The 227,114-nt window shown below is 54.9% G+C and carries 228 protein-coding genes, 2 tRNA genes, 1 other RNA gene, 1 pseudogene and 1 other annotated feature (2 of these 233 only partly in view); of the genes and pseudogenes, 118 read left to right on the forward strand and 114 right to left on the reverse strand.

The window, feature by feature from the left end; all coding sequences use genetic code 11:
• From L383_RS19440 to L383_RS19430, 3 genes are all read right to left on the reverse strand, one after another.
• Positions 1-1,142, reverse strand: the 5' portion of a protein-coding gene (locus tag L383_RS19440) for a fimbria/pilus outer membrane usher protein (RefSeq protein ID WP_023332701.1). It extends 1,402 nt beyond the left edge of the window; 1,142 of the gene's 2,544 nt are visible here — the first part of the coding sequence; it begins with the start codon at positions 1,140-1,142; the stop codon falls past the left edge of the window.
• Positions 1,143-1,180: 38 nt separating this feature from the next.
• Positions 1,181-1,852, reverse strand: coding sequence for a fimbrial biogenesis chaperone (locus tag L383_RS19435; protein ID WP_023332702.1), 672 nt, complete (start codon positions 1,850-1,852; stop codon positions 1,181-1,183).
• Between the two features lie 78 nt (positions 1,853-1,930).
• Positions 1,931-2,470: a fimbrial protein gene (locus L383_RS19430; protein ID WP_014883385.1), complete on the reverse strand. Its 540-nt coding sequence runs from the start codon at positions 2,468-2,470 to the stop codon at positions 1,931-1,933.
• Positions 2,471-2,862: 392 nt separating this feature from the next.
• Here L383_RS19430 and pabC point away from each other — a divergent pair, with 392 nt between their 5' ends.
• The 6 genes from pabC (at position 2,863) to ptsG (ending at position 8,864) form a co-directional block, all read left to right on the forward strand.
• Positions 2,863-3,672: an aminodeoxychorismate lyase gene (pabC, locus tag L383_RS19425; RefSeq protein ID WP_023332703.1), complete on the forward strand. Its 810-nt coding sequence runs from the start codon at positions 2,863-2,865 to the stop codon at positions 3,670-3,672.
• 1 nt (position 3,673) lies between these two features.
• A complete protein-coding gene (yceG, locus tag L383_RS19420) occupies positions 3,674-4,696 on the forward strand; it encodes a cell division protein YceG (protein WP_023332704.1) in 1,023 nt (340 codons plus the stop codon).
• Positions 4,686-5,327 carry a dTMP kinase gene (gene tmk, locus L383_RS19415; RefSeq protein ID WP_014883388.1) on the forward strand — a complete coding sequence of 214 codons (642 nt, stop codon included), beginning with the start codon at positions 4,686-4,688 and terminating at the stop codon, positions 5,325-5,327. Before yceG ends, tmk begins: the two co-directional genes overlap by 11 nt.
• Positions 5,324-6,328 (forward strand): DNA polymerase III subunit delta', encoded by a 1,005-nt coding sequence (gene holB, locus L383_RS19410; protein WP_014883389.1) that lies wholly within the window; start codon positions 5,324-5,326, stop codon positions 6,326-6,328. The genes tmk and holB overlap by 4 nt, the downstream gene beginning before the upstream one ends.
• A 10-nt stretch (positions 6,329-6,338) precedes the next feature.
• Complete coding sequence (locus L383_RS19405) at positions 6,339-7,133, forward strand: metal-dependent hydrolase (protein WP_023332705.1); 795 nt, start codon at positions 6,339-6,341, stop codon at positions 7,131-7,133.
• Positions 7,134-7,430: 297 nt separating this feature from the next.
• On the forward strand, positions 7,431-8,864 hold the full coding sequence (gene ptsG / locus L383_RS19400; RefSeq protein ID WP_014883391.1) for a PTS glucose transporter subunit IIBC: 1,434 nt from the start codon (positions 7,431-7,433) through the stop codon (positions 8,862-8,864).
• Positions 8,865-8,962: 98 nt separating this feature from the next.
• On the opposite strand, the gene fhuE is transcribed toward ptsG, so the two are convergent.
• Entirely contained in the window at positions 8,963-11,152 is a 2,190-nt protein-coding gene (gene fhuE / locus L383_RS19395; RefSeq protein ID WP_023332706.1) for a ferric-rhodotorulic acid/ferric-coprogen receptor FhuE, read from the reverse strand.
• A gap of 350 nt (positions 11,153-11,502) precedes the next feature.
• Between fhuE and hinT the strand changes: the two genes are divergently transcribed.
• The 8 genes from hinT (at position 11,503) to L383_RS19355 (ending at position 17,590) form a co-directional block, all read left to right on the forward strand.
• Complete coding sequence (hinT, locus tag L383_RS19390) at positions 11,503-11,862, forward strand: purine nucleoside phosphoramidase (protein WP_008500786.1); 360 nt, start codon at positions 11,503-11,505, stop codon at positions 11,860-11,862.
• Between the two features lies 1 nt (position 11,863).
• Entirely contained in the window at positions 11,864-12,238 is a 375-nt protein-coding gene (locus L383_RS19385; RefSeq protein ID WP_023332707.1) for a YcfL family putative periplasmic lipoprotein, read from the forward strand.
• A 10-nt stretch (positions 12,239-12,248) separates the two neighbouring features.
• A complete protein-coding gene (lpoB, locus tag L383_RS19380) occupies positions 12,249-12,896 on the forward strand; it encodes a penicillin-binding protein activator LpoB (RefSeq protein WP_014883395.1) in 648 nt (215 codons plus the stop codon).
• The gene (gene thiK / locus L383_RS19375) at positions 12,877-13,701 is read left to right on the forward strand and encodes a thiamine kinase (protein WP_023332708.1); all 825 of its coding nucleotides are present in this window, start codon (positions 12,877-12,879) and stop codon (positions 13,699-13,701) included. Before lpoB ends, thiK begins: the two co-directional genes overlap by 20 nt.
• Before the next feature lie 11 nt (positions 13,702-13,712).
• Entirely contained in the window at positions 13,713-14,738 is a 1,026-nt protein-coding gene (gene nagZ, locus L383_RS19370) for a beta-N-acetylhexosaminidase (protein ID WP_032629195.1), read from the forward strand.
• Positions 14,739-14,772: 34 nt separating this feature from the next.
• On the forward strand, positions 14,773-15,315 hold the full coding sequence (ycfP, locus tag L383_RS19365; protein WP_014883398.1) for an alpha/beta hydrolase YcfP: 543 nt from the start codon (positions 14,773-14,775) through the stop codon (positions 15,313-15,315).
• A 237-nt stretch (positions 15,316-15,552) separates the two neighbouring features.
• The gene (locus L383_RS19360) at positions 15,553-16,857 is read left to right on the forward strand and encodes an NAD(P)/FAD-dependent oxidoreductase (protein WP_023332710.1); all 1,305 of its coding nucleotides are present in this window, start codon (positions 15,553-15,555) and stop codon (positions 16,855-16,857) included.
• A gap of 193 nt (positions 16,858-17,050) precedes the next feature.
• On the forward strand, positions 17,051-17,590 hold the full coding sequence (locus L383_RS19355) for a glycine zipper 2TM domain-containing protein (RefSeq protein WP_008500779.1): 540 nt from the start codon (positions 17,051-17,053) through the stop codon (positions 17,588-17,590).
• 59 nt (positions 17,591-17,649) lie between these two features.
• On the opposite strand, the gene comR is transcribed toward L383_RS19355, so the two are convergent.
• Positions 17,650-18,285: a TetR family copper-responsive transcriptional repressor ComR gene (gene comR / locus L383_RS19350; RefSeq protein ID WP_014883400.1), complete on the reverse strand. Its 636-nt coding sequence runs from the start codon at positions 18,283-18,285 to the stop codon at positions 17,650-17,652.
• A gap of 244 nt (positions 18,286-18,529) precedes the next feature.
• Here comR and bhsA point away from each other — a divergent pair, with 244 nt between their 5' ends.
• A complete protein-coding gene (bhsA, locus tag L383_RS19345; protein WP_023332711.1) occupies positions 18,530-18,787 on the forward strand; it encodes a multiple stress resistance protein BhsA in 258 nt (85 codons plus the stop codon).
• Between the two features lie 73 nt (positions 18,788-18,860).
• Here bhsA and L383_RS19340 read toward each other — a convergent pair whose 3' ends face one another.
• The 3 genes from L383_RS19340 to L383_RS19330 form a co-directional block, all read right to left on the reverse strand.
• Complete coding sequence (locus tag L383_RS19340) at positions 18,861-19,826, reverse strand: L,D-transpeptidase LdtC (protein WP_023332712.1); 966 nt, start codon at positions 19,824-19,826, stop codon at positions 18,861-18,863.
• Positions 19,827-19,974: 148 nt separating this feature from the next.
• Positions 19,975-23,421 (reverse strand): transcription-repair coupling factor, encoded by a 3,447-nt coding sequence (gene mfd / locus L383_RS19335; RefSeq protein WP_023332713.1) that lies wholly within the window; start codon positions 23,419-23,421, stop codon positions 19,975-19,977.
• Between the two features lie 149 nt (positions 23,422-23,570).
• Entirely contained in the window at positions 23,571-24,644 is a 1,074-nt protein-coding gene (locus tag L383_RS19330) for an acyltransferase family protein (protein WP_023332714.1), read from the reverse strand.
• 258 nt (positions 24,645-24,902) lie between these two features.
• Here L383_RS19330 and lolC point away from each other — a divergent pair, with 258 nt between their 5' ends.
• From lolC to cobB, 5 genes are read left to right on the forward strand one after another with little or no spacing between them, the layout of a single operon-like run.
• Positions 24,903-26,102: a lipoprotein-releasing ABC transporter permease subunit LolC gene (gene lolC / locus L383_RS19325; protein WP_032628855.1), complete on the forward strand. Its 1,200-nt coding sequence runs from the start codon at positions 24,903-24,905 to the stop codon at positions 26,100-26,102.
• A complete protein-coding gene (lolD, locus tag L383_RS19320; protein ID WP_023332716.1) occupies positions 26,095-26,796 on the forward strand; it encodes a lipoprotein-releasing ABC transporter ATP-binding protein LolD in 702 nt (233 codons plus the stop codon). Before lolC ends, lolD begins: the two co-directional genes overlap by 8 nt.
• On the forward strand, positions 26,796-28,040 hold the full coding sequence (lolE, locus tag L383_RS19315; RefSeq protein ID WP_014883407.1) for a lipoprotein-releasing ABC transporter permease subunit LolE: 1,245 nt from the start codon (positions 26,796-26,798) through the stop codon (positions 28,038-28,040). Before lolD ends, lolE begins: the two co-directional genes overlap by 1 nt.
• A gap of 54 nt (positions 28,041-28,094) precedes the next feature.
• Complete coding sequence (nagK, locus tag L383_RS19310) at positions 28,095-29,006, forward strand: N-acetylglucosamine kinase (protein ID WP_023332717.1); 912 nt, start codon at positions 28,095-28,097, stop codon at positions 29,004-29,006.
• Positions 29,007-29,020: 14 nt separating this feature from the next.
• Positions 29,021-29,842, forward strand: a complete 822-nt coding sequence (gene cobB, locus L383_RS19305; protein WP_014883409.1) for a Sir2 family NAD+-dependent deacetylase — start codon at positions 29,021-29,023, stop codon at positions 29,840-29,842.
• A gap of 45 nt (positions 29,843-29,887) precedes the next feature.
• Here the strand turns inward: cobB and L383_RS19300 are convergent, their stop codons facing one another.
• Positions 29,888-31,789: a methyl-accepting chemotaxis protein gene (locus tag L383_RS19300; protein WP_369796270.1), complete on the reverse strand. Its 1,902-nt coding sequence runs from the start codon at positions 31,787-31,789 to the stop codon at positions 29,888-29,890.
• A gap of 267 nt (positions 31,790-32,056) precedes the next feature.
• On the opposite strand from L383_RS19300, the gene L383_RS19295 reads away from it, so the two are divergent.
• Positions 32,057-33,286: an EAL and HDOD domain-containing protein gene (locus L383_RS19295; protein ID WP_023332719.1), complete on the forward strand. Its 1,230-nt coding sequence runs from the start codon at positions 32,057-32,059 to the stop codon at positions 33,284-33,286.
• A 47-nt stretch (positions 33,287-33,333) separates the two neighbouring features.
• Here L383_RS19295 and potD read toward each other — a convergent pair whose 3' ends face one another.
• From potD to potA, 4 genes are read right to left on the reverse strand one after another with little or no spacing between them, the layout of a single operon-like run.
• Positions 33,334-34,368: a spermidine/putrescine ABC transporter substrate-binding protein PotD gene (potD, locus tag L383_RS19290; RefSeq protein WP_023332720.1), complete on the reverse strand. Its 1,035-nt coding sequence runs from the start codon at positions 34,366-34,368 to the stop codon at positions 33,334-33,336.
• The gene (gene potC, locus L383_RS19285) at positions 34,365-35,156 is read right to left on the reverse strand and encodes a spermidine/putrescine ABC transporter permease PotC (protein WP_014883413.1); all 792 of its coding nucleotides are present in this window, start codon (positions 35,154-35,156) and stop codon (positions 34,365-34,367) included. Before potC ends, potD begins: the two co-directional genes overlap by 4 nt.
• Positions 35,153-36,010 carry a spermidine/putrescine ABC transporter permease PotB gene (gene potB / locus L383_RS19280; protein WP_014883414.1) on the reverse strand — a complete coding sequence of 286 codons (858 nt, stop codon included), beginning with the start codon at positions 36,008-36,010 and terminating at the stop codon, positions 35,153-35,155. The genes potC and potB overlap by 4 nt, the downstream gene beginning before the upstream one ends.
• Positions 35,994-37,142 (reverse strand): spermidine/putrescine ABC transporter ATP-binding protein PotA, encoded by a 1,149-nt coding sequence (gene potA / locus L383_RS19275; RefSeq protein ID WP_369796276.1) that lies wholly within the window; start codon positions 37,140-37,142, stop codon positions 35,994-35,996. Before potA ends, potB begins: the two co-directional genes overlap by 17 nt.
• A gap of 237 nt (positions 37,143-37,379) precedes the next feature.
• Here potA and pepT point away from each other — a divergent pair, with 237 nt between their 5' ends.
• Positions 37,380-38,603 (forward strand): peptidase T, encoded by a 1,224-nt coding sequence (gene pepT, locus L383_RS19270; protein WP_014883416.1) that lies wholly within the window; start codon positions 37,380-37,382, stop codon positions 38,601-38,603.
• An 89-nt stretch (positions 38,604-38,692) separates the two neighbouring features.
• Here pepT and L383_RS19265 read toward each other — a convergent pair whose 3' ends face one another.
• The 8 genes from L383_RS19265 to rluE form a co-directional block, all read right to left on the reverse strand.
• Complete coding sequence (locus tag L383_RS19265; protein WP_023332722.1) at positions 38,693-39,814, reverse strand: ribosomal protein uL16 3-hydroxylase; 1,122 nt, start codon at positions 39,812-39,814, stop codon at positions 38,693-38,695.
• Positions 39,815-39,905: 91 nt separating this feature from the next.
• The gene (gene phoQ / locus L383_RS19260) at positions 39,906-41,369 is read right to left on the reverse strand and encodes a two-component system sensor histidine kinase PhoQ (protein WP_014883419.1); all 1,464 of its coding nucleotides are present in this window, start codon (positions 41,367-41,369) and stop codon (positions 39,906-39,908) included.
• The gene (gene phoP / locus L383_RS19255; RefSeq protein WP_014883420.1) at positions 41,370-42,041 is read right to left on the reverse strand and encodes a two-component system response regulator PhoP; all 672 of its coding nucleotides are present in this window, start codon (positions 42,039-42,041) and stop codon (positions 41,370-41,372) included.
• Positions 42,042-42,164: 123 nt separating this feature from the next.
• A complete protein-coding gene (gene purB / locus L383_RS19250) occupies positions 42,165-43,535 on the reverse strand; it encodes an adenylosuccinate lyase (RefSeq protein ID WP_014883421.1) in 1,371 nt (456 codons plus the stop codon).
• A 19-nt stretch (positions 43,536-43,554) separates the two neighbouring features.
• Positions 43,555-44,184, reverse strand: coding sequence for a high frequency lysogenization protein HflD (gene hflD / locus L383_RS19245; protein ID WP_014883422.1), 630 nt, complete (start codon positions 44,182-44,184; stop codon positions 43,555-43,557).
• 26 nt (positions 44,185-44,210) lie between these two features.
• Positions 44,211-45,323, reverse strand: coding sequence for a tRNA 2-thiouridine(34) synthase MnmA (mnmA, locus tag L383_RS19240; RefSeq protein ID WP_014883423.1), 1,113 nt, complete (start codon positions 45,321-45,323; stop codon positions 44,211-44,213).
• Between the two features lie 40 nt (positions 45,324-45,363).
• Positions 45,364-45,837 carry an NUDIX hydrolase gene (locus L383_RS19235; protein WP_023332725.1) on the reverse strand — a complete coding sequence of 158 codons (474 nt, stop codon included), beginning with the start codon at positions 45,835-45,837 and terminating at the stop codon, positions 45,364-45,366.
• A 9-nt stretch (positions 45,838-45,846) separates the two neighbouring features.
• Positions 45,847-46,500 (reverse strand): 23S rRNA pseudouridine(2457) synthase RluE, encoded by a 654-nt coding sequence (gene rluE / locus L383_RS19230; protein WP_014883425.1) that lies wholly within the window; start codon positions 46,498-46,500, stop codon positions 45,847-45,849.
• A gap of 117 nt (positions 46,501-46,617) precedes the next feature.
• Here rluE and icd point away from each other — a divergent pair, with 117 nt between their 5' ends.
• The 3 genes from icd to L383_RS19215 all read left to right on the forward strand — a co-directional run bounded on the left by icd (position 46,618) and on the right by L383_RS19215 (position 48,608).
• Positions 46,618-47,868, forward strand: coding sequence for an NADP-dependent isocitrate dehydrogenase (icd, locus tag L383_RS19225; protein ID WP_014883426.1), 1,251 nt, complete (start codon positions 46,618-46,620; stop codon positions 47,866-47,868).
• 77 nt (positions 47,869-47,945) lie between these two features.
• A complete protein-coding gene (locus L383_RS19220) occupies positions 47,946-48,293 on the forward strand; it encodes a DUF1304 domain-containing protein (RefSeq protein ID WP_023332726.1) in 348 nt (115 codons plus the stop codon).
• A 69-nt stretch (positions 48,294-48,362) separates the two neighbouring features.
• Positions 48,363-48,608: a DUF2543 family protein gene (locus L383_RS19215; RefSeq protein ID WP_014883428.1), complete on the forward strand. Its 246-nt coding sequence runs from the start codon at positions 48,363-48,365 to the stop codon at positions 48,606-48,608.
• 1 nt (position 48,609) lies between these two features.
• On the opposite strand, the gene L383_RS19210 is transcribed toward L383_RS19215, so the two are convergent.
• Positions 48,610-50,109 (reverse strand): EAL domain-containing protein, encoded by a 1,500-nt coding sequence (locus L383_RS19210; RefSeq protein ID WP_023332727.1) that lies wholly within the window; start codon positions 50,107-50,109, stop codon positions 48,610-48,612.
• 192 nt (positions 50,110-50,301) lie between these two features.
• On the opposite strand from L383_RS19210, the gene L383_RS19205 reads away from it, so the two are divergent.
• Positions 50,302-51,786, forward strand: a complete 1,485-nt coding sequence (locus L383_RS19205; protein WP_230678191.1) for a sensor domain-containing diguanylate cyclase — start codon at positions 50,302-50,304, stop codon at positions 51,784-51,786.
• A 280-nt stretch (positions 51,787-52,066) separates the two neighbouring features.
• On the forward strand, positions 52,067-52,315 hold the full coding sequence (locus L383_RS19200) for a GlsB/YeaQ/YmgE family stress response membrane protein (protein ID WP_008500746.1): 249 nt from the start codon (positions 52,067-52,069) through the stop codon (positions 52,313-52,315).
• Between the two features lie 127 nt (positions 52,316-52,442).
• On the opposite strand, the gene L383_RS25810 is transcribed toward L383_RS19200, so the two are convergent.
• Both L383_RS25810 and L383_RS19195 read right to left on the reverse strand, forming a co-directional pair.
• Entirely contained in the window at positions 52,443-52,541 is a 99-nt protein-coding gene (locus L383_RS25810) for a YoaK family small membrane protein (RefSeq protein ID WP_014883431.1), read from the reverse strand.
• A 43-nt stretch (positions 52,542-52,584) separates the two neighbouring features.
• Entirely contained in the window at positions 52,585-53,604 is a 1,020-nt protein-coding gene (locus L383_RS19195) for a sensor domain-containing diguanylate cyclase (RefSeq protein WP_032629199.1), read from the reverse strand.
• 163 nt (positions 53,605-53,767) lie between these two features.
• On the opposite strand from L383_RS19195, the gene L383_RS19190 reads away from it, so the two are divergent.
• Positions 53,768-54,022, forward strand: coding sequence for a putative hemolysin (locus L383_RS19190; protein ID WP_023332730.1), 255 nt, complete (start codon positions 53,768-53,770; stop codon positions 54,020-54,022).
• 80 nt (positions 54,023-54,102) lie between these two features.
• Entirely contained in the window at positions 54,103-54,408 is a 306-nt protein-coding gene (locus tag L383_RS19185) for a nuclear transport factor 2 family protein (protein WP_023332731.1), read from the forward strand.
• Here L383_RS19185 and L383_RS19180 read toward each other — a convergent pair whose 3' ends face one another.
• On the reverse strand, positions 54,409-54,753 hold the full coding sequence (locus tag L383_RS19180) for a DUF488 domain-containing protein (protein ID WP_023332732.1): 345 nt from the start codon (positions 54,751-54,753) through the stop codon (positions 54,409-54,411).
• 101 nt (positions 54,754-54,854) lie between these two features.
• On the opposite strand from L383_RS19180, the gene L383_RS19175 reads away from it, so the two are divergent.
• Positions 54,855-55,562: a CTP synthase C-terminal region-related (seleno)protein gene (locus L383_RS19175; protein WP_023332733.1), complete on the forward strand. Its 708-nt coding sequence runs from the start codon at positions 54,855-54,857 to the stop codon at positions 55,560-55,562.
• Between the two features lie 32 nt (positions 55,563-55,594).
• Here L383_RS19175 and L383_RS19170 read toward each other — a convergent pair whose 3' ends face one another.
• On the reverse strand, positions 55,595-56,782 hold the full coding sequence (locus L383_RS19170; protein WP_023332734.1) for a CynX/NimT family MFS transporter: 1,188 nt from the start codon (positions 56,780-56,782) through the stop codon (positions 55,595-55,597).
• Between the two features lie 99 nt (positions 56,783-56,881).
• Here L383_RS19170 and L383_RS19165 point away from each other — a divergent pair, with 99 nt between their 5' ends.
• On the forward strand, positions 56,882-57,673 hold the full coding sequence (locus L383_RS19165; RefSeq protein WP_023332735.1) for an AraC family transcriptional regulator: 792 nt from the start codon (positions 56,882-56,884) through the stop codon (positions 57,671-57,673).
• On the opposite strand, the gene L383_RS19160 is transcribed toward L383_RS19165, so the two are convergent.
• Positions 57,657-58,103, reverse strand: a complete 447-nt coding sequence (locus L383_RS19160; RefSeq protein WP_023332736.1) for a DUF441 domain-containing protein — start codon at positions 58,101-58,103, stop codon at positions 57,657-57,659. The genes L383_RS19165 and L383_RS19160 overlap by 17 nt on opposite strands.
• A 144-nt stretch (positions 58,104-58,247) precedes the next feature.
• On the opposite strand from L383_RS19160, the gene yoaI reads away from it, so the two are divergent.
• Positions 58,248-58,352, forward strand: a complete 105-nt coding sequence (gene yoaI, locus L383_RS25815) for a small membrane protein YoaI (RefSeq protein WP_023332737.1) — start codon at positions 58,248-58,250, stop codon at positions 58,350-58,352.
• A gap of 16 nt (positions 58,353-58,368) precedes the next feature.
• Here the strand turns inward: yoaI and L383_RS19155 are convergent, their stop codons facing one another.
• The 3 genes from L383_RS19155 to yeaG all read right to left on the reverse strand — a co-directional run bounded on the left by L383_RS19155 (position 58,369) and on the right by yeaG (position 62,261).
• Positions 58,369-58,869, reverse strand: a complete 501-nt coding sequence (locus L383_RS19155) for a YbaK/prolyl-tRNA synthetase associated domain-containing protein (RefSeq protein ID WP_023332738.1) — start codon at positions 58,867-58,869, stop codon at positions 58,369-58,371.
• A 99-nt stretch (positions 58,870-58,968) separates the two neighbouring features.
• Positions 58,969-60,252 (reverse strand): YeaH/YhbH family protein, encoded by a 1,284-nt coding sequence (locus L383_RS19150; RefSeq protein WP_014883442.1) that lies wholly within the window; start codon positions 60,250-60,252, stop codon positions 58,969-58,971.
• Positions 60,253-60,326: 74 nt separating this feature from the next.
• Positions 60,327-62,261 (reverse strand): protein kinase YeaG, encoded by a 1,935-nt coding sequence (gene yeaG, locus L383_RS19145; protein WP_014883443.1) that lies wholly within the window; start codon positions 62,259-62,261, stop codon positions 60,327-60,329.
• A 431-nt stretch (positions 62,262-62,692) separates the two neighbouring features.
• Here yeaG and L383_RS0123740 point away from each other — a divergent pair.
• Positions 62,693-63,438, forward strand: a pseudogene (locus L383_RS0123740) (MipA/OmpV family protein).
• 78 nt (positions 63,439-63,516) lie between these two features.
• On the opposite strand, the gene L383_RS19140 reads toward L383_RS0123740, so the two are convergent.
• Together L383_RS19140 and gapA are read right to left on the reverse strand one after the other, a co-directional pair.
• Complete coding sequence (locus L383_RS19140; protein ID WP_023332741.1) at positions 63,517-64,401, reverse strand: D-hexose-6-phosphate mutarotase; 885 nt, start codon at positions 64,399-64,401, stop codon at positions 63,517-63,519.
• 75 nt (positions 64,402-64,476) lie between these two features.
• A complete protein-coding gene (gene gapA, locus L383_RS19135) occupies positions 64,477-65,472 on the reverse strand; it encodes a glyceraldehyde-3-phosphate dehydrogenase (RefSeq protein WP_014831506.1) in 996 nt (331 codons plus the stop codon).
• 341 nt (positions 65,473-65,813) lie between these two features.
• Here gapA and msrB point away from each other — a divergent pair, with 341 nt between their 5' ends.
• Both msrB and L383_RS19125 read left to right on the forward strand, forming a co-directional pair.
• Positions 65,814-66,227, forward strand: coding sequence for a peptide-methionine (R)-S-oxide reductase MsrB (gene msrB / locus L383_RS19130; protein ID WP_023332742.1), 414 nt, complete (start codon positions 65,814-65,816; stop codon positions 66,225-66,227).
• Between the two features lie 41 nt (positions 66,228-66,268).
• A complete protein-coding gene (locus L383_RS19125; protein ID WP_023332743.1) occupies positions 66,269-66,547 on the forward strand; it encodes a YeaC family protein in 279 nt (92 codons plus the stop codon).
• Positions 66,548-66,608: 61 nt separating this feature from the next.
• Here the strand turns inward: L383_RS19125 and L383_RS19120 are convergent, their stop codons facing one another.
• The 4 genes from L383_RS19120 to sppA all read right to left on the reverse strand — a co-directional run bounded on the left by L383_RS19120 (position 66,609) and on the right by sppA (position 71,673).
• Entirely contained in the window at positions 66,609-67,865 is a 1,257-nt protein-coding gene (locus tag L383_RS19120; RefSeq protein WP_023332744.1) for a chitinase ChiD, read from the reverse strand.
• Positions 67,866-68,085: 220 nt separating this feature from the next.
• On the reverse strand, positions 68,086-68,727 hold the full coding sequence (gene pncA, locus L383_RS19115) for a bifunctional nicotinamidase/pyrazinamidase (protein ID WP_023332745.1): 642 nt from the start codon (positions 68,725-68,727) through the stop codon (positions 68,086-68,088).
• A gap of 9 nt (positions 68,728-68,736) precedes the next feature.
• Complete coding sequence (gene ansA, locus L383_RS19110; RefSeq protein ID WP_014883450.1) at positions 68,737-69,753, reverse strand: asparaginase; 1,017 nt, start codon at positions 69,751-69,753, stop codon at positions 68,737-68,739.
• 63 nt (positions 69,754-69,816) lie between these two features.
• The gene (sppA, locus tag L383_RS19105) at positions 69,817-71,673 is read right to left on the reverse strand and encodes a signal peptide peptidase SppA (protein ID WP_023332746.1); all 1,857 of its coding nucleotides are present in this window, start codon (positions 71,671-71,673) and stop codon (positions 69,817-69,819) included.
• A 167-nt stretch (positions 71,674-71,840) separates the two neighbouring features.
• On the opposite strand from sppA, the gene L383_RS19100 reads away from it, so the two are divergent.
• The 3 genes from L383_RS19100 (at position 71,841) to L383_RS19090 (ending at position 75,470) form a co-directional block, all read left to right on the forward strand.
• A complete protein-coding gene (locus L383_RS19100) occupies positions 71,841-72,392 on the forward strand; it encodes an NAD(P)H nitroreductase (RefSeq protein WP_023332747.1) in 552 nt (183 codons plus the stop codon).
• Positions 72,393-72,508: 116 nt separating this feature from the next.
• Positions 72,509-73,552 (forward strand): selenide, water dikinase SelD, encoded by a 1,044-nt coding sequence (gene selD, locus L383_RS19095; protein WP_014883453.1) that lies wholly within the window; start codon positions 72,509-72,511, stop codon positions 73,550-73,552.
• A 4-nt stretch (positions 73,553-73,556) separates the two neighbouring features.
• Positions 73,557-75,470: a DNA topoisomerase III gene (locus L383_RS19090; RefSeq protein WP_023332748.1), complete on the forward strand. Its 1,914-nt coding sequence runs from the start codon at positions 73,557-73,559 to the stop codon at positions 75,468-75,470.
• A gap of 117 nt (positions 75,471-75,587) precedes the next feature.
• Here L383_RS19090 and gdhA read toward each other — a convergent pair whose 3' ends face one another.
• Entirely contained in the window at positions 75,588-76,931 is a 1,344-nt protein-coding gene (gene gdhA / locus L383_RS19085; protein WP_023332749.1) for an NADP-specific glutamate dehydrogenase, read from the reverse strand.
• A gap of 226 nt (positions 76,932-77,157) precedes the next feature.
• Here gdhA and L383_RS19080 point away from each other — a divergent pair, with 226 nt between their 5' ends.
• Positions 77,158-77,430, forward strand: a complete 273-nt coding sequence (locus L383_RS19080; protein WP_014883456.1) for a YnjH family protein — start codon at positions 77,158-77,160, stop codon at positions 77,428-77,430.
• Here the strand turns inward: L383_RS19080 and L383_RS19075 are convergent.
• Positions 77,390-77,806 (reverse strand): pyrimidine (deoxy)nucleoside triphosphate diphosphatase, encoded by a 417-nt coding sequence (locus L383_RS19075; RefSeq protein WP_023332750.1) that lies wholly within the window; start codon positions 77,804-77,806, stop codon positions 77,390-77,392. The genes L383_RS19080 and L383_RS19075 overlap by 41 nt on opposite strands.
• Positions 77,807-77,881: 75 nt before the next feature.
• On the opposite strand from L383_RS19075, the gene L383_RS19070 reads away from it, so the two are divergent.
• Positions 77,882-78,451, forward strand: coding sequence for a carboxymuconolactone decarboxylase family protein (locus tag L383_RS19070; protein ID WP_023332751.1), 570 nt, complete (start codon positions 77,882-77,884; stop codon positions 78,449-78,451).
• Positions 78,444-79,061, forward strand: a complete 618-nt coding sequence (locus L383_RS19065) for a CDP-alcohol phosphatidyltransferase family protein (protein WP_014883459.1) — start codon at positions 78,444-78,446, stop codon at positions 79,059-79,061. The genes L383_RS19070 and L383_RS19065 overlap by 8 nt, the downstream gene beginning before the upstream one ends.
• Here L383_RS19065 and L383_RS19060 read toward each other — a convergent pair.
• The 6 genes from L383_RS19060 to xthA form a co-directional block, all read right to left on the reverse strand.
• Positions 79,058-80,365, reverse strand: a complete 1,308-nt coding sequence (locus tag L383_RS19060) for a sulfurtransferase (RefSeq protein WP_023332752.1) — start codon at positions 80,363-80,365, stop codon at positions 79,058-79,060. The two genes, L383_RS19065 and L383_RS19060, sit on opposite strands and share 4 nt — an antisense overlap.
• 73 nt (positions 80,366-80,438) lie before the next feature.
• The gene (locus tag L383_RS19055) at positions 80,439-81,059 is read right to left on the reverse strand and encodes an ATP-binding cassette domain-containing protein (protein WP_023332753.1); all 621 of its coding nucleotides are present in this window, start codon (positions 81,057-81,059) and stop codon (positions 80,439-80,441) included.
• On the reverse strand, positions 81,059-82,588 hold the full coding sequence (locus L383_RS19050) for an ABC transporter permease family protein (RefSeq protein WP_023332754.1): 1,530 nt from the start codon (positions 82,586-82,588) through the stop codon (positions 81,059-81,061). The genes L383_RS19055 and L383_RS19050 overlap by 1 nt, the downstream gene beginning before the upstream one ends.
• Positions 82,561-83,721, reverse strand: a complete 1,161-nt coding sequence (locus L383_RS19045) for an ABC transporter substrate-binding protein (RefSeq protein ID WP_369796277.1) — start codon at positions 83,719-83,721, stop codon at positions 82,561-82,563. Before L383_RS19045 ends, L383_RS19050 begins: the two co-directional genes overlap by 28 nt.
• A 15-nt stretch (positions 83,722-83,736) precedes the next feature.
• Positions 83,737-84,420 (reverse strand): TVP38/TMEM64 family protein, encoded by a 684-nt coding sequence (locus L383_RS19040; RefSeq protein WP_032628865.1) that lies wholly within the window; start codon positions 84,418-84,420, stop codon positions 83,737-83,739.
• Between the two features lie 6 nt (positions 84,421-84,426).
• On the reverse strand, positions 84,427-85,233 hold the full coding sequence (gene xthA / locus L383_RS19035) for an exodeoxyribonuclease III (protein WP_014883464.1): 807 nt from the start codon (positions 85,231-85,233) through the stop codon (positions 84,427-84,429).
• A 433-nt stretch (positions 85,234-85,666) separates the two neighbouring features.
• Here xthA and L383_RS19030 point away from each other — a divergent pair, with 433 nt between their 5' ends.
• The 7 genes from L383_RS19030 (at position 85,667) to ves (ending at position 93,374) form a co-directional block, all read left to right on the forward strand.
• Positions 85,667-86,887, forward strand: a complete 1,221-nt coding sequence (locus tag L383_RS19030) for a succinylornithine/acetylornithine transaminase (RefSeq protein WP_023332757.1) — start codon at positions 85,667-85,669, stop codon at positions 86,885-86,887.
• Positions 86,884-87,918, forward strand: coding sequence for an arginine N-succinyltransferase (gene astA, locus L383_RS19025; RefSeq protein ID WP_023332758.1), 1,035 nt, complete (start codon positions 86,884-86,886; stop codon positions 87,916-87,918). Before L383_RS19030 ends, astA begins: the two co-directional genes overlap by 4 nt.
• Entirely contained in the window at positions 87,915-89,402 is a 1,488-nt protein-coding gene (gene astD, locus L383_RS19020; protein ID WP_023332759.1) for a succinylglutamate-semialdehyde dehydrogenase, read from the forward strand. Before astA ends, astD begins: the two co-directional genes overlap by 4 nt.
• Positions 89,389-90,714 (forward strand): N-succinylarginine dihydrolase, encoded by a 1,326-nt coding sequence (gene astB, locus L383_RS19015; RefSeq protein WP_023332760.1) that lies wholly within the window; start codon positions 89,389-89,391, stop codon positions 90,712-90,714. The genes astD and astB overlap by 14 nt, the downstream gene beginning before the upstream one ends.
• A 10-nt stretch (positions 90,715-90,724) precedes the next feature.
• Complete coding sequence (gene astE, locus L383_RS19010; protein WP_023332761.1) at positions 90,725-91,690, forward strand: succinylglutamate desuccinylase; 966 nt, start codon at positions 90,725-90,727, stop codon at positions 91,688-91,690.
• 337 nt (positions 91,691-92,027) lie between these two features.
• Positions 92,028-92,519, forward strand: coding sequence for an ATP-independent periplasmic protein-refolding chaperone Spy (gene spy / locus L383_RS19005; protein ID WP_023332762.1), 492 nt, complete (start codon positions 92,028-92,030; stop codon positions 92,517-92,519).
• 297 nt (positions 92,520-92,816) lie between these two features.
• Positions 92,817-93,374 carry an environmental stress-induced protein Ves gene (ves, locus tag L383_RS19000; protein ID WP_014883471.1) on the forward strand — a complete coding sequence of 186 codons (558 nt, stop codon included), beginning with the start codon at positions 92,817-92,819 and terminating at the stop codon, positions 93,372-93,374.
• On the opposite strand, the gene cho is transcribed toward ves, so the two are convergent.
• Complete coding sequence (gene cho, locus L383_RS18995; protein ID WP_014883472.1) at positions 93,352-94,230, reverse strand: excinuclease Cho; 879 nt, start codon at positions 94,228-94,230, stop codon at positions 93,352-93,354. The genes ves and cho overlap by 23 nt on opposite strands.
• A 179-nt stretch (positions 94,231-94,409) precedes the next feature.
• Positions 94,410-95,234 (reverse strand): ammonia-dependent NAD(+) synthetase, encoded by an 825-nt coding sequence (gene nadE, locus L383_RS18990; RefSeq protein ID WP_023332763.1) that lies wholly within the window; start codon positions 95,232-95,234, stop codon positions 94,410-94,412.
• A 232-nt stretch (positions 95,235-95,466) separates the two neighbouring features.
• On the opposite strand from nadE, the gene osmE reads away from it, so the two are divergent.
• The 7 genes from osmE to chbG all read left to right on the forward strand — a co-directional run bounded on the left by osmE (position 95,467) and on the right by chbG (position 101,318).
• A complete protein-coding gene (gene osmE / locus L383_RS18985; protein ID WP_023332764.1) occupies positions 95,467-95,811 on the forward strand; it encodes an osmotically-inducible lipoprotein OsmE in 345 nt (114 codons plus the stop codon).
• 281 nt (positions 95,812-96,092) lie between these two features.
• Entirely contained in the window at positions 96,093-96,410 is a 318-nt protein-coding gene (gene chbB / locus L383_RS18980) for a PTS N,N'-diacetylchitobiose transporter subunit IIB (protein WP_014883474.1), read from the forward strand.
• A gap of 79 nt (positions 96,411-96,489) precedes the next feature.
• Positions 96,490-97,848 carry a PTS N,N'-diacetylchitobiose transporter subunit IIC gene (gene chbC, locus L383_RS18975; RefSeq protein WP_014883475.1) on the forward strand — a complete coding sequence of 453 codons (1,359 nt, stop codon included), beginning with the start codon at positions 96,490-96,492 and terminating at the stop codon, positions 97,846-97,848.
• A gap of 47 nt (positions 97,849-97,895) precedes the next feature.
• Positions 97,896-98,243 carry a PTS N,N'-diacetylchitobiose transporter subunit IIA gene (chbA, locus tag L383_RS18970; protein WP_014883476.1) on the forward strand — a complete coding sequence of 116 codons (348 nt, stop codon included), beginning with the start codon at positions 97,896-97,898 and terminating at the stop codon, positions 98,241-98,243.
• A 5-nt stretch (positions 98,244-98,248) separates the two neighbouring features.
• Complete coding sequence (gene chbR / locus L383_RS18965) at positions 98,249-99,091, forward strand: transcriptional regulator ChbR (RefSeq protein ID WP_071819744.1); 843 nt, start codon at positions 98,249-98,251, stop codon at positions 99,089-99,091.
• A 110-nt stretch (positions 99,092-99,201) separates the two neighbouring features.
• Positions 99,202-100,557, forward strand: coding sequence for a 6-phospho-beta-glucosidase (locus tag L383_RS18960; RefSeq protein ID WP_023332765.1), 1,356 nt, complete (start codon positions 99,202-99,204; stop codon positions 100,555-100,557).
• An 11-nt stretch (positions 100,558-100,568) separates the two neighbouring features.
• On the forward strand, positions 100,569-101,318 hold the full coding sequence (gene chbG / locus L383_RS18955; protein WP_023332766.1) for a chitin disaccharide deacetylase: 750 nt from the start codon (positions 100,569-100,571) through the stop codon (positions 101,316-101,318).
• A 92-nt stretch (positions 101,319-101,410) separates the two neighbouring features.
• On the opposite strand, the gene katE is transcribed toward chbG, so the two are convergent.
• Entirely contained in the window at positions 101,411-103,660 is a 2,250-nt protein-coding gene (katE, locus tag L383_RS18950; RefSeq protein ID WP_023332767.1) for a catalase HPII, read from the reverse strand.
• A gap of 167 nt (positions 103,661-103,827) precedes the next feature.
• On the opposite strand from katE, the gene cedA reads away from it, so the two are divergent.
• Positions 103,828-104,103 (forward strand): cell division activator CedA, encoded by a 276-nt coding sequence (cedA, locus tag L383_RS0123745; protein ID WP_226862265.1) that lies wholly within the window; start codon positions 103,828-103,830, stop codon positions 104,101-104,103.
• A gap of 48 nt (positions 104,104-104,151) precedes the next feature.
• On the opposite strand, the gene L383_RS18945 is transcribed toward cedA, so the two are convergent.
• From L383_RS18945 to hxpB, 3 genes are all read right to left on the reverse strand, one after another.
• Positions 104,152-105,543, reverse strand: coding sequence for an L-cystine transporter (locus L383_RS18945; RefSeq protein WP_023332769.1), 1,392 nt, complete (start codon positions 105,541-105,543; stop codon positions 104,152-104,154).
• Positions 105,544-105,670: 127 nt separating this feature from the next.
• A complete protein-coding gene (locus L383_RS18940) occupies positions 105,671-106,261 on the reverse strand; it encodes a metal-dependent hydrolase (protein WP_014883483.1) in 591 nt (196 codons plus the stop codon).
• Positions 106,262-106,361: 100 nt separating this feature from the next.
• Complete coding sequence (gene hxpB, locus L383_RS18935; protein ID WP_023332770.1) at positions 106,362-107,033, reverse strand: hexitol phosphatase HxpB; 672 nt, start codon at positions 107,031-107,033, stop codon at positions 106,362-106,364.
• Positions 107,034-107,181: 148 nt separating this feature from the next.
• Here hxpB and L383_RS18930 point away from each other — a divergent pair, with 148 nt between their 5' ends.
• On the forward strand, positions 107,182-107,718 hold the full coding sequence (locus L383_RS18930) for a YniB family protein (protein WP_023332771.1): 537 nt from the start codon (positions 107,182-107,184) through the stop codon (positions 107,716-107,718).
• Positions 107,719-107,754: 36 nt separating this feature from the next.
• Here L383_RS18930 and L383_RS18925 read toward each other — a convergent pair whose 3' ends face one another.
• The 3 genes from L383_RS18925 to pfkB form a co-directional block, all read right to left on the reverse strand.
• Complete coding sequence (locus L383_RS18925) at positions 107,755-108,615, reverse strand: fructosamine kinase family protein (RefSeq protein WP_014883486.1); 861 nt, start codon at positions 108,613-108,615, stop codon at positions 107,755-107,757.
• Between the two features lie 105 nt (positions 108,616-108,720).
• Positions 108,721-109,011, reverse strand: a complete 291-nt coding sequence (gene ghoS / locus L383_RS18920; RefSeq protein WP_014883487.1) for a type V toxin-antitoxin system endoribonuclease antitoxin GhoS — start codon at positions 109,009-109,011, stop codon at positions 108,721-108,723.
• Positions 109,012-109,114: 103 nt separating this feature from the next.
• A complete protein-coding gene (gene pfkB, locus L383_RS18915; protein WP_023332772.1) occupies positions 109,115-110,047 on the reverse strand; it encodes a 6-phosphofructokinase II in 933 nt (310 codons plus the stop codon).
• Positions 110,048-110,343: 296 nt separating this feature from the next.
• Between pfkB and L383_RS18910 the strand changes: the two genes are divergently transcribed.
• Positions 110,344-111,102 carry a DUF481 domain-containing protein gene (locus tag L383_RS18910; protein WP_014883489.1) on the forward strand — a complete coding sequence of 253 codons (759 nt, stop codon included), beginning with the start codon at positions 110,344-110,346 and terminating at the stop codon, positions 111,100-111,102.
• A gap of 61 nt (positions 111,103-111,163) precedes the next feature.
• Here L383_RS18910 and yniD read toward each other — a convergent pair whose 3' ends face one another.
• Both yniD and yncL read right to left on the reverse strand, forming a co-directional pair.
• A complete protein-coding gene (gene yniD, locus L383_RS25820; protein WP_008500658.1) occupies positions 111,164-111,271 on the reverse strand; it encodes a small membrane protein YniD in 108 nt (35 codons plus the stop codon).
• 98 nt (positions 111,272-111,369) lie between these two features.
• A complete protein-coding gene (yncL, locus tag L383_RS24770; RefSeq protein ID WP_071819746.1) occupies positions 111,370-111,462 on the reverse strand; it encodes a stress response membrane protein YncL in 93 nt (30 codons plus the stop codon).
• Positions 111,463-111,783: 321 nt separating this feature from the next.
• On the opposite strand from yncL, the gene thrS reads away from it, so the two are divergent.
• The 14 genes from thrS (at position 111,784) to selO (ending at position 124,431) form a co-directional block, all read left to right on the forward strand.
• Complete coding sequence (thrS, locus tag L383_RS18905) at positions 111,784-113,712, forward strand: threonine--tRNA ligase (RefSeq protein WP_014883490.1); 1,929 nt, start codon at positions 111,784-111,786, stop codon at positions 113,710-113,712.
• A gap of 3 nt (positions 113,713-113,715) precedes the next feature.
• Positions 113,716-114,258, forward strand: a complete 543-nt coding sequence (infC, locus tag L383_RS0123750; RefSeq protein WP_059287945.1) for a translation initiation factor IF-3 — start codon at positions 113,716-113,718, stop codon at positions 114,256-114,258.
• Between the two features lie 97 nt (positions 114,259-114,355).
• Positions 114,356-114,553, forward strand: coding sequence for a 50S ribosomal protein L35 (gene rpmI / locus L383_RS18900; RefSeq protein WP_001124225.1), 198 nt, complete (start codon positions 114,356-114,358; stop codon positions 114,551-114,553).
• 50 nt (positions 114,554-114,603) lie between these two features.
• Positions 114,604-114,960 (forward strand): 50S ribosomal protein L20, encoded by a 357-nt coding sequence (gene rplT / locus L383_RS18895; protein ID WP_000124850.1) that lies wholly within the window; start codon positions 114,604-114,606, stop codon positions 114,958-114,960.
• Between the two features lie 117 nt (positions 114,961-115,077).
• Positions 115,078-115,202, forward strand: a sequence feature (Phe leader region).
• Entirely contained in the window at positions 115,083-115,127 is a 45-nt protein-coding gene (pheM, locus tag L383_RS25825) for a pheST operon leader peptide PheM (RefSeq protein ID WP_001386830.1), read from the forward strand. (Overlaps the previous feature by 45 nt.)
• A gap of 62 nt (positions 115,203-115,264) precedes the next feature.
• On the forward strand, positions 115,265-116,248 hold the full coding sequence (pheS, locus tag L383_RS18890) for a phenylalanine--tRNA ligase subunit alpha (protein ID WP_010426091.1): 984 nt from the start codon (positions 115,265-115,267) through the stop codon (positions 116,246-116,248).
• 15 nt (positions 116,249-116,263) lie between these two features.
• On the forward strand, positions 116,264-118,651 hold the full coding sequence (pheT, locus tag L383_RS18885; RefSeq protein ID WP_014883491.1) for a phenylalanine--tRNA ligase subunit beta: 2,388 nt from the start codon (positions 116,264-116,266) through the stop codon (positions 118,649-118,651).
• 4 nt (positions 118,652-118,655) lie between these two features.
• Positions 118,656-118,955 carry an integration host factor subunit alpha gene (gene ihfA / locus L383_RS18880; protein ID WP_003857805.1) on the forward strand — a complete coding sequence of 100 codons (300 nt, stop codon included), beginning with the start codon at positions 118,656-118,658 and terminating at the stop codon, positions 118,953-118,955.
• Between the two features lie 103 nt (positions 118,956-119,058).
• Positions 119,059-120,039, forward strand: a complete 981-nt coding sequence (btuC, locus tag L383_RS18875; protein ID WP_014883492.1) for a vitamin B12 ABC transporter permease BtuC — start codon at positions 119,059-119,061, stop codon at positions 120,037-120,039.
• Between the two features lie 33 nt (positions 120,040-120,072).
• On the forward strand, positions 120,073-120,624 hold the full coding sequence (locus L383_RS18870; RefSeq protein ID WP_014883493.1) for a glutathione peroxidase: 552 nt from the start codon (positions 120,073-120,075) through the stop codon (positions 120,622-120,624).
• Positions 120,624-121,379, forward strand: a complete 756-nt coding sequence (gene btuD / locus L383_RS18865; protein ID WP_023332773.1) for a vitamin B12 ABC transporter ATP-binding protein BtuD — start codon at positions 120,624-120,626, stop codon at positions 121,377-121,379. Before L383_RS18870 ends, btuD begins: the two co-directional genes overlap by 1 nt.
• A gap of 74 nt (positions 121,380-121,453) precedes the next feature.
• Complete coding sequence (locus tag L383_RS18860; protein ID WP_014883495.1) at positions 121,454-121,918, forward strand: C40 family peptidase; 465 nt, start codon at positions 121,454-121,456, stop codon at positions 121,916-121,918.
• A 292-nt stretch (positions 121,919-122,210) separates the two neighbouring features.
• Entirely contained in the window at positions 122,211-122,921 is a 711-nt protein-coding gene (locus L383_RS18855) for an EAL domain-containing protein (RefSeq protein WP_014883496.1), read from the forward strand.
• Between the two features lie 67 nt (positions 122,922-122,988).
• Positions 122,989-124,431, forward strand: a complete 1,443-nt coding sequence (selO, locus tag L383_RS18850; protein ID WP_023332775.1) for a protein adenylyltransferase SelO — start codon at positions 122,989-122,991, stop codon at positions 124,429-124,431.
• Positions 124,432-124,475: 44 nt separating this feature from the next.
• Here the strand turns inward: selO and L383_RS18845 are convergent, their stop codons facing one another.
• From L383_RS18845 to L383_RS18825, 5 genes are read right to left on the reverse strand one after another with little or no spacing between them, the layout of a single operon-like run.
• On the reverse strand, positions 124,476-125,246 hold the full coding sequence (locus L383_RS18845) for a 3-hydroxybutyrate dehydrogenase (RefSeq protein WP_023332776.1): 771 nt from the start codon (positions 125,244-125,246) through the stop codon (positions 124,476-124,478).
• Positions 125,247-125,256: 10 nt separating this feature from the next.
• Positions 125,257-126,648, reverse strand: coding sequence for a GntP family permease (locus L383_RS18840; RefSeq protein WP_023332777.1), 1,392 nt, complete (start codon positions 126,646-126,648; stop codon positions 125,257-125,259).
• Between the two features lie 44 nt (positions 126,649-126,692).
• Complete coding sequence (locus tag L383_RS18835; protein WP_023332778.1) at positions 126,693-127,874, reverse strand: acetyl-CoA C-acetyltransferase; 1,182 nt, start codon at positions 127,872-127,874, stop codon at positions 126,693-126,695.
• 9 nt (positions 127,875-127,883) lie between these two features.
• Complete coding sequence (locus L383_RS18830) at positions 127,884-128,540, reverse strand: 3-oxoacid CoA-transferase subunit B (RefSeq protein WP_014883500.1); 657 nt, start codon at positions 128,538-128,540, stop codon at positions 127,884-127,886.
• Between the two features lie 2 nt (positions 128,541-128,542).
• Positions 128,543-129,250 (reverse strand): CoA transferase subunit A, encoded by a 708-nt coding sequence (locus tag L383_RS18825; RefSeq protein ID WP_014883501.1) that lies wholly within the window; start codon positions 129,248-129,250, stop codon positions 128,543-128,545.
• Between the two features lie 140 nt (positions 129,251-129,390).
• On the opposite strand from L383_RS18825, the gene L383_RS18820 reads away from it, so the two are divergent.
• Positions 129,391-130,314: a LysR family transcriptional regulator gene (locus L383_RS18820; protein WP_023332779.1), complete on the forward strand. Its 924-nt coding sequence runs from the start codon at positions 129,391-129,393 to the stop codon at positions 130,312-130,314.
• On the opposite strand, the gene L383_RS18815 is transcribed toward L383_RS18820, so the two are convergent.
• The 8 genes from L383_RS18815 to ppsR all read right to left on the reverse strand — a co-directional run bounded on the left by L383_RS18815 (position 130,281) and on the right by ppsR (position 138,417).
• Entirely contained in the window at positions 130,281-131,060 is a 780-nt protein-coding gene (locus L383_RS18815) for a heme ABC transporter ATP-binding protein (protein ID WP_023332780.1), read from the reverse strand. The two genes, L383_RS18820 and L383_RS18815, sit on opposite strands and share 34 nt — an antisense overlap.
• A complete protein-coding gene (locus L383_RS18810; protein WP_023332781.1) occupies positions 131,053-132,045 on the reverse strand; it encodes a FecCD family ABC transporter permease in 993 nt (330 codons plus the stop codon). Before L383_RS18810 ends, L383_RS18815 begins: the two co-directional genes overlap by 8 nt.
• On the reverse strand, positions 132,045-132,866 hold the full coding sequence (locus tag L383_RS18805; protein ID WP_023332782.1) for a heme/hemin ABC transporter substrate-binding protein: 822 nt from the start codon (positions 132,864-132,866) through the stop codon (positions 132,045-132,047). The genes L383_RS18810 and L383_RS18805 overlap by 1 nt, the downstream gene beginning before the upstream one ends.
• The gene (locus L383_RS18800) at positions 132,863-133,891 is read right to left on the reverse strand and encodes a hemin-degrading factor (protein WP_023332783.1); all 1,029 of its coding nucleotides are present in this window, start codon (positions 133,889-133,891) and stop codon (positions 132,863-132,865) included. Before L383_RS18800 ends, L383_RS18805 begins: the two co-directional genes overlap by 4 nt.
• Positions 133,892-133,926: 35 nt before the next feature.
• Complete coding sequence (locus tag L383_RS18795; RefSeq protein WP_023332784.1) at positions 133,927-135,909, reverse strand: TonB-dependent hemoglobin/transferrin/lactoferrin family receptor; 1,983 nt, start codon at positions 135,907-135,909, stop codon at positions 133,927-133,929.
• 77 nt (positions 135,910-135,986) lie between these two features.
• Positions 135,987-136,175 carry a hemin uptake protein HemP gene (gene hemP, locus L383_RS18790; protein WP_023332785.1) on the reverse strand — a complete coding sequence of 63 codons (189 nt, stop codon included), beginning with the start codon at positions 136,173-136,175 and terminating at the stop codon, positions 135,987-135,989.
• A gap of 209 nt (positions 136,176-136,384) precedes the next feature.
• Positions 136,385-137,431, reverse strand: a complete 1,047-nt coding sequence (aroH, locus tag L383_RS18785) for a 3-deoxy-7-phosphoheptulonate synthase AroH (protein ID WP_023332786.1) — start codon at positions 137,429-137,431, stop codon at positions 136,385-136,387.
• A gap of 152 nt (positions 137,432-137,583) precedes the next feature.
• The gene (gene ppsR, locus L383_RS18780; RefSeq protein ID WP_014883510.1) at positions 137,584-138,417 is read right to left on the reverse strand and encodes a posphoenolpyruvate synthetase regulatory kinase/phosphorylase PpsR; all 834 of its coding nucleotides are present in this window, start codon (positions 138,415-138,417) and stop codon (positions 137,584-137,586) included.
• 335 nt (positions 138,418-138,752) lie between these two features.
• Between ppsR and ppsA the strand changes: the two genes are divergently transcribed.
• The 4 genes from ppsA to L383_RS18760 all read left to right on the forward strand — a co-directional run bounded on the left by ppsA (position 138,753) and on the right by L383_RS18760 (position 145,855).
• Positions 138,753-141,131 carry a phosphoenolpyruvate synthase gene (gene ppsA, locus L383_RS18775; RefSeq protein WP_023332787.1) on the forward strand — a complete coding sequence of 793 codons (2,379 nt, stop codon included), beginning with the start codon at positions 138,753-138,755 and terminating at the stop codon, positions 141,129-141,131.
• 190 nt (positions 141,132-141,321) lie between these two features.
• Positions 141,322-141,780: an IS200/IS605 family transposase gene (tnpA, locus tag L383_RS18770; protein WP_023331149.1), complete on the forward strand. Its 459-nt coding sequence runs from the start codon at positions 141,322-141,324 to the stop codon at positions 141,778-141,780.
• Positions 141,781-142,075: 295 nt separating this feature from the next.
• A complete protein-coding gene (locus L383_RS18765; protein ID WP_023332788.1) occupies positions 142,076-143,476 on the forward strand; it encodes an MFS transporter in 1,401 nt (466 codons plus the stop codon).
• A 3-nt stretch (positions 143,477-143,479) separates the two neighbouring features.
• Positions 143,480-145,855, forward strand: a complete 2,376-nt coding sequence (locus tag L383_RS18760) for a glycoside hydrolase family 3 N-terminal domain-containing protein (RefSeq protein WP_023332789.1) — start codon at positions 143,480-143,482, stop codon at positions 145,853-145,855.
• Positions 145,856-145,860: 5 nt separating this feature from the next.
• Here L383_RS18760 and rprA read toward each other — a convergent pair.
• Together rprA and ydiK are read right to left on the reverse strand one after the other, a co-directional pair.
• Positions 145,861-145,968, reverse strand: an RNA gene (rprA, locus tag L383_RS24785) — antisense sRNA RprA.
• 209 nt (positions 145,969-146,177) lie between these two features.
• Entirely contained in the window at positions 146,178-147,293 is a 1,116-nt protein-coding gene (ydiK, locus tag L383_RS18755) for an AI-2E family transporter YdiK (protein WP_014883514.1), read from the reverse strand.
• Positions 147,294-147,493: 200 nt separating this feature from the next.
• On the opposite strand from ydiK, the gene L383_RS18750 reads away from it, so the two are divergent.
• From L383_RS18750 to L383_RS18740, 3 genes are all read left to right on the forward strand, one after another.
• Positions 147,494-150,550, forward strand: coding sequence for a D-2-hydroxyglutarate dehydrogenase YdiJ (locus tag L383_RS18750; protein WP_023332790.1), 3,057 nt, complete (start codon positions 147,494-147,496; stop codon positions 150,548-150,550).
• Positions 150,547-150,957 carry a 1,4-dihydroxy-2-naphthoyl-CoA hydrolase gene (menI, locus tag L383_RS18745; protein ID WP_014883516.1) on the forward strand — a complete coding sequence of 137 codons (411 nt, stop codon included), beginning with the start codon at positions 150,547-150,549 and terminating at the stop codon, positions 150,955-150,957. Before L383_RS18750 ends, menI begins: the two co-directional genes overlap by 4 nt.
• A gap of 85 nt (positions 150,958-151,042) precedes the next feature.
• Entirely contained in the window at positions 151,043-151,237 is a 195-nt protein-coding gene (locus L383_RS18740; protein ID WP_003857766.1) for a YdiH family protein, read from the forward strand.
• Positions 151,238-151,287: 50 nt separating this feature from the next.
• Here the strand turns inward: L383_RS18740 and L383_RS18735 are convergent, their stop codons facing one another.
• Both L383_RS18735 and L383_RS18730 read right to left on the reverse strand, forming a co-directional pair.
• On the reverse strand, positions 151,288-151,917 hold the full coding sequence (locus tag L383_RS18735) for a helix-turn-helix domain-containing protein (RefSeq protein WP_023332791.1): 630 nt from the start codon (positions 151,915-151,917) through the stop codon (positions 151,288-151,290).
• Between the two features lie 69 nt (positions 151,918-151,986).
• A complete protein-coding gene (locus tag L383_RS18730; RefSeq protein ID WP_014883518.1) occupies positions 151,987-152,646 on the reverse strand; it encodes a helix-turn-helix domain-containing protein in 660 nt (219 codons plus the stop codon).
• 418 nt (positions 152,647-153,064) lie between these two features.
• Between L383_RS18730 and L383_RS18725 the strand changes: the two genes are divergently transcribed.
• The 6 genes from L383_RS18725 to L383_RS18700 all read left to right on the forward strand — a co-directional run bounded on the left by L383_RS18725 (position 153,065) and on the right by L383_RS18700 (position 159,051).
• Positions 153,065-153,595 (forward strand): fimbrial protein, encoded by a 531-nt coding sequence (locus tag L383_RS18725; RefSeq protein WP_032629202.1) that lies wholly within the window; start codon positions 153,065-153,067, stop codon positions 153,593-153,595.
• A 78-nt stretch (positions 153,596-153,673) separates the two neighbouring features.
• On the forward strand, positions 153,674-154,351 hold the full coding sequence (locus L383_RS18720; protein WP_023332793.1) for a fimbrial biogenesis chaperone: 678 nt from the start codon (positions 153,674-153,676) through the stop codon (positions 154,349-154,351).
• A 45-nt stretch (positions 154,352-154,396) separates the two neighbouring features.
• Entirely contained in the window at positions 154,397-156,925 is a 2,529-nt protein-coding gene (locus L383_RS18715) for a fimbria/pilus outer membrane usher protein (protein ID WP_032629204.1), read from the forward strand.
• Positions 156,926-156,936: 11 nt separating this feature from the next.
• On the forward strand, positions 156,937-157,884 hold the full coding sequence (locus tag L383_RS18710) for a fimbrial protein (protein ID WP_023332795.1): 948 nt from the start codon (positions 156,937-156,939) through the stop codon (positions 157,882-157,884).
• Positions 157,885-157,895: 11 nt separating this feature from the next.
• Entirely contained in the window at positions 157,896-158,408 is a 513-nt protein-coding gene (locus L383_RS18705) for a fimbrial protein (protein ID WP_023332796.1), read from the forward strand.
• Between the two features lies 1 nt (position 158,409).
• Positions 158,410-159,051, forward strand: coding sequence for a helix-turn-helix transcriptional regulator (locus tag L383_RS18700; RefSeq protein WP_023332797.1), 642 nt, complete (start codon positions 158,410-158,412; stop codon positions 159,049-159,051).
• A 94-nt stretch (positions 159,052-159,145) separates the two neighbouring features.
• Here the strand turns inward: L383_RS18700 and fdhF are convergent, their stop codons facing one another.
• The 4 genes from fdhF to ycgZ all read right to left on the reverse strand — a co-directional run bounded on the left by fdhF (position 159,146) and on the right by ycgZ (position 162,350).
• Positions 159,146-161,296: a formate dehydrogenase subunit alpha gene (gene fdhF / locus L383_RS18695; RefSeq protein ID WP_023332798.1), complete on the reverse strand. Its 2,151-nt coding sequence runs from the start codon at positions 161,294-161,296 to the stop codon at positions 159,146-159,148.
• Positions 161,297-161,477: 181 nt separating this feature from the next.
• Complete coding sequence (locus L383_RS18690; protein WP_014883526.1) at positions 161,478-161,756, reverse strand: biofilm/acid-resistance regulator YmgB/AriR; 279 nt, start codon at positions 161,754-161,756, stop codon at positions 161,478-161,480.
• 29 nt (positions 161,757-161,785) lie between these two features.
• Positions 161,786-162,106 carry a hypothetical protein gene (locus tag L383_RS0123755; RefSeq protein WP_032628871.1) on the reverse strand — a complete coding sequence of 107 codons (321 nt, stop codon included), beginning with the start codon at positions 162,104-162,106 and terminating at the stop codon, positions 161,786-161,788.
• Between the two features lie 4 nt (positions 162,107-162,110).
• Positions 162,111-162,350: a regulatory protein YcgZ gene (gene ycgZ / locus L383_RS18685; protein ID WP_008500634.1), complete on the reverse strand. Its 240-nt coding sequence runs from the start codon at positions 162,348-162,350 to the stop codon at positions 162,111-162,113.
• 341 nt (positions 162,351-162,691) lie between these two features.
• Here ycgZ and L383_RS18680 point away from each other — a divergent pair, with 341 nt between their 5' ends.
• The 9 genes from L383_RS18680 (at position 162,692) to L383_RS18640 (ending at position 171,770) form a co-directional block, all read left to right on the forward strand.
• On the forward strand, positions 162,692-163,912 hold the full coding sequence (locus L383_RS18680) for a diguanylate phosphodiesterase (protein ID WP_014883528.1): 1,221 nt from the start codon (positions 162,692-162,694) through the stop codon (positions 163,910-163,912).
• 188 nt (positions 163,913-164,100) lie between these two features.
• Complete coding sequence (locus L383_RS18675; protein WP_014883529.1) at positions 164,101-164,829, forward strand: MerR family transcriptional regulator; 729 nt, start codon at positions 164,101-164,103, stop codon at positions 164,827-164,829.
• 314 nt (positions 164,830-165,143) lie between these two features.
• Complete coding sequence (gene sufA / locus L383_RS18670; RefSeq protein ID WP_008500631.1) at positions 165,144-165,512, forward strand: Fe-S cluster assembly scaffold SufA; 369 nt, start codon at positions 165,144-165,146, stop codon at positions 165,510-165,512.
• An 8-nt stretch (positions 165,513-165,520) separates the two neighbouring features.
• Positions 165,521-167,011: a Fe-S cluster assembly protein SufB gene (gene sufB, locus L383_RS18665; RefSeq protein WP_014883530.1), complete on the forward strand. Its 1,491-nt coding sequence runs from the start codon at positions 165,521-165,523 to the stop codon at positions 167,009-167,011.
• 10 nt (positions 167,012-167,021) lie between these two features.
• Positions 167,022-167,768 (forward strand): Fe-S cluster assembly ATPase SufC, encoded by a 747-nt coding sequence (gene sufC, locus L383_RS18660; RefSeq protein WP_014883531.1) that lies wholly within the window; start codon positions 167,022-167,024, stop codon positions 167,766-167,768.
• Positions 167,743-169,011: a Fe-S cluster assembly protein SufD gene (sufD, locus tag L383_RS18655; protein ID WP_014883532.1), complete on the forward strand. Its 1,269-nt coding sequence runs from the start codon at positions 167,743-167,745 to the stop codon at positions 169,009-169,011. The genes sufC and sufD overlap by 26 nt, the downstream gene beginning before the upstream one ends.
• Positions 169,008-170,228 (forward strand): cysteine desulfurase SufS, encoded by a 1,221-nt coding sequence (sufS, locus tag L383_RS18650; RefSeq protein WP_023332799.1) that lies wholly within the window; start codon positions 169,008-169,010, stop codon positions 170,226-170,228. Before sufD ends, sufS begins: the two co-directional genes overlap by 4 nt.
• A gap of 14 nt (positions 170,229-170,242) precedes the next feature.
• A complete protein-coding gene (sufE, locus tag L383_RS18645; RefSeq protein WP_014883534.1) occupies positions 170,243-170,659 on the forward strand; it encodes a cysteine desulfuration protein SufE in 417 nt (138 codons plus the stop codon).
• Between the two features lie 97 nt (positions 170,660-170,756).
• Positions 170,757-171,770 carry a L,D-transpeptidase LdtE gene (locus tag L383_RS18640; RefSeq protein WP_023332800.1) on the forward strand — a complete coding sequence of 338 codons (1,014 nt, stop codon included), beginning with the start codon at positions 170,757-170,759 and terminating at the stop codon, positions 171,768-171,770.
• 62 nt (positions 171,771-171,832) lie between these two features.
• On the opposite strand, the gene lpp is transcribed toward L383_RS18640, so the two are convergent.
• The 4 genes from lpp to L383_RS18620 all read right to left on the reverse strand — a co-directional run bounded on the left by lpp (position 171,833) and on the right by L383_RS18620 (position 176,695).
• Positions 171,833-172,069, reverse strand: a complete 237-nt coding sequence (gene lpp, locus L383_RS18635; RefSeq protein ID WP_001082307.1) for a murein lipoprotein Lpp — start codon at positions 172,067-172,069, stop codon at positions 171,833-171,835.
• Positions 172,070-172,378: 309 nt separating this feature from the next.
• Complete coding sequence (gene pykF, locus L383_RS18630; RefSeq protein ID WP_014883536.1) at positions 172,379-173,791, reverse strand: pyruvate kinase PykF; 1,413 nt, start codon at positions 173,789-173,791, stop codon at positions 172,379-172,381.
• Between the two features lie 377 nt (positions 173,792-174,168).
• The gene (locus L383_RS18625; RefSeq protein ID WP_023332802.1) at positions 174,169-175,314 is read right to left on the reverse strand and encodes a trans-sulfuration enzyme family protein; all 1,146 of its coding nucleotides are present in this window, start codon (positions 175,312-175,314) and stop codon (positions 174,169-174,171) included.
• A gap of 10 nt (positions 175,315-175,324) precedes the next feature.
• Complete coding sequence (locus L383_RS18620; RefSeq protein ID WP_023332803.1) at positions 175,325-176,695, reverse strand: pyridoxal-phosphate dependent enzyme; 1,371 nt, start codon at positions 176,693-176,695, stop codon at positions 175,325-175,327.
• A 400-nt stretch (positions 176,696-177,095) separates the two neighbouring features.
• Here L383_RS18620 and L383_RS18615 point away from each other — a divergent pair, with 400 nt between their 5' ends.
• From L383_RS18615 to L383_RS18590, 6 genes are all read left to right on the forward strand, one after another.
• Complete coding sequence (locus tag L383_RS18615; protein ID WP_014883539.1) at positions 177,096-178,118, forward strand: methionine ABC transporter ATP-binding protein; 1,023 nt, start codon at positions 177,096-177,098, stop codon at positions 178,116-178,118.
• Positions 178,111-178,779 carry a methionine ABC transporter permease gene (locus L383_RS18610; RefSeq protein ID WP_014883540.1) on the forward strand — a complete coding sequence of 223 codons (669 nt, stop codon included), beginning with the start codon at positions 178,111-178,113 and terminating at the stop codon, positions 178,777-178,779. The genes L383_RS18615 and L383_RS18610 overlap by 8 nt, the downstream gene beginning before the upstream one ends.
• 23 nt (positions 178,780-178,802) lie before the next feature.
• Positions 178,803-179,615 (forward strand): MetQ/NlpA family ABC transporter substrate-binding protein, encoded by an 813-nt coding sequence (locus L383_RS18605; RefSeq protein WP_003857677.1) that lies wholly within the window; start codon positions 178,803-178,805, stop codon positions 179,613-179,615.
• Positions 179,616-179,725: 110 nt separating this feature from the next.
• Positions 179,726-179,935, forward strand: coding sequence for a fumarate hydratase FumD (gene fumD, locus L383_RS18600; protein ID WP_014883541.1), 210 nt, complete (start codon positions 179,726-179,728; stop codon positions 179,933-179,935).
• Between the two features lie 117 nt (positions 179,936-180,052).
• Positions 180,053-180,220, forward strand: a complete 168-nt coding sequence (locus L383_RS26060) for a hypothetical protein (RefSeq protein WP_014883542.1) — start codon at positions 180,053-180,055, stop codon at positions 180,218-180,220.
• Positions 180,221-180,365: 145 nt separating this feature from the next.
• Positions 180,366-181,772, forward strand: a complete 1,407-nt coding sequence (locus L383_RS18590) for a DUF1996 domain-containing protein (RefSeq protein WP_023332804.1) — start codon at positions 180,366-180,368, stop codon at positions 181,770-181,772.
• Between the two features lie 48 nt (positions 181,773-181,820).
• On the opposite strand, the gene L383_RS25830 is transcribed toward L383_RS18590, so the two are convergent.
• Entirely contained in the window at positions 181,821-181,961 is a 141-nt protein-coding gene (locus tag L383_RS25830) for a hypothetical protein (RefSeq protein WP_003857665.1), read from the reverse strand.
• A gap of 125 nt (positions 181,962-182,086) precedes the next feature.
• Between L383_RS25830 and L383_RS18580 the strand changes: the two genes are divergently transcribed.
• Complete coding sequence (locus L383_RS18580; RefSeq protein WP_023332805.1) at positions 182,087-182,869, forward strand: MBL fold metallo-hydrolase; 783 nt, start codon at positions 182,087-182,089, stop codon at positions 182,867-182,869.
• Positions 182,870-182,941: 72 nt separating this feature from the next.
• Positions 182,942-183,577 (forward strand): carbonic anhydrase, encoded by a 636-nt coding sequence (locus L383_RS18575; protein ID WP_014883545.1) that lies wholly within the window; start codon positions 182,942-182,944, stop codon positions 183,575-183,577.
• A 28-nt stretch (positions 183,578-183,605) separates the two neighbouring features.
• Here L383_RS18575 and L383_RS18570 read toward each other — a convergent pair whose 3' ends face one another.
• From L383_RS18570 to mdtK, 4 genes are all read right to left on the reverse strand, one after another.
• Positions 183,606-185,201 (reverse strand): FAD-NAD(P)-binding protein, encoded by a 1,596-nt coding sequence (locus L383_RS18570; RefSeq protein WP_023332806.1) that lies wholly within the window; start codon positions 185,199-185,201, stop codon positions 183,606-183,608.
• Between the two features lie 118 nt (positions 185,202-185,319).
• Positions 185,320-185,396: transfer RNA gene (locus tag L383_RS18565), tRNA-Val, on the reverse strand.
• Between the two features lie 4 nt (positions 185,397-185,400).
• Positions 185,401-185,477: transfer RNA gene (locus tag L383_RS18560), tRNA-Val, on the reverse strand.
• 153 nt (positions 185,478-185,630) lie between these two features.
• Positions 185,631-187,004 (reverse strand): MdtK family multidrug efflux MATE transporter, encoded by a 1,374-nt coding sequence (gene mdtK / locus L383_RS18555; RefSeq protein WP_032628875.1) that lies wholly within the window; start codon positions 187,002-187,004, stop codon positions 185,631-185,633.
• 224 nt (positions 187,005-187,228) lie between these two features.
• Here mdtK and L383_RS18550 point away from each other — a divergent pair, with 224 nt between their 5' ends.
• Complete coding sequence (locus L383_RS18550; protein WP_023332808.1) at positions 187,229-187,870, forward strand: riboflavin synthase; 642 nt, start codon at positions 187,229-187,231, stop codon at positions 187,868-187,870.
• A gap of 31 nt (positions 187,871-187,901) precedes the next feature.
• Here the strand turns inward: L383_RS18550 and cfa are convergent, their stop codons facing one another.
• Complete coding sequence (gene cfa, locus L383_RS18545; protein ID WP_014883549.1) at positions 187,902-189,050, reverse strand: cyclopropane fatty acyl phospholipid synthase; 1,149 nt, start codon at positions 189,048-189,050, stop codon at positions 187,902-187,904.
• Between the two features lie 298 nt (positions 189,051-189,348).
• Positions 189,349-190,548 carry a purine nucleoside transporter PunC gene (punC, locus tag L383_RS18540; RefSeq protein ID WP_023332809.1) on the reverse strand — a complete coding sequence of 400 codons (1,200 nt, stop codon included), beginning with the start codon at positions 190,546-190,548 and terminating at the stop codon, positions 189,349-189,351.
• A 114-nt stretch (positions 190,549-190,662) separates the two neighbouring features.
• On the opposite strand from punC, the gene punR reads away from it, so the two are divergent.
• Positions 190,663-191,574 (forward strand): DNA-binding transcriptional activator PunR, encoded by a 912-nt coding sequence (punR, locus tag L383_RS18535; RefSeq protein WP_014883551.1) that lies wholly within the window; start codon positions 190,663-190,665, stop codon positions 191,572-191,574.
• A 17-nt stretch (positions 191,575-191,591) separates the two neighbouring features.
• Here the strand turns inward: punR and purR are convergent, their stop codons facing one another.
• Complete coding sequence (purR, locus tag L383_RS18530) at positions 191,592-192,617, reverse strand: HTH-type transcriptional repressor PurR (RefSeq protein ID WP_014883552.1); 1,026 nt, start codon at positions 192,615-192,617, stop codon at positions 191,592-191,594.
• A gap of 297 nt (positions 192,618-192,914) precedes the next feature.
• Between purR and L383_RS25835 the strand changes: the two genes are divergently transcribed.
• Positions 192,915-193,004, forward strand: a complete 90-nt coding sequence (locus tag L383_RS25835) for a cytochrome bd-I oxidase subunit CydH (RefSeq protein WP_014883553.1) — start codon at positions 192,915-192,917, stop codon at positions 193,002-193,004.
• A gap of 163 nt (positions 193,005-193,167) precedes the next feature.
• Complete coding sequence (locus L383_RS18520; protein WP_023332810.1) at positions 193,168-194,334, forward strand: MFS transporter; 1,167 nt, start codon at positions 193,168-193,170, stop codon at positions 194,332-194,334.
• Between the two features lie 39 nt (positions 194,335-194,373).
• Here L383_RS18520 and sodB read toward each other — a convergent pair whose 3' ends face one another.
• Together sodB and L383_RS18510 are read right to left on the reverse strand one after the other, a co-directional pair.
• On the reverse strand, positions 194,374-194,955 hold the full coding sequence (gene sodB / locus L383_RS18515) for a superoxide dismutase [Fe] (RefSeq protein ID WP_014883555.1): 582 nt from the start codon (positions 194,953-194,955) through the stop codon (positions 194,374-194,376).
• Between the two features lie 122 nt (positions 194,956-195,077).
• Positions 195,078-195,851 (reverse strand): C40 family peptidase, encoded by a 774-nt coding sequence (locus tag L383_RS18510; protein ID WP_014883556.1) that lies wholly within the window; start codon positions 195,849-195,851, stop codon positions 195,078-195,080.
• A 338-nt stretch (positions 195,852-196,189) separates the two neighbouring features.
• On the opposite strand from L383_RS18510, the gene grxD reads away from it, so the two are divergent.
• Entirely contained in the window at positions 196,190-196,537 is a 348-nt protein-coding gene (grxD, locus tag L383_RS18505) for a monothiol glutaredoxin 4 (RefSeq protein WP_003832760.1), read from the forward strand.
• A gap of 44 nt (positions 196,538-196,581) precedes the next feature.
• On the opposite strand, the gene rnt is transcribed toward grxD, so the two are convergent.
• From rnt to eptA, 5 genes are all read right to left on the reverse strand, one after another.
• Entirely contained in the window at positions 196,582-197,232 is a 651-nt protein-coding gene (rnt, locus tag L383_RS18500; protein WP_023332811.1) for a ribonuclease T, read from the reverse strand.
• Between the two features lie 95 nt (positions 197,233-197,327).
• On the reverse strand, positions 197,328-197,735 hold the full coding sequence (gene gloA, locus L383_RS18495) for a lactoylglutathione lyase (protein WP_014883558.1): 408 nt from the start codon (positions 197,733-197,735) through the stop codon (positions 197,328-197,330).
• 100 nt (positions 197,736-197,835) lie between these two features.
• Complete coding sequence (locus L383_RS18490) at positions 197,836-198,933, reverse strand: alkene reductase (RefSeq protein WP_014883559.1); 1,098 nt, start codon at positions 198,931-198,933, stop codon at positions 197,836-197,838.
• 53 nt (positions 198,934-198,986) lie between these two features.
• A complete protein-coding gene (locus tag L383_RS18485; protein WP_014883560.1) occupies positions 198,987-199,586 on the reverse strand; it encodes a TetR/AcrR family transcriptional regulator in 600 nt (199 codons plus the stop codon).
• A 41-nt stretch (positions 199,587-199,627) separates the two neighbouring features.
• Positions 199,628-201,253, reverse strand: coding sequence for a phosphoethanolamine transferase EptA (gene eptA, locus L383_RS18480; RefSeq protein ID WP_023332812.1), 1,626 nt, complete (start codon positions 201,251-201,253; stop codon positions 199,628-199,630).
• A 149-nt stretch (positions 201,254-201,402) separates the two neighbouring features.
• Here eptA and L383_RS18475 point away from each other — a divergent pair, with 149 nt between their 5' ends.
• The 3 genes from L383_RS18475 to sodC all read left to right on the forward strand — a co-directional run bounded on the left by L383_RS18475 (position 201,403) and on the right by sodC (position 203,186).
• Complete coding sequence (locus tag L383_RS18475; RefSeq protein WP_014883562.1) at positions 201,403-201,642, forward strand: DUF1289 domain-containing protein; 240 nt, start codon at positions 201,403-201,405, stop codon at positions 201,640-201,642.
• Positions 201,643-201,690: 48 nt separating this feature from the next.
• Entirely contained in the window at positions 201,691-202,587 is an 897-nt protein-coding gene (locus L383_RS18470; protein WP_014883563.1) for an aldo/keto reductase, read from the forward strand.
• Positions 202,588-202,667: 80 nt separating this feature from the next.
• On the forward strand, positions 202,668-203,186 hold the full coding sequence (gene sodC / locus L383_RS18465) for a superoxide dismutase [Cu-Zn] SodC (protein ID WP_014883564.1): 519 nt from the start codon (positions 202,668-202,670) through the stop codon (positions 203,184-203,186).
• Here sodC and L383_RS18460 read toward each other — a convergent pair.
• From L383_RS18460 to L383_RS18450, 3 genes are read right to left on the reverse strand one after another with little or no spacing between them, the layout of a single operon-like run.
• On the reverse strand, positions 203,165-205,198 hold the full coding sequence (locus tag L383_RS18460) for an FUSC family protein (RefSeq protein WP_023332813.1): 2,034 nt from the start codon (positions 205,196-205,198) through the stop codon (positions 203,165-203,167). The two genes, sodC and L383_RS18460, sit on opposite strands and share 22 nt — an antisense overlap.
• Positions 205,198-206,058, reverse strand: coding sequence for an efflux RND transporter periplasmic adaptor subunit (locus L383_RS18455; protein WP_014883566.1), 861 nt, complete (start codon positions 206,056-206,058; stop codon positions 205,198-205,200). The genes L383_RS18460 and L383_RS18455 overlap by 1 nt, the downstream gene beginning before the upstream one ends.
• Before the next feature lie 2 nt (positions 206,059-206,060).
• Positions 206,061-206,297 carry a DUF1656 domain-containing protein gene (locus L383_RS18450; RefSeq protein ID WP_014883567.1) on the reverse strand — a complete coding sequence of 79 codons (237 nt, stop codon included), beginning with the start codon at positions 206,295-206,297 and terminating at the stop codon, positions 206,061-206,063.
• 186 nt (positions 206,298-206,483) lie between these two features.
• Between L383_RS18450 and slyA the strand changes: the two genes are divergently transcribed.
• On the forward strand, positions 206,484-206,924 hold the full coding sequence (gene slyA / locus L383_RS18445; protein WP_032628878.1) for a transcriptional regulator SlyA: 441 nt from the start codon (positions 206,484-206,486) through the stop codon (positions 206,922-206,924).
• A 37-nt stretch (positions 206,925-206,961) separates the two neighbouring features.
• Here the strand turns inward: slyA and L383_RS18440 are convergent, their stop codons facing one another.
• Together L383_RS18440 and slyB are read right to left on the reverse strand one after the other, a co-directional pair.
• Positions 206,962-208,323 (reverse strand): sensor domain-containing diguanylate cyclase, encoded by a 1,362-nt coding sequence (locus tag L383_RS18440; RefSeq protein WP_023332815.1) that lies wholly within the window; start codon positions 208,321-208,323, stop codon positions 206,962-206,964.
• A 201-nt stretch (positions 208,324-208,524) separates the two neighbouring features.
• On the reverse strand, positions 208,525-208,992 hold the full coding sequence (gene slyB, locus L383_RS18435; RefSeq protein WP_014883569.1) for an outer membrane lipoprotein SlyB: 468 nt from the start codon (positions 208,990-208,992) through the stop codon (positions 208,525-208,527).
• Positions 208,993-209,247: 255 nt separating this feature from the next.
• On the opposite strand from slyB, the gene anmK reads away from it, so the two are divergent.
• The 5 genes from anmK to pdxY all read left to right on the forward strand — a co-directional run bounded on the left by anmK (position 209,248) and on the right by pdxY (position 213,830).
• Positions 209,248-210,372: an anhydro-N-acetylmuramic acid kinase gene (anmK, locus tag L383_RS18430; RefSeq protein WP_014883570.1), complete on the forward strand. Its 1,125-nt coding sequence runs from the start codon at positions 209,248-209,250 to the stop codon at positions 210,370-210,372.
• Between the two features lie 93 nt (positions 210,373-210,465).
• The gene (gene mliC, locus L383_RS18425) at positions 210,466-210,789 is read left to right on the forward strand and encodes a C-type lysozyme inhibitor (RefSeq protein WP_014883571.1); all 324 of its coding nucleotides are present in this window, start codon (positions 210,466-210,468) and stop codon (positions 210,787-210,789) included.
• Positions 210,790-210,846: 57 nt separating this feature from the next.
• Positions 210,847-211,503 (forward strand): pyridoxamine 5'-phosphate oxidase, encoded by a 657-nt coding sequence (pdxH, locus tag L383_RS18420; protein WP_023332816.1) that lies wholly within the window; start codon positions 210,847-210,849, stop codon positions 211,501-211,503.
• 125 nt (positions 211,504-211,628) lie between these two features.
• The gene (gene tyrS / locus L383_RS18415) at positions 211,629-212,903 is read left to right on the forward strand and encodes a tyrosine--tRNA ligase (protein WP_014883572.1); all 1,275 of its coding nucleotides are present in this window, start codon (positions 211,629-211,631) and stop codon (positions 212,901-212,903) included.
• A 66-nt stretch (positions 212,904-212,969) separates the two neighbouring features.
• Entirely contained in the window at positions 212,970-213,830 is an 861-nt protein-coding gene (gene pdxY, locus L383_RS18410) for a pyridoxal kinase PdxY (protein ID WP_023332817.1), read from the forward strand.
• A 77-nt stretch (positions 213,831-213,907) separates the two neighbouring features.
• Here pdxY and gstA read toward each other — a convergent pair whose 3' ends face one another.
• From gstA to blr, 12 genes are all read right to left on the reverse strand, one after another.
• The gene (gene gstA / locus L383_RS18405) at positions 213,908-214,513 is read right to left on the reverse strand and encodes a glutathione transferase GstA (protein WP_023332818.1); all 606 of its coding nucleotides are present in this window, start codon (positions 214,511-214,513) and stop codon (positions 213,908-213,910) included.
• 105 nt (positions 214,514-214,618) lie between these two features.
• On the reverse strand, positions 214,619-216,127 hold the full coding sequence (gene dtpA / locus L383_RS18400) for a dipeptide/tripeptide permease DtpA (RefSeq protein WP_023332819.1): 1,509 nt from the start codon (positions 216,125-216,127) through the stop codon (positions 214,619-214,621).
• A 605-nt stretch (positions 216,128-216,732) separates the two neighbouring features.
• Complete coding sequence (nth, locus tag L383_RS18395; protein ID WP_008500570.1) at positions 216,733-217,368, reverse strand: endonuclease III; 636 nt, start codon at positions 217,366-217,368, stop codon at positions 216,733-216,735.
• Positions 217,365-218,051: an electron transport complex subunit E gene (locus L383_RS18390; RefSeq protein ID WP_014883576.1), complete on the reverse strand. Its 687-nt coding sequence runs from the start codon at positions 218,049-218,051 to the stop codon at positions 217,365-217,367. The genes nth and L383_RS18390 overlap by 4 nt, the downstream gene beginning before the upstream one ends.
• Before the next feature lie 2 nt (positions 218,052-218,053).
• Positions 218,054-218,674: an electron transport complex subunit RsxG gene (rsxG, locus tag L383_RS18385; RefSeq protein WP_023332820.1), complete on the reverse strand. Its 621-nt coding sequence runs from the start codon at positions 218,672-218,674 to the stop codon at positions 218,054-218,056.
• A gap of 10 nt (positions 218,675-218,684) precedes the next feature.
• The gene (gene rsxD / locus L383_RS18380) at positions 218,685-219,737 is read right to left on the reverse strand and encodes an electron transport complex subunit RsxD (RefSeq protein ID WP_023332821.1); all 1,053 of its coding nucleotides are present in this window, start codon (positions 219,735-219,737) and stop codon (positions 218,685-218,687) included.
• On the reverse strand, positions 219,738-221,759 hold the full coding sequence (gene rsxC / locus L383_RS18375) for an electron transport complex subunit RsxC (RefSeq protein WP_023332822.1): 2,022 nt from the start codon (positions 221,757-221,759) through the stop codon (positions 219,738-219,740).
• The gene (rsxB, locus tag L383_RS18370; RefSeq protein ID WP_023332823.1) at positions 221,752-222,330 is read right to left on the reverse strand and encodes an electron transport complex subunit RsxB; all 579 of its coding nucleotides are present in this window, start codon (positions 222,328-222,330) and stop codon (positions 221,752-221,754) included. The genes rsxC and rsxB overlap by 8 nt, the downstream gene beginning before the upstream one ends.
• Complete coding sequence (rsxA, locus tag L383_RS18365; protein ID WP_014883581.1) at positions 222,330-222,911, reverse strand: electron transport complex subunit RsxA; 582 nt, start codon at positions 222,909-222,911, stop codon at positions 222,330-222,332. Before rsxA ends, rsxB begins: the two co-directional genes overlap by 1 nt.
• Before the next feature lie 76 nt (positions 222,912-222,987).
• The gene (locus L383_RS18360; RefSeq protein WP_014883582.1) at positions 222,988-223,428 is read right to left on the reverse strand and encodes a DUF2569 domain-containing protein; all 441 of its coding nucleotides are present in this window, start codon (positions 223,426-223,428) and stop codon (positions 222,988-222,990) included.
• 86 nt (positions 223,429-223,514) lie between these two features.
• The gene (ydgT, locus tag L383_RS18355; protein ID WP_013096896.1) at positions 223,515-223,730 is read right to left on the reverse strand and encodes a transcription modulator YdgT; all 216 of its coding nucleotides are present in this window, start codon (positions 223,728-223,730) and stop codon (positions 223,515-223,517) included.
• A gap of 231 nt (positions 223,731-223,961) precedes the next feature.
• Positions 223,962-224,087 carry a division septum protein Blr gene (gene blr / locus L383_RS0123760; protein WP_168112406.1) on the reverse strand — a complete coding sequence of 42 codons (126 nt, stop codon included), beginning with the start codon at positions 224,085-224,087 and terminating at the stop codon, positions 223,962-223,964.
• A gap of 243 nt (positions 224,088-224,330) precedes the next feature.
• On the opposite strand from blr, the gene L383_RS18350 reads away from it, so the two are divergent.
• Entirely contained in the window at positions 224,331-225,371 is a 1,041-nt protein-coding gene (locus L383_RS18350; RefSeq protein ID WP_023332824.1) for an oxidoreductase, read from the forward strand.
• 52 nt (positions 225,372-225,423) lie between these two features.
• Here the strand turns inward: L383_RS18350 and add are convergent, their stop codons facing one another.
• Together add and L383_RS18340 are read right to left on the reverse strand one after the other, a co-directional pair.
• Positions 225,424-226,425, reverse strand: coding sequence for an adenosine deaminase (add, locus tag L383_RS18345; RefSeq protein WP_023332825.1), 1,002 nt, complete (start codon positions 226,423-226,425; stop codon positions 225,424-225,426).
• Positions 226,426-226,521: 96 nt separating this feature from the next.
• Positions 226,522-227,114, reverse strand: the 3' portion of a protein-coding gene (locus tag L383_RS18340; RefSeq protein WP_023332826.1) for a MalY/PatB family protein. Its footprint extends 580 nt past the window's final position; 593 of the gene's 1,173 nt are visible here — the last part of the coding sequence; its start codon lies beyond the right edge, outside the window; the stop codon is at positions 226,522-226,524.

The following is a 227,114-nucleotide window of genomic DNA, read 5'->3' on the forward strand; positions in this document are numbered from 1 at the left end:
TTATCGACGGCGCTGTCGTAAGGACGGTACTGACCGCTGGTCAGGCTGTACTTTAAACGACCTTCACGCTGTAGAACCGGCAGTGAGGCGAAGGGGACCAACTGGTGCTGTTCGCTGCCGTCAGCTTCTTTAATCGTCACGTCCAGATCGCCGCTACTGCCCGTGGGATACATATCAGTGATCTCAAATGCCCCCGGCGACACATAGCTTTGGTAAATGGTGTAGCCGTTTTGTTTAATGATGACCTGGGCGTTGGTCCGGGCAATTCCGCGAACCACCGGTGCGTAGCCGCGCAGGCTGTCAGGCAGCATGTCGTCATCGGAGGCCAGTTGCGCACCCCGGAAAGGCACGCTGTCAAACAGATCGGAAGGGGAGTTGCTTTCGCCAAGCGTCAGCTGACTTTTGAGCGCGATAATATTTCGCTGAGCGTAGGTATATGCCGAATCCCAGTTATTCTGGGTATTGTCGCCGCTGGTATTGCGTGACCAGGTGCTGTAGTTACGTACGCGCCATGGGCCGATATTTAGCCCTGGGCGCAGGTTCAGGTAATAGCTGTCTGAATCGGTCATATCAGACTGACGTGCCTGGGTGTTGCCGCCTGTAAAGCTGTAATTAAGCAGCAGCGCATTGATGCCTTCATCCAGGCGTTCTGGAGCAACATATCCACGCGCCTGGTTATTCATCGCCGCCTGAGGGATGCTCAACAAAAGTTGCTGTTTATTGAAGACGAACTGAGTAGCAGCGCTGGGAATAGCGGCCAGGTTTGCGCAATGATTCTCTCCGGTCAGTTGCGGAAATTGCTCGGTTCGGACGCCAAAGTCACGCAGCATCTCCACGCTCAGGCACGGTTGCAATGATGTCTGGCCGTGACTGTCCTTTTGCATGCTAAATTCAATATCATGCGTGCCAGTCAATGTCTGATTGACCAGCACGTCAACGCGATAAGTACCCGGCATTTGGCCAACACCTTCTTCAAAGGCACTCAGGTCAGAAATGTCTTTACCTGGACCGTCAATACCCAGTAGCGCGGGGTTAAAATATTCCCGGGCACAGGCAGGGTGCGACAACGAGAACGTACACTGCAATGCGATGAAGCAGGCCAGCCTGGTTGGCGAGATCTTATTTTTTTTAGCTCTGATCATTCCGTGATCCTTTCGGAGTCCGAGTATCTAATGAGTGATTACTGCGTCTGGTGTTCCGCGCCAGCTGCGCCGAAGTCACTGATAATTTTCCAGCGAATATTGCCTTTGGTATTTGCCGGAAGACTGAAGGTCGCGCTGGACATGGGCGCAACGTATGTCGCATCCGTAACCGTACTGGCACCGACTTTGACTTCGCTGAAGTTCATGTAATAGGGGGTTGGGTTACTGACCGTAAGCTGTTGATCGCTGCGTTTCCAGCTAAGCTTGCTGGCAAACTTTTCCGGCATCTCAGTAAGCGATGCGGGGCGATAAATGAGTTTGATACGTGTCTTAATCGCAATCTGTAGGGTATTTACGTTGTCTAACTTTTCTGTTGCCGGAATGGTTTTAATGTTCATCCAGAACAGTGACTCACGATCCTGTGGCAGATTCCCGCCCGTATTAATAATACGCAGTTTGTTTTCTTCATTGCCAGCTAAGCGGAACAGGGGCGGCGTGACGATAAACGGTGTTTTACTGGTGTCGTTTTCATCTTTATCAACCCATGACTGAATTAAATAGGAGTATGGGTCTGGGTTTTTGACGTCCAGGGAAGATTCTTTTTTGTCTGCATGATATATAATGCGAGTGCCTCCAATAATAACACCCGCTTGCGCTGTTGCCATTGAAAAAACAAATGCAGCGGCGATTAATGAATTCACTAATTTCATCTGGTTAACCTCAAAATAGCAATGCCGGGAAGCCCCGGCATTGCTTATAGCCAAAGGCGGAAATTTATCGCGCGATGATTAATTGTATGCCAGCGTAAAGTTAGCGGTACCGTTAGCGGAACCCGCCTCAACGGTAGCGGCAGTTGCGATATACTGTGCGCTGAAATTCATGGTAGCGGTGCCAGCAGTCGCATCGATGGTCGCTGCTTTAGATGCGGTTGCCAGCGGTAACGCGGTGCCGTCGCCGTTCAGCAACTGAATAGCAACGCCTTTGGCAACGCCAGTGGTGCCTGCGCCGGTGACTTCCAGATAGTCATTATTAGTGGCGTCTGGTTTGCCGGTGTATTTCACAACAACAGCTTTGCCTTTCAGGTCTGCCGGGCACTCAGACAGTTTCAGAGTAAAGCGAGTATTCGCGGCAACGGAACCAGCCTCTGGCAGAGCAGTTTTAGCGATATCACCTAACTTGACGGTCTGCGGTGCGGTCATGGTGGTGTCAATTTTACAACCTTGCTCGATGATATTACCGGTGAAATTTACCTGTCCATCATCGGCCTGCGCGGCAGAAACCATTCCGAGTGTAGTGATTAAGGCAACAGCCGCTACTTTTCCTTTCATTGATAATGTCCTTGAAGAGTGTGATTGATATAAAACACAGGTGAGTACTCATGGCACACGATGTGATGATGCTCGATAGTTTTCAGCAAGAAACATTGTCTTGTGTTTTTAAAACCATCTTGCGCACTTGGGTATTCACATGGGGGATTATATCTATGTGCTAAAATATGAACTATAAACTATATCTAATGAGTGTTTTTAATTTAACTTTAATAATCCTTTCCGTGAATAATATTTCATTTATTCATTAATAGATGAATAGCATTTCTCTCATGTATACAGGCGTAGGCGCGCCCAACCTTCCTGTGCTTTTTTACATTTATTCGAAGATAACAGACTTGCGATATCCTCTTTCACCTGCCACCCTAGTCAGGTATTTATATGGAGGGTGAATGTATCTAATTAATGGTGAGTTACAAAAAAAGTTAGATGTGAACGATCGTAGCGTTCAGTTTGGGGATGGTTGTTTTACCACTGCTCGAATTAGCGGCGGCGTTGTTTCACTTTTCAGCCACCATCTGACACGTTTGCAGACGGCCTGCACAAGGTTGGCTATCCCGTTTGATGCATGGGAAACCCTTGCTGCGGAAATGCGGGATATGGCGCAAAAAAAGGGTGACGGCGTGTTAAAGGTCGTTATCACGCGTGGAGCTGGCGGTCGCGGCTATAGCCCCGCAGGCTGTCAGCAACCGGTGCGCATCCTGAGCGTTTCTGAATATCCTACGCATTACGCACGCTGGAAAGAAACCGGCGTAACGCTTGCTCTCAGCCCGATCCCCTTGGGTCGCAACCCTTATCTTGCAGGAATGAAGCACCTCAACCGCCTTGAGCAGGTGCTGATTCGTTCTCATCTTGAGCAGACGGATGCCGATGAAGCCCTTGTCCTTGACAGCGATGGGTGGCTTACGGAATGCTGTGCCGCAAATCTGTTCTGGCGCTGTGGGCAGGATGTCTTTACCCCACGCCTCGATCAGGCGGGCGTAAACGGCATTATGCGGCAGTTTATTATCGCCCAACTGGCACTGACCGCGTATCGCGTTGTCGAAGTGAATGCGCCGCTAACGGCGCTCGCGCAGGCTGATGAAGTGCTTATCTGTAACGCGCTAATGCCGGTTGTCCCCGTACAGCGCTACGCAGAGCGAGAGTGGCCCGCGCGCGAACTTTACCACTATTTAGCCCCAATTTGTGAGTCGTCCGATTAGCATGATGAAACTGTTACGCCTTGTTCTGTTACTGTTGGTTGTCCTCGGCGCTGCCGCCGGCGTCGGTGTATGGAAAGTTTTCCAGCTGGCGGACAGTAAGATCCTCATTAAAGACGAGACGATTTTTACCCTTAAAGCCGGTACCGGGCGGATGGCGCTGGGCGAACAGCTTTACAGCGATAAAATCATCAACCGCCCGCGCGTGTTCCAGTGGTTACTGCGTATCGAGCCGGAACTGTCTCACTTCAAGGCCGGTACCTATCGTTTTACGCCCGGCATGACCGTCAGGGAGATGCTGCAGCTGCTGGAAAGTGGCAAAGAAGCGCAGTTCCCGCTGCGTTTTGTCGAAGGAATGCGACTGAGCGATTACCTGAAACAGCTGCGTGATGCGCCCTATATCAAGCACACTCTGAAAGATGATCGTTACGAGACGGTCGCCGGGGTGCTGAAATTTGAGCATCCTGAGTGGGTGGAAGGCTGGTTCTGGCCGGACACCTGGATGTACACCGCGGGCACGACGGATGTCGCAATTCTTAAACGGGCGCACAAAAAGATGGTCGCGGCAGTCGATTCCGCCTGGGAAGGGCGTATGGAAGGGCTGCCCTATAAAGATCAAAACCAGTTCGTGACCATGGCTTCGATCATCGAGAAAGAGACTGCCGTTGCTGCCGAGCGCGATCGGGTCGCGTCGGTATTTATCAACCGTCTTCGCATTGGCATGCGTCTGCAAACCGACCCTACCGTTATTTACGGCATGGGCGAGCGCTACAGCGGAAAGATTTCGAGGAAAGATCTCGAGACGCCAACGGCGTATAATACCTACGTCATTAACGGCCTGCCGCCGGGCCCGATTGCAACGCCGAGCGAGGCGTCGCTTAAAGCCGCCGCGCATCCGGCCAAAACACCGTATCTCTATTTTGTGGCTGACGGAAAAGGGGGGCACACCTTTAACACCAACCTTGTCAGTCATAATCGCTCTGTTCAGGACTATCTGAAGGCACTTAAGGAAAAAAATGCGCAGTAAATACATTGTCATTGAGGGACTCGAAGGCGCGGGGAAAACCACCGCTCGCGACGTAGTGGTGGAAACGCTGAACGCGCTTGGCGTCACTGACATGGTCTTCACCCGAGAGCCAGGCGGCACTCAGCTGGCTGAGAAACTGCGCAGCCTGGTGCTGGATATCAAATCTGTTGGTGACGAAGTTATCACTGACAAAGCCGAAGTGCTGATGTTCTATGCGGCCCGCGTCCAGCTGGTTGAGACGGTGATTAAACCCGCTCTGGCCGATGGCAAGTGGGTGATCGGCGACCGTCACGATCTGTCCACTCAGGCGTATCAGGGCGGGGGACGCGGTATTGACCAGACAATGCTGGCAACGCTGCGTAATGCCGTACTGGGTGATTTTCGCCCGGACCTGACGCTCTATCTGGATGTCACTCCGGAAGTGGGCCTCAAACGCGCCCGCGCGCGCGGCGAGCTGGATCGCATTGAACAAGAGTCCTTTGATTTCTTTAACCGCACCCGCGCACGCTATCTTGAGCTGGCCGCGCAGGACAGCTCAATTCGTACCATCGATGCGACGCAATCGCTGGAAGACGTCACGCAAGACATCCAGCAGACCGTTACGCAGTGGCTACAGGAGCAGCAGGCATGAAATGGTATCCATGGTTGCGCCCGCACTTTGAACAGCTGATCAACAGCTATCAGGCCGGTCGGGGGCATCATGCGTTACTGATTCAGGCATTGCCGGGGATGGGGGATGATGCGCTAATTTACGCCATTACCCGTTTCCTGATGTGCCAGCAGCCTGAAGGGCACAAAAGCTGCGGGAAATGCCGTGGCTGCCAGCTGATGCAGGCAGGCACGCATCCTGACTATTACACGCTGGCGCCTGAGAAGGGCAAAAGCGCGCTCGGTATTGATGCCGTGCGTGAAGTCAGTGAAAAACTGTACGAACATGCGCGACTGGGCGGGGCGAAAGTCGTCTGGCTCAACGACGCTGCATTACTGACCGAGGCGGCGGCTAACGCGCTGCTCAAAACGCTGGAAGAGCCGCCGGAGAAAACATGGTTCTTCCTCTCATGCCGCGATCCGGGCCGATTGCTGGCAACGTTGCGCAGCCGCTGTCGTCTTCATCACCTTGCGGTGCCCCAGGAATCATGGTCATTGAGCTGGCTAGAACGCGAGGTGACAACGTCACAGGAAAGTGCGCTCTCTGCGCTTCGCCTGAGCAGCGGCGCGCCCGCAGCGGCGCTGGCATTACTGCAACCCGACGTCTGGTCGCAGCGAGAAACGCTCTGTAAGGCCGTCGAGGCTTCGCTCAACAGCCAGGACTGGTTGAGCTTGCTGCCTGCACTGAATAGCGATCGGGCCGTTGAGCGTTTGCACTGGCTGGCGTCCTTACTTTTGGATGCGCTAAAGCTCCAGCAGCGGGCAACGCTACTGACAAACCCGGACGCGTGGCCACTGGTGAACCTGCTGGCGAGCCGCCTTTCAGGAACGTCCTTGCACGCTATCCTTCATGATATCTGCGAAAGCCGGGAACAGCTTTTAACCGTAACGGGTCTTAATCGCGAGCTGTTACTGACCGACCAGTTACTGCGTATTGAACATTACCTGCAACCAGGCGTTACGCCGCCTGTTTCCCATCTCTGAGAGAGACATTATGTTTTTAGTCGACTCACACTGCCATCTTGATGGCCTGGATTATCAATCCCTTCACAATGACGTGGATGACGTGCTGGCAAAAGCCGCTGCCCGCGATGTGAAATTTTGTCTTGCCGTGGCGACGACGTTGCCGGGGTACCGCGCCATGCGTGAGCTGGTGGGCGTTCGCGATAACGTGGTGTTCTCCTGCGGCGTGCATCCGCTGAACCAGGATGAAGCGTACGATGTTGATGAGTTACGCCGACTGGCTGCGGAAGAGGGCGTCGTGGCGATGGGTGAAACCGGGCTGGACTATTTTTACACGCCGGAAACGAAACCGCGCCAGCAGGAATCCTTCCGCAACCATATCCGCATTGGCCGCGAGCTGAACAAACCGGTCATCGTGCATACCCGTGATGCACGCGCCGATACGCTGGCGATCCTCCAGGAAGAAAAGGTGACGGATTGCGGTGGCGTACTACACTGTTTCACAGAAGACAGAGAAACGGCGGGTAAACTGCTTGATCTAGGGTTTTATATTTCGTTTTCCGGGATCGTGACGTTCCGTAATGCAGAGCAGCTGCGTGATGCTGCGCGTTATGTTCCGCTCGACCGCATTCTGGTAGAAACAGACTCTCCGTATCTGGCACCGGTACCGCATCGCGGGAAAGAGAACCAGCCAGCCATGACGCGAGACGTTGCGGAATACATGGCCGTGCTTAAAGGCGTCAGCATCGAAGAGCTGGCCCGCGTCACGACGGAAAACTTCTCTGCGCTGTTCCATATCGACCCCGCCCGCCTGCAATCTGTCTGATACACCTGTTTTTTTTAGGCTCGTAATTAATAAACAAAACGAGTAAAGTTCACCGCCTCATTTGGGGCGGTGAGGATGTATTTAGACACATCCAGACATGCTTTTTGTAAATAACTGCAAGTTTTTCGTCCGTCTTAAGCTGAAACGTGATAGCCGTCAAACAATCCCAGAGGGAATTATTTTACTCTGTGTAATAAATAAAGGGCGCTTAGATGTCCTGTCCACGGCACGGTACTCCCCCCGGGCCAATGCGTGAAAGCGTAAAAAAAGCACAAATACTCAGGAGCACTCTCAATTATGTTTAAGAATGCATTTGCTAACCTGCAAAAGGTCGGTAAATCGCTGATGCTGCCAGTATCCGTACTGCCTATCGCAGGTATCCTGCTGGGTGTCGGTTCTGCAAACTTCAGCTGGCTGCCAGCCGTAGTTTCCCATGTGATGGCCGAAGCAGGCGGTTCCGTCTTTGCTAACATGCCTCTGATCTTCGCGATCGGTGTGGCGCTGGGCTTCACCAATAACGACGGCGTTTCTGCGCTGGCTGCAGTGGTTGCCTACGGCATCATGGTGAAAACCATGGCTGTGGTTGCGCCTCTGGTTCTGCATTTACCGGCAGAAGAGATTGCCGCGAAACACCTGGCAGACACCGGTGTTCTGGGCGGTATCATCTCCGGTGCGATTGCAGCGTATATGTTTAACCGCTTCTATCGCATCAAGCTGCCTGAGTATCTGGGCTTCTTCGCGGGCAAGCGTTTCGTTCCGATCATCTCTGGTCTGGCAGCGATTTTCACTGGCGTGATCCTGTCCTTCATCTGGCCACCAATCGGTTCCGCGATCCAGACCTTCTCTCAGTGGGCTGCTTACCAGAACCCGGTTGTGGCGTTTGGTATCTACGGCTTCATCGAGCGTTGCCTGGTGCCATTCGGTCTGCACCACATCTGGAACGTTCCATTCCAGATGCAGATTGGTGAATTCACCAACGCAGCTGGCCAGGTATTCCACGGTGATATCCCACGTTACATGGCAGGTGATCCAACTGCAGGCAAACTGTCTGGTGGCTTCCTGTTCAAAATGTACGGCCTGCCGGCTGCTGCGATTGCAATCTGGCACTCTGCTAAACCAGAGAACCGTGCAAAAGTGGGCGGTATCATGATCTCCGCAGCGCTGACCTCGTTCCTGACCGGTATCACCGAGCCGATCGAGTTCTCCTTCATGTTCGTTGCGCCGATCCTGTACGTTATCCACGCGATTCTGGCGGGTCTGGCGTTCCCAATCTGTATCCTGCTGGGTATGCGTGACGGTACGTCCTTCTCTCACGGTCTGATCGACTTTATCGTTCTGTCCGGTAACAGCAGCAAACTGTGGCTGTTCCCAATCGTGGGTGCGTGCTATGCCGTTGTCTACTACACCATCTTCCGCGTGCTGATCAAAGCACTGGACCTGAAAACCCCAGGCCGTGAAGATGCAACTGAAGACAGCAAAGCAGGTGTGACCAGCGAAATGGCTCCGGCCCTGGTTGCAGCGTTCGGTGGCAAAGAGAACATCACTAACCTGGACGCGTGTATCACTCGTCTGCGTGTGAGCGTTGCCGATGTTGCGAAAGTAGACCAGCCGGGTCTGAAAAAACTGGGCGCAGCGGGCGTGGTTGTTGCAGGTTCTGGTGTTCAGGCAATCTTCGGTACTAAATCCGATAACCTGAAAACCGAAATGGATGAGTACATCCGCAACAGCTAAGCTGTGAGCAGGGGAGACTAAGGCAGCCGAATGGCTGCCTTTTTTATTGCTGCGGTTTGTTGTGCCGGGTAAGGCGCAGCCGCCACCCGGCTAAACACTCAGAAGTCGTAGCTCGCGCTCACCGAGACGTTCAACGGTGCGCCATAAACCACATAAGAGCCGACGTAATCGTAATACTCTTTGTCAAACAGGTTGTTGACGTTAGCCTGGACGGCAAACTCTTTGGTGACCTGATAACGGCTGAACAGGTTAACCAGCACGTAACTGCCTTGCTCTGCACGTGATTGTCCCGCCGGGCCGCCGTCCACATCCGTCCACACCTTATTCTGCCAGTTTACGCCACCGCCCACGGTCAGTTCTGGCAGCATTGGCAGTTGATAACGGGTAAACAGCTTCATGGTTGTGCGCGGCTGATCGGAGCTGACTGCGTTGCCGTTTTTATCTTCAGCAATGTAGCGGGTTGCGCCGAACGTTAGCTGCCAGTTATCCGTCAGCGCGCCGTTAAGCTCGAACTCAATCCCTTTACTCACCACACCGTCCAGCGATTCATAAATGGATTCACCGCTCGGCATGTAGGTATAAGTGTTGCTCGCCACGTTATCCTGTTCAATGCGGAAAATTGCCAGCGAGGTGGTCAGGCGGGTATTGAACCAGTCCGCTTTCACACCGGCTTCATAGCTTTTACCCGTGGTTGGGTCGAGGTAACGACCACTGGCATTACGCTTGTCCTGAGGCTGGAAGATTGAGGTATAGCTGACGTAAGTCGACCAGTCTTCATTAATGTCGTAGACCAGGCCCGCGTAAGGCGTGACGTCATCTTTGGTACTTTCCAGACGGGTGTCCGGAGAGCCCGCCGGGTTATAGCGAATGTTATAGTTGGTATAGCGCGCCCCGAGGATCAGGTGCAGCGGATCGGCAAGCGAGAAGCGGGCGGAAGTATAGGCCGATGACTGACGGATGTCGTCCTGGCTGTAGAGCTTCCATGGCGTCCACTGAGGATCGGCAATATCCCCGTTCCAGTTTTTGAAATTACCCACGTCGATCATGCCGTATAACGCATCCGGCATCCTATTGTCATAATGGTTGCGCTGGCGGCTGAAGCTGCCGCCAAACATCATTTCGTGCTGACGGCCAAAGAGATCGAATCCGCCGCGCAGGAAGGCATCAACCGCATCCTGTTTGCGCTCGCCTTTGTTCCAGCCACCATAGCCCACCATGCCTGCACTGGTCGCTTGATCGGGATAGCCGGACATATACATCAGTTTGCTGTCGAAATTCGTATCAGCATGCATGCCGTTGATGTGGGCTTCCCAGCCGTTGTCAAAGCGCTGAGTCAGGTTGGCGAAAATGCGGGTGTTGTCTTTATCCGAATATGCCCACTTTGGCGCTACGGTCTGGCTACGATCATAATGGGTTTTACTCCCGTCGCTGTTCCAGGTTGGCAATCCGCCCCAGGTCGGATCCTCGGTGTTGCTTTCCTGGTATTCATAGCCGACAGAAAGGGTCGTGCTGTCGGTCACATCCGCATCCACCACGCCGTAGAGGAATTTTTTACGGTAGTGGTAGTTATCAACAAAGCTGTCGTTATCCTGATAGCCCGTAATCAGGCGGCCGCGTATCTTGCCGGACTCCACCAGCGGCGCCTGCAGATCCAGCACGTAGCGCTGTTTATCCCAGCTGCCGTAGCTGGCATTGACATTACCTTTGAATTCATTGCTGTCTGCATGTTTGCGCACCATATTGACATAGGCCGCCGGGTTTCCCGTCCCGGACATCAGGCCGGTTGCGCCGCGTACCACTTCGATACGGTCATAAATCGCGGTATCGGCGGCAGTATCGCCGAAGTTCCACACTTCGCTGATGGAGGTCGGCAGGTCATCGTACGCATAGTTACTCACGAAGAATCCGCGTGAGTAAAATACGGTACGGTCGCTGTCCTGAACCTGCGCCGTCACGCCAGTGGTATTGGTTAACACCTGACCGATAGACTGCAGGTTTTGATCCGCCATGCGCTGCTGGCTGATGACGCTGACGGACTGCGGAATATCGCGAGGCACGAGGAGCAGTTTGGTCCCGGTGGTGGTGGTCTTGACGCTGTAGTCCCGATCCTGCCCGTCGGACGGGGCTGGCGCGTTATCGAAACCGCCATCAACCACAACGGTATCTTCGTCTGTGGAGGCGGCAAAACTCACGGCTGGCATCAATGCCATAGCAATGCAGGCTGCCAGCAACGAAGGCGTTGCGACAGGCTGACGTTGCCCATCCCTGGTATGATGATTGAAAGACATGATCAAACCCTTAAGAACGGTGAAGGTTGGTAGCATCAGTCCCGCGATCGCGGTCTGACGTCGTTTTCTATGTTAAAAATGCGCATGAAAATGCAAATGCGAAATATACGCATTGCCATTAATGCTGTAAACAGATGTGTCGAGCGGAACTGAAATAATGTTTCAGCCAGTGAATACGCCTGAGCGGTCACTCTTCATTCAGCTGATGAAGATTCAGGAAAGAATTCGGGGGAGAAGGTTGAAAGGACAGGAGAAACTCGCTCATACTCTTGGATTGTGTCACACAGTCTTCCCGAGAGTGTGTTATCAGCGGACGCACCACGCCAGATTTAACAAAAAAGGAAAAGGTCATGGCTGAAGAAACGATTTTCAGTAAAATTATCCGTCGCGAAATCCCCTCGGATATCGTCTATCAGGATGAACTGGTGACGGCTTTCCGGGACATTTCCCCCCAGGCACCGACACACGTCCTTATCATTCCCAATATTCTGATTCCGACCGTAAATGACGTAAAAACCGAGCACGAAGTGGCGTTAGGTCGTATGCTGACGGTGGCGGCGAAAATTGCCGAGCAGGAAGGCATAGCGGAAGACGGTTACCGTCTGATCATGAACTGTAATCGTCATGGCGGCCAGGAAGTTTATCATATTCACATGCATCTGCTGGGTGGACGTCCTCTGGGGCCGATGCTGGCACACAAAGGTCTTTGACATGTTTAAAGGGCGTATTGCAGCGCTGGTAATGACGATGATGATTGTGGGATGCAGCACGCGCCCGGCGATCCCCGTGAGCGATGAACAGACGCTGGTGATGGAGTCCTCCGTGCTGGCGGCGGGTATTACGGCGCAACAGCCCGCGTTAACCGTCAGTGAAATTAAGTCTTCAGCCTCCTCTGCGCTCTTTAACGAACGAAATGAACCCGTGACGGTCCACTACCGTTTTTTCTGGTATGACGTAAGAGGTCTTGAAATGCATCCGCTGGAGGCGCCGCGCAGCGTCACCCTTCCGGCGAGGTCGTCGGTAACGATCTATGACAGCGCCAGCTATTTGGGTGCACATAAGGTAAGACTTTATCTTTATCTGTAAGGGGTGAACTTTGATTAAAAATTTGAGCCGTTATGCGCTCGTGACCGCTTTCGCTCTGTTTCTGGCAGGGTGTGTGACCCGTACTGAACAGCCTGCACCTGTAGAAGAGGCTAAACCGGGTACTGAGCAGCCGACAACGCCAACGGAGCCACAGCCAACCGTGCCGTCTGTACCGTCTATTCCGTCCCAGCCCGGTCCAATTGAGCACCCGGACCAGACGTCACAGCCTACGCCGCGCGTGCGCCATTATGACTGGAACGGTGCAATGCAACCGATGGTCGGTAAAATGCTGCAGGCACAGGGCGTGACGGCAGGCGGCGTGCTGCTGGTCGACAGCGTTAACAACCGTACTAACGGTTCGCTGAACGCGGGCGAAGCGACGGAAACCCTGCGCAATGCCCTGGCGAACAACGGCAAGTTTACGCTGGTCTCTGCTCAGCAGCTCGCGGTGGCCAAACAGCAACTCGGCCTGTCGCCGCAGGATAGCCTCGGCACCCGCAGCAAGGCGATTGGGATTGCCCGCAACGTTGGCGCCCAGTATGTGCTGTACTCTAATGCGACCGGCAACGTGAATACCCCAGCCCTGCAGATGCAGCTGATGCTGGTTCAGACAGGCGAAATTATCTGGTCAGGTAAAGGTGCGGTTACGCAACAATGACAGCACGCGTGATGCGATCCTGACGCGCTATTTTCCGCAGTACCGCCTTATCGCGCCGCAGGCCCACTCCGGGCTTGGCGGCGCGAGTTGTATTCTGGAGCAGGGCGCGCACCGTCTGGTCTTACGACATAATCACGATCCCTTCGCGCCCGCTTTCCATTTTCGTCGTCAGTTTCGTGCCCTCAGACGTCTTCCGTCGGATCTCGTGCCGGAACCCCGTTTTTTCCGACAGGGCTGGATGGCCGTCGACTATCTTGAGGGCGAGGTGAAAAGCGCGCTGCCGGACACCCCGGAGCTCGCGGCGATGCTGTATCATCTGCACCAGCAACAGCGTCTGGGGTGGCGAATCGCGTTACTTCCGCTGCTTGAGCACTACTGGCAGCAAGCCTCCCCGAAAAGACGTACCCCAGTCTGGCTTGCGCATCTCAAACGGCTGCGTAAAGCGGGCGAGCCGCAACCGATTCGGCTCTCACCGTTACATATGGATGTGCACGCCGGGAACATTGTGCATACGTCAGGAGGAGCCAGACTTATTGACTGGGAATATGCCGGAGACGGCGATGTGGCGCTGGAGCTGGCCGCGGTCTGGACGGAAAGTGACGCCGCGCGGCTGACGCTCATCAGAGAGTATGCCAGAGTAGCGCATATTGACGCCGACGCGCTGGCTCGTCAGGTGAGACGCTGGCGACCCTGGGTCATTATGCTGATGGCGGGCTGGTTTGAAATGCGCCTTCAGCAGTCCAGAGATAAACAATTTATTGCGCTGGCAAACGATGCCTGGCGTCAGTTACAAACGAAAGGATAAGAGAGGTGAGTGTGGGTCCAGTCATGTTGAATGTTGAAGGGTTTGAGCTGGATGCGGAGGAGCGTGACATTCTGGCGCATCCGCTGGTGGGCGGCCTGATCCTGTTTACCCGCAACTATCACGATCCGGCGCAGCTGCGCGAGCTGGTGCGTCAGATCCGCGCGGCATCGCGCAATCATCTGGTGGTGGCCGTCGATCAGGAAGGCGGGCGCGTGCAGCGTTTTCGCGACGGTTTCACCCATCTGCCGGCTGCCCAGTCTTTCGCCGCGCTGCTCGGGACGGAAGAGGGGGGAAAACTGGCGCAGGAAGCGGGCTGGCTGATGGCCAGTGAAATGATTGCTATGGATATCGACATCAGCTTCGCCCCGGTGCTGGACGTGGGCCATATCAGCGCCGCGATTGGTGAGCGCTCATACCATGAAGATCCGCGTATTGCGCTGGCAATGGCGACCCGATTTATCGACGGGATGCACGATGCAGGTATGAAAACCACCGGCAAACACTTCCCGGGCCACGGGGCCGTGACGGCGGATTCCCATAAAGAGACCCCGCGCGATCCGCGCCCGGAAGCGGAAATTCGTGCCAAAGATATGTCGGTGTTCCGTTCACTTATTACCGATAACAAACTTGACGCTATCATGCCTGCCCACGTGATTTACAGCGACGTCGACCCGCGGCCGGCCAGTGGCTCTCCGCACTGGCTGAAAACCGTATTGCGCCAGGAGCTGGGTTTCAATGGCGTGATTTTCTCCGACGATTTGTCGATGGAAGGGGCAGCAATTATGGGTAGCTATGCAGAACGCGGTCAGGCGTCGCTGGACGCAGGTTGCGATATGATCCTGGTCTGCAATAATCGTAAAGGGGCTGTTAGCGTGCTGGATAACCTGTCGCCGATCAATGCAGAGCGTGTTACACAATTGTATCATAAAGGTTCATTTAGCCGTCAGGAGCTGATGGATTCGGCGCGCTGGAAGACGGTCAACGCCCGGCTTGAAGACCTGAATGAGCGCTGGCAGGCGCACAAAGCCAGCCTGTAATCCCTCCCGGAAGGCGTAGCATGGTGAGAAGACAATGATCATCTATTTACACGGTTTTGACTCAAACAGTCCAGGTAATCATGAGAAGGTGTTGCAGCTGCAGTTTATCGATCCCGATGTCCGGTTGATCAGCTACAGCACGCGCCATCCGAAGCATGATATGCAGCATCTGCTCAAAGAAGTGGACAAGATGCTGCAGCTTAATATCGACGATCGCCCGCTGATTTGCGGCGTGGGCCTGGGTGGCTACTGGGCAGAGCGGATTGGTTTTCTGTGCGACATACGCCAGGTGGTATTTAATCCTAACCTTTTCCCGAATGAGAACATGGAAGGCAAAATTGACCGCCCGGAAGAGTACGTCGATATTGCCACCAAGTGCGTCAGTAATTTTCGCGATAAAAACCGCGACCGGTGTCTGGTGATCCTTTCGCGTAATGATGAGGCGCTCAACAGCCACCGGGCTGCGGAGCTTCTGCATCATTACTATGAGATTGTCTGGGATGAAGAACAGACCCATAAGTTCAAGAACATCTCCCCACATCTGCAGCGCATAAAAGCCTTTAAAACGCTGGGCTAAGCCACAGTCAGTCACCTCCGGAACCCGGTCGCTAATGCGTACCGGGTTTCTTTTTGTCCAGAATTGTCTACTTTTAAGCCATCAAAACTTGATGCATATCAATTTTGGTATGACCAATGCGCCTGACGTGGTATTCTCAATTCACCTGAATGGTTTCAGTGCTGTAACCTGTTGTTAATTAAGGGTTATTTTTATAACTTTTAATTAACAATTGGTTAATAATTTGAGGGGGTCACGTTGACTACGCCATTGAAAAAGATAGTGATTGTAGGCGGTGGTGCTGGCGGGCTGGAGCTGGCCACACAGTTGGGTAAGAAGCTGGGTCGCGGTAAAAAAGCCAAAATCACGCTGGTGGATCGTAACCACAGTCACCTGTGGAAACCGTTGCTGCACGAAGTGGCGACCGGATCGCTGGATGAGGGCGTGGATGCGCTGAGCTATCTGGCGCACGCACGCAATCACCATTTCCAGTTCCAGCTGGGTTCCGTGGTGGATATCAACCGTGAAAGCAAAACCATCGCCCTGGCAGAGCTGCGTGATGAAAAAGGCGAGCTGCTGGTTCCTGAACGCAAACTGGCGTATGACACGCTGGTAATGGCGCTGGGCAGTACCTCTAACGATTTCAACACGCCGGGCGTGAAAGAGCACTGTATCTTCCTTGATAACCCACACCAGGCACGTCGTTTCCATCAGGAGATGCTGAACCTGTTCCTGAAGTACACCAATAATATGGGTGCGAATGGCAAGGTTAACATTGCGATTGTCGGCGGCGGGGCAACGGGGGTAGAGCTCTCTGCTGAGCTGCACAATGCGGTGAAACAGCTGCACAGCTACGGGTATAAAGGGTTAACAAACGACGCGCTGAACGTCACGCTGGTCGAAGCCGGTGAACGCATCCTCCCGGCGCTGCCTCCGCGTATCTCCGGTGCGGCGCACAATGAACTCACCAAACTGGGTGTGCGGGTGCTGACACAGACGATGGTGACCAGCGCCGACGAAGGCGGTCTGCACACCAAAGACGGCGAGTACATCAAAGCGGATCTGATGGTCTGGGCGGCAGGTATCAAAGCGCCTGATTTTATGAAAGATATCGGTGGTCTGGAAACGAACCGCATTAACCAGCTGGTGACGGAGCCAACGCTGCAAACCACGCGCGACCCGGAAATCTTTGCGATTGGCGACTGTGCTTCCTGCGCGCGCCCTGAAGGTGGCTTTGTGCCGCCGCGTGCTCAGGCTGCGCACCAGATGGCAAGCCTGGTGCTGCATAATATTCTGGCGCAGTACAAAGGCAAACCGATGAAGGCGTATGTCTATAAAGACCACGGCTCTCTGGTATCGCTGTCCAACTTCTCTACTGTCGGTAGCCTGATGGGTAACCTGATGCGTGGCTCGATGATGGTAGAAGGGCGCATAGCACGCTTTGTCTATATTTCACTGTACCGTATGCACCAGATCGCACTGCACGGCTACTTCAAAACGGGTCTGATGATGCTGGTGGGCAGAATCAACCGCGTCATCCGTCCGCGTCTTAAACTCCACTAATCTTTCACTCCCTCCGGGCCCTCCGGAGGGAGTTTTTAGCATATCATGCTGCCCGTCATGGATTAGGTGCTTAAGAGTTCTCCTAAACATGATATATCCCTCTCCAGCGTCCACTTTTTGATCCTTTGTCTTATTGGCGAAGCCGTGGCTTCATTGCAAAATTGTTACCAATAGCAACAAAGGAGGAAGTCCCGTGAATAAATCTATGTTGGCGGGTATAGGGATTGGTGTCGCAGCGGCGTTAGGTGTGGCTGCTGTTGCCAGTCTCAACGTATTAGATCGCGGCCCGCAGTATGCGCAGGTGGTTTCTGCTACTCCCATTAAAGAAACCGTAAAAACCCCTCGTCAGGAGTGCCGTAACGTCTCCGTGACCCACCGTCGTCCGGTACAGGATGAAAACCGTATTGCCGGCTCTGTTTTGGGTGCGGTAGCGGGTGGGGTAATTGGTCACCAGTTTGGCGGTGGCCGAGGTAAAGATGTCGCGACCGTCGTTGGTGCGCTGGGTGGCGGCTATGCCGGCAACCAGGTGCAGGGTGCGATGCAGGATAACGATACTTACACCACAACTCAGCAGCGTTGTAAAACCGTCTATGACAAGTCGGAAAAAATGCTGGGTTATGACGTCACCTACAAAATTGGCGATCAGCAGGGCAAAATCCGTATGGATAAAGACCCAGGAACGCAAATCCCACTGGATGGAAATGGCCAGCTGGTACTGAATAACAAAGTGTAAAAAAGATGTTCTCTGAACTTAGCTCCTCAAGCGCTCAGGCTGAGGAGCTTTTTTTTACCTCAAATTTTGAGGAGTTCAGGCCACAAGCGTAGTGTGGTTTCGGTTATATTCTGCAGTTTTTCCAGCGTCGCGCCTTCACGCGCGCTGATCGACATACCCTGCAAAATACAGCTCAGATACTGCGCCAGCATCTGCGGCTGACAATGCGCGGGAATTTCACCGCGCTGCTGGCGTTGAGCCAGAAATGCGCTGAGCGTCTCTTCCTGCATGGCATGACGCGATTTCACCGTATTGGCGATCTCTTTCGACGCTGCTGCCAGGGTGGCGGAGGTGTTAATCATAAAGCAGCCCGCGGGCGTATCTTTACTGGTGAAGCAGGTGGCAACGGCGGTGAAGTAATCCCGTAGCGCCTGTTCAACGCTTTTCTCTTCACAAAACAGCTGGGCTTCGTGTTTCGCTGCAAAGCGCGAAATGTATCTGTCCAGCACTGCCCTGAACAGCCCCTCTTTGTTGGTAAATTCAGCATAGAGCGTCGGTGCTTTGGCGCCGGTGGCTTCTACCAGATCGGAAAGCGAGGTCGCTTCATACCCATGTTGCCAGAAGAGAGTCATGGCCTTATCAAGCGCTGCATCCCTGTCAAACACTTTTGGTCGGCCACGGCTTTTCTTCGCACAACTCGTGACGTCGGTTGTCATTTGCCGTTGGTCCTCTGTTGATTTGTTGAATAACCATTATAAAAATAAACGCAACCCACCACCAGTGCAGAATGCTTAAAAATAAATTAATCATATATGCATGAAAATTAACGACTTTAAAAATTAATTAATGCTCATTATAAAATTATGTTGACGCGTGAGCTGGATCACATTTATGATTTACCTATCGATCGTTAACTAAATCGCTAACGACCTCTAAATTCATCTGCCAAAGGTAAACATCATGAAAAACGTAAAAACCCTCATCGCTGCAGCCGTACTGAGTTCACTTTCTTTCGCAAGCTTTGCTGCTGTACAAGTTCAGTCAACGCCAGCCGATCAGCATAAAGTCGGGACGATCTCTGCGTCTGCCGGGACTAACCTGGGTTCACTGGAAGATCAGCTGGCACAAAAAGCGGAAGCAATGGGTGCAAAATCCTACCGCATCACCTCTGTGACCGGTCCTAACACGCTGCACGGCACGGCTGTCATCTACAAATAAGCCGGGCATAAACCCTCATTTATGCCACTGCAATAAAAAACGCCCTGCTAAGCAGGGCGTTTTACGTTCTGTTTTACATCGACTGCTGAACGATATCGTGATGCCGGGTGACATCGGTCGGCATACCTGACCGGGCCTCCATCGCACGTTCCATCACCTGGCTCTCGGTATTCGCATTCGTTTTAAAGCTCACCATCGCAGCATTCAGGTTAATGGGTAACGTCTGCGGATCGTCGTCGATATTTTTTGAGAGCGGCTGGTGAATTTCGACCAGCCGTACGCCGCCCGGCTCCTCAGAGACTTTAATCGGCGTGTTGATAATATTCACTTTAGTCCCCGGCGTAACGACGTTGAACAGCGTTTTGATATCGTCATCGCGCAGACGAATACAGCCGGAGCTGACGCGCATGCCGATGCCAAAGTCGGCATTCGTTCCGTGCAGCAGGTAAACCCCACCGTATGCCGCCAGGCGGATCGCGTGGTGCCCCATAGGGTTATCCGGGCCAGCCGGAACAACCGCGGGAAGATCGATGCCCTGGGCTTTATAACGGGCGCGAATGTTGGCCGTTGGCGTCCAGGTTGGATTCGCCCGTTTATCCGAGACGGTCGTCACCATCGTCGGTGTCAGGGTGTCGCCGCCCAGTTGACCGATACCGATAGGGTAGACGGTCACTTCATTTTTACCCGGCGGATAATAATAAAGACGTAACTCAGCCAGGTTTATGACGATCCCCTCGCGCGGGGCATCCGGCAGGAGAGTTTGTAACGGGATCGTCAGTACGCTGCCCGCTCGCGGGACATACGGATCGACGCCGGGGTTCGCCTGCAGCAGAGCCAGAAAACCGACGTTATATTTTTTGGCAATCGCTTCCAGTGAACCGCCATTATTTTCAACCACATGAAAGCGGTTTTCCCCGACCAGCTTGCTGCCAGGCGGTGGAAGAGGCCAGGTGTTTGCGCGAGCGGGAAGTGCAACCGCGACGGCGGCAGCCAGCGTAAACAGGGTTATCCAGCGGGTAAAACGCGAAGAGGTCATCATCACCATAATCCATATAAATGATAAGGTTATTGTTTTATAAGGTGTTAATGATAATTATGGCGAAAGGGTGTGTCGGGAAGATCGGGTGAAGTGCAAAGAGTTTGTAAATTGTCCCCCCGGCAGCACTGGCTAACGGGGGGAGGTCAGATTACGCGACCGCGTTCTCTTCGAGCTGCCGCATAAAGTTACGCACCCAGTCCATACGGGTTTTGCGATCCGCCAGCTCCTGGGTAAATTTCAGACGGGTTGGCCCATCCAGGCGGAAATACTGCGGCTGTTTTTGCAGCAGGCCAATCAGCCACATCGGGTTGACGTGGTTCTTCTCGGCGAATTCAATGACGCCGCCTTTTTCATTACCTTCAAGTTTGCGGATCCCCAGCTTCTGCGCCTGCTGGCGCAGCCGCGCGATATCCAGCAGATTTCTCGCCGCATCGGGCAGCAGGCCAAAGCGGTCAATCAGTTCCACTTTGATCTCTTCCAGCTCATTTTCATTCTTCGCGCTGGCAATGCGTTTGTAGAATGACAGGCGGGTATTCACATCAGGAATGAAATCATCCGGCAGCAGGGACGGCATACGCAACTCGACCTCGGTCTGCTGGCTGGTGAGATCTTCCAGCGACGGCTCGCGTCCGGCCTTCAGGGCATCAACCGCGTTTTCCAGCAGCTCCATATAGAGCGAGAAGCCGATGGTTTCCATGGAGCCGCTCTGATCCTCGCCCAGCAGTTCGCCGGCACCACGGATCTCAAGATCGTGCGTGGCCAGCGCAAAGCCTGCACCGAGGTCTTCCAGCGAGGCGATGGCTTCCAGACGCTTTTGCGCGTCGGTGGTCATCGCTTTCGGATGCGGGGTCAACAGCCAGGCGTAAGCCTGATGATGCGAACGGCCGACGCGACCGCGCAGCTGATGAAGCTGCGCCAGACCAAAGTGATCCGCACGCTCAATAATGATGGTATTCGCCGTCGGGATATCAATGCCGGTCTCAATGATGGTGGTACACACCAGTACGTTAAAGCGCTGGTGGTGGAAGTCGTTCATCACCCGCTCCAGCTCCCGCTCGCGCATCTGCCCGTGGCCGATGGCAATACGCGCTTCCGGTACCAGTTCGGCCAGCCTGTCCGCGGCTTTCTGGATATTTTCAACGTCGTTATAAAGATAATAAACCTGGCCCCCGCGCAGTACCTCACGCAGGATCGCCTCGCGTACCACCAGATTATCGTACTCGCGGACAAAGGTTTTCACCGCCAGACGACGCGCCGGTGGTGTGGCGATAATCGACAGATCGCGCATGCCGCTCATCGCCATGTTCAGCGTACGCGGAATTGGCGTTGCGGTCAGGGTCAGAATATCGACGTCGGCGCGCATCGCTTTGATCCGCTCTTTGTGACGCACCCCGAAGCGGTGCTCTTCGTCGACGATCAGCAGCCCCAGATCTTTCCACTTCACGTCGCTTTGCAGCAGCTTGTGCGTACCGATCAGAATATCGATTTTGCCTTCGCTTGCCTGTTCGAGGATCTGCGTCTGCTCTTTGGCACTGCGAAAACGTGACAGCATCTCAATGCGCACCGGCCAGTTGGCGAAACGGTCGCGGAAGTTGTCGAAGTGCTGCTGGGCGAGCAGGGTGGTCGGCACCAGCACCGCCACCTGCTTGTTGTTTTCAACCGCCAGGAAGGCGGCGCGCATCGCCACTTCGGTCTTGCCGAAGCCGACGTCGCCGCAGACTAAGCGGTCCATCGCCAGCGGCTGGCACATGTCGCTCAGTACGGCGTTGATGGCCTGGGCCTGGTCCGGCGTGGTTTCAAACGGGAAGCTGTCGCAGAACAGCTGGTACTGCTCTTTATCATGCTTAAAGGCGAAGCCCTCTTTGGCCGCGCGCTGGGCGTAGATATCCAGCAGCTCGGCCGCCACGTCGCGTACTTTCTCCGCCGCTTTCTGGCGCGCGCGAGCCCAGGCATCGCCGCCCAGCTTGTGCAGCGGGGCGTTATCCTCCGCGCCACCCGCGTATCGGCTGATCAGATGCAGGGATGAGACCGGAACATACAGTTTGGCGTCGTTGGCGTAGGTCAGCATCAGGTATTCACCTTTGATGCCGCCGGCTTCCAGCGTGGTCATTCCCTGATAGCGCCCAACGCCATGTTCCAGGTGAACAATGGGCTGGCCCGGATGCAGTTCGGCCAGGTTACGGATCAGCGTGTCCGGGTTAATGGTTCGACGGCTGTCCTGACGGCGCCGCGCGACGCGCTCACCCAGCAGATCGCTTTCGCAAATCAGCGCCAGGTTGTTGAGCGTATCAATAAACCCGTGTTCGGCGGCACCAATCATCAGATAACGGCCGTTTCCGGCCGCGTCGCTCAGGCGCTGAATGCGTTTCGGCGCAACTTTTATTCGCCCCAGCAGCTCGCCGAGTGCTTCGCGGCGGCCTTCACTCTCAACGGAGAACACCACCGGGCCGGTAAAGGACTCCAGGAACTTGCGCAGATTATCCAGCGGCGATTTCTGCTGCGCCTGAACGGCCAGGTCCGGCAGCGTCCGGAAGGCGAGGTTGGTGTTGGCGGCCTTATCGGCAAGCGAATCGGTTTTGAGCTGGATCCTCGGCCAGTGCTTCAGCTCCGCATTGAGTTCGTCGGTACGCAGCCACAGCGCTTCCGGCGGCAGCAGCGGACGCATCGGGTCAACGCCCCGGTTTTCGAAGCGGGCGCGGGTTTCGCTTTCGAAACGGCTGGCGCTGGCGTCGATATCGCCGGTGTTCACAATCAGCGTATTTGTCGGGAAGTAGCTGAACAGGGCAGGCAGCGGCTCGTTAAAGAACAACGGCTGCCAGTATTCGATCCCGGCCGGGAGCGTGCCTTTGCTGACCTGCTGATAGATATGCTCGGCATCACGCTTCACGTCGAACTTATCGCGCCACTGGCTGCGGAACAGTTCGATGGCAGTTTTGTCCGTCGGGAATTCATGCGCGGGCAGTAAGTTAATGGACTCTACTTCCTCCAGCGTGCGCTGGGTGTCGGCGTCGAACACGCGCAGGCTGTCAATTTCATCATCGAAGAAATCGAGACGATACGGCTGGTCGCTGCCCATAGGATACAGGTCAAGCAGTGCGCCACGGGTTGCGTATTCCCCGTGCTCCATCACCTGATCGACATGGCGATAGCCGGCACCGTCAAGCTGCTCGCGCAGGGCATCACGGGACAGGCGCTGGCCTTTTTTCATCACCAGCGCATGACCATGCAGATAGCTGTGCGGGCAGACGCGCTGCATCAGGGTATTCACCGGCACAATCAGCACACCGCGCTGCATGGTCGGCAGTTGGTAGAGCGTCGACAGGCGCGAGGAGATGATCTCCTGATGCGGAGAGAAGCTGTCATACGGCAGCGTTTCCCAGTCGGCCAGGCTGAACACCAGGCTATCGGTGAACTGGCGGATTTCGTCGTGCAGGCGCAGGGCATTTTGCATATCCGGGGCAACAAGCACCACCGGGCCGGGGTGTCGCTCAGCAATTTCTGCCACCAGCGTGGCGCACGCCGCGCCCGTAAGTTCACCCAACTGGCGCTGGTCGCCCGCTTTGACAGGCAAGGAATAACGATAGTGTTCAGGCATGGCTATGTCAGAGTCTCTTATGGATATACCAACAGTATTGGGGCATATCACTGATACGCAATGTCTTTATTATCCTCGATCGTTTTACATAAGCAAATTGTAACCGCACGGGGTGACTTTCCGCCCCCAAAACGGGGGCGGAGAGGGCATTAGCGGGTGGACGGCGACAGGGAGAGCGTTGACGGAGGAGAGAAGAAAAGATCGCCAAACAGCGCGGTGGAGAGTTTGCGCACCCCGAGCCCGGCAAGGGTGCAGATAAGCAGGCTGGCAAACGGATAGACCAGAATTAAGCACAGCTCTGCCCAGACCGGCCAGTATGCGGCATTCATCTCGCCAATCAGGAACAGGCTGAAGGCCTCAATGAGGATGCGGTGGGTGGTATAGATCGCAATGGTGTTGGAGCCAATCACGTTCAGCAGATTGTTGGGATGCACGGCGTAACGCAGCTCAATACTGTAGAAAAGCTTCATGATCAACACAATCGACAGCAGGGAAAGCAGGAGAGGAACGTTAGCAAACCACAGCACCACGGAGACGGCGGAGAACGCGCCTGTCGCCAGCCACGTGCGGCGCAGGTTAAAACTTTTCATCCACGCCATCAGCTCTGCGCCATACCACGCTCCGAGGCTGTAGTAGATCATGTTGCGTACTACGCTGTTCATTCCCCACCACGGCAACGGCAGGAAGTTGATCGCGACGCTCGCCAGTGCCAGCAGCCCGAGCACCGGTAGCTTCCAGCGGCTCAGCAGTTTACACAGCGTGAAGTAGACGACCAGAGCATACAGATACCACAGGCTGGTGCTGGCGGTGAGCATACCGCGTACAAATCCTGAGAGGGAATCGGCGTAGGCCGCGTTCGAGGAGGTGGCAAGCTCACGGTCGGGCGCCAGCCAGGCATTCAGGTGGGTCAATGCCTGCCATTGCAGAATCCCCCACAGGACCAGAACCCAGACAATGCTCCAGATCCGTTTGTCGAGACTGGTTCGCCAGTTCACCTCATCGATATAACGACGGATCAGATAGCCGGAGATAAAGAAGAATACCGGCATGCGGAATGGGGCGAGGTAGAGATTAAAATAGACCCAACATTTCGCGAGAAGGCCGGATAGCGGGTGTTGCAGCCCGCTCAGGTGCGGATAAAAGGTGATGACCGAATGATAGATAACCACCAGGCAGATACACAGCCCTTTTATCTGGTTAATCCATAATGCTTTTTGCTTCATTGTTCGCGACTACCTTAAATTGCCATAAACGAACGAGCAATTGTTCTGAAATGAAACCGGGATGTAACGGGTAACAGTCTGTATCAGGAGGTTTTTCGGAAAAGGTGGAGGTTGCGAGGCGACAATTCAGACAATAGCACGCTGATTTATCTGAATTTTTCAGAAAAATGATTACCAAAGCTTACGGTTTCAGTCATTTACGCTTAACGGATTCGCTTATATACTCGTGGGTCTGCTATCAGCAAACAGACGGATTTCATGTATCAACCTGTCGCACTCTTCATAGGCTTACGTTACATGCGTGGGCGCGCCGCGGACCGCTTCGGTCGCTTTGTCTCCTGGCTTTCGACTATTGGCATTACGCTCGGCGTGATGGCACTGGTGACGGTCCTTTCCGTCATGAATGGCTTCGAGCGCGAGCTGCAAAACAACATCCTGGGGCTGATGCCGCAGGCCGTTCTCTCCTCCACCAACGGTTCGCTGAACCCGCAACAGCTGCCGGAAAGTGCGGCGAAGTTACAGGGGGTCACGCGCGTTGCGCCGTTAACAACCGGCGACGTGGTGCTGCAAAGCGCCCGCAGCGTGGCGGTCGGCGTCATGCTGGGTATTGACCCTGCACAAACCGATCCGCTGACGCCGTACCTGGTTAACGTGAAGCAGACCGATCTGGCCGCCGGAAAATACAACGTTATTCTGGGTGAGCAGCTTGCCGGCCAGCTTGGCGTCAACCGTGGCGACCAGCTGCGTGTGATGGTGCCCTCTGCCAGTCAGTTTACGCCGATGGGGCGCCTGCCAAGCCAGCGCCTGTTTAACGTAATTGGTACTTTTGCCGCCAACAGCGAAGTCGATGGTTATCAGATGCTGGTTAACATTCAGGATGCTTCACGCCTGATGCGTTACCCGGCAGGGAACATCACGGGCTGGCGCCTGTGGCTCGACGCGCCGCTGAAGGTTGATACCCTCAGCCAGCAAAAACTGCCGGACGGCACCAAATGGCAGGACTGGCGCGAACGTAAAGGCGAACTGTTCCAGGCCGTGCGTATGGAAAAAAACATGATGGGGCTGCTGTTGAGCCTGATTGTGGCCGTGGCCGCTTTTAACATCATCACCTCGCTGGGTCTGATGGTGATGGAAAAGCAAGGCGAGGTCGCCATCCTGCAAACCCAGGGGCTCACGCCGCGCCAGATCATGGCGGTCTTTATGGTGCAGGGTGCCAGCGCCGGCATTATCGGCGCGCTGCTGGGGGCGGGGCTCGGCGCTCTGCTTGCCAGCCAGCTTAATAATTTAATGCCGATCATCGGCGCGCTGCTTGATGGCGCGGCGCTGCCGGTGGCTATCGAGCCGCTGCAGGTTATCGGTATTGCGCTGGCCGCGATGGCCATTGCGCTGCTTTCGACGCTTTATCCTTCCTGGCGCGCTGCCGCCACTCAACCCGCTGAGGCTTTACGTTATGAATAAGATCCTGTTGCAATGCGACAACCTGTCCAAACGCTATCAGGAAGGCGCTGTGCAGACCGACGTGCTGCACAATGTGAGCTTCAGCGTGGGCGAAGGCGAGATGATGGCGATTGTCGGCAGCTCCGGCTCGGGCAAAAGTACGCTGCTGCACCTGCTGGGCGGGCTGGATACCCCAACCAGCGGCGACGTGATTTTTTCCGGCCAGCCGATGAGCAAAATGTCCTCAGCGGCGAAGGCCGAGCTGCGTAATCGCGAGCTGGGCTTTATCTACCAGTTCCACCACCTGCTGCCGGATTTCACGGCGCTGGAAAACGTGGCGATGCCGTTGCTGATTGGCAAAAAGAAACCGGCAGAAATTAACGCCCGCGCCAGCGACATGCTGAACGCAGTAGGGCTGGGTCACCGTGGCAATCACCGTCCGTCGGAGCTTTCCGGCGGCGAACGTCAGCGCGTGGCCATTGCCCGTGCGTTGGTCAACAACCCGCGTCTGGTGCTGGCGGATGAACCGACCGGTAACCTGGATGCGCGTAATGCGGACAGTATTTTCCAGCTTTTGGGTGAACTTAACGCCTCGCAGGGCACCGCGTTTCTGGTGGTCACCCACGATCTGCAGCTGGCAAAACGCATGGGGCGCCAGCTTGAAATGCGTGACGGTCATCTGAATGCAGAACTGACCCTGATGGGAGCGGAGTAATGGCTTCACCGTTATCGTTACTCATCGGGTTACGCTTTAGCCGCGGTCGCCGTCGCGGCGGCATGGTGTCGCTCATCTCCGTCATCTCGACCATCGGAATTGCGCTGGGCGTGGCGGTGTTGATTGTCGGCCTGAGCGCCATGAACGGCTTCGAGCGCGAACTGAATAACCGCATTCTGGCGGTGGTACCGCACGGGGAAATCGAGCCGGTTAACCAGCCCTGGACCCACTGGAGCGATGCGCTCAACAAAGTAGAGAAAGTCCCGGGCATCGCTGCTGCCGCGCCCTATATCAACTTTACCGGGCTGGTGGAGAGCGGGGTAAACCTGCGTGCCATCCAGGTGAAAGGGGTGAACCCCGCCCAGGAAGAACGCCTGAGCGCGTTGCCGAAATATGTGCAGAACGGCGCGTGGGCAAACTTTAAGGCCGGCGAGCAGCAGATCATCATGGGCAAAGGCGTTGCAGATGCCCTGAAGGTGAAGCAGGGCGACTGGGTGTCGATCATGATCCCGAACGCCAGCGCCGATCACAAATTGCAGCAGCCGAAACGCGTGCGCCTGCACGTCACCGGTATTCTTCAGCTGAGCGGTCAGCTTGACCATAGCTTTGCGATGGTGCCGATGGAAGATGCGCGGCAGTATCTCGACATGGGCGACAGTGTGACGGGCATTGCCATTAAGGTGAACGACGTCTTTAATGCCAACAAACTGGTACGCGACGCGGGCAGCGTGACCAATAACTATGTTTACATCAAAAGCTGGATCGGCACTTACGGGTATATGTACCGTGATATCCAGATGATCCGCGCGATTATGTATCTGGCGATGGTGCTGGTGATTGGCGTCGCGTGCTTTAATATCGTCTCGACGCTGGTGATGGCAGTCAAGGACAAGAGCGGTGACATTGCCGTGCTGAGAACGCTTGGGGCGAAAGACGGTCTTATTCGCGCCATCTTCGTCTGGTACGGTTTGCTGGCAGGATTGTTCGGCAGCCTGTGTGGCGTGGTGATTGGCGTGGTGGTTTCCCTGCAGTTGACGCCAATTATCAACGGCATTGAAAAGCTTATTGGTCACCAGTTCCTGTCGGGTGATATCTATTTTATTGACTTCCTGCCGTCTGAATTGCACTGGCTGGACGTTTTTTATGTGCTGGTTACAGCACTTTTACTGAGTCTGCTGGCAAGCTGGTATCCGGCGCGTCGCGCAAGCCGAATTGATCCGGCGAGGGTATTAAGTGGCCAGTAATTACGTCATGATCTAGCGGCTTTTGGGCCGCCAGGTCAAAAAGAGGAATGCACTATGTATTATGGATTTGATATTGGCGGCACTAAGATTGCGCTCGGCGTATTTGATAAAGACCTCAGGCTGCAGTGGGAAACGCGCGTTCCCACGCCGCGCGAGAGCTACGACGAATTTTTAACCGCCATTGCCGCGCTGGTGGCGCAAGCAGATGAACGCTTTGGCGTCAAAGGCAGCGTCGGCATTGGTATTCCGGGCATGCCCGAAACCGACGACGGCACGCTGTATGCCGCCAACGTACCTGCTGCCAGCGGCAAAGCGCTGCGCGCCGATCTCTCTGCCCGCCTTGAACGCGACGTGCGTTTAGATAACGATGCCAACTGTTTTGCGCTCTCTGAAGCCTGGGATGATGAATTCCGTCAGTATCCATTGGTCATGGGACTGATCCTCGGCACGGGCGTCGGCGGAGGGATAGTGATCAACGGTAAGCCCATCACCGGGCGTAGCTATATCACCGGTGAGTTCGGCCATATCCGCTTGCCGGTGGATGCCCTGGACGTTGTCGGGCGTGAGTTTCCGCTGACCCGCTGCGGCTGCGGCCAGCACGGCTGTATTGAGAACTACCTCTCCGGCCGCGGGTTTGCATGGCTTTACGAACACTTCTATCATCAGAAACTTGAGGCCCCTCAAATCATTACCTTGTGGGAGCAAGGGGATGCGCAGGCGCGAGAGCACGTTGAGCGCTATCTGGATCTGCTGGCGGTATGTCTGGGAAATATTCTCACTATCGTCGACCCGGATCTGCTGGTGATTGGGGGAGGGTTGTCAAACTTCACTGCGATTACGGAACAGTTGTCCGGGCGTTTGCCCCGACATTTATTGCCGGTTGCACGCGTGCCGCGTATTGAACGTGCGCGACACGGGGACGCAGGAGGCATGCGCGGAGCCGCATTCCTTCATCTCACCGATTAGTTTACGAGGTTTCTATGCTGTCGCGTCGCCAGGGTCGACTCAGCCGTTTTCGCAAAAACAAACGCCGCTTACGTGAGCGCTTGCGTCAGCGGATCTTTTTCAGAGACAGAATGATGCCAGAAGCGATGGATAAACCCAGAGTGGTGGTGCTGACCGGGGCGGGGATCTCCGCTGAGTCAGGAATTCGAACCTTCCGCGCGGCGGACGGACTGTGGGAAGAACACCGCGTGGAGGATGTCGCCACGCCGGAAGGTTTTGCCCGCGATCCGGATCTCGTGCAGGCGTTTTACAACGCCCGCCGTCGCCAGCTGCAGCAGCCTGAGATTGCGCCCAATCCGGCGCATCTGGCGCTGGCGAAGCTGGAAGAGGCGCTGGGGGATCGTTTCCTGCTGGTGACGCAGAATATCGACAACCTGCATGAGCGAGCCGGTAACAAAAACATCATCCACATGCACGGTGAGTTGCTCAAAGTTCGCTGTGCCTGGAGCGGCCAGGTGCTGGACTGGAAAGAGGACGTGCTGCCAGAAGACAAATGTCACTGCTGTCAGTTCCCCGCACGCCTGCGCCCGCACGTGGTGTGGTTCGGCGAGATGCCCCTGGGGATGGATGATATCTACAGCGCGCTGGCGATGGCGGACGTGTTTATCGCCATTGGTACATCCGGCCATGTTTACCCGGCGGCGGGGTTTGTTCACGAAGCGCGACTGCACGGCGCCCATACGGTTGAGCTCAATCTGGAGCCAAGCCAGGTGGGCAGCGAGTTTGAAGAGAAACACTACGGTCTGGCAAGCGCGGTCGTCCCGGAATTTGTCGACAAGCTGCTGAAAGGGCTGTAGCGGCAATGGTGTAAAAAGGCACCCGTCCTGCGGGTGCCTGACGATTTACGAATGAAAGAACGCCAGCGTCTTCTCCAGCGATTTAGCCTGCTCGTCCAGTGAGAGCGCCGCGGCTGAGATCTGCTGCACCAGAGAGGCGTTCTGCTGGGTTGTGCTGTCCATCTGATTCACGGCGGTGCTTACCTGGCTAATCCCCCGATTTTGCTCGTCCAGCGCCTGAACGATATCGTTGATCACCAGATGCACATGCGACACTGCCTCGATAACCTGTTTCATCATCACGCCGGTTTCATTGACCAGCTCAACGCCTTTGTTGACGCGGCCAGACGATTCGGCAATGAGCTGAGAAATCTCTTTTGCTGCGTTAGCGCTCCGCTGGGCCAGGTTACGGACTTCACCGGCCACCACCGCAAAACCGCGTCCCTGCTCACCCGCCCGTGCGGCTTCTACGGCAGCGTTTAGCGCCAGGATATTGGTCTGGAAGGCAATGCCATCGACAATGCTGTTGATCTCACCGATCTTACGCGCGCTGTCATCAATCTCGCCGATCACCGTGACAACGTCGTTCACCAGCGTTTCGCCATGTCCGGCGAGGCTGGCGGCGCGGTCGGTCAGCGTGGTCGCTTTGTGCGCATTGTCGGCATTATTCTTCACCGTGGCCGAAATCTCTTCCATGCTGGCCGCGGTTTCCACAATCGCTGCTGCCTGCTCCTCGGTTCGCGAGGCAAGGTCAAGGTTACCTGCCGAAATCTCGCTGGTGCCACCCCGCACGGAATGGCTGGCATCGCTGATGTTGTCGACGATGCGTTTGAGCTGCATCTGCATGGTGTGCAGGGCGTAAAAAATACTGCGAGTATCTCCCGCGCGCACCGGAATTGTATTGTTCAGCTCCCCGCGGGCGACGGCCAGGGCAATTCCGGCGGCGTCAGAAGGTTCGCCACCCACCGGTCGGTCAACTTTACGCGTAAAGATTTGCGCCATGACCAGGCTCACCACTACGATACTGAGCACCATAAGGACAATGGCTTTCAGCAAAAATGCACGCGCCTCGGCCATCACCTCACTGACCGGAGTGACGATGGCCAGCTTCCACGGCGTCTGGCTGTTACCAATTGCAATATCCTGCCAGATAATAAATGCCTCCTCCTTCAGCAGTGGATCGTTTTCCCGGATGACATCATGGCCCGTTATCTTTCCCGCGTAAGGTTTTCCGGTGGCCAGTTTGTCCGGGCTGAATACCACTTTATTTTCCGCTGAGAGGAGCAGGGCATAGCCAGTCCCGTTCCACGGCTTTATTGCCCCAGTCATGGCTTGCAGCGTGGCGAGTGAAAAGTCAGAGGTGACCGATCCCAGAAACTTGCCGTCAGCCATAATGGGGGCGGCAATGGAGGTAAGCATGACGTCTACGCCATTGTAGGGGTAGATATAGGGTTCGATGATCACCTCTTTTTGCCGTTGCTTCGGCAGCAGGTAATAATCGCCGCTGCCGGGTGTTTCCAGGTCCGTCAGCAGGTGCAGTGCGGGTTTGCCAGAGGCATCGCGGTCGACATAGCGGGCATAGCGTCCGGCAGGATCCTCTCCGCTCTGTCCGGCAAAGGCGGCATCCTGATGGTCAAACGCGTTGGGCTCAAAAGCCATCGACATGGAGAGAAACTGCGGGTGGGCCGCAAGATAATGGATCAGCAGTTGGTTGAGACTTTGGCGATCGGAGATGCCCGCATCCCGCAGCGCCAGGGCACTGTTGCCCATATCCCTGGCGGCAGCCAGCGCGGAATCCATCTCCTTACTGACCTGCAAAGACTGCACCTCAGCAATCTGGCGGATATGTTTTTTGGCCAGACTGTCCTGCTGCGCCATCCACTGCCACATCATAAAACCAATCGTGGCGGTAAAGCCCACCGTCACGGTGAGAAAAATGGACAATAGCATTAACGTTTTGACGCTCATTTTTGATCTTCGGACCTTGGCGTTTTGCATTCTTATCTCCCGTAATCGTGTGCGTGTCGGTCAGGCACATATTACTTATCGGATATATCACTCTCTTTCTGTAGAGTACCGGGAGTATTTAATTTAAATTCTGAGAATATAAACCCTGTTAATTAGTGTGGATGCTTTTATTTTGTGCATTCAATCAAAATAGTGCTCGATAATGCTCGTTATCGTCGTGTAGAAAGAGGATGCTAATAAATATTAAGTGGTAGAGGAGGATGGGATATGTACGGATTTATCGCCAGACAACCCATTTTTAACCCGGAGATGAAGACGGTCGCCTATGAACTGCTCTTCAGAGAGGGAATGACAAACCGTTTTCCGGATGTCTCGGCGGAATATGCGACATCCAGAATGATATCAGATCAGTTTTTATGTGTACCCGCGCAACGGATCGCCGGGGACCACACGTCGTTTATTAATTTTCCCTCCCGGATGGTCATCGACCGGAGCGGAGAAGCGCTCGATAAAGAGAGCGTGGTCATTGAGATACTGGAAGATGCGGTTCCGGGGGCTGAGCTGTTGCAGGCCGTCAGAGAGATGAATGCGCACGGCTACCACTTCGCGCTCGATGATTTCACCCTCGCTCCGGAATGGGATGCGTTTTTACCTTATATTTCGGTTCTGAAATTCGATGTCAGAAATTATACCTTAGCGCAAATTAAACAGTATCTGGCATCGCGTAAGAACGAGACCGCACATATAAAATATCTCGCTGAAAAAATTGAGACTAAAGAGGAATTTATTCGATTCAGAGATGAAGGATTTTCTCTGTTTCAGGGTTATTTTTTCTGCCGTCCGGAGATGATTAAATATAAACGCTTATCGCAAAATCAGCTTGCGATTTTCCGCCTGCAAATGGAAATCGGACGTAATAAACCTGATTATCGCATTATCGAGTCGCTGATAAAAAGTGATCTCACCCTCTCCTGGAAAATTATGCGCTACATGAAGCACACGGCATTTAAACATGTTGGTGCCTGTAATTTCAGCAAGTTAACCCTGAGTGAGGTACTCCGCTATCTTGGGGAGAATCAGCTGAGACGGTTCGTTGCCGTTGTGGTCCTGGCGAGTGCGGACAATGACACCGTCAGCGAGCTTTATCCGTTGAGCATGATGCGTGGGAAATTCTGCGAATTGATCGCAGAGGCGATAAACGAACCGACGCTGGCTGAAAATGCCTTTCTGTGCGGCCTGTTCTCGCTGCTGGATACTCTCCTTGAACTGCCGATGACCGAGTTGATGAAGCAGATTGCGGTACCGCAGAGCGTGAGCAACGCACTATGCCATCATGAGGGGCAGCTAGCTGATATGATCGCACTCTGTCGTTACTACGAGCAGCAGCAGTGGGAGGAGGCGACAAGACTGAGTCACGCACTGGGGCTGTCGGATGATGATGTGGTCGAGGCGATGAGAAGGGCGACGATTTGGGCTGGCGAGAATGCGGCCAGTTAATGCTTCCTCACGCCGTTCGCACGGCGTGAGGAATAGCGCGATGCCGTTTATCGGCCCGCTTTTAGTTTCTGGTAATACTCTTCGTAGAGGCGGCTGGCGTCACCAACGTCGTTCTGCCATTCCCCTTTACTGATGGTGTCGGCATCCGGATAGAGTGACTTATCGTTAGCCACTTCAGGCTTCAGCAGCTTGCGTGCCGCGAGGTTCGGTGTCGGGTAGCCAATCGTTTCGGCAACCTGCTTCGCCACGTCCGGGCGCAGCAGGAAGTTAATCAGCTTCAGCGCACCCTCCACGTTTTTGGCATTGGCAGGGATCGCGAGGCTATCCATCCAGAAGATCCCGCCTTCTTTCGGCCACACTACCTCCAGCGGCGTACCGGCCTGACGGGCAACATACGCGGAGCCGTTCCACACCATGCCCAGATTCACTTCGCCTTCCATATACGGGTTTGCCGGGTTATCAGAGTTAAATGCCGCCACGTTAGGCATCAGCTTTTTCAGCTCGTTATAGGCCGCTTCAATCTCTTTTGTGTCCGTCGTATTGCCGGAGTAGCCGAGCTTACGCAGCGCTACCTGGAACACTTCGCGCGCGTCGTCGGTTAACAGCAGGCTGCCTTTGTATTCCGGTTTCCACAGATCGGCCCAGCTTGTAACGGTTTTCGGATCGATAGCCTCGCTGTTGACACCAATTGCGGTTGCGCCCCAGATGTAAGGAATGGAGTAGTCGTTATTCGGGTCAAACGGCTTGTTGAGCATCTCCGGATCGAGATTGTTGAAGTGAGTGAGCTTCGTTTTATCGATCTTCTGAATCATGCCCTCTTTGCGCATTTTGTCGACAAAGTAGGTAGACGGCACCACCAGATCATATGCGCCGTCCTTGTAGGTTTTGAGCTTGGCATACATGGTTTCATTCGACTCGTAGGTCGAGTAGATGACCTTGATGCCCGTCTCTTTCGTAAACTGTTCCAGCAGGCCCGGTGGCACATACTCGGTCCAGTTATAGAAGTAGAGCGTTTTACCGTCATCAGCGTGCGCGGCACCCATGCCAAGTACCAGTGCCGCAGCGGCGAGCATTTTTTTCATTTCATTGTCCCCTGAGATTTTGTTTTATCACGAGCAATAATCTGGCTGGCAATCACCAGAACCAGCGAAAACACCAACAGAATGGTCGCCAGCGCGTTCACTTCAGGTGAGACGCCGACTTTGACCATCGAATAGATCTTCAGTGGCAGGATTTCGTAACTCGGCCCGGTCACGAACGAAGAAACAACCACGTCATCCATCGACAGCGTAAAGCTGAGTAGCCATCCTGCGGCTACCGCGGGCATCGCCAGCGGCAGAATGATTTTGCGCAGGATGGTCATCTCGCTGGCCCCCAGATCTTTCGCCGCCTCAAGCATACGCACGTCAAACCCTTTCAGACGTGCAAAGACGGTGACCACCACAAACGGCAGGCAGAAGGTGATGTGGGAAAACAGCAGCGACCAGAAGCCAAGCTGAATGCCCAGCAGCATAAACAGCACCAGCAGCGAAATCGCCATCACGATATCCGGCGACATCATTACCACAAACAGCATGCCGCTGACGAACGGCTTACCGCGAAAGCGATAGCGGTACAATGCCACCGCGGTGAGGGAACCGATCAGCGTGGCGAAGGTGGCGGAGAAAATCGCCATCGTCAGCGAGTGCTGAGCGGCCTGCAGCAGACTGTCATTATTCATCAGCAGGCTGTACCAGTTGGTGGTAAAGCCCTGCCAGTTGATGCCGAAGCGTGAACTGTTAAACGAATTCACGATCAAAATGATAATCGGAATATAAAGGTAAGCGTAAATGGCGGTCATAAAACCGCCGCGAAGCAGTCGACCGATCATTCGAGTTCCACCTTTTTATTCAGCAACCGTGAGGCGCGCCAGTAGACCAGCAGCATCAGCCCCATTACCACCGTCAGCGTAATGCTGGTCGCGGATCCGAACGGCCAGTCGCGGATGTTCAGGAACTGGCTCTTGATCACGTTACCAATCAGCAGGTTTTTTGCCCCGCCCATGAGATCTGACACGTAGAACAGCCCCATTGCCGGGAGCATCACCAGCAGACAACCGGCGATAATGCCGGGCATGGTCAGTGGAATGATAATGCGGATAAAGGTTTGCAGCTTGTTAGCACCCAGATCTTTTGCCGCTTCCAGCAGCGGTTTATCGAGCTTCTCGATGCTGGAGTAGAGCGGCATCACCATAAACGGCAGCAGAATATAGACAAGGCCAATAATCACCGCACCCGGAGTAAACATGATGCGTACAGGGGTATCAATTACCCCCAGCCACAGCAGAAACGCGTTGAGGTAGCCTTTGGTGCTCAGGAAGATTTTTAACCCGTAGATGCGAATCAGCGAGTTGGTCCAGAACGGCACGATCAACAGAAACAGCAAAAGCGGGCGCACCTTTTGTGGCAGCCCGGCCAGGAACCATGCGAAAGGATACCCCAGTAGCAGGCAGGCTACGGTAGCAATCAGCGCCATATTCAGCGAGTGCAGAAGCACGTCAAAATAGAGCGGGTCTAGCAGGCGCGCGTAGTTGTCCAGCGTAAAGACCAGCTTAACGAAGTGGGCATCGTCGCGGGTCAGAAAGCTGGTGGCGATGATCATCAGGTTGGGTAAAAAGACAAATAACACAAGCCAACCGACGATAGTGGTAATCACCACCTTCTGGAATTTACTTGTGTTCTTCATCAGCCAGTACAACCTCCCAGCTTTCTACCCAGTTGATAACCATTTTCTGGTCGAGAGAGTGGTCGAAGTCAGGATCGTCCTCGTTAAAGAATTCGCTGACCATTAGCATTTTGCCATTTTCCAGTTCGACGACGGACTCCAGCGTCATCCCTTTGTAATTGCGCTCGCGGATATAGCCGATAAGCCCTTCGGCTTCGGTATTACCGTGAATTTCATCGACACGCAGATCTTCAGGACGCAGCAGGACGTTGAGTTTTTGTCCCTTCTCGACGGCGAAGTTCACGGTGATATTGCATTCACGTCCTTCCACGTTCGCGCGCACGCGCCGATCGTCCAGACGTTCAATCACCGTGGCATTAAAGATATTGATTTCGCCAATGAAGCTGGCAACAAACAGGTTTTTCGGCTCTTCGTAAATTTCACGCGGCGTGCCGTCCTGCTCTATTTTGCCATCGCGCATCACCACAATACGGTCTGACATGGTCAGCGCCTCTTCCTGGTCGTGGGTGACGAAGACAAAGGTGATGCCAAGCTTACGCTGTAGCGCCTTCAGCTCGTTCTGCATCTGCTTGCGCAGTTTGTAGTCCAGCGCGGAAAGCGACTCATCTAACAGAAGCAGGCGCGGTTTATTGACCACGGCACGGGCAATGGCCACGCGCTGCTGCTGACCGCCGGAGAGCTGGTGGGGTTTTCGCTGAGCAAACTCGTCCAGCTGCACCATCCGCAGGGCTTCCGTGACGCGCGGGGGGATCTCGCTGGCCGGCGTTTTTTGCATCCGCAGGCCAAACGCCACGTTCTCAAACACGGTCATGTGCGGGAACAGGGCATAGCTCTGAAAGACGGTATTGACGTGGCGATCTTCGGCAGGAACCTGGGTTATGTCCTGGTTCTCAAGATGGATGTGGCCATTATCGACGCTTTCCAGCCCGGCGATAAGGCGCAGTACGGTTGTCTTGCCGCAGCCGGAGGGGCCAAGTAGCGTAAGAAACTCGCCGTCATTGATGGTCAAATTGAGGTCGGAAATGACCTCTTTGCCATCAAAACTTTTACGAATTCGTTCAAGTTGCACCAGCGGTGAACGAGAACGGGGTTGTGTATTCAATTTTTGCACTGTCCCATATAGACGCCTCAGGCAGCAGGCCGAAGCGGGGTTTGTGTGTAACCACCTTGGTGACTCGTAATGAGGGCGGACATTCTACGGCAAACCTCGGGAATCGCCAATCCTTGTCACTGATTCATAAGCTACATTTACTAACGCAGAACGATATAAACGGAAAATATTCTCGTTTGCGGGATAAAAGTGACCTGACGCAATATTTGCGTTTTGATGCTTATTGATAATGTTGTCACAAAAAGTGAGGGTGACTGCATGGATAAATTACTTGAACGTTTTTTACAGTACGTTTCGCTGGATACCCAATCTAAACCGGGTGTCCGCCAGGTGCCAAGCACCGAAGGCCAGTGGAAGTTATTAAACCTGCTTAAAGAGCAGCTCGACGCCATGGGGCTGGTTAACGTCACGTTAAGCGAAAAGGGCACTGTGATGGGGACGCTGCCGGCGAATGTCCCGGGTGATATCCCGGCGATTGGCTTTATCTCCCATGTCGACACCTCTCCGGATTTTAGCGGTAAACATGTGAACCCGCAGATTGTTGAAAACTACCGCGGCGGTGATATTGCGCTGGGCATTGGCGACGAAGTGCTCTCTCCCGTGATGTTCCCGGTCCTGCACCAGCTGCTCGGTCAGACGCTCATCACCACCGACGGGAAAACGCTGCTGGGCGCGGATGATAAGGCGGGGATCGCGGAGATCATGACGGCGCTGGCGGTGCTGAAAGGCAAAAACATTCCGCACGGGGATATCCGGGTTGCTTTCACGCCGGACGAAGAGGTGGGGAAAGGCGCGAAACATTTCGATGTGGAGGCTTTTAACGCGCAGTGGGCCTACACCGTCGATGGCGGTGGCGTGGGCGAGCTGGAGTATGAAAACTTTAACGCCGCTTCGGTCACCATTAAAATTGTCGGGAACAACGTTCACCCCGGCTCAGCCAAAGGGGTGATGGTGAATGCGCTGTCGCTGGCGTCGCGTATTCATGCTGAAGTCCCCGCGCAAGAGAGCCCGGAGATGACAGACGGGTATGAAGGTTTCTATCACCTGACCAGCATTAAGGGCACCGTGGATAGCGCCCAGATGCACTACATCGTGCGCGATTTTGACCGTAAAGCCTTTGAAGCGCGCAAGCGTAAGATGATGGAGATCGCCAAAAAGGTAGGCAAAGGGCTGCATCCTGACTGCTACATTGAACTCATCATCGAAGACAGCTATTACAATATGCGTGAGAAGGTGATGGCGCATCCGCACATAATTGATATCGCCCGGCAGGCAATGCGCGACTGCGATATTGAACCGATCTTAAAACCGATTCGTGGCGGTACCGACGGTTCGCAGCTGTCATTTATGGGATTGCCGTGCCCGAACCTGTTTACCGGTGGCTACAACTACCACGGCAAGCATGAGTTTGTGACGCTGGAAGGAATGGAAAAAGCGGTGAAGGTGATTGTGCGCATAGCGGAGTTAACCGCGAAGCGGTGAGACATTGCCCGGTGGCGCTGCGCTTACCGGGCCTAAGATCGAAAAGTAGGCCGGGTAAGGCGAAGCCGCCACCCGGCACATCTCAAGACTCAGTCCTCAAAAAACCAATACCCGCAGTTAACCAGCGCGGCCAGCATGGCGAGGAATGAGGGATCTTCCAGCGCATCGCCAAAGGTTTCAGCAGTCAGAACCATATGGCTGGCAATCGCTTCCAGTGCAGGACGGTGCGGGGAATCCAGCTTCTCGCCATTGACGAAGACCTCTTCACCGATGCGCAGCACGCGCAACCCGCCCAGACGAACCAGCTTGTCGCCCTGCTGAAGGGCATCATAAATCTCGTCAGCCTGATAAGGCGGCTCCGGAGGCGCCACGTCCAGCTCGTGGCGGGACTGGCTAATAAACTCGCCAAACCACTGTCTGAAATGTTCCGGCTCGTTGATCAGATCCAGCATCATACCGCGCAGCTTGTCCAGCTCTGCTGGCAGAATATCTGCCGGATGTTCGCGCGCAGGCACATCCGGATCGCTGTAGCGATAGCTGCCCAGCTCGCGTTGCAGAACATAGTCGGCAAAGCCGCTGATCATCTCGCGACCGCTCGGTGCGCGGAACCCAACCGAGTAGTTGAGCGAGTTTTCCAGGGAGTAACCCTCATGCGGGAACCCAGGCGGAATGTAGAGAATATCGCCTGGCTCCAGCTCTTCATCAATAATCCCTTCGAACGGATCCACCTGAAGCAGGTCCGGATGCGGACAGTGCTGTTTCATCGGCACTTTCTCGCCCACGCGCCAGCGGCGGCGACCCGTACCCTGAATAATAAACACGTCGTACTGGTCCAGGTGCGGACCCACGCCGCCACCCGGAACGGAGAAGGAGATCATCAGATCGTCCATCCGCCAGTCGGGCAGGGCGCGGAACGGGCGCATTAGCGCGGCAGTGGGTTCGTGCCAGTGGTTGACGGCCTGCACCAGCAGGGACCAGTTGTTTTCTCCGAGATGATCATAGCTTTCGAAAGGACCGTGACTGACCTGCCATTTCCCGTCCTGGTGACTGACCAGGCGGCTGTCGACTTCGTTTTCCATGGCCAGACCGGCCAGTTCGTCAGGCGAGATAGGGTCGACAAAGTTGCTGAACCCACGTTTCAGAACCACCGGGCGTTTTTGCCAGTAACGTTCAATAAACTCGGGCCAGTTAAGCGTTAAGTGATAATCCATATTTTTTTATTCCGCAGGTTCTTACTGACACGGATTATAACGGAAGCTCAGCCCCCCGGCTGCGAGATCCTCGCATTTTTCACATAACGGGTTAACTATCGTTCGATGTGGGCTGCTGGCGACCAAAAATCACTTCCATTCTGGCGCCGCCCAGCAAACTTTCGCTGGTTTCAATTTTTCCATCGTACTGGTCGACAATTTCACGTGCGACGGCTAACCCCACCCCCTGGCCGGGGCGCAGCGTATCGGCGCGCTGGCCGCGATCGAACACCACATCACGTTTATTGCGCGGGATCCCCGGGCCATCATCTTCAACGATAATATGTAACTCGTTATCCGTCTGACGCGCAGACACTTCAACAAACTCCAGGCAGTATTTACAGGCGTTATCCAGCAGGTTGCCCATGACTTCCATGAAGTCATTCTTTTCGCCGACAAAGCTTATCTCAGGCGAGATATCGAGGCTGATGTTGACCCCTTTACGCTGGTACACCTTGTTGAGGGCGGACGTAAGATTATCCAGCAGCGGTGCCACCGGGTGCAGCTCGCGGCTCAGAAGCGCGCTGCCGGAACGCATACTGGCGCGGTGCAGGTAATAGCCAATTTGCTGTGAGATTCGACTGATCTGCTCCAGCATCACCGGCTCGGCATCATCAACGCTCAGCTTTGAACTGCGCATTGAACGCAGGGTACTTTGCATCACGGCCAGCGGTGTTTTCAGGCTGTGAGTGAGGTCAGTCAGAGTTGTACGGTACTTATCATAGCGTTCACGTTCACTTTTCAGCAGGCGATTGAGATTACGTACCAGACTTGTCAGCTCACGGGTGGTTTCCGGATTGAGTTTTTCGCGATGGTGTTCCTCAAGCTCGCGCACCTCTCGCGCCAGGGATTCAATGGGGCGCAAGCTCCACCACGCCGCCACCCAAAGCAGCGGGATTACCAGCAGCAGGTTAGCGGCCAGAACATAAACGAACCAGCTCCAGACCCTGTAGGAGCGCTTGAGCTCGACAGGAATGGTGTCGATCACCACAATGGTCAACTGCGGCATGTTCATCGTCGCCGGGTAGATATTAATCGCCACGGAGTGCGTCATCTCCGTTTCGGCATCATCCTCGCGGATTTCATTGAGTTTCTGCTGCATAGAGCGATCTTCGCGAATCAGCGAGCTGGTGGTGTTAAGATCGGCTTCTATCTCATGAAAACCATTGGTTTTAAGCCACTCCGGACGAATGCTTTTAACCAGCCACGGGATATCTCTTTGCGCCCACAGCAACTTCCCTTTTTCGTTGTAAATCAGGGCTAAAGTAGGGCTCTGTTGATTCAGGTTCTCGGGCATTTCAACGCTGATACGGTTGTTTTCCCATTTCGCCAGAGTGTAAAACAGATTACTTTCGCCACGTAACAGTCGAAAAGTCGTTTTATCGAAGCTGACGCTGTAACCCACCAGGGCGACCATACCGTAGGAGAGCGACAGCACCAGCACCACTGCGGCCGTTGCCAGCAAAAAACGAACCCGCAGTGAGAGGGGCAGAATATGGCGCAAAATCTGTCTCATTTAGCGTAATTCAAACAGGTAGCCCTGGCCGCGGACGGTCGTGATCACATCCTGCGGGTACTGCGCCTGAATTTTCTTACGCAAACGCCCCATCAGCACATCAATAGTATGGCTCTCGCGCAGCTCCGCGTCCGGGTAGAGCTGGAGCATTAAGGAGTCTTTGCTCACAACCTTGCCACTGTTACGGATCAGCGTTTCCATGATGGTGTATTCGAATGCGGTCAGCTTGATCACTTCATTGTTAATCGAAAGCTCGCGTCGGGAGAGATCCACCTGGAAAGGCGGAATGGAGATAACCTGTGAAGCCAGCCCGCTGTTACGGCGTAATAGCGCCTGCATTCGCGCAGCCACTTCTTCAATATGGAACGGCTTGGTGACGTAATCATCCGCACCGGCGCTGAGCACTTCAACTTTGTCCTGCCAGCCTTCGCGGGCGGTCAGAACCAGCACCGGGAGAGAAACATCATGGCTGCGCCAGCGACGAATTAACGACAGACCGTCTTCATCAGGCAAGCCTAAATCGACAATGGCGATATCCGGCAGATGTTCATTGAGATAATAATCGGCTTCTTTTGCATCTTCAGCATCGTCCACCTGATGTCCCATCTCCTGAAGCTGAACCTTCAGGTGGTGGCGTAGCAATGCGTTATCCTCAACAACCAGTACGCGCATCATCTTTTCTCCCAGAATATGTAGTACGAATAGTTTAACGCTGATTATGTTGCCGTGGGGATAAACATTCAGTAAACCGGGGAAAAGCAACCCCCTTTCCGGGCGGAAAGGGGGGAAGGGGTGTTACTTCAGCTCGTCGACCATGGTAATGGCGCGGCCAATGTAGTTCGCCGGCGTCATGGCTTTCAGGCGCGTTTTCTCTTCTTCTGGCAGTGCCAGACCGTCAATAAACTGTTTCATGCCTTCAGCATCTACACGCTTGCCGCGAGTCAGCTCTTTCAGTTTTTCATACGGCTTTTCGATGCCGTAGCGACGCATCACGGTCTGAATCGGCTCCGCCAGCACTTCCCAGTTGTGATCCAGTTCGTCCAGCAGACGATCGCGATTCACTTCCAGTTTGCTCACGCCTTTCAGGGTGGACTGGTAAGCGATCAGCGCGTAGCCAATGCCCACGCCCAGGTTACGCAGCACGGTGGAATCGGTCAGGTCACGCTGCCAGCGGGATACCGGCAGTTTGCTCGCCATATGCTGCAGCACCGCATTCGCCAGGCCCAGGTTGCCTTCGGAGTTTTCGAAGTCGATTGGGTTCACTTTATGCGGCATGGTGGAAGAACCAATTTCACCGGCGATGGTTTTCTGCTTGAAGTGGTTCAGCGCAATGTAGCCCCACACGTCACGATCGAAGTCGATCAGAATGGTGTTGAAGCGCGCGATGCAGTCAAACAGCTCAGCGATATAGTCGTGCGGTTCAATCTGCGTGGTATACGGGTTCCACTGAATACCCAGGGAGGTGACAAACTCTTCACTGAACTGGTGCCAGTCCACTTCCGGGTAAGCGGCGATGTGGGCATTGTAGTTACCGACTGCACCGTTGATTTTTCCAAGAATTTCAACCTGTTCCAGTTGGCGGTACTGGCGCTCCATGCGGTACGCCACGTTCGCCATCTCTTTACCCATGGTGGAAGGGGTGGCTGGCTGGCCGTGAGTACGGGAAAGCAGCGGAATGTCGCGGTATTCCACGGAGAGCGCTTTCACCGCGTCGATGATCTTACGCCAGTAAGGCAGCACAACCTCTTTACGCGCGGTAGAGAGCATCAGCGCGTGAGACAGGTTGTTGATATCTTCAGAGGTACAGGCGAAGTGAATGAACTCTGACACCGCGTGCAGGGCAGGGACGCTTTCCACTTTCTCTTTCAGGAAGTACTCAACCGCTTTCACGTCGTGGTTGGTGGTGCGTTCAATGGTCTTAATGCGCGCGGCATCTTCTTCGCTAAACTCAGCAACGATTTTATCAAGGTAATCGTTTGCCTTTTCGTCAAAAGCAGGAACTTCCTTGATTGCTGCCTGGGCGGCCAGCTTCTGCAGCCAGCGTACTTCAACCTGAACACGGAACTTCAGCAAACCATATTCGCTGAAGATCCCGCGCAGCGCGCTGACTTTATCGCCGTAGCGTCCATCGACAGGGGATACGGCGGTCAGTGAGGATAATTCCATAATTCGCAACTCCGGGAGGTTAACAATGAGCAAGAATTTGTTTTGCCTGAGTGGTCAGGCGATTACGAGAAAACATTAACTGCAGACGGCCACCGCCAACCTGATGCCACAGCACGGCGGCGCGGATCCCTGCCAGCAGGGACGCACGTACTTTTGCCTGCACCTGTGGGCTTTGCAGCACGGCAGGGGATCCGGTGACCTGAATACGTGGGCCCAGCGGGCTGATGACATCAACGTAAATACCGGCCATCGCGCTCAGCAGCGTTTCGGATTGCAGATCAAAATGGTCGAGTTGACGCTGGAGCCCGCCGATACGATCGCCCAGGGTATTGAGCGCGCCTTTCGCCGCGCTCAACTTACGCTCAAGTACCATCAGGCTTAAGGTGTAGCGGGTCAGTTCTGCGTTTAACCCTTGACGACTACTGGCGTTAAGCACGCCAAGCAGGGTTTCAAGACCGAGACGAAGATTAGTTTCACTCCCACCAAATACACCCAGAGTTGAACCGGGGTTAAGGTCGATAACGCTGTTGAGTGAAACGTGCAGGGCATCGGCATCGCAATGACCCTGATGCGCCAGCTGTTGCACCAGACGGGCAGACTGGCAAATTCCTGCCAGCGCCAGGGTGATGTCGTAGTAGTTCTTCGCCACATGGTCTCCTTTATGTGTGCGCTCTGTTAAACAGCGGGCAGCGGCAGGCGCTGTTCAATGATCCCGCCGCCCAGGCAGATTTCGCCGCTGTAGAAGACAGCAGACTGACCCGGGGTGACGGCGGCAACCGGCTCGTCAAAACGCACGTCAATGCGATCGTCATCGAGCGCTGTAACGGTGCAAGGAATATCGGTCTGACGGTAGCGCGTTTTCACCGTGCAGCGCAGCGTGCCTTTCAGCGGCTCGCGATCGACCCAGTGCAGCTGTTGCGCGATAAGGCCAACGGACATCAGACGCGGATGGTCGTGCCCCTGGGCGACAACCAGAATATTGTTTTCGACATCTTTGTCGACCACATACCACGGATCTTCGCTGCCATCTTTGGTTCCACCGATACCCAGACCTTTGCGCTGGCCTAAAGTATGGTACATCAGCCCCTGGTGCTGGCCGATCTCATCGCCATCAACGGTGACAATTTTACCCGGCTGTGCAGGCAGGTAGCGGCCAAGGAAATCACGGAATTTGCGCTCACCGATGAAGCAGATGCCGGTAGAGTCCTTTTTCTTTGCGGTGATCAGGTCCAGCTCTTCCGCGATTTTACGTACCTGCGGCTTTTCCAGCTCGCCAACCGGGAACAGGCTCTGGGCGATCTGTTCGTGGCTCAGGGTATAAAGGAAGTAGCTCTGATCTTTGTTGCCGTCCAGACCGCGCAGCAGTTGGCTTTTGCCATTCACATCTGCACGACGCACGTAGTGGCCGGTCGCAATGTAGTCTGCGCCCAGATCTTCCGCAGCGAATTCCAGGAAGGCTTTAAATTTGATCTCTTTGTTGCACAGAATATCCGGGTTCGGGGTGCGCCCCGCTTTGTACTCTTCCAGGAACAGTTCAAAGACGTTATCCCAGTATTCTGCAGCAAAGTTTACGGTGTGCAGTTCAATGCCGAGCTTATCGCACACGGCCTGCGCATCGGCGAGATCCGCAGCGGCAGTGCAGTATTCCTCGCCATCATCTTCCTCCCAGTTCTTCATGAACAGGCCCTCCACCTTATAGCCCTGTTGCTGTAACAGGTAGGCGGAAACGGAGGAATCGACACCGCCGGACATGCCGACGATCACTTTTTTCTGGCTGTTATCTGACATGGAATACTCACGACATTGAACTTCAAGGCGGCGTATTCTATCACGCCCCCCCACCATTGGCACCCTCTGTAAACGGCCAGTTAAATGCGCCGATGACTTCCAGCGGTAAGCGGCCAGCAGACTGCCAGCAGCGAATGCTTTCCGCAACCAGCGGCGAGCGCAGGTTTGGCGCGTTAAGGATCTCCTCGGCAGTCACCCACAGGCAGCGGTCGATATCGTTATCCTGCGGCTCTGTGGCGCACATTTCGCTAAGCTCGACGGCAAACAAGAAGCGCAGGAACGGGGTGCTATCGGGCGCAATCCACTGATGCAGTCGGATAAAGTGCTGGGGTTCGGCGTGTATGCCGGTCTCTTCCCACAGCTCGCGTTTTGCTGCCTGCAGTAAGGTCTCATTGGCTTCAAGGTGCCCGGCTGGCTGGTTCCACAGCGCTTTACCGTTAATGCTCTCTTCGACCACAAGGAATTTACCCTGGGCGTGGACCACGCAGGCGACCGTAACATGAGGTTTAAACATAGTGACTCCTTAAGCGGTAACGTCTCGCCATTCACCGTTTGCCAGCGTTTCCAGGGTGTAGCTGCCCATGGCGTAGCGAATCAGACGCAGAGTAGGGAAGCCGACGTGAGCGGTCATGCGCCGAACCTGACGGTTGCGGCCTTCATAAAGGGTGATTTTGAGCCAGCTTGTCGGAATGGATTTGCGTTCGCGGATGGGCGGATTGCGCGGCCATAGCCACTCCGGTTCATTCACGCGTTCAATACCTGCAGGCAGGGTTGGGCCATCGTTCAGCGTTACGCCGCGGCGTAATTTCTCCAGCGTTTCTTCGTCCGGTTCGCCTTCGACCTGCACGAAGTAAATTTTGCCCGTGCGTTTTCCCGGCTGTGTGAGCTTTGCCTGCAGAGCGCCGTCGTTGGTTAAAACTAAAAGTCCTTCGCTGTCCCGGTCCAGACGCCCGGCGGCGTACACGCCCTGAACGGGAATGTAATCCTTCAGCGTGCTGCGTCCGGCCTCATCGGTGAACTGCGGCAAAACATCGTAGGGTTTATTGAACAAAATAACCCGCTTCGGCTGGGTTTCTTGCGGTCTTCTGGCGGCTTGTCGCGAGCTGAATCGCTCAACCCGGTGTTTTGTAAAAGAAGTTTTCTTCATGGTATTTTCAGGCGTTATCAATTGCCGCATTATAGCCTAATAACGAAGACCTTTCATGGCGCAGGACATTCAGGTACTATCGAAGGGCTCATTACAATTTATTAACATAAGATCAGTAACAACCAGAAGCGCTCGAAGGAGAGGTTAATGGAAAGCAAAGTAGTTGTTCCGGCGGAAGGTAAAAAGATCACCCTGCAAAACGGCAAGATTAACGTTCCTCACAATCCGATTATCCCGTTCATTGAAGGTGACGGTATCGGTGTAGACGTTACCCCGGCAATGCTGAAAGTGGTTGATGCCGCTGTTGAGAAAGCCTACAAAGGCGAGCGTAAAATTTCCTGGATGGAAATTTACACCGGTGAGAAATCGACTCAAGTTTATGGCCAGGACGTCTGGCTGCCAGCAGAAACGCTGGACCTGATCCGCGACTACCGCGTTGCTATCAAAGGCCCATTGACCACCCCAGTCGGCGGCGGTATCCGCTCCCTGAACGTGGCACTGCGTCAGGAGCTGGACCTGTACGTCTGTCTGCGTCCGGTGCGTTACTATCAGGGCACCCCAAGCCCGGTTAAGCACCCTGAACTGACCGATATGGTTATCTTCCGCGAAAACTCAGAAGACATCTACGCGGGCATCGAGTGGAAAGCAGACTCTGCAGACGCAGAAAAAGTGATTAAATTCCTGCGCGAAGAGATGGGCGTGAAGAAAATTCGCTTCCCTGAACATTGCGGTATCGGCATCAAGCCGTGCTCCGAAGAAGGGACTAAACGTCTGGTGCGCGCGGCTATCGAATACGCGATCACTAACGACCGTGACTCTGTGACTCTGGTTCACAAAGGCAACATCATGAAGTTCACCGAAGGTGCTTTCAAAGACTGGGGTTACCAGTTGGCGAAAGAAGAGTTCGGCGGTGAGCTGATCGACGGTGGCCCGTGGCAGAAGATTAAGAACCCGAACACCGGTAAAGAGATCATCGTTAAAGATGTGATCGCCGATGCGTTCCTGCAGCAGATCCTGCTGCGTCCTGCTGAATACGACGTGATTGCCTGTATGAACCTGAACGGTGACTACATCTCTGACGCCCTGGCAGCACAGGTTGGCGGTATCGGTATCGCCCCTGGTGCAAACATCGGTGACGAGTGCGCTCTGTTCGAGGCGACCCACGGTACTGCTCCTAAATATGCAGGTCAGGACAAAGTGAACCCAGGCTCTATCATCCTGTCCGCAGAGATGATGCTGCGCCACATGGAATGGTTCGAAGCCGCGGACCTGATCGTGAAAGGTATGGAAGGCGCGATCAACGCGAAAACCGTAACTTACGATTTCGAACGTCTGATGGAAGGCGCCAAGCTGCTGAAATGCTCAGAGTTTGGCGACGCGATTATCGCGAACATGTAATCCAGATTCTGGGTTAAACAAGAGCGGGGGCCTGAGGGTTCCCGTTTTTTTTGCCTCTGCCTGCAGGAAATAACACGATGCTAGCCACTGTTCTTACCGCTGTCGTTGCATTTATCCATCTTTACATCCTTGTGCTGGAAATGTTCCTGTGGGACACCAGAACAGGGCATAAGGCGTTTAACCTCAGCCCGGAATTTGCGCGTGAAACCCGCGTGCTGGCCGCGAATCAGGGGCTATACAATGGTTTTCTTGCGGCGGGTTTGCTCTGGAGTCTGTGGCTCGGTGAAGAGGGTGTTCATGTGGCCATCTTCTTCCTGGCCTGCGTGCTGATTGCCGGTCTCTTTGGCGCAGTGACCGCCAGCCGTAAGATTCTGTATGTTCAGGCTTTACCTGCGCTTGCCGCCTTGCTGGCGCTGCTTATCTGAAGCAACGCGTTGGTCAACCGTGCGTCGTCCGATATACTTGTGGCTTCATCCTGAGAGGTTTAGACAGTTATGAATAACGACATCCCATTGAAGTATTATGACATCGTCGAAGAATACGCGACGGAAGCCGCAAAGCCTGTCAGTGAGTCAGAGCAGGACCCATTGGCGCATTATTTCCAGCTGCTGCTCACGCGGTTATCAAATAATGAGGAGATTGATGAGGAAGCTCAGCAAGAGATGGCGCGTGAAGCCGGGGTTCATGCTGAACGTATTGATGATATTGCGAACTTCCTTAATCAGTGGGGAAATGAATAGCCTACCGCGCCAGACCCAGGAGCCGCTTCGCAAGCTCACGGCGGGAAACAGATTTTGAAAAATACCATCCCTGAACCAGAGCCTCAGGATATCGTTCAGCAATAAAGCGGAATTGTATTTCGTTCTCAACGCCTTCGAAAACCAGCGTTTTATTCAGTTTTGCGAGGGCGTCGCTAAAGATCACAAAAATGTTCTGCTTATAATGCTCACTGATGCCATCGACCAGCGACTTGTCGATTTTGATCTCATCATATTCAAGAAGCGAAAGCCTGGCCAGGTTGGAGTTTTGCACACCGAAGTCATCAATGGATATTCTGACACCAAGGGATTTTAACTTCTGACAGAAGCCCTCCAGAATATTCGCGGTGGAAACGGCTTTTTCAGAGAGTTCGACTTTTACCAGAGACAGCGGAATGTTGTTGGCTAAACATCCACAGCGCAAAATGCTGATAAATTGTCCATCTTCAATTTCCGTTCGACCAACATTGAGCGAAACGACCAGTTGATGCTTAAGCACCAGCGGTGCGATGTCCTTAAGGGATTTCTCAAGAATATGGGTATAATATTTTTTATACAAACCAATTTTCTGGATTAATGGAATAAACAATTCCGGCGAGACGTCACCGTGTTTTGCGTCGCGCCATCTCGATAAAACCTCCACGCCCACTATTTTGCTATCCTGAATGCGAATTATGGGCTGGTAGTGAACGCCAATAGTGTTGGTTAAGACGGCTTTAACCAACGTCCGTTCCAGTGAAAAGCGGTCTTCATTGAGTCGAAAGAAAAATAACGTTATCGCAATCCAGATAAAACATAAAATAGCCACGAGAAAGGCAAACACCGCGGGAGATAACGAGGCCAGTCCTGCATGGTGATGCTTCACAATGACGCACAAATCCCAGGAAGTGCTGCACTGTGTGAGGGTGAGGGTAAATAACGTGGAATGTACCCCATCCTGTTCTTTTACCTCATGGGTTGCTGAAAAAAATATTCTGGCAAAGTCTTTGGTGGTTGCGATGAGTGAGTAATTGTTGGTAACCGGGGTGAATTTATCGTAAGCGTAGCGGGAGGAGAAGATAATAAGATTATTGTAGATGGCCGCATTGCCCGTGAAAAAATCTTTTCTGGAAAATTGCGCGAGCAGGAATCCCCTGGGTGTTTTATGGAGCTCTGCTGGAAGGGGGACAGGGTTAGCGAGTTTTCCCCAAAAAGCGGTACAGATTATTTTTCCCTGCTCTATAAAACCGATGTCTGCAAAATAAAGGCTGTCGAGCTTAATCTGTCTGTAGCGATCAAGGCTGGCTTTGTCGCATCCCTGAGTGGTCAGGCCTTTAAGTGTCTGCGCCACGCTCTGAGACAGGCCTTCTGAATACTGTAAAAGGGTCTGGGAAATCTCACGCAGTTTGCTTTTCTGCTGGCCCATGATAACCGCATTGACCGTATAGAGAGACAGAAAGACCAGAAACGCTGAAACGATAGTAACGGCAACGATCTTTTTCATTTTCCAGATACCTTGTCCGCTCCCTGATTTTTCAAATCTTATCACAGGCTGGGCTTGCTACAAGCCTGATAATATGGGTAGTCAGCCTAATCCAGGCGGATGAACTATGCTTAAGTGCAATTCATTTTCCTCTTAACCTGAGCTTTGTTACAGTGACAAGAGTTGTCAGCCAGGGATGTCAGGCGTGATAAGGTGGAAAAGCTCGTGCATGTCAAAAATACTTTTTACACAACAACCATTACCGTCATCATTGTCTCGTTGATCATTTCATTGTCGCTTGCCGTGCAGATTGCAACCTCCCGACAGCAGTCAATCCAGCAGATCAATACCAGCGTTGCCAACCTGAGCCATACCCTGAATGTCTATACAGAAGGGATCATACGCCAAAGTGAAATGTTGATTACCACCGTTTCCGACACCCTTGAAATTTATGGCATGACCCCGCAACAGGCGACCAATATTCAGCGAATGATAAGCAATCAGGATAACCTTCTTACCCAGATTAATAATGTGGTTGTCTATGATGCGCATGGGGATATCTTCACCGCCTTGCATGAAAATTTTGCAGGTCCCCGTAAAGGCGCGGACCGGTCATTCTTTGTCTATCACAAGGAAAATAAAAGCCAGCAGATATTTATTGGCGAGCCAGTGATAAGCAGAACCAATGGTAAATGGGTTATTACCATTAGCCGACGCCTTGAGACTCACACGGGGGCATTTAACGGCGTCGTGGTAGTGACCCTGGGTATCGAAAATTTTCTGGCCCTTTATGGACAGATCAATATCGGACACGCAGGCGTTATTGGCTTAACGACACAAACAGGCGTTTTACTGATTCGCTACCCCTTTAAGAATACCTATATCGGTACGATTTTTTCCGATTCCCCTCTCTTCAGGAAATACCTGAAAGTACAAAATACAGGGATAGCCAGCTCCGTTTCCCGGTTTGATAAAATCGAACGCATTTATGCCTATGAGAAAAACAGCCGCTACGGACTGGTCACGACGGTGGCGGTCAGCGCGGATGAAGCCCTTTCTCCCTGGCGCAAGCAGGCGATTCAGCTTGCCTTACTTATTTTCGTTTTTACCGCGATACTCATCGTGGCGTCTTATTTCCTGTATTCCGACTTATCCAGAAAAACACGGGATAACAAAGCGCTAAAGATTATTGCCTCGGAGGATGCCCTGACCGGGCTTTATAACCGACGTATTTTCGATGAAAAAATTCTCTCCGACATTGCGATGTGCGCGGCAGAGGACGCGCCGATTTCGCTCCTCCTCGTGGATGTGGACTACTTCAAAAAGTACAACGATAACTATGGTCACCCGGAAGGGGACAGGTGTCTGGCATTACTGGGAAACTGCCTCAGGGAAAGCCTCACTCGCGACAACCAGCTTGTGGCGCGATATGGCGGGGAGGAGTTTGCATTGATATTGCCTGAATCGGATATCCAGGAGGCGCTCCGCCTTGCACAGACGATTATTCGCAATGTCTTCTCTCTCCACATTGAACACGCGTTCAGTCCTTTCGGGCGGGTCACGGTGAGTGTAGGCATATCTACTGCGCGTGCTGTCGACATCGCGGGCAGTCAGCAGAATATTATTATTGCCGCGGACCAGGCGCTCTATCAGGCAAAACGCGGAGGCCGTAACCGGCACGCTTTTGTTGGGGTATAACCCAAAAAAAAGCCCACGAAAGCGTGGGCAAGAAATACTGGAAGCAATGTGAGCAATGTCGTACTGAATACCTGAGTATTTCTCTCAACTATTCAGTGTTGAGAAAGATAATCTTTCTCAACAAAAGATGCAACCCCACATTTCCTGGGGAAGGGCATTTTGATGGCAAAATGCGCATCCGGTCAGTGTGAGGCTTATCACAAACTTCCTTTCTCAAATCCTGTGCTATCCTTTTTTGTGTCGTTGATTTAATGACAAAAACCATACAGAGAGGAAAGTTATGGGAATTTTATCCTGGATTATCTTTGGGCTTATTGCGGGTATTCTGGCGAAGTGGATCATGCCGGGCAAAGATGGCGGTGGGTTTATCGTCACCGTAATACTGGGTATTGTCGGCGCGGTAGTCGGCGGCTGGATCAGTACGCTGTTCGGCTTCGGGAAAGTAGATGGCTTTAACTTCGGCAGCTTTGCGGTTGCGGTGATCGGCGCGCTGGTTGTGCTGTTTATCTACAGAAAGATCAAAAGCTAAAACTGAAGCGTTAAAAAAGGCTGCCGGATGGCGGCCTTTTTACATCACGGGTTCACCACCAGCCAAGCTGCGTGCCAGCAAAGGCCACAATGGCGATGATTAACATAATGAGCGTGGTTTTTCTCATTTATGCCCCCGGTGCAGCGTAACCACCGACAAAAAACCACGCCAGAAACACGACCGCCGTTATAAAAATAACGACAGGGAAGAGGATCCCTATTCTCATATCATCACCTTTTTCTTTTTATAACGCCGTAGAGTGTACGGGGTTAATCCATCGCGAGAAAGCGTGTTTTGCTTTTTCCTTTCTTATCCTGATACATCGCCACATCAGCAGCACGTAATGCGCTGTCTGGATCGGTTACGTCTGGGTCCACTTCGATGACGCCGAGGCTGGCTCCCGGATAAATAAGGTTAATGTTACCCAGCCAGTATTCCCCTGCAATGCGGGCGCTGAAGCGCGCTTTAAGCTGATTCATGTGCTCCTCATTGTCGACATGACTCAGAGAGGCCACCAGAAATTCATCGCCGCCCAGCCGACCAATGATATCGTCCTGCTGTTTTTCTGCGGTCAAACGCTTGCCCACTTCAATCAGGAACTGGTCGCCTGCTTCATGCCCATACCGATCGTTAATCAATTTAAAATCGTCCAGGTCGATAAACGCAATGATGGCGTTACGTTTCAGGTGTCGAGCCAGGGAAAACAGAGTAGTCAGATCCTCAAAGATGGCGCGACGGTTGGGCAGGCCGGTAAGGGCATCGGTATAAGAGTGTGCGATGAGCGCCGCGTTGGCTTCCCGAAGCTGGTTCACCAGAGATTCTTTCTGAATGTACTGACCAATCAACCCGGCGAATAATTTTAATATCTGTTCACCGCGCTCGCTGAGCGGCTTTTTAGCCGTGCTGGTGGCGCAAAGCGTACCGTAAAGCGAGCCATCGGCGAGATGAACCGGAATGCTCATGTAAGTGGTAATACCGAGAGCTTTCGCCGCTTCGCACTCCGGCCAGCGCTCGGGGACATCGTTACTGAAGATGGTGTCGCTATCCAGCGCGCGCTTACACAGCGTCTCATCCCAGGGCACGCTCAGCCCCTCCGGGATCGTCATCTGCTTACTGTTTCGGGCATAAAGGATATGCTGCAGCCGCGCCTGGATATCCACCTTCGTCAGGTAAGTCGACTCCATATCGGTGACGATTTCCAGCATCTCCAGCAGCTGACGAACGAGACTTTCAAGGGATTGCTCAGTAACGAGGGTTTCTGAAACACGGGCAAGGATAATATCCGACATGACGTAGAAAGACTCCCAGGCAGAAGACGTCTGCATCTGCATGTTATGCTGAATTCTTAGGCTTCAGGCATAGTAAAACATGAATGCGGAAAATTTTATATATGGAGAAAGCGGCGCTGAGCCGTTACCCTTAGGCAAAGATGATGTCACAAGGATCGATGCGATGAGATTTCTGCTTCTGGCGCTGACGCTTCCCCTGGCCGCCTGTACCGCAAAAACAACCCCACCCGATGCGCCCAAACCGCCACAGGCCGTAGGTATGGCGAACCCGGCTTCCGTTTACTGTCTGGAAAAGGGCGGGGAACAGATCCCGATTCAAAGCCCGCAGGGTGTTCGTACCGAGTGCAAGCTGCCGGGTGGTGAAGTGATCGACGAATGGACGCTCTATCGTCGCGATCATCCGCAACCCACCAGGTGACAGAAGGGCAGGTGCTGCGATACACTTCTCTTTAGGATTATTCTTAGCCAGTATGTGGCTACTGTTACCGCGAGAGAAGTATGTTTCAGCTTAAACCGGGCAGCATGGCGATGATCATCGGTGCCCGCACGGCGTCTGGCCGTCGCAATATTGGTAAATCTGTTGAGTTGTTTGGTCTTTGCCAGCCTGGCCTGCGTTTTGTAAACCCGGTTAACGGCGTGATGACGCAATTACCCGCAAGTGCGGACCGCGCGCTTTGGCTGGTCACCGGAGACGTCTACGCCTTTGACAATCAGCACGGCTTTGCGTTTGTTCGCGCCGAACATCTGATGCCGCTCACCCCTGATCAAGCCCCGCAAATGCTGGATGAGCTGACAATCAGCTGATCACAAATGGCGTAGCCAGTCGGCTAAAACCAGGGCGTGATTCTGTTCCGTGTTTTTCGCGCCATAGAGGAGGGTGAGAGTCTGCTTTTGTGCCAGCGCCGCAAGACGCCTTCCCTCGTCCTTATGCTGCGCCAGTTCTTCCTGATAGGCTTTACTGAAAGTCGCAAAATCAATAGCTTCGCTATGATACTCCTGACGTAATGCGTTCGATGGCGTGAGTGTTTTACACCATTCGTCATGGGCGAGGTCCGTTTTTTTAACCCCGCGCGGCCAGAGTCTGTCCACCAGCACCCGATAGCCATCGTCCGGGCTTGCCTGCTCATAGACGCGTTTGCACTGAATCATAATTCCACCCTCCCAATTTAAGGTATTGTGATAATTGCAGAAGATCGGTAGTCTGAGGTTCCTTATGTTATCTGATAATACTCTGGCATAAGGAACCTTTCATGGAACACCTCCCGGTTAAAACGACGCTCCGCATTGCGCTGGTTGGCGATTACAATCCTGATGTTATTGCACACAAGGCGATCCCGCTGGCCATTGACGATGCTGCGGCCGTTCTTGACCTCACCGCCGATTACGACTGGCTTGCTACCCCGGAATTAACCAGTTCTGAGGATCTGGTGGGCTACGATGCCATCTGGCTGGTTCCTGCGAGCCCCTATAAAAACACAGAGGCCGCCTTTATCGCCGCACGCTACGCCCGTGAAAACAGTATTCCGTTCCTGGGGACCTGCGGTGGGTTCCAGCATGCGCTGATTGAGTATGCCCGTAACGTGCTGGGCTGGCACGATGCGGCACATGCTGAGACGGATACCGAAGGCACTATGGTGATCGCGCCGCTGACCTGCTCGCTGGTGGAAATATCCGATGCCATTGAACTGCGCAGCAATACGCTGATCGCCAAAGCCTACGGCAAACCCGAAATTGAAGAGGGATATCACTGCAACTATGGTGTGTCGCCGGAATTTGCTCAGGCGCTGGAGAGCGGTGATATGCGCGTGACGGGCTGGGACGAACAGGGGGAAATCCGTGCGGCGGAGCTGATAACCCACCCGTTCTTTGTGATCACTTTGTTCCAGCACGAGCGTGCTGCGCTGGAAGGACGTCCGGTGGTTCTCGTACAGGCAATGCTTCGCGCGGCGCGGGGCTAAAACAGGGCAGACCCGATGGTCTGCCTTCGTGTTTAGCGGGGCGCGATTTCCCGGTCGCGCCCGGCAAGTATCCCGCAGACGGCCATGACGATCGCGGCCAGCGCACAGGCGAGAAGGGGGATGCGCCAGTCTCCTACCGAATCGTGGATTTTACCCATCAGCGGCGGTCCGCAGGCAGCGAGCAGATAGCCGATAGACTGTGCCATACCGGACAATGCCGCCGCCTGATGCGCAGAGCTCGCGCGCAGACCGATGAACGTCAGGCCGAGGATCATCGTTGCCCCGGAGCCAAAGCCAAACACCAGCGTCCACATCACCGCCATATCCGGCATAAACCACAATCCCGCTGCGCTTACTGCGCACATCAGCGCCACTGCACCGGCGATTGTCCGCTGATCTTTCAGCCGATGGAGGAGCAGCGGAACGGCAAGTCCCGGCACGGCTGTCGCCAGCTGTAAAAGACCATGCACCGAACCTGCCTGTGCCTCGCTGTAGCCGTGGCTAAGCAGTATCGCCGGCAGCCAGCCGATGATGACGTAATAGATAAGAGAGTTAATCCCCAGAAAGAGCGTCACCTGCCAGGCGAGAGCAGAACGCCAGATTGCGCGGTTATGTAACGCGCCTGCGCCTGTTACCGTCGCAACATGTTTCTGACGCCACTGCGGCAGCCAGAGCAGCAAGGCGAGCAGCGGAAACACCATAAGCATCAGCAGCGCGCCCTGCCAGCCCGCATGACCCTGGGCCAGCGGCACGATTAGCGCCGAGCCTAACGCGGCGGCTGCCCCCATCGTCAGGGAATAGGCACCGGTGAGTTTCGCCACCTGGCCCGGAAAGTCACGTTTAATTAAACCCGGTAACAGCACGTTCCCAAGCGCGATCCCGCAGCCAATCACTGCCGTGCCGATGAAAAGCAGGGCAGCGGAAGGCAGGGAGCGAACGGCTATCCCGGCGCAAATCAGCAAGAGGGCGATAAACAGGCTACGCTCCATGCCAATACGTCGGGCCAGACCTGCGGCGAGCGGGGAGATCAGGGCAAAAGCCAACAGGGGCAGGGTGGTCAGCAGACCGGTTTGCGCCGTGCTTAAGCCATAATCAAGGCGAAGGGTATCCAGCAGCGGGGCTGCGCCGGTAAAGGTGACGCGAAGCGTGGTGGCGATCATCAGGATGCCTGCAATCAACAGCGCGCCGTGTTTTCCTGAGGTGCGAATAGCAGTAGTCATTATGTTCTCATACGTTCAAGCGAGCGCACACAATACCGATTTTCCCGGCGGTTGAAATCAGGCTAAAATGACAGTTTATCGCTAAAATCGGACAACATGATGATTGGACTGGGACTGGACGGCTACGATCCTGATAGCCAGCATGATGCGGCCGTCGCCTTTCGCATCCGTGTGGTGGCGGAGGAACAATATATACCCCTGCATCATCACCGCAAGGGACAGCTGATTCTGGCGCTTGGCGGCGCGATTACCTGTGAAGTGGAAAATGCCATGTTGATGGTACCGCCCCAGTACGCGGTCTGGATCCCCGGGCAGATGCCGCACAGTAACAGGGCCACGCCGGGGGCGCAGCTCTGCTTTTTGTTCATTGAGCCCGGCGCCGCCAGTCTGCCCGACCGCTGTTGTACGCTGAAAATGTCACCTCTGGTGCGGGAGCTCATTTTATCTCTGGCAGAAAAATCGCAGGCACAGCTTCAGCTTGCGGCCACATCCCGACTGGTCGATGTCCTGTTTGATGAACTGCCGCTCCAGCGTCAGGAGCATTTACAGTTACCCGTCTCGCCCCATCCAAAAATCCGGCTGATGAGCGAGAAGATGGCTGAAGAGCCCGCGGCCTGGCAGACGCTGGCACAATGGGCAAGCCACTTCGCCATGAGCGAACGCAACCTGGCGCGACTGGTGGTAAAAGAGACCGGATTAAGCTTTCGTCGCTGGCGTCACCAGCTGCAGCTTATTGTGGCGTTACAGCATTTGATAGGCGGGAAATCGGTACAGCAGGTGGCGCAGTCACTGGGTTATGACTCGACCACCGCGTTTATTACCATGTTTAAGAAGGGGCTGGGTCAGACGCCGGCGCGTTACATGGCCAGCCTGACTACGACTTCCCGATAAACAGGGAGACCAGCCCGGCTGCAATCAGCGGGCCCACCGGCACGCCGCGAAAGAGCGCTACGCCCAGCACCGTGCCCACCAGCAGACCCGCAACCAGTGAAGGCTGGCTGCTCATCAGCGTAACGCCGCGCCCACCGAGCCATGAGACAAATACACCTACCGCGATAGCCACCAGCGATTTCCAGTTGACAAACGAGTGCAGCAGCGTTGAGGCGGGAAGCGTACCGCTGGCGATGGGCGCCATCACCCCGATGGTTAAAATGATTATCCCGATGGTGAGGCCTTGCTTTTCTATCCACGGGAAAAAGGTATTTAACGGCGTGACGCGCACGATAATCAGCACCAGAATCGAGATGGCGACGGTGGTGTTATGGCTGATAAAACCCAGCGCGGCGAGTGCCAGGAGAATGAGCAGAGTAGGGTCAAACATAGGGAATCCTTGCCAAAATAATCGTCCTGCTTACTGTACGCGGAAAAAGGGCGGAGAACAGTTTTAAAAAGATTTTACCGCTGTCATAACCTTGTCATTTACGCGGTTTAAAACGAAGGCAGATATCGCAAAGGGGTCGCTATCATGAACGATCACATGTTTGTTGAAACGCTGATTATCTCCTCATCGTTTTTCGCCATTGCCGCGATTCTCGTCGCTTCCGTATTGTTGCTGGAGAGAAAAGGCTGACAGTCAGCCTTCACGGTTAGACTTTATGGAAAGTCACAAGCTCAGGACGGGCGATGCGCAGGTAATCCTGGGTATCCATGATCACGGATTTTTCCAGCAGGCCGGCGTTAAACGCGATTTCGTCGAAACGCTCGAACAGCAGCGGGTCGGCGACCAGCGTCAGATCGGGGTGGAAACTAAAAGGCGGAATAGCGCCGAATACGCAGGCGGTAAGGGTACTTACCTCGGCCGGGCTGGCGAGGGAGGCTTTAAGCCCGCCGAAATGGCTGGCAAGCCGGCTCAGGTCGGCCTGCAGATCGGCGGCCAGGATCGCCAGAACATGCTTTTTAACACCGTTTCCCTTCACTTTGCAGACCAGGGCTTTTGCTCCCTGACGCAGATCGGTCCCGCGTATTTCACTTACCGCTTCACATTTCCCGACCGCCTCGTGCTCCATAACGCGAAAACGCGCGCCTTGGCCGGTGAGTAAGGTTATCAGTTGCTGGTGGGTTCCTGTCCCCATAACGTCGTCAGTCATCGCGATTTTCCCGGTGATAATCCAGTATGCAGATGGCTACATTAGCACGAGAAGAACGGCGTCGAAAGAAAACAGCCAGCGCGTTCGCTGGCTGTGAGATTATGCGTTGCTGTTAGCAGACTGCTTGTGGAAGAGCTCCCTGAACACCGGATAAATATCATCCTGGTCACGGATATGTTGCATGGCAAAATTATCAAACATCGATTGCAGATGTTCATACTCCCGCCACAGGGTCTGATGCGCGCGACGGGTAATTTCGATATAGCTGTAGTAACGCACCACCGGCAGAATTTTCTTCGCCAGGATGTCGTGACACAGCGGTGAGTCGTCGGCCCAGTTATCACCATCGGACGCCTGCGCGGCATAGATATTCCATTGCGCCGGGTCGTAACGCTCTTTCACGACTTCATCCATCAGCTTCAGCGCGCTGGAGACGATGGTGCCGCCTGTCTCCTGCGAGTAGAAGAACTCATGCTCGTCGACCTCTTTAGCCTGCGTATGGTGGCGAATATAGACCACTTCCACGTTCTTATAGGTTCTGCTCAGGAACAGGTAGAGCAGGATATAAAAACGCTTCGCCATATCCTTGGTGGCCTGGTCCATGGAGCCGGAGACGTCCATCAGACAGAACATCACTGCCTGGCTTGAGGGCTCTGGGCGTTTTTCATAATTCTTGTAACGCAGGTCGAACGTGTCGATAAACGGAACGCGATCGATCTTCGCTCTTAGCTCGGCAATCTCTTTGCGCAGGCGCTCCTCTTCCAGCAGTTGCGCCGGCTCCGTGTTTTCCACGACCTTCAGGCTACTCTCAAGTTCGCGCAGTTCACGACGTTTGCCTGCCGTCATGGCCGTGCGCCGCGCCAGCGAATTCTGCAACGAACGCACGACGCTGATGTTGGCGGGGACGCCGTTGGCGGTATAGCCCGCGCGATGGGTTTTGTACTCGTTAAGCTGACGATGCTGATTCTTTTTCAGATTCGGCAGCGCCAGGTCCTCAAACAGCAGGTCGAGGTATTCATCTTTTGAAATCTGGAAAACGAACTCATCCTGACCTTCACCGTCCTGGCTGGCCTGTCCCTGACCGCTTCCTGAACCACCGCCGCCGCCCTGAGGACGCTCAATTCTGTCGTTCTGAACGAAGTGGTCATTACCTGGGTGTACGCGATGGCGCAGACCGCCTCGCCCCTGATGAAACATCGGTTCGCTGATGTCATCGGTGGGGATGGAAACAGACTCGCCGCTGTCGACGTCGGTCACCGAGCGTTTGTTGATGGCCTCGGAGATCGACTGTTTAATTTGCGCTTTGTAACGGCGTAAGAAGCGCTGGCGGTTCACCGTGCTCTTGTTTTTGCCGTTAAGACGCCGGTCAATAAACCAGGTCATATACCCCCCGTACTGCATTTGCCAACTTGCGTTTTTGTTGGCCCGGCAGGCGCTAGCGCTGCCGGGCACTTGTTTTAGGACGATTTACGCACGCGCAGATACCATTCGCAGAGCAGGCGAACCTGTTTGCGGGTGTAGCCTTTTTCCATCATACGGTCGACAAAATCGTCGTGTTTCTTCTGCTCATCGGTTGAGGTTTTGGTGTTGAACGAGATAACCGGCAGCAGTTCTTCGGTATTGGAGAACATTTTCTTCTCAATCACGGTGCGCAGTTTCTCGTAGCTGGTCCAGTTCGGATTGCGTCCGTTGTTATGCGCTCTGGCGCGCAGGACGAAGTTCACAATCTCATTACGGAAGTCTTTCGGGTTGCTGATCCCGGCAGGCTTCTCGATTTTTTCCAGTTCCGCGTTCAGGGATTCACGGTCAAACAGCTGGCCGGTATCCGGGTCGCGGTACTCCTGATCCTGGATCCAGAAGTCAGCGTAGGTGACATAACGGTCGAAAATATTCTGTCCGTACTCCGAATAGGATTCCAGGTAGGCTGTCTGGATCTCTTTGCCAATGAACTCGGCGTATTTCGGAATCAGGTAGCCTTTCAGGAACTCAAGATAGCGTTCAGCCTGCTCCTGCGGGAACTGCTCGCGTTCAATCTGCTGCTCCAGCACGTAGAACAAGTGAACCGGGTTGGCCGCCACTTCCGCATGGTCGAAGTTAAAGACGCGGGAGAGGATCTTAAACGCGAAACGGGTGGACAGGCCGTTCATCCCTTCATCGACCCCGGCGTAATCACGATACTCCTGATAGGATTTCGCTTTCGGGTCGGTGTCTTTCAGGCTTTCGCCATCATAGACGCGCATTTTTGAGTAGATGCTGGAGTTTTCCGGCTCTTTCAAACGCGAAAGGATAGAGAAGCGCGACAACGTTTCCAGCGTGCCTGGCGCGCAGGGAGCGTGCACCAGCTCACTGTGGTTGAGCAGTTTCTCGTAAATCTTGATCTCTTCGGAGATCCGCAGGCAATAAGGCACCTTGACGATGTACACGCGGTCAAGGAAGGCCTCATTGTTTTTATTATTACGGAAGGTCACCCATTCGGATTCGTTCGAGTGGGCGAGGATTATCCCGTTAAACGGCAGGGCGGAGATACCTTCCGTACCGTTATAGTTCCCTTCCTGGGTCGCCGTCAGCAGAGGATGCAGCACTTTGATTGGTGCTTTAAACATCTCCACGAATTCCATAATCCCCTGGTTGGCGCGGCACAGCGCACCGGAATAGCCGTAGGCATCCGGGTCATTTTGTGCGAAGTTTTCCAGCTTACGGATATCAACTTTACCCACCAGCGCCGAGATATCCTGGTTGTTCTCATCACCCGGTTCCGTTTTGGCGATGGCGATCTGCTCAAGGATAGACGGCCACACTTTCACCACGCGGAATTTAGTGATATCGCCCCCAAACTCATGCAGGCGTTTTGCCGCCCAAGGCGACATGATGGTGCCGAGGTAGCGGCGCGGAATACCAAACTCTTTATCCAGAATTTGCGCATCTTCCTGTGGATTAAACAGGCACAGCGGATGGTCGTTCACCGGGCTGCGTTCGCCATTAGCGCTCAACACATAAATCGGCACGCGCTGCATCAGCGACTTCAGGCGTTCAGCCAGCGAGGATTTACCGCCACCGACTGGGCCGAGTAAATAGAGGATCTGTTTCTTCTCTTCCAGACCCTGAGCGGCATGCTTCAGATAGGAGACAATCTGTTCAATGGCATCTTCCATGCCGTAGAACTCTTCGAACGCCGGATATCGGGCGACCACCCGATTCGAAAATAGACGGGAAAGCCGTGGCTCCAGGGCAGTATCAACCATGTTTGGCTCACCAATAGCCATCAATAGCCGTTCTGCCGCATTGGCATAGGCACTGCGATCTTGCCGACAAATGGTAAGAAACTCCTGCAGTGTGAACTCTTCGTCCTTGGCAGCTTCATAGCGCTGGCGATAGTGATCGAATATATTCATGGCATGCCGTCCTTTCGTTTTTTAGCACAGGATAAGAGCCGTTCGTATGAGTAGTGGAGGCTCCCGGAAGAGAATTTCTCGCACCTCACTGCCAGAGCAGCAACCTGTGTGCCAGGTCAGAGGCTAAGAACCGCAGGGCGTTCAGGAAAACTCTTCTTAAAATTAAGCGTAGATGGCATTTGCCAAACTTGCATGCTGAGAAAATCTAATTTCAATGACATATCAATAACTCATCCAAAAATTTCCACCTGGGTTCTAAGGCTTAAGCACGTTTTTCATTCAGTGGTCATATAAATGAAAGCGTGCTGTCATCTGAAAAGTGAAAAATAACGGGTTAATCAGACTGATTAGCAGGCAAAAAATTTTGGGTTGTACGGGAATGGCGGTTACACTTCTCCCGCTGATTATTTGACTACAGGAAAGAATGGATTGTGACCAAACTCAAACTTCTGGCATTGGGCATCCTTGCCGCGACCGCAGTTAGCACCGCTCAGGCGGAAAGTCAGTGGACGGTTGGCGCGGGTGTTGGCGTCATTAACAGCCCATACAAACAGTACGATCGTGACGTATATCCTGTTCCCGTTATCACCTATGAAGGCGAGAACGTCTGGTTCCGCGGTCTCGGCGGCGGCTACTATCTCTGGAATGACACGTCCGACAAGCTCTCGATCATGGCCTACTACGATCCAACGCACTTCAAGCCGGGAGACAGCGACAGTCACGCGCTTCGCCAGCTCGATAAGCGCAAAAGTAGCATGATGGCGGGCTCTCATATGTCCACAACACCGAGTATGGCTTCCTGCGTACGGCCCTGGCGGGTGATACGCTGGATAACAGCAACGGCTTTATCTGGGACCTGGCGTGGCTGTACCGCTATACCAACGGCGGGTTTACCCTGACGCCGGGCATCGGTGTGCAGTACAACAGTGAAAACTACAACGACTACTATTACGGCGTCTCTAAAAACGAGTCTCGCCGCAGTGGTCTGAAAAGCTACAGCGCAGATGATGGCTGGGATCCCTACTTGGAGCTGACCGCGAGCTATAACTTCCTTGGCGACTGGAGCGTCTACGGTACTGGCCGTTATGAGCGTCTGAGCGATGAAGTGAAAGATAGCCCGATGGTCGATAAGTCCTGGGCGGGTATCTTCTCTGTGGGTGTGACCTACAAGTTCTGATTGTGCATTGATTCAGTGCAATCATTGCATCAAAACGGGGCGCTTGCGCCCCGTTTGCTTTTTTGTGGTGCAGGGCGATTATCGCTTAACAATACGGATCGTCTGCCCTAAACGAGACGGTTTTTCTTCGCTCGCGTTTTGAGGTGTGGTGACGCAGGCTGTTTCTACACAAACGAATGTTTTGTAACCGTCATCAGGAATATCGGCCATGCTGACAGACAATGCCGGACCTGGGTTCCAGCCCACCACATTGCTGTGATGATGATGAACGACCTCAATGCCGCGGTTCAGGGCACCATCGTGGATCACGCTGCAGGCTTCCGGGTGGAGATAGACGCGGTCGGTACGATCGGGGAAAGCCTGAACGCCGTCGCTCAGCTTGCCCTCTTTCGCATTATCAACTTTGTCGATAAAGGTATCGCCGAGGCCGCTCACCTTCACTGAGTTGATGTCACCCACGTTGAAGTAGGTGTGCAGGGCAGACGTGGTTTCGAACTCGCCGTGGGCTTCCAGCTCAATTTCGCAGGTTTTACCCAGCTTGAAACGGGCGTACAGGGTGAAATCATGCGGCCACAGGGCGCGGGTTTCATCATTCGCCTGCAGCTCAAAGGTCAGCACGGCACCGTTGTCATCTTCGTTGTGCGCTTTCAGCGTCCACTGCTGGTTACGGGCAAAACCGTGAGACGGCAAACCCTGCTGTGTGGACGGGCCGAACCATGGCCAGCAGATGGGGACGCCGCCACGGATAGCAGCCCCTTTTTTGAACGAGGTGGCGTCGCTCAGCCACAGTCCTTCCTCTTCGCCCACAGGCTTCCAGGAGAGCAGGTGGGCGCCATTCAGCGCTACGGAGGCTTTCACGCGCGGGTGTTCAACGACGATAACATCAGCGCCGTCAATCTGGCGGCGGGAGAGCACAGGGGTAAGTTGTTCGACTACCGGAAGTGCAAATATTTTATTAATCATTAAGCAATCCTCTGTCTAAAAAACAATAAAAAAGGCGACCGAAGTCGCCTTTTTGGATCAAACACTCATCTCAACTTATTTGGAGATGTGAGCGATCAGGTCCAGTACTTTGTTAGAGTAGCCAGTTTCGTTGTCGTACCAGGAAACCAGTTTCACGAAGTTGTCGTTCAGTGCGATACCAGCTTTAGCATCGAACACGGAAGTGCACACTTCGCCGTTGAAATCAGTAGATACAACGTCGTCTTCGGTGTAACCCAGAACGCCTTTCATTGCGCCTTCGGAAGCAGCTTTGATTGCTTTCTTAATTTCTTCATAAGAAGCAGCTTTTTCCAGACGAACGGTCAGGTCAACAACGGATACGTTAGGCGTTGGAACGCGGAACGCCATACCAGTCAGTTTGCCATTCAGTTCTGGCAGTACTTTACCTACAGCTTTAGCAGCACCGGTAGAGGATGGGATGATGTTCTGAGCCGCGCCACGGCCGCCGCGCCAGTCTTTGTGAGACGGGCCGTCAACGGTTTTCTGAGTAGCGGTGGTAGCGTGAACGGTAGTCATCAGACCTTCGATGATGCCGAAGTTGTCGTTGATAACTTTAGCCAGCGGTGCCAGGCAGTTGGTGGTGCAGGATGCGTTGGAAACGATGTCCTGGCCAGCGTAAGTTTCGAAGTTTGCACCACGAACGAACATTGGGGTGTTGTCTTTAGAAGGACCAGTCAGAACAACTTTCTTCGCGCCTGCAGTGATGTGTTTACGTGCAGTTTCGTCGGTCAGGAAGATACCGGTAGCTTCAGCTACAACATCAACACCGATTTCGTTCCATTTCAGGTTAGCTGGGTCTTTCTCAGCAGTAACGCGGATGGTTTTGCCGTTAACAACCAGGTGGCCGTCTTTCACTTCAACGGTGCCGTCGAAACGACCGTGAGTTGAGTCGTACTTCAGCATGTACGCCATGTATTCAGCGTCCAGGAGATCGTTGATACCAACGATTTCGATGTCAGAACGTTTCTGAGCAGCACGGAAAACAATACGGCCGATACGGCCAAAACCGTTGATACCTACTTTGATAGTCATATATTCCACCAGCTATTTGTTAGTGAATAAAAGGTTGCCTGTAAAATTACAAAAACCTTACGCAGCGTCAAGCGGAATCGTGTCAATCATTGCGACAAATCAATCCTGTGACTAACGTTTGTGCGACTGACTCGCCTCACTTTCCCTTTGAGCTTGCAACCACATGGGGGCTGCGCCCGGAATTTTAAAGTCCTCGCAGGATAAAAATGTGAACATGATCACAATTGCCTGACCGCCTTTTCGCGACACATAAGTTTAGAACAAAAGTGCACGCAAGGGTGTTAATGTTTTGTTAGAATCCGGGTTAAAAGATGTCTGTTTCTACAGCGAGATGTAAGCATATGTCGAACCAACGTAACCCTGACGATTTGAAAAAAAACCTCACAGAAATGCAGTTTTACGTGACGCAGAACCACGGCACGGAACCGCCATTCACCGGGCGTTTACTGCACAACAAGCGAGACGGCGTCTATCACTGTCTGGTCTGTGATGCCCCGCTGTTTAACTCACAGACAAAATTCGATTCCGGCTGCGGCTGGCCGAGCTTTTACGAGCCGGTGAGCGATGAGGCCATCCGCTATCTGACTGACACCTCGCACGGCATGGTGCGCACGGAAATCCGTTGCGGGACCTGCGACGCGCACCTGGGGCACGTCTTCCCGGATGGTCCACAGCCAACGGGGGAGCGTTTCTGCGTCAATTCGGCCTCCATGAGCTTCACGGATGATGAAAACGGCGACCAGATCAAGGGTTGAAAAAACGATTCAGCAAATTATTCCTTTGAAAGGGAGAGATCGTGAATATTGATGACATGATTAACGGGATGACCCCGGACGTTTATCAGCGTCTGGTCACCGCCGTTGAGCTGGGAAAATGGCCGGATGGCGTGGCGCTTACCCCTGAGCAAAAAGAGAACAGTTTGCAGTTGGTGATGCTGTGGCAGGCGCGCAACAATACTGACGCGCAGCACATGACGATCGATACCAACGGCCAGATGGTGATGAAGAGCAAGCGAGAGCTGAAAGAAGATTTTGGCATCACGCCGAAGCCAATTGCGACGCTGAAAATGCAATAACCGTGCGGGCTGATGCCCTCATTCAAGCCCTCTCCCACGGGGAGAGGGCTTGAATGCGTCGCTACTTTTGCGGGATCCCTAATGACTCTGCCAGCTGCTTCGCTAACTGGTTGTTATCGTCCGCGCCATACTCCCAGAACATCGCCCCGGCGAGACCTTTCTGTTTAATGTAGTCCGCTTTGATCGCCACGGAACGTGGGTTCTCATACGAAATCGCAAAGAGCGCCTTGCCGTCGGCTGCTTCCACGGAGAGCCAAGGCACTTTCGCCTGGTCGTCCCAGTGCTCGGTAAAACGCTTCTGCGGATCGTTCAGCAGCTTTTTCACGATATCGTTGTACTTCACGTAGGTATCTTTGGACAGGTCATAGCCGAGCGACCTGAACAAGCCGAGCTCCTGCGGTCCAAAGTAGGGCTGGGTGACCGGATTTTTTTGTGCGTCCGGCTTGCTCCAGTCGATACCCGGCTCAACGGCGCGTTTCGGTACGCGACCGTAAAACCCGATCCCGAGGTTCATCTGCTGTGGTTTCAGTCCCGCGGCCAGATAGTTATTTACCACAAAGTCCACGCTGTATTTATCGGCTACAGCCACCGTCGGCCAGGCGCTGGAATCATAGAGGTTGGCGTTAAAATACTGGGTACCATACGCCATGTCGTAGGTCATCAGGTTGATGTAGTCGAGCAGGGGAGCGATGGCTTTGACATCCACCCAGCTTTTCGGACTTTCCGCATTGGCGCCTACCGCAATGGTCACCAGCTTTTTCTGCCTGAATGCGCCGCGCATCTCTTTCAGCAGCGCGGTGAAGTTGTCCCTGTCGGCTGGCGTGCTGGCAACCAGTCCCCACGCGCCGTTGACCGGGTACTCCCAGTCGAGATCAATCCCGTCCAGACCGTATTTGTCGACAACCTCCTGAGCGGATCGGATAAACACCGCACGACTCTCTTTGGTGGCCGCTGCGCCAGAGAAACCACGCGCACCCCAGCCGCCAACAGAGAGCAGCACTTTAAGGTGCGGGTTTTGTTTACGCAGAGTGGGGATTAAGGCCAGATCGGATGCCACTTTGGGCGAAAGCCAGATCTGATGCAGTTTCGTCGGATCTTTCAGCGCGGCGTTGGTTTCGTCTTTCTCGTCGTTGTAGACCAGACCAAACGAATAGTTCAGGTGGGTGATCTGGCGGACATCCAGTTTATTAATGTCGCCACCCGGTCCGGCGGTGACATCGCCACCCCCGTTGAAATAGCCGACGGACATCAGGGGCGCAGCGGAAGCCAGTGACGCGCAAAGCAAGGGTAATGCTGCCAGCAAGGGCAAACGTTTCATATAATTTCCTCTTTGACTTAATAAAAATAACCACGCCACAGAAAAGGCGTGGCGAAAAAACAACCTGACGAGAATAGCATTGCCGCTTCGCTTAGGATGCGAGGGAGTTCACTTTATGGGAGAACGGAGTGGGTTGTTTTGCCGGGTGGCGGCTGCGCCTTACCCGGCCTACGGGGAAAGGTAGGCCGGGTAAGCGTCAGCGCCACCCGGCTAAAAAGGCTTACGCCTGCGTTTCCAGCCAGTCTGCCAGGGTATACAGCGTCGCGCCTTCGGCAGCCATCTCCATAAACGCCTGAGCACTGTCCTGAGGGTGAATGTTGACCCCGCGGCAGCCGTCGGTGATCACGCTGACGGTGTAGCCTGACTGGAGCGCGTCCAGTACGGTAAACTTCACGCAGTAATCTGTCGCCAGCCCCAGCACAATCAGCTCCGTGATTTCATGGTGGCGTAACCACGCGTCCAGCGCTGTCTTCTGACGATGACCGTTATCAAAAAACGCGCTGTAGCTGTCTATTGTCGGGTTTTCACCCTTATGGAACACCGCGTCGATGGCTTTCTGATTCAGGAGCGGATGCAGCGCCGCGCCTTCCGTTTGCTGCACGCAATGATCCGGCCAGAAGGTTTGCGCCAGCCCGTCGAGTTCACCTTGAGTGAGCGGTTCGACGTTGTGCTGGCTGGCAAAACTGCCGTGGTTAGCCGGGTGCCAGTCCTGGCTGGCGACCACCGCTTCACCGCGGGCTTTACACCAGTCAATCAGCGTATTCGCCACGTCAACGGTGCTGTCACCTTCGGCGACGGCCAGCGCGCCGCCTGCGCAGAAATCATTTTGCAAATCGACCAGTAGCAGGGCGCGTTGCGTCATGAGGCCTCCTTATTCGTCCGGGGTCAGTTCACCGCGCAGATTTTGCATCATGGCGTTGCGAATGGACTGAATGTCCAGATCCTGACTCAGTAAATAGTGAAGTTTAGTCAGCGTCGCCTCAACGGTCATATCGAAACCGCTGATGACACCCGCATGTGCCAGCGCGTTGCCGGTGGCATAGCCACCCATATTCACTTTGCCGGACATACACTGGGTCAGGTTCACCACCACAATTCCGCGTTCGCTGGCTTCCTGAAGCTCTTTCAGAAACTCACCGTTCTGCGGGGCGTTGCCCACGCCGTAGGAGCGCAGGATCAGCGCTTTCACTGGCTGGCGCAGGAAGTTGCGGACCACGTCGGCGGAAATACCCGGGTAAATGGTAACCACACCGATGGGCTGCGGGGTAATCGGATGCACAATCAGCTCGCCAGCGGTATTCGGTGCAGGCGGCGTGCCCAGACGACGGATATGAATCCCCGCTTCCAGCAGCGGCTGCAGGTTCGGTGAGGCGAAGGCGTCAAAACCATCGGCATGGGCTTTCGTCGTGCGGTTGCCGCGATACAGACGGTTGTTGAAGAACAGCGAGACTTCGTTAATCGGGTAATTTGCCGCCACGTACAGGGAGTTCAGCAGGTTGATCTGCCCGTCGGAGCGTAACTCCGCCAGCGGAATTTGCGACCCGGTGACGATAACCGGCTTGCTCAGGTTCTCCAGCATGAAGGAGAGCGCCGAGGCCGTGAACGCCATGGTGTCGGTACCATGCAGGATCACGAAGCCGTCGTACTGGTCGTAATGCGCTTTAATGTCATCCGCGATGTGCTGCCAGTCTTCTGGCGTCATGTCGGAGGAGTCCATCAGCGGCTCGTATTCATGGATGGTAAAGTCAGGCATTTCCGGACGGTGGAACTCAGGCATCAACGCAAGCTGACGCTGAAGGTGGCCGGAGACAGGAATATAGCCATTTTCAGAGCGCTGCATACCGATGGTACCGCCAGTGTAGGCTACATAAATCGATTTCTTCTGCATGGTAGTGAGTTCTTGTTCTTCAAAAGAAAAAAATCCCCTCTTCGCGGGAAGAGGGGACGGTTTTTAACGGACGTTCGCGCAGGTCAGGCAAAACGCGTAACGACTTTGTGGATCGTTAAAGGCCGCGAGCTTATCGCTTTCCGTCTTCATCGCCTTCGCTGCCGTGGCAACCGGCGCAGGCAGGTAAGCCTGCAGCGCCTCCGGCAGCATGGCGCGAACGGAGACAGACATGCTGTCCATCACCATATCGAAGAATGACGGCTCATCCTGATAATACTCAATGTGCCATTGCTTGAGCTTCGCCAGGTCGGCCGCTTTCTTCACGGCGTCGTCAAAGTCACCCAGACTGTCCACCAGTCCGTTGTTCTTCGCGTCCTGACCGGTCCAGACGTGGCCCTGAGCAATCTGGTCAATCTGTTCTGGCGTCTTTTTACGCGAGTCAGCCACCAGCGTAATAAAGCGCTTATACCCGTTCTCAATGCTCAGCTGCATCATCTCCGAGACTTCCGGCGGCAGGGATTTCGTTATCGACACATCTGCCAGCGGCGACGTAGAAACACCGTCGGTGTGCACGCCCAGATAATCCAGACTGTTTTCCACAGTGTTAATTACCCCGAAGATGCCGATAGAACCGGTCAGCGTACTTGGGTTAGCCACAATGTAGTTGGCTGGCGTGGAGATCCAGTACCCACCTGATGCCGCCATTCCGCCCATGGAGACGACGACCGGTTTGCCCGCAGCGCGGGCCGCGGCCAGCTCAGCGCGGATCACTTCGGAGGCGCTCACGCTGCCGCCCGGGCTGTTTACGCGCAGAACAATGGCTTTCACTTTCGGGTCAAGGCGCGCGTCACGGATTTGCGACGCGGTGGTGTCACCGCCGACATTACCCGGGGTTTCCTGACCGTCCATGATGGCGCCGTTGGCAAACACCACGGCTACGCTGTCACCGCTCTCGTCCGGTTTTTTCGCAGCGTAGTCATACATACTGATGGCGCTGTAGTTTTTGTCCTCTTTGCTCCAGCCAAACTGTTTGGTCAGGGCTTTTTCGATATCCGCACTGGTACCCAGCGCATCAACGAGTTTATTGTCGAGGGCATATTTCGCGGTATCGCCGTCAACCTTACGCAGACCCTCCAGCACGCCACGTGCGCCCGGGAAGACCTGCTCAGCGGTAATTTGACGGTTAGCGGCCACGGTGCCCAGATAGTTTTGCCACAGCTCGCCAATCCAGCGGCTGTCCGCTTCACGGGCAGCAGGGGACATATCGTCGCGAATAAACGGCTCCACGGCTGATTTATAGGTGCCGACGCGGAAGACGTGGGTCGTCACTTTCAGCTTGTCGAGCAGCGATTTGTAGTACAGGCCGTTGGTGGCAAAGCCGTGCAGATCGACCGTCCCCTGCGGAGAGAGCCAGATCTTGTTGGCGAAGCTTGCCAGATAATATTGCCCCTGGCTGTAGCTGTCGCCCACGGCGATCACTGGCTTACCGCTGTCGCGGAATTCACGCAGCGCTTTACCGATGTACTGCATTGAAGGCTGGTCGCCTCCGGCAAAATCTTTCAGATCCAGTACGATCCCGGTGATATTTCGGTCGTCTTTGGCCTGACGGATAGTATCGACAATATCGAACAGGGAGTTTTCCTGCAGGCGGTCGGACGTCGCGCCAAACAGCTGACGGCCAATGACCCCCAGACGGTTGCTGGTGGACGGTTTATCCACAATGACGCCGGTGATATCGAGTAACAGCGCCCCGCGAGTTGAATGCTGCGCCTGATTCGCATTGCTGATATGCATCCAGATGCCTGCGCAAACCAGAACCAGCAGGATGAAGAAGATGTTCATCACCAGGTTGCGGACGAAGTTGAGCAGTCGCCACGTCCATTTAAAGAAACCGGCAAAGATTCGCCAAAGGGTTCGCATGTATTCTCCCTAACCAGAAAATGACTGTTTCCGTCGCCACTGGACGGTAATGTTGGGTTATCGTAATGACCCAACCGCCACTTGTCAGCAGGAATCGCCTGCCAGGCTGTAACAAAATCTGCGGCCGTGTTAATTTTGTGAGTAAATTTCAATAAAGGAGTTAACCAATGGACGCACTTGAACTGCTTGTTAACCGCCGCAGCGCGTCACGTCTGGCCGAACCTGCCCCGGCGGGCGAGCAGCTGGAAAACATTCTGCGTGCCGGGATGCGTGCCCCCGATCACGGCACGCTGCAGCCGTGGCACTTCTTTGTGATTGAAGGTGAAGGCCGCGATCGTTTCAGCCAGCTGCTGGAGCAGGGCGCGGTTGCCGTCGGGCAGGATGAGAAGGGTATCGATAAAGCGCGCAATGCGCCGTTCCGTGCGCCGATGATCATCGCCGTCGTGGCGAAATGTCAGGCTGGCCACAAAGTCCCGGTCTGGGAGCAGGAAATGTCTGCTGGCTGCGCGGTAATGGCGATGCAAATGGCCGCTGTCGCACAGGGGTTTAACGGTATCTGGCGTACCGGTCCGCTGACCGAGAGCCCGGTAGTCCGTGACGGTTTTGGCTGCGGTGAGCACGATAAAATTGTCGGTTTCCTCTACCTCGGTACGCCGCAGCTTAAAGCCTCCAGCACCATCAGCGTGCCGGACACTACGCCTTTCGTCAGCCGTTTCTGATAACCCACGCTAAACTGTCTGGATTCTGAGCATCTGCCGCAGAATTCAGACAGTCATACTTACCTCTTTATGGAATGAGCGCTACCATAGCGCGATTGAGATGACAGGAGACGTCCATGAGCGAGCAAACCATTCGTTTAACGCAGTACAGCCACGGAGCCGGTTGCGGTTGTAAAATTTCCCCGAAAGTGCTGGAGACCATTCTGCACAGTGAACAGGCGAAGTTTGTCGACCCGAACCTGCTTGTCGGCAATGAAACGCGTGACGATGCTGCAGTTTATGACTTAGGTAACGGCACCAGCATTATCAGCACCACTGACTTCTTTATGCCGATTGTCGATAACCCCTTCGATTTCGGGCGCATTGCGGCCACCAACGCCATCAGTGATATCTTCGCGATGGGCGGTAAGCCGATTATGGCCATCGCCATTCTGGGCTGGCCAATTAATACCCTCGCGCCGGAAATTGCCCGCGACGTCATTGATGGCGGCCGTTTCGCCTGTCAGCAGGCGGGAATTGCGCTGGCCGGTGGTCACTCGATTGACGCGCCTGAACCTATTTTTGGCCTGGCCGTCACGGGCGTGGTGCCGACCGAGCGCGTGAAGCGCAACAGCACCGCGCAGGCGGGCTGCAAGCTGTTCCTCACCAAGCCGCTCGGCATTGGCGTACTCACGACCGCCGAGAAAAAATCCCTGCTGAAGCCGGAACACAAAGGTCTGGCAACGGAAGTGATGTGCCAGATGAACCTTGCGGGCGCGGCATTCGCCAATATCGACGGCGTGAAGGCGATGACCGATGTGACCGGTTTTGGTCTGCTGGGACACCTCTCCGAAGTGTGTCAGGGCGCGGGCGTGCAGGCACAGGTCTGGTATCAGGACGTGCCGAAACTGCCGGGCGTGGAAGAGTACATTGCGCAGGGCGCGGTGCCGGGCGGTACTCAGCGCAACTTTGCCAGCTACGGTCACCTGATGGGCGAGATGCCTGAAGAATGGCGCAACCTGCTGTGCGATCCACAAACTTCCGGCGGCCTGCTGCTGGCGGTCACACCGGAAGCCGAAGCTGACGTTCAGGCAACGGCCGCCGAGTTTGGCATTACCCTGACGGCGATCGGCGAGCTGGTGACCGCACGCGGTGGCCGACCGATGATTGAGATCCGTTAATTCGATGCGGTTGTTTATTGCCGAAAAGCCGAGCCTGGCGCGCGCCATCGCCGACGTGTTGCCGAAGCCGCACCGCAAGGGCGACGGCTTTATCGAATGCGGTAACGGGCAGGTGGTGACCTGGTGTATTGGTCACCTGCTTGAGCAGGCGCAGCCGGACGTCTACGACAGCCGCTACGCCCGCTGGAACCTCAACGATCTGCCCATCGTGCCGGAAAAATGGCGCCTGCAGCCCCGGCCTTCGGTGACCAAACAGCTGAACGTGATCAAGCGTTTCCTGCACGAAGCCTCTGAAGTGGTTCACGCAGGTGACCCGGACAGGGAAGGGCAACTGCTGGTAGATGAAGTGCTGGACTACCTCGAGCTGGCGCCGGAAAAACGCCAGCAGGTACAGCGCTGCCTGATAAACGACCTCAACCCGCAGGCGGTAGAGCGTGCGATCTCGCGTCTGCGTGCCAACAGCGAGTTTATCCCGCTGTGCGTCTCGGCGCTTGCGCGCGCGCGCGCTGACTGGCTGTACGGGATCAACATGACCCGCGCCTACACCATCCTCGGGCGTAATGCGGGCTATCAGGGGGTACTCTCCGTGGGCCGCGTGCAGACGCCGGTGCTGGGGCTGGTGGTGCGTCGTGATGAAGAGATTGAGAACTTCGTCGCCAAAGATTTCTTTGAAGTGAAAGCGCATATCGTTACGCCTAAGGACGAACGCTTTACCGCCGTCTGGCAGCCGAGCGATGCCTGTGAATCGTACCAGGATGAAGAGGGGCGCTTGCTGCACCGTCCGCTGGCGGAGCATGTGGTTAACCGTATTACCGGTCAGCCTGCCATCGTCACCAGCTATAACGATAAACGGGAATCAGAACCCGCACCGCTGCCATTTTCGCTCTCGGCCTTGCAGATTGAGGCGGCGAAGCGCTTTGGCCTCAGCGCACAAAACGTGCTGGATATCTGCCAGAAGCTCTATGAAACCCACAAGCTGATCACCTATCCGCGTTCGGATAGCCGTTATCTGCCGGAAGAACATTTTGCCGGTCGCCACGCGGTACTGAACGCGATAAGCGTACACGCCGCCGATCTCCTGCCGCAGCCGGTGGTGAACCCGGACACCCATAACCGCTGCTGGGATGATAAAAAGGTGGATGCCCACCATGCAATTATCCCGACGGCACGCGCCAACCACGTTAACCTGACGGATAACGAAGCGAAGGTCTATAACCTCATCGCCCGTCAATATCTGATGCAGTTCTGCCCGGACGCGGTGTTCCGCAAATGCGTCATTGAGCTTGAGATTGCCAAAGGTAAGTTTATCGCCAAAGCGCGTTTCCTCGCGGAAGCGGGCTGGCGCACGCTGCTCGGCAACAAAGAGCGTGACGAGGAGAACGACGGTACGCCGCTGCCGGTAGTCGCGAAAGATGACGAGTTATTGTGCGAGAAAGGTGAAGTGGTTGAACGTCAGACCCAGCCGCCACGCCATTTCACCGATGCGACGCTGCTGTCGGCCATGACCGGGATCGCCCGATTTGTGCAGGATAAAGATCTGAAGAAAATCCTGCGCGCCACCGACGGTCTGGGTACGGAAGCGACGCGAGCGGGGATCATCGAACTGTTGTTCAAGCGCGGCTTCCTGGAGAAAAAAGGACGCTATATCCACTCCACGGAGCCGGGCCGGGCGCTCATCCACTCCCTTCCGGAGCTGGCCGCGAGGCCGGACATGACCGCGCACTGGGAATCCGTGCTGACGCAAATCAGTGAAAAGCAGTGCCGCTACCAGGACTTTATGCAGCCGCTGGTGGGGACGCTGTATCAGTTGATCGATCAGGCACGCAGTACGCCGGTGAAGCGGTTCAGAGGGATGGTTGCGCCGGGTAGCGGTGCGAAGAAGCCCTTTAAAAAGAAAAAGAGCGCGGCAGCTTCTTAAACCGTAGGCCGGGTAAGGCGAAGCCGCCACCCGGCGAAAAGCAGCTCTGCGGCCTGAAAAAAAGCCCGGTGGCGGCTACGCCTTACCGGGCCTACAGGGCGAGAACACAGTGAAAGCTTAAATCACACCCTGCCCAATCATCGCATCCGCCACCTTCACGAATCCGGCGATATTCGCTCCGCGCACGTAGTTAGTTTGCGAAGCTTCACCGCCGTACTCCACGCAGGCGTGGTGAATATCCAGCATGATATGGTGCAAACGGGCATCCACTTTCTCCGCCTTCCAGCCAAGACGCGCGGCGTTTTGCGCCATCTCAAGGCCGGAGGTTGCCACGCCGCCCGCATTGGCGGCCTTGCCTGGGGCAAACAGCACGCCCGCTTCGAGGAACAGATCCGTCGCATCGATCGTAGTCGGCATATTCGCCCCTTCGGCCACCGCCTTCACGCCGTTGCCGATCAGCGTGCGCGCGGCGTCCACGTCCAGTTCGTTTTGCGTGGCGCACGGCAGGGCAATATCCACCGGAATACCCCACGGCTGCTTGCCTTCCAGATACGTCAACCCAAATTCCTGGGCATAGTCTGCGAGCCGCCCGTCGCGGCTGGCTTTAATTTCGCACAGGCGCGCCAGTTTTTCTGCCGTAAAGCCCGCTTCATCCACCACCGTGCCACGGGAGTCCGAGGCCGTCACCACGCGGGCGCCAAACTGCATCGCTTTTTCGATAGCGTATTGCGCCACGTTACCGGAGCCGGACACCGCCACGCGCATCCCTTCAAACCCTGACCCGTGACGCTTGAGCATCGCCTCGGTGAAATAGACCAGACCATATCCGGTCGCCTCCGGGCGAATCAAACTCCCGCCAAACGACAATCCTTTGCCGGTAAAGACGCAGGCGCTGTTGTTGGAAAGCTTTTTCATCATCCCGGCCATAAAGCCCACTTCGCGGGCCCCCACGCCGATATCCCCCGCTGGTACGTCGGTGTCCGGACCAAGGTGGCGCCAGAGCTCGGTCATCAGCGCCTGACAGAAACGCATCACTTCACCTTCGCTTTTCCCCTTAGGATCGAAGTCACTCCCGCCTTTACCGCCGCCCATCGGCAGGGTGGTGAGCGCGTTTTTAAACGTCTGCTCAAAGCCGAGGAATTTCAGGATCGACAGGTTCACGGAAGGGTGGAAACGCATGCCGCCCTTAAACGGGCCGATGGCGGAGTTAAACTGCACGCGCCAGGCGCGGTTGACCTGGACCTGATTGCGGTCATCCACCCAGGTCACGCGGAACTGGATCACCCGTTCTGGCTCAACCAGACGTTCCAGCAGCGACAGTTGACGATAACGCGGGTTTTCTTCAAGGAAGGGCCACAGGGTGGTCATCACTTCACGAACGGCCTGAGCGAACTCGCTCTGATGCGGGTCGCGCTGCTGAACATGGGCAAGAAAGCTTTCCAGAGAGCGTGTCTGATCCATAGATATAAGAACCCCTTATAGTCATTTATGTATATTGCTTATGCGATTTGTGTTGTTTTTTTGACTATACCACCCGTACTGCTTTGTGAAGCAAGAAGAAATGTAGGGTGAAAGGAAATTAATGACCCGCGCTGCGTCATAACAAAAAGCGATGATGTGCGAAATTAAAGATTCTGCCCGATTAACCGTTATAGTCATTATCCGGACATAACAGGAAGACAAGTCTATGAATCGTTACGTGATGGCTGCATTTTCGTTGATGTTGACCGCTGGCGCGCAGGCTGACCGCATTCGCCCGGACGTGGAGGTGAATGTCCCGCCGGAGGTCTTTAGCTCCGGCGGCCAGCGTGCGCAACCCTGTAACCAGTGCTGTATCTATCAGGATCAAAATTATTCTGAAGGAGCAGTGGTAAAAGCGGACGGGGTTTTGCTGCAATGCCAGCGTGATGAACGCGCGATCAGCACGAACCCGCTGGTCTGGCGGCGCGTAAAAGAATAAACGCCTCCAGCAGCGGAATATCCGCCGGGGCCAGGTCGTAGCTCAACGCCTCTTCCGGCGTGCACCACGCCAGCGCGCTGTGGTAGTGTGCGGTTAACGCTCCGCTAAAGGCAGGAACATACCAGGCGTGCAGGTGGATTAACCGCTGCGACACTTCGCGCTGGTGGCTTGCCACATACTGCACGGGCTGCGCCTCAATACCCAACTCTTCACGCAGCTCGCGGATTAGCGCCTGAGGCTGGGTTTCACCGGCCTCGACTTTTCCGCCAGCGAATTCCCACATTCCCGGTTGATCGGCGTGAGCAGGGCGCTGCGCCAGTAAAATTTTGTCGTCTTTTTCGATGATGGCCGCAACGACATCGACTGTTTTTAGCATGGTCGTCAATACTTGATAGCGAAAAACGACATATTATCGTGCCCTTTCAAAGAGTCCAGTCATCAGGAGAAACAGGTGAAAGAGTCGTCCACCTGGGTAGAACCCATCCCAACCCTTCCGGCGAGCGTAAAACCGATTGCCGCCATGCAGCGAAAACACTTTGGTGCAGTCCTGAATCCCACGCGCTGGTGGGGGCGCATGCCGCGTCTGTTCTGGCTGGTTGCATTGTTTGTCGGTTTTCTGGAGCGAAGAAACGCGCGCCTGACGCCGCAACTCCGCTCGCTGCTGATGACGCGGGTATCGCAGCTGTGCCACTGTGCTTTTTGCATTGAGGCTAACAGCCTGCGTCTGGCCGAGCGCAGCGGGGCGCTGGATAAAGTCCAGGCCGTGAGCGACTGGCCAGACTCTGACCTGTTCAGTGAACAAGAGCGCGCGGCGCTGGCCTATGCTGAGGCGGTCACCACCACGCCGCCCAGGGTGGATGAAGCAATCAAAACGGCGCTGAAACGCCACTTTACCGATGAGGTTATTACTGAAATGACGGCGCTCATCGCCTTTCAGAATCTCTCCGCCCGCTTTAACGCCGCGCTGGATATCCCGGCGCAGGGGCTGTGTGCCACGTTTAAAGGGAAGCCTGATGCTTGACCGTCACCTGCATCCACGGATAAAACCCGCGCTGAATCGTCTGGTCTCTGCGCTGGATAAGCCGGGCATTACGCCCGACGGACTTACCCTGGCGGGGTTTGCCATCGGCCTGCTGACGTTGCCATTTCTGGCCCTCGGCTGGTACCCGGCAGCACTGGTCGCCATCGTCCTGAACCGCCTGCTGGATGGTCTGGACGGTGCGCTGGCGCGCCGGAGAGGGCTCACGGATGCGGGAGGGTTTCTGGATATCGCGCTCGATTTCCTGTTCTATGCGCTGGTGCCGTTTGGCTTTGCGCTGGCGGCACCTGAGCAGAATACGCTGGCTGCCGCCTGGCTGCTGTTCGCATTTATTGGCACCGGGAGCAGCTTTCTGGCCTTTGCGGCACTGGCGGCGAAGCACAATATCGACAACCCCGGCTATGCGCACAAGTCGTTTTACTACATCGGCGGGTTAACGGAGGGGACGGAGACCATTGTGCTGTTCGTGCTCTGCTGCCTGTTTCCGGCCCATTTTGCCGTGTTCGCGTGGATATTTGGCGCGTTGTGCTGGCTGACCACCACAACGCGCATCTGGAGCGGTTATGTGACGCTAAAGTCACTCAAACCTTAACGCGTACTCTCGGGCCCGCGCTCACCGCGGGAGACCGGGTTCTGCGGGTGACTGCTCCACTCATACCAGCCGCCGTCATAGACGGCGACGTTCTTCCAGCCCATCGCCCGAGCGTACATAAAGGTTTCAGCCGCTCGCCAGCCGGTGCCGCAGTAAAAGGCGATGTGCTGCTCCGGCAGGATATCCCACGTTTTCCACATGGCGGTGATGTCGTCGGCGCTGCGCATGGTGCCGTCCGGGTTGTGGAAATCTTCCATGTGGGTGGCATCGCTTCCCGCGTGGCCCCAGCGGGCGCCGGCAATGTCACCTTTTGGCTTGATGTAGCTGTAGCCGCTGGTTTCGCCGATAAATTCCGGCCACGAACGAATACTGACGAGAGAGGCATCCTGGCGGTGCAGCATACCGCGCGCCTGTTCCATATCCACCATCAGTTGCGGCTGACCGGGGATCGGTGCGCCAAAATCAGGGGCGGGTTTCACTTTCCCTGGCGTACCGCGTTCAACCGGCAGACCCGCATCTGACCACGCCTTCCAGCCGCCATCGAGTATGCGCACATCCTTCACGCCTGCATACAGCATAATCTGCGCCACGCGCGCGGCGGCGTAAACGTCACGACCATACAAAATGACGGTGGTATCGTGACGGATTCCGTGCTTTGCCAGCATCGCTTTCAGCTTGTCGTCGGAGACTTTATTCCACAGCGGCTCGCTTTCCACTTCGTTGGTGTCGATGTATCCCGCGCCGGGAATATGGTTTAGCAGATAAAACTTCGGCGCGCCCCAGGCCGCTTCTATGACTTTCCATTCACCCGCGGGCGCGGCTGTCACCGGTTTACCCTGCTGGAGCTGGTGGATCCACTGCGGATAGACCAGCTGTTCAAAGTGCGGCAGACGCTGCAGGCGGTCCGGGGTTTGCAGGGCATCGCTGAGCAGCGAGATAGCGTGATATCCGGCTTTCTCCAGGCGCGCTTTCACCGCCTGGTTGGCGCTATCGTCGCCGTACAGCGCGACAGGCGTCGCAGGCGAAAGCTGATGCTGTTTAGCCCAGCGCGCCAGCTGTTCGTCGCTCATTGCGTCAAGCCAGCTGGCCGCAAGGTTGAGCGCTGCGGGTTCATGCCCGGAAGGACCGCTGAGGGTCTGCGGCCAGCCGTTGTAGAACGCGCTGGCGCGGGTGTCGACAGGCGTACCGTGCTGCGCCTGAAGCTGGGACAGCGTGAGTGAATCGGCCATTTCAGCCGCCTGAGAGGAAAACGAAGCGAGGCCGCAGAGCAGGGCCAGCGCGGTCAGTTGAGAAACACGTTTCATCGAATAACCTGACGTCAGTAAAAGAGGGGGGCATTGTCGTCTCTCCCGAAACGGAAAACATTGCGTTAGCACATTATTGCCAGCGAGAAATCTCAATCACCTCGCCGGCGGGCGGAATATCGTCCTCATCATGGGTGACCAGCACCACCGGAATATTGCGCGCCCGGACGGTGTCAAACACCCAGGCCCGAAACGTCGTGCGTAACGCTTTATCGAGGCGACTGAAGGGCTCATCCAGCAGCAGTGCCTGCGGTTCAGCGAGCAGGGCGCGCAGCAGACTCACCCGGGCGCGCTCACCGCCGGAAAGGGTTGCCGGGTCGCTGGCGTAACGGTCGCCAAGCCCGGCGGAATTCAGCGCCAGCTCGACGGCTTCCCGACGTGCGCGTCCGGCGATCCGCTCAGGCAACGCCAGCAGCAAATTTTGTCCGACGCTGAACGCGTCAAACAGCAGCGCGTCCTGAAAGAGAATGCCCAGCCCGCGAGATTCGACGGGAAGGCCGTCGCAGCGACGCTCATCGAGCCACAGCTCGCCCCGTGCCTGAAAATCATCTGACAGCGCGCCGACCATCCAGGAAAAAAGGGTCGATTTTCCGCTGCCGGAGGGACCCATCAGGGTGACGATCTCCCCGCGGGGAACGCAAAAATTAACCTCGCGGAAAAGCGGTTCGATGGTGAGATCCTTTACCTTCAACATTAACGTAATCCCTGACGATAGCGGCCCGCAAGCCGGGAGAAGAGTGAGGCCAGACCGAACACCGTGCCCGTGACCAGCAGTAAACCCAGCGCCCGGTTAGCGAGAACCGGGATGCTGCCCCCGCTGCTGAGCGCGACGGTCTCGGTGGTCAGCGTGGCGAAACGACCTGCGCCCAGCCACAGCGTCGGCATATATTGCGCCATGCTGACTGAAAAACCGGTGGCAAAGGCCAGCAGCGCAGGGCGCACCAGCAGAGGGCATTTCAGCAGGCAGAAGATTTTTGCCCGCCGCCAGCCGAGCGTCCTGGCGGTAAGAATAAGCCGGGGATCGAGCCTTTGCCAGGCCGGTTGCAGCACCAGCAGCATCCAGGGGAGTACCCAGAGCAGATGGCTCCAGAGCACGGCGGCATAGTGGCCGTCGAGGCCCAGATGTAACGCAATGGCATATTGCCCTGTGACCAGCGGTAGCGCCGGGAGCGCGAGCGGTAACCACACCCACGGAGCGCCTCGCTGCGGCCCCCATTCCAGCCAGAGAAAAATGACGATCAGGGCGACAAGGCTCGACAGCAGACCGAAAGAAAGGCTGGTACTCACCGGGCCAACATCGTCCCGTTGGGCCAGCATCAACAGCACCGCGGCGCAAAGTATCCCGCACGCGGGCAGAAAGCCGCTGAATACACGCTCTGGCAGGGCGAGATGAGACCTTTGGCGTGCGCCCGTTGGATGTGCAAACGTGCGACGCCACACCTTCCACAGCCCGTAGCCCAGCGCAGCAAGCGCGGCCAGCAGCAGAAGGAGAAGCAGGCACAGCAGCGTCCCTTTTGCCTGCTGCTGTACGTCTCCCTGGCTCAGCCACTGCCAGGCCAGCACGGCCAGCGTCGGCGGGTTACCGGGCCCGAGAACGATCGCCACGTCCACGACGGACAGCGACCACGCCAGCACCGCCAGCATCACCGCGCCGAGTACCGGCGCGATCGCCGGAAGGAGCAGCCAGTTAAGCGTCTGAAAACGCCCGTAGCCGAAGGTCTGCAGGACAATCTTCTGCGGTGCGAGCCGTTTTTCCGGCAGCACGGCGTAAATCGCCCACAGTACAAACGCGCTCTCTTTGACCGCGAGCGTCAGACCCAGCCCGATGCCGTAGCGGTCATACGGAGGTGAACAGACGGTGCAGACCTGATAAAACAGACCGCCTTCGGCAAACAGCAGCAACGCGCTGGAGGCGAAAGCCACATGGGGCACGGCCAGCAGCCACGGCAGGCGCGTACTGAGACGCCGCCAGCGTTTGCCGGGCCAGAAAAGGGCCACGAGAGAAAGGGCGATAAACAACGCCCCCAGCGTGGCGATAAGCGTTGAAACCAGGGTGGCGATGGCTGCCTGAGGCAATTGTGGGTCGTTCAGCAGCCGCTGCCAGTTAACGACAGAAAATGCCGGAGCAAGCAGCATGGCACCGGCGGGCAGGAGCGGCAGATAAATAATCGCCATCGCCAGCCAGACAAGCCAGCTTAACGGGTGCCGTAACGACGCAGCCATTCCTGCTCCAGCGCGTTAACCCAGGCGGACTGCGGCTCTGCCAGAACCTTCGGCAGCCCCTGCGGCGTATGAGCCAGCAGCTGTTTTGCTTCATCTTCGGGCAGCGTTTTCACATCCAGCACGCTCGGGTCACCCCAGATGGCCGGGTCGGCCTTGCGGATTTGCGCCCGCGGTGACAGCAGGAAGTTGGCGACGACTTTTGCGCCAGCGCTTGCGCTGGCATTGGCCGGAATCGCCACAAAATGGACGTTGCCGAGCATCCCGTTTCTAAAACCAAAGCTGTAGCTGTCGGCAGGCAGTTCGCCGCTCGCCACTTTCTGCTGCCCATGCGCCGGGTTAAAGGTCAGCGACAGATTCAGGCTCCCGCTGGCAAGCAGGGTATCCATCCGGGCGGGCGAGGGAGGGAAGTCTTTCCCTTCACGCCACAGCAGCGGGTGCAGTTTATCGAGATAAGCCCAGAGCGGGGCGGTCACCAGGGCAAAGGTGTCATCGGGTGCTTTTTGCAACGCATCCGGATGAGCCGTGAGCGTCATCAGCAGCTGCTCAAGGAACGCGGTACCGGTAAAATCGGGCGGGCGGGGATAGCTGAGCTTGCCGGGGTTCTGCCTTGCGTAATCCAGCAACGCCTGCGGATCTTCTGGCGGCGTCGGCATGCTGGTTTTGCGGGCGATAAAGGTCAGCTGCGCGCCGCCCCACGGCGATTCCGCGCCGTCTGTGGGAATGGCGAAATCTTCGGTGACAGGTTTGCGGGTATCGACATAGCGCCAGTTGGGCAACCTCTGCGCCCACCCGGTTTGCAGGAGATTAGCCTCTTTTAGCGTGCGGAAGTTTTCGCCGTTGACCCACAGCAGGTCGACCGAGCCATTCGTTTTGCGCCCCGCGGCGGCTTCGGTCTGGATCCGTTTTACCGCATCGGCAGCGTCGGCCAGCGGGACGATTTTAAGGGTAATGGCGTAGTGCGTTTGCATCTCGCCGCTCACCCACTCAAGGTAGCGGTTGGCCGCCGGATCGCCTCCCCAGGCGTTAAACCAGACAGTCTGCCCGTTGGCTTGTTGCTGGATACTTTGCCAGCTGTCGGCAGCATACAGGGGGGCGGCCAGCAGCAGGCCTGTCAGAAACGTGCAAAAACGCACACGGCGCATAATGCCTCACTTTTTGAACGAAGAGGTGTAACGGGAATACAGCCAGCGGGTAGCCAGCGGCAATAACCCCAATAGTGTAAAGGCGAAGACCATACCCGGCGATACAATATCGTGCAGCGATGTCACTTTTCCCAGCTCGCGCCCGGCGTTGAGGAAGACAACCGTGGCGGGCAGCATGGCGACCTGGCTAACCCACCAGTAGCGCCTCACCGTGATGCGGGTCACCCCCATCAGCAAATTCACCACAAAAAACGGGAACAGCGGCATCAGGCGCAGGGCAAAAAGATAGGCCGTACCCTCGCGTGCCATACCGGTATTCACCGTATTCATCTGTCGGGCAAAGCGCTGCTGAACCCAGTCGCGAAGGAGATAACGGCTGGCAAGCATGGCCAGCGTAGCCCCGAGCGTAGAGGCAAACGAGACCAGCACGGTGCCTTCCCACAGGGAAAACAGTGTCCCGCCCAGCAGGGTCAGGATCGCCGCGCCGGGAAGCGACAGGGCGGAGACCGCTACGTAGAGTGCAAAAAAGATCATTGCGCTCTGCAGCGGCGCGCGGTCGACATGGGAAAGTAACGTCTGCTGGTGAGTTTTAACCCCTTCCAGAGAGAGCGTGCCTGGTGGCAGCATGACAAACGTCAGAATAAATGCGCCCAGAAGGGCGCACAGGAAGAGTAGTTTTCGACTGTTCACGCGCGATCAGAGCTTGAATTTAGCCCACACCGGCGCATGGTCCGATGGCTTTTCCATGCTGCGGATATCGTAGTCGATCCCGGTTTCGATGCAGCGCTCAGCCAGCGGCGAGCTGGCCAGCAGCAGGTCGATACGCAGGCCACGGTTGTCGTCAAAGCCTTTTGAGCGGTAGTCAAACCACGAGAAGCGATCCTGGGTTTCAGGGTTCGCATGGCGGAAGGTATCCACCAGGCCCCAGCCCAGCAGGCGTTCCATCCACTCGCGCTCTTCCGGCAGGAAGGAACATTTGCCGGTACGTAGCCAGCGCTTGCGGTTCTCTTCGCCTATGCCGATATCCCGATCCGTCGGGCTGATATTCATGTCGCCCATGATCAGCACCGGATTCTCTTTTTTCAGTTCGGTTGTCAGGTAGTTCTGCAGATCCTGATAAAACTTCGCTTTGGCGGGGAATTTTGTCTCGTGGTCACGGCTCTCACCCTGTGGGAAATAGCCGTTAATGACCGTGATATTGCCAAGTGCAGAGGGCACTTCCGCCATGATGATACGGCGCTGCGCTTCTTCATTGTCCCCGGGGAAGCCGCGACGCACGGAAACCGGGGTTTCTTTAGTGAGCAGCGCGACGCCATAGTGACCTTTCTGACCGTGGTAGAAGACGTTGTAACCCAGTTTCGCGACCTCTTCGAGGGGGAACATGTCGTCGTGAACCTTGGTCTCCTGCAGGCCGATAACATCGGGCTGATGTTGCTCAACAATGGCTTCCAGTTGATGAGGACGGGCGCGCAGGCCGTTGATATTAAAAGAGACAAATTTCATAGTCGCTGCCAGTGCAAGGTGAATAGTGCATGGATGGTAGCAGAATTTGCATCAACTGTTACCGGGTTCGACCAATAACTGCGACAGATAATGCCGGTGGTGCAATATTTGCACCATCCTGACGCGTTTTGCCCCCGGACAGGGCGTAAATGGCCGGGAAATTTCGCGAGCGATCACAATTCCAGAATTATATTTGGCCTTTGCATACTCTTTCTTATTTTCATGCGGCAAAGCGCCGCTTATCGTAAAAATATTCACTTTTTATGCAGTAACAGTGAATAACCCCATGTCATAACTCATTGATATTCTGTTACCTCAACCCGTTTATGCATTTTTATCGCTGGCTGGCACGAAGGCTGCAATCTACATTCACAGTGCAAACACTCAATTATTTAACATTCAAATAACCTTTTATTTACCGGATGAGGTCGCTATGTCTCTGTCAATTACGCGTGAAAATTTCGATGAATGGATGATGCCGGTATACGCGCCGGCGGCGTTTATTCCGGTTCGCGGGGAAGGCTCACGCCTGTGGGATCAGCAGGGGAAAGAGTACATCGACTTTGCCGGGGGGATTGCGGTGAATGCGCTGGGCCATGCGCATCCGGCGCTGCGTCAGGCGCTGAACGATCAGGCCGCGAAGTTCTGGCATACCGGTAACGGTTTTACCAACGAGCCTGCGCTGCGTCTGGCGAAAAAGCTCATTGACGCGACGTTTGCCGAAAAAGTCTTTTTCTGTAACTCCGGGGCGGAAGCCAACGAAGCGGCGCTGAAGCTGGCACGTAAATATGCCCACGACAAGTTCGGTACCCACAAGAGCGGGATTGTGGCATTTAAAAATGCCTTCCACGGACGCACGCTGTTTACCGTGAGCGCGGGCGGTCAGCCCTCTTATTCGCAGGATTTCGCACCGCTGCCGCCGGATATTCGCCACGGCATCTATAACGATCTGCAGTCTGCCAGCGAGCTGATTAACGACACCACCTGCGCGGTGATCGTCGAACCGATGCAGGGCGAAGGCGGCGTGCTTCCGGCGCAAAAAGCATTCCTTCAGGGGCTGCGCGAATTGTGCGATCGCCATAATGCGCTGCTGATTTTCGACGAAGTACAGACCGGCGTCGGCCGCACCGGCGAGCTGTATGCGTATATGCACTACGGCGTGACGCCGGATATTCTCTCAACCGCCAAAGCGCTGGGCGGCGGCTTCCCGATTGGGGCCACGTTGACGACCGATAAATTCGCCAGCGTGATGACCGTGGGCACCCATGGCACCACCTACGGCGGTAACCCGCTGGCGACCGCTGTGGCCGGACAGGTTCTCGACATCATTAACACCCCTGAGGTGCTGAAGGGCGTTAAGCAGCGTCACGACTGGTTTGTTGAACGCCTGAACGCCATCAATGGCAAGACCGGACTGTTCAAGGAAATTCGCGGCCTGGGGCTGTTAATTGGCTGCGAGCTCACCCCTGAGTTTGCCGGAAAAGCTAAACTTATTTCACAGGAAGCGGCAAAAATGGGCGTGATGGTGCTGATTGCCGGTGCCAACGTGGTGCGTTTTGCTCCCGCGCTGATTGTCAGCGAGGAAGAGGTGCAAACCGGTCTGGATCGATTTGCACTGGCGTGTGAAAAAGTGAAGTCCGGGGTGTCATCATGATGGTCATCCGTCCCGTTGAGCGCGGCGATATCGCCGGGCTCATGCAGCTTGCCGGTAAGACGGGAGGCGGGCTGACCTCGCTTCCTGCCGATGAAAAAACGCTGTCGGCGCGCATTGAGCGCGCCCTGCAAACCTGGCAGGGGACGTTGCCAAAAAGCGAACAGGGCTACGTGTTCGTGCTGGAAGATACCGAGACGGGGACGGTGGCCGGGATCTGCGCCATTGAAGTGGCCGTCGGTCTTAACGACCCGTGGTATAACTACCGCGTTGGCACCATGGTTCACGCGTCGAAAGAGCTGAACGTCTATAACGCGCTGCCGACGCTGTTTCTCTGTAATGACCACACGGGTGCCAGCGAACTCTGCACGCTGTTCCTCGATCCGGCGTGGCGCAAAGAGGGCAACGGTTATCTGCTCTCCAAATCGCGCTTTATGTTTATGGCTGCCTTCCGCGATCGCTTTAACGAAAAGGTGGTCGCCGAGATGCGCGGCGTGATCGATGACACCGGCTACTCGCCGTTCTGGGAGAGCCTGGGCGAGCGCTTCTTCTCTATGGAGTTCAGCCGTGCAGACTATCTCTGCGGCACCGGCCAGAAAGCCTTTATTGCCGAGCTGATGCCGAAGCATCCTATCTATACCCATTTCCTTAGCCCGGAAGCGCAGGCGGTGATCGGCGAAGTGCATCCGCAAACCGCGCCAGCTCGCGCAGTGCTGGAGAAAGAGGGCTTCCGCTACCGTAACTATGTCGACATCTTTGACGGCGGACCGACGCTTGAATGCGATATCGACCGCGTTCGCGCGATCCGTAAAAGCCGCCTGGTAGAGGTCTCTGAAGGTCAGCCCGCGCCAGGCGACTGGCCGGCATGTCTGGTGGCGAACGAAAATTACACCCACTTCCGCGCCATGCTGGTGCGGACTAACCCGAAATGTGAACGTCTGGTGCTGACGGCTGCAGAACTGGATGCCCTGAAATGTAACGCCGGCGATACGGTTCGTCTGGTGCGTCTCTGCCCTGAGGAGAAAACAGCATGACATTATGGATTAACGGTGACTGGGTAACGGGCGAAGGCGAGCTGCGCGTAAAGACCAATCCGGTAGGTAATGAGGTGCTCTGGAAGGGAAATGACGCCAGCCCCAGCCAGGTGGAACAAGCCTGTCATGCCGCGCGTCGTGCGTTTCCGGCGTGGGCCAAACAGCCTTTCGCCACGCGCCAGTCCATTATTGAAACGTTTGCCGGGCTGCTGGAGGCGAATAAAGCTGAGCTCACGCGCATTATTGCTTCCGAAACCAGTAAGCCACGCTGGGAAGCAGCAACGGAAGTGACGGCGATGATCAACAAAATCGCCATTTCGGTGAAGGCATACCATACCCGCACCGGCGAGCAACACACCGAGATGCCGGACGGCGCGGCGACGCTGCGCCATCGTCCGCACGGCGTGCTGGCGGTATTTGGCCCGTACAACTTCCCGGGACATCTGCCGAACGGCCACATTGTTCCCGCACTGCTGGCGGGCAATACCGTTATTTTCAAGCCGAGCGAGTTAACCCCCTTAACCGGCGAGGCCGTGGTGAAACTGTGGGAACAGGCCGGGTTGCCGCCGGGCGTGCTGAACCTGGTGCAGGGCGGTCGCGAAACCGGTCAGGCGCTCAGTGCGCTGAGCGATATTGACGGTCTGCTGTTCACCGGCAGCGCCGGAACGGGCTATCAGCTGCATCGCCAGCTGGCGGGACAGCCGGAAAAAATTCTGGCGCTGGAGATGGGGGGCAACAACCCGCTGATTGTTGAAGACCCCGATGATATTGACGCCGCGGTGCACCTGACGATCCAGTCCGCCTTTATCACCGCCGGACAGCGTTGCACCTGTGCCCGCCGCCTGCTGGTGAAACGAGGCGCACAAGGGGATGCCTTCCTGAAACGCCTGGTCGACGTGAGCGCACGTCTGGTCCCCGCCGCGTGGGATGCCGATCCGCAGCCGTTTATGGGTGGACTGATTTCCGAACAGGCCGCGCTGAATGTGCTTAACGCCTGGCAAAACCACGTTGCGCGCGGCGCGAAAACCCTGCTGGAACCCAGGCAGGTACAGCCGGGAACCTCGCTGCTGACGCCGGGTATTGTTGAGATGAGCGGCGCGAGCAACGTGCCGGATGAAGAGGTCTTTGGCCCGCTGCTGTGCGTCTGGCGTTACGACGATTTTGATGCGGCGATTGCGATGGCAAACAACACCCGCTATGGCCTGTCGAGCGGACTCATTTCGCCGCATCGCGAGAAGTTTGAACAACTGCTGCTGGAAGCGCGCGCCGGGATTGTAAACTGGAATAAACCGCTGACCGGTGCGGCGAGCACCGCGCCATTCGGCGGCGTGGGTGCGTCGGGTAACCATCGCGCCAGCGCGTGGTATGCCGCGGATTACTGTGCATGGCCGATGGCGAGCCTGGAAACCCCGGCGCTGACGCTGCCGGAGACGCTCAGTCCGGGGCTGGATTTTAGCGAAGGGGATCGTCATGAAAGCGCGTGAAGTCAACTTTGACGGGCTGGTGGGGCTGACCCACCACTATGCCGGTCTCTCCTTTGGTAATGAAGCCTCGACGAAGCATCAGTTTCAGGTCTCCAACCCGAAACTGGCGGCGAAGCAGGGCCTGCAGAAAATGAAAGCGCTGGCAGATGCCGGGTTTCCGCAGGCGGTGATCCCGCCGCAGGAACGGCCGAACGTGGCGGTGCTGCGCCAGCTCGGCTTTACCGGGAGTGATGAGCAGGTGGTCGAAAAAGCGGGCACGCAAACGCCGCATCTGCTCTCGGCGGCGAGCTCCGCCTCCTCTATGTGGGTGGCGAACGCGGCGACCGTCGCACCGTCAGCCGATACGCTGGATGGCAAAGTCCATCTGACGGTGGCTAACCTGAACAACAAATTCCACCGCGCCACCGAAGCGGAAACCACCGAGCGCGTGCTGCGCGCTATTTTCAACCATGACGCCCATTTTGAGGTGCATCAGGCTCTGCCGCAGGTGGCGATGTTCGGCGACGAAGGCGCGGCCAACCATAACCGTCTCGGAGGCGACTATGGCGAGCCTGGCGTACAGGTGTTTATCTACGGGCGCGAGGAGGGCGGCCATTCTGCCCCCGTTCGCTATCCTGCCCGCCAGACGCTGGCCGCCAGCCAGGCGGTCGCTCGCCTGAACCAGGTCAATCCTTCACAGGTGATTTTTGCCCAGCAGAACCCGCAGGTGATTGACCAGGGCGTGTTCCATAACGACGTGATTGCCGTTTCCAACCGTCAGGTGCTGTTCTGCCATGAGCAGGCGTTTGCGCATCAGGAGAAACTGCTCGCGACACTGCGCGAACGCGTACCCGGCTTTATGCCCATTCAGGTGCCCACGCAGGCCGTCAGCGTGCAGGACGCGGTTGAAACGTATCTGTTCAACAGCCAGCTGCTGAGCCGCGATGACGGCAGCATGATGCTGGTGCTACCGCAGGAGTCACAGGATCATAAAGGCGTCTGGCAATACCTGACGCAACTGGTTAAGGCCGATAACCCCATTGACGAACTGCGCGTGTTTGATCTGCGTGAAAGCATGGCTAACGGCGGCGGTCCTGCCTGCCTGCGTCTGCGCGTGGTATTAACGCCGAATGAAATGCAGGCCGTTAACCCGGCAGTCATGATGAACGAAGCGCTGTTTACCACCCTTAATGACTGGGTGGATCGCTACTATCGCGACCGGTTAACGCAGGCGGATCTGATTGACCCGCAGCTTCTGCGTGAAGGGCGCGAGGCGCTGGACGCGTTGACATCAATCCTGCAACTGGGATCGGTTTATCCGTTCCAGCGCTAAAGGAGTGGGTATGGAAAATTTACTGGCGCTGACCCTGGCCGATGAAACGCCGGAACAGAAAGAGGGGGACGGCCCCTCATTCCGCTGGCGGTGGCTGGGGCGCGGGGTGCTTGAGCTGACGCCGACTACCGACAGCGAGCTGTCGCTGCTGCTCTCAACGGGCATTCACGGCAATGAAACGGCGCCCGTTGAGATTGTCGATTTGCTACTGCGTGCGTTATATCGCGGAGATATCACCCTTACGTGTCGCGTACTGGTGGTGCTGGGCAATCCGCCTGCGCTGGCGCAAAACAAACGTTACCTGGTGAGTGACATTAACCGCATGTTTGGTGGTCGCTGGACGCAGTTTCCGCAAAGTGAAGAAACGGCAAGGGCCGCGTGGCTTGAGAATGTCGTGACCGCGTTTTTCTCCACGGCGGGGCCAGTGCGCTGGCATCTTGATCTCCATACCGCGATCCGCGCGTCTTACCATGTGCGCTTTGGCGTGTTACCGCAGCGGAATCAGCCCTGGGATGAAGCTTTTCTACGCTGGCTGGGGGACGCCGGGCTGGAGGCGCTGGTCTTTCATCAGTCGCCGGGCGGAACGTTTACCCATTTTACCTGCGAACATTTTGCTGCCCTGGCCTGTACGCTGGAACTGGGAAAAGCGCTTCCTTTCGGTGAGAACGATCTGACGCGTTTTGCTCCCACGCATCTCGCGCTGCGGGCTCTGCTCGGGGGCGAGGCTCCCGACCATGAGCATCCGCCCGTTGAGCGGTATCGCGTCGTACAGCAGATCACCCGCCGCAGCGATGCTTTCCAGCTTCATATGGCCGCGCACACCCTGAACTTCACGCCGTTTCGTAAAGGAGCGCTGCTGGCGGAAGATGGTGAAGAACGTTACGAAGTGCAGAAAACAACGGAATATGTGTTGTTCCCTAACCCTACCGTCGCGTTTGGCCTGCGAGCCGGTCTGATGCTGGAAAAAATATCATGAACCTTTCCCCTCTCATCATCCGGGAGGGGAAAGTAAAAACGTTTCTTAACGTTTAAAGCGCTGGTCCTTGTTTTGCGGAATATTCCTGGTGAATTGCTTTATTATTCATCTTCACTTCGCTATACTTTTTAGAAATTGCTTTAAATTCATCGTTTTGAATATTTTTTGTTGCAACTCTCCACGCTTTATCCTTATTTCCTCCACATTTGGCGAAAAATTGTTTTTTACACTTTCATTGTTTTACTGTTGCTCTGACTAATTGACGATAAACCCCGTAAAGTTAATCTCGTCAACACGGCATAGCGCCGAAGAATAACTGAAAGAAAGGAAATAAATTATGCGTAAGTTTACTGCACTGTTTGTTGCTTCTACCCTGGCTCTGGGCGCTACCAGCATGGCGTTCGCCGCAGATACCGCAACCACGACTGCCGCACCGGCCGAAGGCAAAATGATGATGCATCATAAAGGCCCGGGTATGCACAACGAGATGATGATGTTTAAGGGGCTCAACCTGACGGATGCGCAGAAGCAGCAGATCCGCGACATCATGAAAAGCCAGCGCGACCAGATGAAGCGTCCTCCGCTGGAAGAGCGCCGCGAAATGCATGACATCATTGCCAGCGACACCTTCGATAAGGCGAAAGCCGAAGCGCAGATCGACAAAATGGCCGAGCAGCATAAAGCCCGCATGCTGGCCCACATGGAAACCCAGAACAAGATCTACAACATTCTGACCCCGGAACAGAAAAAACAGTTTAATGCCAATTTTGAGAAGCGTCTGACAGAACGTCCGGCGATGGAAGGTAAAATGCCAGCACCGACCGAATAATCGGTTCAACATCTTAAGACCGCCGGGATCCTGTCCACAAAAGCGCAACCGCTGTGGACAGGACCGGCGGTTTTTCTTTCCTGCCCTCTTGTCTGCCGCTGCCAGCGCGGTATTCTCCTGTAGTCGCTTCAGAGAATGTTTGTAGAGTCATGGCGTTAGCAATTTTATTGACGTTCCGCTAAGGCCTGCCCGCTTTGCTGCCGATACTGTGTCTGTGAATACCTAACGATAACAAACAAGACTGCAAGGGTAGCGATATCCTTGCCCTGGCACGGGTTGTGCCATTCAGGAGTGGTGATGGAGTTCTTTGATATCCGTAAAATGCCGGTCAGCCTCTGGCGTAATGGTGCTGGCGAAACGCGAGAAATTTGTTGTATCCCTCCCGCAACGCGCGATTTTTGCTGGCGAGCCAGTATTGCGACGATCGCCAGCAACGGCGAATTCTCCGCTTTTCCCGGAGTTGACCGGGTCATTACCTTGCTGGAGGGCGGGGAGGTGACGCTGGATGCCGGACAGGCGTTCCGCCATACTCTTAAACCGCATCAACCTTACCATTTTGCCGGCGATTTGCCGGTAAAGGCATTGCTTTCCGATGGCAGGATGGCGATGGACTTCAACATCATGACCCGGCGTGACTGCTGCAAGGCGAAAGTGCGCGTTGCCGACCGTACCTTTACTACGTTTGGCTCGCGTGGCGGCGTGGTGTTTGTGCTAAGCGGGGCGTGGCAGCTGGGTGATAAACTGCTGACGGCCGATCAGGGTGCCAGCTGGGAAGAGGGGACCCATACTCTGCGTTTGCTGGAGTCTCAGGGTACCCTGCTGTTCAGTGAAATTAACTGGCTGCCGGGTCACTGAGCATAATGACCTCAAACTTGCCGGTTAAGACGGGCTTGCAGAGGATTTTATAGCCATCCTGATCGAACCCGGCGGGGGTGCGTAACAGGGTTGCCGCGTCGCTTAAATCATCGACAGCCCCCAGCCAGAGCCAGTTATTGACGATGTGATACTGCGTCATCGTTTCACCCACTTCTTTTAGCGCCACGGCGCCCTCCCACGGCCAGCAGTTGATGCTGATGGCCGCAAGACCGCTCAGGAGGCGGGCGTGATGCGCCTCAACGCTCTCTTTGCCGCAGCAGGCGCCTGCGCAGCGCTTCAGCGCGGAGCGAAAACAGGCGCGGCCACGCGTGGTGCCTTCTAAACCTAAAAGGCTGTAGCAAAGCTGTAGCTCGTCGGCCAGTGTTTGCAGAGCCTGAAGGGCCGCGCGTTTGTTGGCAAATAATCCAAAAAGGTTTGGCGCATGAGAAAAATCGACGTCGCGGGCGTAAACCACCTGCGGCTTACCGTCGCTGATCTGCAGGGAACAAAGCTGACGGTTGCGGCGAAGGCGCTTATTAAAGAGCGGTTGTTGCTCTTTTATCAGCCGGGCCTCCAGCAACAGCGCACCCATTTCTCCCGCCGTCTGAAACCAGGTGATACGCCGCGACTGGCGCAGCATGGCGGCCTCATCCGGGGTACGCAGGTGGGATAACACCCGGCTGCGAATATTGACGCTTTTGCCGATATAAAGCGGCAAGGTGTCGCTTTCACCGTGAAAAATGTACACGCCAGGCTGTTTTGGCAGAGCCTCAAGCCAGGGGCGAAGGTGCTCGGGATATTCGTAGATAGCCGCCGCTTCAAACTCAAGACGCGGGGCGGATTGACGCCTGCTCACATATTACTCCGTATACTGTTCAGGTATACAGTGTAGCAGGTGCGCAGTGGTTAAAAAAGAGCCGGGTGGCGGCTACGCCTTACCCGGCCACATCGTGCGGTCTGTTGCCCTCACCCCAACCCTCTCCCACGGGAGAGGGCGCAAACATTAAAAACGGCAACGGGGTTGCCGTTTTGCGTTTATTTCCAGAAGTCGTCAAACACCGTAATCGGCGTGTGGCGCTTGTGTTCGGTTTTCAGATACCAGCTTTCAATGATCTTCGCGGTACCTTCATCCAGCTGTTTGCCTTCCAGATAATCATCAATATTGTCATAGGTGACGCCAAGGGCCGCTTCATCCGGCAGGGAAGGGCGATCGTCTTCCAGATCCGCCGTCGGTGCCTTTTTATACAAGTGCTCAGGACAGCCCAGCGCGGCAAGCAGCTGTTTACCCTGACGCTTGTTCAGACGGAAAATCGGGTTAATGTCGGTGCCGCCATCGCCATATTTGGTGAAGAAACCGGTGATGGCTTCTGCCGCATGGTCGGTGCCGACAACCACGCCTTTGGTCATTCCGGCGATGCTGTACTGGGCTTTCATACGCTCGCGAGCTTTCTCGTTGCCGCGAACAAAATCGCTCAGCTCAATGCCCGCTTCGCGCAGTGCCTGCTCGCTTGCCAGCACCGCCCCTTTAATATTGACGGTGAGTACGCGATCGGGCTGGATGAACGCGATGGCATCCTGGCAATCCTGTTCATCGGCCTGCACGCCATAGGGAAGACGCACGGCGATAAACTGCAATTTCTCATCGCCCGTTTCTTCGCGAAGCTCTGAAATCGCCATCTGACAGAGTTTACCGGTCAGGGTGGAGTCCTGCCCGCCGCTGATGCCCAGCACCAGGGATTTCAGGAAAGCGTTCTTTCTTAAGTACGATTTTAAAAAATCCACGCTACGGCGGATCTCTTCATGTGCATCTACCGCGGGCTTCGCGCCCAGTGCCTGAATAATCTCGTGTTGCAGAGCCATCACGCCCTCCATATGCAGAACATAAACAGAATGTGTTAACTGTTAAAACTAACCCTTTGGACGAGAAACGACAAGGATCACAGTTTCGAGTGCGCTAATTTGCGCCGATTTAGCAGGTTATCGTTGTTTTATTAGAATTTTCCGAAATTCGTCTGGCGTAATTCACAAAGTTGAACAATAGTACTTTTTATTCCATGCTTAGTTAACACGCTGATAAACAAGAGGACGGAATATGAACAAGAACGTAGCAGGAATTCTTAGCGCAGCGGCAGTACTGACGATGCTGGCAGGGTGTACGGCTTACGATCGCACCAAGGATCAGTTTACACAGCCCGTGGTTAAAGACGTTAAAAAAGGGATGACCCGTTCGCAGGTCGCTGCGATCGCCGGTAAACCTTCTTCTAAAGTGACAATGATTCATGCGAAAGGGACCTGCCAGACCTATATCCTGGGTCAACGTGATGGTAAGGCAGAGACCTACTTTGTCGCCCTGGATGACACTGGTCATGTTATTAACTCCGGTTATCAGACCTGTGCTGAATACGACACCGATCCCCAGGCTCCAAAGGCTCAGTAACCCAGCTTGTCTGAAGATGTTAACGAACCGGCCCATGGGCCGGTTTTTTTGTGTATACGTAAATCTTATTTCTTTGCGCGAATTATTTGCCCGAAATGTGAAGGTAGTCAACAAGCCAGGTCAATGAGAGACAATTTCAACCTGTTCAGAATTATCCCCTGTCTGTACCATTGCGTATACTCACTCCAACGACAAACAACAGTATGCAAACTACCTGTCTGCCGGGACAGCAAGTCGAGTGATAGCGCGATGGCAGGTAGACCTACAAGAGGGAAATTACGATGGAAAAGAAACATATCTACCTGTTCTGCTCAGCGGGCATGTCAACCTCACTGCTGGTGTCAAAGATGCGTGCGCAGGCTGAAAAGTATGAAGTCCCTGTGGTGATTGAAGCGTTTCCAGAAACGCTGGCGGGCGAGAAAGGCCAGAAAGCCGATGTTGTTTTACTGGGGCCACAAATCGCCTATATGTTGCCCGAAATACAACGACTGCTACCCAACAAACCGGTCGAAGTGATCGACTCGGGGCTGTATGGCAAGATTGATGGTTTAGGTGTTCTGAAAGCTGCTGTGGCAGCCATTAAAAAAGCTGCTAATTAATTTTTATTTTTCCCGTCAAAGAGTTATTTCACACACAATACGCCGTAACACGAGTTACGGCATTTAAGGGTATTTACCTATGAGTAAAGTCATCGCTTCACTTGAAAAGGTACTCCTTCCTTTTGCTGTTAAAATAGGAAAGCAGCCTCACGTTAATGCCATTAAAAACGGCTTTATTAAATTAATGCCGTTGACGCTGGCCGGGGCCATGTTCGTTTTAATTAACAACGTTTTTCTGAGCTTTGGTGAAGGTTCCTTCTTTTATTCATTAGGCATTCGGTTAGACGCTTCCACAATTGAAACCCTTAATGGTTTTAAAGCCATCGGCGGCAACGTATATAACGGTACGTTAGGTATTATGTCGCTGATGGCGCCTTTCTTTATTGGCATGGCACTGGCAGAAGAGCGAAAAGTGGATCCGCTGGCTGCCGGGTTATTATCCGTTGCTGCATTTATGACCGTCACGCCTTACAGCGTAGGGGAGGCGTATGCCGTCGGCGCCAACTGGTTGGGTGGGGCGAACATCATCTCCGGTATTGTTATCGGTCTGGTGGTGGCGGAAATGTTCACCTTTATTATTCGTCGCAACTGGGTTATCCGCTTGCCGGATAGCGTACCGACGTCCGTTTCTCGTTCATTTTCCGCGTTGATTCCGGGCTTTATTATTCTCTCCATTATGGGGATTATTGCCTGGGCGCTCTCTCACTGGGGTACGAACTTCCACCAGATCATCATGGATTCTATCTCCACGCCGCTGGCGTCGATGGGTGGTGTGGTCGGTTGGGCGTATGTGATTTTCACCTCTCTTCTGTGGTTCTTCGGCGTACATGGTTCACTGGCACTGGCTGCGCTGGATAGCGGAATTATGACCCCGTGGGCACTGGAAAACGTGGCACTTTACCAGCAGTACGGCTCCGTTGACGCGGCGCTGGCAGCAGGTAAAACCTTCCATGTGTGGGCGAAGCCGATGCTTGACTCCTATATCTTCCTGGGTGGTACCGGGGCGACCTTGGGTCTGATCATCGCGGTCTTTATTGTCTCTCGTCGTGCTGACTATCGTCAGGTAGCTAAACTGGCGCTGCCATCAGGTATCTTCCAGATTAACGAACCGATTCTGTTTGGCCTGCCAATCATCATGAACCCGGTCATGTTCATTCCGTTCATCCTGGTTCAACCACTGCTGGCAGCCATCACCCTGACGGCTTACTACATGGGCATTATTCCGCCGGTGACCAACATTGCACCGTGGACCATGCCAGCGGGGCTGGGCGCGTTCTTCAATACCAACGGTAGCGTCGCGGCCTTCCTGCTGGCGATATTCAACCTCGGGATTGCAACCCTGCTCTACATGCCATTCGTGGCGATTGCGAACAAAGCTGCCACCATCATTGATGAAGAAGAGAGCGAAGAGGACATTGCCCTCTCACTGAAATTCTAAGATTGACCGACGCGGGGAAACCCGCGTCAGCCACAAGGAGCTTAAACATGTTAGATTTGGATAGTATCGTCGCAGACGACGCCGCAGAGAACGATCTTGAAGAAGTGGTGATGGGGCTTATCATCAACTCCGGGCAGGCCCGCAGCCTGGCGTATGCCGCACTGAAGCAGGCCAAGCAGGGTGATTTTGCCGCCGCGAAAACCATGATGGAACAGTCTCGTACCGCGCTGAACGAAGCGCACCTGGTGCAGACAAAGCTTATTGAAAGCGATCAGGGTGAAGGGAAGATGAAGGTCAGCCTGGTGCTGGTACACGCGCAGGATCACCTGATGACCTCCATGCTGGCGCGCGAGCTGGTGGCGGAGTTGATTGAGCTTCACGAGAAAATGCACTAAGTCGGATGTTGCAGCAGGAGGTCAGCACGATGGAAATTAAAACCGCACTTGAACAGCAGCTGTTTAATGGCAAAAATTTTCACGTGGTTATCTACAACAAGACGGAGAGCGCCAGTGGTCTGCACCAGCATGACTACTACGAGTTCACGATTGTTCTGACCGGCCGCTACTACCAGGAGATCAACGGTAAGCGCGTCCTGCTTGAGCGAGGGGATTTTGTCTTCCTGCCGATGGGGTCCTATCACCAGAGCTTTTACGAATTCGGTGCAACCCGCATTCTGAATGTCGGCGTCAGCAGGCGCTTCTTTGAAAAGCACTATCTGCCGCTGGTACCGTTCTGCTTTGTGGCGTCTCAGGTTTATCGCGTGAAAAACGAGTTCATGACCTGGATTGAAACGGTTATTGCCTCGCTTAACTTCCGTGAAAATGAATTTGACGAGTTTATTGAAACGGTGACTTTCTATGTGATGAACCGGCTGCGTCATCATCGTGAAGAGCAGCAGGTGACGGATGATATTCCACAGTGGCTGCGCAGCACTGTTGAACTGATGCACGATAAAGCCCAGTTCAGTGACAATGCGCTGGAGAATATGGTTTCCCTGTCGGGGAAATCCCAGGAATATCTGACCCGCGCGACGCAGCGGTATTATCGTAAAACACCCGTGCAAATTATTAATGACATTCGCATTAACTTTGCAAAAAAACAGCTGGAAATTACTAACTACTCGGTCACCGATATTGCTTACGAATCGGGATACAGTAGCCCGAGCCTGTTTATTAAAACGTTTAAGAAATTAACGTCATTCACCCCGAACAGTTACCGCAAAAGTTTGACGGTAATGAATTAACTTTCGGCGGTTTTATCCGCCACGAATATTGCTTTAATGGCTTGCCCAAATAGCGGGAAGAGTACGCTATACCTTGCAGGCGATTAACCTGATACGCAAAGGGAGATATTATGCAAAAGAAATTAAAAGTCGTAACCATTGGTGGCGGCAGCAGCTATACCCCGGAATTACTTGAAGGTTTTCTGAAACGTTATCATGAATTACCGGTCAGCGAATTATGGCTGGTGGACGTGGAGGAAGGTCAGGAGAAGCTGAATATTATTTTCGACCTGTGCCAACGCATGGTTGAGAAAGCGGGCGTACCTCTGACCGTGCATAAAACGCTGGATCGTCGACTGGCGCTGAAAGATGCAGATTTCGTAACCACCCAGCTGCGCGTTGGCCAGTTGAAAGCGCGTGAACTGGACGAGCGTATTCCGTTGAGCCACGGTTATCTCGGTCAGGAAACTAACGGTGCCGGTGGCCTGTTCAAAGGCCTGCGTACCATTCCGGTTATTTTCGACATCGTTAAAGACGTGGAGGAAATCTGTCCAGACGCGTGGGTGATTAACTTCACTAACCCGGCAGGGATGGTGACCGAAGCGGTTTATCGTCATACCGGTTTCAAGCGCTTTATTGGCGTCTGTAATATTCCAGTTGGCATGAAAATGTTTATCCGTGACGTGCTGGAACTGACCGATAATGACGATCTCTCTATCGATCTGTTCGGTTTGAACCATATGGTGTTCATTAAAGATGTCATCGTGAACGGAACATCGCGTTTTGCGGAACTGCTGGACGGGGTCGCCTCAGGTCGTCTGACCGCTGCGTCTGTGAAAAACATCTTTGACCTGCCGTTCAGCGAAGGGCTGATCCGCTCGTTGAATCTGCTGCCGTGCTCCTACCTGCTTTATTACTTCAAGCAGAAAGAGATGCTGGCCATCGAAATGGGCGAGTATTACAAGGGGGGCGCGCGGGCGCAAATCGTTCAGAAAGTTGAGAAGCAGCTGTTCGACTTGTATAAAGATCCGAACCTGAACGTCAAGCCGAAAGAGCTTGAGCAGCGCGGCGGGGCCTATTATTCCGATGCGGCGTGTGAAGTGATCAACGCCATCTACAACGACAAGCAGGCGGAGCACTATGTTAACGTGCCGCACCACGGCCACATCGACAATATCCCGGCTGACTGGGCCGTTGAGATGACCTGCATTCTGGGACGCGATGGCGCTAAACCGCATCCGCGCATTACTCATTTTGATGACAAAGTCATGGGTCTGATCCACACCATTAAAGGCTTTGAAGTGGCGGCAAGTCAGGCGGCGCTGAGCGGCGAGCTGAATGACGTGCTTCTGGCACTGAACCTCAGCCCGCTGGTGCATTCCGACCGCGATGCGGAGCAGCTTGCAGCAGAGATGATCCTGGCGCATGAAAAATGGTTGCCGAACTTTGCCGCCACGATCGAGAAGCTGAAGTTCAAACACCACTGAGAGGACGCACAATGGAAAACCTGCTGATCGTTAATGCTGATGATTTTGGCCTCTCGAAAGGTCAGAACTACGGCATTATTGAAGCCTGTCGCCGGGGGGTTGTGACATCCACTACGGCACTGGTTAATGGTGAAGCGGTTGAACACGCGGCGCAGCTAAGCCGCGACGTGCCTGAGCTGGGCGTCGGGATGCATTTTGTGCTGACGCTCGGTATGCCGCTTACGCCAATGCCGGGTCTGACCCGTGACGGACAGTTAGGTAAATGGATTTGGGAACAGGCGGAGCAGGACGCTCTGCCGCTGGAAGAGATTGCCCGCGAGCTGGACTGTCAGTTCAACCGCTTTGCTGATCTGTTTGGTGATCTGCCAACACACATCGACAGCCATCACCACGTGCATATGATCCCGGCTATTTTCCCGATCGTTGCGGCGTTTGCCCAACGCAAAGGCGTAGCGATGCGCGTGGATCGTGAGGTGCAAGGGTTGCCGGACAGTGCGGTGACAACCACCGCAGGGTTCAGCAGCGCGTTTTACGGCGAGGCGATCGATGAAGCGCTTTTCCTGAAGGTGCTGGATGATTCTGCAGCCCGGGGAGAAAAGTCACTGGAGGTCATGGCGCACCCCGCATTTGTCGATAATATCGTGCGCAAGAGCGCGTACTGCTGGCCACGCCTGGCGGAGCTGGATGTGCTGACGTCGCCGTCGCTGAAATACGCGATTGCCGAACGTGGGTATCGGTTGGGGACATTCCGGGATCTGTGAGAAGTGCCGGGGGGCGGCTTCGCCTTACCCGGCCTACGAACGACCTGCAAACTGTTGTAGGCCGGGTAAGCGCAAGCGCCACCCGGCTTTTTTTACGCCGGGATCTGGTCAATCTTGCTGCTGCGTGACCAGACGCGGTGCGCGGCGAGCAGGTCAAACAGCTTCGTCATAAAGGCGTCGTCCACGTTATCGCCCTCGACAATGCCGTCCTCACCTTGCTCGGCAACCTTCAGCTGGGATTTAAACTGACGCGCATCGCCGGACAACGCGATCGGTTTCAGGTGCTTATAAGCTTCCAGCAGGTAATAGACGGCGTCACCGTTGGTCAACAGGCTGGCAATATCCCCGCACGGCACAATCACCGCATCGACGGTCAGCGAGGGTGCCCCGGCAAAGGTCGCAGCCACCGGCAGCACGGAACCGTCATCAGCCGTCACTTCACCCATTCGGGAATAAAGCAGTTTGGCGTGTACGCCCTGGGTTTTCAGCGCCTGCATAATGCCCAGTACGTCACTGGCCCGGGTTTTATCGTTCAGCAGGATGGCGACCACGCGGCCTTTAATTGAGCCACCTGGCACCGCATACAGACTCAGCGACGGATCTTTCTTCACGCCGTTGACCTCTTTTGGCGGAGCAAGGTTGCGCTGCTCGTCGGTGAGGGTAATACCCAGGTTATCCGCCACGCTCTGGGCGAGCTGAATATCAATGTGCGCAAGCTGATCGACCACGCGCTCGCGGATGTAGGTGCGCACCACCTTACTTAACTCGAAGCTAAAGCCGCCGATGATGTGCTGCTGCTCAATCGGCGTCTGGCTGTTCCAGAACAGGCGAGGATGGGCGTAATACTCGCCGAAGGAAGGGCTGCGCTCGCGAATTTTGTTGCCATCGATACGCTCCTGGTACGACTCAAAACCTCCGCGTTTCGGGCCTGGCGGTGTTTCGCGCGGCCAGTTATCGTTGATCGAGTTAGGCTCGTAGTTAGCCGGATTGGTATCAATATCCTGACGATGCATCCCGTCGCGCTGGAAATTGTGGTACGGGCAGGTCGGACGGTTAATTGGAATTTCGTGGAAGTTCGGCCCGCCAAGGCGGCTGATCTGCGTATCGGTGTACGAGAACAAACGTCCCTGTAAGAGTGGATCGTTGGTGAAATCCAGTCCCGGCACGATATGCCCCGGGTGGAACGCGGCCTGCTCGTTCTCGGCAAAGAAATTATCCGGGTTGCGGTTGAGCACCATTTTCCCCACCAGTTGAACCGGCACCAGCTCCTCGGGGATCAGTTTGGTCGGGTCAAGAAGGTCGAAATCAAACTTAAATTCGTCCTCTTCCGGAATGAGCTGCAGGCCCAGTTCATATTCAGGGAAATCGCCGGCTTCAATGGACTCCCACAGCTCACGACGATGGAAGTCTGGATCGCGCCCGGTCAGCTTCTGCGCCTCATCCCACACCAGCGAGGCTTTGCCCGCCACCGGCTTCCAGTGGAACCGGACGAACGTGGCTTTTCCTTCCGCGTTAATCATACGGAAGGTGTGAATACCAAACCCCTCCATCGTGCGATAGCTGCGCGGAATACCCCGGTCAGACATCGCCCACATCACGTTGTGTAACGTTTCAGGTTGCAGAGAGATATAGTCCCAAAAGGTGTCGTGCGCACTTTGTCCCTGCGGTATGGCCCAGTGGGGCTCCGGTTTTACCGCATGGACAAAGTCAGGAAATTTATGCGCATCCTGAATGAAAAACACCGGGGTGTTATTGCCCACCAGATCAAAAATACCCTCTTCGGTATAAAACTTGGTGGCGAAACCGCGAATATCACGCACCGTGTCTGCTGAACCCGCGCCCCCCTGGACGGTGGAGAATCGGACAAACACCGGGGTAATTTTATCCGGGTCGGAGAGGAAATCTGCTTTGGTGATTGCTTTCAGGCTCTTGTACGGCTGGAAGTAGCCATGCGCAGCCGAGCCGCGCGCGTGAACGATACGTTCCGGAATTCGCTCGTGGTCGAAATGGGTAATTTTTTCCCGCAGGATAAAGTCTTCCAGCAGGGTGGGGCCGCGTGAGCCGGCGCGAAGAGAGTTTTGATCGTCAGCAATGCGCACGCCCTGATTGGTCGTGAGTGCAAAACCTTCACCACCTTTACGGTGTGGCTCAAGCGATTTCAGCTTCTCGTTCCCGGTGTCCGGCGATTTCATGCTTCCCGGTGCGGTAGGCTGTTCGCCGGGGGCGGAAGGGCCTGGCGAGGGGCGGTGAGAGCCGTCAGCAGGGGCGAGAGAGTCCATACCCGGTTGAGATTCTTCAGTGCCATGAATCGGTGATTGATGTGTATTATCTTTGTTCGACATTGCACGCTTCTCCTTTATCCATTGCTAAAAACCCTATTAAGGATAGAACAATGTCGTGAGATAGCTCGCGAACTAAGAGTTTTCACATGCCGCCCTTAACGAAAGGAGCCCTCTCAGCCATTCGGAGCGCGACGGAAGGGAGCAGAATCGGCTATCATAGAATTTTGCTGCTTCAAGAATTTGCTTTAGTGAACCCGTCGCTTATGAAACCTCTTCGTCAACAAAACCGCCAGGTTATTAGCTATGTGCCCCGCGTGGAACCCGCGCCGCCTGACCATGCCCTGAAAGTGGAGGGTTTTCGTGATGTCTGGCAGCTTCGTGGTAAATATGTGGCGTTTGTCCTGATGGGGGAGCATTTCCGTCGATCGCCGACGTTTTCCGTGCCGGAGTCTGCCCAGCGATGGGCGGTGCAAATCCGCCAGGATGAAGAGGTTGAAGAATAACAGCCATAAAAAAACCGCCTGATGGCGGTTTTTTTTATTTCCCGGCGATTACCGGTGCGCCAGTTCGGCGTCGTCTTCACTTTCCAGAATGGCTTTGTCGGTCTGCTTCAGCCACTGGCTGGTCAGCGTACCGGCGGTCATGGAGCCGCTCACGTTCAGCGCGGTACGACCCATGTCGATCAGCGGTTCAACGGAGATAAGCAGCGCGACCAGCGTCACTGGCAGACCCAGTGCAGGCAGCACAATCAGCGCAGCGAAGGTCGCGCCGCCACCAACACCGGCAACACCGGCGGAACTGATGGTCACAATGCCGACCAGCGTGGCGATCCAGACCGGATCCAGAGGGTTGATACCCACGGTCGGGGAAACCATCACCGCCAGCATCGCCGGGTAGAGACCCGCACAGCCGTTCTGGCCGATGGTGGCACCAAAGGACGCAGAGAAGCTGGCGATAGATTCTGGCACGCCCAGGCGACGGGTCTGCGCTTCAACGTTCAGAGGAATAGACGCGGCGCTGGAGCGGCTGGTGAAGGCAAAGGTCAGTACCGGCCAGACTTTGCGGAAGTATTTCAGCGGGCTGACGCCGTTCACGCCCAGCAGGATACCGTGCACCACGAACATGATGCCCAGGCCCAGATAAGAGGCGACGACAAAACTGCCCAGCTTAATGATGTCCTGCAGGTTAGAGCCCGCAACCACTTTGGTCATAAGCGCCAGCACGCCGTATGGCGTCAGCTGCATGACCAGACGCACCAGCTTCATCACCCAGCTTTGCAGGGTATCAATCGCCGTCAGCACACGCTCGCCTTTCGGCGCATCGTCTTTCAGCAGCTTTAGTGCGGCCACACCGAGGAATGCCGCGAAGATCACCACGCTGATGATGGACGTTGGGCTGGCGCCGGTCAGGTCAGCAAACGGGTTCTTCGGAATGAAGGAGAGCACCATCTGCGGAACCGTCAGATCGGCTACTTTACCCACGTAGTTGGTTTGAATCGCGGTCAGGCGTGCTGTCTCAGCCGTGCCCTGCACCAGACCTTCGGCCGTCAGGCCAAACAGGTTGGTTACCAGCACCCCCACCAGCGCGGCAATCAGCGTGGTAAACAGCAGGGTACCAATGGTCAGAAAACTGATTTTACCCAGTTGAGTGGCGTTATGCAGGCGGGCAACGGCACTCAGAATAGAGGCGAACACCAGCGGCATCACGATCATCTGCAGCAGCTGGACATAGCCGTTGCCGACAATGTTGAACCACTGAATAGAGTCTTTCAGAACTGGATTATCGGAGCCATAAATCGCCTGCAACGCCAGACCAAATACGACACCCATGGCCAGACCAACCAGCACTTTTTTCGCCAGGCTCCACTGTTTGTGGCGCGTCTGCGCGAGAAGCAATAGCAATACAACGAACACAACAACGTTCGCGATGAGTGGAAAATTCATCCCCGTTCTCCTGATTTATTATGGGATCGGTTTTTCCCGATCCTGTTGGCGGAAGGTTAGCAGAAGTGTGATGTCGCGCTTATATCCAAATGGAATGGTTTATGACAAACGGAATGATTTTGTTGGTTTACTGTTCAATCTGGTGATGAATAAAGCGATTGAACTGAAATTGCAGCGAATTGATCATCTGCGAAGACCAGCGCACTGCACTGTTTTCGGGCAATGTCTGTGGCATCCAGACGGCGTAAGCGAAGAGCGCCATGCACAATACGCGCTCAAGCTGGTTCCCTTTCTGTGGCGCAAGGATGGGAAAACGAAAGCGCCAGCGACACGGCCAGAGAAGTGGAACGCCAGCGGGCGTCAGCATATCGGCAAGAATATGGCTTAAGTAGCCGAGCACCATCCCCTGAATGGCATCAGCAGGGACGATCCAGCTTTCGGGCACTTTTAAATAAAAAAGGGTAAGCAGCCCAAAAACGGCCAGCAGGCTGTGCGTAAACCCCCGGTGGCCGAACGCGCGGGCGATGGGTTTCGAGACCCACTTCAGGCGTTGCCCAAGAAATGATTTGGGATGATCAATATCGGGCAGCAGACAGGTCAATACGGCGGAAGGGACAATATGCCACCAGTCCCCCTGTGCGAGCACGGGAGTGAGTTCAGCGTTTTTGGCAAATACTGCGCACGCTATGGAAAAAAGGAGGTGGCCTTCCGCCGTCATGATAAAACCCACGAAACTGTCAATTCATACAGTATAGGGTTTTTATACAGTAGGCGGAAGAGGTGACGGTGTAACTGTTTGTCACAAATGGAGCAAGTTGTTAGCCGCCCTTAAGGTGATGCGCCGTGAGTTCTGTCAGCGAATTAAGCTTCACATCGGCAAGGGCAAAACGGGGATCGTGGCGGCCTTCTTCTGCCGGAACCACAATGGAGCGCATACGTGCGGCTTTGGACGCGATCATGCCGTTAACGGAATCTTCCAGCGCGACACAGGTAAGCGGATCAAGACCCAGCTTAGCGGCACAGTCCATATAGACCTGCGGATGCGGTTTGCTGTAGGGCAACTTTTCAGCTGACGCCAGGGCGTCAAAACTGTCGCGCAGCTCAAACATAATGAGCACTTTTTCCAGCATATGCAGCGGTGAAGCGGAGGCCAGGCCCACCTTCAGCCCCTGAGCCTTACACAACGCGACCGCTTCACGCACGCCAGGCAATAGCGGCTTGTTCTCCTCCACCAGCGCGATGGCGCGGCTGATAATGCGCGCGGTGACTTCGTCGCGATCTGGGCCACTCCACGGCTGGTGGGCGTACCAGAGGTCTACGACCATATCAATGCGCAGGCCCAGCGTGTCGGGAAGTTCATTACGGCGGCTGATATCAACGCCCAGGCTGGCCATCACGTCCAGCTCGGCGCGATCCCACAACGGCTCGGAATCAATCAGTAATCCATCCATGTCAAAAATAGCGGCAAGTATCTGGCGCGGTGTCGACATCACAACGTCTCCTTATCCAGGGTGTTCGACAGACGATAAGTGCTAAGCACACTTAGCAATTTAGCATATTGCTTTCAAAGATCGGGCGAAAATGCTGTCCAGCAGGTAGACTTAGCCACAAATAACGCGTCTTTATGAAGAGGAACTGATGACGTATCAACAAGCTGGACGCATTGCTGTCTTAAAACGTATTGCTGGCTGGGTGATTTTTATTCCCGCCGTCATCTCTACGCTGATTTCTGTGCTCAAATTTATGTACGATCACAGCGAAAAACAGCCAGGCATTAATGCCGTCATGCTTGATTTTGCGCATGTCATGATTGAGATGATGCGGTTCAACACCCCGTTCCTGAATGTCTTCTGGTTCAACTCGCCAACGCCGGATTTTCACCAGCAGCTTAATATTGGATTCTGGGTCATCTATGCGTTGATTTTTATTGCCATGGCGTTACAGGCATCCGGTGCGCGAATGAGTCGCCAGACCCGTTTTCTGCGCGAAGGCGTTGAGGATCAGTTAATTCTGGAACAGGCGAAAGGCCCGGAAGGAATGAGCCGGGAGCAGATTGAATCCCGCATTGTGGTACCGCGTCACACCATTTTCCTGCAAATTTTCCCGCTCTATATTCTCCCCATTATCATCATTGTGGCGGGATACTTCTTCTTCTCTCTGCTGGGTTTTCTCTGACAGATGAGGGTGGCGGCACGGCCACCCGATTTGTCCCTATGCCGCAAGTACGCGTTCAAGCGCACGCTGGGCGTTGACCAGATGCTGCCCGCCAAAAAGGATAGCGCGGTTCATCAGCGTATAAAGCTGATACACCGGTTGGCGCTCGAGAAAATCGGACGGCAGAGGGGAGACTGACTGATAGCCATCATATATTTGCGGGGGCTGCTCTGGATGCAGGGGCAGCATGGCCAAATCGCACTCTCTGTCACCCCAGTAGCAGGCCGGGTCGAAGATATAGGGGCCGTTGGGACCCAGCGCGCAGTTGTCGGACCATAAATCGCCGTGCAGCAGAGATGCCTGCGGCTGATGGGAGGCCAGGCGCTGTTGTACATGCTCAACGATGGCATCAATATTGCCAAATTCCAGCCCTTTTTCGGCGGCCAGTTCAAGCTGCCATCCGATGCGCTGTTCGGCAAAAAACGTCGACCACCGACGCTGCCAGGCGTTGGGCTGTGGGGTAGTGGAAAGGTCGTTGTCAAAATCGAGCCCAAACTGGGGCTGATCGCTCCACTGGTGAAGTCGCGCGAGCTGTTGCCCGAGAATGAAGGCGTTATGGGCATCCAGCGGGCGGGGAGGGAGATAGTCCATGACCAGGAAACTGTAGTCCCGGTCGCTGCCCAGAGCCAGCACCTGCGGTACTGTCACCGTTTTACTGCGAGACAACAGTTCCAGCTGGTCGGCTTCAGCGGTGAATATCGGGAGCAGTTCTCGCTCATCACACTTCACGAAAAGATCGCGTCCTGCGTAGCGTAAATGCCACGCGGCGTGGATCTCTCCGCCTGGCAGTTCGTTACGCAGTTCAATTTCACCTTCACCCAGTTGCTCACTTAAAAGATGACTGATAGCCTGCCACATGTTGACTCTCCCATGTTGTCTGCCAGATCATAAAGTTAGCGCATAATTGCGGTAAAAAAATACGAACTAACGCACACCTGAGCGGTTTAAATTCATGCAGCGCACTTATTGTTCTTTTTTGTGCCAGCTTTCCCACGTTTCCACGGTGATGTCGGCGGGCTTGTCGGTCACACTTTCCACCAGGCTGGCGGCCAGGGCGTGAACGTCTTCTTCACTCAGGGCAGCGATCAAACCAAATGTCAGCGTGCCTAAATCATGAATATGGCCGTCATCGTCCGTCAGCGTGAGCAGAAAATTCGCGCGAGTAAAGGCGTTATTGAGCTCGTTCAGCTCGGTCAGTGACGCTTCACGAAGATTGATGGTTGCGACATAGCGGGTGATATCACCACTGCTCATAATTCACCTCGTTGTTATTCTGAAAGTTTTTTTAGCATAGTCGATATGCCATATTTGGCGACTTTAAGGTAAATTCCCCTTCGATTGGGAAGGGGAATAGAGGTCAGTCTTTTGAAAGGTAATCGACGATTTTCTGCGTATCGGCAAGCGAACACAGCCGCGTCCCCTGATTAATGGTGGCGGCACTCCCCGCCGCGACGCCATAACGCGTCATTTCCAGAAGAGAAGCACCCTGCGCCAGTTTTAGCGCCATCGCGCCGACCATGCTGTCGCCCGCACCCACGGTACTCTGGCTTTTCATGGGCGGCGGCACAACCTGCACAAAGCCCGTCTTGTCGACAGCCAGTGCCCCCTGAGAACCGAGAGAGACGACCACGCGGTGCGCTTTGCCGCTGCGAACCAGTTCTTCTGCGGCGGTGCGCACGTCATCAGGCTGGTTAAGTTCGCGATTCACAAGCGCGCTAAGCTCTTTCTGGTTAGGTTTAACGAGTTCAAGCTGCCCGGGGACTAACGCTGCCTGCAGGGCTTCACCTGAGCTGTCGACGATGCAGCGGATACCACGCTGAAGCACTGCCTTAACCAGCGCCGTCAGCTTTTCCGTTTTGACGCCTGGCGGCAGACTACCGCTGATAACCAGCAGTGAGCCGCTTTCAATGGTCAGTACCTTCTCTTCAAGTTGACGAAACTCATCATCGCTCAGTCTGGCGCCCGGCATCACGAAACGATACTGCTCCCCACTGGATTCGACGTGGACATGCAGATTCTGCCGGGTCCAGTCCTGGGCCGCTACGGTGTCTACGGCAACCTGTTCATCCGCCAGCAAAGAGACAAGATGTTCCCCCGTGGCACCCCCGGAAGGGAATATGGCGGTGGCTTTACCGCCAAGATGGGTAATGGCGCGCGCCACGTTAATGCCGCCGCCGCCCGGCTCAAACACAGGGGCGCTACAGCGTAGTTTACCTTCAGGGTAAATGTGCGGGGTGATAGTCGCGGAGTCGAGGGAAGGGGAGAGTGTCAGCGTATAAATAGAAGCCATCATAACCTCCTTTTAGTATGGGTTCTTTTAAGCCTGGCACCGATCGACAGGAAGGCAATGTAAATAACAGTATGATTTTAAAAATGAATGCTGAAACAAGCGTGATAAAAGATATATAAAATAAAACGCGCTTTGGGATCGTTCTTATTCAAAAAATGAAATAAGAAAATATTGCTATGTTATTTGCGCCTTTTTATAATTTGTTACCTTTCTCTGGACGCCTTGTCATTGATCCTCAAGAAAGTTTCCGAGACCGTGGTGGTCTCTTTTTTTGTTGTACGGACTCCTTAAATAAAATGAAGCTTTTGAAGACAGTACCCGCAGCACTGATGCTGGCGGGTGGCGTATTTGCATCACTGAATGCAACCGCCGATGACACCGTTTTTACTGTCATGGACGATCCCTCCACTGCCAAAAAACCCTTCGAAGGTAATCTGAATGCCGGGTATCTCGCGCAATCAGGTAACACAAAAAGCTCTTCTCTGACGGCGGACAGCACCCTGACCTGGTACGGTAATACCACTGCATGGTCGCTGTGGGGGAATGCCAGCAACACGTCCGCTAACGATGAACGCTCTTCCGAGAAATATGCGGCAGGTGGACGTAGCCGTTACAACATGACCGACTATGACTACATATTCGGTCAGGCAAGCTGGTTAACAGACCGTTATAATGGCTATCGCCAGCGTGATGTATTCACGACGGGTTATGGTCGTCAGTTCCTGAATGGGCCTGTACACAGCTTCCGTTTTGAATTCGGTCCTGGTGTTCGCTACGACGAGTACACCAACGGCGAAGACGAAACCCAGCCGCTGGGTTATGCGTCAGGTACCTACGCATGGCAGATGACCGATAACACCAAATTCACTCAGGGTGTGTCTGTGTTTGGTGCCGAGGATACGACGCTGAACTCTGAAAGTGCCCTGAACGTGGCTATCAATGAACACTTCGGTTTGAAAGTGGCCTACAACGTGACCTGGAACTCTTCACCACCAGCAAGCGCGCCTGAACATACCGATCGCAGAACCACCGTTTCACTGGGTTATAGAATGTAATCATGGCGGGCCGAAAATATCGGCCCGTTTCTCATCTCTGCCAGACGTCCCTTCTGATTCTCTAACCCCAAATCATTGCCGCCCAACGAAGTAGCAGCATCGCGCCGCAGATGGCAATCAGCACCAGCACCATTTTCCAGTGTTTTACGGCAAATCGTTTTGTTGGCATAACCTAATCCTTGTCCGTTGATACGCATAGTCTATCAAACGGGGCCGAAATATGCCCCTTCCTGGGAGCAATCGTGTTATGCCGGTATGGGGTTCAGCTCAGAACCAGTGGAATCGATCGGCGAGAATCAACAATAAACCGGTTGCTGACAGGATATTTAATATCACTACCGTTCTACTGGATACGTTCATGGTAAGCACCTGTGGATGTTAAAGGCCTGTTCAAAGTTAGCTCAGCATCGGCGAAATGCGAGTGCCAGAGAGACGCAATCTGCAAATATCTGCAACATGCCAGTCCTTCATTGTGGCAGCAGAGGGTGCAATCCCCTTGCTGTTAGTGTTAACATTAAGTCCCTTGCCGTAAACCCGCATTTATCTGAATTCGGCAGGTGCAGGATAACGAACCAATTTGACGATTGTTGGTCAGATGTTTCGTAATCTACTGTTTAATCACGATTATTTTCTTTGTATATGCTCTTATGTGTGGGGCATCACTGCAAATAAGGATATAAAATGCCTGTAATTACTCTTCCTGATGGCAGCCAACGCCATTTCGACCGCGCTGTTAGCCCAATGGATGTTGCCCTGGATATCGGTCCTGGCCTCGCGAAAGCGACCATCGCCGGCCGTGTGAACGGTGAGCTGGTTGATGCGTCCGATCTGATTGAAAACGATGCGACGCTTGCAATCATCACCGCGAAAGACGAAGAAGGTCTGGAGATCATTCGTCACTCCTGTGCGCACCTGTTAGGTCATGCTATCAAGCAGCTGTGGCCAAACACCAAAATGGCGATTGGTCCGGTTATCGACAACGGCTTCTACTATGACGTTGACCTTGACCATACCCTGACCCAGGAAGATATCGACGCGCTCGAAAAACGTATGCACGAGCTCGCCGAAACGAACTATGACGTCATCAAGAAGAAAGTCAGCTGGCACGAAGCGCGTGAAACCTTCGTCAAGCGTGGCGAGAGCTATAAAGTCTCTATTCTTGACGAGAACATCTCTCATGATGACAAGCCAGGCTTGTACCATCACGAAGAATACATCGACATGTGCCGTGGACCGCACGTGCCGAATATGCGTTTCTGTCATCACTTTAAACTGATGAAGATCGCAGGCGCCTACTGGCGTGGCGACAGCAACAACAAAATGTTGCAGCGTATTTATGGTACCGCATGGGCCGATAAAAAAGCCCTGAACGCCTATCTGCAGCGCCTGGAAGAAGCGGCGAAGCGTGACCACCGTAAAATCGGTAAACAGCTTGACCTGTATCACATGCAGGAAGAAGCGCCGGGTATGGTATTCTGGCATAACGACGGCTGGACCATCTTCCGTGAACTGGAAACGTTCGTACGCTCCAAGCTGAAAGAGTACCAGTACCAGGAAGTAAAAGGCCCGTTCATGATGGACCGTGTGCTGTGGGAAAAAACCGGCCACTGGGACAACTACAAAGATGCGATGTTCACCACCTCGTCCGAGAACCGTGAATACTGCATTAAGCCAATGAACTGCCCGGGCCACGTTCAGATCTTCAACCAGGGTCTGAAATCCTACCGTGACCTGCCGCTGCGTATGGCGGAGTTCGGTAGCTGCCACCGTAACGAGCCATCAGGTGCGCTTCACGGTCTGATGCGTGTTCGTGGCTTTACTCAGGATGATGCGCATATCTTCTGTACTGAAGATCAGGTTCGTGATGAAGTTAACGCCTGTATTCGTATGGTCTACGATATGTACAGCACCTTTGGCTTCGAGAAGATCGTGGTCAAACTCTCAACGCGTCCGGAAAAACGTATCGGTAGCGATGAGACATGGGATCGCGCAGAAGCGGATCTCGCCGTGGCGCTGGAAGAGAACGGTATTCCGTTCGAATACCAGCTGGGCGAGGGCGCATTCTACGGTCCGAAAATTGAATTTACCCTGTATGACTGTCTCGACAGAGCTTGGCAGTGCGGTACTGTACAGCTGGACTTCTCCCTGCCGCAGCGTTTAAGCGCCTCTTATGTTGGCGAAGACAACGAACGTCAGGTACCGGTTATGATTCACCGTGCAATCCTCGGTTCACTGGAGCGCTTCATCGGCATCCTGACCGAAGAGTTCGCGGGCTTCTTCCCAACCTGGCTTGCGCCAGTGCAGGTAGTGGTGATGAACATTACCGATTCTCAGGCAGATTACGTTAAAGAATTGACGCAGAAACTACAAAATGCGGGCATTCGCGTAAAAGCAGACTTGAGAAATGAGAAGATTGGCTTTAAAATCCGCGAGCACACTTTACGTCGTGTCCCGTATATGTTGGTCTGTGGTGATAAAGAGGTGGAAGCAGGCAAAGTTGCCGTTCGCACCCGCCGTGGTAAAGACCTGGGCAGCCTGGACGTAAGTGAAGTGATTGAGAAGCTGCAACAAGAGATTCGCAGCCGCAGTCTTCAACAACTGGAGGAATAAGGTATTAAAGGCGGAAAACGAGTTCAAACGGCACGTCCGAATCGTATCAATGGCGAGATTCGCGCCCAGGAAGTTCGCTTAACAGGTCTGGAAGGCGAGCAGCTGGGGATTGTGAGTCTGAGAGAAGCAATCGAAAAGGCTGAAGAAGCTGGAGTAGATTTAGTTGAAATCAGCCCTAACGCCGAACCGCCAGTTTGTCGTATCATGGACTACGGCAAGTTCCTTTATGAAAAGAGTAAGTCTTCTAAGGAACAGAAGAAGAAGCAAAAAGTTATCCAGGTTAAGGAAATCAAATTCCGTCCTGGTACCGACGATGGCGATTATCAGGTAAAACTCCGCAGCCTGATTCGCTTTCTGGAAGATGGCGATAAGGCCAAGATCACACTGCGTTTCCGCGGTCGTGAAATGGCCCACCAACAGATCGGTATGGAAGTGCTTAACCGCGTCCGTGAAGATCTGAGTGAACTGGCAGTAGTCGAATCCTTCCCTACGAAGATCGAAGGCCGCCAGATGATCATGGTGCTCGCTCCTAAGAAGAAACAGTAAGGCCTTCAAGCAGCAAAATCTGTGGAGCCTTCGGGTTTCATAGGTTTTGTTCGCCTATGTTTCGTTTATTTAACAATGCGAAGTGGAAGTTATTAAAATGCCAAAAATTAAGACCGTACGCGGTGCTGCTAAGCGCTTCAAAAAAACCGGTAAAGGTGGTTTTAAGCACAAGCACGCTAACCTGCGTCACATTCTGACTAAGAAAGCTACCAAGCGTAAACGTCACCTGCGTCCAAAAGCCATGGTTTCTAAAGGCGATCTGGGCCTGGTAATCGCGTGCCTGCCGTACGCATAAGTCGTTAACGTTTAACTTTTTTAACTTAGAATAGATACAGGAGAGCACACATGGCTCGCGTAAAACGTGGTGTAATTGCACGTGCACGTCACAAGAAAATTTTGAAACAAGCTAAAGGCTACTACGGTGCGCGTTCACGCGTATACCGCGTTGCCTTCCAGGCTGTTATCAAAGCAGGTCAGTACGCTTACCGTGACCGTCGTCAGCGTAAGCGTCAGTTCCGTCAACTGTGGATTGCGCGTATCAACGCAGCAGCACGTCAGAACGGTATTTCTTACAGCAAATTCATCAATGGCCTGAAAAAAGCCTCTGTTGAAATCGACCGTAAGATCCTGGCTGACATCGCAGTATTCGACAAAGTAGCGTTCACCGCTCTGGTCGAAAAAGCGAAAGCAGCACTGGCATAAGCCAGTTGAGAGAGGGGGCTTTGCCTCCTCTTTTCATTTAACACCATCAGAAGATTGACATTTATCCGTGCAGGCTTTTCAATAAGTTCTCAACGGTTTTTACCCAACAAGGTAACGCAAGCATGAATGCTGCTATTTTCCGCTTCTTCTTTTACTTTAGCACCTGACTCCAGGAGGCTAGCGCGTGAAAGATGAAACGAAAAACAGCGCCAGATAAGCCTCCCGATGGAGGCTTTTTTTGTATCTGAATTTGAGAGAATAACTCCACCAAATCGGTGTCTGCACCGACATAATGAGGAAAATCATGTCACATCTCGCAGAGCTGGTTGCCAGTGCAACAGCCGCCATTAATCAGGCCTCAGATGTTGCCGCGTTAGACAATGTCCGCGTCGAATATCTTGGGAAGAAAGGGCACCTGACCCTTCAAATGACAACCCTGCGTGAACTGCCGCCAGAAGAACGCCCGGCAGCGGGTGCGGTGATTAACGAAGCTAAAGAGCAGGTGCAGCAGGCACTGAACGCGCGTAAAGCCGAGCTGGAAAGCGCGGTGCTGAATGCGCGCCTGGCCGCAGAGACGATCGACGTTTCTCTGCCGGGTCGCCGTATCGAAAACGGGGGGCTGCATCCGGTTACCCGTACCATCGATCGCATTGAAAGTTTCTTCGGTGAGCTCGGCTTTACCGTGGCGACTGGCCCGGAAATTGAAGATGATTATCACAACTTCGATGCCCTGAATATTCCTGGCCATCATCCGGCACGCGCTGACCACGACACTTTCTGGTTTGACGCCACGCGTCTGCTGCGTACCCAGACCTCTGGCGTACAGATCCGTACCATGAAGGATCAGGAACCGCCAATCCGCATCATCGCGCCGGGTCGCGTCTATCGTAACGATTACGATCAGACCCATACCCCAATGTTCCACCAGATGGAAGGTCTGATTGTTGATAAAAACATCAGCTTCACCAACCTGAAGGGCACGCTGCACGATTTCCTGAACAACTTCTTTGAGGAAGACCTGCAGGTTCGTTTCCGTCCATCCTACTTCCCGTTCACTGAACCGTCTGCGGAAGTTGACGTGATGGGCAAAAACGGCAAATGGCTGGAAGTGCTGGGTTGCGGCATGGTGCATCCAAATGTACTGCGCAACGTCGGTATCGATCCGGAAGTGTACTCCGGCTTTGCCTTCGGTATGGGCATGGAGCGTCTGACCATGCTGCGTTACGGTGTGACCGATTTACGTGCATTCTTCGAAAACGATCTGCGTTTCCTCAAACAGTTTAAATAAGGGCAGGACAGAACAATGAAATTCAGTGAACTGTGGTTACGCGAATGGGTCAATACCACGCTGGACAGCGACGCGCTGTCTGACCAGATCACCATGGCGGGCCTGGAAGTTGACGGCGTTGAGCCGGTTTCCGGTGCCTTCACCGGCGTCGTGGTCGGTGAAGTGGTCGAGTGCGGCCAGCATCCGAACGCCGACAAACTGCGCGTGACAAAAGTGAATGTCGGCGGCGACCGCCTGCTGGACATCGTTTGCGGTGCGCCAAACTGCCGTCAGGGCCTGAAAGTCGCCGTGGCAACCGTGGGTGCGGTACTGCCGGGTGATTTCAAAATTAAAGCGGCTAAACTGCGCGGTGAGCCGTCTGAAGGTATGCTGTGCTCCTTCTCCGAGCTGGGTATTTCCGACGATCACAACGGCATCATTGAGCTGCCGCTGGATGCGCCAATTGGCACCGATATCCGCGAATACCTGAAGCTTGATGACAACACCATCGAGATCAGCGTTACGCCAAACCGCGCTGATTGCTTAGGTATCATCGGCGTGGCGCGCGACGTGGCCGTGCTGAACCAGACCGAACTGAACGCGCCGGAGATCGTACCGGTAGAAGCGACCATCAGTGACGTACTGCCTATTCAGGTTGACGCCGCGGATGCTTGCCCACGCTACCTCGGCCGCGTGGTAAAAGGCATCAACGTGAAAGCGCCAACACCACTGTGGATGAAAGAGAAGCTGCGCCGCTGCGGCATTCGCTCTATCGACGCGGTGGTTGACGTCACCAACTACGTTCTGCTGGAACTGGGTCAGCCAATGCATGCGTTCGATAAAGATCGTATCGAAGGCGGTATTGTTGTCCGTATGGCAAAAGAGGGCGAAACCCTGGTTCTGCTTGACGGCACCGAAGCGAAGCTGAACGCGGATACGCTGGTGATTGCTGACCACAGCAAAGCGCTGGCGATGGGCGGTATCTTCGGTGGCGAACACTCTGGGGTAAATGACGAAACGCAAAACGTCCTGCTGGAATGCGCCTTCTTCAGCCCGCTCTCTATCACCGGTCGCGCACGCCGTCATGGCCTGCACACCGATGCGTCTCACCGCTACGAGCGTGGCGTTGACCCTGCGCTGCAGTACAAAGCGATGGAGCGAGCGACTCGCCTGCTGATCGACATCTGCGGCGGTGAAGCCGGTCCGGTTATCGATGTCACTCACGAAGCGACGCTGCCGAAACGCGCAACCATTACCCTGCGCCGCAGCAAGCTCGATCGCCTGATTGGTCATCATGTTGCCGATGCCCAGGTGACCGACATTCTGACGCGTCTGGGCTGTGAAGTGACCGAAGGTCAGGACGAGTGGAAAGCCGTTGCGCCATCCTGGCGTTTTGACATGGAAATCGAAGAAGATCTGGTGGAAGAAGTGGCCCGCGTATACGGCTACAACAACATCCCGGACGAGCCCGTTCAGGCCGGTCTGGTGATGGGTACCCATCGTGAAGCCGACCTGTCCCTGAAGCGTGTGAAAACCATGCTTAACGACAAAGGCTACCAGGAAGTGATCACCTACAGCTTTGTTGACCCTAAGCTGCAGCAACTGATCCACCCGGGCGAGGAGGCGTTGATCCTGCCAAGCCCAATCTCCAGCGAAATGTCCGCAATGCGTCTGTCCCTGTGGACCGGGCTGCTGGGCACTATCGTTTACAACCAGAATCGCCAGCAAAACCGCGTGCGAATTTTCGAAAGCGGTTTGCGCTTTGTACCGGATAATCAGGCAAATTTAGGCATCCGTCAGGATCTCATGCTGGCTGGTGCTATCAGCGGCAACCGTTATGAAGAGCACTGGGACCTGGCAAAAGGTACGGTTGATTTCTACGATATGAAAGGCGATCTGGAAGCCATTCTGGATCTGACCGGTAAATTATCTGAAATTGAATTCCGTGCAGAAGCGATTCCAGCCCTGCATCCGGGCCAGAGTGCGGCGATCTATTTAGACGGCAAACGCATTGGTTTCATTGGTGTTGTTCATCCTGAGCTGGAGCGTAAGCTGGACCTGAACGGCCGTACCATCGTGTTTGAGCTGGAGTGGAGCCCGGTTGCAGACCGCGTCATTCCTCAGGCGCAGGACGTCTCCCGCTTCCCGGCGAACCGCCGTGATATCGCGGTTGTGGTCGCGGAAAACGTTCCCGCAGCAGATATTTTGGCCGAATGTAAGAAAGTTGGCGTAAATCAGGTAGTTGGCGTAAACTTATTTGACGTGTACCGCGGCAAGGGCGTAGCAGAAGGTTTCAAGAGCCTCGCTATCAGCCTTATCCTTCAGGATACCAGCCGTACACTCGAAGAAGAGGAGATTGCCGCTACCGTCGCCAAATGTGTAGAGGCATTAAAAGAGCGATTCCAGGCATCATTGAGGGATTGAACCTATGGCGCTTACAAAAGCTGAAATGTCAGAATATCTGTTTGATAAGCTTGGGCTTAGCAAACGGGATGCCAAAGAGCTGGTAGAGCTGTTTTTCGAAGAGATCCGTCGTGCTCTGGAAAATGGTGAGCAGGTAAAACTCTCCGGTTTTGGCAATTTTGATTTGCGAGACAAAAACCAACGTCCGGGCCGTAACCCGAAGACGGGGGAAGATATTCCCATTACAGCCCGCCGCGTGGTGACCTTCAGACCCGGCCAGAAGTTAAAAAGCCGTGTCGAAAACGCAACGCCCAAAGCAGAGTAATATGAACTAACCAAAAAGGCCGCCCACGCGGCCTTTTTTCTTTGCGCTCTCTGGCAAACCGACCGTAAAATCAAAGACATCACACGCTAATAAAACCACGCTCATGCTTGATTATGCTCATCGCCAACACCGTTCCGACCGACGTCGCCTGCTATTGCTGGCGCTGTTGCTGATTGTCGCCGCGGGTATCAGCCTCTGCGCGGGCGACAGCTGGATTGGGCCCGAACGCTGGCTGGGGCCTGACGGGCAACTCTTCGTCTGGCAAATTCGTCTGCCGCGCACCGTGGCGGTGATGCTGGTCGGTGCTGCACTGGCGCTGTCAGGTACCGTTATGCAGGCGCTGTTTGAAAACCCGCTGGCGGAACCCGGGCTGCTCGGGGTGTCGAACGGTGCAGGCGTCGGGCTGATTGCGGCGGTAATGCTGGGCGGAGGAGAACTCTCCGGATGGAGTATTAGCCTCAGTGCCATTTTCGGCGCATTACTGATCACCATCATCCTGCTTCGCTTTGCCAGACGGCACTTGTCGACCAGCCGCCTGCTGCTTGCCGGGGTTGCGCTGGGGATCATCTGCAGCGCGCTAATGACCTGGGCGGTTTACTTCTCGACCTCCTTTGACTTGCGTCAGCTGATGTACTGGATGATGGGCGGCTTTGGTGGCGTTGACTGGCATCAGGGCTGGCTGATGGCGCTTCTGGTGCCTGGGATTGTATGGGCAGCCCTGCAGGCGCAGCCGCTGAACATGCTCGCGCTGGGGGAGATCTCAGCCCGTCAGCTCGGCATGCCGATGGCGTTCTGGCGTAACGTGCTGGTCATTGCCATCGGTTGGCTGGTGGGCGTGAGCGTGGCGCTGGCGGGAGCGATTGGTTTTATCGGGCTGGTTATCCCGCATATGCTGCGTCTGTGTGGCTTCACGGACCATCGAACCTTGCTTCCGGCTTCGGCCGTGGCCGGAGCCGTCACGCTGCTGGTGGCTGATATCATCGCTCGTCTTGCCCTGACAGCCGCGGAGTTACCGATTGGTGTGGTAACCGCCACGCTGGGCGCGCCAGTCTTTATCTGGCTACTATTAAAATCCGGACGTTAAAAAACGACCCATAAGACAACCTGAGGGAATGCTATGCAGACTGATATCCTGAATACCGAAGTGACGACCATTGATGGCGAGAAAACCACGCTGGAAAGCTACAAAGGCAACGTGTTGCTTATCGTCAATGTGGCGTCCAAATGCGGCCTGACGCCACAGTACGAACAGCTGGAGAACATTCAGAAAGCCTGGGAGAAAGACGGTTTCACCGTGCTGGGCTTCCCGTGCAACCAGTTCCTGGGCCAGGAGCCGGGCAGCGAAGAAGAGATCAAAACCTTCTGCAGCACCACCTATGGCGTAACGTTCCCGATGTTCAGCAAAATTGATGTTAACGGCGAAGATCGCCATCCGCTGTACGCGAAGCTGATTGCTGCCGCGCCGAAGGCCGTTGCGCCTGAGGGCAGTGGTTTTTACGAGCGTATGGCCAGCAAAGGCCGCGCGCCGCTCTATCCGGACGATATTCTGTGGAACTTCGAAAAATTCCTGATCGGTCGCGACGGCCAGGTCGTTCAGCGCTTCTCGCCGGATATGACGCCTGAGGATCCGATTGTCATGGAATCGATCAAGCTGGCGCTGGCAAAATAATGTCACTGCTGATGCAGCTCACGGACGTCGCCGAGAAGGGGCGTCTGGAGCCGATGACCGGCGCTATCAATGCGGGGGAAATCCTGCATCTGGTTGGGCCAAACGGCGCGGGAAAAAGCACGCTACTGGCGCGGATGGCAGGGCTGACCACCGGGCCCGGGCAGATCACACTGCTGGAACATCCTCTTGCTGACTGGTCTCCCGGCTCGCTGGCCCACCGGCGCAGCTATCTGGTGCAGCAGCAGGTGCCGCCGTTTGCGATGCCGGTCTGGCATTATCTGATGCTGCATTTGCACGACAAACAGAATACGGCACTGCTTACGGAGGTGGCGGCGGCGTTAGGACTGGAAGATAAACTGCCCCGCCATGCCAGCCAGCTTTCCGGCGGTGAATGGCAGCGAGTGCGTCTGGCGGCGGTCATTCTGCAGATCCACCCCGCAGGCAACCCTCACGGGCGGATGTTGCTCCTGGACGAACCCATGAGTGGTCTGGATGTCGCCCAGCAGGCGGCGCTGGATTCGCTGTTAAGCGCGTTGAGCCGGAAAGGTATTGCCGTGGTGATGAGCAGCCACGACCTTAACCATACGTTGCGCCATGCCCATCGGGTGTGGCTACTGTCGCGCGGCAGGATGATTGCCAGCGGCGCGCGGGACCAGGTTCTTACGCCGCCACATCTGGCACGTGCCTATAACATGTCGTTCCGCAGGCTGGATATCGAGGGACATAAGATGCTGATTTCTACGGGGCAGGAGTAACCGTTTCTTGCCTGTTAACGCACTTGCGCGCTAAATTACCGAAAGAACAATAAAAGCAGAGGATTCGTCTGAAAATGCGATTCTGGTTTATCCTGGTGGCGGCACTCTTTCTTGCGGGATGCAGCAGCCATCGTGCACCGCCGCCTAATCCGCGGCTTTCAGATTCTATCACCGTCATTGCCAGTCTGAACGACCAGCTGAGCAACTGGCGCGGGACGCCTTATCGCTACGGCGGTATGAGTCGCGGCGGGGTGGACTGCTCTGGTTTTGTGCTGATGACGTTTCGTGACAAGTTTGATTTACAGCTTCCGCGCGAAACGCGCAAGCAGGCTGAAATTGGGACTGAAATTGATAAAGACGATCTGCTGCCGGGAGACCTGGTCTTTTTCAAAACCGGTTCGGGAGAAAGTGGCCTGCATGTCGGCATTTATGACACGGACAACCAGTTTATTCATGCCTCAACAAGCCGTGGTGTGATGCGCTCTTCTCTGGATAATGTTTACTGGCGTAAAAATTTCTGGCAGGCACGACGTATTTAATCTGCCCGAACACGTCTCACTGCCGGCAGGGTAACTATTAAATCATGCCGGTTTTTCTTGAATAAGCTGATTAAAGTTAAATTTACCTAAAATTAGCGTCATCCTTATGTGTCTGTTTTATCTAAAACTGGCTATTACTCTGTAACCAGGATAAGATTATTTTAGATTCAGGGATAAATCTGAAAATTAATACGGAACTAATGAAATTAAACTTATTAAAATCAAGACAGTGGAATTGTGTCGGCAATTGCTCCAGGATGTCCTCTCTCATCTTTAATGCGGGGCGAGTGCAATGATGATTACGCTAGATAATGCATACCAGTCTGAACTGATGCTTTTGCCTGCACGTAATAGTGCTGGCGAGCTTAAAGGTTTAGAGGTTCTGGTTAACTTTACTGGCGTCGGCACCGATGTGAGGATCCCCACTGAGCTCGTTATCCCCCGGCTTTCAGCGGCAGAAGAGTTAGCGCTGTTTAACGAAAAACTGCAATTGCTTGATACCTGTAAACTGTTTTTTATTCAGCATCAGTTAATTGCATGGATCAATATTACACCGGCTATTGTTGAATTTTTATTAAGTAATGGGAATGCTGTTTCAATTCTTGAGCGGTATCCTTTTCTTGAGTTTACTGTTAATGAGAATTATCCAGGTTTAAATAACGGAAAGGATGATCTGCAACTGGCGAGAATGGCGATCCATTTCCCCCTGGTCCTCGCAAACTTTGGTGCAGGCGCGGCATCGCTCAAAGCTGTCTATGATGGATTATTTAAACGGGTGATTCTCGATAAAGGTTTCATCCAGCAGCGGGCTTCGGAGCTCTCTTTCGAACCTTTTATGCGCGCTATCCTCTGGCAAATAACGCCGCACTGCCAGTCGGTGATCGTCTCCGGTATTGACGACCACGGTCTGCTGCAACGCGTCTTGTCCTTCAATTTTGGCGCCATGCAGGGCACGCTGTGGCCCGCTGTCCCGGCGGAGCACGTCACGACGCTGGTTCAGTAGCGATAACCCTGTCTTTCGCCCGTGTTTAAGTTCGGGCAAACCCTCTACACTAAAAGCAGGAGGACTTATGACCCTGTCTTTTACTGCTCACTGGCATGACGAGTTGCCTGGCTTTTACACCGCACTCAAACCCACACCGTTACACAATTCACGTCTTATCTGGCACAACGACCGGCTGGCCGATGAACTGGCCGTTCCGCCTGAGATGTTTAAGCCTTCCGGGGGCGCGGGCGTCTGGGGAGGCGAAACGCTTCTGCCCGGTATGCAACCCCTTGCCCAGGTCTATAGCGGACACCAGTTTGGCGTCTGGGCGGGACAGCTGGGCGACGGCAGGGGGATCCTGCTGGGTGAACAACAGCTTTCCAACGGAGAGACGGTTGAGTGGCATCTGAAAGGTGCAGGTCTTACCCCTTATTCTCGGATGGGCGATGGCCGCGCAGTATTACGTTCAACAATACGTGAATGCCTGTCCTCTGAAGCCATGCATGCTCTGGGGATCCCCACCACGCGCGCGCTGTCGATTGTCACCAGCGACACGCCGGTTATGCGCGAAACGGTAGAAAAAGGGGCGATGCTGATGCGTATCGCACAAAGCCATCTGCGCTTTGGCCATTTTGAGCACTTTTACTATCGTCGTGAGACGGACAAGGTTCGTCAGCTCGCGGACTACGCTATTCGTCGCCATTGGGCGCATTTGCAGGATGAGGCTGATAAATACGTTCTCTGGTTCCGGGACGTGGTCGCCCGTACCGCCAGGATGATTGCTCGCTGGCAAACGGTGGGCTTTGCTCATGGGGTAATGAACACTGACAATATGTCGCTCCTCGGGCTGACCTTTGATTATGGGCCGTTTGGTTTTCTGGATGATTATCAGCCGGGTTATATCTGCAACCACTCTGACTATCAGGGACGTTACAGTTTTGACAACCAGCCAGCGGTTGGGCTATGGAACCTGCAGCGGTTTGCGCAAACATTGTCGCCGTTTATGGATGTCGATGCCCTGAATGATGCACTCGACAGCTATCAGGACGTTTTGCTGCGAGAATATGGCACGCTGATGCGCAACAAGCTGGGGCTGATGACCCAGGAGAAAGGGGATAACGAGATCCTGAACGATCTGTTTGCACTGATGGCGCGTGAGGGGAGTGATTATACCCGCACTTTCCGGATGCTGGGCCAGACGGAGCAGCACAGTGCTGCATCGCCGCTGCGCGACGAGTTTATTGACAGGCAGGCCTTTGACGACTGGTTTGCACGTTACCGCTCCCGCTTGCAGCAGGAACAGGTCGATGACGCCGCCCGTCAGACGCAGATGAACGCGACGAATCCCGCGATGGTGTTGCGCAACTGGCTGGCGCAGCGGGCGATTGAACAGGCAGAGCAGGGAGAGTATGACGAGTTGCACCGTCTGCACCTGGCGTTGCGCACGCCGTTTGCCGACCGGGATGATGACTATATCAGCCGCCCGCCAGACTGGGGCAAACGGCTGGAAGTGAGTTGCTCAAGTTAAACATTTCTGGCCGGGTAGCGGCTTCGCCTTACCCGGCCAGAAACTCACTGTGCCACCCAGCCGCCATCCATATTCCACGCGGCGCCGCGAACGTTAACGGCGCTGTCGCTGCATAAAAACAGCGCCAGTTCGCCCAACTGCTCCGGGGTGACAAATTCACCTGAAGGCTGCTTTTCCCCGAGAAGCTGGTCTTGCGCCAGTTCCGGCGGGACGCCATCCGCGATGCGCTTATCGATTTGCTGTTGTACCAGCGGGGTCAGCACCCACCCCGGGCAGAGGGCATTGGCGGTCACGCCGGTGCGTGCGGTTTCCAGCGCCAGGGATTTGGTAAAGCCCACCACGCCATGCTTGGCGGCAACGTAGGCGGACTTCTCTTTCGACGCAACCAGCCCGTGAACGGAGGCGATATTAATGATGCGTCCCCAGTTTTGTTCACGCATGGCGGGCAACGCCAGCCGGCTGGTGTGAAACACCGCAGAAAGGTTAATGGCGATAATGTCGTTCCATTTCTCCACCGGGAAGGTCTCCACCGGAGCCACATGCTGTATCCCGGCATTGTTAACAAGAATATCCACGCCGCCAAACTGCGATTCGGCGTAGCGCATCATGGCTTCAATCTGCAACACGTCACGCAGGTCGGCATCGTGGTAGCCCGGCTTTTTGCCCAGTTGTGCAATTTCTTCTCGCGCTGATCCGCTGTCACCGAAACCGTTGAGAATCAACTGCGCCCCTGATTTCGCCAGCACGCGAGCGATCCCCAGGCCAATGCCGCTTGTCGAGCCGGTCACCAGGGCGATTTTACCGTTCAGATTCATTTTTCTCTCCTTACACAATGCCGGTCAGATAGAACACGGCAATGACAAAAAGCACTGCCAGGCTTTTAATGATAGTGATAGCGAAAATGCCGCCGTAGGCCTGACGATGGCTCAGGCCGGTGATGGCCAGCAAGGTAATCACCGCCCCGTTATGGGGAAGCGTATCCATCCCGCCGCTTGCCATTGACGCCACGCGGTGCAACACCTCAAGCGGGATTTTGGCCGCGTGGGCGGCAGCAACAAAGGTGTCCGCCATGGCCGCAAGGGCAATACTCATTCCGCCGGACGCTGAGCCGGTGATCCCGGCGAGAACGGTCACGCTGATGGCTTCGTTCAGCAACGGGTTCGGGATGGCAGACAGCGCTTTAGATAACACCAGAAAACCGGGCAGGGCGGCGATAACCGCGCCGAAACCGTATTCCGAGGCGGTATTCATCGCCGCGAGGATGGCGCCGCTCACCGCCGTTCGGCTGCCTTCTGCCAGACGTCCCCGGATATTGCGAAAACCAAAAATCAACACCAGCACAATACCGGAGATCAGCGCCGCCTCCACGGCCCAGATGGCGGTGATCTTGCTCACCTCGGTCACAATCGGTTTCACCAGTCCTGGCAGGGTAAGCTCATGACTCGTACCGTACCAGCCGGGGATCCAGCGGGTAAACAGCAGGTTCAGTATGCCCACGACCAGCAGCGGGGAGAGAGCAATCAGCGGATGCGGGAGATGAATATTGTCCGGCGTTTCAGGTTCGTTTTTCAGGTCCGCGCCATAACCTTCATTGTTATTGATCGCCTTACGCCGCTGCCGCTCCAGCCAGAGCAGGCCAAAGAAGATAATAAACAGAGAGCCGATAAGACCCAGCCACGGGGCCGCCCAGGCGTTAGTGCCAAAGAAGCTGGTGGGAATAATGTTCTGGATTTGCGGTGTGCCGGGCAGGGCGTCCATGGTAAACGAGAACGCCCCCAGCGCCACGGTAGCGGGGATTAACCGTTTAGGAATGCCGCTCTGGCGGAACAGTTCGGCGGCAAACGGGTACACCGCAAATGCCACCACGAACAGCGACACGCCGCCGTAGGTTAACAGCGCACACACCAGGACTATCACGGGGATAGCGTGCCGACGACCGAGGATCTGGATCGCGGCGGCAACGATGGATCGTGAAAAACCGGAAAGCTCAATCAGCTTGCCAAACACCGCCCCCAGCAGGAACACCGGGAAATAGAGTTTAACGAAGCCGACCATCTTTTCCATAAACAGGCCAGTAAACGTCGGGCCGACGGCACCCGGATCGGTCAGCAGCACGGCACCAAGCGCCGCAATCGGCGCAAACAAAATCACGCTGTATCCGCGGTAGGCCGCCAGCATCAGTAATCCCAGCGCCGCCAGGGCTATTAACACACTCATTACGACTCCTTACTTTAATTATTATTCGGGTACCAACGAGAGGTTTAACGCTCAACGGTCAGGGCAATGCCTTGTCCGCCGCCAACGCACAGGGTGGCAAGTCCCTTTGTTACCCCCCGGCGCTGCATTTCATGGAGCAGGGTCACCAGGATGCGACAGCCGGATGCGCCAATCGGATGGCCCAGGGCGATGGCGCCACCGTTAACGTTGACGTTCTGTTCATCCCAGCCAAGCTCTTTGCCCACCGCCAGTGCCTGTGCGGCAAAGGCTTCGTTGGCTTCAATGAGATCGACGTCGTCGAGCGTCCAGCCCGCCCGCGCCAGCGCCGTCCGACAGGCGCTGACCGGGCCGATGCCCATCATCGACGGATCAACGCCCGTCACGGCGTAACTCACAATGTGGCCAAGGACAGGTAACCCGCTTTCCCGCGCCTTTTCCTCGCTCATCAGCAGTACCGCGGCGGCCCCATCGTTAAGGGTGGAGGCGTTCCCCGCCGTGATCGTGCCCTCGTCATGCAAAAATGCGGGGCGGAGCTGTGCAAGCTGCCCGGCGGTGGTTTCCGGGCGTGGCTGTTCATCATGGCGGACAATCTGTGGCGCACGTTTGCCCTGTTTCACCGTCACTGGCGCTATCTCGGCGTCAAACCGACCAGTCTCAATGGCGGACGCCGCCTTTTGCTGTGACCGGAAGGCGAAGGCATCCTGTTGCTCGCGGGAAATGCCGTACTCACGGGCGACGTTTTCCGCGGTGATGCCCATGTGGTAATCGTTGAATGCGTCCCACAGGCCGTCGGTAATCATGCTGTCCTGCAGGCCCGTATGCCCAAAACGCAGCCCTGAACGTGCGCCATCCAGCAGATACGGGGCGTTACTCATGCTCTCCTGACCGCCAGCGATAACCACGTCTGCGTCACCGCAGCGGATTGCCTGGGCGGCGAGCTGTACCGCTTTCAACCCCGCGCCGCACACCAGATTGACCGTTGTCGCCGGGGTGCTGACGGGTAATCCGGCAGTGATGGCCGTCTGGCGGGCGGGGTTTTGCCCGCACCCGGCCGTCAGCACCTGACCGAAAACCAGTTCGTCTATTTGCTCTGGGTGAAGGCCGCTGCTCTCCAGCAGACGCTGTACCGTGACGGCACCCAGCTCAACGGCTGAAAGGGGCGAGAGCGATCCGCGAAAACTGCCAATGGGGGTTCGCGTTGCCCCGACAATCATGACCTTTTTCATGTTGAGTCCTCAGTTGAAGCGCATCTCGCGAACGTCGTCCGCCACAATGATTTTTCCGGCCGTTTTACGGACAATCTCGTCGATACCGACACCCGGGGCGTACTCCCGCAGGATGAACGCGCCGTCCGCTATCTCCAGCAACGCGAGATCGGTCAGGACCCGACGGATGCAGCCCACACCGGTGAGCGGCAGCGTGCAGCGCGGCAGCAGTTTGGAGTCACCGTTTTTTGCAGCGTGGGTCATCACCACAATGATGTTCTGCGCCCCGGCAACGAGATCCATCGCGCCACCCATCCCTTTCACCATCTTTCCGGGGATCATCCACGAGGCAATGTTGCCCTCGACATCGACTTCAAATGCGCCCAGCACGGTCAGATCCACATGGCCGCCGCGGATCATGGCAAACGACTGGGCCGAGTCGAAAATGGCCGCGCCGGTCCGCGCAGTGACCGTCTGTTTACCGGCGTTGATCATGTCGGCATCAAGGCTCTGCTCATCGGGAAAAGCCCCCATTCCGAGCAGACCGTTTTCCGACTGCAGCATCACGTCCATTTCCGGGGGAATATAATTCGCCACCAGCGTAGGGATGCCGATCCCCAGGTTGACGTAATACCCGTCGCGCAGTTCGCGGGCAACGCGCATCGCCATCTGTTCTCGGGTTAACATCGTCAGACTCCTTGCGCGCGCAGCGTGCGCTGTTCAATGCGTTTTTCAAACTGGCCGACAATCAGCCTGTCGACGTAAATTCCCGGCGTATGAATAGCCGACGGAGGCAGTTCACCCGGCGGAACAATCTCTTCCACCTCCACAACCGTGATTCGGCCCGCCGTTGCCATCAGTGGATTAAAATTTTGCGCGGTATGGCGATAGATAACGTTGCCGTACCAGTCCGCTTTCCAGCCCTTAACCAGCGCGAAATCACCGGTAATGGCCTCTTCAAGAATGTAATTTTTACCGCCAAACTGGCGCACATCTTTGCCCGCTGCCACGGGGGTGCCATAACCGGTAGCCGTATAAAACGCCGGAATACCGGCCCCGCCCGCGCGGACCTTTTCTGCCAGCGTCCCCTGCGGAGTAAGTTCGATTGCCAGTTCCCCGCTCAGTACCTGCTGCTCAAACAGCGCGTTCTCGCCGACGTAAGACGCCACCACTTTGCGAACCTGGCGCGTTTCGAGCAGTATCCCCAGACCGAAACCATCCACGCCGCAGTTGTTCGACACGACCGTCAGATCTTTCACCTGACGGCGTCGAACCTCTGCAATCAGGTTCTCAGGAATACCGCACAGCCCGAAGCCGCCCGCCAGCAAGGTCATGCCGTCCGTCAGCCCATCCAGCGCCTGCGCATAGCTGCTGACGCGCTTATCCAGTCCTGCCATAGTCATCCCTCCCGTTAACCGTGCCGGTATCATTAGGGGTGGCGACTCATTTGTTAATTTTGAATTTGTGACCCACTCATTTGGATTTCTTATTAATTTCCTGTTAACTAAATTTTTTCAATTAGTTAACAGGATGAAAAATGAGAATGAGTGTCAAACAGTTACGCGCGTTTTTAGCGGTAGCTCACACTCTCAATTTCGCGCACGCCAGCGAACGCTTAAATCTTTCCCAGCCAGCGCTGAGCCTGACGATTAAAAGCCTGGAAGATGCGCTCGGTGGGCCGCTGTTGCAGCGGAGCACGCGCAAGGTTGCCCTCACGCAGGAGGGAGAAACATTTCTGCCGATGGCGCGGCAGCTGCTGGCCGACTGGGATAACGTGGAAGAGGCAATGCACCAGTGCTTTACGCTCCAGCGCGGCAAAATCTCGGTCGCGGCGATGCCGTCGTTTGCCGCCAACGTTTTACCGGAAGTGCTGAAAGCGTTTCGCGATCGCCATGCCGGGGTCAACGTCACCGTGCATGATGTCATCAACGAGCAGGTGATTGAGATGGTGCGGGAAGGGCGGGTTGAGATGGGGATTGCCTTTGAGCCGGCACCCACGCATAACCTGCTGTTTACGCCGCTGGGGCTGGACAGGTTTGTCGCCATTGTGCCGAAAGATTCCGCGCTTGCGGGAAAAAAGCGCCTGGCATGGGAGGAGTTGCTGACGCTGGATTTCATCACCCTGCAGCGCCCTTCGGCGGTACGTCTGATGATGGAGGAGGAGCTGGCGCGGAGCGGCAGAAAGCTGGACGTGGCGCTGGAGAGTCATCAACTGGTGACGGTAGGGCGCATGGTCGCCAGCGGGCTGGGTGGCAGCGCCGTGCCGGCGCTCTGCGAGGCGCAGATGGCTTCCCTGGGCGCGGTCTGTATTCCGCTGGATAACCCGCCCATTGAAAAGTGCATCGGGGTGATCCATCCCGGGCACACGCAGCTCTCTAAAGCGGCGCATGCCCTGCTGGAAACGCTGAAGGATTTTTATCACCCCACTCAGGGAGCGAGGAACACCTGCGGCACGGCATGAGCCGGATGGCTGCCGACCAGCACCTGCGCGCCATACCAGCGCGCCAGCGTCCCGGCCTGCAAAACGTCCTCCGGTGCCCCCCGGGAGACCAGCCTCCCGTTATGCAGCAGCAGGATACGATCCGCCCACAGTGCCGCCAGATTAAGATCGTGCAGAACCACGCAGACGTGGAGATGCCCCCGACGGGTCAGGGTTTTCATCAGGCGCAGCAGATGTTGCTGGTGGAAGAGATCCAGTGCGGAGGTCGGTTCATCAAGAAACAGCCAGCCGCGTGGGGCGCCGTCGCACCAGAGTTGGGCCAGTGCCCGAGTGAGCTGGATCCGTTGCTGCTCGCCTCCGGAGAGTGCCGAATAGCGTCTGCCCGCCAGGGGTAAACAGCCTGTGATCGCCATGACCTCCTCAACCACTGACGCCTCAGGGGAGCGCGTCCAGGGGGCGCGCCCCATACCGACCACGGCTTCCACCGGCCAGTCGAATCCGGGCTGCGTATTTTGACGCATCACTGCCCGGTAGCAGGCGAGGGTCTCCGTTGGCCAGTCCGCAAGCGGCGTGCCTGCCAGACTGCACCGCCCGCTTGCGGGTGTGAGATAGCCGGTCAGCAGCCGTAATAATGTCGATTTCCCGGCACCGTTAGGGCCAATCAACGCGACCAGCTCACCCTGAGATAAGGTCAGTGATACATCGTCGATCAGCGTCCGTTGCCCGGCGTGAAAGACCAGGTTTTCCGCACAATAGCGTTCAGCCATGCGCACCTCCACGACGAAAGATAAGCCACAGGAACCACGGCGCACCGAGAAGGCTGGTCAACAACCCAACGGGCATTTCCGCCGGGGTGACCAGAGTGCGCGCCAGCGTATCGGCAGCCAGCAGCAGTAACGCTCCGGCCAGCACCGAGCCGGGGATCGCGGCCCGGTGGTCGGCCCCTAGCCACATACGCATCAGGTGTGGGACCACAAGGCCAACAAAGCCAATCACGCCGCTGATGGCCACCGCCGCAGCGACCAGCAGGGCGCTGCACAGCAGCAGGATCCGCTGTACCCGGGCAACATCCACCCCGAGATAGTGCGCCTCTTCATCACCCAGCTGCAGCAAATTGAGTGGGCCAGCCAGCCGCCAGATAATCAGAACCGCAGGCACCATCAGCGAGGTCACCGCAAGCAGGGTGGACCACTGCGCCTGCCCGAGGCTGCCCATTCCCCAGAGCGAAAGCTGGCGAAGCTGCGCATCGTTGCTAAGCCAGGAAAGGAGACCGACGGCCGCGCCGCACAGGGCGTTGATGGCGATCCCCACCAGCAGTAAACGGGACAGGGAACCGTGACGCTGCTGGCTGAGCAGGAAGATCACAACGGTTGCAGCCAGCGCGCCGAGGAATGCCGCAACCATCGGGGCGTAAAGCATCATCAGGGCCGGCAACGTGACAGGAATAACCACCCACAGCGCGACCGCCAGCGCCGCGCCGCTGCTGATCCCAAGCAAACCCGGGTCTGCCAGCGGGTTGCGGAACAGTCCCTGCATCACGCACCCGGCCAGCGCCAGCGCGCCGCCAATCACCAGCGCCAGCAGCACGCGGGGCAGGCGAATGGTCAGCCAGATCTGACGCATCGCCTCATCGCTGCCGTTCCACAGCAGGCTGACCGGCAGAGGCAATGCTCCAAAGCCTGTTGCCGTAAGGGTCATGATGCTCAGAATTGCGGCCAGCATCCACAGCGACAGTGCGATCCGCCGGGACATCAGGGCAGTTGCTCCGCTTTAACACGCAACTGCCGGATGGCTTCCGGCGTGCGCACGCTGAAACCCAGCAGCGCCATGTCATCAATCGCCAGCAGCTGTTTGTGCCGTCCCGCCGGGGTTTGCGCCAGTCCGGGCAGCTTCCACAGATTCGCCTCGCCACCCAGCGCGTTCACGACGTCCTGCGAAATCACCACCAGGTCGGGTTGGCTGGCAATAATCCCTTCCTGCGACAGCGGCTGATACCGCGTGAAACCCTGCATAGCGTTCTGTAACCCGGCAGCACGGATGGCGGCATCGGCGCCGGTTTGCTGTCCGGCAGCCATGGCGGTCATTCCCCCGTGGTTGAGGATAAACAGCACCCGTTTGTTGAGCGGTTCTGCGGGCAGAGCCGCCACCGCCTGACGTAGCGAGCGGCGCAGGCTCTCTCCCTGCGCTTCACGGTGCGTGGCCTCGGCAATAATGCGGATCTTTTCGTCAATGACGCTCAGATCGTTGCGGCCAGGAACGGTAATCACCCTGACGTGACTGTGTTCAACCTGCTTTAACGCCAGAGACGGCTGCGCCTGGTCGCTGGCCAGCAGCAGCGTGGGACGCATGGACAAAATCCCTTCGGCGTTAAGCTGGCGCAAATAGCCCACATCGGGGAGCGCGTTCGCTGCCTGCGGCCACTGGCTGGTACTGTCGCGTGCGACCAGCGAAGAGTCCGCGCCAAGCGCATAGACAATCTCCGTGACGTCGCCGCCAAGGGTGACAATTTTCTCCTGCGCGGCGGCAAACGCCACCAGCGGCAGGGCGCTCAGCAGGGCAAACCACGTCTTCATGCGGCCAGCCCTTTTGGCGTCAGGGCATCAATCTGGCTACGCCACTGGCTCTGCTCCGGCTCGCCTTCCGTACGCTGACCATAGAGTTGGGCAATTTGCGTGCCGTCTGCGGCAAACAGTTCCAGGCTGGTAACGTGGCCGTCTGCAGTCGGTTTGCGCGTGACCCAGCTCTCCGCAATCGTTTCCTCCAGCAGATGCAGGGTAAAGGTGGGGTTAAAGATGTTCAGCCAGCCTTTCATCGGCACGACTTTCTCCACCGCGCCGGTGAAGATCTGCACGCAGCCGCGGTTACCCACGAAGATCATGATTTCGTTGCCGTGCTGGCGCGCGGTTTCCAGCAGCAGTGCCAGCGCGTTGTTTTCAACCTGGCAGGCGAGGTCGTCGCCCACCAGGCGAAATGCCTGCTGGCGGCTGAGGTTGTGGCGTTTCAGCAGGCCGAAGAACTGGTGCACGTCAGTCATCGCACGCCACGCTTTGTCCACGAGGGCGGCATCTGCATTTTCGGCATACAGCGGGGTCTCGGCAACCTTCAGCTCAAGCGGCGGGTTATCGGCAAAGATAAAGCGGGTCAACACGTCAGCCCAGGCGGCGAGGTCGGTGTTGTCCGTGGTATAAACTTTCAGTACGGCATCACCCTGATGATCGAAAAACTGAATGCTCTGCCGCTCGCCGCGTGCGGTGGTTTCGCTGAGGTGAAACGCGCTTGCCCACTGGTTGAGGAACAGGCGCAGATCCAGTCCGCGCGGGTTCAACACCAGCCCGGCGTGGCCGTTCAGGTGCTGCTGGGTGAAGCTGCCTGCCTGCTCGTGAACGGCATAGTCGTTGCGGCAGATGCATTTTGTTTCCCCTACGGCTTCAAGCGCGCCTAAGATCTCGCGAATTTCACCGCGCAGTCGCCAGGCATCATGGCCCACGCGCGCAAAGGTCAGTTCTGCTTCACTGAGGTTCATTAACCCTGCAATATCGCGCGCATACTTACCCGGGTTTTCTTCTTTTAGCGCCAGCCAGCGCGTGTAGTGATCCATTGTCTTTTCCTTCTGAATAGTTTCCCCACGGGGAATTACCACTGATAACTCACAAAAATCTTGCCGTTACGACCGTCCTGCGGAATACCCTGAGGAGACCAGTATTCCTTGTCGAAGGCGTTACCCAGCACCAGCGTGGTGGTGATGCCCTTGAGCTGCTCCTGGCCCTTATAGCTGACGTAGATGTCGTTGACCGCATAGCCCGGCTGTTTGCTGTAACTGCTGCTGACATGGGTTGAACGATCGACAAAGGTGCCGATCCAGCCCACGGAGAAGCCGCTTTGCGCCACCGGAATATCCAGCCTGCTGGTGACGGTGTCCGGGTTGATGCTGGAGATGTACTCGCCGGTATCGGTATCTTTTCCGCGCGTGCGGTTATAGGCCAGATCGAGGTTAAACAGGTCGGCCGAGTATTTTGCCATCACGTCCCAGCCCCAGATTTTGGCGTTCGGAACGTTGTACGACATGGTGGTCGCCGCGGCAAAATTGACGGTGGTGGAGATGTAATCTTTGGCTTTGGTATCGAAATAGCTGGCTTTGAACTCCAGCCCATCGTTGGCAAGCATCAGGTCGTCAAAGCGCAGGCCAAAACCAAACTCCTGCGTTTCGTTGGTTTCCGGGCGCAGGTTCGGGTTAGGCACCCAGTAGTTAGTGTAGAAACTGCCGATGGAGAAGTGTTTGGCGTCGTTATACATCTCGCCCATGGTCGGGGCGCGGAAGGCCTGAGCGTAAGAGCCAAACAGCATCAGCCAGTCGGTAGGGCTGACGGTTAACCCGGCGCGGGAGGACCACTTGTCGGCATCCACGTCGTCGTAGCCCTCGCTGCTACCCCGATAGTTGTCATAGCGCGTGCCGCCCAGCAGGGTAACGGGCAGATCGCGCAGGGTGATTTCATCCTGCAGCCAGCCGGAGCTAAAGTCGATTTTCGCCTCCGGGAAGCCGGTGGTGGTGCCACCCGGATGTTGTTCCTGACGATAATATTCCCCGCCGTAGGTCAAAAGGTGAGAGGCAAAGGTGTCGCCGAACAGGCGGGTACGGTTTTCTACTTTGCCGCCTTTGGTAGTCTGCTTGCGGAACTCACCGGTGCTGTCGATGTTCTGGGCATTTATGCGCGCCTCTGACCAGTAAACTTTTGCATTGGCGTTCAGCCAGTCGTTCCCTTCCGGCGCCAGACGGTAACCCAGCTGTGCATCACGCTGGATGGTGGAGCGGTCGGTGATGGGGTTGCTGCTGGTCGCATCGGGGGTTTGCGGGTTTTTCGGCTCCTGCGCGGCGTTGTTGTAGTAGCGCAGGGAGCCGCTTAACGTCTGAGCCGGGTCGATTTTCCAGCTGCCTTTCGCCAGCATGTTATTAATGGATTCGTCGTTTGGGGCACGCTTGCCGTCGCTCTGGCGGATATCGCCGCGGTCACGGCTGGACCATGACACCAGACCGTCAAGCGTATCGGTGCGGCCATAGGCGCTGGCCCCCATCCCGAGGCTATGATCGCCTGTCGCACCGGTACCAAACACGCGGTAACCGCTGTTTTTGCCCGGTTCCAGGAGATCGCTGGCGTCAACGGTGTCATAGGAAATCACGCCACCCAGCGCACCGCTGCCGTAGAGCAGCGCCGACGGACCGCGCACAACTTCGATACGTTTGATCAGCGCCGGGTCGAGGAACGTGCTGTTGAGGTGTCCGGTGTCGGTACCCTGACGCACGCCGTCAACCAGCACCAGCACGCCGCGTCGGTCATAACCGCGCAGATTAACGTCCTGACCGTTGGTGCGGCCGGTGCCGTCCAGCGTCAGGCCTGGCACGTTACGCAGCAGGTCGGCGGCAGAGCTGGCGGTCTGTTTTTCCGGAGCAGCGGCGTCAATCACGCTCACCATCATCGGGGCTTCGAAGGCGCTACGGGCGTTGCCGGTCGCGGTGACGGTTATTTCATCTGCGGCAGCAAACGCGACGCCCGGCAGGGTACTGACAATCGCCAGCGCCAGAAGTGACGGGCGTAAACATGCGGTATGCAGGTGTGGCATAGCAACTCTCCATAAAGAATCGAAAGCGCTGGCTGCCTGGGGGTCACCTGGGTGGCTGGCGTATTTTTAGGTGTTGTTTATTTTGTGAGGATCAGTTTTCCGGCATGGGTCTGGCGCAGAAGATAGCGCTGGCCGTCATGCTCGATAATCACCCGGCCCTCATCACCCAGCAGGCTTTTGCTGTCGATGCGACGATCGGTGGAGGCAGGGGCGGGCGCTGTGTGTTTGTTTGCTGGCGTTGCCGCGCGGTTATCCGTAGGTGACATAATATTTATAAATAACAATCAATGTAACAATGATAATCATTATCAATAAACTACAATTTCACGGCAAGCGTTTTTGTGAAAATAATGTGACGGGATCAAATTTTGGGGGAAGGTGCGGTCTGATGCCCTCACCCTTCTCCCTCTCCCATGGGGAGAGGGAGAAGGGCACGAACCGTAGGCCGGGTAAGCGCAGCGCCACCCGGCGGGGATCAGAAGCGCGTATCTATCGCAGACGCCAGCTTTTCCAGCAGCAGTTCGCTGTCTTCCCAGCTCAGGCACGGATCGGTGATTGACTGGCCGTACACCATCTGCTGTCCGGCAACGATTTTCTGCGTGCCTTCCTTGATAAAGCTTTCGGCCATAATACCCGCGATGGCGGTTGAACCGCTGCGGATCTGCTGGCAAATTTCATCGCAAACGTCCAGCTGGCGGCGGTGCTGCTTCTGGCAGTTACCGTGGCTAAAGTCCACCACCAGATGTTCCGGCAGATCGAATTCGGCCAGTGTTTCGCAGGCGGCGGCGATATCGTCGGCATGGTAATTGGGTTTCTTCCCGCCACGCATAATGATGTGCCCGAAAGGGTTACCGCTGGTCTGGTAGATAGTCATATGACCACTTTTATCCGGCGACAGGAACATGTGGCTGGCACGCGAGGCGCGGATCGCGTCAACAGCGATACGGGTGTTGCCATCGGTCCCGTTTTTAAAGCCGACCGGACAGGAGAGGGCGGAGGCCATCTCGCGGTGGATCTGGCTTTCAGTGGTGCGTGCGCCGATCGCGCCCCAGCTGATCAAATCGGCAATAAATTGCCCGGTCACCATATCGAGAAATTCAGTCGCCGTTGGGACGCCCAGCTCGTTGACCTGAAGCAGCAGCTTGCGTGCCAGTTCGATACCGTGATTCACACGATAGCTGCCGTTGAGATCGGGATCGGAAATCAGCCCTTTCCAGCCCACCACGGTACGCGGTTTTTCAAAGTAAGTGCGCATCACAATTTCAAGGCGATGCTGATACTTATCCCGCAGTCCCTGAAGGCGTTTGGCATAATCCAGTGCTGCATCCAGATCGTGGATAGAGCAAGGGCCAATCACGACCAGAAGACGCTTGTCTTCACCGTTCAGGATTTTTTCAATACGTCGGCGGGAGGCCGTAACATGTTCCGCAACCGTGGCGGAAACGGGATGCCGCTGAGCCAGTTCAGCCGGTGTGACCAGGCTGTCAATGCGCGCCGTGCGGAGTTCGTCGGTTTTATTCATGATTTGTCTCAGAAAATTTTTGCTTCATCGGCAGACTACCGGGAAGTGATGGGCATCACATTAAACCAATCCCTGCTGATTTCAAGTTCGGGGCGATACCGCCCCGTTGTTGCAGAGGATGATACCCGAATCTGAGTTAATGTACTAGCATATTAGTACATGCGACGATTAAGTCCCATGATGTCGAGAATTTTGGTGGCGATCTCTTCCACCGAATAGTTAGTGCTGTTCAGCCACGGGATCTGGTTTTTGCGGTACAGCGCTTCCACTTCGGAGACCTCCATGCGGCACTGGCGCATGGAGGCGTAGCGGCTGTTCTCGCGACGCTCTTCGCGGATCGCGGCCAGACGCTCCGGGTTAATCGTTAGTCCGAACAGCTTGTGCTGCAGCGGCTTGAGCGCAGCGGGCAGCACCAGGTTATCCATGTCGTCGGCAATAAAGGGGTAGTTGGCGGCGCGAATGCCGAACTGCATCGCCAGATAGAGGCTGGTCGGCGTTTTACCGCAACGCGACACGCCAAGTAAAATCACCTGTGCCTGGTCGAGATTGCGCAGAGAAATACCATCGTCATGCGCCAGGGTGTAGTCGATGGCGGCAATACGCGCATCGTATTTGGTCAGGTTGCCGGGGTTCAGCCCATGGGTACGGTGGGCGATAGGCGTCGGATCAAGCTTCAGCTCGCTCTGGAGCGGGGCCACCAGCGCCTGGACGATATCCTGGCAGAAGCCCTCGCTTTGCAAAATGATGTGGCGAATTTCGGGGATAACGATGGAGTAGAACACCAGCGGACGGACGCCGGTCTGCTGGTAGATGGCGTCGATCTGGTCCTTCACCGCTTTGGCGCGGCTCTCATTTTCCACGAACGGCAGCGTGATGCTGTTAATCGATACGGGGAACTGCGACATGACCGCGTGGCCCAGCACCTCGGCGGTGATCGCCGTACCATCAGAAATATAAAAAACGTGACGATCGACAGCATTATCCATTTTACCCACCCTGAATATCATACGTAATTGTCTGAAAGCATAAATTAAAAAAGTAATTTACACAGCAAAGAACTTATCTTAATTATGAATGAAACACTGTTTTTGATTTTCCTGAAAAGTGGATTTCATTTTTCAAATAGCGGCTTTATTTTTGTGGTTAACGGCTGAATATAGAGGAATCATCGGGTTAATCGCTGGTGGGAAACTATCCGAAAAGTTGAAAATTTAAATTGCTTACACGATTCACCGTTTTTTTAGCGCAAATAAATATGCCAGTATAAATACGTAGTCAGGTGTTACTTACTCCGATCAAATATCACAAAAGGATTGTTTCGATGTCCAACAATGGCTCGTCACCGCTGGTGCTTTGGTATAACCAACTCGGCATGAATGATGTAGACAGAGTTGGGGGCAAAAATGCCTCCCTGGGTGAAATGATTACAAATCTGTCCGGTATGGGTGTTTCCGTACCAAACGGGTTTGCCACAACCGCCGATGCGTTTAACCTGTTTTTAGACCAGAGCGGTGTAAACCAGCGCATTTACGACCTGCTGGATAAAACGGATATTGATGATGTGACCGAGCTTGCTAAAGCCGGGGCGCAGATCCGCCAGTGGATCATCGACACATCTTTCCAGCCGGAACTGGAAAAAGCCATTCACGATGCTTACAACCAGCTTTCCGCTGACGATGCGCAGGCCTCCTTTGCCGTGCGTTCTTCCGCAACCGCAGAAGACATGCCGGACGCGTCGTTCGCCGGGCAGCAGGAAACCTTCCTGAACGTTCAGGGCTATGATGCGGTGCTGGTGGCCGTGAAGCACGTATTTGCTTCCCTGTTCAACGACCGCGCGATCTCCTATCGCGTGCACCAGGGCTACGACCATCGCGGCGTCGCGCTCTCCGCTGGCGTCCAGCGCATGGTGCGTTCAGACGTAGGCTCATCCGGCGTGATGTTCTCCATCGATACCGAATCGGGTTTCGACCAGGTGGTGTTCATCACCTCTGCATGGGGTCTGGGTGAGATGGTGGTGCAGGGCGCGGTGAATCCTGACGAATTTTATGTACACAAGCCTACGCTGGCCGCGGGTCGCCCGGCGGTGGTGCGCCGCACCATGGGCTCGAAAAAAATCCGCATGATCTATGCCCCAACCCAGGAGCATGGCAAGCAGGTTAAGATTGAAGATGTGCCGCAGGAGCAGCGCGACCGCTTCTCCCTGACCGACGCCGAAGTGCAGGAACTGGCGAAGCAGGCGGTGCAGATTGAAAAACACTACGGCCGTCCGATGGATATCGAATGGGCGAAAGACGGGAACACCGGCAAGCTGTTTATCGTCCAGGCGCGTCCGGAGACCGTCCGTTCTCGCGGTCAGGTGATGGAGCGTTATACGCTGCACGCCCAGGGCAAAATTGTGGCGGAAGGTCGCGCGATTGGTCACCGCATCGGTGCCGGTCCGGTGAAAGTGATCCACGACATCAGCGAGATGAACCGTATTGAGCCAGGCGACGTACTGGTGACCGACATGACCGACCCGGACTGGGAACCGATCATGAAGAAAGCGGCGGCCATCGTCACCAACCGTGGCGGCCGTACCTGCCATGCGGCGATCATTGCCCGCGAACTGGGTATTCCTGCGGTTGTCGGCTGCGGTGACGCAACCGAACGCATGAAGGACGGACAGAACGTAACCGTCTCCTGTGCCGAAGGCGATACGGGCTACGTGTATGCCGATATCCTCGACTTCAGCGTGAAGAGCTCCAGCGTGGATACCATGCCGGATCTGCCGCTGAAAATTATGATGAACGTCGGTAACCCGGACCGTGCGTTTGACTTCGCCTGCCTGCCGAACGAAGGCGTTGGCCTGGCGCGTCTGGAATTTATCATCAACCGCATGATCGGCGTGCACCCGCGTGCGCTGCTGGAGTTTGACGACCAGGACGCGAAACTGCAGAACGAAATCCGCGAGATGATGAAAGGCTACGACTCGCCGAAAGAGTTCTACGTTGGCCGTCTGACCGAAGGGATCGCCACGCTGGGCGCGGCGTTCTACCCGAAACGCGTGATCGTCCGTCTGTCTGACTTTAAGTCAAACGAATACGCCAACCTGGTCGGCGGTGAGCGCTACGAGCCGGAAGAAGAGAACCCAATGCTGGGCTTCCGCGGCGCCGGACGCTACGTGTCCGACAGCTTCCGCGACTGCTTCGCGCTGGAGTGTGAAGCGGTGAAACGCGTGCGCAACGACATGGGGCTGACCAACGTCGAAATCATGATCCCGTTCGTGCGTACGGTGGATCAGGCGAAAGCGGTAGTGGACGAGCTGGCGCGTCAGGGGCTCAAGCGCGGTGAAAACGGACTGAAGATCATCATGATGTGTGAGATCCCGTCCAACGCCCTGCTGGCCGAGCAGTTCCTCGAACACTTTGACGGCTTCTCTATCGGCTCGAACGACATGACGCAGCTGACGCTGGGTCTGGACCGTGACTCCGGCGTGGTCTCTGAGCTGTTCGATGAGCGTAACGAGGCGGTGAAAGCGCTGCTCTCCATGTCCATCCGTGCGGCGAAGAAACAGGGTAAATACGTCGGGATTTGTGGTCAGGGTCCTTCTGACCATGAAGACTTTGCCGCCTGGCTGATGGAGGAGGGGATTGATAGCCTGTCCCTGAACCCGGACACCGTGGTGCAAACCTGGCTGAGCCTGGCGGAACTGAACAAGTAACGCCAGCATGACCCGAAAAGGCGAGGATATTATTCCTCGCCTTTTTTGTGCCCAGAAAACCCCCAGCTAGGCTGGGGGTTCCGGAAAGCTTTCAGCTTTAAGCCAGTTATTAAAACCCCTTTTGATTTGTTAAAACACCTTGCGGTCTGGCAACTGCAAATGTTCAACAAGAAATCAAAAGGGGGTCCCAATGGGGGACGAAAAGAGCTTAGCGCACACCCGATGGAACTGTAAATATCACATAGTTTTTGCGCCGAAGTACCGCAGAAAGGCGCTCTACGGTGAAAAACGCAGGGCGGTAGGCAGCATATTGAGAAAACTGTGTGAATGGAAAGGCGTGAACATCCTGGAAGCAGAATGCTGTGTAGATCATATCCATATGCTTGTGGAAATCCCGCCCAAAATGAGCGTATCCGGCTTTATGGGATATCTGAAAGGGAAAAGCAGTCTGATGCTTTACGAGCAGTTTGGGGATTTGAAATTCAAATACAGGAACAGGGAGTTCTGGTGCAGAGGGTACTACGTCGATACGGTGGGTAAGAACACGGCGAAGATACAGGACTACATAAAGCACCAGCTTGAAGAGGATAAAATGGGAGAGCAGTTATCGATTCCATATCCGGGCAGCCCGTTTACGGGCCGTAAGTAACGAAGTCTGATGCAAATGTCAGATCGTATGCGCCTGTTAGGGCGCGGCTGGTAAGAGAGCCTTATAGGCGCATCAGAAAAACCTCCGGCTATGCCGGAGGATATTTATTATTTCATTTCATATTTGCTCCCCATCACAAATAAAGTAAAAAACCAAATATCATAATTTGTCTGTTAATTTAGACAATTGTTAGCGCGCAAAGCGTTGCTAATACTTGAGCCTTACTGCGCATTTCTCTTCAGAAGATGCGCAACTGGTTGAAATACGTTTTAACCTGATAAAAAGGCAAATAACAATGACACTTTCCTCTGTATTGCGTACCAAAGATAAAATAGGTTATGGCTTAGGTGATATGGCCAGCGCGCTGGTCTGGCAAACGGCAACGTTATTTCTTGCTTACTTCTATACGGATGTTTTTGGTTTACCCGCGGCCATTATGGGGACCATGTTTTTAGTGGTGCGCGTGGTTGATGCGTTTGTAGACCCGTGCATTGGCGCACTGGTTGACCGCACCCAGACGCGTCATGGTCGTTTCCGTCCATGGCTGCTGTGGTTTGCCATTCCTTTTGGCGTGAGCTGCCTTATCACCTTCTATGTACCGGACGTCGGGCCGACGGCTAAAATCGTTTATGCCTGCCTGACCTACGCTATCCTGAGCCTGATTTACTCCGCGATTAACGTGCCTTACTGCGCCATGCCGGGCGCACTCACGCTGGACCCGCGCGAGCGTCACTCCCTGCAGTCATGGCGCTTTGGTCTGTCATTTATTGGCGGGTTGATTGTGACGGTTATCGCCTTGCCGCTGGTCTCACTGCTGGGCCAGGGCAACGTGCAGAAAGGCTATTTCTATGCCATGAGCCTGATGGGGCTGCTGGGCATTGTGCTGTTCTTCTGCTGCTTCCTGATGACCCGCGAGCGGTATTCTCCGCGCAATGATACCTCCGGCTCCATGCTCACCGATTTAAAACTGCTGGGCCGCAACAGCCAGTGGCGTATTGTGTTCCTGTTTAATATTTTGCTGCTGACCGCGGTGGTAACGCGCGGCTCCGCCACGATGTATTACGTGAACTATGTGCTGTTGCGCCCGGATCTGGTATTTGCCTTTATTGTTTCCGGAATGGTGGCCTCCTTAAGCGGCGCATTATTATCTGAACGGCTGCTGGGTAAATTTGACCGCGTTCGTGCTTACCAGTGGACGATTATTTCCTTCGTCATTTTCGGCGCGCTGATTTTCTTCCTGCCGCCTTCGCAGGTCTGGCTGATCTTCGGCCTTAACATTGTCTTTAGCTTTATTCAAAACCTCACCACGCCGCTCCAGTGGACCATGTTCTCCGATGTGGTCGATTACGAAGAGCATCGCAGCGGCCGTCGCCTGGACGGGCTGGTCTTCTCCACCGCGCTGTTTGCCATCAAATTTGGCCTGGCGCTCGGCGGGGCGGTGGTGGGCTGGGTACTGGGCATGGTGGATTATGCACCGGGCCAGGCAGCCCAGACGCCGCACGTGCTGTCGACCATTAACGCGCTTTTCACCCTTATCCCATGCGCGCTGTTCCTCTGCATGGTGGCGCTACTTTCCATCTACAAGCTTAACAGCCGGCTGGTGGATTCCATCGCCCGTGAGCTGGCCAGCAAGCGTGAGCTCAGACCCGAAGCGGGGCAGCTCAGCCCGGCAACCCCTTCCGCACTACAGGAGTAAAACATGACAGCTATCTATAAGGACGCGGGACGTCCCGTGCACGAGCGCGTCGCCGATTTACTGGCGCGTATGACCCCGGAAGAGAAGTTCGCCCAGATGCATGCCTACTGGCTGATCCTCGACGAAAACGGTAACCATCGCGAGAGAAGCGATCTGAGCGACGAATTCGCCGGTGTGAGCGAGCAGGCGTCGCTCGGGGAACGGCTAAAACTGGGCGTCGGGCAGATCACCCGCCCGCTGGGCACCCATATTGTTGACGCAAAAACCGGCGTGCGCGCGGCGAACCGCCTACAACGTATGATGATGGAAGAGACCCGTCTCGGCATTCCTGCGCTGTTCCACGAGGAGTGTCTGGTAGGACTGCTGTGCAAAGACGCAACGCTGTTCCCGTCCTCGCTGAATTACGGTTCCACCTGGAACCCTGAACTTGTGCAGCGTGCAGCAGAGCAGATTGGCAAAGAGGCGCGCTCTGTGGGCTGCCAGCAGGGGCTGGCCCCGGTACTGGACGTTTCCCGCGACGTGCGCTGGGGGCGCACCGAAGAGACCTTCGGGGAAGATCCGTGGCTGGTGGGGGTGATGGCGGCGGCATACGTCAAAGGGTTGCAGAGCGACAAGCGCGATCTGCTGGCGACGCTTAAGCATTACGTGGGTCACTCGTTCAGCGAAGGGGCGCGCAACCATGCTCCGGTCCACCTGGGCTTTAGCGAGCTGAACGACACCTTCCTGCTGCCGTTTGAAATGGCGGTCAAGCTGGCCAATGCCGGTTCGGTGATGCCCGCCTATCATGACATTGATAATCAGCCGGGACACAGTGACAGCTTCCTGTTGACCACCGTGTTGCGTGAGCAGTGGGGTTTCGACGGCATCATTGTCGCGGATTATGGCGGCGTCAGCCTGCTGCATCAGCACCATGGCATTTCCCACGATGCGGCGGAATCGGCCGCACTGGCATTTAACGCCGGGCTTGATGTTGAACTGCCGAAAGATGACTGCGCACGACACCTCGCAGAGGCCGTTGAGCGTGGGCTGATTTCCATGGACAAAGTCGATGAAATCGTGGGGCGCGTGCTGACCGAAAAATTCCGGCTGGGGCTGTTTGAACACCCGTATGCCGACGAAAACGGGATCGATCTGCAAAACGAGGCAACCCGCCAGGTCGCGCGGGACGTGGCGACGCAATCTGTCACGCTTCTGGAAAACAACGGCATTTTGCCCCTCGGTGGAAAACCGCGCGTGGCGCTGGTGGGCCCGACCGCAGACGATCCGCTGGCCCTGCTCAGCGGCTACAGTTTCCCGGTTCACCTGATTATCAGCGATATGGTGGAAGAGACTTCGCAGGTGACGACTCCGCGCGCGGCGCTGGAACATTACCTGGGCGCAGCGAACGTGCGCTACGCCAAAGGGTGTCACATTATCGAAAAACGCATGGCGGGTGCACCTGTCTTCCCTGGCGACAGCGGCGGTAAACCGATGCAGCAGTCACCGGTGTCGCAGAGTACCGCCTTGATCCCCGAGGCGGTAAACGCTGCGCAGCAGAGTGATGTGGTGGTGGCCTGCGTCGGCGACCTCGCCGGGCTGTTCCAGAGCGGCACGGTAGGGGAAGGCTCCGATACCGACTCGCTAAACCTGCCCGGCGTGCAGCAACAGCTACTGGACGCGCTGGTGGCAACCGGAAAACCGGTCATCGTTGTCATGACCGGCGGGCGTCCCTACAACCTGCAGGGGCTGGAGGATAAGGTCGCGGCGTTGATGATGGCATGGGCGCCAGGGCAGGAAGGTGGCTGGGCGATTGCGGACGTGCTAACCGGTCGCGCCGAGCCGCAGGGGCGTCTGGTGGTGAGCGTGCCGAAAAGCGCCGGCGCGATGCCGTATTACTACAATCACAAGCTGAAAAGCTGCGGGACGCCGTTCGCGTTCCACTTCGGTGCACGTTATCCGTTTGGTTTCGGTCTCGGCTGGACGCAATTTAGCTGGGGAGCCGCGAAGGTAGAGACATCGAGCGTGCCAGTCGACGGCGAGGTGGTCATCAGTCTGGATGTCACCAATAACGGCGAACGCAGCGGCAGCGAAGTGGTGCAGGTTTACGTCAGGGATAAGGTCGCCACGCAGGTACGACCGCTCCAGGAGCTGAAGGCCTTCCAGCGCGTCACGCTCTCGCCGGGGGAGACCGCCACGCTGAACTTTACGCTGCCGGTGGAGATGTTTAACTTCACCCGTCGTGATGGCAAGCGCATTGTTGAGCCGGGTGAGTTTGAACTGCAGATTGGCCCATCGTCGGCGGACATCCGTGAGATCGTGTTGGTCAACGTCACCGGGGAGACGCGGGTTGTACCTGCTGAATGGCGGATGATCAGTACCTGTGAAGTGACACGCGCGTAGGCAGGATAAAAAAAAGCCCATCGTGGGAGATGGGCAAAGACTACACACAGCAATTCGTTGTTTCACTCAGGGGATTTCCATGCTTATAAATCAAGGTGTTGATCTATAACCGTGAGCTAATAGTAGGCATGTGCGCTTTTAGCGTCGATCAGATTCGTCTCAATAGTTAAAGAGAAGTAAAGATTTCTTGAGGTTTATAGCAGACTTACTGTTGAAAGGGCGGGTCTGACCAGTGTACAACGAATAAATACTTTAGCAGCGTTTAAGTATTATGGGGAAGAATGTAGGCCGGGTAAGCGTTAGCGCCACCCGGCAACAAAACTTAATGCGTGTTCTTCTCTTCCAGCTCTTCCAGTTCTCCCAGAATCACGTCCGGGTCAGTTTCCGGCGGTGGAATTTCATGCACCCAGGCGGAGAACAGACGCCAGGTCACGGCGAGCAGTACCGGGCCAATAAACAGGCCAATCATTCCGAAGGCAATCAACCCACCGATCACCCCGGAGAGGATCAGAATCAGCGGCAGGTCTGCGCCCATGCGGATGAGGATGGGGCGAATCACGTTATCCATGGTGCCGACCACGCAGCTCCACACCAGCAGAACCGTTCCCCACGTGGTGTCACCTGTCCAGTAAAGCCAGATAATGCTGGGAACCAGCACCAGTAAGGGGCCCAGTTGCGCAAGACAGGTCATCAGCATGACAACGGTAAAGACGGTCGCGTACGGGACACCGGAAATCGCCAGGCCGATACCGCCCAGCACCGCCTGTACCAGGGCCGTTACTACCACGCCAAGCGCCACGGCGCGCACGGCCTGTGCCGCCAGCAGCACGGCGGCATCGCCGCGTTTGCCCGCCAGTCGGGTGGCAAAGTGACGAACGCCTAACGCCACCTGCTCGCCGCGCCAGTAGAGCAGGGCGCTGAACAGCAGCATCAGGGTACAGTGCATCATAAAGCGACCAATATGGGCCGCCTGACCCACAAACCAGGTGGTGGTGGTGCCAATATACGGACGCACTTTCGCCATCAGCGCGCTGCCGCCCATCTCCAGCAGGCTGTGCCAGCCGCTATAGAGTTTGGCACCCACAACAGGGATGCTGTTCAGCCAGGCGAGATCCGGCAGCGTCAAATCGCCACTGGTAACGGCACGAATCACCGGACCACTAGAGTCCACCAGGCTATTAACCAGCAAGGCAATCGGAATAATAAACAGCAGGAACAACAGTAGCGTCATCACCAGTACGGCGAGACCGCGACGGCCGAACAGCAGTTTCTGCAAACGCAGCAGCAAAGGCCAGGTAGCCACCACAACGGTTCCGGCCCAGGCGAAGCCGAGAATAAAGGGTTGAACGATCCACAAGCAGGCAATAATCATGAGGGCCAGGAACAGCACCGACAGCAAAATTTGCGCAACATCCCTGGGCTGGCGAACATTGACCATAAATAAAACTTTCCTTAAAAGAACGCCAGTATGGCTGGCGGGAACGGAAAACCGCGTCTCTCTAATCATTAATGATCTCAGCGGTTTTTGACAGGCGGATTTTGCCCGTAATTCTACGAAGCACATAAGAAAAAAATGTGATAAAACTTTCCAGACACAACGCAAACGATTTCACATTACTCTAATTAGGGTCGACAGTAATGATCCCACAGATTTCTCAGGCACCTGGCGTCGTTCAACTGGTGCTTAATTTTTTGCAGGCACTGGAGCAACAGGGTTTTACAGGTGATACCGCCACGAACTATGCCGACAGGCTGACGATGGCCACCGATAACAGTATCTACCAGCTTCTTCCCGATGCCGTCGTTTTCCCTCGTTCAACCGCCGACGTGGCGCTGATTGCCCGGCTGGCCACGCAAGAGCGGTTCGCCTCTCTGGTCTTTACGCCGCGTGGCGGCGGCACCGGGACCAATGGTCAGGCGCTGAACCAGGGCATTATTATTGACATGTCGCGCTATATGAACCGCATCATTGAGATCAATCCTGAAGAGGGATGGGTGCGGGTTGAAGCGGGCGTCATCAAAGATCAGCTAAATCAGTATCTCAAGCCTTACGGTTACTTCTTCGCGCCGGAACTCTCCACCAGTAACCGTGCGACCCTTGGGGGCATGATCAATACCGATGCGTCCGGTCAGGGGTCACTGGTCTACGGAAAAACCTCCGATCACGTGCTGGGCGTGCGTGCGGTTCTGCTGGGTGGCGATATTCTTGATACCCAGCCGATGCCGGTCGAACTGGCGGAAACGCTGGGTAAAGACAACACCACCATCGGGCGTGTTTATCGCACGGTGCTGGAGCGCTGTCGTGACAACCGCCAGCTGATCCTCGATAAATTCCCCAAACTGAACCGCTTCTTAACGGGCTACGACTTGCGTCACGTCTTTAACGACGATCTGACGCAGTTCGATTTAACCCGGGTGTTGACCGGCTCTGAAGGCACGCTGGCGTTTATCACCGAGGCGCGGCTGGATATCACCCGTTTACCGAAGGTGCGTCGCCTGGTGAACGTCAAATATGACTCCTTCGACTCCGCGCTGCGCAATGCTCCGTTTATGGTTGAGGCGCAGGCGCTGTCGGTAGAAACCGTCGACTCTAAAGTGCTGAATCTGGCGCGGGAGGACATTGTCTGGCACTCCGTGCGGGAGCTGATTACCGACGTGCCGGATAAAGAGATGCTGGGTCTCAATATCGTGGAGTTTGCTGGCGATGACGCGGAACTGATTGAGAGCCAGGTGACGACGCTCTGCCAGCGTCTGGATGATCTCATTGCGCAGGGTGAAGGCGGCGTGATTGGCTGGCAGCTCTGTAACGATCTGGCCGGTATTGAGCGTATCTATGCGATGCGTAAAAAAGCCGTGGGCCTGCTCGGCAATGCAAAAGGCGCAGCGAAGCCGATTCCGTTTGCCGAAGACACCTGCGTGCCGCCTGAGCATCTGGCGGATTATATCGTTGAGTTTCGCGCGTTGCTGGACAGCCACGGCCTGAGCTACGGCATGTTCGGCCACGTCGATGCCGGGGTGCTGCACGTGCGCCCGGCGCTGGACATGTGCGACCCGCAGCAGGAGATCCTGATGAAGCAGATCTCTGACGATGTGGTGGCCTTGACCGCCAAATATGGCGGTCTGCTGTGGGGGGAGCACGGGAAAGGGTTCCGCGCGGAATACAGCCCGGCCTTCTTCGGGGAACAGCTCTATGCGGAATTACGCAAGGTCAAAGCGGCCTTCGACCCGCATAACCGCCTCAATCCCGGAAAGATCTGCCCGCCTGAAGGCGTGGATGCGCCAATGCTGCAGGTGGATGCCGTCAAGCGCGGTACCTACGACAGGCAGATCCCAATTGCGGTACGAGCCTCCTGGCGCGGCGCGTTGGAGTGTAACGGCAATGGCCTGTGCTTTAACTTCGATGTGAAAAGTCCGATGTGCCCGTCGATGAAAATCACCAGCAACCGTATCCATTCTCCGAAAGGGCGGGCGACCCTGGTGCGCGAATGGCTGCGCCTGCTGGCCGATCGCGGCGTTGATCCGCTCAGGCTGGAGCAGCAGATACCGGAAAAACGGGCCAGCCTGCGCTCGCTGATTGAGCGCACCCGCAATAGCTGGCATGCCAGTAAGGGCGAGTATGATTTCTCCCATGAGGTGAAAGAGGCGATGTCCGGCTGTCTGGCCTGTAAAGCCTGCTCGACGCAATGCCCGATTAAGATCGATGTGCCGGAGTTCCGCTCGCGCTTCCTGCAGCTCTACCACACGCGCTATCTGCGCCCGGTGCGAGACCATCTGGTGGCAACCGTGGAAAGTTACGCACCGCTGATGGCGCGCGCGCCTAAGACCTTTAACTTCTTTATCAACCAGCCGCTGGTGCGCAAGCTCTCCGAAAAGCATATCGGTATGGTCGATCTGCCGCTGCTGTCGGTGCCGTCTCTGCAGCGCCAGCTTGTCGGGCATCGCTCGGCAAACATGACCCTGGAACAGCTTGAGGCGCTCACCCCCGAGCAAAAAGCGAATGTCGTGCTGGTGGTGCAGGATCCGTTCACCAGCTACTACGACGCCCAGGTGGTCGCGGACTTCATCCGCCTGACCGAAAAACTGGGGTATCAGCCCGTGGTTCTGCCGTTCTCGCCCAACGGCAAGGCGCAGCACATTAAAGGCTTCCTGACGCGTTTTGCGAAGAGCGCGCGGAAAACCGCTGACTTCTTAAACCGTGTGGCGCAACTGGGTATACCCATGGTCGGCGTCGATCCGGCGCTGGTGCTTTGCTATCGCGATGAATATAAACAGACGCTGGGTGATAAGCGCGGAGAATTCCACGTCATGCTGGTGCATGAGTGGCTGCCGTCAGCCCTGGAAGCGCGCGCGATTCAGGATGTCAGCGGTGAACCATGGTATCTGTTCGGCCACTGCACGGAAGTGACGGCGCTGCCCGGCGCTCCGGCGCAGTGGGCATCCATTTTTGCCCGGTTCGGGGCGAAGCTGGAGAGCGTTAACGTGGGCTGCTGTGGGATGGCCGGTACGTACGGTCATGAAGTGAAAAACCACGCCAACTCGCTCGGCATCTATGAGCTGTCCTGGCACCAGGCCATGCAGCGTTTGCCGCGAAACCGCTGTCTGGCGACGGGCTACTCCTGCCGCAGCCAGGTGAAACGGGTAGAAGGTAACGGCGTACGCCACCCATTACAGGCTTTACTGGAGATAATTGGATGATCTGGAAACGTGCCGTCACGCTGCAGGCGCTGAATGCCATGGGCGAGGGGAATATGGTTGGGCTGCTGGATATCCAGTTTACCCGCATTGGCGACGATGATATTGAGGCCACAATGCCTGTCGATCATCGGACTCATCAGCCGTTTGGTTTATTGCACGGCGGTGCGTCCGTCGTGCTGGCCGAAACGCTGGGCTCGGTTGCAGGGTATCTCTGCACCGAAGGTGAGCAGAAGGTCGTCGGGCTTGAGGTGAATGCCAACCACATTCGCTCAGTGCGCAGCGGACGCGTACGGGGTATTTGCCGCGCGCTCCATGCCGGCAGCCGTCACCAGGTGTGGCAGATTGATATCCTCGATGAGCAGGATCGCCTCTGCTGCTCGTCGCGTCTGACGACGGCGGTCGTGTAAAGTTTTCAGATGAATTGCCTTTGGTCAAAAACTAGCCAGCAGGTTGTGATATACTGGCCAGGATTTGTACATAAGCGAGGACATCATGGATACTGAAATAACCCCAACACAGCTGGCAATTGAATATTTACGTCGCGATAAGAGCAACCTGTCTCCGGCGCAGTACCTGAAAAAGCTGAAACAGCTTGAGCTGGAATTTACAGATTTGCTGGCGCTCTCTTCAAATGAACTGAAAGAAGAGATCTACTTTGCCTGGCGGTTGGGCGTTCACGTCCATTGAGTGAGTGTTGTTGAAAAGGCCGCAATTGCGGCCTTTTTTGTGCCTGACATTCAGTATCTGGCAGGAAGTTTGTTGATTTTAAGGAGACGACCTTCTTCCATTTCGATAAACCCGCCGGTTTTTAAATCGGCCAGAATGCGCATGACCCCGCTTCGGGAGAGCTGGGTTTTCTCCCTGATATACCTTTCCGCCGTCACGCTGCCGCGATAGCTCTCATCTTCCTCCATCAGCTTTATGAGCTGCTGGCGAATCATCTCATACGCCGTCGGTGCCCCCTGAGGCATCACGTTGTTATAAAGACGGCTATAAACAAACATGAGCTGTTTTGAAAGCAGCCCCCACAAGGACTTTTCTTTGATGATGTCATTAACCCGCTCGGCGGTGAGCGTGCCTATCAGGCAAGGGCTTACGGTCTTGAGGTAGTCATTAAAATAAATGTCGGTCAGATTAGCGAGGCCGAAGAGGGCGGGGCTGCGGGCCGTGGAGAGCATCATATCGTCGCTTCTTCTGTAGATAGCAACCGTCCCCTCAAGAATTAAATAGCACATTCCCTGACCATCGATCTGAAGGTCAAGTCGTTCGCCGCGAGCGGTTTGTCGTGTCGTACAGTCAGGCAGTAAGTGAGAAATAAGCTCTTGCGCGTAGGGTGAGCCACGTTGAGGCGTTTCTGGAAGGGACATGGTCGCTGCTAACCTTTAAATAACCCTGGCTAAGTATAGCGTCTATCGTCTCTGGCGGCACGGCGGCGGTCAATATTTTCGTGGCAGATGATGAATGTCGAGCAACACGCCACGCTCCATGGTGATGTACTTCCCGGTGCGCAGTTCCGAGAGGATACGCATAATTCCGCTGCGCGAAAGATAGGTCCGGCTTTTGATGTAGGCTGCCGCCGTCGTATTTAACCGGATTGCGTCGGGTTCCTGCATCAGTTCTACAAGCTGGAAGCGGATAATATCGTAGGCCGACATTTGCGATATTTGCGCGCAATGTTCGTAGACCCGCGAGGCGGTATAAATAAGCAGCTTAGAAAAGTGCTCCCATAAATTATGTTGCGACACAATTTGATTGAAGCTCTCCAGCGGCACGCGGGCGATCTCTGCGGTCTCCAGCGCCCGGACATACAGGTGCTCAGAGGAAAACTGACTGCTGACACCGAGAATAAAAGGGGTAGATTCAGAGTTTAAAACAATGCCGTCGCCGCGCCGGTGAAGCGCCACGCTCCCCTGGAGAAGCAAAAAGCATTGCCGAATATCATCTTTATAATAATGTACCGTTTCGCCACGGCCGATGATCATTCTGTTGGCCACAGGCAAAACATGTTTAATCAGCGTGTCTATATGGGCGAACGGTTTTAAATCCAGAACTGAGGACTGGTGATTATTCAGTTGGGTGGTTAAACGCGTATTCATAAGATACCTCACAGCGACGCTTTGTATGATCAATTTTTGATCTGCGAAGGGAATTATCTTAAAAATGAACAACTCAGGGAATATTCCCCGCAGGTCTAAAAGTAGACCGGGGGATCTCAGGAGTCTAACGTTCTGAATCACAGGAGAAAGTGTGTCGGGTCTACAATTAGACTCGCTCACTATTCGATAATTTTCTGCTGTGATAAATGTTGTTTTTTCGTTAAATCACAGTCTACAGCTAGACCATCAAAAAGTTGTTTTCAGGAAAATGATTATATAAATTTTATCCAGTCAGTCAGAAAGACCTTATGCCATCGATTGGGAAATAAAAGAATGTTAACTGGTTCTTTTATCGGCTTTCTGCTACGTGAATTTCAATAATAAATAAAGTTATCCAGTAAACAGGAACATGATGATTATGAAAAAGAATATTATTTTAGCAATGGTAGCGGCAGGTTCCGCCTTAATGATGGGCAATGCCTTTGCGGCTGCGGGCACCGTAAACTTTAATGGCAACATCCTGGATTCAGCCTGCGATGTTGCGGTGGCCTCTCAAAACCAGGTGGTGGTATTAGGTGATTATTATAAAACAGAATTTCCAACCACCGGTTCAAGAACGGCGGCAACGAAATTCAATATTATTCTGAAGAATTGTCCGGTAACCGTGACCAGTGCCAAAGTCCGTTTTGACGGCACGCCCGATATGACCAATACGGATCTGCTGGCGATTGATACGTCCGTCGCCGGTGCCGCAACCGGGGTTGCCATCAATTTGATGACTGCTGATAAAGCTGACCTGCCGCTGCATAGCAGCAATAGCTACAGCTATTCGTTAAGCAGCAGTGCTGACAATACGTTGGATTTCTATGCGCAGTATATTTCAACGGCGGCAGCGGTAACATCCGGTCCTGCAAACTCCGTCGCTAACTTCTCTGTTGTTTATAACTAATTACTCAGCAGCAAAAAGTCCGCTCCGCAAGGTGTTGTCTGGGGGCAGTCATTGCCCCCTTGTATCAAGAGGTTCAAAATGAATGTTATTAGCAAAGCCCTGCTGAGCGCGGCTGTTATTATGGCGTCGCTGTCACAGGCTTCTGCCGGGGTTATTATTGGCGGTACCCGCGTTATTTTTGATGGTGGAAAAAAAGAGGCCTCCATCAGCATCAATAATGCGGATGAAGCCCCTTACTTAATCCAGTCCTGGATTGAGATGCCAGAAGGTAATGCTAATAAAGCGCCTTTTATCATCACCCCACCGCTCTACAGGCTTAACGGTGGTCAGCAGAATATTGAACGTATTTTGATTGCCGGCTCGTTGCCGCAAGATAAGGAAAGTCTGTTCTGGCTGAACATTAAAGCGATACCGTCAGCCACGAAACAGGTTAATTCATTGCAGATTGCCGTGAAGACACGCATCAAGCTTATTTATCGTCCGGAAAAGCTGAAGGCGTCAACGCCGGAGGAACAGGTAAATAAATTAACCTGGTCCCGCAGCGGAAATAAAATCCAGGTCTCTAATCCTACACCCTATGTCATTAACTTTAATGACATAAACGTCGGGGGTAAAAAACTGGAGGAGGCCTCATGGGTGGCGCCGGGCGCAGTGGCTGCATTTAGCTTACCGCCCGGCATTTCTGGCAATCAGATCCAGTTCAGCGTGATTAACGATTATGGCAGCCCGGGAATAAGACACCAGGCCAGTTTTTAATAGTTGAAAAACGGGCGCTCTCATTAGTGGGTCAGGTTTATGATGATGGCAACGAAAAATATAAAAATGCAACCCGCGCGTCTGGCTGTTTATATCACCTTCGCGCTGACGCATGCTGTATCTGTGGCGCATGCCCGGGAAACCTTTAACGCCGAGCTGGTGGAGCTGGATAATTCCGGGATGGCAAAAGCCGATTTATCTGCGTTTGAATCCGGTTCGCAGGCACCAGGGAAATACCATGTTGATATCATTCTTGACGACCAGCTTATTGAGACGGGCGATATTGATTTTATTGCAGTAAACGATGAGAAGGGAAATGACAGCCTGCTGCCTTGTCTGAGTATTGCACAGCTAAAAAGCTGGGGCGTCAAAACCGCACTGTTCCCCGGCCTGACGAGCGAAACGACATCCTGTGTCAACCTGCAGGCAATCCCGCATGCCAGTACCGATTTTCAGTTCGGCGCGCAGCGGCTGGTCATCAGTATTCCTCAGGCCGCGATCGATCTGCCTGCACGAGGGTATGTTTCCCCGGAACAATGGGATGAAGGGATCACCGCCGCGATGCTCAACTACAGCCTGAGCGGGGCGAACAGCCGGGCAAAACAGGCCGGCATTAAGAACAGTAACAGTCAATATGCCAACTTACGCCCGGGCATTAACGTTGGGCCGTGGCGGCTGCGCAACTACACCACCTGGTCGCGGGATGAGACGGGCCAGGACACGTGGGATACCGTCTACACCTACGCACAGCGGGCCATTATCCCGCTCAACGCACAGCTCACCCTGGGCGATAGCGCCGCGCCCGCAGACGTGTTCGACAGTATGCCGTTTCGCGGCGGACAACTGGCTTCCGACGACGACATGCTGCCGGATTCGCTGAAAGGCTATGCACCCGTAGTTCGCGGTATCGCGCGGACCAATGCCCAGGTGGTGGTGCGGCAAAATGGCTATCAGATTTATCAGACCTATGTTGCGCCTGGTGCATTTGAAATTACGGATATGTACCCCACGGGCGGCGCGGGCGATCTGGATGTCACCATTAAGGAAGCTGACGGCAGTGAGCAACATTTCACTCTACCGTATGCCTCTTTGCCGGTATTACAACGCGAGGGGCGCCTGAAATATGCGCTGACCGGGGGCCAGTACCGCTCTTATAACCATAACGTTGATAAGACGCCGTTTGGGCAAATCACCGGGATCTATGGTCTTTCGCGGGGCGTCACGCTCTACGGTGGGTTGCAGGCGTCGAGCAAATACCAGTCTGTCGCAGCCGGGCTCGGGAAAAACATGGGCGATTTGGGTGCGATTTCTGCGGACGTGACCCAGGCCTGGTCCACCCCGCAGGACGGCAAAAAATCCAACGGGCAATCCTGGCGCGCGCGTTACAGCAAGAACTTTGTGGGGACCGGGACCCAGTTTTCGATTGCAGGCTACCGCTACTCGACCCGCGGTTACTACGGCATGCAGGAGATCCTCGATTCCTGGGGTGACAGCACTGCGCTTCAGGACCGGCGTCGCAACCGGGCCGAACTGACGATGAGCCAGACGTTGGGCAACCATCTGGGTTCGCTGACCCTGAGCGCGGCCCGTGAAGACTACTGGAATTCGGGTAAAACGATGGCGTCACACAGCCTGGGTTACAACAACTACTGGCACAACATCAGTTACGGACTGACCTGGACTTACAGTAAAAACGGCAGTGCGGGTTCTTATGATGGTAATAAACGATACGACAGCGATCGGCTCCTGGCTTTCAACGTCAGTATTCCCCTTGAGAAATTTTTGCCGCAAACCTGGGCTAACTATGGCGTGAGCGCCAGTCAGCATAACGGCACCACACACAACATCGGTCTGAACGGGGTGGCGCTGGAAAACCATGCGCTGAACTGGAACGTGCAGCAGGGGTACGGGTCGGATGGCGTGGGCTACACGGGCAACCTGAATGGTGATTATAAAGGAACCTACGCTGAACTGACGGCGGGCTACAGCTATGACAAAAACAGCGAGCGCCTTAACTATGGCCTGCAGGGAGGCGTTCTCGCTCACCGGGAAGGGATCACCTTCTCACAGCCTCTCGGTGAGACCAATGTGCTGGTTAGCGCCCCGGGTGCGCACGATGTTGATATCCGTAATCAGGCGGGGGTCAAAACGGATTACCGGGGCTATACGGTGGTCAGTAATCTCTCCGTTTACCGTAAAAATGAGATCGCCCTTGCTCCGGAAAGTATGCCGGATGATGTTGAGCTGGAGATTAATACCCGCACAGTGACCCCGACGCGTGGCGCGATCGTGGTGGCTGATTATCAGGCGAAGGTGGGGCGCCGTGTGTTGTTTAATTTAACGCATAACGGCCAATTTGTTCCCTTCGGGGCAATGGCGAGCCTGAACGGTGTGGATAACAGCAGCGTTATTGTTGGCGATAAAGGACAGGTCTATCTCACCGGTCTGGATGCACGGGGAACGGTCGTTGTGACCTGGGGGACGGAAAGCGACCGGCAATGCCGCGCACCGTTCGTCCTCCCTCCGCCATCATCGGCAGGCGGAATTACCGAACTCAACGTCAATTGTCTTTAGGGTTTTTTAAAATGCGCTTAATTACGATGATATGTCTGCTGTGTATCGCAGCAGGCTGGAGCAGTGCCCATGCAGGCACCTGCACGACGATTACGCCCCAGGAATCTACGTTGTCCATCGGCACCATTACGGTGCAGCGCGATGTGGCCGTTGGTACCGTTTTATTTTCGCGTAATGCGTCAATCACCAGCGCCTATTTAACGGGATGCACGAGTCCGGTAATGCTGGGATTTAGCATGCGATATCTGAATGCAACCCAGAGCGCTTTCGGAAATCACGTCTATGACACAAACGTGAGTGGAATTGGTATTCGTTTTTCATCTGGGGGATATTTTGAAAATCCGACCAATACCTTTTCCTATACCGCGCAGGCCAGCTATGTCGAATGGTGGGGCGGTAAAATAGAACTTATCGTGACCGGACCGGTCGCGTCAGGTTCACTCACGCCGGGAGTACTGGGCGTGGTGATGCTGCAGGGGAGCGATGGCATTTACCGTGATGCTCTGACGACCACGCTGCTGGGGGGAACGGTTAACGTGCTGGCCTGCAGCATCACCACCCCGCAGCTGACGTTCCCTATCGGCGATATTTCTGCGGCGACGTTTGGCTCGACGGTGGGCACCACACCGGCGGGCGCCCGGAATACGCAAAATCTTGGACTTAACTGCGATCCTGGCGCCAACGTGAATGTTTCTATCAGCGGTATTCAGAACCCGGACGTTGCGACGACGAGCGTGCTGGCACTTACAGGGCAAGGGAATACCGGCACGGCGAAAGGGGTTGGCGTTCAGTTGCTCTATAACGGCACGCCGCTGGCGTTAAATACGCGCCTGCCATTAACCGTTGCCGCGGGCGGTCAGCAGACATTTCCGTTAACGGCGCGTTATTACCAGACAAAAACGACGGTTGAGCCCGGCACGGCCAATGCCTCTGCGACCTTAAATTTGACGTATCAGTGATGGATAAAGCGATGAATATTTTGCGCACGGCCGCGCTCGCCGCCACAGTAATAAGCAGCAATATCTTTGCGGCGGACAGCGTTAATGTCAGCGTTACCGGCAATATTATTGCCGCTCCGTGTATATTCAATGGAGGGAATGCCAGTCTGAATATTAATCTTGGCAATATACAGGCATCAAATATGGCTACGCCGGGATCTTCATCCGATCCTGTGCCCTTTAACCTGTTATTTACCCAGTGCCCGACGGGGACGCGCAGCGTGACGGTCTCCTTTACCGGCACTCCCGATCCGGATGCGGGAGCGGATTATTACATGAACAGCGGTTCAGCCACGCACGTTGCGATTGCGATGAGTGAGGCCGCGACAGGCGTGCTGAAAGGAACGGGTGCAAGCCTCACTCAACCTGTTTCAGCAGACAGAACGGCAACGATAGCCATGCTGGCATCGGTCAGATCCTTCACCGGCGGTGCGACGCCGGGGAGCATCAGTGCCGTCGTGGTCATGACGATGCAGTACAACTGATATGCTGAATATTGTGATTAAAGAGACCGACGCATTTTTCAGAGCGGGGTTGCAGTGTTTTCTTGTGGATTTCTTCTTTCATAATTTCAAACATCTGCTTCACTTTGACGGCGAACTTTCTCATGAAAATGTCAGTGCCGCCGATATTATTTTTCTCTCTTTATGTCAGGGGGAAACCCTGACCTGTTATCCCGAATTACAGGCGCGGAAAAAAGGAATTGTGGTTGGGCTGGTGGATGATGAACACCGTTTCTCGACATATCCGTCCTGTTTTCAGGATATGATTTTTATCTCCCGCCGCGCTTCGCTGGACAGGATCACCGAGGCGCTGTTTATCGCATGGTACCGCACACAGCTCTCAAGCTTTCACTGGAGGAAGAGAAGCTGCAGCGAATGCCAGCATAAAATATTATCGCCACAGCAAATTCGCGTTATGGTGAATTTTTACAGAGGATTATCGGTAGGGCAGATCGCGAATAAGCTTAAAACAAGTGATAAAACTATTTTTACCCATAAATATTTGCTGATGCAAAAATTCAACCTGCGCAGTGATTTTGAACTGGTGGCCTTGATTCACAGGATGGTGGAGAAGAATACTCCTGGAAACCGGTTGCGAGACTATCTGACTCACCATCATGGTTAACCAGTATTCCCAATAACATACCAGGGGCGCAATAGTGTCATTCATTATCGCGCCCCTGTTTCTGCGAATTACAAAACTGTTAAGCCTCTTTTCCTTACACGTTCACGGCATTGATCAACCGCGTTTTCATCGTCTGGTAAGACGACGCCGCAAAATCCTCCGCCCAGCGCTGGTCCTCAATGGCTTCCAGCGTTACCGCGCAGTACTTGGTTTCCGGCGTTTTAGAGACAGGGTCCAGGTTGTCCTGCGTTAACTCGTTGCAGGCGCCAATCCACCACTGGTAGGTCATATAGACCGCACCGGCGTTGATACGCTCACTGATGCTGGCGCGGGTGATGACCTTGCCCCTGCGTGAACGAACCCACACCAGCTGGCCGTCACGGATGCCCAGCTTATCCGCATCGGCTGGATGCATCTGTACCCGGCCAGGTTCGTCGGCCAGGCTTTGCAGCGCGGCGCAGTTCCCGGTCATTGATCGGCACGAATAATGTCCCACTTCACGCACCGTGCAGAGCACAAGAGGGTAGTCATCATCAGGGGTTTCTGCCGGTGCGCGCCACGGTGCAGCAACGAGCTGCCCCTTGCCGGTTGGGGTGTCGAACTGATTGTCTTTGTACAGGTATGGCGTTCCCGGATGATCCAGCGTCGGGCACGGCCATTGCACGTGGCCCATTTCGCCCATTTTTTCATAGGTCACGCCATAGAAAAGAGGGCACAACGCGCGCATCTCGTCCCAGATCTGCTGGTTATCGGCGTAGTGCATCGGATAGCCCATTTCGGTGGCGAGCAGGCTGATGATCTCCCAGTCACGCTTAACGTTGCCGCTGGCCTGAATGGCCTGGCCAAAACGCTGGAACCCCCTGTCGGCACAGGTAAAGACGCCGCCGTGTTCCCCCCAGGAGGTGGCAGGGAGCAGCACGTCAGCCACTTCCGCCGTTTTGGTCATAAAGATGTCCTGAACCACGACAAAATCGAGAGCGTCAAAACCGCTGCGGACCAGGCCGAGATCGGCTTCCGTCTGGAGCGGATCTTCCCCCATGATGTAATAGGCTTTGACCTTGCCTTCCAGCGCCAGGTGAGGCACTTCGGTAATGCGCGTCCCGACGCGATCGTCCATCTTGTTGACGTCAATTCCCCAGGCATCGGCGAACTTCTGTCTGACGGCGGGATCGGTCACATCCTGATAGCCGGGGAACATATTCGGCAGCACGCCCATGTCACAGGCACCCTGAACATTGTTTTGTCCACGCACGGGACCGACGCCGACGGCAGGACGGCCGAGATTGCCGGTCAGCAACGCCAGGCTGGAAAGTCCTTTAACCACATCCACAGCCTGACCAAACTGGGTCACGCCCATTCCCCACATCACGGTGGCGGAAGGGGCCGCCGCGAACGTACGCATTGCCTGACGAACGTCACTGGCGGAAATGCCGGTGAGGTGTTCAACCCGCTCTGGCGCATACTCTTTGACCGTCTGCCGATAGGCTTCAAGCCCTTCAGTAAAGCGTGCGACGTAGTTTTTGTCGTACAGCTCCTCTTCCAGCAGCACATAGCCAAAAGCGTTGACCAGCGCCATGTTACTGCCGTTTTTCAACTGCAGATGCTGGTCGGCAATGCGTGCCGTTTCGATGCGGCGCGGATCGCAGACGATGATTTTTGCACCGTTTTCCCGGGCTTTCAGCACGCGACGGGCGACGATAGGGTGGGAGTCTGCGCAGTTGTAGCCAAATACCAGCAGACATTTTGAGTTTTCAATATCGTTGATTGAATTACTCATTGCGCCGTTGCCAAGTGTCTCCTGTAAACCGGCCACGGAAGGGCCGTGACAAACGCGCGCGCAGCAGTCTACGTTGTTCGTGTTCAACACCGCACGGGCAAATTTTTGCATCACGTAGTTGGTTTCATTACCGGTGCCGCGTGATGAACCGGTGGTCATGATCGCGCGCGGACCGAATTGCGCTTTGATACTGCTGAGCTTGTGGGCGGTGTAGCGGATAGCCTCTTCCCAGGTCACGGGGGTGAATGCCTCTCCCTTACGATAACGGATCATCGGTTGGGTCAGGCGGGGAGTGAGCAGACGGGTGTCGTTGAGGAAGTCCCAGCCGTAAAATCCTTTCAGGCACAAGGTCCCCTGGTTTGTGACCCCCTCTGCCGCTTCGGCGCGGAGGATACGGTTATTTTCAACAACAAGGTTTAATTTGCAGCCTGCACCACAGTAAGGGCAGACGCTGGCGATTTTATTCATCAATAACAGACCTGTTAAGAAATGAAGCAAAATGACTGGTAAGCCCAGTCCCGTAAAAGGGATTAAGCAGAAACCATGCCATATTTAAAGTGCTTGTTTTACAGGGTGTTATGAGGGCGGGGACGTGTCATCGTCAAATGTTCGTCAGTTTTGACGATGACACGAGAGCAGCGGCTGGGAATTAAAGGTCGTCCATGGTGTAACCCACGACGATTTCAAGCGTCTTACGAATAACATCCGCCTGAACAACATCATGGGTGGCTTCCAGCGTCTGGATGAGCCACAGAATGATGGCTTTATTTGACAGATGGCCTTCGGAAGCCAGAACACAGCGTACTGCAGTAGAAAAAACAGCGGACTCTTCAGCAAAACGATCGCCTGCGTGACGGAAATACTCCGACAGCGCGCTTTCTAAAAAAGCAGAATGGTATTCGGGTTGAAGCTGAATATTTTGTCTCATTTGTTCTCACCGTAGCTGTTAAATTGCAGTCAATGTATTTTTTTGGGATCGGACGGTTTTCCATTTCCAAATAACGGCACTACATTGTCTCGGTTATCATTGAGAGGTCCCTCTCTTGTTATTCGTCCTTGCGCGGTTCTGCGACGTTTTAATGGGAAGCTGTTTGAGCCGATTTCGGCAATCACCTTCGCCAGTGTCTCCCGCCGCCGGGGATCCTTTTCATGTACTTTCATATCCCGCAGACGCTGTACAAGAGCCTCAGTGGTGATCGGGCCGTGCTCTTTCAACAGTGAAAGAACGGCTTCCCCAATCAACTGGTCAGTCAGCTTATCTGCGTCACTGCTATTCATAACCTTACCGTTCGAAGAGCAGACCAAGCAGCATGTGATAGTGCTCTTCCTCTTCAGGGCCATCGGCTTTTTCGAGGCGGCTTAACAGCTTGGTACAGAGCGATTTGCGATTAAGGTTTCGCCCGTCGCTCAGGATTTCAACCACAACTTGTCCCAGCGTTTCCTGTTGAGTGGGAAGCGCGGCTTTTTCGAAGTACTGTGCGATCGCTGCTGCGGAATCTGCGACGTAACCTTTCTGCTGCATGTTTCGCTCCTGTAAAATTTTGTAATCAGTAACGTTACATTTAAGGTATACACAATTTCCAAATCTGTACATAAAAAATGTACAGATTTTTAATAAAATCAGGATATATTTTATAAATTCTTTATTTTTCAATTTGTTGTGTGTTGTTCATGAAACGGTAATGTTACAGAATATATTGTACAAATTGACGAGCCACTGTTAAGTTGTACAGCGCCCCATAAATGCACCATTAACGGCCGTAAATGATTGAGATGTAAATTATTTGTCAGGCAATTAATGTGCTATAAAAAGAAGTCTCCCCACATGTTTTTGTGGTCAAACCTTAACCCTCCAGGACTCGCATGCTTACAACCATCATTTACCGCAGTCACATCTGCGAGGACGTGCCAGTGAAAGCGCTGGAAAATATGGTCGCTGCTGCAAATAGTAAAAACCGGCAATCCAGCGTCACGGGGATCTTGCTGTTCAACGGCACACATTTTTTTCAATTGCTTGAAGGGCCTGCGGAAAACGTAACGTCCATCTACGAACAGATCTGCTCTGATACGCGCCACCATAATGTGGTCGAGCTGATGCGCGATCACGGGCCTTCACGGCGTTTCGGTAAAGCGGGTATGGAACTCTTTGATTTGCGCCAGTACGACAGGGAAGAGGTGCTCCAGCAGGTGCTTGATAAAGGCACAACCCGCTACCAGTTGACCTACAACGACCGTGCGCTGCAGTTTTTCCGCACCTTTGTCGAGGCCACAGAGAAAGCCAACTATTTTGAGCTGCCGCCTGCGGATTCCTGGGATTTCGTCCCGGAAGAAACGCGCTTATCTGCGCAGCCTGAAGTCGTGGCAAAAGGGGCGGACTGTAGCTTTGCGTTTCAGCCTATCGTCGATCCTTTCATGCAGCAGGTTGTCTCCTGGGAAGCGCTTCTGCGCACTCCATCCGGTGACTCACCGGGAGCGTATTTCGCCAATCGCACGCGTGAAGAAGTGCATGCTTCTGATTTGCAAAGCAAACAGGTGGCTCTCTCCATGGCCAGCGCGCTGGGGTTACAGGATCAGACTTTATCCATCAACCTGCTGCCTATGACGCTGGTCAACGTGCCCAATGCCGTGGACTTTCTGCTCACCGCTATTGATGCAAATGGCTTTGTGCCGGAGCAAATTGTGGTGGAGTTTACCGAAAGTGAAGCCATTTCCCGTTTCGATGAGTTTACGCATTCGGTCAGACAGCTAAAAAGTGCGGGTATCAGCGTAACCATCGATCACTTCGGTGCCGGTTTTGCCGGGTTGCAGCTCCTGGCGCAATTCCAGCCGGACAGAATTAAGATTAATCGCGATCTGGTCGCGAACGTGCATAAAAGTGGCCCACGGCAGGCCATTATTCAGGCGATAATCAAATGCTGTGCCTCACTGGAAATACAGTTTTGCGCGGTGGGCGTGGAGAAGGCGGAAGAGTGGATGTGGCTGGAGTCTGCGGGCATTTCTCAGTTCCAGGGGCATCTTTTTGCCAGCCCCCGACACGGCGGTATCCCGGCTATCGCATGGCCAGAGAAAAAATACGATTTCTGACGAAGCTGTACAAAAACCTGTAGACTTGACTGTACGGCAGGCAAGATTTGTACAACAATGTATTAACAGCTGGATGGCCTTGCAGGCCATTCACCCGTGCAAAATGAGGTCTGAATTCTACAAATGGGTTGTACAATCTGATAAGGTTGGTGTAGTTAGGTATGGAAGTTCTGAGCGTGAGGGAGTTAATGGCCTATTACAGTATCGGCGAAGTGGCCGAACGATGCGGTATCAACCCCGTTACGCTGCGTGCCTGGCAGCGCCGTTATGGATTGTTGAAGCCGCAGCGCAGCGAAGGGGGTCATCGTCAGTTTGACGACGAAGATATCCTGCGTATCGAAGAGATCAAGCGCCTGATGAAAAGCGGCGTTTCGGTCGGAAAAGTAAAATCCTTGCTGGAAAATAAGGAAGTGATGACTCAGGGTAACTGGGCTTCTTTCCAGGAAGAGATGATGACCGTTCTGCGTTACGCCAGCCCGGCAAAGCTGCGCGCCAAAATCGGTGAATTCCGCCGCGATCACGCGATGGATGCGCTGATCGATAACATCATTTCACCCGTCCGTCAGCGAATGAATCAGGATCAAAACACCGTACGCCATATGGCGAGTCTGTTTGACGGTGTCCTGATTGAATTTGCAATTGCAAGCCTCGCGGAATCGCGCAAGAAAGCGGGTAAAGACGCACTGCTGATTGGCTGGGAATGCGATGACCGTACACATCTTTGGCTTGAAGCCGCGCGTTTAGCCCAGAAAGGCTGGCATATTGACGTGCTGGCGGAACCCATTGATTCGCCGCGTCCTGAACTGTTCCCCGGGCAAAAAATCTTCGTCTGGACGGGAACATCGCCAACGCCCCGTCAACAGGAACAGCTCGATCACTGGCGTGAGCAGGGATTTAGCGTTTCATTTCACCACTGATTATCTGAGGCCTTGCGGCCTTTTTTTTGTTTTTTCTCCTTTCCAGAGCAAAAGCTATCTTAAAAATAGGCATTTCCGATGCATATTTTACGTCCCCGTTTTGCGCTTTCTCGCTGATTAAATAAGCCATTATTTTTCAAAGTATTGAACAATTACATCCATCTCGCCCGCATCTTCAGACAGGGTCTATGCTTAATAAAAGTAGACAAAAAGGGCGGTTTAGCCGAATGCCCCTGCTGACAGAGGGTTGAAGTGATAATCGTTATCACTAACATGGTGTTATGCCCTGATGGCTAATCAGATGAGGTGGACCTATGGAACTGCATTCAGAAACCTTCAATCCTGCCGATTTTGCCTGGCGCGGTTTGACGCTCACGCCTGCGGCGGCAGCGCATATCCACGAGCTGGTGGCGAAAAAGCCCGAGATCCTCGGCGTACGTTTAGGCGTTAAGCAGACCGGCTGCGCGGGCTTTGGCTACGTGCTGGATACTGTCACCGAACCCGAAAAAGATGATCTGGTCTTTGAAACCGACGGTGCGAAGCTGTACGTCGCGCTGCAGGCCATGCCGTTTATCGACGGCACGGAAGTGGATTACGTACGGGAAGGTTTAAACCAGTTATTCAAATTTCATAACCCGAAAGCCCAGAACGAATGCGGCTGCGGCGAAAGCTTTGGGGTATAGGCGGTACTATGTCTCGTAATACTGAAGCAACGAGTGATGTAAATACCTGGAGCGGCGGGCACCTTAATTATAAAGAAGGGTTCTTCACGCAGCTGCAGACCGATGAGCTGGCGAAAGGCATCAACGAAGATGTCGTGCGCGCCATCTCGGCCAAACGCAACGAACCCGAGTGGATGCTGGAGTTCCGCCTGAGCGCTTACCGTGCCTGGCTGGAGATGGAAGAACCGCACTGGCTGAAAGCCCATTATGACAAGCTGAATTATCAGGATTACAGCTACTACTCTGCGCCATCCTGCGGTAGCTGCGATGATACGTGCGCTTCGCAGCCCGGTGCAGTACAGCAGACCGGTGCGGAGAACAGCTTCCTCAGTAAAGAGGTGGAAGAGGCGTTCAATCAGCTCGGCGTCCCCGTGCGCGAGGGGAAAGAGGTCGCCGTAGACGCTATTTTTGACTCCGTTTCGGTGGCGACTACCTATCGTGAAAAGCTGGCGGAGCAGGGGATTATTTTCTGCTCCTTTGGCGAAGCGATTCATGACCATCCTGAGCTGGTGAAAAAGTACATCGGCACCGTGGTACCGAGTAACGATAATTTCTTCGCCGCGCTCAACGCGGCGGTGGCGTCGGACGGGACCTTTATCTACGTGCCGAAAGGCGTGCGCTGTCCGATGGAGCTCTCCACCTATTTCCGCATTAACGCCGAAAAAACCGGACAGTTCGAACGCACTATTCTGGTGGCGGATGAAGGCAGCTACGTCAGCTATATCGAAGGGTGCTCCGCCCCGGTACGCGACAGCTATCAGCTGCACGCGGCGGTCGTTGAAGTCATTATTCACAAAGACGCTGAGGTCAAATACTCAACGGTGCAGAACTGGTTCCCCGGCGACGGCAATACCGGTGGGATCCTGAACTTCGTCACCAAGCGTGCGCTGTGTGAAGGTGAAAACAGCAAAATGTCGTGGACGCAGTCGGAAACCGGCTCAGCCATTACCTGGAAGTACCCGAGCTGTATTCTGCGCGGGGATAACTCCATCGGTGAGTTTTATTCTGTGGCGCTGACCAGCGGACATCAGCAGGCCGATACCGGCACCAAGATGATCCACATCGGTAAAAACACCAAATCAACCATCATCTCGAAAGGGATCTCCGCCGGGCACAGCCAGAACAGCTATCGCGGGCTGGTGAAAATCATGCCAACGGCGACCAACGCCCGTAACTTCACCCAGTGTGACTCGATGCTTATCGGGGCCGACTGCGGAGCGCATACCTTCCCGTACGTCGAGTGCCGTAATAATTCAGCACAGCTGGAGCATGAGGCGACGACGTCGCGTATTGGGGAAGATCAGCTCTTCTACTGCCTGCAGCGCGGGATCAGTGAAGAAGATGCCATTTCGATGATTGTGAACGGCTTCTGTAAGGACGTGTTCTCTGAACTGCCGCTGGAATTCGCCGTTGAAGCACAAAAACTCCTCGCCATCAGTCTTGAACACAGCGTCGGTTAAGGGAAAGCACATGTTACGTATTAAAGATTTACAGGTTAGCGTGGAAGATAAAGCGATCCTGCGTGGCCTCAATTTTGACGTCAAGCCGGGTGAAGTTCACGCCATCATGGGGCCTAACGGCTCCGGGAAAAGTACGCTTTCAGCGACGCTGGCGGGACGTGAAGATTACGAAGTGACGCACGGCTCGGTCGAATTTAACGGTAAAGATCTGCTGGAGATGTCGCCGGAAGATCGCGCGGGTGAAGGTATCTTCATGGCCTTCCAGTATCCGGTCGAAATTCCGGGCGTCAGCAACCAGTTCTTCCTTCAGACGGCGCTGAATGCGGTGCGCAAGTACCGCGGACTGGAGGCCCTGGATCGCTTCGACTTCCAGGATCTGATGGAAGAGAAGATCAAACTGCTGAAAATGCCGGAAGACCTGCTGACCCGTTCGGTCAACGTTGGTTTTTCCGGTGGCGAGAAAAAGCGTAACGATATTCTGCAGATGGCGGTGCTGGAGCCACAGCTGTGCATTCTGGATGAGACCGACTCCGGTCTGGATATCGACGCCCTGAAGATTGTCGCTGACGGGGTGAACTCCCTGCGTGACGGCAAGCGTTCGTTCATTATCGTCACTCACTACCAGCGTATTCTCGACTACATCAAGCCGGATTACGTCCACGTGCTTTACCAGGGACGCATTGTGAAATCCGGTGATTTCACGCTGGTTAAACAACTGGAGGAGCAGGGTTATGGCTGGCTTACCGAACAGCAGTAATGCACTCCAGCAGTGGCACCGGCTGTTCGAGGCGCAGGGGAATCGCTCTGAGCTGGCGCAGCAGCACCTGCAGCAGATGCTGCGCCTCGGCCTGCCGACGCGTAAACATGAAAACTGGAAATATACCCCGCTAGATGGCCTGCTGAGCGGCGAGTTTGTGGCGCGTCCGGCGGCGATCGGTCCGGAGCGACGAGATGCCCTGGCGTTGACCGTGGATGCGGTACGGCTGGTCTTTGTCGACGGCGTTTATCACCCTGAACTGAGCGATGACACCCGGGAGAGCGGTTACGGGATTGTGATTAACGACGAACGCCAGAGTCTGGGCGCCCCGGTTCAGCCGGAGGTTTTCCTGCATTTGACCGAGAGCCTCGCCCGCAGCGTGACGCATATCCAGGTTAAGCGTAACCAGCGTCCGGCCAGGCCGTTGCTTCTGATGCATATCACCCAGGGCGTAGAGGGCGATGAAATCAACACCGCCCACTATCGCCACCATCTTGAACTGGCCGAAGGGGCCGACGCGACGGTGATTGAGCATTACGTGAGTCTTAATGACACCCGCCACTTTACCGGGTCGCGTCTGACGATGAACGTTGCCGCCAATGCGCAGCTCCACCACATTAAGCTGGCGTTTGAGAACCCCCAGAGCCACCACTTCGCGCATAACGATATCCTGCTGGGACCGGATGCCGCGGCGTACAGCCACAGCTTCCTGCTCGGCGGTGCGGTGCTGCGCCATAACACCAGTACCCAGCTTAACGGTGAAAATACCACGCTGCGTATCAACAGCCTGGCGATGCCGGTCAAATCAGAAGTGTGCGATACGCGCACGTGGCTTGAGCACAACAAAGGTTACTGCAACAGCCGCCAGCTGCACAAAACCATCGTCAGCGATAAAGGACGCGCGGTATTTAATGGTCTGATTAACGTCGCGCAACACGCCATCAAGACTGACGGGCAGATGACCAACAACAATCTCCTGCTGGGACGCCTGGCGGAGGTCGACACGAAGCCGCAGCTGGAGATTTACGCCGACGACGTAAAATGCAGCCACGGCGCCACGGTCGGGCGGATCGACGACGAACAGATGTTCTACCTGCGTTCCCGCGGTATCGACCAGCAGGCGGCGCAGAAAATGATTATCTATGCCTTTGCGGCGGAGCTTACGGAAGCGCTGCATGATGGCGTACTGAAGCAGCAGGTGTTGGCCCGTATTGGTCAGCGTCTGCCCGGAGGCGAAGCATGAGTTTTCCCGTAGAGAAAGTACGGGCAGATTTCCCGGTTCTGACCCGTGAAGTGAACGGTCTGCCGCTGGCTTATCTCGACAGCGCGGCCAGCGCGCAGAAACCGAATCAGGTGGTGGATGCGGAAGCCGAGTTCTACCGCCACGGTTATGCAGCAGTACATCGGGGGATCCATACCCTGAGCGCGGAAGCCACCCAGCGCATGGAGAACGTGCGCACGCAGGTGGCTGCCTTCCTCAGTGCGCGCTCGCCGGAAGAGCTGGTGTTTGTGCGCGGCACCACCGAGGGGATTAACCTCGTCGCCAACAGTTGGGGTAACGCTCAGGTGCATGCCGGGGATAACATCATCATTACCCAGATGGAGCACCACGCTAATATCGTACCGTGGCAAATGCTGTGTGAGCGCGTTGGCGCGCAATTACGCGTCATCCCGTTGAACCTGGACGGAACGTTACAGCTTGAGCAACTTGACGCCTTGCTGGACGATAAAACGCGGCTGGTGGCGGTCACCCAGGTCTCTAACGTTCTGGGTACTGAAAACCCGGTTGCGGAGATTGTCGATAAGGCCCATCAGGCCGGGGCGAAAGTGCTGATTGACGGTGCACAGGCGGTAATGCACCACGCGGTGGATGTCCAGGCGCTGGACTGCGACTTCTACATGTTCTCTGGACACAAGCTTTATGGCCCAACCGGTATCGGCGTGCTGTATGTGAAAGAGGACATCCTGCAGGCGATGCCGCCGTGGGAGGGGGGCGGGTCAATGATCGCTACCGTTAGCCTCTCGGAAGGGACCACCTACGCCCGTGCGCCGTGGCGTTTTGAGGCGGGCACGCCCAACACCGGTGGGATCATCGGGCTGGGGGCGGCGGTGTCTTACGTTTCCGGAATTGGTCTTGATGCCATTCACGAGTACGAACAGCTGCTGATGCATTACGCGCTGCAGGAGCTGGCCAGCGTGCCGGACCTGACCTTGTACGGGCCGGCTGACCGACAGGGTGTGATTGCCTTTAATCTGGGACAACACCACGCCTATGACGTGGGCAGCTTCCTCGACAATTACGGCGTGGCCGTGCGCACCGGGCACCACTGCGCCATGCCGCTCATGGCCTTTTACCAGGTTCCGGCAATGTGCCGCGCATCGCTGGTGATGTATAACACAATGGAAGAGGTCGACAGGCTGGTGGCGGGACTAAAACGCATTCACCAGTTGCTGGGCTGACAAAGAGGCGAACGATGGCAGAACTGCCGGATAAAGAGAAATTGCTGCGCAACTTTGGGCGTTGCGCAAACTGGGAAGAGAAATACCTCTACATCATTGAGCTGGGGCAGCGTCTGCCGCCGCTTAGTGAAGAGGCGCATACCCCGGAGAACAGTATTCAGGGCTGTCAAAGCCAGGTGTGGATTGTGATGGCGCAGTCTGACGATGGCACGATAACCCTGCAGGGTGACAGCGATGCGGCAATCGTAAAAGGGCTGATTGCGGTGGTCTTTATTCTTTATCACCAGATGTCAGCGCAGGATATTGTCGCCTTCGATGTCCGCCCGTGGTTTGAAAAAATGGCCCTCACCCAACACCTCACCCCGTCTCGTTCCCAGGGACTGGAAGCGATGATTCGCGCCATTCGCGCCAAAGCGGCAATCCTTAGCTAGACTTACAGAACAGCATTCATCCTGTTTCGCGAGGTGGTTCCCGCCTCGCTGGTTTTTCAGCTTTCTGGCATTCTGCCAGTGAATAAGGAATCTCAGCATGAAGCGCGCGTCTCTCATAACTCTATTACTCCTCAGTTCGCTCGGTGCACTTAATTCGGCCCGCGCGATGGACTATCCGTTGCCGCCCGCAGGCAGTCGCCTGATTGGGCAAAATCAAACCTACACCATACAGGAAGGGGATAATAAGCTGCAGACCATCGCCCGTCGGTTTAATACCGCAGCGCAGGTGATCCTCGAAACGAACAATACGATTGCGCCGGTAAACCCTGCACCGGGAACCGTTATCACGATCCCGTCGCAGATGCTGCTACCCGACACGCCGCGCGAGGGCATTGTTGTGAACCTCGCTGAGCTGCGGCTTTACTATTTCCCGCCGGGAGAGAACATTGTCCAGGTTTTCCCACTTGGCATCGGGCAACTGGGGCTGGAAACACCGGTGAGCACGACCCGCGTCAGTCAAAAAATCCCGAACCCAACCTGGACGCCGACGGCCGGTATCAGAGCCCGTTCGCTGGCGCAGGGAATTAAACTGCCTCCTGTGGTTCCCGCAGGGCCAAATAACCCGCTGGGACGCTATGCCCTGCGTTTGGGTATTGGTAATGGGGAATATCTTATCCACGGAACCAGTGCGCCAGACAGCGTTGGCTTGCGCGTCAGTTCCGGCTGTATGCGAATGAACGCCCCGGATATTAAAGCCCTGTTCGAACAGGTACGGGTTGGCACCCGGGTACAAATCATCAATGAGCCAGTGAAATTCGCGGTCGAGCCGGATGGTAAACGCTATATTGAGGTCCATCGTCCGCTGGCACAGGTGGAAGGTGAAAACCCACAGATTTCGCCCATTACGCACTCCGCCGACTTTGCGACCTTTGTTTCACAGTCCGGAAGCGATAAGGCGCTGATCGATAAAGCCCTGGCGCGCCGTGCGGGGATCCCGGTTATGGTTTCTGCGGGAAGCGGCACGTCGGCCAGTAACAGCGTATTGTCAGTGCAGAACAGTCGTGTGTCCGCGGCGGTAGCGGAAGAGGCAGGGGAGAAGATGACGCAGTAGAGCCGTTTGACGCAGGCAAAAAAAATGGCGCACAATGTGCGCCATTTTATTAACAGGTACTATTACTTACGGTATTTAGTAGCCTGGTTGTCCAGACGCTGGTTAGCGCGAGCTGCGTCGTCTTTAGCAGCCTGAACGTCGGAACGCATTGCGTTCACGTCGTTGCTCAGCTGGTCAACTTTAGCGTTCAGAGTCTGAACGTCAGAAGACAGCTGATCGATTTTAGCGTTGCTGGAGCAACCAGCCAGCAGAGTAGAACCCAGGATTACCGCGCCCAGTACCAGTTTAGTACGATTCATTATTAATACCCTCTAGATTGAGTTAATCTCCATGTAGCGTTACAAGTATTACACAAAGTTTTTTGGGTTGAGAATATTTTTTTGATGGGAATACGCCTATTTTTGATCGTTCGCTCAAAGAAGCATCGAATCGGCCCTTTTTGAGTAAAAAGCTATGTAAAAAAAGGCATTTTTCATCGGATTCATCTTAGATAATTCGCAATTAAATAGAAAAACCCGATTTGCTTTTTGAATGAGTTTGGCTAATGACTGGAATAAAAAAAGCGCCCATTGGGCGCTTTTTATCAAAATTAATTCGTTCGTGAATTATTACAGCACGTGAACGGATGCAGTATTGGTCGTTCCGCTTGGTACCAGCGCACCAGAAACCATAACCACAACGTCGCCTTTCTGTGCAAGACCGCTTTCCAGAGCCATGGCTTTACCCTGAATGTAGAAATCGTCAGTAGAGGCAATCTCTTTAACCAGGTGTGCAACGACGCCTTTGCTCAGCACCAGCTGACGCGCGGTGGTTTCGTTGGTGGTCAGGGCCAGGATAGTGGCATCCGGGAAGTATTTACGCACTGCACGCGCAGATTTACCGCCCTGGGTCGCAACCACAATCAGTGGCGCTTCCAGTTTCTCAGCAGTTTCTACCGCACCGCGGCAAACGGCTTCGGTGATGCGCAGCTTGCGGCTGTCGTTATTGAAGTCCAGACGGCTGGTCATCACGCGGTCAGTACGTTCACAGATGGTCGCCATAATGCCAACCGCTTCCAGAGGGTATTTCCCTTTTGCGGATTCGCCGGACAGCATAACAGCATCGGTACCGTCGAGGATGGCGTTTGCCACGTCGCCTGCTTCAGCGCGGGTTGGGCGTGGGTTTTTGATCATAGAGTCCAGCATCTGCGTAGCGGTAATAACCACTTTACGCGCGCGAACACATTTTTCGATCATCATCTTCTGCGCGAAGATCACTTCTTCAACCGGGATTTCAACGCCCAGGTCGCCACGTGCAACCATGATGCCGTCAGACGCTTCGAGGATTTCGTCGAAGTTGTTCAGGCCTTCCTGGTTTTCGATTTTGGAGATGATCTGGATCTTCTCGCCGCCGTGCGCTTTCAGGTGCTCGCGAATTTCGACCACGTCAGAACGCTTACGGATGAAGGACGCTGCAACGAAGTCAACGCCTTGTTCGCAGCCGAAGATCAGGTCTTGCTTGTCTTTTTCAGCCAGTGCTGGCAGCGCGATAGAAACGCCCGGCAGGTTAACGCCTTTGTTTTCGCCCAGGTCGCCGTTGTTCAGCACTTTACAGATAACCTTGTTACCTTCAATCGCGGTCACTTCCATACCGATCAGACCATCGTCGACCAGGACGGTGTTACCGACGGACAGATCGCTGGTGAAGCCTTCATAGGTGACCGCAACGATTTCGCTGTTCCCCACAACGGATTTGTCCGTGGTGAAGGTGAACGTCTGGCCTGCTTTCAGAGAGACGTCGTTGCCGCCTTCCAGTTTGATGGTACGGATTTCCGGACCTTTGGTGTCGAGCAGGATAGCCGCTTTTTTACCGGTTTTGCTCATCACGTTGCGCAAGTTCTGGATACGCTGACCGTGTTCTGCATAGTCACCGTGAGAGAAGTTCAGACGCATCACGTTCATGCCGGCGTCCAGCATTTTGCTCAGCATCTCTTCGGATTCGGTTTTCGGGCCGATAGTACAAACAATTTTCGTCTTTTTCATGACAGTCTTAGTCTTTAAGTTGGGAAGGATATGGAAATCTCGCTCCGGGGGCGCACCGCCGCAGAGTCAAACCTGTGTTGCAAAAGAGTATATGACACGCACTAAGGATAGGAGACATCAAATGAGCGTGCAGAAGAAAGTGTGCCTGAGTGACAGCCCAACGAAGGAGAGGAGAAGTTGTACGTTGTTTTTTGTATTCCAAGCGCTGAAACCATTCACCAGGGATTTGGCGCGCATTATACGCTGATTTTAAGATAAAAGGAAAATGGAAACGGTGTTTCAGAAATAATCAATGCCGTTTTACATAATATTGTTATCAACGCGTTAAGCCATGATGACAACTTATCGCGGCAGGTGATTGACCTACCGCATTTTGCTTATTTTTGCAGCGCCTGACTGAGGTCGGCGATGAGGTCTTTAGGATCTTCAATCCCCACCGACAGGCGAATCAGCTGTGGCACAATACCGTTTGCCAGCCGTTGCGCCAGCGGAATCGAGGCGTGCGTCATGCTGTAAGGCTGGCTCACCAGACTCTCTACGCCGCCAAGGCTTTCCGCAAGGGTGAACAACGTCAGGTTGCGAATCACCGCTGTGGCGCGTTGCGCATCACCTTTCACCACGACAGAAATCATCCCGCCGGGCAGCGCCATCTGCGTGCGGGCAAGCTGATATTGCGGGTGCGACTCCAGTCCGGGATAAAAGACCCGTTCAACCAGCGGATGCTGTTCCAGCCATTGCGCAATCGCCAGCGCGTTGCTGCTGTGTCTCTCTATGCGCAGCGAAAGGGTACGAATACCGCGCAGGGTCAGGAAGCTGCTAAACGGGTCCAGTACGCCGCCAACCGCGTTCTGCAGGTAGCCAAGCCTGTCCGCCAGCGCCGGATTATCACCCACCACCGCCAGCCCGGCCACCACGTCAGAGTGGCCGTTAAGGTATTTGGTTGCTGAGTGCACCACGATGTCGAAACCCGACGCCAGCGGACGGTGAATGACCGGCGATGAGAAGGTGTTATCCGCCACGCTGATAACGTTATGACGACGGGCGATGTCAGCGATAGCCGCTAAATCCGCCAGCTTCAGCAGCGGGTTGGTGGGTGTTTCAACCCAGATCATGCGGGTGTCCGGGCGAATAGCCGCCTCAAGCCCGGCTAAATCGTCCGGCTTAACCCAGCTGACCTGCAGACCGGTGCTGCGTTTGCGGACATTTTCAATCAGGCGATATGTGCCGCCGTAGACGTCATCAATGGCGACGATATGGCTGTCTTTATCCAGTAGTTCAAGCACGGTGGAGATGGCGGCGAGGCCGGATGCAAAGGCGTAGCCGCGCGTTCCGCCTTCCAGTTCGGCGATGGCGGTTTCGAGCGCATGGCGCGTCGGGTTGCCGCTGCGGGAATACTCATAGCCGGTATGCTCCCCGGGAGAGGGTTGCGCAAACGTCGAGGTGGCGTAAATCGGCGGCATAACGGCGCCATGCTGATCATTGAACGCGCCGCTGTGGACGCTCAGGGTTGCCAGGTTTTTCATCATCTGTTCCTTATGGCTGAAGACGGTTGCGCCACGCGGTCAGCACGTCGCTGCGCGTAATCAAACCGAGAAAACGGTCGTTGTCATTAATGACGGCCACCAGACCGCGGTCGAAGATGGCGTGCAGGGCGCTTTCCGGGGCGCGTTTATCGAGAAATTCCACCTGACGCGTCATGGCCTCTGTCACGGGAAGGGCGAAGCGGTCAGCTTCACCGCCGATATGCCGCAACAGATCCCACTCGTCGATAATGCCGACGACCTGACCGTTTTCCAGTACCGGCAGCTGGGAGATGTCGTACAGGCGCATGCGTGCCAGAACGGTGGAGAGCGTGTCATCCGGGGCGGCGGTGATGGTAGCGCCTTCATCGTGGCGCAGGGCAATGTAGTCAGAGAGATCGCCTGCCTGAGGGCGCGTGATGAGCCCCTGCTGGCGCATCCAGTCGTCGTTGAACATCTTCGAGAGATATTTATTGCCGCTGTCGCAGGCGAAGGTCACCACGCGTTTCGGCGTGGCTTGCGCCTGGCAATATTTCAGCGCCGCCGCCAGCAGGGTGCCGCTGGAGGAGCCCGCCAGAATGCCTTCCGTTTTCAGCAGTTCACGCGCGGTGGCAAACGCTTCGCGGTCGGTAATGCGCCAGGCGCGGTTTACGCCTTCAATGTGGGCCAGCGGCGGAATAAAGTCTTCGCCAATGCCCTCAACCAGCCAGGCGCCCGCATCGTGGTAGCGACCGGTCTCGACCTGATCGGCGAGCACAGACCCGGCCGGGTCGGCCAGCACAAACTCCGTATGTGGAGAATGCTCGGCAAACCACGCCTGCAGGCCGCCCAGCGTCCCGCCTGAGCCGACGCCGACCACGATGGCGTCAATTCTGCCGTCAAGCTGCTCATACAGTTCCGGTGCCGTGGTAGTGCGATGTGCCAGCGGGTTAGCGTCGTTATTGAACTGGTCGATATAAAACGCGCCCGGCAGTTCATCGGCCAGGCGCTGGGCGTAATCCTGGTAATAGGCCGGATGCCCCTTATTGACGTCGGAACGGGTCAGTATCACCTGGGCACCCAGCGCGCGCAGGTGGAAAATCTTCTCGCGGCTCATTTTGTCCGGCACCACCAGGATAAGCGTATAGCCTTTCTGGGCGGCGATCAGCGCCAGCCCGAGGCCGGTATTCCCCGCCGTTGCTTCAATAATCGTGCCACCCGGCCGTAGCTGGCCGGTACGCTCCGCGTCGTTAATCATCGATAACGCCACGCGATCTTTAATGGAGCCGCCGGGGTTTTGGTTCTCCAGCTTCAGAAACAGCGAGCAGGGACCGGTATCAAGCTTATGCAGCTGGATCAGCGGTGTCCGGCCAATCAGTTCGGTGACGGAGTGGTAGATCGTCATGATGTTTTCCTTTCTGGGTGTCATGACGGGATGATAGGGCGGTGAAATTTTCGCAATAAAGAACACTTCACTGCTTTTTATAACAGACGGGAATATCAGTGCTGTTTTTGGATGTCAGGACAGCAAGACGTAAAGTTGTCTGGAAGTGAGGATGGCTATCTCGGCATAAAATGCTGCAATAATGACCGTTTTTTTAGCATATCAGTTAAGCGTTATGCGTCTGGCAGATAATCATTGCTGAAATCAATCTAAATACTTCCCGCCGTGTAGAGTCGTTGTTTATTACTGAAAGTTATAACACATGCTTTTTTGTTCATTTAAAAACTGATAACGCCTGTTTACTATCGTTTGGACATCCATACTTCTAAACCGCCATTGGCGGATCGGATAATGAATTAGAATGATTGTACTCAGAAATATTTCGAAGGTTTTTGACAACGGTAAGGCGGCGCTCACAGCCGTTGATAACGTCAATTTGACGATTGAGCAGGGACAGGTTTACGGCATTATCGGCTATAGCGGCGCCGGGAAAAGCACGCTGATTCGTCTGCTGAATGGTCTGGAGAAACCCAGCGCTGGCAGCGTCACGATTAACGGGCAGGACATCTCCGCCGCAAAAGGTGAAGCCCTGCGTCAGGCACGCCTGAAAATCAGTATGGTGTTCCAGCACTTCAACCTGCTGTGGTCGCGCACGGTAAGTGAGAATATCGCGTTCTCCATGCAGATCGCCGGTGTGCCAAAAGCCAGAATCAAGGCTCGCGTGGCGGAACTGGTGGCGCTGGTGGGGCTGAAAGGGCGTGAGAATGCCTACCCGTCACAGCTAAGCGGCGGACAAAAACAGCGCGTGGGGATTGCGCGCGCGCTGGCCAATAACCCGGACGTTTTGCTGTGTGATGAAGCCACGTCCGCACTCGACCCGCAGACCACCGATCAGATCCTCGATCTGCTGCTGGATATCAACCGTCGTTTCAAGCTGACCATCGTGCTGATCACCCACGAAATGCATGTGGTGCGCAAGATCTGCGACCGCGTGGCGGTGATGGAAAACGGTAAGGTGGTGGAAGAGGGGGATGTGCTGAGTGTATTCACCCATCCGCAGCAGCCGATTACGCAGCAGTTTGTCCGCCAGGTAAGTCAGTACGCCGAGGAAGAAACCTTCAATACCGAACTGGCAAACGATCTGGAGGGCACGGTCATCCGTCTGACCTTTACCGGCCACAGCACGCACAAGCCGGTCGTGGGTGAGCTGACCCTGCGCTACGGTCTGCCGTTTAACATCCTGCACGGGAAAATGACGCAAACCGCCCACGGCGTTTTCGGCCAGCTCTGGGTCCACGTCGTGGCATCTGATGAACAACTGAACAATATCCTCGCCGACCTGAAGCACAGCGATATTGAAGGCGAGGTCATTAAACATGGCTGAGAATCTCTTCCCGCACCTCAAATGGGATCAGCTCTGGGCGGCGACGCAGGAGACGCTGTACATGACCGCGCTTTCCGGGGTGGCGACCTTTGTGCTGGGGATCGTGCTGGGCCTGGCGCTGTTCTTAACCGCGCGCGGCGGGCTGTTTCAAAACCGCACGGTCTACAGCGTAATTTCGATTGTGGTAAACGTGTTTCGCTCAATACCGTTCATCATTCTGATCGTCCTGTTGATCCCGTTCACCAAGACCATCGTTGGCACCATTCTTGGTGCCAACGCGGCGCTGCCGGCCCTGATTGTGGGGGCCGCGCCGTTCTACGCACGCCTGGTGGAGATTGCCCTGCGCGAAGTGGACAAAGGGGTAATCGAAGCAACGCGCTCAATGGGCGCACGACTGAGCACGCTCGTGTTTCGGGTTTTACTGCCGGAATCATCACCTGCACTGGTATCAGGGATAACGGTAACGCTGATTGCGCTGGTGAGTTACAGCGCCATGGCGGGGGTGATTGGCGCCGGCGGTTTGGGAAATCTGGCTTATCTGGAAGGATTCCAGCGCAACCATGGTGACGTCACGCTGGTGGCAACGGTGACCATTCTGATCATCGTTTTCATTATCCAGTTCTGCGGCGACGCTATGACTTCTCTGTTAGATAAACGCTAATAAATACACACAGGAACCACATCATGAAAAAAACACTGACACTGATCGCCGCAGCCACCCTGAGCGCCCTGAGCTTCGCCTCCTGGGCGGATACGCTGACTGTGGGCGCATCCAACACCCCGCACGCCGAAATTCTGGAGCAGGCAAAGCCGATTCTGGCGAAGCAGGGGATTGACCTGGAGATTAAACCGTTCCAGGACTACATTCTGCCCAACACCGCGCTGGCGGGTCATGACATTGACGCCAACTATTTCCAGCATATTCCTTACCTGAACAGCGTGCTGAAAGATCACGCGGGCGATAAGGATTACGATTTTGTCAGTGCGGGTGCTATCCACATTGAGCCAATCGGTATCTACTCCAAAAAGTACAAGTCGCTGAAGGACCTGCCGGAAGGCGGTAAGATCATTATGCGTGATGCCGTTTCCGAAGAAGGCCGTATTCTCTCCATCTTTGAAAAAGAGGGCGTGATCAAGCTGAAGCCCGGCATCGACAAAGTGACGGCGCGTATCAGCGACATCGTTGAGAACCCGAAGAAGCTGCAGTTCACGCCTAACGTCGAAGCCTCTCTGCTGCCGCAGATGTACAACAACGATGAAGGCGCTGCGGTCGTGATTAACGCCAACTATGCGATTGACGCCGGTCTGGACCCGGTGCACGACCCGATTGCGGTAGAGAGCGGTGAAAATAACCCGTACGCCAACATCATTACCGTGCATCGCGGTGACGAGAAGAAGAAGGACATCGTCGCACTGGTGAACGTGCTGCACTCCAAAGAGATTCAGGACTGGATCCGCACCAAATACAAAGGTGCTGTGATTCCGGTTAATAACTAATTAGCTGATTTTACAGATGAAGCCCGGCGAGATCCTCGCCGGGCTTCTTTTTTGTATCCGGCAGGAGAATCATTTAAGCTCAACGTTTAAAAGGCAACGGAGTGATGACGATGGGTAACGTGACCAAAGATGAAGCGCTGTACCAGGAGATGTGCCGGGTGGTCGGTAAGGTGGTGCTTGAGATGCGTGATTTAGGGCAGGAGCCGAAGCATATTGTCATTGCGGGTGTGCTGCGCACGGCGCTGGCGAACCAGCGCATCAAGCGCAGCGAATTGACAACCGAAGCGATGGAGACAGTGGTTAAAGCGCTGGCCGGGTGATGCGCCCGCGTTTCGCGCGTTTCTCAGATCCCGCATATCAACAGTCGTTATTGTTATTTCCCCTCCATTGTTAATGGGTGTTTTACTGAACGCAGGTGAAGCAAGAGGGGCAAGACGATGAAAAAATGGATCAGCACGTTACGGCGGTTTTTTGCCACCCGACCTGTGAATGCGGAGAACAGCGCGCAACGTGTTCTTGAGTCAATACTGCCTGCCGCCAGCCTGTACGGCGTGGACGTTGCTAACATAGACCCGGAGTGGTTCCATGATAAAACGTCACGCTGAACTGCGCCGCACGCGCGAAATGTACTGGAATGAGCTGTGCGTTACGTCTGTAAAGCCGCAATGAGGAGAAAAGTACGCGGTGAATCATTCGGTTAATTAACCCGTTGTTTGTTACCTATAGGTCCTTTCATTAATGGAGATAATGATGAAACGGACCACGTTAACCACGGCTCTTTCAGCCCCTGCGCTACTTCTCGCCATGCATGCGGCACACGCTGCGCCACAGGCTCATGTCGTCTGCGGCTACTCCCATACCCTTGGCGATGATGCCATAATGATGTTTGGCAGGCCCAACGAGGCCATGCTGCATGACTTCTTCGGCAATACGCACACCGATGCCAGCTCGAGCCGGGAAACCCTGCGCAAGCTGGAAGAAACCACCTGCGATAACAAAGCGGATAGCTCGGCATACTGGGCACCTTCGCTGCGGCTGCCTGACGGCACTATCGTAAAACCTGCGTATCAAAAAACCTATTATCAGGCCTCGAATGTGGAAACCTGGCCGCTGCAGCCTTTCCCGGCGGGGCTATCACTGCTGGCGGGGGATCACCATGGATCTGCGCCTAACCCGCATATCACGTTCTTGTGTGCAAACGGCAAGGGTTACACGACAAAAACAGGCGAAGTGTGCGGGCTACGCAAGGCGGGAGACGCCGTGCAGTTTAATATCGGTATTCAGTTTCCCAACTGCTGGGATGGCGTGAACCTCAAGCCCGCTCACGGCGTTGCTAATGCGACATACGATACGAAAGGGCAATGCCCTACCGCGTTTCCGGTGAAAATTCCCACCGTGAACATGAACATCGCTTATGTGCTTCCGACAATTTCATCTCTCGATACCAGCAAAGCACAGCTTTCTCTCGACCCCATTATGCACGGCGACGAACGCGAAGAACGCTGGGGAAGTCTCTACACCGCGCATGCTGATTTCATGAATGGCTGGACGGAAGAGGGGGCGCGCTTTATGACCGAGCTGTGTATGAATCGCGGGCTGGACTGTGGCACGACCGTGCCATATGCCTATTCAAAAGCGCAGGCAAACGTCTGGCTAAGCAGCCTTGAGCCGGGACTCTCCCAGCCTCAGCCGCAGGCTTTGCTGGTGCAGGATAACTGGCAGAACGGAGGCCGAACGCAAAACAGTGAAACCCTCTCACTGGTAAAGTTTACAATCCCGCCGCTGCCAGCGGGACAGGATCCTTCTCTGTTTAAATATCGCGTTCGCATTTACGGCGGTAAGGTAGAAACTGACGGCGCCGATCAGATCTTCTTCTATCCGGCCAGCAACGACTGGGATCCTGCAACGGTGAACTGGGCTGACCGCCCGGCCTGCAGCTATCGATCCGATGCGGTGCTGTATCTCAACCACTCGCGCGAGTACAGAATGGTGGATGTCGACAAAGCCGTGCGCAAGGCGCTGGCGGAAGGGAAAACCGAAATATCGTGGTATATCGGCGGCGACCGCCAGGGGAACCATTACCAGTTTGAACCGGCTTCTTCGGCGCAAAGCCTTGTACTGATGCTGACGGGGTTTAAAAAGACACCTGAACTGTAGCTCTCCGTTGAGTGCCAAAAAAAAGCACCGGCTGACCGGTGCTTTTTATCAGATCTTGCAGGCATCACCGCAGTCGTCGTCGGCGACAATCGCCTGGGCTTTTTTGTCCGCGTCATCCAGACGTTCCGCGTTGCGTTCTTCCGCTTCATCCAGTCCGTTAAAAACCAGGTTATCGAGATCAATTTCCATGTTGCACCTGCTATGTTCAGTTATTGATACGGGCACAGTATAGGGCAAAAAAAGCCAGCAATGTACCACGCAGCACATAAGGATAATCCCTGCCATACTCAGTGCTTTATCACTGAGGAGCGCTCATGATTACACTCTGTAAAACCTGCGGTACTTCCTACGATGCACAGCCGGAAAGATGCCCGATTTGCGAGGATGAACGGCAGTATGTCCCGGCCAGCGGCCAGGCGTGGATCGAGTATGCGACGGTAACGGCCACGCACGCGAATAAATGGCAGCAGCTGGAGCCGCAGTTGTACAGCATCAAAACGGTACCGTCTTTTGCGATTAACCAGCGCGCGTTGCTGCTGCGTACCCCACACGGCAATATTTTGTGGGACTGCATCGCCAACCTTGACCCGGCCACCCACGCTATCATCACCGCGCTCGGCGGCCTCCGCGCCATTGCGATTTCCCATCCGCACTATTACACCACCATGCAGGAGTGGGCCGCGGCATTCGATGCGCCGGTCTATCTGCACGCCAGCGATCGCGAATGGGTGATGCGCGCCAGTCCGGCGATTGTTTACTGGGAGGGCGATGCGCTGGAGATCGTGCCATCGGTTACTTTGCTGCGTCTCGGCGGCCATTTCGCAGGCGGCACTGTGCTGCACTGGCAGGAAGGCGAGGGCGTTTTGCTGGCGGGGGATATTCTGCAGGTCACCCCCGGGAAGGATGCGGTGTCGTTTATGTGGAGCTACCCGAATATGCTTCCGTTGCCTGCCCGCAAGGTTGAGGAGGTCACCCGGCGCCTGGTGGGCAAATCTTTCGCCCGTCTTTACGGCGCGTTCGAAGGGCAGAACATTCCGGCGAATGCCGACGCTATCGTACAGCGGTCGGGCCAGAAATATATTGCTTGTCTGAAGTGAAGCGCGATGGGTAAACTTTACGAGTGTGATCGCGATCATACCTAAACTAAAACAGATAAAAGAGAAATTGCTATGCAACATATCATTGAAGGTTTTCTCAGCTTTCAAAAAGAGATTTTCCCGCAACGTAAAGAGCTCTTTCGCAGTTTAGCGTCCAGCCAGAATCCCAAAGCGCTGTTCATCTCATGCTCCGACAGCCGTCTGGTCCCGGAACTGGTTACTCAGCAAGAGCCGGGACAACTCTTTGTCATTCGTAATGCTGGTAATATTGTGCCGCCGTTCGGGCCTGAGCCTGGCGGTGTCTCCGCCACTATCGAATACGCGGTTGTGGCGCTGGGCGTGACGGATATCGTCATCTGCGGCCACTCTAACTGTGGCGCGATGAAGGCGATTGCCGATAACGCGAACCTGGAGCCGATGCCTGCTGTTTCACATTGGCTGCGCTATTCCGATGCGGCCAAAGCCGTGGTTGAGAAGAAAACCTGGGATAAGCCGCTCGATAAAGTGAATGCGATGGTGCAGGAGAACGTGTTTGCGCAACTGAGCAACATTAAGACTCACCCGTCCGTCGCGGTGGGGCTGCGTAACAACTCCCTTCGCCTGCACGGCTGGGTCTATGACATTGAAAGCGGCGAAATTCGTGCCCTGGATAAAGCGACGAAAACCTTTGTCTCGCTGTCTGAAAACCCGGACGTCTTCTTCGAGTAATATCGCGTTGCAGGGCATGGAAGCCCTGTCAGTTCTCTACGTACGGTAATCGACGCCGTAAACCTGTGGCCGGTTTTTCAGCCGCCCTGGCCATCGCCTCTGCAATCTCTGCGCACTCCGCCAGCCCCTGAACAAAGGGATGATCGTGCATCAGCCACGGTATCGCGCCAAACGCGATGCGCCCGCGAACCGTTTCAGGTGCATTTAGCGTGTAATCTTCACCGACATCGGGTATCTCATCGCCGGTCGTTTCCAGCGCTCTGCGCAGTGAGGGGAAAGGCAGATCTTTGGTTTTGAGCGGCTTTTGCCCGCGTGCATCGATGAAAACGTCAAAGCGGTAAACGGTCTCTTTTGTGGACACCACCGTGCGGTCGCTGCCAACATCCAGCGTATAGTCGTCGCCCAGGGCCGCCACGCTGATGATGCCAGCCTCGCGAAGCGCAAGCAGTCTGCGGATAGACTGCGGAGGGATCGCCGCATAGTTGTCGATAAACACGCGGGCCAGCCCGTTTTTGAAGCGCTCTCTGTCCTGATCGCTAAGATGGGGAACAATCTCCTGAACGACCTCATGCAGCCGAAGGACGGTATAGCGCCAGGCGACGGTGCGCCGTTCGCGTTTGTTCCGTTCAACTTCATTGAGGTTCTCTTCCGCCCAGCTAAACGGACCGTGCTGTTGACGATCCTCAAACCAGGCGTCACGCAGGCTGTCGGCGTTGTGGCGTTGCAGAGAAATTTTCTCGCACCATGCCGGGTCGGCACGTTGAAGCTCTTTCACCATCAGGGCAAAAATGCGGTCAAGCAGGCCATCCGATCCTTTGGCTATCTCGCCTTCAACCACGGATGCGGTTAAAACGGACAGCGGTTCGTAAGGGATAGGGCAGTAAAAATCGGCTTCCGGCAGAATGCCTGTCCGCGACATCAGCGTAATGTTTAACGCTTCACTGCCTTTATCCAGGATGAATTTACCGTCACGAAACTCACCGTGCTGCATCACCACCGCCATCGCCGCATCCAGACCGCTTAACGATGTTCCCATAATGCCAACGCGGCAAGGGGGAATGCGGGCGTCCATCAGACCGGACCACGGGCTTGGGAAGAATGTGCGCGTGGCTTCGTCCTCGTCTGGCCAGACGTGACCGGTGGCGATAACCGCAAGGTCAAAGCGTTCAGGAAAGATGTTGCCATTGACGGAAAGCGTGACGCCGGTTGAGGAGGGAATGACGTCGGTAACGGCGGCGGATTCATGGATGTTAACCTCGAACCCCTGCTTTTTAGCTTCTTTGACGATGGTTCGAAAGCTGTCGCGAAAATATTCACCCAGCAGGATCCGGGGCAGGAACTGCCGATCGTGGAGCGTGGTTTTATCTACCTTAAAACGCGCCAGGTGCGCTTCGCTCTGTCCCTTCAGCCAGTCGAGGTAGGTCATAAAAATGGGCGGGATTTCAATGCTCGCAATGTTCGCCAGCATCAGGCGAGAATTATCGTCGTCGTTATAAGGCATGCCCACGCCAGCGTCATCGGCCTGTTCAAAGACGGAAACTGAGAGCGGGGTGCTGTTTTTAAGCAGATGATAAAAGGTGTAAATCCCTGTGGGGCCGGAGCCGATAATGGCGATACTCTTCATCAACGCGCTTCCTGTATTTTTTCCATAAGAAAAGCGTAGCAGGAGAATAATGATGAAAATAAGGGATTAAGAAAAATCAGGGTATCTGAAGAGAATTTGCACCATTTCAGGACTGAAATGGTGCGTCCGAGTGGACTCGAACCACCGACCCCCACCATGTCAAGGTGGTGCTCTAACCAACTGAGCTACGGACGCAGAATGGTGCGTTCAATTGGACTCGAACCAACGACCCCCACCATGTCAAGGTGGTGCTCTAACCAACTGAGCTATGAACGCAACGTGTTGTCGGTGACAACGGGGACGAATATTAGCGGCACAGCACCAAGGTGGCAAGAGGGAAAATGCATTTTTCTCTCTGATTTCACGCGATTGCTTCATTACCGCGCAAAGTGAAGAGAAAGTAGCCGCCAGCAGGCGGCTACTGCGTATTTAACGCGCAGCGCGTTGCAAAATTACGGTTGATGGCTGGCGCTGCAGGAAGCGCATGCGCATCATCATCATGATCGCGGCTGACGTCAGACCAATGATAAAGCCCATCCAGAACCCGGCGGGTCCCATGCGGTCAACCACCAGATCGGTCAGGGCCAGGATGTAGCCGCACGGCAGTCCCAGTACCCAGTAGGCGATGAAGGTGATAAAGAAGATGGAGCGCGTATCTTTGTATCCGCGAAGCACGCCGCTGCCAATCACCTGGATAGAGTCTGAAATCTGGTACACCGCGGCGAGCAGCATCAGATGCGAGGCAAGTGCCACCACTTCCGGGTTGTCGTTATAGAGCAGGGCAATTTGCTCGCGTAATGCAACGGTAAAGAGCGCCGTACAGACCGCCATGCAGACACCGACGCCTAGCCCGGTCCGTGCGGCCGTTTGCGCATCCAGCGTCGAGCCCTGGCCCAGACGGAAGCCGACGCGAATCGTCACCGCCGCCGCCAGCGACATCGGCAGAACGAACATCAGGGAGCTGAAGTTGAGCGCAATCTGGTGCCCGGCCACGTTAACGATCCCCAGTGGGGAGACCAGCAGGGCGACGACGGCAAAGAGCGTCACTTCAAAAAACAGGGCCAGCGCAATCGGCAAGCCTAACTGCATCAGGCGCGTCATGATGCTCCAGTCCGGCGTACTGAATGTTTTCTCATTACGAATATCGCGCATAGAGCGGGCGTGTTTCACAAAGGTAAGCATACAGAAGAACATCACCCAATAAACCGCGGCGGTTGCCACGCCGCAGCCGACGCCGCCCAGCTCTGGCATCCCGAAATGACCGTAAATAAAGATATAGTTCACCGGAATATTCACCAGCAGGCCGATAAAGCCCATCACCATCCCGGGCTTGGTTTTCGCCAGGCCTTCGCACTGGTTACGCGCCACCTGGAAGAAGAGGTAGCCCGGTGCCCCCCAGAGCAGGGCACGCAGATAGCCCACGGCTTTGTCAGCCAGTGCCGGGTCAATGTTATCCATCGCGCGAATGATATGACCGGCGTTCCAGAGCACGACCATAATCAGCACGGAGACAAATCCGGCCAGCCAGAACCCCTGGCGGACCTGATGGGCAATGCGTTCGCGACGTCCCGAACCATTAAGTTGAGCAATAACCGGCGTCAGCGCGAGCAGCAGACCATGGCCGAACAGGATGGCCGGAAGCCAGATTGATGTACCGATGGCGACGGCCGCCATATCAGTGGCGCTATAGCCACCTGCCATGACGGTATCCACAAATCCCATTGCGGTCTGGGCCACTTGCGCGATGATCACTGGTATCGCCAGTGCCAATAACTGCCGCGCTTCATTCATGTACTTCTGCACGTGAACACCTTTATTTTGTAGTTATAAGAGAGACTAAAAAAGCCGCCGTAACGGGCAGCAAGAAGAAAATGCGGGGGGTGCCAGCTATTGTAGCGGGCTTTAGCTATTTATCTAGTGAAAAAATCGCCAGAAAATGCGCTCCGCTGGCAACCTCTTTTTCCAACTGTTATTGTGGTGGGATTAAACGGTGTAACCACCGTCCGGAGAAAACAGGAGTTGTAAGCATGTTTACTGGTATTGTGCAGGGCACTGCCAAAGTGGTGTCCATTGATGAAAAACCTAATTTTCGTACGCATGTTGTAGAGCTGCCGGAATATATGCTTGATGGCATCGAAACCGGCGCCTCGATTGCCCATAACGGCTGCTGTCTGACCGTCACCGAAATTAATGGCAACAAGATCAGCTTTGATTTAATGAAAGAGACCCTGCGTATTACTAATCTGGGCGAGCTGGCTGTAGGTGATACCGTCAACGTTGAGCGTGCGGCGAAGTTCAGTGATGAGATTGGCGGCCATCTGATGTCGGGGCACATCATGACCACGGCTGAAGTGGCGAAAATCGTGACATCGGAAAATAACCGTCAAATCTGGTTCAAAATGCAGGATCCGTCATTAATGAAATACATCCTCTATAAAGGATTTATTGGCATTGATGGGATTAGCCTGACGGTTGGAGAAGTGACGGCAACGCGTTTTTGCGTGCATTTAATTCCTGAAACGCTGCAACGCACCACGCTGGGTTCGAAAAAACTCGGGCATCGCGTGAATATCGAAATCGATCCGCAAACCCAGGTAGTAGTGGATACGGTTGAGCGCGTGCTGGCGGCAAAAGAAGCGGCAATAATAACGAGCACAGAAGACGAATAAAAAATAACCCCGGGTAACCGGGGTTATTTTTTTAGCGGGCGACCCGCAAGCCGTGCTCAATCCCTCGGCTGAAAACAACCTGCCAGAGCTGAATATCCCGCGCGCGAAACGCCCCCGCGCAGGCATTCAGATAATAGCTAAACATCCGCTTGAATCGTTCCGAATAGTTGTCCGCAATCTCCGGCCAGGCTTCCTGAAAACGTGCATGCCATGCCATCAATGTGGTGTCGTAATCCGCGCCAAAGTTATGCCAGTCTTCCATCACGAAATGGGACTCGCTGGCGTTGGCAATCTGGCGCACGGACGGTAAACAGCCATTCGGGAAGATGTATTTGTTGATCCACGGGTCGACGTTGTTGTCGGTGCGCTTAGACCCGATGGTGTGCAGCAGGAAAATGCCGTCCGGTTTCAAATTGCGATCCACGACGTCAAAATAGGTGTCGTAGTTTTTCGGGCCAACATGTTCGAACATACCCACGGAGACAATACGATCAAACTGTTCGTTCAGGTCACGGTAATCCTGCAGCCGGATGTCAACATCAAGACCCTGGCAGCGTTCTCGGGCCAGCTTTTGCTGTTCTGCTGAAATCGTGACGCCGACAACGCTGACGCCGTAGTGCTTCGCCATAAAATACGCCAGCCCACCCCAGCCGCAGCCGATATCCAGCACGCGCATTCCGGGCTCAAGCTGCAGTTTCTCGCTAATCAGACGCAGCTTGGCCTGTTGCGCCTCTTCAAGCGTCGATGCCTCTTTCCAGTAGGCGCAGGAATATTGCATGAAGGGGTCCAGCATACGGCTGAACAGATCGTTGCCAAGGTCGTAGTGCTCTTTGCCGACGATCCAGGCGCGTTTTTTACTTTGCAGGTTAAACAGGCGGGCTGAGGCGACGCGCAGGGTGTCTTTCAGATGGCGAGGGAGTTGATTTTCCAGACCAGCACGCAAAACGCGGGTGAAAAATATATCCAGCCGTTCGCATTCCCACCAGCCATCCATATAACTTTCTCCCAGGCCTAACGATCCCTCTCGTAACACGCGTTTAAAAAAGTCGGGATGTTTAACCTGAGGATCGGATGGCGATGATCCATTAATCGTGATGCCTGCTCGACCTAACAGTTCACTGACGATCCGGGACCAGTTATCGTCCGGAACGCTGACTTCTTCTATACACGATGAACTCATAGCTTCTCCATCACCCTACTGTGATCAGAACCTTCAAACAGCGTAGACGCTTTTTTTGGTTTGTGAGAAATCTCACGGTATATACCGCGAGGCTAGTATCCGACGTAGAACAGAGGAAGGGAGATAACCCTTGCCGAAATGCCTTCCATGGTAAAACGGGAGCACTCCGGCTCCCGTTAACACTTAATATTTATCGTATTTAATCGAACCAAATTTAGTATAGGCCGCAAAATTTGGTGATTCAATAGAAAATTGTTAGCAACCTAATCACCGAAAAGTTACATAATTTTTGCAGTAATTACGCATGTGACGTTTCTGCCTGCGCGCGGTTATCCTGCGCACGCTGCGCGGCTGCCTGCATACGATAGCCCATGCCGGCCAGCGCAACGGTAACCAGCATCACGCTGGTGGTGGTCAGGAGCGGCGTGGCAATCAGCGCCGAGACCACCAGACTGGCCAGGAAGCACAGCCCCAGTTGCAGCGTATTCTGAAGTGCGGCCGCACGGCCTGTCGCCTGCGGGAAGGGACGAAGCGCCTGCGCCACAACGATAGGGTATATCGCGCCGTTCGCGATGGCCATTACGCAGAATGGAATCAAAATTTCAGCCAGACCGACGCCGGGAATAAAGCCGACGGCCCAGGTCCCGATAACGCTCAACGCATACAGCACCAGCAACCACGGCAGCATCTGCTGGCCTTCCCATTTTTGCAGCGCCGCGCGACAGCCGTACCCGCCAACCAGGAACGCGATGGTCTGCGGAACATAGCTCAGACCGATGGCCGCCGGGCTATAGCCCATATCGTGCAGAATAAAGGGTGAACCGGTCAGCCATGCGAAGAAGCTCGCCGAGCAGGCAGCATAAATCAGCACATTACCGCGATACGCTTTGGCGCTCAGCAGGGAGGCAAAGGTAATTGGGCTGGCGTTGGCATGCGCCTCTTTTTTATGCGCGGGCTTGAGGGCGAACGCCGGCAGCATCAGGATCAGCGTGATGGCAAACAGCGTGGCAAAGATGGCCTGCCAGTCGAAATGTGCGAGGATCCAGCTACCCAGCAGCGGGGCGAGGGCAGGGGAAAGCCCCACCAGCGGCATAATGGTCGCGAAAATTCGGTTTGTACGGTTCGCCGGGTAGTAGTCGGTGACCAGCGCCTGCCAGGTGACGGCTGCGGCGCAGACGCCCACTGCCTGAATAAAACGCAGTACCAACAGCCAGGTGGCGTCGCGAACCCATAGCATCCCCAGACAGCCCACGGCAAAAATGGCCAGACCGAGCAACAATACCGGCTTGCGGCCAAAGCGATCCGAGAGCGGTCCCCACAGCAGCTGCGCGAAGGCAAAACCGGCGAGGAACAAACTCAGGCTGGCGCTGATCGCGGCGGCAGGGGTTTGCAGATCTTCCTGCATGGCGGCGAAAGCCGGCAGGTACATATCGGTGGCTAAAAAGCCCAGCACGCTTAAGCCGCCGAGCCAGACTAAAAAACCTTTCCTGGGTTGCATTGTTTTCTTCTCCTGAGGAGGCAGGTGTACATTGGCGCAGAGTGTAGGGAGTGCAAAGCGGCTTGTGAAACGCTAATATTTGGCGGGTGCATTCAAATTTTTTGCAGGCAGAAAATGTGGTCAGATTATTCTCTTGAAGTGGTCGATGCTGTCGCGCGTAACGGCAGCTTTAGCGGTGCAGCACAGGAGCTGCACCGCGTCCCGTCGGCAATCAGCTATACGGTGCGTCAGCTAGAAGAGTGGCTGGCCGTTCCGCTGTTTGAACGGCGACATCGTGATGTGGAATTAACGCCTGCCGGGGCGTGGTTTTTGAAAGAAGGGCGTTCTGTTATCAAAAAAATGCAGATCACCCGCGAACAGTGTCAGCAGATCGCTAACGGCTGGCGGGGGCATCTTTCCATCGCGGTCGATAATATCGTGAAGCCGGAACGCACCCGGCAAATGATCGTCGATTTCTATCGTCATTTTTCTGACGTTGAGTTGCGTGTTTCGCAGGAAGTGTTCAACGGCGTGTGGGACGCGCTGTCGGACGGCAGGGTAGAAATGGCGATTGGGGCGACGCAGGCGATTCCGGTTGGGGGACGCTATGCCTTTCGCGATATGGGGATGCTGAGCTGGAAATGCGTAGTGGCACGCGATCATCCCCTGGCGGCCATGGAGGGGCCGTTAAGCGACGATACCCTGCGTAACTGGCCGTCGCTGGTGCTGGAGGACACCTCCCGCTCGCTGCCCAAGCGTATCACCTGGCTGCTGGATAACCAGCGTCGCGTGGTCGCCCCGGACTGGGAATCGTCGGCGACCTGCCTCAGTGCAGGGCTGTGCGTCGCGATGGTGCCCGTTCATTTTGCGCGCCCGCGAATCGACACCGGCGAGTGGGTTGAACTGACGCTGGAGAATCCGTTCCCGGATGCGGCTTGCTGCCTGACCTGGCAACAAAATGATGTTTCACCTGCTATGGCCTGGCTGCTGGATTATCTGGGGGACAGCGAAACGCTTAACCGGGAATGGTTACGGGAGCCAGTGTGACTGGCTCCGTAAAGCGATTAACGACGGTAGTCGCGGAACGGACCATCCGCAACGGAACGGCGTTCGATGAGGCGCGGGTGGACTTCAATGGACTGCGACTCTTCACGTTTGTTGACGATCCTGTCGAGCAGCATGTTGAAGGCCGTTTCACCCAGCGAATCTTTCGGCTGGTGAATGGTGGTCAGCGCAGGGGTAAAGAAGCGCGCGTTGCGCACGTTGTCATAGCCGATCACGGAAATGTCCTGCGGGACGCGCAGACCCAGCTCATCGGCCGCACAGAGCGCGCCCATCGCCATGATGTCGCCCCCGCAGAAAACGGCGGTAGGACGATGTTGCTGGGAGACAATCTGCTGCATCGCGCGGTAGCCTGATTCCGGCTCAAAGTCACCCTGTACGATCCAGTTTTCTGGCACGGTGATCAGCGCTTCTTCCATCGCTTTCATAAAGCCAGCCAGACGACCTGCGCCGGTGTTACGCTCAAGCGGACCCGGGATCACGCCAATCTCACGATGACCGCGTTCGATCAAATAACGGCCCGCCATATAGCCGCCTTCAAAAGCGTTGTCGATAACGGAATCCGTGAAATCCGCACGGGCTTCACCCCAGTCCATCACCACCATCGGGATATGCCGATACTCTTCAAGCATCGACAGTACGGATTCCGGGTACTCGGAACACATCACCAGCAGGCCATCCACGCGCTTCTGCGCCATCATGGAGAGATAGGCTCGCTGTTTTTCAATGCTGTTCCACGCGTTGCCCAAAATCAGGGTATAGCCTTTCTGGAAGCAGTTTTTCTCTACCGCTTCAATGATCTCAGCAAAATAGGCCGCTTCGCTGCTGGTCGCCAGCAGACCAATCGATTTGGTGTGATTCACCTTGAGGCTGCGCGCAACCGCACTTGGCGAGTAGTGCAGCTCTTTGATCGCTGCCCAGACGGCGTTGCGCGTCTCTTCCGCCACAAAGCGGGTTTTGTTAATTACATGTGATACGGTTGTAGTGGAAACGTTTGCGCGTTTTGCTACGTCTTTAATTGTTGCCATTAAATGTCACTCCAGACCATATCCTAAACTCCTGAAATACTTGAAGGTAAACGTTTGCCTTCTCTCACCCTTATCACGCAATTTTAGATTGCGGTACGCCAGGAAAACGACACGGGACGTCAGGAGGGGGTCAATGGCCGGTACGCTAATAAATTTAGCGTGGAATTTTGTCCTATCTTGATGAAAAGGGGAAGAGGTAAAGTGGTTATCAGCTTAAATCCGGGAAGATTTTTGACGTAAACTATGCAAAAATGAGCAAGCTCACTTTTCGTGGGGGGATTAAAAGGAGAAAAATTGATGAGTTCCGATCTGAAGTTTTCGCTGTTCACTACCATCGTTGTGCTGGCGCTGATTGTGGCGGCTGGCCTGACGGCTGCGCTGCACTGATTTACGCGGAGGGAGAATCTTCTCCCTCCCGGTTTACCGGATTGTTACTTCTCAGGCAAAAATCTTTTGCCATTTTGTTAACTTCTCATTTTTTGTGATTGATGTCATGCTTTCCGCTTCTTTGTTCTGTGTCACGACATGACACGGCATCCGGAGTTGACGCATGAAAATCAATTTTCCCCTGCTGGCCCTGGCGATTGGCGCTTTTGGGATTGGCACCACCGAATTCTCCCCGATGGGGTTACTGCCTGTTATCGCCCGGGGCGTGGATGTCTCGATCCCTGCGGCCGGGATGTTAATCAGCGCTTATGCCATCGGCGTGATGGTGGGGGCGCCGCTGATGACGCTACTGCTTTCACACCGCGCGCGCCGTAATGCGCTGATTTTCCTGATGGCGATTTTCACCCTGGGCAACGTGCTCTCTGCCATTTCACCTGACTACACCACCCTGATGCTGTCGCGCATTTTGACCAGCCTGAACCATGGCGCGTTCTTTGGGCTGGGCTCGGTCGTGGCCGCAAGCGTGGTGCCGAAACATAAGCAGGCAAGCGCCGTGGCGACCATGTTTATGGGGCTGACGATTGCCAACATTGGCGGCGTACCGGCTGCGACCTGGCTGGGTGAAGCGATCGGCTGGCGTATGTCATTCCTGGCAACCGCCGGGCTGGGCGTGGTGGCGATGGTGGCCTTGTTCTTCTCCCTGCCGAAAGGCAGCGCGGGTGAACGTCCGGACGTGCGCAAAGAGCTGTCGGTACTGGTGCGCCCGCAGGTGCTTTCTGCACTGCTGACCACCGTGCTGGGGGCCGGGGCGATGTTTACGCTCTATACCTACATTTCACCGGTGCTGCACGATATCACCCATGCAACCCCAATCTTTATTACCGCGATGCTGGTATTGATTGGCGTAGGGTGCTCAATGGGTAACTACCTTGGCGGGAAATTTGCTGACCGTTCAGTGACCGGAACGTTGAAAGGCTTTTTAACCTTGCTGATTGCCATCATGATCGCGATTCCGTGGCTGGCGCGTAACGAGTTTGGCGCGGCCATCGCGATGGTTGTCTGGGGCGCAGCCACCTTCGCCGTGGTGCCGCCGCTGCAGATGCGCGTGATGCGTGTCGCCCACGAGGCGCCGGGTCTCTCTTCTTCAGTGAATATCGGTGCGTTTAACCTGGGGAATGCCTTGGGTGCTGCGGCGGGCGGCGCCGTCATTTCTGGCGGTCTGGGATACAGCTTTGTGCCGGTGATGGGGGCGATTATTGCCGCGCTCGGCCTGCTGCTGGTGATGATGTCCGGCCGGAAACAGCCAGAAGCCGTTTGCACGGCGGAATAATAAAAATAACGCAGAAGGGGGACCCCTTCTGCGTCTCTCTTACGCGGTGAAGTTCTTCGCGACGAAGTCCCAGTTGACCAGTGCCCAGAAGTGCTCCAGGTAGTTCGGGCGCGCGTTACGGTAATCAATGTAGTAAGCGTGCTCCCACACGTCCACGGTCATCAGCGGCGTAGCGCTGGTGGTCAGCGGGGTGCCTGCATTAGAGGTGGACACGATTGCCAGTTTGCCATCCGCTTCTTTTACCAGCCACGTCCAGCCAGAGCCGAAGTTCTTGATGGCGGCATCCGTAAACTTCGCTTTGAAATCGGCGAAGCTGCCAAAGGCGGCGTTAATCGCGGAAGCCAGTTCACCGGCAGGTTCACCACCGGCATTGGGTGCCAGGCAGTGCCAGTAGAAGGTGTGGTTCCACACCTGAGCCGCGTTGTTAAATACGCCACCCTCTGAGCTACGGACGATCTCTTCCAGCGTTTTGCCTTCGAAATCGGTGCCTTTGATCAGATTGTTCAGGTTGGTGACATACGTCTGGTGATGTTTGCCGTAATGGTATTCCAGGGTTTCCGCAGAAATGTGCGGTGCCAGGGCGTCTTTTGCATACGGTAGTGCAGGTAATTCGAACGACATTGCTTCTCTCCTTATTGTATTTAGCGTTGCCAATAACCACACAGACAACAAGGACAGGATAGCAAATTGAAAGGGTATGCAAAAGAGGAACTTACCCTGCCACGGATGCGGCAGGGCAGGGGTTAGCGAATAGTTTTCGGCGTCATCACGCGACGTGCGCCGACGTAGTGACGCACCCAGTAATCTTCACTCAGGGAGGTGATCTGAATATCCTGGCCGCTGCGCGGTGACTGGATAAATTTCCCGTTGCCGACATAGACACCCACATGGTCAGCCGTGCCGCGGCCTTGCGTGCGGAAGAAGACCAGATCGCCGTTTTCCAGCTCACCACGGCTCACCGGAGAGGCGTCGCGCAGGTGGTACATCTCATTAGCGGTACGCGGAATGCGGAACTTAACCAGATCTTTATAGGCGTAATAGACCAGGCCGCTACAGTCGAAGCCGGTTCGTGGCGAACTGCCACCCCATCGATAAGGTTTGCCAATTTGCCCCATCAGTTTATTCATCGCGGTTTTTTGCGCTTTCTGTACACGGACTTTATGTACTTCCGCGATTTTCGTGACTTTGGTGCATTTCGCTTTGTGGCCTTTACGCGTAATGCATTTTTCAGTGACGAGGTTAGCCGCGGTCAGCGAAGTTTTACTTTTGGTGGTGTGGGCAGTGCGGGAAGATTTTGTTTTGGTCTTGCTGGAAGCGGTTTGTGTCGTCTTGGTGGTCGTCTTTTTCTTTTCGTTCTTTGTGGTGGTTTTTTTCTTACGTTCTGTGGCTTTCACCAGATGGCTTTTTTGTACAGCAGAATGCCGCGCCTGCTGAGAGGCGTTTGCCACTGGCGTGAGAGTGAGTGATGTAAACAGTAAAGCACAGAGCGTGATCGAGATTTTTGTTATCCGCGCCACTGGGCAGTCCCCTGATAAATGCAGGTCATCAATAATACCCGCGAGTGATTTACAAAGCCCGTCGATTCTAATCCATAAAAACCCGAGAAGTTAATAGCATTTTTCAATCTAAAAACCTGTTTCGTTAGCAAGTGCAAAAAAATTCATCGTTCTGTCGCGTAATTGTTCACTCCCTAAGCAAAACCCTGACTGCCGCAGGGTTAAACACCATTTGCAATGCAACTTTTGTAGAGTCGCGGTAAAATGTATAAACGTGACGAAAATGTTATTTTCCGATGCCAGCCTGACCCGCTACAATGTCAGACTATTGCCGTAACAGAAGTTAAAGGAAGCAAGACATGAGCACCACTATTGAAAAAATCCAGCGCCAGATCGCTGAAAACCCGATTCTGCTGTATATGAAAGGTTCTCCGAAGCTGCCAAGCTGCGGCTTCTCCGCGCAAGCGGTTCAGGCGCTCTCAGCCTGTGGTGAGCGTTTTGCTTACGTTGATATCCTGCAGAACCCGGACATCCGTGCTGAGCTGCCAAAATACGCTAACTGGCCAACCTTCCCGCAGCTGTGGGTAGACGGTGAGCTTGTAGGCGGCTGCGATATCCTGATTGAAATGTATCAGCGCGGTGAACTGCAGCAGCTGATCAAAGAGACCGCGGCGAAGTACAAAACCGAAGAGCCGGACGCAGAGTAAGTTTGCTGCGCAAATAAAAAAGCGACCTGTTAAGGTCGCTTTTTTTATTCTTCGCTGTCACCTGTCGGCAGCGGCCAGCCGCCCAGTCGCTTCCAGCGGTTGACGATCTCACAGAACAGCTCTGCGGTGCGCTCCGTGTCATACAGAGCCGAGTGCGCCTGCGTGCCGTCAAATTCAATACCCGCCGTAATACAGGCTTTTGATAACACCGTTTGCCCCAGCGCCAGACCGCTCAGTGCTGCCGTGTCGAAGGTCACAAACGGGTGGAAAGGGTTGCGTTTGAGCGAGGCGCGCTCCGCTGCGGCCATGGTAAAGGTGTGATCGAAGGTGGCGTTATGCGCCACCATGATGGCGCGGCTGCAGTTACTCTCTTTCATGCCTTTACGCACCATTTTAAAAATGGCGTGCAGCGCATCATATTCGCTTACCGCACCGCGCAGTGGGTTATGCGGATCGATACCGTTGAAGGCCAGTGCTTCCGGCTGTAAGTTTGCCCCTTCGAAAGGTTCAACGTGGAAATGCAGCGTGGTGTCTGGTGTAAGCCAGCCCTGTTCATCCATCTTCAGCGTGATGGCGGCAATTTCGAGCAGCGCATCGGTTTTAGCGTTAAATCCGGCTGTTTCTACATCAATGACAACGGGATAAAAACCACGAAAACGGTCGCACAGACCGCTAAATTGAGCGTTATCGGACATCAGGGTCTCTTACAAGGGGAAAAAGCAGAGCGCATTATGGCAAATTTTGCGGGGTGATGCAGTAAAACTACGGGCGCATATTGCGCCCTGAGGGATCAGTTGCCCAGACCACGACCGGCATCTTTGGCTTCAATCAGCTCGATTTTGTAACCGTCCGGATCTTCCACAAATGCAATCACAGTGGTGCCGCCTTTAACCGGACCCGCTTCACGGGTGACGTTACCGCCGTTGCTGCGGATGCGTTCGCACGCTTCGGCTGCGTTGTCCACTTCCAGCGCGATATGGCCGTAGGCGTTGCCGAGGTCGTAGCTGTCCACGCCCCAGTTATAGGTCAGCTCAATCACCGCTTCATCCGTTTCCGGGCCGTAACCCACGAACGCCAGCGAGTATTTGTATTCCGGGTTTTCGCTGGTGCGCAGCAGTTTCATGCCCAGTACGTTAGTGTAGAAATCAATAGAACGTTGCAGATCGCCAACGCGCAGCATGGTGTGAAGTAGGCGCATAATTTCCTCATTAACCAATGGATTTGAATATTTTTTTGAACAGAAACGATGTTTTAGTATAGCGGCGAAGTGTCGCCGCTATCAATGAACAATGGTGAGATTAGAGAGAAGGGTAGTCGGTGTAACCTTCAGCGCCGCCGCCGTAGAAGCTTTCAGGACGCTGCGGGTTCAGAGCGGCTTTCTGTTGCAGGCGGGCGACCAGGTCCGGGTTGGCGATATAGTCGCGGCCAAACGCAACGGCATCGATCAGCCCTTTGCCGATCAGGTCTTCCGCTTTCTCTGGCGTGTAGGCACCCGCACCGATGATCACCCCGTGGAAGCGCTCACGCACTTTCTGACGGAAGGCTTCCGTATAAGGTTTACCGCCGGCCCAGTCTGGCTCAGACATGTGCAGATAGGCGATACCGCGTTTTGCCAGCTCTTCAATCAGATAGAGCGCATCCGCTTCTTCGTTCGGGCCGTTGTCGACGTTCTGGAAAGAACCGATCGGGGAGACGCGAATGCCGATACGATCCGGGCTCCACTCCTGGCATACGGCATCAACCACTTCCAGCACCAGACGGGCGCGGTTCTCGACGCTGCCGCCATACTGGTCGGTACGCTGGTTAGATGACGGTGACAGGAACTGGTGCAGCAGGTAACCGTGCGCGGAGTGCAGCTCAATCAAATCAAAACCTGCTTCACGGGCGTTGGCCACGGCCTGACGGAAATCGTTCACGATACCCGGGATCTCATCCAGCTCCAGGGCGCGCGGCGTTGAGGTATCGACGCGGATCGCGTTACCGTTTTCATCACGCAGCGAGGTGCGGGTGTTAGCATTCAGGGCTGAGGCTGAAACCGGTGCCTGGCCGCCAGGCTGAATGCTGCTGTGGGAGATACGCCCGGTGTGCCACAGCTGGACGGCAATGCGTCCCTCTTCAGCATGCACGCCCGCGGTAATTTTCTGCCATGCGGCGATCTGTTCCGGGCTGTGCAGCCCCGGCGCACCCGCATAACCTTTAGCCTGAGCAGAAATCTGCGTAGCTTCGGTGATGATCAGGCCGGAACTGGCGCGCTGACGATAGTATTCACCCATCAGTGGGGTGGGGATGTCACCCGGCTCAATGCTGCGCAGACGGGTAAGCGGAGCCATGAACACGCGGTTTGGCGCGGTAACGGCACCCACTTTTAAGGGGGTAAATAATTTTTCAGCTGACATAAAGACTCCTGAGTAGACCAGTCGACTAGTAATAAGATAAATAAAAACGCCTGTTAAATGCCAGGCGCAGTAATTGTGTTTTTCACATGTGCCAGCGCGCTTTCCAGCGGCACGGCACTGCGCGAAATCTTGGCCTGCAGGTTAGCGCCTAACCATAGCGCGTATAACACCTGCGCCTGAGTCAGAGGCTCACCCGAAAAGGCCAGCGTTTTTTCATTGCGGCCTTTTTCCAGCGCCTGGGCCAGCAGGGCGATAACACCGCTGGCACCTTTATCCATCGCCGTGCGCATATCTTCGGAGAGATCGCACACTTCGGCAGACAGTTTTACCGTCAGGCATCCGCTGATAATGCCCTGCTGACAGAACTGATTCAGCGTTTCCTGATAGTAGTTAAGAACACGATCCCGATAGTTACCTTCACCCGTGGCGAAGTGGGTCGCGAGACGCTGATGGTAGCCCGCATAGTGCCGCTCCAGCATCGCCACACCAAACGCCTCTTTGGACCGGAAGTAGTGATAAAACGACCCCTTCGGTACCTCAGCGGTTTTTAATAGCTCACTTAACCCCATGCCGGTGAAACCGCGATGCATGCAGAGCCGCTCGCCAGTCGCCAGTAGATGTTCGCGGGTATCGTGTTCAGTATTTCTGCTCATGGCCTCACTCTAATAGACCGTTCGGTCTAATGCAAGCCTGTTTACTGCCGACACCCATTCAGAATATCCAGCTGCTGTTGATAAACCTTTGATTTAATGTCCATCATACCCAGCACCGTTGAGAATAAATTGTCCTGCGAAACCGCATTTTTTGCCGCATAGTCGCGTAAGCACTGCGCGTTGATGCCAAAGTTTTTTGCATAATCCGGCGATAGCCAGAACATAAACGGGATGTGCGTTTGTTGCTCGGGTGCCAGCATGTATGGCGTACCGTGCAGGTAAATACCGCTTTCACCCAGCGATTCACCGTGGTCTGACAAATAAATCAGGGCGGTGTTCATGTTCGCCTGACGGGCTTTCAGTGCGTCAATGGTTTTGCTGACCATGCTGTCGGTATACAGGATGGTGTTGTCATAGGTGTTCATCAGCGCCTGATGATCGCAATCCTGAATTTCGTTCGTGTCGCAGGTTGGGGTGAATTTACGGAAATTGTCCGGGTAACGGCGATAGTACGCCGGACCGTGGCTGCCCATCAGGTGGATAACCAGCACCGTATCTTGCTTCACGCCATCCAGCACGTTGTCCAGACGGTAGAAGTTCACATCGTCAATACAGGATTTGTCTTTACAGAACTGATCCAGATTCCACTGCGTCATGTCGGTATGAGGCACGCGATCGCAGGCGCCTTTACAGCCGCCGTCGTTATCGCGCCACAGCAGGTTGACGCCCGCGTGCCTGAGCACGTCAAGCAGCCCTTCCTGATGCCGAGCCAGGTCGGCATCGTATTTGCTGCGCGTCATGCCGGAGAACATGCAGGGAACGGAAACCGCGGTTTCGGTGCCACATGAAGAGGCCTGCGGGAAGTTAATCACGTCCTGCTTTTTCAGCTCGGGGTTGGTTTCGCGCCCGTAACCGTTCAGGGAGTAGTTTGCCGCGCGAGAGGCTTCGCCGACGACAAGCACCAGAACGGTTTTCTTTTGCTGACCCGCAATCAGCGAGCCTTTATGCGCATCTTCGCCAATGCGCACCAGCGTTTGATCGCCGGCAAACCAGCGCATTTTGCTGTACTTCACCACGGCGCTGACATAGTTCGCCGGGGTAACCATTTTGACGATGCTTTTGTTATTGCGGAACAGCGACGCGTAATCTTTATAAAACAGTGCGGCAATCAGGATGATCACCAGCAGAGCGCCCAGCATCGCGGCTACGCGCGTCAGCAGCGCGTACCACCATTTTCCGGTACGAATTCGGGTGAGAGCCAGCACCACGGAGGGCACGAGGCCAGCAACAACAATCCACAGAATCATCTGCGGGGTCACCAGGGCGGTGGCTTCCTGAGAGTTGGTTTCGAACACGTTGACGATCATGTTCTGATCGATGACCGCGCCGTAGGTATACATAAAATAGGTTGCCGCAGCGCAACCGACAGTTAAAACGATCAGCAGCGGCTTACGGATGTACGGGATATTGAGCAGGCTAAAAACAATTACCCAGCCACAAAACAGCACCACCGGCACGGACGCGGCAAAGAGAATGTCGTGCAGATGAGAAGGGGCAATAATGGCCCAGCTGCGCTGGATAAACAGCCCGTTCAGTAGGGTAAAAAAGAGTGCACAGCCCAGAGTAAATTTAATATCGTTACATTGTAACTTTTTGATTAACTGCATCGATCGAAAAACCTGTTCTTATGATGATGGGCTGAGTATAGAGAGGGAAGATTAGTGAAACCTTAATGCCACAAAACTGTGGTAAAGCCCTTGCACCTGACGCGTTTAGCGTCTTCACTGTAGATGAGAGTGGTCATGCGGAGGTCAGTGTGGCAGAGCAACTGGAGTTTTTCCCCATCCAGAGCCCGTGCCGGGGTATTTGTCAGGTAGATGAACGCGGATATTGCCGCGGGTGCATGCGCACCCGTGACGAGCGCTTTAACTGGCAAAACTTCAGCGACACGCAAAAACAGGAGGTGCTCCGGCTGTGCCGGCAGCGACTTCTGCGCAAAATCCGCGCAAACAAAGCCGCTGAGACCGAAGAACCTCAGCAACCTTCACTGTTTTAACACGGTAATTGCGTATACTCATGACATCACGTCCTTGAGGAAAATGTTATGGTTCAGCGAATTACCCTTGCCCCCCAGGGGCCAGAATTCTCCCGTTTTGTGATGGGCTACTGGCGCCTGATGGACTGGAATATGTCCCCCCTCCAGCTGGCGAGCTTTATTGAAGAGCATATCGATTTAGGGGTCACGACCGTCGATCATGCGGATATTTACGGTGGCTACCTGTGTGAAGCCGCATTTGGCGAGGCGCTCAAGCTTGTTCCGGCACTCCGCGACCGCATGGAGATCGTCACGAAGTGTGGGATTGCCACCACGGCAAAACCTGAGCACGCCCTCGGCCATTACATCACCGACAGCGCGCATATCATCAAGAGCGCTGAGCAGTCGCTGGTCAATCTGGCGACGGATCGCATCGACCTGCTGCTGATTCACCGCCCAGACCCGCTGATGGACGCCGATGAGGTGGCGGAAGCCTTCCTGCATCTGCATCAGAGTGGGAAAGTGCGTCACTTCGGCGTCTCAAACTTTACCCCGGCACAGTTTGCACTGCTTCAGTCTCGGCTGCCGTTTACCCTGGCCACTAACCAGGTGGAAATTTCCCCTGTCCATCAGCCGCTGCTGCTGGACGGTACGCTCGACCAGCTGCAACAGCTGCGTATTCGCCCGATGGCCTGGTCCTGCCTGGGAGGCGGACGCCTGTTTAATGATGAGGCGTTCCAGCCGCTGCGCAATGAACTGGAAACCATCGCCCGTGAGCTGAACGCGGAGAGCATTGAACAGGTGGTGTATGCGTGGATCCTGCGTCTGCCGTCAAAACCGCTGCCGATTATTGGCTCCGGAAAAATCGAACGCGTTCGTTCCGCACTGGCCGCGGAAGAGCTGGAGATGACACGTCAGCAGTGGTTCCGCATCCGCAAAGCCGCGCTGGGTTACGACGTGCCTTAAACCGCCATAATCTGACTTTCCGGTGAAATCTTTGCCTCTGGTATACACTTAAGGGGCAAAAAATAACCCGCGGAGGTCATATGAAGCGTTTTGCTCTGGCATTGGTCACGCTGGTTGTTTGCGCAGGAGCGCAGGCAGCCAGCGACGAAGTGGAAATGAATCTCGTCACCTCTCAGGGTGTGGGTCAGTCTATCGGGACGGTGAAAATCACTGAGACCGACAAGGGGCTGGAATTCGCGCCCAATCTCAAAGCACTCCCGCCCGGCGAACACGGCTTTCATGTTCATGCCAAAGGAAGCTGCCAGCCTGCCATGAAAGAGGGTAAACCGTCCGCGGCGGAAGCCGCCGGGGGGCATCTCGATCCGCAACATTCAGGCAAACATGAAGGGCCAGACGGTATGGGGCACCTTGGCGATCTGCCGGTGCTGGTGGTGAACAATGACGGTAAAGCCACCGATCCGGTCGTGGCCCCGCGCCTGAAAAAACTCGATGAAGTAAAAGGCAAAGCGCTGATGATCCATGTGGGCGGCGATAACATGTCCGATCAGCCTAAACCGCTTGGCGGCGGCGGGGCACGTTATGCCTGCGGCGTGATCTGATCTCCAATGGTGCCAGGTGGGGGAGCCTGTTCCAGCTGCGACAGCGAGCAGTGCAGGCGCCAGATGATTGAGGCTAAATCACGGGCTGCGGGAAGATGGTGATGCGCGAGGGTATCGCAGATCCGTTGCAGTTCAGCCAGCGTGACCTCCAGAGGCCGCTGCTGGACACCGCGTTCACTCATCACGTCGCGTAGCAGGGAAATGCAAACATCGCGCACCTGCGACAGCGGGTCGGACCGCGTTTCCCATGCGCGAAGCTGCCAGACCACATGCGAACAGTTCAACAGCACCACGCCCCAGCGCAGCAGCCAGCGGCGGGAAAGCGCGTCATGGCTGTTGTTGAGCTGGCTGACATGGTGATACACCAGCGATTCATACTCGCTTTCACGCAGATGCGGTTTGCGGCTGAGCTGGTCGACAAACCCTCTGCGTAATTCCCTGATATGTCGTCGGCTCTTACGTGCATCAGAGCCGGGACGTAATACCGCGAATGCGAGCCATGCCAGCCCCACGCCCAGGATCTTTGCCAGGTTATCATTGAGAAAATCGGCGTAATCATACACCGGCGGATTCGTCACGGAGATAAACGAGCCCATAAAGACAATCAGCTGGCCCCACAGGCCCGCCAGTTTCGGCATTTGCAGCTTGAGGAGTTGCATCGTCGTTAACAGCGGAAACAGGAACAGCAGGAACTGCCAGAGATCGCTTATCTGCACCATCAGGCCAAACTTCACGGCGAAACTGAACAATGACAGGAGTACCAGCGTGCGCAGTAGTAGCGTAAGAGAGTTAAACGGCGAGGCCGCGACGGAGTAAAGCACGCAGCTGATGGCGGCAAGCGTCAGGGCCGCGGCACCGGATTCCCACTGCGTGGTGATGCTCCACGCCCCAACCAGCGTCAGCGCACAAAAGGTGCGAAAACCACTCCACAGTGCTTCCAGATAATCGGTATGTCGGGCGAGAGCCGGGCTGCCGGGGACATTAAATTCCGTTACCGGCGTGGCATTCTCGACGGCGTTAATCCAGCGGCTACTGCGCAGATATAACCGGCAAAAGTAATTCAGGCGCTGCCAGAATGCGCGATGGCGATAATCATACTCATCCGTCGGGGCGAGCGGGGCGATGATCTTCGCGACGGTGTAAATATCCGCGTCCGGACGCGCAAGCGTCGCGAGCAGCGTCTCAATGACGGCGCGGGTATTTTCAGGGGGCGTTGGCCAGTTGAGCAGCATCCGGCGCAGGCTGGAGATGGCGCTGGTCATACGCAGCTGCTGGTGCAGCAAATAGTTGAGCAGCGTGTTCTGACGACGAAAACGGTAATGACTCCAGAAAGCCTGTATGCGCAACAGGTTCATGGTCAGGATCTGCCCGATAACCTTTTCATGCGCGAGACGGATGTCATCACTGGTATCCGGTTGCCACAGCAGGCTTGCATGTTCCAGCAACCGGGTATGCATGGTCTTCAGCGCGGTAATCAGCGTCGTACCGTCGGAGGTGCTGGGCAGGATCATCATCATAAACCCGCCGCTGAGGATCCCGACAATCACCTCACAGACGCGCGCCTGTGCAATATCCCACAGTTCGGTGGTATCGAGCACATTGACGACCGGGAAGGCAATGATGGCCGCGGTATAGCCCGCTAACTGGAAAGCGTAGGCCACGTTATTGGTAAAATGGGCGCAGGCCCAGGTACAACATCCCAGCCACACCGCCATGCTCAGCAGGAATAGCCACGGATCGTTCAGCGTATGCCCCGCGATAATTAACGCCGCGGTGGCGCCTAACAGACTCCCCGCGATGCGGCCAAGGCTTTTGCTGATCACTCCGCCAACGGTAGGGAAACTCACCACCGCGGCTGAGGTCATCGCCCAGTAGGGTTGGTCAAGATTCAGGTAATAGGCGACCGTCAGCGCCAGACACATGGCGATGCCATTACGCAGCGCGTAGCGCCACTGAGGACGCGTCGCTTTCATCCACGGCGTGTTTTGCCAGGAGAGCGCCTGCAGCTTCATTAACGGCTTCCGATGGAGACGGTGCAGGTGGTGCCGGATACTAGCGTAATGCCCTCGGGTAAACGGTCAAACTCCACGCGCACAGGCACACGTTGAGCCAGGCGCACCCAGGGGACGTTCGGCTTTATGTCCGGTACGAGGCCGGAATCCGTTTCAACGCTTTGATCGTAAATGGCGCGACCGATGCTGGAGACGTGACCCTGTAACGTTTGCGAACCGCTGTAAAGGGTAATGGCCGCAGGTGAACCCTCGCGAATGTGGCGAAGCTTGGTCTCTTCAAAATAGCCCACCACGTAGAAGGAGTGGCTGTCGACAAGGGCAAAAACAGGCTGGCCGGTGGTGGCGTAGTTACCCACCCGGGCAGAGAGGTTAGTCACCCATCCATCTACAGGTGCGGTAATCACGGTTTGGGTCAGTTCCCACTGTGCCTGCTTAAGCGTCGCCTGGGCTACGTTGACGCTTGCCTGCATGGCCTTGACGTTAAGGTTGGCGGTATCCAAATCTTCCGCTGAGATGTAGTTTTGCGATAAGTGACGGCGGCGATTGGCTTCGTTATTGGCCTTCGCCAGGTCTGACTGGGCTTTCGCCAGCTGCGCCTGGGCATTCAGAACGGCAATATGGTAGGGGGTATCGTCGATACGGAACAGTTCCTCTCCCTTTTTAACATACTGGTTATCCTTCACCAGGAGCGTGGTAATACTTCCCGACACCTGCGGGGTGATGCTGACCTGCTCGGCGCGAACTTTGCCGTCACGCGTCCAGGGGGACTGCATATAAAAATTCCAGAGCCACCAGCCGGCGATCAGCGCGAGGACCAGGACAAACAGGGTGGAAAAGTACTTCAGCGTTTTCAGAGGCATATTCACCACACGGTCAAAACAGCAAGGCCCAGACTGACACAGAGGGCGAACAGGGAGAGATCCATCAACATGGGATGCCAGATTTCGCCGGAATACATCCAGTCGCGAAGCAGGCGGTGCGCAACGAGCCAGAGGATAAAGCCCACCAGCACGGCTTTAAACAGGGGAGGAAAGTAGACTGACGCACCGAAGATCAGGTCCTGGAGGGGTAAACCCTCTGAGCGATGAAAAAAGGTCACAAGCAGAGATCCTTTGCAGTGAACAGAATGCCGCGTTGGCTTGTCTGAGTATAAAGAAGCATCAGAATTCAGTGTAAGTCATACTTTTGAGTTAGATGAATGCAGTATTGCATTTGTTTTGCCAATACAAATGCTGCACACTATTCTAAAATCAGTATAATAACTTAGCAAGCTAATTATAAGGAGATGAAATTGGAATCGCCATTAGGTTCTGATCTGGCAAGGTTGGTACGCGTCTGGCGTGCTCTGATTGACCATCGCCTGAAACCTCTGGAATTGACACAGACGCATTGGGTCACGCTGCACAACATTCATCAGTTGCCGCCTGACCAGTCGCAAATTCAACTGGCAAAAGCGATAGGTATTGAGCAACCGTCGCTGGTGCGTACGCTTGATCAACTGGAAGAGAAGGGGCTGATCTCCCGGCAAACCTGCGCCAGCGATCGTCGCGCCAAGCGGATTAAACTCACTGAGAAAGCAGCGCCCATTATTACCGAAATGGAAGCTGTGATTACCAAAACGCGCGGTGAAATCCTTTCAGGCGTTTCACCGGCGGAGCTGGAAATGCTCATCAGCCTCATTTCTCGCCTTGAGCAGAACATCCACGAGCTGCAGTCTCGCGACTGACCAGACAACAAGGCCTTGCATCTGCAAGGCCTTTTTCCTACCTAAAGACAACGACGCGGTTTCGGCCAGTCTCTTTCGCTTCATACATCGCTTTATCGGCGCTTTCCACGCACTCCTCTGCGGTCACGGACGATGATGTTGCCGTAAACACACCCATGCTGATGGTAATGGGCTCCGGTAGCTGACCTTCGCTGGTGGTTTTATCAAAGCTGCTCAGCTTCAGCCGTATGCGTTCCGCCACCTGGCATGCTGCGTCTGAAGGGGTATTTGCCAGCATCAGGACAAACTCTTCACCACCGATACGCGCCGCGATGTCCTGCGGGCGCACGGAATCCACCAGCAGATTGGCGACAAACTGTAAGACTTTGTCCCCCTGCAGGTGACCATAGTTGTCGTTGATGCGCTTGAAGCGATCGAGATCGCTGACGATAACCGAAACAGGGCGGCTGGATTTTGCGACAGCCAGCGCCTGATTTAACGATTCATAAAAATAGCTGCGGTTATACAGGCGCGTAAGCGGATCGCGAATCGAATTCTGATACGACTGTTGATACTTTGAATGCGATTCACGGTACAAGCTGAAGACATCGCAGAGCAGAACAAAAATAATCAGCAGCGTGGCGACGGTTTCAAATAACCGTGCACGATACCACGATATGTCTTCGGCATGCCCACCCAATAACAGCATCAAGAGCGTGACGATATAGCAGACACAAAGAAAATTACCGGTCACCCAGAACAGATTACGTACGCGCGTCATAAACATCAGCGTTGCTAATGTCACCACCCAGAGGACAATTAAAGAAATATTAATGCTGTGGCTCCAGAGAACCATAAACTGCCGCGTTTCATTATCAACCAGATCGAGGGATAAAAAATCAAAATGGCTGGAATACATCCACGCCACCATCACGCCACCGGCAGTAAAAAGAAATGTCGTGCTGACGATAGCGATATGCGTCAGCCGCGAAAGGGGCTGATTACGCAGGGGAAACAGCAGGGCCGAAGCGATGAACAGGACCGCCATGATGAGATGGCGGAACATATAGTAGATCATCGCATCGTTATAGTTCACGACGTTGAACTGGTAGAGATCCAGCCAGGCGGGAAAACTGGACAGCGTTCCAACCATCAGCAATGCCGAACCGGCAAAGGCAAAAGCGATGGCAACCAGATACAGACGCCTCTTATCACACCAGTATTTCATTGCCATAAAACAGGCAATAAACAGGTGAAATACCAGTAAAAAAATGGTGAGCGTGGGGAACAACAGCGGCGAAAAGGAAGGTACCCATTCAACCAGTTTTGAAAATAAACCCTGTAATATTCCGATGACAATAACACAACCGAAACAGAACGAGAGATAACGACCTTTTACGGTAAGACGATTCGCAAGCATATAAATTTTTTTAAATAATTAAAGATGAATGAACAGGAGGTAATAGCGAAGAGTCTAATCAATTGAAACAATAATTACTTTGCGCAGAAACAATATACGGTGGGGTAAATAATGGGTGGGGTGAATATATTTTGTAAATATATTCATTAAAATGATATATATTGTAAAGGGATGTGGCCTGATAGCCACATCCCGTTTTAATTAACGTGGGGAAACGGTCACCTGGCTTCCGTTGCTTGCCAGCACGACACGCTGACCAGCAGAGAAACGGGTATTCCCCTGTTTCTGAACAACCATAATGGTGCTGCCGTCGTCTTTACGAATTTCCAGCTCAACACCCTGCGTTTTGTTCATTGCACCCTGAACGCCCTGGCCTGCAACACCACCCGCCACAGCGCCCGCAGCGGTCGCCAGAGAACGGCCTGTACCGCCGCCAACGGTATTCCCGAGGAAACCACCCAGAACAGCACCGCCGATTGCGCCCATAACGTTGTTGTCATCGCCACCCTGAATTTGTACAGGACGGGCGTTAACAACGGTACCGTAAGTCACGCTCTGAACCTGTTTTGCTTCAGAAGCGCTGTAAACGTCGCCAGACAGTGAGCTGTCATTCACACAGCCAGCCAGGGTTAAACCAATCAGCGAAACGCCCAGTACACGTACAATCATTTGAATCTCCTGTTCACCAAAAACGCCCAATTGGAGGCATCCGTTATGGCTAAATTATATGGCATAAGGGGCCATAGTTCATATCTTTGCACTAACAATAAGAAAATTGTACTTGAATTTGACTTAACGAGACATAAACAGGTTCTGCTCATGTCACCCGCATGACATTGTTAAAAAATATTATCGCTGGATGGCAAAGCCGTGCTGTTTATGGTTGAGTGGATAACCTTAGCCCACGCAACGTAAGGAAAGCGCATGAAATCGGGTCGCTACATTGGTGTGATGTCGGGCACCAGTCTGGATGGGGTAGATGTCGTTCTGGCCGCCATTGATGAACGTATGGTCGCTCAGCAGGCGAGCCTGACCTGGCCCATTCCCATTTCACTGAAAGAGGATATTCTGAGTATCTGTCAGGGGCAGCAATTGACGCTCTCTCAGCTAGGGCAACTTGACGTCCGCCTGGGAGCACTGTTTGCTGATGCGGTACAGGCGTTAATGCAAAAAGAAAATCTTCGACCGCAGGATGTGGTTGCCATCGGATGCCATGGACAGACCGTCTGGCATGAGCCGGTTGGTGATGCGCCGCATACGATGCAAATCGGTGATAACAACCAGATTGTGGCGAAGACGGGCGTCACGGTCGTCGGCGATTTCCGTCGTCGCGATATTGCGCTTGGCGGCCAAGGGGCACCGCTGGTGCCCGCTTTCCATCAGGCGCTGCTGGCACACCCTTCAGAACGCCGGATGGTGCTGAATATCGGCGGAATTGCCAACCTGTCAATGCTCATTCCCGGGCAGCCTGTCCGCGGCTACGATACCGGTCCAGGTAATATGTTAATGGATGCCTGGATCTGGCGGCAGTGCGGGCAACCCTATGATAAAAACGCCGAGTGGGCGAGCGAGGGTAAAGTGATTCTCCCGCTGTTGCAGTCGATGCTCAGCGATCCCTACTTTGCTTTACCGGCGCCGAAAAGCACGGGGCGTGAATACTTCAACGTTGGCTGGCTTGAACGTCAGCTGGCGCCATTCCCGGCACTGGCTCCGCAAGATGTCCAGACGACGCTTGCCGAATTAACGGCGGTGTCGATCTCTGAGCAGGTACTTCTCAGCGGCGGATGCGAACGCCTGCTGGTGTGCGGCGGTGGAAGCCGAAATCCGCTGGTGATGGCGCGTCTGGCCGCGTTACTGCCGGGGACGGAAGTGACGACGACAGACGAGGCGGGTATCAGTGGGGATGATATGGAAGCGCTGGCTTTCGCCTGGCTTGCCTGGCGCACCATCGCCGGGCTTCCGGGTAATTTACCGTCGGTGACCGGCGCGCGCGAGGCCAGCGTCCTCGGGGCGATTTACCCGGCAAATCCTCGTCATAATCAGAGTTAACTGAAATTCAGCGCGGCGTCTCGTCGTTAGAATGGAATGAAACAGGAGGGCAGCCATGCCCTCCAGGACCAGGAAAGTCTTCGGAATACGCCCATGAAAAAAATTCTTCTTATTGTCGCGCCTTTATTGCTGTCAGGATGCAGCGTCTACAACCAGTTCCTTGAGCGTATGCAGACCGATACGCTGGAGTATCGCTGCGATGAAAAACCGCTGACCGTGAAGCTGAATAATCCACGTCAGGAAGCCAGTTTTGTTTATGACAATAAACTGCTGACCCTCAAGCAGGGCATGTCGGCCTCCGGGGCACGTTATTCCGACGGTATCTACGTCTTCTGGTCGAAAGGGGATAGCGCCACGGTCTACAAACGCGACCGCATCGTGCTGAACAATTGCCAGCTTGAAAATCCGAAGCGTTGAGATTTTTACAGGGGCGGCGCACAATAGCGCCACCCAAACTCAACGTCAGCTAACGCCATGTCAGATAACGACGAACTGCAGCAAATTGCGCATCTGCGCCGTGAATACACCAAAGGCGGCCTGCGTCGCCAGGATCTTCCCGCTGAACCCATCGTGCTTTTTGAACGCTGGCTGAAACAGGCCTGTGAAGCGAAACTGGCCGACCCAACGGCCATGGTTGTCGCAACGGTAGATGAAAACGGTCAACCGTATCAGCGCATCGTCCTGCTCAAGCATTATGATGAGAAAGGGCTGGTGTTTTATACCAACCTCGGCAGCCGCAAAGCGCACCATTTAGAAAACAATCCGCGCATCAGCCTGCTGTTCCCCTGGCACATGCTGGAACGTCAGGTCATGGTCACCGGCAAAGCGGAACGTCTCTCGACCCTTGAAGTGGTGAAATATTTCCACAGCCGTCCGCGTGACAGCCAGATTGGTGCCTGGGTTTCAAAACAGTCCAGCCGAATCTCTGCCCGCGGTGTCCTGGAGAGCAAGTTCCTGGAACTGAAACAGAAGTTCCAGCAGGGGGAAATCCCACTGCCAAGCTTCTGGGGCGGCTTCCGTATCCCGATTGAGCAGATTGAGTTCTGGCAGGGCGGTGAACATCGCCTGCACGACCGCTTTTTATACCAGCGCGAGAATGGCGGCTGGAAAATCGACAGACTGGCACCGTAATCCCCGAAATTTGTTGATTTAAGCGCTAGCGCACACCGCGCTTGCGCTTTATTCTATGGTCCTTTCGCATCAGGCGAAAAGTCGTGTACCGGCAAAGGTGCAGTCGTTTATACATGGAGAATTTGATGGCAAGCAGTAACTTGATTAAACAATTGCAAGAGCGGGGCCTCGTGGCCCAGGTGACGGACGAGGAAGCGTTAGCAGAGCGACTGGCGCAAGGCCCGATCGCGCTCTATTGCGGCTTCGATCCCACCGCTGACAGCTTGCATTTGGGGCATCTTGTTCCATTGTTATGCCTGAAACGCTTCCAGATGGCGGGCCATAAGCCTGTTGCTCTGGTGGGTGGTGCAACCGGTCTGATTGGTGATCCAAGCTTTAAAGCCGCTGAGCGTAAACTGAATACCGAAGATACCGTGCAGGAGTGGGTGGATAAGATCCGCAAACAGGTTGCCCCGTTCCTCGACTTCAACTGCGGCGATAACGCTGCCATTGCTGCCAACAACTATGACTGGTTTGGCAGCATGAACGTGCTGACCTTCCTGCGTGATATTGGCAAGCACTTCTCTGTTAACCAGATGATTAACAAAGAAGCGGTGAAGCAGCGCCTGAACCGTGACGATCAGGGTATTTCCTTTACCGAGTTCTCCTATAACCTGCTGCAGGGCTATGACTTTGCTTGCCTGAACAAACTGCATGGCGTTTCCCTGCAGATTGGTGGTTCTGACCAGTGGGGTAACATCACGTCCGGTATCGACCTGACCCGTCGCCTGCACCAGAACCAGGTCTTCGGCCTGACGGTTCCACTGATCACCAAAGCAGATGGCACCAAATTCGGTAAAACGGAAGGCGGCGCGGTGTGGCTGGATCCGAAGAAAACCAGTCCGTACAAATTCTACCAGTTCTGGATCAACACGGCGGACGCCGATGTTTACCGCTTCCTGAAGTTCTTCACCTTCATGGATATTGCAGACATCAATGCGCTGGAAGAAGAAGACAAAAACAGCGGTAAAGCACCGCGTGCACAGTATGTGCTGGCCGATGAAGTGACCAAACTGGTTCACGGTGAAGAAGGTCTGGCGGCGGCGAAACGCATTACGGCAAGCCTGTTCAACGGTACGCTGAGCGATCTGAGCGAAGCGGACTTCGAACAGCTGGCGCAGGACGGCGTGCCGATGGTTGAGATGGAAAAAGGGGCTGACCTGATGCAGGCGCTGGTGGACTCCGAGCTGCAGCCGTCTCGCGGACAGGCGCGTAAAACCATCGCGTCTAACGCGATCACCATCAACGGTGAGAAACAGGCTGACCCGGAATACACCTTCGTTGATGGCGACCGTCTGTATGGACGCTACACGCTGCTGCGCCGCGGTAAGAAAAATTACTGCCTTGTTTGCTGGAAATAATTAACAGTCTCCAGGGGCGTGGGAAACCACGCCCTTTTTGTTTTTTCAGGGTTTGGTAAGAAAAAGATGAAGAACATCCTCGCCATTCAGTCCCACGTTGTTTTTGGCCATGCGGGCAACAGTGCAGCGGAATTCCCGATGCGCCGCCTCGGTGCTAACGTCTGGCCCCTCAACACCGTGCAGTTTTCCAACCACACGCAGTATGGTAAATGGGCCGGCTGCGTGATGCCGCCCTCGCACCTCACCGAGGTGGTTCAGGGCATTGCGGATATTGACCAGCTCAAACGCTGTGACGCCGTTCTGAGCGGTTATCTGGGCTCAGCCGAGCAGGGGGAGCACATCCTTGGCATTGTGCGTCAGGTGAAAGCAGCGAACCCGGCGGCAAAATACTTCTGCGACCCCGTCATGGGACACCCGGAGAAAGGCTGTATCGTAGCGCCCGGTGTTGCAGAGTTTCACGTTCGCCATGCGCTGCCTGCCAGCGATATCATTGCGCCAAACCTTATTGAGCTGGAGATCCTCTGCGAGCACACGGTTAACAGCGTAGAAGAGGCGGTAAGCGCGTCTCGCGAGCTGATAGCCCAGGGGCCAGAGATTGTACTGGTAAAACATCTCGCCCGCTCCGGGCTGAGCCAGTCGCGTTTTGAGATGCTGCTGGTGACGAAAGATGACGCCTGGCATATTAGCCGTCCGCTGGTGGATTTTGGCCTGCGTCAGCCAGTGGGAGTGGGGGATGTGACCAGCGGTCTGCTGCTGGTGAAACTGCTGCAGGGTGCAACGGTCAGAGACGCGCTTGAGCATGTGACTGCGGCGGTGTACGAAATCATGATTGCGACGAAAGAGATGCAGGAATATGAACTTCAGGTCGTCGCGGCACAGGATCGTATTGCGAAGCCGGAGCACTATTTCAGCGCCACCCGGCTTTAAACGATGTCGGGTGGCGCTGCGCTTACCCGGCCTACAAAACCCGTACGCCCGTGCAAGCGAAGCGCCGCCGGGCGATATTAGCTAAGACCTTCCGCTTTCAGCGCCGCAGACACAGCAGGGCGCTCCGCCATACGGGTCATATACGATGTAATATGGTCTAACCCTTCCATATTGAGCTTAACCGCCCGCGCCCAGCGCAGCACGGTAAACAGATAGGCATCGGCAATCGTGAAACGGGAACCACAAATCCACTGATCGTCTTTCAGCGACGCGTTTACATACTGCAGCTTTTTCTCAAGAAGCGCGCGCAGGGTCGGTTTGTACTCTTCCGGCGTATCCGGGCGGAACAGGGGAGTAAAGCCTTTATGTAACTCGGTAGCGATATAGTTTAACCACTCCAGGGTCTTATAACGTGCAATGCTGCCGGTGGGGGCAAGAAGCTGGCGATCCGGTACGTTGTCCGCCAGGAATTGCATGATGGCAACGCCTTCTGTCAGCAGAGTTCCGTCATCCAGCAACAGCGCTGGAACTTGTCCCTTCGGGTTAATGGCAAGGAAATCATCGCCATTCTCCAGACGCTTTTTCATCAGATCAACGCCATCGAGCGTGAAATCTTTGCCGCTCTCGCGCAGGGTGATATGGGAAGCAAGAGAGCACGCGCCCGGTTTGTAGAACAGTTTCATCGGTAACTCCTTTTTGCTGAGGTTTCAGCTATGTTAGTGCGCGAACAGGCAAAAAAAAAGCCGCTAATGCATTAGCGGCTTCTCAACAGTCGTTTCTCAATAATCTTACGCAGTCGCGGTTTCGCTTGCCTTGGCCGTCTTGTCGTCGTCCTGAGTCATACGATTCAGTTTCGGCGCGGTCAGCAGCATCAGAACTGCAATCACCGCTGTCGCGATACCAATCTGCATGAACACGGTGCCGTAGACATTCAGGGAGACCAGTGGGTCAGTGACGTTTTCCGGCACGGCCATCAGGTTCGCAATCTTACCTGCGATAATTGCTGCACCGGCAGTGGTCAGGAACCAGCTACCCATAATGAAGCCCATCAGACGCTGTGGAACCAGCTGTGCCACCATCGCCAGGCCCAGACCGGAGATCATCAGTTCGCCGATAGACTGCAGCGCATAGCTCAGAATCAGCCAGTTTACGGAGACGATACCGGCGTCGGTCGCAAATTTGGTACCCAGCGGCAGCACCAGGAACGCACCGGAGCACAGCACCATACCAATCGCAAACTTGTGCGGCATTGGCAGACGGTCGCCCATCTTGTTATAGATAGCTGCCAGAATCGGGCTGCCAATCATAATCCAGAACGGGTTCAGCGCCTGATACTGCTCCGGCTCGAACGCGATACCCAGGATAGAGTGCTCAACGTTACGAATGGCGAAGAAGTTCAGAGAGGTTGGCATCTGGCTGTACAGTACGAAGAAGATAATCGCTTCCAGCATCAGAATGAAGGCTACAATCATCTTACGGCGCGCAGCACCCTGCATCGCGAACGCTTCTTTCGCGAAGATGACCACGATACCCAGTGCAACCACGCCCAGCACCGCACGTGCGATACCCTGGTTGTGCAGCAGCCAGGTGGCGATTGCCGCCAGAATCGCAACGCCCACGATGGTCGCCAGCAGTTTGCCCATATGGACGGGTTCAAAATCGGGTTTTGAACCGTAGTCTTTGACCCAGTTGCGGCAGAACAAGAAGTTCACTACGGTGATCAGCATGCCCACGAAGCTCAGCGCAAACGCCACGCTCCAGCCGAATTTAGCGGCCAGCCATGGTGTTGCCAGCATGGAGAAGAATGAACCGATGTTGATGGACATGTAGTACATGGTGAATGCACCGTCCAGACGTGGGTCATCTTTGCTGTAACAGGTAGAGAGCAGGGAAGACGGGTTCGCTTTAAACAATCCGTTACCGACAGCAATGGTCGCCATACCCATATACACCACTGCGGCGTCATGACCAGACCATGCGACCAGCCCATAGCCAATCGCCAGAACAATGGCGCCCAGCATGATGACACGTTTGGTGCCGAGAACTTTATCACCCAGCCAGCCGCCGATAGCAACCAGGCCGTATACGAGGGCACTGAAGGAGGAGAACAGCGTGATGGAATCGGCTTCGGACATACCCAGCTGTTTTACCAGGTAAACCGCCATGATCCCTTGCAGGCCGTAGTAACCAAAACGCTCCCATAACTCGATAGAGAAGATGAGATAAAACGCTTTCGGTTGTTTAAAAGCGTTAAGACTCACGCTTTCATCTGTTGGTTTATTGTTTGCAGTCGACACATATACCTCTTTTTTTACATCCCATATTAACGGGGGTGTTCATAGCGTGATGGCCGTAGTCCATCCGCCTTATAGTTATATTGGGAGGAGAAACGGCGGGTAATGTTCACTATCCTGACCCGTCTGGCAATACGTTTGTAATAATCTGTTACATTTATCTGGGGTGGTATAATCGTCGGTTCATGCAAATGTTATTCAGCGTTAAATTTCATACGGTGAGTAAAGGTAGTTTTTTCAACTGGTATTCCCCCTCTCCGATCGGCTTTTTGCGATATGTTCTGCTATTTGCCGTTTGTGGCAGTGATATAGCCCATATTCTGAAAAATAGCTGGTCTTATCTTCCGGTTCTGATCGGTTATATCTTGTCTGGCAAAGGCTTTGGGATGATTTTGACAACAAAAAATCAACATGAAGTTATCAGAGTGATCGCGATCACAGATGTATAGAAATTTTTGGCTATGAAAAAAGTATTAACCTGTTTGAGCGTTAACGCGCCGAACAAGTGATAAGTCAGCAGGGGCAAGAGGCGGATGATTTATGGTCAGGAGAGGGACGTTTGGAAGGCCTTCTCCTGATGTGGGATTGCGATTGTTCAGACCAGCAATTCAGGGATAAACTTTTTCTTTGTATTCGCAGAGGTCTTCAATAATGCAGGAGCCGCAACGAGGTTTACGGGCGATGCAGGTATAACGGCCGTGCAAAATCAGCCAGTGATGGCAGTCAACCTTGAATTCGGCGGGCACCACTTTTAACAGCTTCTCTTCAACCTGCTCAACGTTTTTACCGGGGGCGAAGTTGGTGCGGTTAGAAACTCGGAAGATATGCGTATCCACGGCGATCGTCGGCCAGCCGAACGCCGTATTAAGCACCACGTTCGCGGTTTTGCGTCCTACACCCGGCAACGCTTCCAGCGCTGCGCGGTCTTCCGGCACCTCACCGCCGTGCTGTTCCAGCAAGATCCGGCAGGTTTTAATCACATTCTCTGCTTTGCTGTTAAACAATCCGATGGTTTTGATATAAGACTTCACGCCTTCCACGCCGAGCTCCAGCATCGCTTTTGGCGTGTTAGCGACCGGATAGAGCAGGGCGGTCGCTTTATTGACGCTCACATCGGTAGCCTGTGCAGAGAGCAACACGGCGATCAGCAGCTCAAACGGGGAGGTAAAATTCAGCTCCGTCGTCGGATGCGGGTTCTCGTCCCTCAGACGGGTCAGGATCGCAATGCGCTTTTCTTTATTCATGAGGCCTTCTCGGGTATCCCTTCCTGGACGCTACGCTCTGCTGCGCGGCGCTTACGTTTTTCATCAATCAGGTATTTTACTGCCAGCATCATGCCAAGGCCAATAAACGCGCCAGGTGGCAGCATCGCCAGCAGGAATGGCGTATCGGTATGGAACACCTCGATACGTAGCGATTTGGCCCAGCCGCCCAGCAGCGCGTCGGCACCGTCAAACAGCGTCCCGTTGCCGAGGATCTCGCGCAGTGAGCCCAGCACGAACATCGCACCGGTCGCACCCATACCAATCGAAAAACCATCCAGCGCCGACATGGCCGGACTGTTTTTCACGGCGAAGGCTTCCGCACGGCCGACCACAATACAGTTGGTCACGATCAGAGGGATAAAAATTCCGAGCGACTGATACAGACCGAAGGCGTAGGCGTTAATCAGCATCTGGACGATACTGACCACCGACGCAATGATCATAACGTAAATCGGAATACGGATTTCCGACGGGGTCCAGCGGCGTAGGGAGGAGATGGAAAGGTTGGTCAGAGTCAGCACCAGCGTCGTTGCCAGACCGAGACCAAGCGCATTGGTGGCCGTTGACGTCACGGCCAGCAGTGGGCACATCCCCAGCAGCTGAACCAGCGCGGAGTTGTTCTTCCACAGTCCCTGGACAATAACCTCTTTAACCTGGCTCATGATCACTCTCCACAGGCCGGAAGATTGTTGATTTGCGCGGGTAGCGTTTCAGCATACAGCCCGGCCCGTTTTACGGCGTTCACCACCGCGCGCGGCGTGATGGTCGCGCCCGTGAACTGGTCAAACTCGCCGCCGTCTTTTTTCACCGCAAACGCGGTGTCATCTTCACCATGGATCACTTTACCGGCAAAGTGCAAAATCCAGTCGCTCAGACGGGTTTCAATTTTATCGCCCAGACCCGGCGTTTCATGATGTTGCGTCACGCGGGTGCCCAGTATGGTGCCGGAGAAATCGCTGCCGACGAGCAGCTGAATGGCGCCGGAATAGCCGTCGGGCGCCGTCGCCTCCATTACCGCGCCGACCGGTTTATCCCCTTTGCGGGCGATAAACAGGCGGTGTGGGCCTTTTCCAAGCTGCGGCGCGTCTACCATGAAGCAGCTCTTTTGCAGGTCATTATCGTAAAAATCCGACGGGATCACCTGATCGAACAGCGCTTTTTGCTGCTTCACCGCCTGTTCATCAATGGTCGATTTGGTCAGCTCATTCACCAGCGCCGTCATTCCGGTGAGTACGGCGGCGAAAACGGCCAGCGTGACGCCATGTTTTTGCATTGTTTTCAGCATCGCGACACCCTTAACGATGGCCGTACACGCGCGGGCGCGTGTAATAGTCGATGAGTGGAACGGTGATGTTGGCGAGCAGGACGGCAAACGCCACCCCGTCCGGATAACCGCCAAAGCTACGGATGAGCCAGACCAGCAGTCCTGCCAGCGCACCGAAGATTAAGCGACCACGGTTAGTCGTAGACGCCGTCACCGGATCGGTCAGGATAAAGAACGCGCCCAGCATCGTTGCACCGGAGAGCAAATGCATCTGCGGGCTGGCCAGCGACTCAGGGGAGAAGACCCAGCCAAGGGTGGCACAAACCGCCAGCGTCACGAGGAAGCTGACCGGAATATGCCAGCGGATGGCCTTCTGCTGCAGCAGGAACAGGCCACCCAGCAGATACGCCAGGTTAACCCACTGCCAGCCTGCGCCCGCGAGCATACCGCTGTAGATGGCGGATTTCATGATTTGCTCAACGCTGTGCCCGGCATGCAGGGACGTTTTGAACGTATCGAGCGGCGTCGCCTGGCTGATGCCGTCCACGCCCATACGCAGCGCGTTCATATCCGCGCCGAGCGCCGTATGGCCGGTAAAGATCACGTGCAGGGCATCCATAAAGCCTGGCACCGTGGCGGCAATGTCATGCGGTGGCAGCCAGCTGGTCATCTGTACCGGGAAGGAGATCAGCAGCACCACATAGCCGATCATCGCCGGGTTAAACGGGTTATGGCCGAGCCCGCCATACAGCTGTTTGGCAATAATCACGGCAAAAACGGTACCGAGGACGACCATCCACCACGGGGCAAACGGCGGAATACTGATGGCCAGCAGCAGGCCGGTCAGCAGCGCGGAGTTGTCGGCAAGAATGCGGGAGACCGTCATCTTGCGAAGCTTCAGCACCAGCGCCTCTGCCGCTACGGCGCTGATACAGCCCAGGGCTATCTGGAACAGGGTTCCCCAGCCGAAAAACCAGCACTGAACGGCAATACCCGGCAGCGCGGCCAGGCAAACCAGCATCATAATACGCGATGTCTGACGCTGATTATGGGTGTAAGGGGAACTTGCGATTCTGAAAACCATTTAATCCTCGTTAACGGCTTGCTGTGCGGCTTTCTTCGCCTGAACGCGCGCAATCGCGGCAGCGACGGCGGCCTTGCGCGGGTCATCGTTAGCGGCCTGCGGCTGCTCTTCCTGCTGCGCTGCTTTACGCGCTTTGGCGCGGGCTATCGCCGCTTCAACGGCAGCTTTACGCGGGTCAACCGGTGCTTCTGGTTCTGCTGCAGGTGCCTGCTGCGCTGCTTTACGCGCTTTGGCGCGGGCAATCGCGGCTTCAACAGCAGCTTTACGCGGATCGACCGCGTCCTGTTCAACCATCACCTGCTGATCCCCGGCCTTACGGGCTTTGGCACGGGCAATCGCCGCCTCGACAGCGGCTTTGCGTGGATCGACCTCCCCATCCGGTTGCGCTGTTTGCGCTTTTTCTGCCTGACGTGCGCGAGCCGCAGCCTTGCGTGCTTCACGCGCGGCGATGGCTTCACTGTTGTCAGGCTTCTCACCTGCAGGGATCACCACCGTCTGGGCAGCATTGGCTTTTTTCTCGCGAACGCGTGCCAGGGCGGCGTTAATTGCATCCTGATCTTTTTCGCCAGGCTGGACGGCGGCCTGCTTATGCCGCTCCTGACGGGCCGCTTTTTCACGTTCCAGCCGCGCCTGACGTGCTTCAAAGCGCGCTTTGGCTTCTGCTGCACGTTTTTCTTCCATGGAGATGGCATAAATTTCGGCCTTCTCCTGGCGGAAGTATTGCACCAGCGGAATATTGCTTGGGCAGACCCAGGCGCAGGCGCCGCATTCGATGCAGTCGGCCAGGTTATGTGCTTTGGCTTTATCGTGTAGCTGGCCTTTGCTGTACCAGTAAAGCTGCTGCGGGAGCAGATCCGCCGGACAGGCATCGGCACAGGCGCTACAGCGGATGCAGCCTTTCTCTTCCTGCACTTCGCCCATCTCGGTGGAAGAGGGAGCAAGCAGGCAGTTCGTGATTTTGACTACCGGGACATCCAGCCATGGCAGGGTAAAGCCCATCAGAGGGCCACCCATGATCACCATCTGATCGGTACCCGGGCAGAATTCAGCCTGCTCCAGCAAATGACGCACCGGCGTACCGAGGCGCGCCCAGACGTTACCCGGACGGGAGACCGATTCGCCAGTCAGCGTCACGACTCGTTCGGTTAACGGCTCGCCGTCAATTACCGCACGTTTCACGGCATAAGCTGTGCCGACGTTTTGCATCAGCACGCCGATATCCGAAGAACGTCCGCCGTGCGGCACTTGCTTCCCGGTGAGGATTTGCGTCAGCTGTTTTGCGCCGCCAGACGGGTACTTGGTTGGAATAACGCGCAGGGCGATATCATGGCTACCCGCCAGCACGGCGCGCAGCATGGAGATAGCCTGCGGTTTATTGTCTTCGATACCAATCAGCACTTCTCGCGGCTGCAAAATATGCGCGAGGATACGGATGCCTTCCACTACCTGAGCGGCGCAATCCTGCATCAGACGATCGTCGGCGGTGATATACGGCTCGCACTCTGCGGCATTGATAATCAGCGTCTGGATTTTATCGCTACCGCCGCGCAGCTTGACGCCGGTAGGGAAGCCGGCGCCGCCCAGCCCGGCAACGCCGAACTGGTGAATGCGCTCGATAAGCGCTTCGCGGCTCTGGCTGCGGTAGTCGCTCCAGCCGTCACGTTCGATCCAGCGATCTTCGCCGTCGGCTTCAATGATCACGCTCAGCTCTGACAGTGCCGACGGATGCGCCACCGTATGAGGGGCAATCGCGATCACTTTACCGGACGTTGGGGCGTGTACAGGCAGCATACGTCCGCGACCAAAGGTCAGCGGCTGACCGCGAAGGACGGTATCACCTTCTTTTACGCACAGCTCACCTTCCGCGCCGATATGCTGCTTGAGCGGCATGACGTAACGCGTCGCCAGCGGAATCTGGCGCAGCGGCGTGCCGTTAGACTGGGTTTTCATCTCCGGCGGATGAATACCGCCGTCAAAGTCCCAGATCTTCTCTTTTCTGAAAGCAGAAAATAACTTAAGCATGTTGTTCCACAGGAATGTTGCGAACCGGAATGGTTTGAAGATCCCACTTCCAGCTTTCGGTAGTCGCTTCAACCGGGCGCAGCGTAATACATTGCGTCGGGCAGGGGGCTACGCAGAGGTTACAGCCGGTGCACAGATCCGCCACGACGGTGTGCATGGCGCGGGTGGCACCAACAATGGCGTCAACCGGGCAGGCCTGAATACATTTAGTGCAGCCGATGCAATTTGCCTCGTCGATCACGGCGAGGCCGCGGACCGGCTCCTGCACATCCGCATCGCCATCAACGGGCTGTGGGTCAACGTTAAGCAGGGCCGCAATTTTCAGCATCACCGCTTCGCCGCCGGGCGCACAGCGGTTAATTTTCTCACCCTGAATGCCCACCGCTTCAGCGTAAGGGCGACAGCCAGGGTAGCCGCACTGCCCACACTGGCTTTGCGGCAGAAGCTCATCAATTTTTTCTACAACGGGATCGTCCTCTACCGCGAAACGGCGGGAGGCGTAACCGAGGATAAAGCCAAACGCTAACCCCAGGACGCTAATAGAGGCGATGGCAATCCAGATAGCATTCATTACAACTTCACCAGACCACTGAAGCCCATAAAGGCCAGAGACATTAAACCCGCGGTGACCAGCGCAATCGCGTTACCGCGGAAAGGCGCAGGGATATCCGCAGCGGCCAGACGTTCGCGAATCGAGGCGAACAGGACCATTACGAACGAGAAACCGACGGCGGCGGAAAAACCGTACAGCGCCGACTGCATAAAGTTATGGCCAAGGTTGATGTTCAACAGCGCCACGCCGAGTACCGCGCAGTTGGTGGTGATCAGCGGCAGGAAGATACCGAGCAGGCGATAGAGCGCCGGACTGGTTTTACGCACCACCATTTCGGTAAATTGCACAACAACGGCAATGACCAGAATAAAGGCCAGCGTACGGAGGTAGATTAACCCCAGCGGGATGAGGATCCAGGTATCAATCAACCACGCGCAAATCGATGCCATCGTCATGACGAAAGTGGTTGCCAGCCCCATGCCCATCGCCGTTTCCAGTTTTTTGGAAACGCCCATAAACGGGCACAGGCCAAGGAACTTCACCAGAACGAAGTTGTTAACCAGCACAGTGCCGACAAAGAGCAGTAAGTAATCGGTCATTATTTAGCCTGAAATAAAAAAGCCGCCTATTATCGGACAAACCGGGTCAGGCGACAACAGGTTATCTGTAAGGTTATTACGGGTTCACGAAGGTGTTTTTTACCCGCGTCGACCGCTTGAAATAGGGCACCAGCAGCGCCGCGGCCAGTAACGGGAAAAGTAGCTGGCGGACCGCAAGCGCGTCAGACACCGGCGAGAACGCAAACGCCTTGACTGCCAGCAGGACTGAGATTAACAGCCAGATAATATAGTGCTTAGGCACCCCTTTGCGGCGTTTGAAGAAGGCGATGGTCAGCCACAGGGTGTAGTACCACATGCCGATCGCGAAAACGAAGGACACAAACCACATCGCAATATTAAGCACACTTTGCGACATCAGGGTCTGAATAGCGTGAGGGGTGATCAGTGCGGTGGTATAAAGCAGCAGCGCAAGCGATGCGCTTAACAAGGCAACCAGCAGCCATGCCAGTGGGGCGATTAACCAGCCTCCAATGCGTTCTCCAGGCGTTGCGGTCATGAACTCTCCCATAATCTGCGCGAAATGTTGTACAGCCAGTTTGCAGGGCGGAGAGTATATAACATTTCGCGCGGATGGCTACTTTCTTATAAAACGTAACGCCAGACAGACTTAGGCACTTCACCGACGTTGAACAAACGACCGCCGGAGACCAGCTCCGCACGGCGATGATCGGCGGCGCGATACATATTGATGATGTCCTGATTATCCGACAGGGTGTAGTTCAGGTGGTCAAACAGTTTTTCCAGGCTCTCAAGCGAATTGATCTTGCGAAATTTTAATAAATAGTCCTGAACTGTCATATTAATAAGTTTCCATATAAAAGTGAGTAATACCCGTTAAGGTAATTCGTTCGAATAATAAACGGATTAATAAAGACGTAAACAGCCCACTCAGGTAACGCGACGAAATTAGGAGTTTTCTTTGCTGAAATTCAGGCATCAGACGATGCCTGGAAGAGAAGGTTAACCGTGTTCACCTGGGCTGGCAATACGTAACTGACATAATATGTCACTCGTTATTGCAGTAACCGGTTACTTAGGTTGGGCGACTGTGACAGGCTCCGGCGGCTGGTAGTTATCGATGTGGCTGGCAACGCCGAGCAAAATGACCGATACCCCAAGAACAATCCATCCCGCTAATTCAATGATTCGATTAATAATTGATGTCATGACTCGTAATTGTACTTTATCCATAAATACAGGGCGCAAATGTTACAGCGAGGCCTCACCATCGGCAAGCTCTTTGGGAACGGTTCCCTTAAACAAAATCAGAAGGTTAATACTATGTAACGAAAACAACCGCCACAACCTGCTATTTTAAGTCATACGGCACATTATTAATCTGCGCTTATAGCAGGCTTGCCAGTGTGAAATAAGAACATCATAAAAGAGGACGGCACTATGAGTGATAATATCCGCGTCGGTCTGATAGGTTATGGGTACGCGAGCAAAACGTTTCACGCACCTCTGATAGCCGGAACGCCCGGAATGATGCTGGCAGCAGTATCCAGTAGCGATGCTACCAAAGTCCATGCCGACTGGCCTTCCGTGCCGGTTGTCTCTGAGCCAAAACATCTCTTCAACGATCCGAATATTGATTTAATTGTCATCCCTACACCTAACGACACGCATTTCCCCCTGGCAAAAGCCGCGCTGGAAGCTGGAAAGCACGTCATTGTTGATAAACCTTTCACGGTGACGTTGTCACAGGCGCGTGAACTGGACGCGCTGGCAAAAGGCCTGGGCAGACTGCTTTCCGTTTTTCATAACCGCCGCTGGGATAGCGACTTCCTGACGGTAAAAACGCTACTCAGCGAAGGTACGTTAGGTGAGATCCTCTTTTTTGAATCGCACTTTGACCGTTTTCGCCCGCAGGTAAGAAACCGTTGGCGGGAGCAGGCCGGTCCGGGGAGCGGCATCTGGTACGATTTAGCCCCTCATCTTTTGGACCAGGCTGTCAACCTGTTTGGTCTGCCGGTGAGCATGACGGTCGATCTGGCCCAGCTCAGACCCGGGGCGCAGACGACCGATTACTTCCACGCGGTGTTAAGTTATCCGCAGCGCCGCATCGTGCTGCATGGAACGATGGTCGCGGCCGCGGAATCTGCCCGTTATATCATTCACGGCACGCGGGGAAGCTATGTGAAGTTTGGCCTCGATCCACAGGAAGACCGTCTTAAAAACGGTGAGCGTTTGCCTCAGGAAGACTGGGGCTATGATATGCGCGACGGCGTGGTCACGCGGGTTGAAGGTGAGGAACTGGTTGAGGAAACGTTGCTGACGATGCCGGGCAACTATCCGGCCTATTATGCGGCTATTCGCGATGCGTTGAACGGATCAGGAGAAAATCCGGTTCCGGCCAGCCAGGCGATTCAGATTATGGAGCTGATTGAGCTGGGTATCGAATCTGCCAAACATCGCGCCACGCTCTGTCTGGCATAGGGTTCAGATACTGTAGGCCGGGTAAGGCGCAGCCGCCACCCGGCAAAAAGGCTTACGCGGTTGCCACTTTATTCCGCAGAGCCTGCTTCTCTTCCGGCGTCAGGAACGCAATTTCCAGACCGTTGATCTGCGCCTGACGGATCTGCTCGCGGCTCAGACCCGCCTGCGGTGCGGCGTTATTGTATTCGTGGATGATATCCACGCCCTGTACCGCCGGATCGTCAGTGTTCAGCGAGGCCAGCACGCCGTGTTCCAGGAAGGTTTTCAGCGGGTGCTGCGCGAGCGTTGCCACGGTGCTGGTCTGAATATTGGACGTCAGGCACGATTCAATCCCGATACGCTGTTCTGCGAGGAAATCCATCAGGGCACGGTCTTCTACCGCCTTAACGCCGTGACCGATACGCTCGGCGCCGAGCTCACGAATGGCCTGCCAGATACTTTCCGGACCTGCCGCTTCACCCGCATGAACGGTAATGTGCCAGCCGGCATCGCGTGCGCGGTTGAAGTGAGAGAGGAACAGGCTGCCCGGGAAGCCCAGTTCATCACCGGCGAGATCGACGGCAGTGATGGCATCGCGATGGGCCAGCAGCGCCTCCAGCTCCTGCAGGCAGGCCGCTTCGCCAAACGTACGGCTCATAATACCAATCAGACGGGCCTGGACATCGTAGGTTTCACAGCCCTGGCGGACGCCTTCAATCACGGCTTCCACCACGCCTGCAACGGGCAGGTTGTGGGTCATCGCCATATAGCCCGGCGAGAAGCGCAGCTCAACGTAGTGCAGGCCGTTACGGGCCGCATCTTCAATGTTCTCAAACGCCACGCGGCGGCAGGCATCCAGCGAGGCCAGCATCTTCACGCCCCAGTCGAGTTTGCTCAGGAAGCTGACGAGGTCAGGTTCATTAGAGGTGACCTGAACGTGCGGGATCAATGACTCCAGCGTTTGAGCGGGAAGCGTTAAATTGTACTGGCGGCCAAGATCGAGGATGGTTTGGGCACGAATGTTACCGTCAAGGTGACGATGAATATCAGTTAAAGGCAGGCGTGTATCAATCATGGTCGCACTCTTTTCTGGTTAAAGTGCGCCATATTATAAAAACAAAACGGGGTAAAAAGCTATTTGCGCAAGGGAATATTCCGTTGCGCAAACTGATTACAGGAGCGTGTTAATCCCGGCAATGAGGCGTTTCACCCCTTGTTCCAGCTTGCTGCGCGGGCAGCCTGCGTTCAGGCGCACGAAACCGTTACCTTCGTTTCCGTAGGTATATCCCGGCATGATGGCCACTTTTTGGTGCTCAATCAGTACTTTTTGTAGCGCGCGGTCATCAATATTTAGCGGGCGCAGATCAACCCAGGCCAGATAGGTGGCCTCCGGCGGCTGCCAGTTCAGTTTCGGAAAAGCACTGTTTAATTCCTGCGCGATATACAGCAGATTTTCTTCGAGATAGTGCCTTAGGGCATCCAGCCACGGCGCTCCCTGCTGGTAGGCGGCGATATGCGCCGTCAGTGCCAGTACGGAGGGGGAAGAGAGTCCGTCCCGGCCTTTTAAAGCACTGAGATAGCCGTTACGGCTCTCTTCTTCACCTATCAGGCCGTAAGCGCCCGTCAGCGCCGGGATATTAAAGCTTTTCGAGCCGGAGGTTAGCAGCGCCCATTTGCCGCGCGCCACCTCATTCCATGGCGTGTGACGATGCCCACCCCACACCATGTCCATATGAATTTCATCGCTGATGACCGCAACGTTAT

The sequence above is a fragment of the Enterobacter sp. MGH 37 genome (assembly GCF_000534515.1).
In the GTDB taxonomy this organism is placed as follows: domain Bacteria; phylum Pseudomonadota; class Gammaproteobacteria; order Enterobacterales; family Enterobacteriaceae; genus Enterobacter; species Enterobacter kobei.

What these genes read in the sequence shown, in the direction of transcription:
- L383_RS19065 (WP_014883459.1), top strand. Translation starts at nt 78,444, where the DNA reads ATGCTTGACCGTCACCTGCATCCACGGATAAAACCCGCGCTGAATCGT.
- osmE (WP_023332764.1), top strand. Translation starts at nt 95,467, where the DNA reads ATGAACAAGAACGTAGCAGGAATTCTTAGCGCAGCGGCAGTACTGACG.
- L383_RS25830 (WP_003857665.1), bottom strand. Translation starts at nt 181,961, where the DNA reads ATGGAAATTGATCTCGATAACCTGGTTTTTAACGGACTGGATGAAGCG.
- L383_RS18615 (WP_014883539.1), top strand. Translation starts at nt 177,096, where the DNA reads ATGATTGTACTCAGAAATATTTCGAAGGTTTTTGACAACGGTAAGGCG.
- L383_RS18680 (WP_014883528.1), top strand. Translation starts at nt 162,692, where the DNA reads ATGCTTACAACCATCATTTACCGCAGTCACATCTGCGAGGACGTGCCA.
- L383_RS18845 (WP_023332776.1), bottom strand. Translation starts at nt 125,246, where the DNA reads ATGAATCTGAACGGTAAAATCGCCCTGGTGACCGGCTCGACAAGCGGC.
- L383_RS19185 (WP_023332731.1), top strand. Translation starts at nt 54,103, where the DNA reads ATGTTTCAGCTTAAACCGGGCAGCATGGCGATGATCATCGGTGCCCGC.
- L383_RS19030 (WP_023332757.1), top strand. Translation starts at nt 85,667, where the DNA reads ATGTCTCTGTCAATTACGCGTGAAAATTTCGATGAATGGATGATGCCG.
- L383_RS19060 (WP_023332752.1), bottom strand. Translation starts at nt 80,365, where the DNA reads ATGAAACGTGTTTCTCAACTGACCGCGCTGGCCCTGCTCTGCGGCCTC.
- rsxA (WP_014883581.1), bottom strand. Translation starts at nt 222,911, where the DNA reads ATGACCGATTACTTACTGCTCTTTGTCGGCACTGTGCTGGTTAACAAC.
- L383_RS19195 (WP_032629199.1), bottom strand. Translation starts at nt 53,604, where the DNA reads ATGTCGGATATTATCCTTGCCCGTGTTTCAGAAACCCTCGTTACTGAG.
- msrB (WP_023332742.1), top strand. Translation starts at nt 65,814, where the DNA reads ATGTCGAACCAACGTAACCCTGACGATTTGAAAAAAAACCTCACAGAA.
- cobB (WP_014883409.1), top strand. Translation starts at nt 29,021, where the DNA reads ATGCTGTCGCGTCGCCAGGGTCGACTCAGCCGTTTTCGCAAAAACAAA.
- potD (WP_023332720.1), bottom strand. Translation starts at nt 34,368, where the DNA reads ATGAAAAAAATGCTCGCCGCTGCGGCACTGGTACTTGGCATGGGTGCC.
- L383_RS19090 (WP_023332748.1), top strand. Translation starts at nt 73,557, where the DNA reads ATGCGGTTGTTTATTGCCGAAAAGCCGAGCCTGGCGCGCGCCATCGCC.
- xthA (WP_014883464.1), bottom strand. Translation starts at nt 85,233, where the DNA reads ATGAAATTTGTCTCTTTTAATATCAACGGCCTGCGCGCCCGTCCTCAT.
- L383_RS19120 (WP_023332744.1), bottom strand. Translation starts at nt 67,865, where the DNA reads ATGAAACGTTTGCCCTTGCTGGCAGCATTACCCTTGCTTTGCGCGTCA.
- fumD (WP_014883541.1), top strand. Translation starts at nt 179,726, where the DNA reads ATGGGTAACGTGACCAAAGATGAAGCGCTGTACCAGGAGATGTGCCGG.
- rluE (WP_014883425.1), bottom strand. Translation starts at nt 46,500, where the DNA reads ATGCGGCAATTGATAACGCCTGAAAATACCATGAAGAAAACTTCTTTT.
- mfd (WP_023332713.1), bottom strand. Translation starts at nt 23,421, where the DNA reads ATGCCTGAACACTATCGTTATTCCTTGCCTGTCAAAGCGGGCGACCAG.
- L383_RS18575 (WP_014883545.1), top strand. Translation starts at nt 182,942, where the DNA reads ATGCAACATATCATTGAAGGTTTTCTCAGCTTTCAAAAAGAGATTTTC.
- tnpA (WP_023331149.1), top strand. Translation starts at nt 141,322, where the DNA reads ATGGGGGACGAAAAGAGCTTAGCGCACACCCGATGGAACTGTAAATAT.
- astA (WP_023332758.1), top strand. Translation starts at nt 86,884, where the DNA reads ATGATGGTCATCCGTCCCGTTGAGCGCGGCGATATCGCCGGGCTCATG.
- eptA (WP_023332812.1), bottom strand. Translation starts at nt 201,253, where the DNA reads ATGCAGTTAATCAAAAAGTTACAATGTAACGATATTAAATTTACTCTG.
- sufS (WP_023332799.1), top strand. Translation starts at nt 169,008, where the DNA reads ATGAGTTTTCCCGTAGAGAAAGTACGGGCAGATTTCCCGGTTCTGACC.
- pdxH (WP_023332816.1), top strand. Translation starts at nt 210,847, where the DNA reads ATGTCAGATAACGACGAACTGCAGCAAATTGCGCATCTGCGCCGTGAA.
- L383_RS18440 (WP_023332815.1), bottom strand. Translation starts at nt 208,323, where the DNA reads ATGCTTGCGAATCGTCTTACCGTAAAAGGTCGTTATCTCTCGTTCTGT.
- pncA (WP_023332745.1), bottom strand. Translation starts at nt 68,727, where the DNA reads ATGACGCAACGCGCCCTGCTACTGGTCGATTTGCAAAATGATTTCTGC.
- L383_RS18360 (WP_014883582.1), bottom strand. Translation starts at nt 223,428, where the DNA reads ATGACCGCAACGCCTGGAGAACGCATTGGAGGCTGGTTAATCGCCCCA.
- lolE (WP_014883407.1), top strand. Translation starts at nt 26,796, where the DNA reads ATGGCTTCACCGTTATCGTTACTCATCGGGTTACGCTTTAGCCGCGGT.
- L383_RS18740 (WP_003857766.1), top strand. Translation starts at nt 151,043, where the DNA reads ATGGATACTGAAATAACCCCAACACAGCTGGCAATTGAATATTTACGT.
- L383_RS18490 (WP_014883559.1), bottom strand. Translation starts at nt 198,933, where the DNA reads ATGTCAGCTGAAAAATTATTTACCCCCTTAAAAGTGGGTGCCGTTACC.
- chbB (WP_014883474.1), top strand. Translation starts at nt 96,093, where the DNA reads ATGGAAAAGAAACATATCTACCTGTTCTGCTCAGCGGGCATGTCAACC.
- L383_RS18910 (WP_014883489.1), top strand. Translation starts at nt 110,344, where the DNA reads ATGAAGCTTTTGAAGACAGTACCCGCAGCACTGATGCTGGCGGGTGGC.
- punR (WP_014883551.1), top strand. Translation starts at nt 190,663, where the DNA reads ATGTGGTCAGATTATTCTCTTGAAGTGGTCGATGCTGTCGCGCGTAAC.
- L383_RS19055 (WP_023332753.1), bottom strand. Translation starts at nt 81,059, where the DNA reads ATGTTGAAGGTAAAGGATCTCACCATCGAACCGCTTTTCCGCGAGGTT.
- L383_RS18805 (WP_023332782.1), bottom strand. Translation starts at nt 132,866, where the DNA reads ATGAAGACGTGGTTTGCCCTGCTGAGCGCCCTGCCGCTGGTGGCGTTT.
- rnt (WP_023332811.1), bottom strand. Translation starts at nt 197,232, where the DNA reads ATGTCCGATAACGCTCAATTTAGCGGTCTGTGCGACCGTTTTCGTGGT.
- rplT (WP_000124850.1), top strand. Translation starts at nt 114,604, where the DNA reads ATGGCTCGCGTAAAACGTGGTGTAATTGCACGTGCACGTCACAAGAAA.
- lolD (WP_023332716.1), top strand. Translation starts at nt 26,095, where the DNA reads ATGAATAAGATCCTGTTGCAATGCGACAACCTGTCCAAACGCTATCAG.
- cfa (WP_014883549.1), bottom strand. Translation starts at nt 189,050, where the DNA reads ATGAGTTCATCGTGTATAGAAGAAGTCAGCGTTCCGGACGATAACTGG.
- L383_RS19430 (WP_014883385.1), bottom strand. Translation starts at nt 2,470, where the DNA reads ATGAAAGGAAAAGTAGCGGCTGTTGCCTTAATCACTACACTCGGAATG.
- L383_RS18350 (WP_023332824.1), top strand. Translation starts at nt 224,331, where the DNA reads ATGAGTGATAATATCCGCGTCGGTCTGATAGGTTATGGGTACGCGAGC.
- phoP (WP_014883420.1), bottom strand. Translation starts at nt 42,041, where the DNA reads ATGCGCGTACTGGTTGTTGAGGATAACGCATTGCTACGCCACCACCTG.
- L383_RS18960 (WP_023332765.1), top strand. Translation starts at nt 99,202, where the DNA reads ATGCAAAAGAAATTAAAAGTCGTAACCATTGGTGGCGGCAGCAGCTAT.
- ghoS (WP_014883487.1), bottom strand. Translation starts at nt 109,011, where the DNA reads ATGAGCAGTGGTGATATCACCCGCTATGTCGCAACCATCAATCTTCGT.
- L383_RS18760 (WP_023332789.1), top strand. Translation starts at nt 143,480, where the DNA reads ATGACAGCTATCTATAAGGACGCGGGACGTCCCGTGCACGAGCGCGTC.
- astB (WP_023332760.1), top strand. Translation starts at nt 89,389, where the DNA reads ATGAAAGCGCGTGAAGTCAACTTTGACGGGCTGGTGGGGCTGACCCAC.
- pdxY (WP_023332817.1), top strand. Translation starts at nt 212,970, where the DNA reads ATGAAGAACATCCTCGCCATTCAGTCCCACGTTGTTTTTGGCCATGCG.
- L383_RS19265 (WP_023332722.1), bottom strand. Translation starts at nt 39,814, where the DNA reads ATGGATTATCACTTAACGCTTAACTGGCCCGAGTTTATTGAACGTTAC.
- L383_RS19155 (WP_023332738.1), bottom strand. Translation starts at nt 58,869, where the DNA reads ATGACTGACGACGTTATGGGGACAGGAACCCACCAGCAACTGATAACC.
- L383_RS19080 (WP_014883456.1), top strand. Translation starts at nt 77,158, where the DNA reads ATGAATCGTTACGTGATGGCTGCATTTTCGTTGATGTTGACCGCTGGC.
- punC (WP_023332809.1), bottom strand. Translation starts at nt 190,548, where the DNA reads ATGCAACCCAGGAAAGGTTTTTTAGTCTGGCTCGGCGGCTTAAGCGTG.
- L383_RS19190 (WP_023332730.1), top strand. Translation starts at nt 53,768, where the DNA reads ATGAGATTTCTGCTTCTGGCGCTGACGCTTCCCCTGGCCGCCTGTACC.
- potB (WP_014883414.1), bottom strand. Translation starts at nt 36,010, where the DNA reads ATGAAGAACACAAGTAAATTCCAGAAGGTGGTGATTACCACTATCGTC.
- aroH (WP_023332786.1), bottom strand. Translation starts at nt 137,431, where the DNA reads ATGAATAAAACCGACGAACTCCGCACGGCGCGCATTGACAGCCTGGTC.
- L383_RS19435 (WP_023332702.1), bottom strand. Translation starts at nt 1,852, where the DNA reads ATGAAATTAGTGAATTCATTAATCGCCGCTGCATTTGTTTTTTCAATG.
- L383_RS19200 (WP_008500746.1), top strand. Translation starts at nt 52,067, where the DNA reads ATGGGAATTTTATCCTGGATTATCTTTGGGCTTATTGCGGGTATTCTG.
- fdhF (WP_023332798.1), bottom strand. Translation starts at nt 161,296, where the DNA reads ATGAATAAAATCGCCAGCGTCTGCCCTTACTGTGGTGCAGGCTGCAAA.
- L383_RS18750 (WP_023332790.1), top strand. Translation starts at nt 147,494, where the DNA reads ATGATCCCACAGATTTCTCAGGCACCTGGCGTCGTTCAACTGGTGCTT.
- rsxC (WP_023332822.1), bottom strand. Translation starts at nt 221,759, where the DNA reads ATGCTTAAGTTATTTTCTGCTTTCAGAAAAGAGAAGATCTGGGACTTT.
- L383_RS18470 (WP_014883563.1), top strand. Translation starts at nt 201,691, where the DNA reads ATGGTTCAGCGAATTACCCTTGCCCCCCAGGGGCCAGAATTCTCCCGT.
- nadE (WP_023332763.1), bottom strand. Translation starts at nt 95,234, where the DNA reads ATGGCTCTGCAACACGAGATTATTCAGGCACTGGGCGCGAAGCCCGCG.
- slyA (WP_032628878.1), top strand. Translation starts at nt 206,484, where the DNA reads ATGAAATTGGAATCGCCATTAGGTTCTGATCTGGCAAGGTTGGTACGC.
- rsxG (WP_023332820.1), bottom strand. Translation starts at nt 218,674, where the DNA reads ATGCTGAAAACAATGCAAAAACATGGCGTCACGCTGGCCGTTTTCGCC.
- tmk (WP_014883388.1), top strand. Translation starts at nt 4,686, where the DNA reads ATGCGCAGTAAATACATTGTCATTGAGGGACTCGAAGGCGCGGGGAAA.
- ycfP (WP_014883398.1), top strand. Translation starts at nt 14,773, where the DNA reads ATGATCATCTATTTACACGGTTTTGACTCAAACAGTCCAGGTAATCAT.
- L383_RS18715 (WP_032629204.1), top strand. Translation starts at nt 154,397, where the DNA reads ATGGCAACGAAAAATATAAAAATGCAACCCGCGCGTCTGGCTGTTTAT.
- ydgT (WP_013096896.1), bottom strand. Translation starts at nt 223,730, where the DNA reads ATGACAGTTCAGGACTATTTATTAAAATTTCGCAAGATCAATTCGCTT.
- L383_RS18605 (WP_003857677.1), top strand. Translation starts at nt 178,803, where the DNA reads ATGAAAAAAACACTGACACTGATCGCCGCAGCCACCCTGAGCGCCCTG.
- L383_RS18840 (WP_023332777.1), bottom strand. Translation starts at nt 126,648, where the DNA reads ATGAGTGTGTTAATAGCCCTGGCGGCGCTGGGATTACTGATGCTGGCG.
- rsxD (WP_023332821.1), bottom strand. Translation starts at nt 219,737, where the DNA reads ATGGTTTTCAGAATCGCAAGTTCCCCTTACACCCATAATCAGCGTCAG.
- L383_RS18550 (WP_023332808.1), top strand. Translation starts at nt 187,229, where the DNA reads ATGTTTACTGGTATTGTGCAGGGCACTGCCAAAGTGGTGTCCATTGAT.
- L383_RS18610 (WP_014883540.1), top strand. Translation starts at nt 178,111, where the DNA reads ATGGCTGAGAATCTCTTCCCGCACCTCAAATGGGATCAGCTCTGGGCG.
- bhsA (WP_023332711.1), top strand. Translation starts at nt 18,530, where the DNA reads ATGAAAAACGTAAAAACCCTCATCGCTGCAGCCGTACTGAGTTCACTT.
- fhuE (WP_023332706.1), bottom strand. Translation starts at nt 11,152, where the DNA reads ATGTCTTTCAATCATCATACCAGGGATGGGCAACGTCAGCCTGTCGCA.
- L383_RS18930 (WP_023332771.1), top strand. Translation starts at nt 107,182, where the DNA reads ATGACGTATCAACAAGCTGGACGCATTGCTGTCTTAAAACGTATTGCT.
- L383_RS18710 (WP_023332795.1), top strand. Translation starts at nt 156,937, where the DNA reads ATGCGCTTAATTACGATGATATGTCTGCTGTGTATCGCAGCAGGCTGG.
- ptsG (WP_014883391.1), top strand. Translation starts at nt 7,431, where the DNA reads ATGTTTAAGAATGCATTTGCTAACCTGCAAAAGGTCGGTAAATCGCTG.
- yncL (WP_071819746.1), bottom strand. Translation starts at nt 111,462, where the DNA reads ATGAACGTATCCAGTAGAACGGTAGTGATATTAAATATCCTGTCAGCA.
- sodB (WP_014883555.1), bottom strand. Translation starts at nt 194,955, where the DNA reads ATGTCGTTCGAATTACCTGCACTACCGTATGCAAAAGACGCCCTGGCA.
- L383_RS19050 (WP_023332754.1), bottom strand. Translation starts at nt 82,588, where the DNA reads ATGGCTGCGTCGTTACGGCACCCGTTAAGCTGGCTTGTCTGGCTGGCG.
- L383_RS18945 (WP_023332769.1), bottom strand. Translation starts at nt 105,543, where the DNA reads ATGAATTTTCCACTCATCGCGAACGTTGTTGTGTTCGTTGTATTGCTA.
- sodC (WP_014883564.1), top strand. Translation starts at nt 202,668, where the DNA reads ATGAAGCGTTTTGCTCTGGCATTGGTCACGCTGGTTGTTTGCGCAGGA.
- ansA (WP_014883450.1), bottom strand. Translation starts at nt 69,753, where the DNA reads ATGCAGAAGAAATCGATTTATGTAGCCTACACTGGCGGTACCATCGGT.
- L383_RS18625 (WP_023332802.1), bottom strand. Translation starts at nt 175,314, where the DNA reads ATGAAAAACCTGGCAACCCTGAGCGTCCACAGCGGCGCGTTCAATGAT.
- L383_RS19385 (WP_023332707.1), top strand. Translation starts at nt 11,864, where the DNA reads ATGTTTAAAGGGCGTATTGCAGCGCTGGTAATGACGATGATGATTGTG.
- L383_RS19075 (WP_023332750.1), bottom strand. Translation starts at nt 77,806, where the DNA reads ATGCTAAAAACAGTCGATGTCGTTGCGGCCATCATCGAAAAAGACGAC.
- L383_RS18520 (WP_023332810.1), top strand. Translation starts at nt 193,168, where the DNA reads ATGAAAATCAATTTTCCCCTGCTGGCCCTGGCGATTGGCGCTTTTGGG.
- L383_RS19170 (WP_023332734.1), bottom strand. Translation starts at nt 56,782, where the DNA reads ATGACTACTGCTATTCGCACCTCAGGAAAACACGGCGCGCTGTTGATT.
- tyrS (WP_014883572.1), top strand. Translation starts at nt 211,629, where the DNA reads ATGGCAAGCAGTAACTTGATTAAACAATTGCAAGAGCGGGGCCTCGTG.
- pheT (WP_014883491.1), top strand. Translation starts at nt 116,264, where the DNA reads ATGAAATTCAGTGAACTGTGGTTACGCGAATGGGTCAATACCACGCTG.
- pheS (WP_010426091.1), top strand. Translation starts at nt 115,265, where the DNA reads ATGTCACATCTCGCAGAGCTGGTTGCCAGTGCAACAGCCGCCATTAAT.
- L383_RS18700 (WP_023332797.1), top strand. Translation starts at nt 158,410, where the DNA reads ATGCTGAATATTGTGATTAAAGAGACCGACGCATTTTTCAGAGCGGGG.
- yoaI (WP_023332737.1), top strand. Translation starts at nt 58,248, where the DNA reads ATGAACGATCACATGTTTGTTGAAACGCTGATTATCTCCTCATCGTTT.
- L383_RS18640 (WP_023332800.1), top strand. Translation starts at nt 170,757, where the DNA reads ATGAAGCGCGCGTCTCTCATAACTCTATTACTCCTCAGTTCGCTCGGT.
- phoQ (WP_014883419.1), bottom strand. Translation starts at nt 41,369, where the DNA reads ATGAGACAGATTTTGCGCCATATTCTGCCCCTCTCACTGCGGGTTCGT.
- L383_RS19140 (WP_023332741.1), bottom strand. Translation starts at nt 64,401, where the DNA reads ATGATTAATAAAATATTTGCACTTCCGGTAGTCGAACAACTTACCCCT.
- anmK (WP_014883570.1), top strand. Translation starts at nt 209,248, where the DNA reads ATGAAATCGGGTCGCTACATTGGTGTGATGTCGGGCACCAGTCTGGAT.
- chbR (WP_071819744.1), top strand. Translation starts at nt 98,249, where the DNA reads ATGTTGCAGCAGGAGGTCAGCACGATGGAAATTAAAACCGCACTTGAA.
- sppA (WP_023332746.1), bottom strand. Translation starts at nt 71,673, where the DNA reads ATGCGAACCCTTTGGCGAATCTTTGCCGGTTTCTTTAAATGGACGTGG.
- sufB (WP_014883530.1), top strand. Translation starts at nt 165,521, where the DNA reads ATGTCTCGTAATACTGAAGCAACGAGTGATGTAAATACCTGGAGCGGC.
- L383_RS18485 (WP_014883560.1), bottom strand. Translation starts at nt 199,586, where the DNA reads ATGAGCAGAAATACTGAACACGATACCCGCGAACATCTACTGGCGACT.
- L383_RS18590 (WP_023332804.1), top strand. Translation starts at nt 180,366, where the DNA reads ATGAAACGGACCACGTTAACCACGGCTCTTTCAGCCCCTGCGCTACTT.
- gdhA (WP_023332749.1), bottom strand. Translation starts at nt 76,931, where the DNA reads ATGGATCAGACACGCTCTCTGGAAAGCTTTCTTGCCCATGTTCAGCAG.
- hemP (WP_023332785.1), bottom strand. Translation starts at nt 136,175, where the DNA reads ATGTCACCTACGGATAACCGCGCGGCAACGCCAGCAAACAAACACACA.
- L383_RS19405 (WP_023332705.1), top strand. Translation starts at nt 6,339, where the DNA reads ATGTTTTTAGTCGACTCACACTGCCATCTTGATGGCCTGGATTATCAA.
- yeaG (WP_014883443.1), bottom strand. Translation starts at nt 62,261, where the DNA reads ATGAATATATTCGATCACTATCGCCAGCGCTATGAAGCTGCCAAGGAC.
- L383_RS18820 (WP_023332779.1), top strand. Translation starts at nt 129,391, where the DNA reads ATGAGAATGAGTGTCAAACAGTTACGCGCGTTTTTAGCGGTAGCTCAC.
- astE (WP_023332761.1), top strand. Translation starts at nt 90,725, where the DNA reads ATGGAAAATTTACTGGCGCTGACCCTGGCCGATGAAACGCCGGAACAG.
- L383_RS19165 (WP_023332735.1), top strand. Translation starts at nt 56,882, where the DNA reads ATGATTGGACTGGGACTGGACGGCTACGATCCTGATAGCCAGCATGAT.
- pabC (WP_023332703.1), top strand. Translation starts at nt 2,863, where the DNA reads ATGTATCTAATTAATGGTGAGTTACAAAAAAAGTTAGATGTGAACGAT.
- L383_RS26060 (WP_014883542.1), top strand. Translation starts at nt 180,053, where the DNA reads ATGAAAAAATGGATCAGCACGTTACGGCGGTTTTTTGCCACCCGACCT.
- ppsA (WP_023332787.1), top strand. Translation starts at nt 138,753, where the DNA reads ATGTCCAACAATGGCTCGTCACCGCTGGTGCTTTGGTATAACCAACTC.
- lpp (WP_001082307.1), bottom strand. Translation starts at nt 172,069, where the DNA reads ATGAATCGTACTAAACTGGTACTGGGCGCGGTAATCCTGGGTTCTACT.
- sufE (WP_014883534.1), top strand. Translation starts at nt 170,243, where the DNA reads ATGGCAGAACTGCCGGATAAAGAGAAATTGCTGCGCAACTTTGGGCGT.
- ppsR (WP_014883510.1), bottom strand. Translation starts at nt 138,417, where the DNA reads ATGGATAATGCTGTCGATCGTCACGTTTTTTATATTTCTGATGGTACG.
- L383_RS18460 (WP_023332813.1), bottom strand. Translation starts at nt 205,198, where the DNA reads ATGAAGCTGCAGGCGCTCTCCTGGCAAAACACGCCGTGGATGAAAGCG.
- L383_RS18390 (WP_014883576.1), bottom strand. Translation starts at nt 218,051, where the DNA reads ATGAGCCAGGTTAAAGAGGTTATTGTCCAGGGACTGTGGAAGAACAAC.
- sufA (WP_008500631.1), top strand. Translation starts at nt 165,144, where the DNA reads ATGGAACTGCATTCAGAAACCTTCAATCCTGCCGATTTTGCCTGGCGC.
- grxD (WP_003832760.1), top strand. Translation starts at nt 196,190, where the DNA reads ATGAGCACCACTATTGAAAAAATCCAGCGCCAGATCGCTGAAAACCCG.
- pepT (WP_014883416.1), top strand. Translation starts at nt 37,380, where the DNA reads ATGGATAAATTACTTGAACGTTTTTTACAGTACGTTTCGCTGGATACC.
- comR (WP_014883400.1), bottom strand. Translation starts at nt 18,285, where the DNA reads ATGACAACCGACGTCACGAGTTGTGCGAAGAAAAGCCGTGGCCGACCA.
- purB (WP_014883421.1), bottom strand. Translation starts at nt 43,535, where the DNA reads ATGGAATTATCCTCACTGACCGCCGTATCCCCTGTCGATGGACGCTAC.
- L383_RS19295 (WP_023332719.1), top strand. Translation starts at nt 32,057, where the DNA reads ATGTACGGATTTATCGCCAGACAACCCATTTTTAACCCGGAGATGAAG.
- L383_RS18815 (WP_023332780.1), bottom strand. Translation starts at nt 131,060, where the DNA reads ATGGCTGAACGCTATTGTGCGGAAAACCTGGTCTTTCACGCCGGGCAA.
- thrS (WP_014883490.1), top strand. Translation starts at nt 111,784, where the DNA reads ATGCCTGTAATTACTCTTCCTGATGGCAGCCAACGCCATTTCGACCGC.
- chbA (WP_014883476.1), top strand. Translation starts at nt 97,896, where the DNA reads ATGTTAGATTTGGATAGTATCGTCGCAGACGACGCCGCAGAGAACGAT.
- nth (WP_008500570.1), bottom strand. Translation starts at nt 217,368, where the DNA reads ATGAATAAAGAAAAGCGCATTGCGATCCTGACCCGTCTGAGGGACGAG.
- L383_RS25835 (WP_014883553.1), top strand. Translation starts at nt 192,915, where the DNA reads ATGAGTTCCGATCTGAAGTTTTCGCTGTTCACTACCATCGTTGTGCTG.
- holB (WP_014883389.1), top strand. Translation starts at nt 5,324, where the DNA reads ATGAAATGGTATCCATGGTTGCGCCCGCACTTTGAACAGCTGATCAAC.
- gstA (WP_023332818.1), bottom strand. Translation starts at nt 214,513, where the DNA reads ATGAAACTGTTCTACAAACCGGGCGCGTGCTCTCTTGCTTCCCATATC.
- L383_RS18800 (WP_023332783.1), bottom strand. Translation starts at nt 133,891, where the DNA reads ATGGATCACTACACGCGCTGGCTGGCGCTAAAAGAAGAAAACCCGGGT.
- ycgZ (WP_008500634.1), bottom strand. Translation starts at nt 162,350, where the DNA reads ATGCAGCAGAAAGGTTACGTCGCAGATTCCGCAGCAGCGATCGCACAG.
- L383_RS18725 (WP_032629202.1), top strand. Translation starts at nt 153,065, where the DNA reads ATGAAAAAGAATATTATTTTAGCAATGGTAGCGGCAGGTTCCGCCTTA.
- L383_RS18830 (WP_014883500.1), bottom strand. Translation starts at nt 128,540, where the DNA reads ATGTTAACCCGAGAACAGATGGCGATGCGCGTTGCCCGCGAACTGCGC.
- chbG (WP_023332766.1), top strand. Translation starts at nt 100,569, where the DNA reads ATGGAAAACCTGCTGATCGTTAATGCTGATGATTTTGGCCTCTCGAAA.
- L383_RS19175 (WP_023332733.1), top strand. Translation starts at nt 54,855, where the DNA reads ATGGAACACCTCCCGGTTAAAACGACGCTCCGCATTGCGCTGGTTGGC.
- L383_RS19180 (WP_023332732.1), bottom strand. Translation starts at nt 54,753, where the DNA reads ATGATTCAGTGCAAACGCGTCTATGAGCAGGCAAGCCCGGACGATGGC.
- L383_RS18730 (WP_014883518.1), bottom strand. Translation starts at nt 152,646, where the DNA reads ATGAATACGCGTTTAACCACCCAACTGAATAATCACCAGTCCTCAGTT.
- nagK (WP_023332717.1), top strand. Translation starts at nt 28,095, where the DNA reads ATGTATTATGGATTTGATATTGGCGGCACTAAGATTGCGCTCGGCGTA.
- L383_RS18765 (WP_023332788.1), top strand. Translation starts at nt 142,076, where the DNA reads ATGACACTTTCCTCTGTATTGCGTACCAAAGATAAAATAGGTTATGGC.
- L383_RS18795 (WP_023332784.1), bottom strand. Translation starts at nt 135,909, where the DNA reads ATGCCACACCTGCATACCGCATGTTTACGCCCGTCACTTCTGGCGCTG.
- L383_RS18855 (WP_014883496.1), top strand. Translation starts at nt 122,211, where the DNA reads ATGATGATTACGCTAGATAATGCATACCAGTCTGAACTGATGCTTTTG.
- L383_RS19235 (WP_023332725.1), bottom strand. Translation starts at nt 45,837, where the DNA reads ATGTTTAAACCTCATGTTACGGTCGCCTGCGTGGTCCACGCCCAGGGT.
- L383_RS19210 (WP_023332727.1), bottom strand. Translation starts at nt 50,109, where the DNA reads ATGAAAAAGATCGTTGCCGTTACTATCGTTTCAGCGTTTCTGGTCTTT.
- selO (WP_023332775.1), top strand. Translation starts at nt 122,989, where the DNA reads ATGACCCTGTCTTTTACTGCTCACTGGCATGACGAGTTGCCTGGCTTT.
- L383_RS18870 (WP_014883493.1), top strand. Translation starts at nt 120,073, where the DNA reads ATGCAGACTGATATCCTGAATACCGAAGTGACGACCATTGATGGCGAG.
- mliC (WP_014883571.1), top strand. Translation starts at nt 210,466, where the DNA reads ATGAAAAAAATTCTTCTTATTGTCGCGCCTTTATTGCTGTCAGGATGC.
- sufC (WP_014883531.1), top strand. Translation starts at nt 167,022, where the DNA reads ATGTTACGTATTAAAGATTTACAGGTTAGCGTGGAAGATAAAGCGATC.
- L383_RS18720 (WP_023332793.1), top strand. Translation starts at nt 153,674, where the DNA reads ATGAATGTTATTAGCAAAGCCCTGCTGAGCGCGGCTGTTATTATGGCG.
- L383_RS18810 (WP_023332781.1), bottom strand. Translation starts at nt 132,045, where the DNA reads ATGTCCCGGCGGATCGCACTGTCGCTGTGGATGCTGGCCGCAATTCTG.
- L383_RS18675 (WP_014883529.1), top strand. Translation starts at nt 164,101, where the DNA reads ATGGCCTATTACAGTATCGGCGAAGTGGCCGAACGATGCGGTATCAAC.
- pfkB (WP_023332772.1), bottom strand. Translation starts at nt 110,047, where the DNA reads ATGGCTTCTATTTATACGCTGACACTCTCCCCTTCCCTCGACTCCGCG.
- hxpB (WP_023332770.1), bottom strand. Translation starts at nt 107,033, where the DNA reads ATGTCGACACCGCGCCAGATACTTGCCGCTATTTTTGACATGGATGGA.
- L383_RS18455 (WP_014883566.1), bottom strand. Translation starts at nt 206,058, where the DNA reads ATGCCTCTGAAAACGCTGAAGTACTTTTCCACCCTGTTTGTCCTGGTC.
- mnmA (WP_014883423.1), bottom strand. Translation starts at nt 45,323, where the DNA reads ATGTCAGATAACAGCCAGAAAAAAGTGATCGTCGGCATGTCCGGCGGT.
- L383_RS18580 (WP_023332805.1), top strand. Translation starts at nt 182,087, where the DNA reads ATGATTACACTCTGTAAAACCTGCGGTACTTCCTACGATGCACAGCCG.
- pykF (WP_014883536.1), bottom strand. Translation starts at nt 173,791, where the DNA reads ATGAAAAAGACGAAAATTGTTTGTACTATCGGCCCGAAAACCGAATCC.
- L383_RS19100 (WP_023332747.1), top strand. Translation starts at nt 71,841, where the DNA reads ATGGACGCACTTGAACTGCTTGTTAACCGCCGCAGCGCGTCACGTCTG.
- L383_RS19340 (WP_023332712.1), bottom strand. Translation starts at nt 19,826, where the DNA reads ATGATGACCTCTTCGCGTTTTACCCGCTGGATAACCCTGTTTACGCTG.
- yniD (WP_008500658.1), bottom strand. Translation starts at nt 111,271, where the DNA reads ATGCCAACAAAACGATTTGCCGTAAAACACTGGAAAATGGTGCTGGTG.
- L383_RS18925 (WP_014883486.1), bottom strand. Translation starts at nt 108,615, where the DNA reads ATGTGGCAGGCTATCAGTCATCTTTTAAGTGAGCAACTGGGTGAAGGT.
- chbC (WP_014883475.1), top strand. Translation starts at nt 96,490, where the DNA reads ATGAGTAAAGTCATCGCTTCACTTGAAAAGGTACTCCTTCCTTTTGCT.
- L383_RS19150 (WP_014883442.1), bottom strand. Translation starts at nt 60,252, where the DNA reads ATGACCTGGTTTATTGACCGGCGTCTTAACGGCAAAAACAAGAGCACG.
- L383_RS18940 (WP_014883483.1), bottom strand. Translation starts at nt 106,261, where the DNA reads ATGACGGCGGAAGGCCACCTCCTTTTTTCCATAGCGTGCGCAGTATTT.
- gloA (WP_014883558.1), bottom strand. Translation starts at nt 197,735, where the DNA reads ATGCGCCTACTTCACACCATGCTGCGCGTTGGCGATCTGCAACGTTCT.
- slyB (WP_014883569.1), bottom strand. Translation starts at nt 208,992, where the DNA reads ATGATTGTACGTGTACTGGGCGTTTCGCTGATTGGTTTAACCCTGGCT.
- icd (WP_014883426.1), top strand. Translation starts at nt 46,618, where the DNA reads ATGGAAAGCAAAGTAGTTGTTCCGGCGGAAGGTAAAAAGATCACCCTG.
- sufD (WP_014883532.1), top strand. Translation starts at nt 167,743, where the DNA reads ATGGCTGGCTTACCGAACAGCAGTAATGCACTCCAGCAGTGGCACCGG.
- add (WP_023332825.1), bottom strand. Translation starts at nt 226,425, where the DNA reads ATGATTGATACACGCCTGCCTTTAACTGATATTCATCGTCACCTTGAC.
- L383_RS18860 (WP_014883495.1), top strand. Translation starts at nt 121,454, where the DNA reads ATGCGATTCTGGTTTATCCTGGTGGCGGCACTCTTTCTTGCGGGATGC.
- L383_RS18705 (WP_023332796.1), top strand. Translation starts at nt 157,896, where the DNA reads ATGAATATTTTGCGCACGGCCGCGCTCGCCGCCACAGTAATAAGCAGC.
- L383_RS19160 (WP_023332736.1), bottom strand. Translation starts at nt 58,103, where the DNA reads ATGTTTGACCCTACTCTGCTCATTCTCCTGGCACTCGCCGCGCTGGGT.
- rsxB (WP_023332823.1), bottom strand. Translation starts at nt 222,330, where the DNA reads ATGAATGCTATCTGGATTGCCATCGCCTCTATTAGCGTCCTGGGGTTA.
- btuC (WP_014883492.1), top strand. Translation starts at nt 119,059, where the DNA reads ATGCTTGATTATGCTCATCGCCAACACCGTTCCGACCGACGTCGCCTG.
- L383_RS18570 (WP_023332806.1), bottom strand. Translation starts at nt 185,201, where the DNA reads ATGAAGAGTATCGCCATTATCGGCTCCGGCCCCACAGGGATTTACACC.
- ihfA (WP_003857805.1), top strand. Translation starts at nt 118,656, where the DNA reads ATGGCGCTTACAAAAGCTGAAATGTCAGAATATCTGTTTGATAAGCTT.
- L383_RS18835 (WP_023332778.1), bottom strand. Translation starts at nt 127,874, where the DNA reads ATGAAAAAGGTCATGATTGTCGGGGCAACGCGAACCCCCATTGGCAGT.
- lolC (WP_032628855.1), top strand. Translation starts at nt 24,903, where the DNA reads ATGTATCAACCTGTCGCACTCTTCATAGGCTTACGTTACATGCGTGGG.
- rpmI (WP_001124225.1), top strand. Translation starts at nt 114,356, where the DNA reads ATGCCAAAAATTAAGACCGTACGCGGTGCTGCTAAGCGCTTCAAAAAA.
- L383_RS18825 (WP_014883501.1), bottom strand. Translation starts at nt 129,250, where the DNA reads ATGGCAGGACTGGATAAGCGCGTCAGCAGCTATGCGCAGGCGCTGGAT.
- gapA (WP_014831506.1), bottom strand. Translation starts at nt 65,472, where the DNA reads ATGACTATCAAAGTAGGTATCAACGGTTTTGGCCGTATCGGCCGTATT.
- hinT (WP_008500786.1), top strand. Translation starts at nt 11,503, where the DNA reads ATGGCTGAAGAAACGATTTTCAGTAAAATTATCCGTCGCGAAATCCCC.
- astD (WP_023332759.1), top strand. Translation starts at nt 87,915, where the DNA reads ATGACATTATGGATTAACGGTGACTGGGTAACGGGCGAAGGCGAGCTG.
- spy (WP_023332762.1), top strand. Translation starts at nt 92,028, where the DNA reads ATGCGTAAGTTTACTGCACTGTTTGTTGCTTCTACCCTGGCTCTGGGC.
- L383_RS0123755 (WP_032628871.1), bottom strand. Translation starts at nt 162,106, where the DNA reads ATGAATAGCAGTGACGCAGATAAGCTGACTGACCAGTTGATTGGGGAA.
- yceG (WP_023332704.1), top strand. Translation starts at nt 3,674, where the DNA reads ATGATGAAACTGTTACGCCTTGTTCTGTTACTGTTGGTTGTCCTCGGC.
- menI (WP_014883516.1), top strand. Translation starts at nt 150,547, where the DNA reads ATGATCTGGAAACGTGCCGTCACGCTGCAGGCGCTGAATGCCATGGGC.
- L383_RS19330 (WP_023332714.1), bottom strand. Translation starts at nt 24,644, where the DNA reads ATGAAGCAAAAAGCATTATGGATTAACCAGATAAAAGGGCTGTGTATC.
- potC (WP_014883413.1), bottom strand. Translation starts at nt 35,156, where the DNA reads ATGATCGGTCGACTGCTTCGCGGCGGTTTTATGACCGCCATTTACGCT.
- btuD (WP_023332773.1), top strand. Translation starts at nt 120,624, where the DNA reads ATGTCACTGCTGATGCAGCTCACGGACGTCGCCGAGAAGGGGCGTCTG.
- L383_RS25810 (WP_014883431.1), bottom strand. Translation starts at nt 52,541, where the DNA reads ATGAGAATAGGGATCCTCTTCCCTGTCGTTATTTTTATAACGGCGGTC.
- purR (WP_014883552.1), bottom strand. Translation starts at nt 192,617, where the DNA reads ATGGCAACAATTAAAGACGTAGCAAAACGCGCAAACGTTTCCACTACA.
- L383_RS18735 (WP_023332791.1), bottom strand. Translation starts at nt 151,917, where the DNA reads ATGTCCCTTCCAGAAACGCCTCAACGTGGCTCACCCTACGCGCAAGAG.
- L383_RS18690 (WP_014883526.1), bottom strand. Translation starts at nt 161,756, where the DNA reads ATGAGACAAAATATTCAGCTTCAACCCGAATACCATTCTGCTTTTTTA.
- ves (WP_014883471.1), top strand. Translation starts at nt 92,817, where the DNA reads ATGGAGTTCTTTGATATCCGTAAAATGCCGGTCAGCCTCTGGCGTAAT.
- L383_RS19300 (WP_369796270.1), bottom strand. Translation starts at nt 31,789, where the DNA reads ATGAGCGTCAAAACGTTAATGCTATTGTCCATTTTTCTCACCGTGACG.
- ydiK (WP_014883514.1), bottom strand. Translation starts at nt 147,293, where the DNA reads ATGGTCAATGTTCGCCAGCCCAGGGATGTTGCGCAAATTTTGCTGTCG.
- L383_RS18620 (WP_023332803.1), bottom strand. Translation starts at nt 176,695, where the DNA reads ATGACGATCTACCACTCCGTCACCGAACTGATTGGCCGGACACCGCTG.
- selD (WP_014883453.1), top strand. Translation starts at nt 72,509, where the DNA reads ATGAGCGAGCAAACCATTCGTTTAACGCAGTACAGCCACGGAGCCGGT.
- katE (WP_023332767.1), bottom strand. Translation starts at nt 103,660, where the DNA reads ATGTCGAACAAAGATAATACACATCAATCACCGATTCATGGCACTGAA.
- L383_RS19220 (WP_023332726.1), top strand. Translation starts at nt 47,946, where the DNA reads ATGCTAGCCACTGTTCTTACCGCTGTCGTTGCATTTATCCATCTTTAC.
- L383_RS19215 (WP_014883428.1), top strand. Translation starts at nt 48,363, where the DNA reads ATGAATAACGACATCCCATTGAAGTATTATGACATCGTCGAAGAATAC.